Annotated in this window: 193 protein-coding genes, 14 tRNA genes, 1 other RNA gene and 5 pseudogenes (1 of these 213 cut by a window edge); 112 read left to right on the top strand and 101 right to left on the bottom strand. The window is 70.4% G+C overall.

The window, feature by feature from the left end; genetic code table 11:
* The 3 genes in view from IE242_RS25205 to IE242_RS25195 are tightly spaced (at most 33 nt apart) and all read left to right on the top strand, a layout consistent with a single transcriptional unit that may run on beyond the window.
* Positions 1-722 carry the 3' portion of an NAD-dependent epimerase/dehydratase family protein gene (locus IE242_RS25205; RefSeq protein ID WP_189863009.1) on the top strand. The gene continues 349 nt to the left of window position 1, outside the view, so 722 of the gene's 1,071 nt are visible here — the last part of the coding sequence; the start codon falls outside the window, past its left edge; the stop codon is at positions 720-722.
* Positions 723-755: 33 nt separating this feature from the next.
* Positions 756-1,256 (top strand): cupin domain-containing protein, encoded by a 501-nt coding sequence (locus IE242_RS25200; protein ID WP_189863007.1) that lies wholly within the window; start codon positions 756-758, stop codon positions 1,254-1,256.
* Positions 1,253-2,488 (top strand): class I SAM-dependent methyltransferase, encoded by a 1,236-nt coding sequence (locus IE242_RS25195; RefSeq protein WP_189863005.1) that lies wholly within the window; start codon positions 1,253-1,255, stop codon positions 2,486-2,488. Before IE242_RS25200 ends, IE242_RS25195 begins: the two co-directional genes overlap by 4 nt.
* Positions 2,489-2,549: 61 nt before the next feature.
* Here IE242_RS25195 and IE242_RS25190 read toward each other — a convergent pair whose 3' ends face one another.
* From IE242_RS25190 to IE242_RS25155, 9 genes and pseudogenes are all read right to left on the bottom strand, one after another.
* Complete coding sequence (locus IE242_RS25190; RefSeq protein ID WP_189863003.1) at positions 2,550-3,884, bottom strand: hypothetical protein; 1,335 nt, start codon at positions 3,882-3,884, stop codon at positions 2,550-2,552.
* Between the two features lie 136 nt (positions 3,885-4,020).
* A pseudogene (locus IE242_RS39270) lies at positions 4,021-7,583 on the bottom strand (polymorphic toxin-type HINT domain-containing protein); the annotation flags it as partial.
* Entirely contained in the window at positions 7,559-8,089 is a 531-nt protein-coding gene (locus IE242_RS39480) for a hypothetical protein (RefSeq protein ID WP_271208722.1), read from the bottom strand. The gene IE242_RS39480 and the pseudogene IE242_RS39270, both read right to left, overlap by 25 nt.
* 101 nt (positions 8,090-8,190) lie before the next feature.
* A tRNA-Lys gene (locus IE242_RS25180) sits at positions 8,191-8,263 on the bottom strand.
* Between the two features lie 198 nt (positions 8,264-8,461).
* A complete protein-coding gene (locus tag IE242_RS25175) occupies positions 8,462-10,702 on the bottom strand; it encodes a DEAD/DEAH box helicase (protein WP_189863001.1) in 2,241 nt (746 codons plus the stop codon).
* A gap of 288 nt (positions 10,703-10,990) precedes the next feature.
* Positions 10,991-11,067: transfer RNA gene (locus IE242_RS25170), tRNA-Phe, on the bottom strand.
* Between the two features lie 31 nt (positions 11,068-11,098).
* Positions 11,099-11,173 (bottom strand) — tRNA-Asp (locus tag IE242_RS25165).
* A 49-nt stretch (positions 11,174-11,222) separates the two neighbouring features.
* Positions 11,223-11,295 (bottom strand) — tRNA-Glu (locus IE242_RS25160).
* Positions 11,296-11,375: 80 nt separating this feature from the next.
* On the bottom strand, positions 11,376-13,007 hold the full coding sequence (locus IE242_RS25155; RefSeq protein WP_189862999.1) for a metallophosphoesterase family protein: 1,632 nt from the start codon (positions 13,005-13,007) through the stop codon (positions 11,376-11,378).
* A gap of 173 nt (positions 13,008-13,180) precedes the next feature.
* On the opposite strand from IE242_RS25155, the gene IE242_RS25150 reads away from it, so the two are divergent.
* The 5 genes from IE242_RS25150 (at position 13,181) to IE242_RS25130 (ending at position 18,993) form a co-directional block, all read left to right on the top strand.
* A complete protein-coding gene (locus IE242_RS25150) occupies positions 13,181-13,531 on the top strand; it encodes a metallopeptidase family protein (protein WP_189862997.1) in 351 nt (116 codons plus the stop codon).
* Between the two features lie 178 nt (positions 13,532-13,709).
* The gene (locus IE242_RS25145; RefSeq protein WP_189862995.1) at positions 13,710-14,231 is read left to right on the top strand and encodes a hypothetical protein; all 522 of its coding nucleotides are present in this window, start codon (positions 13,710-13,712) and stop codon (positions 14,229-14,231) included.
* 202 nt (positions 14,232-14,433) lie between these two features.
* Positions 14,434-18,420: an ATP-dependent RNA helicase HrpA gene (hrpA, locus tag IE242_RS25140; RefSeq protein WP_189862993.1), complete on the top strand. Its 3,987-nt coding sequence runs from the start codon at positions 14,434-14,436 to the stop codon at positions 18,418-18,420.
* A 93-nt stretch (positions 18,421-18,513) separates the two neighbouring features.
* Positions 18,514-18,588 (top strand) — tRNA-Asp (locus IE242_RS25135).
* 183 nt (positions 18,589-18,771) lie between these two features.
* The gene (locus IE242_RS25130; protein ID WP_189862992.1) at positions 18,772-18,993 is read left to right on the top strand and encodes a DUF6274 family protein; all 222 of its coding nucleotides are present in this window, start codon (positions 18,772-18,774) and stop codon (positions 18,991-18,993) included.
* Positions 18,994-19,698: 705 nt separating this feature from the next.
* Here IE242_RS25130 and bldC read toward each other — a convergent pair.
* Positions 19,699-19,905, bottom strand: coding sequence for a developmental transcriptional regulator BldC (gene bldC, locus IE242_RS25125; RefSeq protein ID WP_003949541.1), 207 nt, complete (start codon positions 19,903-19,905; stop codon positions 19,699-19,701).
* Between the two features lie 612 nt (positions 19,906-20,517).
* Positions 20,518-21,360, bottom strand: a complete 843-nt coding sequence (locus tag IE242_RS25120; protein ID WP_189862990.1) for a DUF8083 family protein — start codon at positions 21,358-21,360, stop codon at positions 20,518-20,520.
* Between the two features lie 235 nt (positions 21,361-21,595).
* Between IE242_RS25120 and IE242_RS25115 the strand changes: the two genes are divergently transcribed.
* A complete protein-coding gene (locus tag IE242_RS25115; RefSeq protein WP_189862988.1) occupies positions 21,596-22,687 on the top strand; it encodes a Leu/Phe/Val dehydrogenase in 1,092 nt (363 codons plus the stop codon).
* 350 nt (positions 22,688-23,037) lie between these two features.
* Entirely contained in the window at positions 23,038-23,283 is a 246-nt protein-coding gene (locus IE242_RS25110; protein ID WP_030575848.1) for a DUF3073 domain-containing protein, read from the top strand.
* A 105-nt stretch (positions 23,284-23,388) separates the two neighbouring features.
* On the opposite strand, the gene purM is transcribed toward IE242_RS25110, so the two are convergent.
* The 10 genes from purM to IE242_RS25060 all read right to left on the bottom strand — a co-directional run bounded on the left by purM (position 23,389) and on the right by IE242_RS25060 (position 32,830).
* On the bottom strand, positions 23,389-24,456 hold the full coding sequence (purM, locus tag IE242_RS25105) for a phosphoribosylformylglycinamidine cyclo-ligase (protein WP_189862986.1): 1,068 nt from the start codon (positions 24,454-24,456) through the stop codon (positions 23,389-23,391).
* 42 nt (positions 24,457-24,498) lie between these two features.
* Positions 24,499-26,025: an amidophosphoribosyltransferase gene (gene purF, locus IE242_RS25100; protein ID WP_189862984.1), complete on the bottom strand. Its 1,527-nt coding sequence runs from the start codon at positions 26,023-26,025 to the stop codon at positions 24,499-24,501.
* Between the two features lie 85 nt (positions 26,026-26,110).
* Positions 26,111-26,923 carry an META domain-containing protein gene (locus tag IE242_RS25095; protein WP_189862982.1) on the bottom strand — a complete coding sequence of 271 codons (813 nt, stop codon included), beginning with the start codon at positions 26,921-26,923 and terminating at the stop codon, positions 26,111-26,113.
* A 49-nt stretch (positions 26,924-26,972) separates the two neighbouring features.
* Positions 26,973-27,773, bottom strand: coding sequence for a maleylpyruvate isomerase family mycothiol-dependent enzyme (locus IE242_RS25090; protein WP_189862980.1), 801 nt, complete (start codon positions 27,771-27,773; stop codon positions 26,973-26,975).
* A gap of 10 nt (positions 27,774-27,783) precedes the next feature.
* Positions 27,784-28,632 carry a M23 family metallopeptidase gene (locus IE242_RS25085; protein ID WP_189862978.1) on the bottom strand — a complete coding sequence of 283 codons (849 nt, stop codon included), beginning with the start codon at positions 28,630-28,632 and terminating at the stop codon, positions 27,784-27,786.
* Positions 28,633-28,667: 35 nt separating this feature from the next.
* Complete coding sequence (locus IE242_RS25080) at positions 28,668-29,171, bottom strand: ArsR/SmtB family transcription factor (RefSeq protein WP_189862976.1); 504 nt, start codon at positions 29,169-29,171, stop codon at positions 28,668-28,670.
* Positions 29,172-29,284: 113 nt separating this feature from the next.
* Positions 29,285-31,543: a phosphoribosylformylglycinamidine synthase subunit PurL gene (purL, locus tag IE242_RS25075; protein ID WP_189862974.1), complete on the bottom strand. Its 2,259-nt coding sequence runs from the start codon at positions 31,541-31,543 to the stop codon at positions 29,285-29,287.
* Positions 31,540-32,220, bottom strand: coding sequence for a phosphoribosylformylglycinamidine synthase subunit PurQ (purQ, locus tag IE242_RS25070; protein ID WP_189862972.1), 681 nt, complete (start codon positions 32,218-32,220; stop codon positions 31,540-31,542). Before purQ ends, purL begins: the two co-directional genes overlap by 4 nt.
* The gene (gene purS, locus IE242_RS25065) at positions 32,217-32,483 is read right to left on the bottom strand and encodes a phosphoribosylformylglycinamidine synthase subunit PurS (RefSeq protein WP_131567352.1); all 267 of its coding nucleotides are present in this window, start codon (positions 32,481-32,483) and stop codon (positions 32,217-32,219) included. Before purS ends, purQ begins: the two co-directional genes overlap by 4 nt.
* Before the next feature lie 95 nt (positions 32,484-32,578).
* Positions 32,579-32,830, bottom strand: coding sequence for a hypothetical protein (locus IE242_RS25060; protein ID WP_189862970.1), 252 nt, complete (start codon positions 32,828-32,830; stop codon positions 32,579-32,581).
* A 65-nt stretch (positions 32,831-32,895) separates the two neighbouring features.
* On the opposite strand from IE242_RS25060, the gene IE242_RS25055 reads away from it, so the two are divergent.
* The 8 genes from IE242_RS25055 (at position 32,896) to IE242_RS25020 (ending at position 37,701) form a co-directional block, all read left to right on the top strand.
* Positions 32,896-33,213: a histone-like nucleoid-structuring protein Lsr2 gene (locus IE242_RS25055; RefSeq protein ID WP_189862968.1), complete on the top strand. Its 318-nt coding sequence runs from the start codon at positions 32,896-32,898 to the stop codon at positions 33,211-33,213.
* Positions 33,214-33,415: 202 nt separating this feature from the next.
* Positions 33,416-33,487 (top strand) — tRNA-Gly (locus IE242_RS25050).
* Between the two features lie 80 nt (positions 33,488-33,567).
* A tRNA-Gly gene (locus IE242_RS25045) sits at positions 33,568-33,643 on the top strand.
* A 189-nt stretch (positions 33,644-33,832) separates the two neighbouring features.
* The gene (locus tag IE242_RS25040; protein ID WP_189862966.1) at positions 33,833-34,849 is read left to right on the top strand and encodes an ABC transporter ATP-binding protein; all 1,017 of its coding nucleotides are present in this window, start codon (positions 33,833-33,835) and stop codon (positions 34,847-34,849) included.
* Between the two features lie 59 nt (positions 34,850-34,908).
* Complete coding sequence (locus tag IE242_RS25035; RefSeq protein ID WP_189863077.1) at positions 34,909-35,649, top strand: ABC transporter permease; 741 nt, start codon at positions 34,909-34,911, stop codon at positions 35,647-35,649.
* A 13-nt stretch (positions 35,650-35,662) separates the two neighbouring features.
* The gene (locus IE242_RS25030) at positions 35,663-36,976 is read left to right on the top strand and encodes a sensor histidine kinase (RefSeq protein WP_189862964.1); all 1,314 of its coding nucleotides are present in this window, start codon (positions 35,663-35,665) and stop codon (positions 36,974-36,976) included.
* On the top strand, positions 36,973-37,602 hold the full coding sequence (locus IE242_RS25025) for a response regulator transcription factor (RefSeq protein WP_189862961.1): 630 nt from the start codon (positions 36,973-36,975) through the stop codon (positions 37,600-37,602). Before IE242_RS25030 ends, IE242_RS25025 begins: the two co-directional genes overlap by 4 nt.
* A 23-nt stretch (positions 37,603-37,625) precedes the next feature.
* A tRNA-Gly gene (locus tag IE242_RS25020) sits at positions 37,626-37,701 on the top strand.
* Positions 37,702-37,856: 155 nt separating this feature from the next.
* Here IE242_RS25020 and IE242_RS25015 read toward each other — a convergent pair.
* The 5 genes from IE242_RS25015 to ffs form a co-directional block, all read right to left on the bottom strand.
* The gene (locus IE242_RS25015; RefSeq protein ID WP_189862959.1) at positions 37,857-38,756 is read right to left on the bottom strand and encodes a phosphoribosylaminoimidazolesuccinocarboxamide synthase; all 900 of its coding nucleotides are present in this window, start codon (positions 38,754-38,756) and stop codon (positions 37,857-37,859) included.
* Between the two features lie 374 nt (positions 38,757-39,130).
* A complete protein-coding gene (locus IE242_RS25010) occupies positions 39,131-41,116 on the bottom strand; it encodes a hypothetical protein (protein WP_229859422.1) in 1,986 nt (661 codons plus the stop codon).
* Positions 41,117-41,683: 567 nt separating this feature from the next.
* Positions 41,684-42,940, bottom strand: a complete 1,257-nt coding sequence (purD, locus tag IE242_RS25005) for a phosphoribosylamine--glycine ligase (protein WP_189862955.1) — start codon at positions 42,938-42,940, stop codon at positions 41,684-41,686.
* A 109-nt stretch (positions 42,941-43,049) separates the two neighbouring features.
* Positions 43,050-45,470, bottom strand: coding sequence for a DNA polymerase III subunit gamma and tau (locus IE242_RS25000; protein ID WP_189862954.1), 2,421 nt, complete (start codon positions 45,468-45,470; stop codon positions 43,050-43,052).
* A gap of 180 nt (positions 45,471-45,650) precedes the next feature.
* An RNA gene (gene ffs, locus IE242_RS24995) (signal recognition particle sRNA small type) lies at positions 45,651-45,747 on the bottom strand.
* Between the two features lie 84 nt (positions 45,748-45,831).
* Between ffs and IE242_RS24990 the strand changes: the two genes are divergently transcribed.
* A tRNA-Ser gene (locus IE242_RS24990) sits at positions 45,832-45,919 on the top strand.
* A 79-nt stretch (positions 45,920-45,998) separates the two neighbouring features.
* Here IE242_RS24990 and IE242_RS24985 read toward each other — a convergent pair.
* The 4 genes and pseudogenes from IE242_RS24985 to IE242_RS24975 all read right to left on the bottom strand — a co-directional run bounded on the left by IE242_RS24985 (position 45,999) and on the right by IE242_RS24975 (position 48,441).
* Positions 45,999-46,349 carry a winged helix-turn-helix domain-containing protein gene (locus IE242_RS24985; RefSeq protein ID WP_189862952.1) on the bottom strand — a complete coding sequence of 117 codons (351 nt, stop codon included), beginning with the start codon at positions 46,347-46,349 and terminating at the stop codon, positions 45,999-46,001.
* Positions 46,298-46,510, bottom strand: a pseudogene (locus tag IE242_RS38895) (hypothetical protein); the annotation flags it as partial. The gene IE242_RS24985 and the pseudogene IE242_RS38895, both read right to left, overlap by 52 nt.
* A gap of 202 nt (positions 46,511-46,712) precedes the next feature.
* Positions 46,713-47,240: a hypothetical protein gene (locus IE242_RS24980; RefSeq protein ID WP_189862950.1), complete on the bottom strand. Its 528-nt coding sequence runs from the start codon at positions 47,238-47,240 to the stop codon at positions 46,713-46,715.
* A 478-nt stretch (positions 47,241-47,718) separates the two neighbouring features.
* Complete coding sequence (locus tag IE242_RS24975; protein WP_189862948.1) at positions 47,719-48,441, bottom strand: hypothetical protein; 723 nt, start codon at positions 48,439-48,441, stop codon at positions 47,719-47,721.
* 533 nt (positions 48,442-48,974) lie between these two features.
* Between IE242_RS24975 and IE242_RS24970 the strand changes: the two genes are divergently transcribed.
* The 4 genes from IE242_RS24970 to IE242_RS24955 all read left to right on the top strand — a co-directional run bounded on the left by IE242_RS24970 (position 48,975) and on the right by IE242_RS24955 (position 52,770).
* Complete coding sequence (locus IE242_RS24970; RefSeq protein ID WP_189862946.1) at positions 48,975-49,292, top strand: hypothetical protein; 318 nt, start codon at positions 48,975-48,977, stop codon at positions 49,290-49,292.
* Between the two features lie 79 nt (positions 49,293-49,371).
* On the top strand, positions 49,372-50,055 hold the full coding sequence (locus IE242_RS24965; protein ID WP_229859395.1) for an ABC transporter ATP-binding protein: 684 nt from the start codon (positions 49,372-49,374) through the stop codon (positions 50,053-50,055).
* Complete coding sequence (locus tag IE242_RS24960; RefSeq protein ID WP_189862943.1) at positions 50,052-52,295, top strand: hypothetical protein; 2,244 nt, start codon at positions 50,052-50,054, stop codon at positions 52,293-52,295. The genes IE242_RS24965 and IE242_RS24960 overlap by 4 nt, the downstream gene beginning before the upstream one ends.
* A 136-nt stretch (positions 52,296-52,431) precedes the next feature.
* The gene (locus IE242_RS24955) at positions 52,432-52,770 is read left to right on the top strand and encodes a hypothetical protein (protein WP_189862941.1); all 339 of its coding nucleotides are present in this window, start codon (positions 52,432-52,434) and stop codon (positions 52,768-52,770) included.
* A 103-nt stretch (positions 52,771-52,873) separates the two neighbouring features.
* On the opposite strand, the gene IE242_RS24950 is transcribed toward IE242_RS24955, so the two are convergent.
* The gene (locus IE242_RS24950; protein ID WP_189862939.1) at positions 52,874-53,740 is read right to left on the bottom strand and encodes an AraC family transcriptional regulator; all 867 of its coding nucleotides are present in this window, start codon (positions 53,738-53,740) and stop codon (positions 52,874-52,876) included.
* A 339-nt stretch (positions 53,741-54,079) separates the two neighbouring features.
* Here IE242_RS24950 and IE242_RS24945 point away from each other — a divergent pair, with 339 nt between their 5' ends.
* Positions 54,080-58,099: a glycoside hydrolase family 2 TIM barrel-domain containing protein gene (locus IE242_RS24945; protein ID WP_189862937.1), complete on the top strand. Its 4,020-nt coding sequence runs from the start codon at positions 54,080-54,082 to the stop codon at positions 58,097-58,099.
* Between the two features lie 63 nt (positions 58,100-58,162).
* Positions 58,163-59,164, top strand: a complete 1,002-nt coding sequence (locus IE242_RS24940; protein WP_189862935.1) for a DUF72 domain-containing protein — start codon at positions 58,163-58,165, stop codon at positions 59,162-59,164.
* Here the strand turns inward: IE242_RS24940 and IE242_RS24935 are convergent.
* The 5 genes from IE242_RS24935 to IE242_RS24915 all read right to left on the bottom strand — a co-directional run bounded on the left by IE242_RS24935 (position 59,103) and on the right by IE242_RS24915 (position 64,995).
* Positions 59,103-60,770: a copper resistance CopC/CopD family protein gene (locus IE242_RS24935; protein WP_189862933.1), complete on the bottom strand. Its 1,668-nt coding sequence runs from the start codon at positions 60,768-60,770 to the stop codon at positions 59,103-59,105. The genes IE242_RS24940 and IE242_RS24935 overlap by 62 nt on opposite strands.
* A gap of 173 nt (positions 60,771-60,943) precedes the next feature.
* Positions 60,944-61,732, bottom strand: coding sequence for an SDR family NAD(P)-dependent oxidoreductase (locus tag IE242_RS24930; protein WP_189862931.1), 789 nt, complete (start codon positions 61,730-61,732; stop codon positions 60,944-60,946).
* Complete coding sequence (locus IE242_RS24925) at positions 61,729-62,214, bottom strand: cupin domain-containing protein (RefSeq protein WP_189862929.1); 486 nt, start codon at positions 62,212-62,214, stop codon at positions 61,729-61,731. The genes IE242_RS24930 and IE242_RS24925 overlap by 4 nt, the downstream gene beginning before the upstream one ends.
* The gene (locus tag IE242_RS24920) at positions 62,211-62,888 is read right to left on the bottom strand and encodes a GNAT family N-acetyltransferase (protein WP_189862927.1); all 678 of its coding nucleotides are present in this window, start codon (positions 62,886-62,888) and stop codon (positions 62,211-62,213) included. The genes IE242_RS24925 and IE242_RS24920 overlap by 4 nt, the downstream gene beginning before the upstream one ends.
* The gene (locus tag IE242_RS24915) at positions 62,872-64,995 is read right to left on the bottom strand and encodes a penicillin acylase family protein (RefSeq protein WP_189862925.1); all 2,124 of its coding nucleotides are present in this window, start codon (positions 64,993-64,995) and stop codon (positions 62,872-62,874) included. The genes IE242_RS24920 and IE242_RS24915 overlap by 17 nt, the downstream gene beginning before the upstream one ends.
* Positions 64,996-65,077: 82 nt before the next feature.
* Between IE242_RS24915 and IE242_RS24910 the strand changes: the two genes are divergently transcribed.
* The 6 genes and pseudogenes from IE242_RS24910 to IE242_RS24890 all read left to right on the top strand — a co-directional run bounded on the left by IE242_RS24910 (position 65,078) and on the right by IE242_RS24890 (position 68,730).
* Positions 65,078-65,806, top strand: coding sequence for a siderophore-interacting protein (locus IE242_RS24910; RefSeq protein ID WP_189862924.1), 729 nt, complete (start codon positions 65,078-65,080; stop codon positions 65,804-65,806).
* 24 nt (positions 65,807-65,830) lie between these two features.
* A pseudogene (locus IE242_RS24905) lies at positions 65,831-66,447 on the top strand (HhH-GPD-type base excision DNA repair protein).
* A 129-nt stretch (positions 66,448-66,576) separates the two neighbouring features.
* The gene (locus IE242_RS24900; RefSeq protein WP_189862922.1) at positions 66,577-66,924 is read left to right on the top strand and encodes a hypothetical protein; all 348 of its coding nucleotides are present in this window, start codon (positions 66,577-66,579) and stop codon (positions 66,922-66,924) included.
* 56 nt (positions 66,925-66,980) lie between these two features.
* Positions 66,981-67,115 carry a hypothetical protein gene (locus IE242_RS38635; RefSeq protein WP_268249486.1) on the top strand — a complete coding sequence of 45 codons (135 nt, stop codon included), beginning with the start codon at positions 66,981-66,983 and terminating at the stop codon, positions 67,113-67,115.
* A 529-nt stretch (positions 67,116-67,644) separates the two neighbouring features.
* The gene (locus IE242_RS24895) at positions 67,645-67,941 is read left to right on the top strand and encodes a type II toxin-antitoxin system VapB family antitoxin (RefSeq protein WP_004943146.1); all 297 of its coding nucleotides are present in this window, start codon (positions 67,645-67,647) and stop codon (positions 67,939-67,941) included.
* 150 nt (positions 67,942-68,091) lie between these two features.
* Complete coding sequence (locus tag IE242_RS24890) at positions 68,092-68,730, top strand: LytR C-terminal domain-containing protein (protein WP_189862920.1); 639 nt, start codon at positions 68,092-68,094, stop codon at positions 68,728-68,730.
* A 12-nt stretch (positions 68,731-68,742) separates the two neighbouring features.
* Here the strand turns inward: IE242_RS24890 and upp are convergent, their stop codons facing one another.
* The gene (gene upp / locus IE242_RS24885) at positions 68,743-69,378 is read right to left on the bottom strand and encodes a uracil phosphoribosyltransferase (RefSeq protein WP_189862918.1); all 636 of its coding nucleotides are present in this window, start codon (positions 69,376-69,378) and stop codon (positions 68,743-68,745) included.
* Between the two features lie 138 nt (positions 69,379-69,516).
* Here upp and IE242_RS24880 point away from each other — a divergent pair, with 138 nt between their 5' ends.
* From IE242_RS24880 to IE242_RS24840, 9 genes are all read left to right on the top strand, one after another.
* Positions 69,517-69,711, top strand: a complete 195-nt coding sequence (locus tag IE242_RS24880; RefSeq protein WP_373299582.1) for a hypothetical protein — start codon at positions 69,517-69,519, stop codon at positions 69,709-69,711.
* A gap of 391 nt (positions 69,712-70,102) precedes the next feature.
* The gene (locus IE242_RS24875; RefSeq protein ID WP_189863075.1) at positions 70,103-70,630 is read left to right on the top strand and encodes a tRNA adenosine deaminase-associated protein; all 528 of its coding nucleotides are present in this window, start codon (positions 70,103-70,105) and stop codon (positions 70,628-70,630) included.
* Positions 70,631-70,719: 89 nt separating this feature from the next.
* Positions 70,720-71,151 (top strand): tRNA adenosine(34) deaminase TadA, encoded by a 432-nt coding sequence (gene tadA / locus IE242_RS24870; protein ID WP_229859420.1) that lies wholly within the window; start codon positions 70,720-70,722, stop codon positions 71,149-71,151.
* Between the two features lie 76 nt (positions 71,152-71,227).
* Positions 71,228-71,312, top strand: a tRNA-Ser gene (locus IE242_RS24865).
* Positions 71,313-71,437: 125 nt separating this feature from the next.
* Positions 71,438-71,644, top strand: coding sequence for a hypothetical protein (locus IE242_RS24860; RefSeq protein ID WP_189862913.1), 207 nt, complete (start codon positions 71,438-71,440; stop codon positions 71,642-71,644).
* 236 nt (positions 71,645-71,880) lie between these two features.
* Positions 71,881-72,057, top strand: coding sequence for a hypothetical protein (locus tag IE242_RS24855; RefSeq protein WP_189862912.1), 177 nt, complete (start codon positions 71,881-71,883; stop codon positions 72,055-72,057).
* A 45-nt stretch (positions 72,058-72,102) separates the two neighbouring features.
* Positions 72,103-72,396, top strand: coding sequence for a Dabb family protein (locus IE242_RS24850; RefSeq protein WP_189862910.1), 294 nt, complete (start codon positions 72,103-72,105; stop codon positions 72,394-72,396).
* A 226-nt stretch (positions 72,397-72,622) separates the two neighbouring features.
* Positions 72,623-73,546, top strand: coding sequence for an RNA polymerase sigma factor SigF (locus IE242_RS24845; protein ID WP_189863073.1), 924 nt, complete (start codon positions 72,623-72,625; stop codon positions 73,544-73,546).
* A 640-nt stretch (positions 73,547-74,186) separates the two neighbouring features.
* Positions 74,187-75,086 (top strand): RNA polymerase sigma factor SigF, encoded by a 900-nt coding sequence (locus IE242_RS24840; RefSeq protein WP_189862908.1) that lies wholly within the window; start codon positions 74,187-74,189, stop codon positions 75,084-75,086.
* A gap of 313 nt (positions 75,087-75,399) precedes the next feature.
* On the opposite strand, the gene IE242_RS24835 is transcribed toward IE242_RS24840, so the two are convergent.
* Positions 75,400-75,594 (bottom strand): hypothetical protein, encoded by a 195-nt coding sequence (locus IE242_RS24835; RefSeq protein ID WP_189862906.1) that lies wholly within the window; start codon positions 75,592-75,594, stop codon positions 75,400-75,402.
* A gap of 310 nt (positions 75,595-75,904) precedes the next feature.
* Here IE242_RS24835 and IE242_RS24830 point away from each other — a divergent pair, with 310 nt between their 5' ends.
* The 4 genes from IE242_RS24830 (at position 75,905) to IE242_RS24815 (ending at position 80,518) form a co-directional block, all read left to right on the top strand.
* A complete protein-coding gene (locus tag IE242_RS24830) occupies positions 75,905-76,396 on the top strand; it encodes a MarR family winged helix-turn-helix transcriptional regulator (protein ID WP_189862904.1) in 492 nt (163 codons plus the stop codon).
* A 95-nt stretch (positions 76,397-76,491) separates the two neighbouring features.
* Positions 76,492-78,963: an MFS transporter gene (locus tag IE242_RS24825; protein WP_506417253.1), complete on the top strand. Its 2,472-nt coding sequence runs from the start codon at positions 76,492-76,494 to the stop codon at positions 78,961-78,963.
* 181 nt (positions 78,964-79,144) lie between these two features.
* Complete coding sequence (locus IE242_RS24820) at positions 79,145-79,966, top strand: YceI family protein (protein ID WP_189862900.1); 822 nt, start codon at positions 79,145-79,147, stop codon at positions 79,964-79,966.
* An 81-nt stretch (positions 79,967-80,047) separates the two neighbouring features.
* Positions 80,048-80,518, top strand: coding sequence for a PPOX class F420-dependent oxidoreductase (locus tag IE242_RS24815; protein WP_189862898.1), 471 nt, complete (start codon positions 80,048-80,050; stop codon positions 80,516-80,518).
* A gap of 69 nt (positions 80,519-80,587) precedes the next feature.
* Here the strand turns inward: IE242_RS24815 and IE242_RS24810 are convergent, their stop codons facing one another.
* From IE242_RS24810 to IE242_RS24760, 11 genes are all read right to left on the bottom strand, one after another.
* Positions 80,588-81,352, bottom strand: a complete 765-nt coding sequence (locus tag IE242_RS24810; RefSeq protein WP_189862896.1) for a TetR/AcrR family transcriptional regulator — start codon at positions 81,350-81,352, stop codon at positions 80,588-80,590.
* Positions 81,353-81,403: 51 nt separating this feature from the next.
* On the bottom strand, positions 81,404-82,948 hold the full coding sequence (locus IE242_RS24805) for an MFS transporter (protein ID WP_189862894.1): 1,545 nt from the start codon (positions 82,946-82,948) through the stop codon (positions 81,404-81,406).
* 129 nt (positions 82,949-83,077) lie between these two features.
* The gene (locus tag IE242_RS24800) at positions 83,078-85,270 is read right to left on the bottom strand and encodes an ArnT family glycosyltransferase (RefSeq protein WP_189862892.1); all 2,193 of its coding nucleotides are present in this window, start codon (positions 85,268-85,270) and stop codon (positions 83,078-83,080) included.
* Positions 85,267-86,730 (bottom strand): bifunctional glycosyltransferase family 2/GtrA family protein, encoded by a 1,464-nt coding sequence (locus IE242_RS24795; RefSeq protein ID WP_189862890.1) that lies wholly within the window; start codon positions 86,728-86,730, stop codon positions 85,267-85,269. The genes IE242_RS24800 and IE242_RS24795 overlap by 4 nt, the downstream gene beginning before the upstream one ends.
* A 14-nt stretch (positions 86,731-86,744) precedes the next feature.
* Positions 86,745-88,364 (bottom strand): sensor histidine kinase, encoded by a 1,620-nt coding sequence (locus IE242_RS24790; RefSeq protein ID WP_189862888.1) that lies wholly within the window; start codon positions 88,362-88,364, stop codon positions 86,745-86,747.
* Positions 88,361-89,110, bottom strand: coding sequence for a response regulator transcription factor (locus tag IE242_RS24785; protein ID WP_189862886.1), 750 nt, complete (start codon positions 89,108-89,110; stop codon positions 88,361-88,363). Before IE242_RS24785 ends, IE242_RS24790 begins: the two co-directional genes overlap by 4 nt.
* Before the next feature lie 170 nt (positions 89,111-89,280).
* Positions 89,281-89,418 (bottom strand): hypothetical protein, encoded by a 138-nt coding sequence (locus IE242_RS24780; RefSeq protein WP_189863087.1) that lies wholly within the window; start codon positions 89,416-89,418, stop codon positions 89,281-89,283.
* Between the two features lie 14 nt (positions 89,419-89,432).
* The gene (locus IE242_RS24775; RefSeq protein WP_373299580.1) at positions 89,433-89,915 is read right to left on the bottom strand and encodes an antibiotic biosynthesis monooxygenase family protein; all 483 of its coding nucleotides are present in this window, start codon (positions 89,913-89,915) and stop codon (positions 89,433-89,435) included.
* 85 nt (positions 89,916-90,000) lie between these two features.
* Positions 90,001-90,891: a DUF2797 domain-containing protein gene (locus IE242_RS24770; protein ID WP_189862884.1), complete on the bottom strand. Its 891-nt coding sequence runs from the start codon at positions 90,889-90,891 to the stop codon at positions 90,001-90,003.
* A gap of 122 nt (positions 90,892-91,013) precedes the next feature.
* A complete protein-coding gene (locus tag IE242_RS24765) occupies positions 91,014-92,123 on the bottom strand; it encodes a DUF1152 domain-containing protein (protein WP_189862883.1) in 1,110 nt (369 codons plus the stop codon).
* 952 nt (positions 92,124-93,075) lie between these two features.
* Positions 93,076-93,276: a hypothetical protein gene (locus IE242_RS24760; protein ID WP_189862882.1), complete on the bottom strand. Its 201-nt coding sequence runs from the start codon at positions 93,274-93,276 to the stop codon at positions 93,076-93,078.
* A gap of 306 nt (positions 93,277-93,582) precedes the next feature.
* Between IE242_RS24760 and IE242_RS24755 the strand changes: the two genes are divergently transcribed.
* Positions 93,583-94,047, top strand: a complete 465-nt coding sequence (locus IE242_RS24755) for a GNAT family N-acetyltransferase (protein WP_189862881.1) — start codon at positions 93,583-93,585, stop codon at positions 94,045-94,047.
* 396 nt (positions 94,048-94,443) lie between these two features.
* Positions 94,444-94,934 (top strand): annotated as a pseudogene (locus tag IE242_RS38890) (tyrosine-type recombinase/integrase); the annotation flags it as partial.
* A gap of 73 nt (positions 94,935-95,007) precedes the next feature.
* On the opposite strand, the gene IE242_RS24745 reads toward IE242_RS38890, so the two are convergent.
* From IE242_RS24745 to IE242_RS24735, 3 genes are all read right to left on the bottom strand, one after another.
* Positions 95,008-95,592 (bottom strand): signal protein, encoded by a 585-nt coding sequence (locus tag IE242_RS24745; protein WP_229859393.1) that lies wholly within the window; start codon positions 95,590-95,592, stop codon positions 95,008-95,010.
* 177 nt (positions 95,593-95,769) lie between these two features.
* Positions 95,770-95,842: transfer RNA gene (locus IE242_RS24740), tRNA-Arg, on the bottom strand.
* 393 nt (positions 95,843-96,235) lie between these two features.
* Positions 96,236-96,326, bottom strand: a tRNA-Ser gene (locus IE242_RS24735).
* 231 nt (positions 96,327-96,557) lie between these two features.
* On the opposite strand from IE242_RS24735, the gene IE242_RS24730 reads away from it, so the two are divergent.
* Together IE242_RS24730 and IE242_RS24725 are read left to right on the top strand one after the other, a co-directional pair.
* Positions 96,558-97,097 (top strand): SSI family serine proteinase inhibitor, encoded by a 540-nt coding sequence (locus IE242_RS24730; protein ID WP_189862880.1) that lies wholly within the window; start codon positions 96,558-96,560, stop codon positions 97,095-97,097.
* Positions 97,098-97,490: 393 nt separating this feature from the next.
* Positions 97,491-102,464 (top strand): hybrid sensor histidine kinase/response regulator, encoded by a 4,974-nt coding sequence (locus IE242_RS24725; protein ID WP_189862879.1) that lies wholly within the window; start codon positions 97,491-97,493, stop codon positions 102,462-102,464.
* 160 nt (positions 102,465-102,624) lie between these two features.
* On the opposite strand, the gene IE242_RS24720 is transcribed toward IE242_RS24725, so the two are convergent.
* From IE242_RS24720 to IE242_RS24710, 3 genes are all read right to left on the bottom strand, one after another.
* Positions 102,625-104,268, bottom strand: a complete 1,644-nt coding sequence (locus IE242_RS24720) for a long-chain fatty acid--CoA ligase (protein WP_189863067.1) — start codon at positions 104,266-104,268, stop codon at positions 102,625-102,627.
* Between the two features lie 362 nt (positions 104,269-104,630).
* A complete protein-coding gene (locus IE242_RS24715) occupies positions 104,631-105,185 on the bottom strand; it encodes a SigE family RNA polymerase sigma factor (protein ID WP_189862874.1) in 555 nt (184 codons plus the stop codon).
* Between the two features lie 289 nt (positions 105,186-105,474).
* Positions 105,475-105,813: a hypothetical protein gene (locus IE242_RS24710; protein ID WP_189862872.1), complete on the bottom strand. Its 339-nt coding sequence runs from the start codon at positions 105,811-105,813 to the stop codon at positions 105,475-105,477.
* Between the two features lie 384 nt (positions 105,814-106,197).
* Between IE242_RS24710 and IE242_RS24705 the strand changes: the two genes are divergently transcribed.
* Positions 106,198-107,064, top strand: a complete 867-nt coding sequence (locus IE242_RS24705) for a bifunctional DNA primase/polymerase (RefSeq protein WP_189862870.1) — start codon at positions 106,198-106,200, stop codon at positions 107,062-107,064.
* A gap of 241 nt (positions 107,065-107,305) precedes the next feature.
* Here IE242_RS24705 and IE242_RS39560 read toward each other — a convergent pair.
* Positions 107,306-107,469, bottom strand: a pseudogene (locus IE242_RS39560) (tyrosine-type recombinase/integrase); the annotation flags it as partial.
* 197 nt (positions 107,470-107,666) lie between these two features.
* Between IE242_RS39560 and IE242_RS24700 the strand changes: the two are divergent.
* Positions 107,667-108,005, top strand: a complete 339-nt coding sequence (locus IE242_RS24700) for a YciI family protein (protein ID WP_067272919.1) — start codon at positions 107,667-107,669, stop codon at positions 108,003-108,005.
* Positions 108,006-108,628: 623 nt separating this feature from the next.
* Here the strand turns inward: IE242_RS24700 and IE242_RS24695 are convergent.
* Positions 108,629-108,715 (bottom strand) — tRNA-Ser (locus IE242_RS24695).
* A gap of 650 nt (positions 108,716-109,365) precedes the next feature.
* On the opposite strand from IE242_RS24695, the gene IE242_RS24690 reads away from it, so the two are divergent.
* Together IE242_RS24690 and IE242_RS24685 are read left to right on the top strand one after the other, a co-directional pair.
* Positions 109,366-109,809, top strand: coding sequence for a TRADD-N-associated membrane domain-containing protein (locus IE242_RS24690; RefSeq protein ID WP_189862868.1), 444 nt, complete (start codon positions 109,366-109,368; stop codon positions 109,807-109,809).
* A gap of 894 nt (positions 109,810-110,703) precedes the next feature.
* Positions 110,704-111,297: a hypothetical protein gene (locus IE242_RS24685; RefSeq protein ID WP_189862866.1), complete on the top strand. Its 594-nt coding sequence runs from the start codon at positions 110,704-110,706 to the stop codon at positions 111,295-111,297.
* A 151-nt stretch (positions 111,298-111,448) separates the two neighbouring features.
* Here the strand turns inward: IE242_RS24685 and IE242_RS24680 are convergent, their stop codons facing one another.
* Together IE242_RS24680 and IE242_RS24675 are read right to left on the bottom strand one after the other, a co-directional pair.
* A complete protein-coding gene (locus tag IE242_RS24680) occupies positions 111,449-112,255 on the bottom strand; it encodes a protein phosphatase 2C domain-containing protein (protein WP_189862864.1) in 807 nt (268 codons plus the stop codon).
* Between the two features lie 4 nt (positions 112,256-112,259).
* Positions 112,260-113,105: a sigma-70 region 4 domain-containing protein gene (locus tag IE242_RS24675; RefSeq protein WP_189862862.1), complete on the bottom strand. Its 846-nt coding sequence runs from the start codon at positions 113,103-113,105 to the stop codon at positions 112,260-112,262.
* A gap of 456 nt (positions 113,106-113,561) precedes the next feature.
* Here IE242_RS24675 and IE242_RS24670 point away from each other — a divergent pair, with 456 nt between their 5' ends.
* The 12 genes from IE242_RS24670 to IE242_RS24615 all read left to right on the top strand — a co-directional run bounded on the left by IE242_RS24670 (position 113,562) and on the right by IE242_RS24615 (position 124,792).
* Entirely contained in the window at positions 113,562-113,831 is a 270-nt protein-coding gene (locus IE242_RS24670) for a DUF6284 family protein (RefSeq protein WP_189862860.1), read from the top strand.
* On the top strand, positions 113,828-114,274 hold the full coding sequence (locus tag IE242_RS24665) for a Pycsar system effector family protein (protein WP_189862858.1): 447 nt from the start codon (positions 113,828-113,830) through the stop codon (positions 114,272-114,274). The genes IE242_RS24670 and IE242_RS24665 overlap by 4 nt, the downstream gene beginning before the upstream one ends.
* Positions 114,274-114,561, top strand: coding sequence for a DUF6303 family protein (locus IE242_RS24660; RefSeq protein ID WP_189862856.1), 288 nt, complete (start codon positions 114,274-114,276; stop codon positions 114,559-114,561). The genes IE242_RS24665 and IE242_RS24660 overlap by 1 nt, the downstream gene beginning before the upstream one ends.
* On the top strand, positions 114,558-115,565 hold the full coding sequence (locus tag IE242_RS24655; RefSeq protein ID WP_189862854.1) for a DUF2637 domain-containing protein: 1,008 nt from the start codon (positions 114,558-114,560) through the stop codon (positions 115,563-115,565). The genes IE242_RS24660 and IE242_RS24655 overlap by 4 nt, the downstream gene beginning before the upstream one ends.
* On the top strand, positions 115,565-115,903 hold the full coding sequence (locus IE242_RS24650; protein WP_189862852.1) for an RRQRL motif-containing zinc-binding protein: 339 nt from the start codon (positions 115,565-115,567) through the stop codon (positions 115,901-115,903). The genes IE242_RS24655 and IE242_RS24650 overlap by 1 nt, the downstream gene beginning before the upstream one ends.
* 78 nt (positions 115,904-115,981) lie before the next feature.
* Positions 115,982-117,634, top strand: a complete 1,653-nt coding sequence (locus IE242_RS24645; protein ID WP_189862850.1) for a hypothetical protein — start codon at positions 115,982-115,984, stop codon at positions 117,632-117,634.
* A gap of 1 nt (position 117,635) precedes the next feature.
* Entirely contained in the window at positions 117,636-119,726 is a 2,091-nt protein-coding gene (locus IE242_RS24640; protein ID WP_189862848.1) for a hypothetical protein, read from the top strand.
* A 191-nt stretch (positions 119,727-119,917) separates the two neighbouring features.
* The gene (locus IE242_RS24635) at positions 119,918-120,406 is read left to right on the top strand and encodes a hypothetical protein (RefSeq protein WP_189862846.1); all 489 of its coding nucleotides are present in this window, start codon (positions 119,918-119,920) and stop codon (positions 120,404-120,406) included.
* A gap of 90 nt (positions 120,407-120,496) precedes the next feature.
* Positions 120,497-121,408, top strand: a complete 912-nt coding sequence (locus IE242_RS24630; RefSeq protein ID WP_189862844.1) for a bifunctional DNA primase/polymerase — start codon at positions 120,497-120,499, stop codon at positions 121,406-121,408.
* Positions 121,409-121,748: 340 nt separating this feature from the next.
* The gene (locus IE242_RS24625) at positions 121,749-122,981 is read left to right on the top strand and encodes a DUF3631 domain-containing protein (RefSeq protein ID WP_189862842.1); all 1,233 of its coding nucleotides are present in this window, start codon (positions 121,749-121,751) and stop codon (positions 122,979-122,981) included.
* Between the two features lie 162 nt (positions 122,982-123,143).
* The gene (locus IE242_RS24620; RefSeq protein ID WP_189862839.1) at positions 123,144-123,335 is read left to right on the top strand and encodes a helix-turn-helix transcriptional regulator; all 192 of its coding nucleotides are present in this window, start codon (positions 123,144-123,146) and stop codon (positions 123,333-123,335) included.
* 65 nt (positions 123,336-123,400) lie between these two features.
* Entirely contained in the window at positions 123,401-124,792 is a 1,392-nt protein-coding gene (locus tag IE242_RS24615; RefSeq protein WP_189862837.1) for a tyrosine-type recombinase/integrase, read from the top strand.
* Positions 124,793-124,962: 170 nt separating this feature from the next.
* Here the strand turns inward: IE242_RS24615 and IE242_RS24610 are convergent, their stop codons facing one another.
* The 3 genes from IE242_RS24610 to IE242_RS24600 form a co-directional block, all read right to left on the bottom strand.
* The gene (locus tag IE242_RS24610; protein ID WP_189862835.1) at positions 124,963-125,628 is read right to left on the bottom strand and encodes a maleylpyruvate isomerase family mycothiol-dependent enzyme; all 666 of its coding nucleotides are present in this window, start codon (positions 125,626-125,628) and stop codon (positions 124,963-124,965) included.
* A 414-nt stretch (positions 125,629-126,042) separates the two neighbouring features.
* Positions 126,043-126,127, bottom strand: a tRNA-Ser gene (locus tag IE242_RS24605).
* 44 nt (positions 126,128-126,171) lie between these two features.
* A complete protein-coding gene (locus tag IE242_RS24600; RefSeq protein ID WP_189862834.1) occupies positions 126,172-127,821 on the bottom strand; it encodes a S1C family serine protease in 1,650 nt (549 codons plus the stop codon).
* A 271-nt stretch (positions 127,822-128,092) separates the two neighbouring features.
* Between IE242_RS24600 and IE242_RS24595 the strand changes: the two genes are divergently transcribed.
* From IE242_RS24595 to IE242_RS24585, 3 genes are all read left to right on the top strand, one after another.
* Positions 128,093-128,902 (top strand): glycerophosphodiester phosphodiesterase, encoded by an 810-nt coding sequence (locus tag IE242_RS24595; RefSeq protein ID WP_189862832.1) that lies wholly within the window; start codon positions 128,093-128,095, stop codon positions 128,900-128,902.
* A 303-nt stretch (positions 128,903-129,205) separates the two neighbouring features.
* A complete protein-coding gene (locus IE242_RS24590; RefSeq protein WP_189862830.1) occupies positions 129,206-129,835 on the top strand; it encodes an ATP-binding protein in 630 nt (209 codons plus the stop codon).
* A 228-nt stretch (positions 129,836-130,063) separates the two neighbouring features.
* A complete protein-coding gene (locus IE242_RS24585; RefSeq protein ID WP_189862828.1) occupies positions 130,064-131,053 on the top strand; it encodes a DUF5926 family protein in 990 nt (329 codons plus the stop codon).
* 255 nt (positions 131,054-131,308) lie between these two features.
* On the opposite strand, the gene IE242_RS24580 is transcribed toward IE242_RS24585, so the two are convergent.
* Complete coding sequence (locus tag IE242_RS24580; RefSeq protein ID WP_189862826.1) at positions 131,309-132,082, bottom strand: hypothetical protein; 774 nt, start codon at positions 132,080-132,082, stop codon at positions 131,309-131,311.
* 126 nt (positions 132,083-132,208) lie between these two features.
* Complete coding sequence (locus IE242_RS24575; protein WP_189862824.1) at positions 132,209-132,877, bottom strand: bifunctional DNA primase/polymerase; 669 nt, start codon at positions 132,875-132,877, stop codon at positions 132,209-132,211.
* A gap of 596 nt (positions 132,878-133,473) precedes the next feature.
* On the opposite strand from IE242_RS24575, the gene IE242_RS24570 reads away from it, so the two are divergent.
* The 3 genes from IE242_RS24570 to pdxR all read left to right on the top strand — a co-directional run bounded on the left by IE242_RS24570 (position 133,474) and on the right by pdxR (position 138,113).
* A complete protein-coding gene (locus tag IE242_RS24570) occupies positions 133,474-134,880 on the top strand; it encodes a PP2C family protein-serine/threonine phosphatase (protein ID WP_189862822.1) in 1,407 nt (468 codons plus the stop codon).
* A gap of 151 nt (positions 134,881-135,031) precedes the next feature.
* Positions 135,032-136,495 carry an aminopeptidase P family protein gene (locus IE242_RS24565; protein ID WP_189862820.1) on the top strand — a complete coding sequence of 488 codons (1,464 nt, stop codon included), beginning with the start codon at positions 135,032-135,034 and terminating at the stop codon, positions 136,493-136,495.
* A 157-nt stretch (positions 136,496-136,652) separates the two neighbouring features.
* Entirely contained in the window at positions 136,653-138,113 is a 1,461-nt protein-coding gene (gene pdxR, locus IE242_RS24560; protein ID WP_189862818.1) for a MocR-like pyridoxine biosynthesis transcription factor PdxR, read from the top strand.
* 16 nt (positions 138,114-138,129) lie between these two features.
* Here pdxR and IE242_RS24555 read toward each other — a convergent pair whose 3' ends face one another.
* The 3 genes from IE242_RS24555 to IE242_RS24545 form a co-directional block, all read right to left on the bottom strand.
* Positions 138,130-138,987, bottom strand: coding sequence for a triphosphoribosyl-dephospho-CoA synthase (locus tag IE242_RS24555; RefSeq protein ID WP_189863066.1), 858 nt, complete (start codon positions 138,985-138,987; stop codon positions 138,130-138,132).
* Positions 138,988-139,040: 53 nt separating this feature from the next.
* Positions 139,041-140,012, bottom strand: a complete 972-nt coding sequence (locus tag IE242_RS24550) for an intradiol ring-cleavage dioxygenase (RefSeq protein WP_189862816.1) — start codon at positions 140,010-140,012, stop codon at positions 139,041-139,043.
* 169 nt (positions 140,013-140,181) lie between these two features.
* On the bottom strand, positions 140,182-140,634 hold the full coding sequence (locus IE242_RS24545) for an ATP-binding protein (RefSeq protein WP_189862815.1): 453 nt from the start codon (positions 140,632-140,634) through the stop codon (positions 140,182-140,184).
* Between the two features lie 441 nt (positions 140,635-141,075).
* Between IE242_RS24545 and IE242_RS24540 the strand changes: the two genes are divergently transcribed.
* The 9 genes from IE242_RS24540 (at position 141,076) to IE242_RS24500 (ending at position 151,463) form a co-directional block, all read left to right on the top strand.
* Entirely contained in the window at positions 141,076-141,879 is an 804-nt protein-coding gene (locus tag IE242_RS24540) for a hypothetical protein (RefSeq protein WP_189862812.1), read from the top strand.
* A 216-nt stretch (positions 141,880-142,095) separates the two neighbouring features.
* Positions 142,096-142,839: a YcnI family copper-binding membrane protein gene (locus tag IE242_RS24535; RefSeq protein WP_189862810.1), complete on the top strand. Its 744-nt coding sequence runs from the start codon at positions 142,096-142,098 to the stop codon at positions 142,837-142,839.
* Positions 142,840-142,946: 107 nt separating this feature from the next.
* Positions 142,947-143,654, top strand: coding sequence for an SCO family protein (locus IE242_RS24530; protein WP_189862808.1), 708 nt, complete (start codon positions 142,947-142,949; stop codon positions 143,652-143,654).
* Positions 143,651-144,220 (top strand): copper chaperone PCu(A)C, encoded by a 570-nt coding sequence (locus tag IE242_RS24525; protein WP_189862806.1) that lies wholly within the window; start codon positions 143,651-143,653, stop codon positions 144,218-144,220. The genes IE242_RS24530 and IE242_RS24525 overlap by 4 nt, the downstream gene beginning before the upstream one ends.
* Positions 144,221-144,252: 32 nt before the next feature.
* Positions 144,253-146,235, top strand: a complete 1,983-nt coding sequence (locus IE242_RS24520) for a copper resistance CopC/CopD family protein (RefSeq protein WP_189863064.1) — start codon at positions 144,253-144,255, stop codon at positions 146,233-146,235.
* A gap of 8 nt (positions 146,236-146,243) precedes the next feature.
* The gene (gene efeB, locus IE242_RS24515; RefSeq protein WP_189862804.1) at positions 146,244-147,596 is read left to right on the top strand and encodes an iron uptake transporter deferrochelatase/peroxidase subunit; all 1,353 of its coding nucleotides are present in this window, start codon (positions 146,244-146,246) and stop codon (positions 147,594-147,596) included.
* 167 nt (positions 147,597-147,763) lie between these two features.
* Positions 147,764-148,699, top strand: a complete 936-nt coding sequence (pheA, locus tag IE242_RS24510) for a prephenate dehydratase (protein WP_189862802.1) — start codon at positions 147,764-147,766, stop codon at positions 148,697-148,699.
* A 662-nt stretch (positions 148,700-149,361) separates the two neighbouring features.
* Complete coding sequence (gene serS, locus IE242_RS24505; protein ID WP_189862800.1) at positions 149,362-150,639, top strand: serine--tRNA ligase; 1,278 nt, start codon at positions 149,362-149,364, stop codon at positions 150,637-150,639.
* Complete coding sequence (locus IE242_RS24500) at positions 150,636-151,463, top strand: HAD family hydrolase (RefSeq protein ID WP_189862798.1); 828 nt, start codon at positions 150,636-150,638, stop codon at positions 151,461-151,463. The genes serS and IE242_RS24500 overlap by 4 nt, the downstream gene beginning before the upstream one ends.
* 529 nt (positions 151,464-151,992) lie before the next feature.
* On the opposite strand, the gene IE242_RS24495 is transcribed toward IE242_RS24500, so the two are convergent.
* The 4 genes from IE242_RS24495 to IE242_RS24480 all read right to left on the bottom strand — a co-directional run bounded on the left by IE242_RS24495 (position 151,993) and on the right by IE242_RS24480 (position 155,735).
* Positions 151,993-152,712 carry an ABC transporter permease gene (locus IE242_RS24495; RefSeq protein ID WP_189862796.1) on the bottom strand — a complete coding sequence of 240 codons (720 nt, stop codon included), beginning with the start codon at positions 152,710-152,712 and terminating at the stop codon, positions 151,993-151,995.
* Positions 152,713-152,722: 10 nt separating this feature from the next.
* Positions 152,723-153,634, bottom strand: a complete 912-nt coding sequence (locus tag IE242_RS24490) for an ABC transporter ATP-binding protein (RefSeq protein ID WP_189862795.1) — start codon at positions 153,632-153,634, stop codon at positions 152,723-152,725.
* A gap of 105 nt (positions 153,635-153,739) precedes the next feature.
* Positions 153,740-154,681, bottom strand: a complete 942-nt coding sequence (locus tag IE242_RS24485; RefSeq protein WP_229859391.1) for an ABC transporter permease — start codon at positions 154,679-154,681, stop codon at positions 153,740-153,742.
* Complete coding sequence (locus IE242_RS24480) at positions 154,671-155,735, bottom strand: ABC transporter ATP-binding protein (protein WP_189862793.1); 1,065 nt, start codon at positions 155,733-155,735, stop codon at positions 154,671-154,673. The genes IE242_RS24485 and IE242_RS24480 overlap by 11 nt, the downstream gene beginning before the upstream one ends.
* A gap of 212 nt (positions 155,736-155,947) precedes the next feature.
* Between IE242_RS24480 and IE242_RS24475 the strand changes: the two genes are divergently transcribed.
* From IE242_RS24475 to IE242_RS24460, 4 genes are all read left to right on the top strand, one after another.
* Entirely contained in the window at positions 155,948-157,732 is a 1,785-nt protein-coding gene (locus tag IE242_RS24475; protein WP_189862791.1) for an SDR family oxidoreductase, read from the top strand.
* A gap of 150 nt (positions 157,733-157,882) precedes the next feature.
* Positions 157,883-158,431, top strand: coding sequence for an RNA 2'-phosphotransferase (locus IE242_RS24470; protein ID WP_189862789.1), 549 nt, complete (start codon positions 157,883-157,885; stop codon positions 158,429-158,431).
* Positions 158,432-158,532: 101 nt separating this feature from the next.
* A complete protein-coding gene (locus tag IE242_RS24465; RefSeq protein ID WP_189862787.1) occupies positions 158,533-159,435 on the top strand; it encodes an LLM class flavin-dependent oxidoreductase in 903 nt (300 codons plus the stop codon).
* A 101-nt stretch (positions 159,436-159,536) separates the two neighbouring features.
* Positions 159,537-160,424: an HAD-IIB family hydrolase gene (locus IE242_RS24460; RefSeq protein ID WP_229859390.1), complete on the top strand. Its 888-nt coding sequence runs from the start codon at positions 159,537-159,539 to the stop codon at positions 160,422-160,424.
* 75 nt (positions 160,425-160,499) lie between these two features.
* Here IE242_RS24460 and IE242_RS24455 read toward each other — a convergent pair whose 3' ends face one another.
* The 5 genes from IE242_RS24455 to hisC form a co-directional block, all read right to left on the bottom strand.
* A complete protein-coding gene (locus IE242_RS24455) occupies positions 160,500-161,594 on the bottom strand; it encodes a M23 family metallopeptidase (RefSeq protein WP_189862783.1) in 1,095 nt (364 codons plus the stop codon).
* A 78-nt stretch (positions 161,595-161,672) separates the two neighbouring features.
* The gene (gene cydD, locus IE242_RS24450; protein ID WP_189862781.1) at positions 161,673-165,260 is read right to left on the bottom strand and encodes a thiol reductant ABC exporter subunit CydD; all 3,588 of its coding nucleotides are present in this window, start codon (positions 165,258-165,260) and stop codon (positions 161,673-161,675) included.
* Between the two features lie 108 nt (positions 165,261-165,368).
* On the bottom strand, positions 165,369-166,373 hold the full coding sequence (gene cydB / locus IE242_RS24445) for a cytochrome d ubiquinol oxidase subunit II (RefSeq protein WP_189862779.1): 1,005 nt from the start codon (positions 166,371-166,373) through the stop codon (positions 165,369-165,371).
* Positions 166,374-166,393: 20 nt separating this feature from the next.
* Complete coding sequence (locus IE242_RS24440) at positions 166,394-167,902, bottom strand: cytochrome ubiquinol oxidase subunit I (RefSeq protein WP_189862777.1); 1,509 nt, start codon at positions 167,900-167,902, stop codon at positions 166,394-166,396.
* A 341-nt stretch (positions 167,903-168,243) separates the two neighbouring features.
* Entirely contained in the window at positions 168,244-169,323 is a 1,080-nt protein-coding gene (gene hisC / locus IE242_RS24435) for a histidinol-phosphate transaminase (protein WP_189862775.1), read from the bottom strand.
* A gap of 415 nt (positions 169,324-169,738) precedes the next feature.
* Between hisC and IE242_RS24430 the strand changes: the two genes are divergently transcribed.
* From IE242_RS24430 to IE242_RS24420, 3 genes are all read left to right on the top strand, one after another.
* Complete coding sequence (locus IE242_RS24430; RefSeq protein ID WP_189862773.1) at positions 169,739-170,851, top strand: LacI family DNA-binding transcriptional regulator; 1,113 nt, start codon at positions 169,739-169,741, stop codon at positions 170,849-170,851.
* 218 nt (positions 170,852-171,069) lie between these two features.
* Positions 171,070-172,164 (top strand): metallophosphoesterase, encoded by a 1,095-nt coding sequence (locus IE242_RS24425; RefSeq protein WP_268249490.1) that lies wholly within the window; start codon positions 171,070-171,072, stop codon positions 172,162-172,164.
* A gap of 195 nt (positions 172,165-172,359) precedes the next feature.
* On the top strand, positions 172,360-173,232 hold the full coding sequence (locus tag IE242_RS24420; RefSeq protein ID WP_189862770.1) for a hypothetical protein: 873 nt from the start codon (positions 172,360-172,362) through the stop codon (positions 173,230-173,232).
* 563 nt (positions 173,233-173,795) lie between these two features.
* Here the strand turns inward: IE242_RS24420 and thiC are convergent.
* Positions 173,796-175,640: a phosphomethylpyrimidine synthase ThiC gene (gene thiC, locus IE242_RS24415; RefSeq protein WP_229859389.1), complete on the bottom strand. Its 1,845-nt coding sequence runs from the start codon at positions 175,638-175,640 to the stop codon at positions 173,796-173,798.
* Positions 175,641-175,860: 220 nt separating this feature from the next.
* Between thiC and IE242_RS24410 the strand changes: the two genes are divergently transcribed.
* Complete coding sequence (locus tag IE242_RS24410; protein ID WP_189862768.1) at positions 175,861-177,336, top strand: YibE/F family protein; 1,476 nt, start codon at positions 175,861-175,863, stop codon at positions 177,334-177,336.
* A 62-nt stretch (positions 177,337-177,398) separates the two neighbouring features.
* On the opposite strand, the gene IE242_RS24405 is transcribed toward IE242_RS24410, so the two are convergent.
* The 4 genes from IE242_RS24405 to IE242_RS24390 form a co-directional block, all read right to left on the bottom strand.
* Positions 177,399-177,836, bottom strand: a complete 438-nt coding sequence (locus IE242_RS24405; RefSeq protein ID WP_189862767.1) for an SsgA family sporulation/cell division regulator — start codon at positions 177,834-177,836, stop codon at positions 177,399-177,401.
* Positions 177,837-177,932: 96 nt separating this feature from the next.
* Entirely contained in the window at positions 177,933-178,658 is a 726-nt protein-coding gene (locus IE242_RS24400) for an IclR family transcriptional regulator (RefSeq protein ID WP_373299579.1), read from the bottom strand.
* A gap of 461 nt (positions 178,659-179,119) precedes the next feature.
* On the bottom strand, positions 179,120-179,329 hold the full coding sequence (locus IE242_RS24395; protein WP_189862766.1) for a DUF5326 family protein: 210 nt from the start codon (positions 179,327-179,329) through the stop codon (positions 179,120-179,122).
* 176 nt (positions 179,330-179,505) lie between these two features.
* On the bottom strand, positions 179,506-179,823 hold the full coding sequence (locus IE242_RS24390; protein ID WP_189862765.1) for a cupin domain-containing protein: 318 nt from the start codon (positions 179,821-179,823) through the stop codon (positions 179,506-179,508).
* A 60-nt stretch (positions 179,824-179,883) separates the two neighbouring features.
* On the opposite strand from IE242_RS24390, the gene IE242_RS24385 reads away from it, so the two are divergent.
* From IE242_RS24385 to IE242_RS24365, 5 genes are all read left to right on the top strand, one after another.
* A complete protein-coding gene (locus IE242_RS24385) occupies positions 179,884-180,261 on the top strand; it encodes a phage holin family protein (RefSeq protein WP_189862764.1) in 378 nt (125 codons plus the stop codon).
* A gap of 8 nt (positions 180,262-180,269) precedes the next feature.
* Positions 180,270-180,761 (top strand): low molecular weight protein-tyrosine-phosphatase, encoded by a 492-nt coding sequence (locus IE242_RS24380; protein ID WP_189862763.1) that lies wholly within the window; start codon positions 180,270-180,272, stop codon positions 180,759-180,761.
* Positions 180,758-181,897 (top strand): cystathionine gamma-lyase, encoded by a 1,140-nt coding sequence (locus tag IE242_RS24375; RefSeq protein ID WP_189862762.1) that lies wholly within the window; start codon positions 180,758-180,760, stop codon positions 181,895-181,897. The genes IE242_RS24380 and IE242_RS24375 overlap by 4 nt, the downstream gene beginning before the upstream one ends.
* Positions 181,898-182,187: 290 nt before the next feature.
* The gene (locus IE242_RS24370; protein ID WP_189862761.1) at positions 182,188-183,093 is read left to right on the top strand and encodes a LysR family transcriptional regulator; all 906 of its coding nucleotides are present in this window, start codon (positions 182,188-182,190) and stop codon (positions 183,091-183,093) included.
* A 153-nt stretch (positions 183,094-183,246) separates the two neighbouring features.
* On the top strand, positions 183,247-183,729 hold the full coding sequence (locus tag IE242_RS24365) for an NUDIX domain-containing protein (protein WP_189862758.1): 483 nt from the start codon (positions 183,247-183,249) through the stop codon (positions 183,727-183,729).
* A 36-nt stretch (positions 183,730-183,765) separates the two neighbouring features.
* On the opposite strand, the gene IE242_RS24360 is transcribed toward IE242_RS24365, so the two are convergent.
* Complete coding sequence (locus IE242_RS24360) at positions 183,766-185,109, bottom strand: globin domain-containing protein (RefSeq protein ID WP_229859388.1); 1,344 nt, start codon at positions 185,107-185,109, stop codon at positions 183,766-183,768.
* Positions 185,110-185,494: 385 nt separating this feature from the next.
* On the opposite strand from IE242_RS24360, the gene IE242_RS24355 reads away from it, so the two are divergent.
* Positions 185,495-186,361: a GNAT family N-acetyltransferase gene (locus IE242_RS24355; protein WP_189862756.1), complete on the top strand. Its 867-nt coding sequence runs from the start codon at positions 185,495-185,497 to the stop codon at positions 186,359-186,361.
* A 138-nt stretch (positions 186,362-186,499) separates the two neighbouring features.
* Here the strand turns inward: IE242_RS24355 and IE242_RS24350 are convergent, their stop codons facing one another.
* Entirely contained in the window at positions 186,500-187,720 is a 1,221-nt protein-coding gene (locus IE242_RS24350) for an MFS transporter (protein WP_189862754.1), read from the bottom strand.
* Positions 187,721-187,861: 141 nt separating this feature from the next.
* Between IE242_RS24350 and IE242_RS24345 the strand changes: the two genes are divergently transcribed.
* Both IE242_RS24345 and IE242_RS24340 read left to right on the top strand, forming a co-directional pair.
* A complete protein-coding gene (locus IE242_RS24345; RefSeq protein WP_189862753.1) occupies positions 187,862-188,320 on the top strand; it encodes a MarR family winged helix-turn-helix transcriptional regulator in 459 nt (152 codons plus the stop codon).
* Positions 188,321-188,329: 9 nt separating this feature from the next.
* Positions 188,330-188,782, top strand: coding sequence for a GNAT family N-acetyltransferase (locus IE242_RS24340; protein WP_189862751.1), 453 nt, complete (start codon positions 188,330-188,332; stop codon positions 188,780-188,782).
* A 109-nt stretch (positions 188,783-188,891) separates the two neighbouring features.
* Here the strand turns inward: IE242_RS24340 and IE242_RS24335 are convergent, their stop codons facing one another.
* A complete protein-coding gene (locus IE242_RS24335) occupies positions 188,892-190,277 on the bottom strand; it encodes a serine hydrolase domain-containing protein (RefSeq protein WP_189862749.1) in 1,386 nt (461 codons plus the stop codon).
* A 99-nt stretch (positions 190,278-190,376) separates the two neighbouring features.
* Positions 190,377-191,855, bottom strand: a complete 1,479-nt coding sequence (dnaB, locus tag IE242_RS24330) for a replicative DNA helicase (RefSeq protein ID WP_189862748.1) — start codon at positions 191,853-191,855, stop codon at positions 190,377-190,379.
* A 450-nt stretch (positions 191,856-192,305) separates the two neighbouring features.
* Here dnaB and IE242_RS24325 point away from each other — a divergent pair, with 450 nt between their 5' ends.
* Entirely contained in the window at positions 192,306-193,652 is a 1,347-nt protein-coding gene (locus IE242_RS24325; protein WP_373299578.1) for an MATE family efflux transporter, read from the top strand.
* A gap of 188 nt (positions 193,653-193,840) precedes the next feature.
* Here IE242_RS24325 and rplI read toward each other — a convergent pair whose 3' ends face one another.
* From rplI to rpsF, 4 genes are all read right to left on the bottom strand, one after another.
* Positions 193,841-194,287 (bottom strand): 50S ribosomal protein L9, encoded by a 447-nt coding sequence (rplI, locus tag IE242_RS24320; RefSeq protein WP_189862746.1) that lies wholly within the window; start codon positions 194,285-194,287, stop codon positions 193,841-193,843.
* A gap of 18 nt (positions 194,288-194,305) precedes the next feature.
* Entirely contained in the window at positions 194,306-194,542 is a 237-nt protein-coding gene (rpsR, locus tag IE242_RS24315) for a 30S ribosomal protein S18 (RefSeq protein WP_003949403.1), read from the bottom strand.
* A gap of 81 nt (positions 194,543-194,623) precedes the next feature.
* Positions 194,624-195,208 carry a single-stranded DNA-binding protein gene (locus tag IE242_RS24310; protein ID WP_189862745.1) on the bottom strand — a complete coding sequence of 195 codons (585 nt, stop codon included), beginning with the start codon at positions 195,206-195,208 and terminating at the stop codon, positions 194,624-194,626.
* Positions 195,209-195,286: 78 nt separating this feature from the next.
* Positions 195,287-195,577: a 30S ribosomal protein S6 gene (gene rpsF, locus IE242_RS24305; RefSeq protein ID WP_003956532.1), complete on the bottom strand. Its 291-nt coding sequence runs from the start codon at positions 195,575-195,577 to the stop codon at positions 195,287-195,289.
* A gap of 264 nt (positions 195,578-195,841) precedes the next feature.
* Here rpsF and IE242_RS24300 point away from each other — a divergent pair, with 264 nt between their 5' ends.
* The 3 genes from IE242_RS24300 (at position 195,842) to IE242_RS24290 (ending at position 198,626) form a co-directional block, all read left to right on the top strand.
* A complete protein-coding gene (locus IE242_RS24300; protein ID WP_189862739.1) occupies positions 195,842-196,156 on the top strand; it encodes a hypothetical protein in 315 nt (104 codons plus the stop codon).
* A gap of 220 nt (positions 196,157-196,376) precedes the next feature.
* On the top strand, positions 196,377-197,498 hold the full coding sequence (gene femX, locus IE242_RS24295; RefSeq protein ID WP_189862737.1) for a peptidoglycan bridge formation glycyltransferase FemX: 1,122 nt from the start codon (positions 196,377-196,379) through the stop codon (positions 197,496-197,498).
* Positions 197,499-197,594: 96 nt separating this feature from the next.
* Positions 197,595-198,626: an alanine racemase gene (locus tag IE242_RS24290; protein ID WP_189862735.1), complete on the top strand. Its 1,032-nt coding sequence runs from the start codon at positions 197,595-197,597 to the stop codon at positions 198,624-198,626.
* 186 nt (positions 198,627-198,812) lie between these two features.
* On the opposite strand, the gene IE242_RS24285 is transcribed toward IE242_RS24290, so the two are convergent.
* Both IE242_RS24285 and IE242_RS24280 read right to left on the bottom strand, forming a co-directional pair.
* On the bottom strand, positions 198,813-200,321 hold the full coding sequence (locus IE242_RS24285) for a glycosyltransferase family 87 protein (RefSeq protein ID WP_189862733.1): 1,509 nt from the start codon (positions 200,319-200,321) through the stop codon (positions 198,813-198,815).
* Between the two features lie 118 nt (positions 200,322-200,439).
* The gene (locus IE242_RS24280) at positions 200,440-203,103 is read right to left on the bottom strand and encodes a transglycosylase domain-containing protein (RefSeq protein WP_189862731.1); all 2,664 of its coding nucleotides are present in this window, start codon (positions 203,101-203,103) and stop codon (positions 200,440-200,442) included.
* 373 nt (positions 203,104-203,476) lie between these two features.
* On the opposite strand from IE242_RS24280, the gene IE242_RS24275 reads away from it, so the two are divergent.
* The 3 genes from IE242_RS24275 to IE242_RS24265 all read left to right on the top strand — a co-directional run bounded on the left by IE242_RS24275 (position 203,477) and on the right by IE242_RS24265 (position 206,657).
* Positions 203,477-204,160, top strand: a complete 684-nt coding sequence (locus IE242_RS24275) for a PadR family transcriptional regulator (RefSeq protein ID WP_189862729.1) — start codon at positions 203,477-203,479, stop codon at positions 204,158-204,160.
* Between the two features lie 43 nt (positions 204,161-204,203).
* Positions 204,204-205,286, top strand: a complete 1,083-nt coding sequence (locus IE242_RS24270) for an inositol-3-phosphate synthase (protein WP_189862727.1) — start codon at positions 204,204-204,206, stop codon at positions 205,284-205,286.
* A gap of 99 nt (positions 205,287-205,385) precedes the next feature.
* A complete protein-coding gene (locus tag IE242_RS24265) occupies positions 205,386-206,657 on the top strand; it encodes an MFS transporter (RefSeq protein ID WP_189862725.1) in 1,272 nt (423 codons plus the stop codon).
* 105 nt (positions 206,658-206,762) lie between these two features.
* Here IE242_RS24265 and IE242_RS24260 read toward each other — a convergent pair whose 3' ends face one another.
* Positions 206,763-208,205, bottom strand: coding sequence for a CCA tRNA nucleotidyltransferase (locus tag IE242_RS24260; protein ID WP_189862723.1), 1,443 nt, complete (start codon positions 208,203-208,205; stop codon positions 206,763-206,765).
* A gap of 243 nt (positions 208,206-208,448) precedes the next feature.
* On the opposite strand from IE242_RS24260, the gene IE242_RS24255 reads away from it, so the two are divergent.
* From IE242_RS24255 to trxA, 7 genes are all read left to right on the top strand, one after another.
* Positions 208,449-210,839, top strand: a complete 2,391-nt coding sequence (locus IE242_RS24255) for a DUF6049 family protein (protein ID WP_189862721.1) — start codon at positions 208,449-208,451, stop codon at positions 210,837-210,839.
* Between the two features lie 47 nt (positions 210,840-210,886).
* The gene (gene murJ / locus IE242_RS24250) at positions 210,887-213,121 is read left to right on the top strand and encodes a murein biosynthesis integral membrane protein MurJ (protein WP_189862719.1); all 2,235 of its coding nucleotides are present in this window, start codon (positions 210,887-210,889) and stop codon (positions 213,119-213,121) included.
* Positions 213,122-213,239: 118 nt separating this feature from the next.
* The gene (locus IE242_RS24245; RefSeq protein WP_189862717.1) at positions 213,240-214,973 is read left to right on the top strand and encodes a protein kinase family protein; all 1,734 of its coding nucleotides are present in this window, start codon (positions 213,240-213,242) and stop codon (positions 214,971-214,973) included.
* A gap of 25 nt (positions 214,974-214,998) precedes the next feature.
* Positions 214,999-215,742, top strand: coding sequence for an RNA polymerase sigma factor SigM (sigM, locus tag IE242_RS24240; protein WP_189862715.1), 744 nt, complete (start codon positions 214,999-215,001; stop codon positions 215,740-215,742).
* Complete coding sequence (locus IE242_RS24235; RefSeq protein WP_189862713.1) at positions 215,739-216,689, top strand: anti-sigma factor family protein; 951 nt, start codon at positions 215,739-215,741, stop codon at positions 216,687-216,689. Before sigM ends, IE242_RS24235 begins: the two co-directional genes overlap by 4 nt.
* Positions 216,690-216,864: 175 nt before the next feature.
* Positions 216,865-217,836 carry a thioredoxin-disulfide reductase gene (gene trxB / locus IE242_RS24230; protein ID WP_189862711.1) on the top strand — a complete coding sequence of 324 codons (972 nt, stop codon included), beginning with the start codon at positions 216,865-216,867 and terminating at the stop codon, positions 217,834-217,836.
* Positions 217,837-217,874: 38 nt separating this feature from the next.
* Positions 217,875-218,207, top strand: a complete 333-nt coding sequence (gene trxA, locus IE242_RS24225) for a thioredoxin (RefSeq protein ID WP_189862709.1) — start codon at positions 217,875-217,877, stop codon at positions 218,205-218,207.
* Between the two features lie 141 nt (positions 218,208-218,348).
* Here the strand turns inward: trxA and IE242_RS24220 are convergent, their stop codons facing one another.
* The 9 genes from IE242_RS24220 to rpmH all read right to left on the bottom strand — a co-directional run bounded on the left by IE242_RS24220 (position 218,349) and on the right by rpmH (position 225,482).
* Positions 218,349-218,966 (bottom strand): GNAT family N-acetyltransferase, encoded by a 618-nt coding sequence (locus IE242_RS24220; protein ID WP_189862707.1) that lies wholly within the window; start codon positions 218,964-218,966, stop codon positions 218,349-218,351.
* Between the two features lie 326 nt (positions 218,967-219,292).
* Positions 219,293-220,390, bottom strand: a complete 1,098-nt coding sequence (locus IE242_RS24215) for a ParB/RepB/Spo0J family partition protein (protein ID WP_189862705.1) — start codon at positions 220,388-220,390, stop codon at positions 219,293-219,295.
* Positions 220,387-221,460: a ParA family protein gene (locus IE242_RS24210; RefSeq protein WP_189863056.1), complete on the bottom strand. Its 1,074-nt coding sequence runs from the start codon at positions 221,458-221,460 to the stop codon at positions 220,387-220,389. Before IE242_RS24210 ends, IE242_RS24215 begins: the two co-directional genes overlap by 4 nt.
* 377 nt (positions 221,461-221,837) lie before the next feature.
* Positions 221,838-222,554 carry a 16S rRNA (guanine(527)-N(7))-methyltransferase RsmG gene (rsmG, locus tag IE242_RS24205; protein ID WP_189862703.1) on the bottom strand — a complete coding sequence of 239 codons (717 nt, stop codon included), beginning with the start codon at positions 222,552-222,554 and terminating at the stop codon, positions 221,838-221,840.
* Positions 222,555-222,774: 220 nt separating this feature from the next.
* Positions 222,775-223,287, bottom strand: coding sequence for a Jag family protein (locus IE242_RS24200; RefSeq protein WP_189862701.1), 513 nt, complete (start codon positions 223,285-223,287; stop codon positions 222,775-222,777).
* A gap of 15 nt (positions 223,288-223,302) precedes the next feature.
* The gene (yidC, locus tag IE242_RS24195) at positions 223,303-224,589 is read right to left on the bottom strand and encodes a membrane protein insertase YidC (RefSeq protein WP_189862699.1); all 1,287 of its coding nucleotides are present in this window, start codon (positions 224,587-224,589) and stop codon (positions 223,303-223,305) included.
* Positions 224,590-224,592: 3 nt separating this feature from the next.
* On the bottom strand, positions 224,593-224,958 hold the full coding sequence (gene yidD, locus IE242_RS24190; protein WP_189862697.1) for a membrane protein insertion efficiency factor YidD: 366 nt from the start codon (positions 224,956-224,958) through the stop codon (positions 224,593-224,595).
* On the bottom strand, positions 224,955-225,326 hold the full coding sequence (gene rnpA, locus IE242_RS24185) for a ribonuclease P protein component (protein ID WP_189862695.1): 372 nt from the start codon (positions 225,324-225,326) through the stop codon (positions 224,955-224,957). The genes yidD and rnpA overlap by 4 nt, the downstream gene beginning before the upstream one ends.
* 18 nt (positions 225,327-225,344) lie before the next feature.
* Positions 225,345-225,482, bottom strand: coding sequence for a 50S ribosomal protein L34 (gene rpmH, locus IE242_RS24180; protein ID WP_003949374.1), 138 nt, complete (start codon positions 225,480-225,482; stop codon positions 225,345-225,347).
* 424 nt (positions 225,483-225,906) lie between these two features.
* Between rpmH and dnaA the strand changes: the two genes are divergently transcribed.
* The 3 genes from dnaA to IE242_RS24165 all read left to right on the top strand — a co-directional run.
* The gene (dnaA, locus tag IE242_RS24175; RefSeq protein ID WP_189862693.1) at positions 225,907-227,844 is read left to right on the top strand and encodes a chromosomal replication initiator protein DnaA; all 1,938 of its coding nucleotides are present in this window, start codon (positions 225,907-225,909) and stop codon (positions 227,842-227,844) included.
* Positions 227,845-228,960: 1,116 nt separating this feature from the next.
* Positions 228,961-230,091 carry a DNA polymerase III subunit beta gene (gene dnaN / locus IE242_RS24170; RefSeq protein WP_030576244.1) on the top strand — a complete coding sequence of 377 codons (1,131 nt, stop codon included), beginning with the start codon at positions 228,961-228,963 and terminating at the stop codon, positions 230,089-230,091.
* Between the two features lie 188 nt (positions 230,092-230,279).
* The coding region (locus IE242_RS24165; RefSeq protein ID WP_229859381.1) for an NAD(P)-binding domain-containing protein at positions 230,280-230,686 on the top strand (407 nt) is incomplete at its 3' end.

Here is a 230,686-nt window from a genome sequence, read left to right as displayed (position 1 = left end):
GCGTCTACGGCGCCGCGCGCGACGGCGAGCTGACGGAGGAGGACGCCGTCGCCCCCGAGACCGCCTACGCCGCCAGCAAGGTGCGGGCCGAGCACGAGGTGCTGCGGCTGGCCGACGGGACCTTCACCCCTGTCGCGCTGCGCTTCGCGACCCTGTTCGGCGACTCGCCGTCCTTCCGCAGCGACCTCATGGTCAACCGCATCGCCCTGACCGCCGGCCGCTGGGGCGAGATCCGGATGAACGGCGAGGGCCTGCTGTGGCGGCCCCTGCTGCACGTGCGCGACGCGGCCCGCGCCGTCCGCCGCGTCCTGGCGGCCACCGGTGACCGCCCCGCCGGTACGGGCACGGCCGACCTGGCGGGCGAGATCTTCAACGTCGGGTTCGCCGACCAGAACCACCGCATCGTCGACGTCGTCGAGATGGCCCGCGCGCTCCTGCCGGGCGTCACCGTGACCAGGACCCCCGCCCAGGACAACCGCAGCTACGCCGTCCGCTTCGACAAGTTCCACACGGCCTTCACGGGCTTCCGCTCCACGGCCGGCGCCGCCGACGGCCTGCGCGAGGTCGTCGACGCCTACCGGCAGCGGCTCCGCCGCCCGCTGAGCGAGGCCGGCGACGGCTGGGCCGGCACCGACCGCCGCGAGTGGCTGCTGGCCAGGCGCGCCGCCGGCGACCTCGACGCCGACTTCCACTGGAACGCCCACGCGTCCGTCGTGGCCTGACCGGGGGGACCCGCCCCCCGGAGAGGAGAAACGTTGTCCAGCGAGAACCCCACCACCCCCACCACTACCTCCGACAGCCTCCGCATCCTCGCCCCGACGGAGGTGCACGCGGACCTCCGCGGCAGCATCACCGCGCTCCCCCACTTCGACACCGCCGGGACGATGGTCATCGAATCGGAGGCCGGCGCCGTCCGCGGCAACCACTACCACCGCAACGAGAGCCACCTGATGTACGTCGTCTCCGGCCGCATGATCTACCTCGAGGAGGACGCCGACCACAGGATCTCCGTCGCCGAGGTCGGCCCCGGCCAGTCGGTGATCAGCCCCAAGGGCGTGCCGCACACCACCGTCTTCCCCGAGCGCACCGTCTTCGTGACGCTCTCCGACTGGGACCGCCGCGGCCGCCGCTACGAGGACGAGGTGGTCCGGGTCGATCCGCTGGAGGAGCGCCCCGAGGTCGCCCCCTACCTGGAGGGCATCGGCGAACTGCTCACCGGCGAACTGCACCGGCGGAGGCAGGGGAGGCAGGCATGAGCCCGGACCGCTGTCTGCTCTGCGCCGCACCGGCCCCCGAGACGGTCCTCGACCTGCGCCCCACCCCACCGGCCAACGCCCTCGCCCCGACCGCCGACGAGGCCCGCCGCGCCGCCACCTTCCCGCTGCGCCTGGTCCGCTGCGCCGCCTGCACCCACGTCCAGCTGGCCGACCTGGTGGACCGCGACCTCCTCTTCCGCGACTACAAGTACGCGACCGGCACGGCCCCCGGCCTCGTACGCCACTACGGGACGCTCGCGCGCACCCTGATCGACCGCCACCGCCTGCCCGCCGGGGCGACGGTGGTCGAGATCGGCTCCAACGACGGCACGCTGCTGCGCGGCTTCGCCGCCGCGGGCCTGCGGGTGCTCGGCGTCGACCCGGCCGCCGACCTCGCCCGGCACGCCGAGGAGAACGGCGTCCCGACCCTCGCCACGCACTTCGACGACTCCGTGGCGGAGAAGATCCTCGCCGAACGGGGTCCGGCGGACCTGGTCCTGGCCAACAACGTCCTGGCGCACGTGGGGGACCTCGGCAGCACCCTGCGGGGCATCCGCCGCCTCCTCGCGCCGACGGGGGCGCACGCCGTGGTGGAGGCCGCGCACCTGCTGCCCATGGCCACCGCCGGCATGTACGAGTTCATCTACCACGAGCACATGTCGTACTTCTCGCTGCACGCGCTGCGCACCGCGGCGGAGCGGCACGACCTGGCCGTGACCGACGTCGAGGAGATCCCCACCCAGGGCGGTTCGATCCGCTGCTGGCTCCGCCCCGCCGGCGCCGTACGGCCCGCCGACGTCTCCCCCGCGGTCGCGGAGCTGCTCCGCCGCGAGGAGGCCGCGGGCGTGACCGACGGCAGCCTGCTGCACGACTTCGCCGCCCGCACCCGACGGGTCAACACCGGCCTGCACGACGTCGTCCACGGTCTGCGAGCCCGCGGCAGACGGCTGTCCGGCTACGGCGCCTCGGCCCGCGCGGTCACGCTGATGTCCCAGGCCGGCATCGACGACGCCATCGACCGCATCGTCGACGACAACCCGCGCAAGCACGGCCTCCACGTCCCCGGCTCCGGCATCCCCATCGCGCCTCCCACGGCCCTCGACCGCACGGACACCGACTACTGCGTGCTCTTCGCCTGGAACTTCCGGGACGACATCAGGGCCGGCCTGACCGACTACGTACGGGCGGGCGGCATGTTCGTCGTCCCGTTCCCCGCGCTGACCGTGGAGTGAGGAGCAGCCGGCGGACCGGGGAGACGATCCCACCCGTGGCGGCTCGGGCCGTGTCATCCGCTCACCCGTGCTCCACCAGGAGTTCCAGCTCGTTGACATGGAAAGCGCCGTAGCCGAACCGCTCGCCGAGCGACCGGTGGCGGGCGTACTGCTCCTCGGTCAGTGGCAGGGCCAGTACCCGCAGGAGCCTCAGGAGCAGCCGGTATCCGAGATCGGGGTCGACCCGGGTGACGACCTGTTCCAGTGCTTCCGCCGCGGTCGTGCCCGGGATCTCGTGCCAGCCGGGGCTGACGGCCCGGTCCGCCAGCAGCAGTGTCAGGTCCTGGAGCTCCCGAAGCACCGGACCGGTGAGCTCGGTCCGGAGTGACGGCTCGACCGGCGTGTACGACGGAGCCACCTCCTGCAGGCGGTCGCGGCACACCTCCGCGATCGTCCGGAGCCAGCTCCGTGCGTCGATGCCTGCCCGGTCGATGCTGAAGCCCCGGTCCGACGCGGCCAGCCACAAGGTGGTGATCGTGCCGGAGGACAGCGAGGACTCCAGCAGACGAAGCGTGTCCTCGAGCAGCGAGGCCGCCGCCGAGCCCGGGGTCTCCGCGGTGTCGTCGTTGGCCGCGGCCCTCTGCACCGTCTCCCTGGCCGTGTGGTCGTGCCATTGCCCTGTGAACCACGACGTGAGTTCGGAGAATCCGAAGTCCCCCGTGGCGTCCCGCTGGGTGGTGTCGATGGGCGGCCACTGCACATTCAGGCCGTCGTACACCAGCGGTCCCGGGTACCGGAGCCTGGTGTCGAGCACCATGAGGCGGTCGTACTGGTCCTTGGCGACCGGAACACCGTACGCCTTCAAGGCCCGCAGGAAGAGGCGGAAGCCGAGTGCTCCGTCACTCTCCCTGACGATCCTTTCCAGTGCTTCCGGCACGGATCCGGGCACCGGAGCAGCCGAACCGCTCGTCGCCACGGCATGCGTCAGCTCGGACGCCGAGGTCCGGATCTCCCGGGCCACGGCTTCGCGCAACTCCTCCTCGTCCATGCTCGACGGGACCGATCCGGGCCGGTAGCCATGGGTTTCCTTCCGGGAGCGGGCCGGGTACCGGTCCGCGAGCCGGCGGAGCCAGTCGCGCATGCCCATGCCGAAGTCGGCGGGATCGAAGCCCTGATGCGCGGCCGCCAGCCATGCCGTGTGCATCAGCTCTTCCGGCACGGCGGACTCCAGCAGGCAGCGCAGGTCGGCACCGAGTTCGACGGCGCCCTCGCCTCCGCAGTCATCGGCCACCTCTGCGGCGAGGACGCGTGCCTGTGCCTCATCGGCCCGCACGCCTGAGGCACCGAGTCTCTCCGCGAGTGCGCTGAGGCCGAAGTCCCCCGCGTATCCGCTGAAGTGCTCGCGCCGTCTTGCCACGATGTATTCATCGCCTTTCTCTGTGTTCCCGCGGTGGGCCCGTCCTGGGACGGGCCCACCGCGGGCCTCCGGACCGGAACCGCGGCCGGAAGCCGAGCCGAGGTCCAGGTCATGGGCCGATTGCCGTCGACGCCGCTCAGGAGCGCTTTTTCAGCGGATACGCCGTATAGACGATGTAGCCCTGGTGGCCGTCCCTCCCCGGCAGCCTCCTGAGGACCACGCGGACCTCATTCCCCGCGGCCTCCCAGGAGCCGTCCGTCCTGTACACCTTGCCCAGGGATTCGTGCGCGTCCCATCGTCCGGTGATCGGGAACTCGGTCTTGTTCCTCCACTGGCCCCGATGGTGGAGGAAGTTGTCCAGCGCGTCGAAGCTGGCTCCCCTCCGCTTGCCGTTGGGGAAGAAGTAGTGGGCCAGAACGCGGTCGACCGCCTGCTGGGCGATGTCCCGGTCGGTCCACACGGTACTGATGGGTTCCAGACCCTTCCGCTCGTTCTCGAGGGCGAACTGCCTGGCCTGCTCCGGGGTCGGGTCGACGTGCCGGCTCAGCGTATGGGCCCCGCTTCTCGGGAACTCCAGTTCGTCGGCGAGATTCGCGCAGTTGTGGACCAGGAGGTCATTCGCACGCGGGCCTTCGGCGCGCACGTAGAAGGTGTGCAGACCGTCGACGGTGAGGTCGTAGACCGTGCGCGGCTCCAGGTCCGTCAGGTCCCGCAGCCCGCTGACGGCGTGGACCGTCCCGTCGGGCGAGCGCATCTCGTCGCCTCTGCGCAACTCCGACACCAGGACCCAGCCACGATCGACGACGAAGACCCGGTGCCCCGCGGTGCTGGACAGGGCGCTCCCGTCGGCGAGCGTGAGGTGGATCAGGCGGTCCGTGTCATGGGCGAACGTCGCGCTGACGACCGGCGGGCGCTGATCGCCGCTCTCGGGGTCCTCCGCCAGTACGCGGTCACCCCGGCGTACGTCGCTGATCGCCTTGCGGCTGCCGTCGGCCATCAGGACGAGGGTGCGTCCCGGGAAACTGTTGATCCTGCAGGACGTCGCCAGATCCTCGAAGAGGTTGACGGTGTCATCGATCCGCGCAAGCGTTGCGGGATCGAGATCGAGGGCCCTCAGTGACTTGTAGGCGTCGGTGACGTCGATGCCTGTCCTCATCGCGGCGTCCAGCGCGCGGATCGCTTCGGCGATCTTCGTGAACGCCTTGCCCGGGATGAAGTTGCTCAGGGCCCAGCCGCAGCCGCTGACGCTGCCGTGCCAGCAGTCGACGAAGTCCTGGACCAGGACCGCCTTGATGATCTTGTAGGTGAGGGTCTGCTCGATCAGCTCCCACTTCGTGAAGTGCTCCGTGACCTCCTTCTTCAGGCCCTTGAGGGGCGCGCTCTCCAGGAGCAGCGTGTCCTCGGACGGGCAGCCGTTGGCGGTGGCCGGTACGTCGGGATCGGTACAGAGGAAGAAGTCGACCGTCGCGTTGAACGTGACGAGGAACGTGACGGTGCAGCCCTCGAAGCCGATCTCGATGACGCAGTCGTTCTGCTGCTTGGCGTCGGTGATCTCGATGCTGTCGTCGTCGACGACGTACCACGTACCACCGATGCCGGTACCCGCGCCGCTGCTGACCTGCTGGTTGGCCTGCTTCCGCGCCGCGGACTCCGCGGCCTCCTGCGCCTCCTCGGCGTACTTGAGCGCGTCCTTGGCGGCCTGCTCGGCTTCGGTGGCGGCGGCATCGGCCCGGTCGGCGGCCGCACGGGCGTCCTCGGCGAACTGCTCGGCCGTGGCTGCGGCGTCACGGGCGTCCTGGGCGGCCTGGTCCGCGGAGGACCGGGCTTCCTCGGTGTAGCCTTCGGCGCGACCGGCGGCCTTGTCGGCCGCGTCGGAGTCTTCGGTGGCCCTACGGTCGTAGTCGACGGTGCGGGCCAGGGACGCGGACGCCTTCGAGGCGGCTGCGGCGGCGTCGGCCGCGTACCCGAGGGCCTCCTTGGAGTACCCGCGTGCGTCCGCCGCGTGTCCGGCCGCGTTGGCGGCGTACTGGTAGGCGATCTTCGCGTCGCCCGTCGCCTGTTCGGCCAGGTTCTTGGCCGCGGCTGCTTCCGCCTACGCGTTCTCGGCGTGGGCGTCGGCGACGGTCTTCTGCTGCTCAGTGATCGATTTCGACGCCTGTCCGGTCAGCACGACCAGGCCGGCGGCCGAGTCCGTGTCGACGTACGGCGAGCCGAGTTCGACCGCGTCGTTGGCCGGCTTGGCGACCTGGACGGCGGCGCTGCCGGCGTCGACCGCGGCCTGGGCGGTGACATGGGCGAAACCCGCGGCCTTCGCCGCGGCGGCCAGGGCCTTGGCGGCCTCCATGTTCGCCGCGTCCGCATCGGACTTGGCGGTCCTGGCCAGCCTCTCCGCCTCGTCCGCCAGCTCGACGGCCGCCTTGGCCTCGGAGGAGGCGTGCTCGGAGGCGTCGATGGCGTCGGCCACCGCGCTGGTCGCGGTCGCGACGGCGGCGTCGGCCCTCAGCTTGGCGGCTTGCGCGGCGTCCGCGTTCGAGCGAGCCCGCTCGGCGGCCGCGTCGGCGCGGGTGGCCGCGGCATCCGCCTCGGCCGCCGCCTCGGTCGCCGCATCCGCCGCGGCCCGGGCACGGCCTGCGGCTGCCTCGGCGTCGTCCGCGTGCGCGGCAGCCGCGTCCGCCGCCGCCCTGGACTCCTGAGCCTTGCTGTCGGACTCGTGCGCCTGGGCGAACGCCTCCTTCGCGTCCGCCTTCGCACGGGCGGCGTCCGCCTTCCGCTCGGCGTCCCAGGCGTCGTCCCGCAGGTCGCGAGCCTTGTCGCGAGCCTTGACCGCGTCGTTCCGCCGCGCGACCGCGGTGCCCTCGGCGGCCTCGGCCCTGTCCTTGGCGTCCTTCGCGTCCGCCGCCTCGGCCTGCGCGTCCTTCTTGTGCCGGTCGGCCTCGGCCTGCTTGGCCGCGGCGGTCTCCTTCTCCGCCCTGGCCGTCTTCTCCTCGGCCTCCGCAGCGAGCCGCTTGGCATGCGCGTCGGCGGCAGCCGCCTTGGCATCGGCTTCCGCCTTCAGCGCGACGGCGAGCTTCGCCTCCGCGGTCTCCTTGTCCTTCTTGGCGTTGTCCCGGTGCAGCCTGGCCGCGTCCGCCGCGGCCTTCGCCTGCAGCTCGGCCGTGTGCGCGGCCTCCTTACGGAACCGGCGTTGACCTGCGCCGCCTGGGCCAGGGCCCGTTGCGTGATGGTCTCGCTGTCACCCGCGGAAGCCCTGGTTGCGGCCTCGGCGGTCTCGCCGGCCTTCGTCATCGCCGTCAGCGCCGCCACCGAACCCTTGGTGACCTGCGCCTTCTGCTGACCGACCAGAAGCCCACGACCCCGCGGCGCGCCCGCGGCATCCGCGACACCGTACGCGGCCTGCTCGGCCGTGTCCGAGGCCGTGGCCGACTTCTTGGCGTTCTCCAGCTGGGTCTTGAGCGCGGCCAGGTACTTCTTCGCCGCCGCCTGGGCGTCGGTGACGACCTTCTTCGCCTTGTCGAACTCCGCCTTCTCCGGGTACAGGGGGCTGTCCGTTCCCTGGTGACCGGACGGCTTGAGCAGGAACTTCTGCGAGGCGGCGGTCTTGCAGTCCCACAGCCGCGCGTCCGTGCCCTTGGTGAACGCGCTCAGGTCCACGCACTTGCCCGTGCTCACGCTCTTCAGGGGGGCGGCGGCGCGCACGTCGCCGTGCGGGGGAAGCCGCCCGAGGCCAGGAAGACACGGGCGTCATCGGCGAACACCCTGGGGACGAACAGCTGGTTGGGTTCGATCTTCCCGGAGTTCTTCTTCCACAGCTTCCACGCCTGCTGCTCCTCCGGAGTGCCCCCGGTGGTGTACAGCGGGTCGCCGACCGCGAGCGCGGCGGCCTTCGTCGTGTCGTCAGCGGTGGGCGACGGGTCGTAGGACGGGGAGAACAGGTCGACCGACTTGAAGTACGACTGGTACAGCCACGGAAGCAGGCCGGTCCTGTCGTAGATCTCGTCCGCACCGCGCGGTTCGTCAGGGTAGGACGTCAGTCCGCCGACAGTGCTGGTCCATGCCCGCTCCTGGTCATTGGCCTTCTTGACCCACTGGTCGCTGTCGGCGCTGTCCGCGTAGAAGGCCTGGTGCAGCGGGGAGCTGTCGTCGAAGAGGTCCCGCTCGAGCGCGACGGGACCCGCGACCCTCTGCCGACCCGAGAGAGGGGACAAGGGCCGTGACGACCGTGAGAATGCGGCAGCGCCCGGACCGACCGAAGTCGACCCGGGCGCTTCGCAGCAGGTCAGGGACTGCATGCCCTGCCCGCCACCGGTAGGCCCTGTGGGACTCGAACCCACAACCAATGGATTAAAAGTCCACTGCTCTGCCAATTGAGCTAAGGGCCCAGGTGATGTTGCCACCCCGAGCATAGCCGGAGGACGCCGGGAGTCCGATCGGGTATCGGCGACCCGGCCGCGTCGACGGAACCGCAAAACGGTCCGCCGAAGAACAGAACGGACGAACGGACGGCGGATCGGGCGGCGGTTCGGGCGGCGGAAACGGCGGAACCCGCCGGGTCAGACCCGGCGGGTTCCGTCTACGCGTCAGCCGTTGCGCTTCCAGCGCGGCTTGTCCTCGCGGCGCCCGAAGGAGCCGGAGCCCGAGCCGCGGTGGTCGTCACGGCGGCCGTACGGGCGGTCATGACCGCCGGAGCGGAAGCCGTTGCCCGAGGGGCGGTCGCCCTGGCGGTCGCGGTTGAACGGGCGGTCGCTGCCCCGGCGGGCACCGCGCTCGCCGTCACGGCGGTCGAAGGAACGGCCACCGCGGTCGAACCCGCGGTCGTTGTCCCGGCGGAAGCCGCCGCGCTCACCGTCACGGCGCTCGAAGGAACGGCCACCACGGTCGTCGCGGCGCTCGTCGCGGCGGTCGTCCCGGCGGAAGCCACGGTCACCGCGGTCACGGTCCCGGAAGTCCCGCGAGCCACGGTGGTCACGGTCGAAACCGCCGCGCTCACCACGGTCGTCACGCCGGTCGAAGGAACGGCCACCACGGTCGAACCCGCGGTCACGGTCCCGGTCACGGTCCCGGTCACGGTTGAACCCGCCACGGTCACCCCGGTCACCCCGGTCGTCACGACGGAAGCCACGGTCACGGTCCCGGTCGCGGTTGAAGCCGCGGTCACGGTCCCGGTCCCGCTGGAAGCCGCCGCGGTCGTCACGCCGCTCCCGGCGCTCGTACGCGGGGCGCTCGTACGACGCCGCCTCCGTACGGTCACGGTCCTGCTCGGCCCTCTCGACCCGCTCCACGTCCTGCGGCGCGGCCTGCTCCGGCAGGGAAGCGGCGGCGCCCTGCGAGCCCGCGTCGGCCGGCTCCGCGCCCGCTGCGCCCTCGGGGGTCTCGCCCCGCGCCTCCGCGAGCGCGTGGGCCGGGTCCTCGCCCCGCTCCCGGGCGGCTCTCGCGACCAGCCGGTCGGCCTCGTCGCGCAGCTCGCCCGCACGGCGCGTGGCCCGCTCCAGCTGCTTGGTGAGGTGGGCGACCTCGCGCTCGGCCTGCTGGGCGGCGTTGCCCGCCGACTCGGCCTGGACCTCGGTCATCGACCGGGCGCCGGTGATCTCGGCGACCTCGGGGTCGAACGCGGCACCGCCCTGGATGATGTGGCGCGAGGCGTCGACGCCCGCGTCCTCCATCAGCCGGAAGATCTGGCGCCGCTGGTGCGGCAGGGACAGGGAGACCACGGTGCCCGTACGGCCCGCGCGCGCGGTGCGGCCGGCCCGGTGCAGGTAGTCCTTGTGGTCGCCGGCGGGGTCCACGTTCAGGACGAGGTCGATGCCGTCCACGTGGATGCCGCGCGCCGCGACGTCGGTGGCGACGAGGACGTTGACGTACCCGTCCTTGAAGTCGGCCAGGGTGCGCGTACGGGCGCCCTGGGTCATGCCGCCGTGCAGCGCGTCGGCCTTCACCCCGGCGTCCCGCAGCTGCTCGGCGACGCGGTCGGCGCCCAGCTGGGTGCGGACGAAGATGATGGTGCGGCCCTTGCGGGAGGCGATCGCGGCGGTGACCGGCGCCTTGTCCTTGGGCTTCACGATCAGGATGTGGTGCGACATGGTCGTCACGGCACCCTGGGCGGCGTCGACCTCGTGGCTGACCGGGTCCTTCAGGTAGCGGTCGACGAGCGTCGCGATCTCGTTCTCCATGGTCGCGGAGAAGAGCATCCGCTGGCCGCCGGCCGGGACCTGGTCGAGCAGCTCGGTGACCTCGGGAAGGAAGCCCAGGTCCGACATCTGGTCGGCCTCGTCGAGGACGGCGATCTGGACGTTCTCCAGCGAGCAGGCGCCGCGGTTGATGATGTCGCGCAGCCGGCCCGGGGTGGCGACCAGGATGTCCACGCCGCGCTCGAGGGCGTAGATCTGGTTGCCCATGGACGTACCGCCGCAGACGACCTTCATCTTCAGCCCGACGACGTCGCCGTACGGCTGGAGAGCGTCCGCGACCTGCATGGCGAGCTCACGGGTCGGCGTGAGGATGACCGCGCGCGGCTTCTTCTTCTCGGTGTGGCCGCCGGCCAGCGTGGCCAGCGTCGGCAGACCGAAGGAGAGGGTCTTGCCGGAGCCGGTGCGGCCGCGGCCGAGGATGTCCTTGCCCGCCAGCGCGTCCGGGATGGTCGCGGCCTGGATCGGGAAGGGGGTGGTCACGCCGTTCTGGGCGAGCTTGCGGACGACGCCCTCGGGCAGCCCCAGGTCGGCGAACGTGACTTCGGGTGCCTCGGGAGCCGCGGCCTCGGGTGCCGTGGCGGTGTCCTCCGTGCCCTCGGGCAGGGTGGAGTGATCAGTACTGGCGATGGACATGCGAAATGCGAACCTTCCGGAGTTCTTGGCACGCGCCCAAACTCCGTGAAGTCGCAAGCGACCGCCTCGATGCGGTCCGGCCACGGCAAGGGAGAGTACGCGCCACACGCGGCGCGTCTTATTGGCGCCGGGCAAATGGGATCAAACGATCTACCACCATACGCACCCACCACCCCAAAAGGCAAATCGCCCTCATCACCCCAGGTCAGCCCAGGTCCGGGCGCAAGCCTGCCGGGTACGATGCCGCGTACAGCGAAGGCCCCGTCCGCGAGGACGGGGCCTTTGTGCTGGTGGCTGGGGCCGGGGTCGAACCGGCGACCTTCCGCTTTTCAGGCGGACGCTCGTACCAACTGAGCTACCCAGCCACGATGTTTCACGTGAAACGTGACACATCAGCGGTCCTGACGGGATTTGAACCCGCGGCCTCCACCTTGACAGGGTGGCGAGCACTCCAAACTGCTCCACAGGACCCAGCTGCTGTGTGCGAACCAGCGAACTAAGTGTCGCACACGATCTTGCGTGCCCCCAACGGGATTCGAACCCGTGCTACCGCCTTGAAAGGGCGGCGTCCTAGGCCGCTAGACGATGAGGGCTATCGGCCCGCCTGGGCGCTTCTCAGCGCGTCGGGGACGTGAGAAGCATATGGGATGGCGCGTGCTATCGCCAAAACGGTTTACGGACCGTCCGGAGAGGAGCTGGGTGAGGGGTTCGGGGAGGATCCCGGGGAGGGGCTGGAGGAGGGGTTCGAGGGGGTACTCCCCGAGGGCGACGGCGAACGGGTCGCCCCCGGCTGGTTCTCCTTCGGCAGATGGCGGCTGACCTCGGCCGTCGTCAGGCCCAGTCCGCCCAGCTTGATCTCGTCCCAGGCCTGGAGGCGGCGCGTGTCCCGGTCGAGGTAGAGCACCGAGGCCTCGATGGGGTCGGGGTGCTCGCCCTCCACCGCACGCAGCCCGCTGCCGCCCGTCGAGCCCTCGACGCGCAGCCGCGTGCCGTACTTCATGACCTCCATCTCCTGGTGGTGGATGTGCCCGGCCAGCACCAGCGGCACCTGGCCGTCCGTCTGGCGGGCCGCCACCGGGTTGTGGGCGATCGCGATGTCCGCGGGCGTACCGGCCGCCTTCTGGTCGCGCAGCGCGGACGCCAGACGCGCGCCCGCCAGCTTCTCCGCCGGATCGCCCGCCTGCTCGGTCGAGCGGTCGGGCGTGTACTGCGGATCACCGATGCCGGCGAAGCGGAGCCCGGCCACCGAGACGGCCCGTCCGTCGTCCAGGACGTGCACGTTCTTCATGCGCTCCAGGTAACTCTGTGTGGTCTTCGAGTCGTGGTTGCCGCGCACCCAGACGTACGGCGCCCCAAGGTCGGCGATCGGGTCGAGGAAGCCGTTCTCGGCGGCCGTGCCGTGGTCCATGGTGTCGCCGGAGTCGACGATGACGTTGATGTCGTACTGCTCGACCAGAGAGGCGATGATCTTCCAGCTCGCCGGGTTGAGGTGGATGTCCGACACGTGCAGGACGCGGATCGTGCTCGGGTCGGGCCGGTACGCGGGGAGCGTGGACGTGACGTCGTACAGCTTGGTCACGTTCGTCACCAGGCGCGCCAGTTCCTTCTGGTAGATGTCGAACTCGGTGACGATGCTGCGGGCGTCGCCGACCAGGGACGGGGCCGAGGAGAGCAGGCCGGAGAATCTGGGCTCCAGGACCGAGTTCGGGTTCCAGGTGGCGTACGCCGTGCCGCCGGACGCGCCGAGCAGGGCCAGGGCGATTCCGCCGGCGGCGAGGGCGCGGCGCGGGCGCCGGTAGACGACCAGACCGAGGGCGGTGGCCCCGGAGACGACGGCGACACAGGACCGTACGGCCAGGTCGAGCGTGCCCCGGGTGACGTCGCTCGCGATCTCGTCCTGGAGGCCGGTGATCCGCTCGGGGTGGTCGACCAGGGCCTGGGCGCGGTCCGGGTCGAGCTGGTCGACGTTCACGTCCAGACGGACGGGGGCGACATGGCTGCGCAGCTCCAGGGCGCCGAGCGGCGAGACGTTGATCTTCGTGCCGCCGGTGAGGGAGGGGCGCAGGGTCATCGTGGTGTTCATGGGGCCGACCGGGGTGCGGACGTCGCCCACGACCAGCAGGCCCAGCCAGGCGCCGAGCAGCACGACGCCGACGAGTCCGGCGGCGCGGACCCATGGGTGGGGCTGGTGGACGAGCGCGACGGTCGGGTGCGACCCGCGCGCGCGGTAACGACGGGCCAGGGCACCGGGCGACTGTCGTACGCGGCGCAGGACGGCGGCAGCAGCAGCGGGGACGCGGGCCATTGGTCCCGTATGCCCAGGTGCGGGGGCGGATATGCGGATGCGGTGCGCTCGGCACCCCGGCTCCGGGATGCGCCGAAGTGTGCCGGGGGCTTCCACGTGTCCGCGCGGGATTCGGTCTCCCGTACGACGGTTTCCGTCTCCTGTCCGCCGGTGCCGTACCGGAGAATGGCTGCGTGCTGGAGATGACGCGCGAGGAGTTCGAGGAGCTGGTCGCCGAGGCGCTGGACCGGATCCCGCCGGAGCTGACACGCCTGATGGACAACGTGGCGGTGTTCGTCGAGGACGAGCCGCCCGCGGACGATCCCGAGCTGCTCGGGCTGTACGAGGGGACTCCGCTGACGGAGCGCGGCGAGTGGTACGCGGGCGTGCTGCCGGACCGGATCACCGTCTACCGGGGGCCGACGCTGCGGATGTGCGAGACCCGGGAGGACGTGGTCGCCGAGACGGAGGTGACCGTGGTGCACGAGATCGCGCACCACTTCGGGATCGACGACGCGCGGCTGCACGCGCTCGGCTACGGCTGAGTCCGGTCGGCGGTCACGCGGGGCGGCGGTCGCGTAAGCCCTCTCCCTCGCGGGTCCTCTGCAGCGCGTGCCCTGCGTGGCGCGGGTCCTCTGTCGCGCGTGTCCTCTTGTGGGCGGCGGGAGTTGGGCTTGTTGACTCCCCATGAGCAGGGGGGACCCTCAACGGAGGTGGCTGCCCGTGCGCGCCTTGTACGTACCCGCCCGTCTGGCCGCCACGGCGCTGGCCGTCGCGGCGGCGGCCGGCTGTGTGAGTGTGGGGGACGGCGGGGCCGGCCCCGCTCCCTCGCACCCGGCGGAGCGGCGGGGCGGTGCGGAACCGGACGGCGGACCGGCGGTGACCGGCGGCGGGGCCGCCGGATACCGGGCCGGGCGCGGCGGACAGGGCGCGTCGGCCGGGCCGGACGAGTCCGCGTCCGGGCCGGCGTCGCCATCGGCCCCGGCCGCCTCCGGCAGCCCGGAGCCGGCCGCCGGTCCGGTCTCGGAGAGCGGGGCGGGCGACCAGGACGACAGGCCGCCCGGGCCCGAGCCGACACCGGGCGAGCCGACACCCTCGCGGGCGACGGAGGAGCCGACACCCACGAACGAGCCGGCGTCACCCACCCCCGAGCCCACGACGGCCGAGCCTTCCTCCTCCGCCCACGAACAGGGGACGCAGCTGGTGCGGCGCGAGCCGGCGCCCCGGGCGGGCCAGGCGGCGTGAACGGGCCGCGGCGGAGCCGGTCAGGGAGTGGACGAACGGCCGCCCCGGACGGATCACAGAACGATCCCGGCCTCCACGGCCGCACCCCGCCCTGCATCACCGCAGATCAGCCGCCCACCGGAGCAACTCCACGGCACCCGCTCCCCAGGGGGCGCAAAAGCGTTCGCCAGGGTTTTCCGTGAGGTGAGATCCTGGACCGCGTATGTCTACGCATTCCGCCCCCGCCCTCGGCGCCCTCGCCACCCGCCTGGCCGAGCTGTCGCTGCGCGACGCGCACCGGCTCGGACGCAGGCTGGAGGGCGCGCGCAAGATCCGCAAGCCGGAAGCCCGCGCCGCCGTCCTCACCGAGATCGAGGGCGAGGCCGCCAGGGCCGAGGAGCGCATGGCCGCACGGCGCGCCCGCGTGCCTGAGGTCCGGTACCCCGAGCAGCTGCCCGTCAGCCAGAAGAAGGACGAGATCGCCGCGGCGATACGCGACCACCAGGTCGTGATCGTCGCCGGTGAGACCGGCTCCGGCAAGACCACGCAGATCCCCAAGATCTGCCTGGAGCTGGGCCGTGGCGTCCGCGGCATGATCGGGCACACCCAGCCCCGCAGGATCGCCGCGCGCACGGTCGCCGAGCGCGTCGCGGAGGAGCTGGACACACCGCTCGGCGAGGCCGTCGGCTGGAAGGTCCGCTTCACCGACCAGGTGAACCCGGACGCCACCTTCATCAAGCTGATGACGGACGGCATCCTGCTCGCCGAGATCCAGACCGACCGCGAGCTGCGCGCCTACGACACGATCATCATCGACGAGGCCCACGAGCGGTCCCTCAACATCGACTTCCTGCTCGGCTACCTGGCCCAGCTGCTGCCGAAGCGGCCGGACCTCAAGGTCGTCATCACCTCGGCGACCATCGACCCCGAGCGCTTCTCCCGGCACTTCGGCGACGCGCCGATCATCGAGGTCAGCGGGCGGACCTACCCCGTGGAGGTGCGCTACCGGCCGCTTCTGGAGGAGGACGGCGAGGACTCCGACCGGGACCAGATCACCGCGATCACGGACGCGGTCGAGGAGCTGATGGCCGAGGGACAGGGCGACATCCTCGTCTTCCTCTCCGGCGAGCGGGAGATCCGTGACACGGCGGACGCGCTGACCAAGAAGAAGTACCGGTTCACCGAGATCCTCCCGCTGTACGCCCGGCTGTCGCACGCCGAGCAGCACCGCGTGTTCCAGCAGCACACCGGCCGCAGGATCGTTCTCGCCACGAACGTCGCCGAGACCTCCCTGACCGTCCCGGGCATCAAGTACGTCATCGACCCCGGCTTCGCCCGTATCTCGCGCTACAGCCACCGCACCAAGGTCCAGCGCCTGCCGATCGAGCCGATCTCCCAGGCCAGCGCCAACCAGCGCAAGGGCCGCTGCGGCCGGACCAGCGACGGCATCTGCATCCGGCTGTACAGCGAGGACGACTTCAACGCCCGGCCCGAGTTCACGGACGCGGAGATCCTCCGGACGAACCTGGCCTCCGTCATCCTCCAGATGACCGCCGCAGGCCTCGGCGACATCGAGAAGTTCCCGTTCATCGACCCGCCGGACCACCGCAACATCCGCGACGGCGTGCAGCTGCTGCAGGAGCTGAACGCGCTGGACCCGACGGAGAAGGACGTCCGCAAGCGGCTCACCCAGACCGGCCGCAAGCTCGCCCAGCTCCCCGTCGACCCGCGTCTGGCCCGCATGGTCCTGGAGGCCGACAGGAACGGCTGTGTCCGCGAGGTCATGGTCATCGCCGCCGCGCTCTCCATCCAGGACCCGCGCGAGCGCCCCGCCGAGAAGCAGGCGCAGGCCGACCAGCAGCACGCCCGCTTCAAGGACGAGACCAGCGACTTCCTCGCGTACCTGAACCTGTGGCGGTACGTCCGCGAGCAGCAGAAGGAGCGCGGCTCGTCGTCCTTCCGCCGCATGTGCAAGCAGGAGTACCTGAACTTCCTGCGCATCCGCGAGTGGCAGGACATCTACACGCAGCTCCGCACGGTCGCCAAGCAGATGGGCATCCACCTCAACGAGGAGGACGCCCCCGGCGACCGCATCCACGTCTCGCTCCTCGCCGGCCTGCTCTCCCACATCGGCATGAAGGACGTGAAGGAGTCCAAGGACTCCGGCCAGGGCGGCCGCAAGGACGGCGGTCGGAACGAGTACATCGGCGCCCGCAACGCCAAGTTCGCGATCTTCCCGGGCTCGGCACTCTTCAAGAAGCCCCCGCGCTTCGTGATGTCCGCCGAGCTGGTCGAGACGTCCCGCCTCTGGGCCCGCGTCAACGCGAAGATCGAGCCGGAGTGGGTCGAGCCGCTGGCCGAGCACCTCATCAAGCGCACGTACAGCGAGCCGCACTGGGAGAAGGACCAGGCCGCCGTGGTGGCGTACGAGAAGGTCACGCTGTACGGCGTCCCGATCGTCGCCCAGCGGAAGGTCAACTACGGCCGCATCGATCCCGAGACCAGCCGCGAGCTTTTCATTCGCAACGCCCTGGTCGAGGGTGACTGGCGCACGCACCACAAGTTCTTCGCCGACAACCGCCGCCTCCTCACCGAGGTCGAGGAACTGGAGCACCGGGCCCGGCGCCGGGACATCCTGGTCGACGACGACACCCTGTTCGACTTCTACGACCAGCGCGTGCCCGAGCACGTCGTCTCCGGCGCGCACTTCGACTCCTGGTGGAAGCACAAGCGGCACGAGCAGCCCGACTTCCTCGACTTCGAGCGCGAGATGCTCATCCGCGAGTCGGCGGAGGCGGTCACCAAGGCCGACTATCCGGACTCGTGGCGGCAGGGGAACCTCAAGTTCCGGGTGACGTACCAGTTCGAGCCGGGCGCGGACGCCGACGGTGTGACCGTGCACATCCCGCTCCAGGTGCTCAACCAGGTCACGGACGAGGGCTTCGACTGGCAGATCCCGGGTCTGCGCGAGGAGGTCGTCACCGAGCTGATCCGCTCCCTGCCCAAGCCGATCCGCCGCAACTACGTACCGGCCCCGAACTACGCGAAGAAGTTCCTGGAGCGGGCGGTGCCGCTCCAGGAGCCGCTGACGTTCACGCTCGCGCGTGAGCTGAAGCGGATGGTGGGCGTCCCCGTGGACCCGGCCGACTTCGACCTGGCCAAGGTCCCCGACCACCTGAAGATCACCTTCCGGATCGTCGACGAGCGGCGCCGCAAGATCGCCGAGGACAAGGACCTGGAAGCGCTGCGGCTGAAGCTCAAGCCGAAGGCGCGCAAGGCCCTCTCGCAGGCCGCGGCGGCCACGGCGGAGCGGCAGGGCGGCGAGTCCCTGGAACGCTCCGGCCTGACCGACTGGACGATCGGCTCCCTCACCCGCGTCTTCGAGACCCGGCGCGCCGGCCAGCCGGTCAAGGCGTACCCGGCACTCGTCGACGAGGCGGCCGACGGCGACACCGTCTCCGTACGCCTCTTCGACACGGAGGCGGAGCAGGCGGAGGCGATGTGGAAGGGCACGCGCCGGCTGATCCTGCGCAACATCCCGGTCAACCCGGCGAAGTTCGCCTCGGAGAAGCTCTCCAACCAGCAGAAGCTCGGCCTGTCCGCGAACCCGCACGGCTCCATCCAGGCGCTGTTCGACGACTGCGCGATGGCCGCGGCGGACAAGCTGATCGCCGACTTCGGCGGTCCGGCATGGGACGAGTCGTCGTACCGGAAGCTGTACGACAAGGTCCGCGCCGAGATCGTCGACACCACGGTCCGTACGGTCGGCCAGGTACAGCAGGTGCTGGCCGCCTGGCAGGCGTGTGAGCGCCGGCTGAAGGCCGTGAAGAGCCCGGCGCTGCTGCCGAACCTCCAGGACGTACGGAAGCAGCTGGACGCGCTCGTGAAACCGGGCTTCGTCACGGCGGCGGGACTGCGCCGGCTCCCGGACCTCATGCGGTACCTGGTGGCCGCGGACCGCCGCCTCCAGCAGATGCCGACGGGCGTCCAGCGGGACACGACCCGCATGGAGAAGGTCCACGAGATGCAGGACGAGTACGCCTGGCTCCTGGAGCAGCTGCCCCAGGGCCGGCCGGTGCCGCAGCAGGTCCTGGAGATCCGCTGGATGATCGAGGAGCTCCGGGTCAGCTACTTCGCCCACGCACTGGGCACGGCGTACCCCGTCTCCGACAAGCGGATCGTGAAGGCGATCGACGCGGCGGTGCCGTAACGACGTCAGTACGGAGGGTGAGTTCGACCAGGGCCCTCACCCTCCTGTACAGTCCTTCTCGCAGCGCACCGCACGAACAAGCGCCGCAAACCTGGTCCTGTGGAGCAGTTTGGAGTGCTCGCCACCCTGTCAAGGTGGAGGCCGCGGGTTCAAATCCCGTCAGGACCGCACAACGAGGAGGGCCTCGCATCCGGAAGGATGCGGGGCCCTCACTCATGTCGCAGGCACCTCTCGGGCCATATCCCCCACACCACGCTCCGCTCCCCGAAGTGGAGCGTGTCGCTGCGTCTTGACGGCGTCACATTCCCTGGGTAACCAGAGACGAGGGCTCCCCTACCCCGGAGGTGGCGCATGACGGCGACCGTTCGGCACGAGACCCGCGCACTGCTCCGTGCCCATCTGTCGGCCGCCTCCTCCTACCGCCATCTGACCCGCCACTGCCCGATCTGCCATCGGCTGCTGCGGTTGGCCATGGAACCCGGGCAGCAGGACGAGGACGACCCGGAGACGGCCGCGGACGGCCCGTACGCCACAGAGGTCCCGACCGTGGCCGAAAGCCCGTCGAAGGCGTGATCGCGGCCGACAGGGGATACACACCCTGCAGAGGGGCGACGACCCCGAGGCATGTCCCGCGCCAGGAGGAGGGCATCACGCGCCTCAACTCCCCACTCCTCTAGCGCAGATGCACCACGAGCAACAAGGGACGCGTCATGTGACGGGTGTCACCACATGAGTTTTCAGACCCCCGCTTCTTATGGGCCCCCTACAAAGGGTCAATTTAATATGTGCAATTGCACCACTCTCAGTGGCTTCTCACAGCCGATCCGATGCCCCTTTCCAGGGCCCGGCCAGGGCACTCACAGCCTGCGGTTCTCCCGCACGGAACGGCCGCACGGAGCGACTGCATGGGCGCCCGCACGGTCCGGATGCACCGAACGGCCGCACGGGCGCAGTCCCGTGCATGGCCGCCCCCTGAGCATCACCCGCGCCCCCCGAGCGTCATCGCACCCGCCGTCGGCGCCCCGCTCGAACCGGCCGTGTGCGCCGGTGTCATCGCCGGCGCACAAAAAAATCGCGCTGGACCCGGCGGAGTCCAGCGCGATCGACGACGTGCCCTTCTCGGTCACCCGGAAGCTCTGAAGAGCTCGGCGAGCTCCGGGAAGTCGGTGCAGTGGGGCGTGGGGCCTGTTGGGGCAGGACCCGCGTCGCTTGGAGCTGTGCGGTTCGGACGTTTCGGCACGTTGGGGGACCTGCCGAACCGCCCTGTCATACGGCTGTTCAGGCCTCGCTGCGCTGCTGCGGAATGCCCGCGAGCAGGGCGCGGACCTCGGCCTCGCGGTAGCGGCGGTGCCCGCCGAGCGTACGGATGGACGTGAGCTTGCCGGCCTTCGCCCACCGCGTCACCGTCTTCGGGTCGACACGGAACATGGTGGCGACCTCAGCCGGGGTCAGCAGCGGCTCGGCATCAGGGGTGCGAGCGGTCATGAGCGGCCTCCTCGGGAGAACCGAACCTTCTCGGTTCTTTCCTCTAAATTCTGCACCTTGACCCGCGTTGCCCGAAATGGCGGACGCGAGTCGAGTCGGTTATAGGACGAACGGCTTGTCCTCGGCACTACAACTACACCATCTGTCCAGCCGCGTCGGCCAAACCGATGGAATTGCCCTCCCAGGTGTTCATCAGCGACGGAAGCCGATGGACCATGCCATAGCGGACAGTCACGCCACTGTGACGATCAGTCACAGGACGATCAGGAGTCATCAGACCCCCCATAGCGCGCAATACCGAGAATCCACCCATACGTGGGCAGAGGGAACATCCCCCGGACTCCTTGTCCTATTTTGGCATGAGGAGGGCCGTAAGAGGCAAGGCCCTTGTAAGTGCCGTCCGTCACGCTTGAGACAAAAGCCCGGATCGGGACCTACGTCCCGCCATGTGTGCTTCGTGAGGGCCCCATGTGCGCCTGCGGGCGCACCACATGGTCAGGTCCCGGCCAAGACTCGTTAGTTCACCATGACACCACAGATCACGGGAAGCCTTTTCCGTCACACGACGCCAACTCTGCCGTCGGCTCGGCCAGTTGCCCCGGCAAACGGTTCTCAGTTCGCGGACCGCCGGTCCCGTACCGCCCGCCAGCGCGTCACCAGCCGGCCGTACGCCTCCCCGGCGGCCTTTCCGTCCCCGTTGCGCAGCGCCTCGATGCCCTCGGCGGCGTCCGCGGCCGAGTGGTCCCCGTCGAGCTGGTCGCCCGGCAGCACGTGCACGAGCCCGCCGTAGTCCAGCTCGACCAGCGAGCGCGGGTGGAACTCCTCCAGCCAGCGCCCCACGTCCACCAGGCCGTCGATCATCGGCCCCTCGTCGATCGCGTCCCGCAGCGTCCGCAGGGACCGCGCCACCCGGCGCCGCGCCTGCACCATCGGGGTCCGGTACCGCAGCACCGGCGCGGCCTCGGCCGACCCCTTCTCGTACGTCCGCTCCTCGTCCGCGACCAGCACGAACCAGGTCAGCGGGACATGCCAGGTCGAGGAGCGGATCCACGGGCGGGCGTCGGGGTTGCGGGCCAGCCAGCGCTCGTGGTCCTGGACGGCCTGGCGGCGCACGACCGGCGGCAGCACCGCGTCCAGCACCGGCGCGGGCAGGTCCGTGCCCAGGTCCCGCAGCGCCTGCCAGCCGCGCAGCCGGGTGCGCCAGGGACAGACGCAGAGCACCCCGTCCACGTTCAGCACGAAGGCGTCACCGCTCTCGTGGACCGGTACGGGCACGGGCGGCGTGGGCAGCAGATCGGCCAGTGAGCGGCGCAGCTCGTCCTGGTACGACGGGCGGTCGGCGCGCCGCGCATAGCGCGCCCAGTGACCGCGCTCCGGCTCCGGGAAGGCGGCCAGCGGCTCGTAGACGCGGAGGTAGGACGCGTACGGAACGATCACCGAGGACACCTTGGGCACCCCTGCTCCCTTTCCACGGGGCCCCGCCCGAAACCCGGCGAGAACCGCACCTGTGCGGGCGGGCAAACACTGCGAATCGTCCCACGCGCGTGTGCGAACGTACTCCGAGGGAGGGTGATCCCGACCGACGCGAGGATGACGGACCGCCACAGGCTCTACGCTCAAGCCCACGGCTCCCGCCACCCGCACGGGTGCCGTCCCACAACCGCCGCTACTTACCACTGGAGTCACCACCGTGACCGACGTAACCGGCGCAACCGCTGAGGTCCTGCACACCCTGTTCCACTCGGACCAGGGCGGCCATGAGCAGGTCGTGCTCTGCCAGGACCGCGCCAGCGGCCTCAAGGCCGTGATCGCCATCCACTCCACCGCCCTGGGCCCCGCGCTCGGCGGCACCCGCTTCTACCCGTACGCGAGCGAGGCCGAGGCCGTCGCCGACGCGCTGAACCTGGCGCGGGGGATGTCGTACAAGAACGCCATGGCCGGCCTCGGCCACGGTGGCGGCAAAGCCGTCATCATCGGCGACCCGGAGCGGGTCAAGACCGAGGAACTCCTGCTGGCCTACGGCCGGTTCGTGGCCTCGCTCGGCGGGCGGTACGTCACCGCATGCGATGTCGGCACGTACGTCGCCGACATGGACGTGGTGGCCCGCGAGTGCCGCTGGACGACGGGCCGTTCACCCGAGAACGGCGGGGCCGGCGACTCGTCGGTGCTCACCGCCTTCGGCGTGTACCAGGGCATGCGGGCCTCGGCCGAGCACCTCTGGGGCGACCCGTCGCTGCGCGGCCGCAAGGTCGGCGTCGCCGGCGTGGGCAAGGTCGGCCACCACCTGGTGGGGCACCTGCTGGAGGAGGGCGCCGAGGTCGTGATCACCGACGTGCGCGAGGAGTCCGTGCGGCGGATCCTCGAGCGCCACCCGTCCGTGACGGCCGTCGCGGACACCGACGCGCTGATCCGGACCGAGGGGCTCGACGTGTACGCCCCGTGCGCGCTGGGCGGAGTCCTGAACGACGACACCGTGCCCGTGCTGACCGCCCGCGTGGTCTGCGGCGCGGCGAACAACCAGCTCGCGCACCCGGGCGTGGAGAAGGACCTGGCCGACCGCGGCATCCTCTATGCGCCGGACTACGTCGTGAACGCCGGCGGCGTCATCCAGGTGGCCGACGAGCTGCACGGCTTCGACTTCGAGCGGTGCAAAGCCAAAGCCTCGAAGATTTACGACACCACGCTCGCCATATTCGCACGTGCGAAGACCGACGGTATTCCGCCGGCGGCCGCCGCCGACCGGATCGCCGAGCAGCGCATGGCGGACGCGCGCGGACGCTGACCGTCCGCCGGGCCGCTCCGGGGGTTTCCTCCGGGGCGGCCCGCCGGGACCTCCGGGCGGGGCGGCCGCCCTCATGGGCGACCGGTACCCGGCACGGCGGTTAGAGACAACTCTCACTCTTGTCGGCGGGTCGTCGGGCAACAAGTGGTTAAAATCGCCATTGACCAGCGAGGACAGGGTTTCTCACAGGTCCTGTGCACACGCGCGTGCTGCGGGCGACGTACCGTATGGGCGCGGGCTCAGGTACCGTGGAAGCCCTACGGACGGTCTCTCCACGGAGAGCCCGTTCTAGATCATGAACGCGTCAAGACTCTGGGGCCGTCGAGCCCCGTCGTTGAGGGGGTCGAGCCATGGGGCGCGGCCGGGCCAAGGCCAAGCAGACGAAGGTCGCCCGCCAGCTGAAGTACAACAGCGGTGGGACGGATCTCTCACGCCTGGCCGAGGAGCTGGGCGCATCGACGTCGAACGTGCCGCCGAACGGCGACCACTTCGAGGACGATGAGCACGACGACGACCCGTACGCACGGTACGCCGAGCTGTACGGGGACGACGAGGACGACGAGGACGACCAGTCCTCGCATCGTCGCGGCGCTTGACCTTGCACTGACTTTCCGCCCGGTCCGTGGCCCACGCCACGGACCGGGTTGTGTGCTGTCCGCCGCCGGGCGGGCGAACCGGTGCTCACCGCTGCGTCCCGGGTGTCAGCCCGCGTAGTCCCCGACCAGAGCGGCGCCCGTGGTGTGCTCGCCCCGCTCGGTGATCTCGCCGGCGACCCAGGCCTCGACCCCGCGGTCGGCGAGCGTCGTCAGCGCGGCGTCCGCGGACTCCTGCGGCACGATCGCGATCATGCCGACGCCCATGTTGAGGGTCTTCTCCAGCTCCAGGCGCTCCACGTCGCCGGTCCGGCCGACGAGGTCGAAGATCGGAGCCGGGGTCCAGGTCGAGCGGTCGACGATCGCGTGCAGATCGTCGGGGATCACCCGGGCGAGGTTGGCCGCGAGGCCGCCGCCGGTGACGTGGCTGAAGGCGTGCACCTCGGTGGTGCGCATCAGGGCCAGGCAGTCCAGCGAGTAGATCTTGGTGGGCTCGAGCAGCTCCTCGCCGAGGGTGCGGCCGAGCTCCTCGATCCGCGCGTCCAGCGCCAGGCCCGCGCGCTCCAGCAGGACGTGCCGGACCAGCGAGTACCCGTTGGAGTGAAGGCCCGAGGCGGCCATGGCGATGACCGCGTCACCCGTACGGATACGATCCGCGCCGAGCAGCCGGTCGGCCTCCACGACGCCCGTACCGGCGCCGGCGACGTCGAAGTCGTCCGGACCCAGCAGACCCGGGTGTTCGGCCGTCTCGCCGCCTACCAGGGCGCACCCGGCGAGCACACAGCCCTCGGCGATGCCCTTCACGATGGCGGCGACGCGCTCGGGGTGGACCTTGCCGACGCAGATGTAGTCGGTCATGAACAGCGGCTCGGCGCCGCACACGACGATGTCGTCCATGACCATCGCGACGAGGTCGTGGCCGATGGTGTCGTACACGCCCAGCTGCCGGGCGATGTCGACCTTCGTGCCGACGCCGTCCGTGGCGGAGGCGAGCAGGGGGCGCTCGTAACGCTTGAGGGCGGAGGCGTCGAAGAGGCCGGCGAAGCCGCCGAGGCCGCCGAGGACCTCGGGGCGCTGCGTCTTCTTCACCCACTCCTTCATCAGTTCGACGGCGCGGTCACCCGCTTCGATGTCGACGCCCGCGGCCGCGTAGCTGGCACCAGTTGTCTCAGACATGACGATGAGAACTTTCGTGTCGTACGGCAGAAAACGGGCCGGCTACGGACGGCGGATCGCGTCGGCGGCGGCCGTGGCGGCGGGCCCGGCGGCCAGCTCGGTCTCCAGGAGCTGCTTGCCGAGCAGCTCGGGGTCCGGGAGCTCCATCGGGTACTCGCCGTCGAAACAGGCGCGGCAGAGGTTCGGCTTGGCGATGGTGGTCGCCTCGATCATGCCGTCGATGGAGATGTACGCCAGCGAATCGGCGCCGAGGGAGCGGCCGATCTCGTCGACCGACATGCCGTTGGCGATGAGCTCGGCGCGGGTGGCGAAGTCGATGCCGAAGAAGCAGGGCCACTTCACGGGCGGGGAGGAGATCCGGATGTGGACCTCGGCGGCGCCCGCCTCGCGCAGCATGCGGACCAGGGCGCGCTGGGTGTTGCCGCGGACGATCGAGTCGTCGACGACCACCAGGCGCTTGCCCTTGATGACTTCCTTCAGAGGGTTCAGCTTCAGGCGGATGCCCAGCTGGCGGATCGTCTGCGAGGGCTGGATGAACGTACGTCCGACGTAGGCGTTCTTCACCAGGCCGCTGCCGAACGGGATGCCGCTGGCCTCGGCGTAGCCGATCGCGGCCGGAGTGCCGGACTCCGGGGTGGCTATGACGAGGTCGGCCTCGGCGGGGGCCTCCGCGGCGAGGCGGCGGCCCATCTCGACGCGGGACAGGTAGACGTTCCGGCCGGCGATGTCGGTGTCCGGGCGGGCCAGGTACACATATTCGAAGACACAGCCCTTGGGCTTCGCTTCCGCGAAGCGCGAGGTACGCAGGCCGTTCTCGTCGATGGCGACGAACTCGCCCGGGTCGATCTCGCGGACGAAGCTGGCGCCGCAGATGTCGAGGGCGGCGGTCTCGGAGGCGACCACCCAGCCGCGCTCCAGCCGGCCGAGGACCAGCGGGCGGATGCCCTGCGGGTCGCGGGCGGCGTAGAGGGTGTGCTCGTCCATGAAGACGAGCGAGAAGGCGCCCTGGACCTGCGGGAGGACCTTGGCGGCCGCGTCCTCGATGCTGAGCGGCCTGCCTTCGTCGTCGACCTGGCCGGCCAGCAGCGCGGTGACCAGGTCGGTGTCGTTGGTCGCGGCGACCTGCGGGGTGCGGCCGTCCTGCTTGGGCAGGTCGGCGACCATCTCGGCGAGCTGGGCGGTGTTGACCAGGTTGCCGTTGTGGCCGAGCGCGATGGAGCCGCGGGCGGTGGCGCGGAACGTCGGCTGGGCGTTCTCCCAGACGGAGGCGCCGGTGGTGGAGTAGCGCGCGTGGCCTACGGCGATGTGGCCCTGGAGCGCGCCGAGCGAGGTTTCGTCGAAGACCTGGGATACGAGGCCCATGTCCTTGAAGACGAGGATCTGGGAGCCGTTGCTGACCGCGATACCCGCGGATTCCTGGCCCCGATGCTGGAGGGCGTAGAGCCCGAAGTACGTGAGCTTTGCGACCTCTTCGCCCGGCGCCCAGACTCCGAAGACGCCACACGCGTCCTGGGGGCCTTTCTCGCCGGGGAGCAGATCGTGATTGAGTCGACCGTCACCACGTGGCACGCCACCGAGTGTAGGCGAGATCGCGCACTGGTCCGAATCCGGTGATCTCGGATACCACGGCTGGGGCGGCCCTTTCCCACAGGTCTCACTCGTTGGCCACCGCACTGAAACCCTCGCCGTTTTCGCTGGTCAGCGTGATGGTGCGGTGATCGATCTCGTAGCTGACCTTGTTCTTGAAGAGATCGAGCAGGCTCTGCTCGGTCTCCATGAGTGAGCCGTCGCACATCGTGCGGGTGGTCTTCGGGGTGCCGAGGGTGATGTGACCGTCGCGTACCGTCGCGTCGCGCACGGTCGCCTTGGCGGAGACCTGGTTGCAGCCGAGGCTGCCGCTGACCGTGCCGGCCTCCCGGTCGAAGGTGAGCCAGGCCTTCCCCTTCGCCTCCTCGGGCAGCGAGTGGGCGGAGTCCCCGTCGAGGAGTGCGGTCACCTGCCACTTCGTGCCGTAGAGGCCGGCGGGCCGCTCCTCGCTCAGCCGGATCTTGTCCCCGTCGCCGGTGGTCAGGGTGAGTTCGCCGTCGTTCACACGGGCCGTGAGGGTGCCTCCGGTGAGGGTGCGGGCGAGGGACTCCTCGAACGACATCGGGACCTTCTCGCAGGCCATGGCGGTGGAGTCGGCCTGTTCGATGTCCACCCGGTCTCCCTCGACGGTCGCGGTGGCGCCGAAATCGTTGCAGCCGTAATTGCCCTGGGCCTCACCGTCCTCGTCGATCCGCAGGTAGGCGCCCTCGGGAGCCTCGCTGGTCCGGCCGTCCACGGTCAGGCTGTCGACGTTCCAGTGGACGCCGGTGACGGGCGCCGCGGAGCCCTGGCCGACGGAGCCGCTGCCCGCCTCGCTGCCACAGGCCACCAGGAGCGGGAACAGGGTCAGGGCGCTGAGCGCCAGTCGCTGCTTGTCCATGGCGGTGGGACGGGTGGGACGAAGGGCCGGTTCCCCGCGCGGGCAGGCCTCATTGCATGAGGGGCAGCAGGCCGTCCAGGTCGGCGCGCTCGCCGCTCGCGCTGACCCGTGCCTCCCGTACGGCCGTCTTCCAGTCCTCGCGTCCCGTGGCGAGCCGGATCCAGGTCAGCGGGTCGGTCTCGACGACGTTGGGCGGGGTGCCGCGGGTGTGCCGCGGCCCCTCGACGCACTGCACGACGGCGTACGGCGGCACGCGCACCTCCGTGGAGGCCCCGGGTGCCTTGACCGCGAGCGCGTCGGCGAGCAGCCGGGTGCAGGCGGCGAGGGCCTGGCGGTCGTAGGGGACGTCGAGGCCCGGCACGGCGGCGTTCAGGTCGTCGGTGTGGACGACGAGTTCGACGGTGCGGGTCACCAGGTAGTCGGCGAGGGACATGACGCCCGCCCGGGTTTCGACGAACCGGTCGCCGGGGGCTTCGGCGAACCGCTCGGCGAGCCACTCCTCGGTACGGGCGTACAGCGCTTCGAGGTCCGGATGCCGCTCGGCGAGCGCGTGGCTGCCCTCGGCGATGGAGTCGGCGTACCGGGCCGTCGCCGAGGGGTAGTCGAGCGCGGCGAGTCGCTGCTGCGGCGGCGGGGCGGGCATGTCCGGGCTCCGGCTGACGCTCTCCACGGCCAGGGTGATGTGTGCGGCCAGATCACGCACGGTCCAGTCGCCGAGACGGGTGGGCAGGGCGAGTTGCCCCTCGTCGAGCGTGCGCACGGCAGCGCGTACATGGCCGAACTGGGCCGACACCGCTGTGCGGATCCTGACGGGGTCGTAGCTGCGGGTGCGCTTCTTGGCCGGTGGCATGAGGGTCAGCCTATGCGCGGGCGGAGGCCTCGGCGGAGGTCTCGGCAGGGGCCTCGAACACCTCGCCGTTGCGGGGCACGCCGATGCCGTGCCAGCGGAAGGGGATGCCACGCGCGGTGTCCGGGTCGGGGCCGTCCATCAGCTGGAAGTGCAGGTGCGGCTCGCTGGAGTTGCCCGAGTTGCCGCAGCGGGCGAGCACCTGACCGGCACGCAGGCGGTCACCCTCGCGCACGATGAGGGAGCCGCGCCGGACGTGGGCGTAGGCCGCGTATACGCCGTTGCCGAGATCCAGGACCACGTGGTTGCCGAGGATGTTCCCGACGCCGCCCATCTCGCGTACCGCCCCCTCGACGAGCATCAGGTACAGCACCGCGGGCAGCGAGGTGCGGCTCAGGTGGTCGCGCCGGGTGTCGGTGGCCCGTACGACGGTGGCATCGGCCACCGCGAGGAGCGGGGCGCCGAAGGCGGGGAAGTCGCGGTTGCGGCGGACGATCGGCCACAGCCACCGGAAGGAGGGGCGGGCGCCCGGTTCGGGTTCGGCGACGAGGTCGATGGCGAACGTCTGGCCGTAGGCGTGCGTGCCATGGCTGGGAGCGCGGTCGGCGGGGCTGTTCAGCGCGGACCACCGGCCGGTGACCGGGGCGGAGACCTCGACCGGCTCGCGGGCCGCCGGCCTGCGGTCCGGGGTGCCGCCCCGCCGGTTCATCACGATGACGACGGTCCACGCCGGTACGAGCGGCAGGAGGTACCACCACCAGCGGTCGTCCGCCAGGCCGACCGAGAGGTCGGCCGCCATCAGCACGAACGGAGCCGTCAGCAGGCAGCGGAAGGCCCACAGGGCGAGTTTGCGATCGGACATCGTGTCCCCCTCTCCCCGTTCGGGTCTCGTCCCGGTCAGGGCCGGGCGGCCGACAGCGCCACCAGCAGCGGTACGACCCGACCCGGCGGTACTTCGTGGCGCCCCCGCCCCGTGGTGTGCAGCCAGCCGGCGCCCGTCAGTTGGCGCAGGTGGTGGTAGATCTGGCCGGTCGTGCCGACCTCGTCCAGCTCGGCGAGCGAGGCCGCGGTGCGCCGGCCGCCGAGGATCTCCCGGAGCAGCCGCAGCCGGACCGGGTGGCCGAGCGCCGCGAACGACTCGGCGGCCGCGGTCCAGTCGCCGTCCACCAGATCGCCGGTGAGGGCGCCGTGCTGCCAGTCGTACCGCTCACCGGTCGGCAGCCGTACGGCCCCGGTGAAGAGCACTCCTCCGTCGGTCGCGCCCAGCCCGGCGAATTGTTCCTTCAGCCCGTTCAGGGCCCAGAAGTCGCCTTCGTCCAGGGAGGGCGAGGAACGGCGGGCGTCCTCCTCCAGTGCCGCCAGCCGGCGTTCGAGCTCGGCGACGCGCTCTTCGAGATCCATGCCTACGAGATTACGGAACTACGTAATTGCGTGCAACCAGTTGTGCGAACCCGGCCAAAGCCGAAGCCCCCGTCCGGAGAACCGGGCGGGGGCTTCGTACTGGAAGAAAGGGCTTACGCCAGCAGCGCCGGGATCGTCCCCTCGTGCGCCGTGCGCAGCTCGTCCAGCGGGAGCGTGAACTCTCCCTGGACCTCCACCGCGTCACCGTCCACGACACCGATGCGGGTGGCCGGCAGGCCCCGGGCGCCGCACATGTCGTTGAAGCGGAGCTCCTCGGAGCGCGGCACGGCGACGACCGCGCGCCCCGCCGACTCGGAGAGGAGGAAGGTGAAGGCGTCCAGCCCGTCCGGTACGACCAGCCGCGCGCCCCTGCCGCCCAGCAGCGCCGACTCGACCACGGCCTGGATCAGACCGCCGTCGGACAGGTCGTGCGCGGAGTCGATCATGCCGTCGCGGGAGGCGGAGATCAGGATCTCGCCGAGCAGCCGCTCGCGCTCCAGGTCCACCTGCGGCGGCAGACCGCCCAGGTGGTCGTGGATGACCTGGGACCAGGCCGAGCCGCCGAACTCCTCGCGGGTTTCGCCGAGGAGGTAGAGCAGCTGGCCCTCCTCCTGGAAGGCGACCGGCGTACGGCGCGCCACGTCGTCGATGACGCCGAGGACGGCCACGACCGGGGTGGGGTGGATCGCCGCCTCGCCCGTCTGGTTGTAGAGCGAGACGTTGCCGCCGGTCACCGGGGTGCCGAGCTGCTGGCAGGCGTCGGCGAGCCCGCGCACCGCCTCCGCGAACTGCCACATCACCGCCGGGTCCTCGGGGGAGCCGAAGTTGAGGCAGTCGGAGACCGCGAGGGGCTTCGCGCCGGTGGTGGCGACGTTGCGGTACGCCTCCGCCAGGGCGAGCTGCGCGCCCGTGTACGGGTCGAGCTTCGCGTACCGGCCGTTGCCGTCGGTCGCGATGGCGACGCCGAGGCCGGACTCCTCGTCGATGCGGATCATGCCGGAGTCCTCGGGCTGGGCAAGGACCGTGTTGCCCTGCACGAAGCGGTCGTACTGGGAGGTGATCCAGGACTTGGAGGCCTGGTTCGGGGAGCTCACCAGCTTCAGGACCTGCTCGCGCAGCTCCTCGCTCGTCTCCGGGCGGGGGAGCTTGTTCGCGTCGTCCGCCTGGAGGGCGTCCTGCCAGTCCGGGCGGGCGTACGGACGCTCGTAGACCGGGCCGTCGTGCGCGACCGTGCGCGGGTCGACGTCGACGATCTTGCCGCCGTGCCAGAAGATCTCCAGCCGGTCGCCGTCCGTCACCTCGCCGATGACGGTGGCGATGACGTCCCACTTGTCGCAGATCGCGAGGAAACGGTCGACCTTGTCCGGCTCGACCACCGCGCACATGCGCTCCTGCGACTCGCTCATGAGGATCTCCTCGGGCGAGAGCGTGGAGTCGCGCAGGGGTACGTCGTCCAGGGTGACGCGCATGCCGCCGGAGCCGTTGGAGGCGAGCTCGGAGGTGGCGCAGGACAGGCCGGCCGCGCCGAGGTCCTGGATGCCGACGACGAGCTTCTCCTGGAAGGCCTCCAGGGTGCACTCGATGAGCAGCTTCTCCTGGAAGGGGTCGCCGACCTGGACGGCCGGGCGCTTGGACGGCTTGGCGTCGTCGAAGGTCTCACTCGCCAGGATCGACGCGCCGCCGATGCCGTCGCCGCCGGTCCGGGCGCCGTACAGGATGACCTTGTTGCCCGCGCCGGAGGCCTTGGCGAGGTGGATGTCCTCGTGCCGCATGACGCCGATGGCACCGGCGTTGACCAGCGGGTTGCCCTGGTAGCAGGCGTCGAAGACGACCTCGCCGCCGATGTTGGGCAGGCCGAGGCAGTTGCCGTAGCCGCCGATGCCGGCGACGACGCCCGGGAGGACGCGCTTGGTGTCGGGGTGGTCCGCGGCGCCGAAGCGTAGCGGGTCGACGACGGCGACCGGCCGCGCGCCCATCGCGATGATGTCGCGCACGATGCCGCCGACGCCCGTGGCCGCGCCCTGGTAGGGCTCCACATAGGAGGGGTGGTTGTGCGACTCCACCTTGAAGGTGACGGCGTAGCCCTGGCCGACGTCCACGACGCCCGCGTTCTCGCCTATCCCGACGAGCAGCGCGTCGGACTGGGGCGCCTTCTCGCCGAACTGGCGCAGGTGGACCTTGGAGGACTTGTACGAGCAGTGCTCGGACCACATGACCGAGTACATGGCGAGCTCGGCACCGGTCGGGCGGCGGCCGAGGATCGCAACGACCCGCTCGTACTCGTCCTTCTTCAGGCCGAGTTCGGCCCAGGGCAGCTCGACGTCCGGGGTCGCGGCCGCGTGCTCGACCGTGTCCAGAGGGGTCTTGCTCATGCGTTGACCAGCTTCTTGAGGATCGAGGTGAAGAAGGGGAGGCCGTCGGTGCGGCCGGTGCCGATGAGGGGCTCCGTGGCGTGCTCCGGGTGCGGCATCAGGCCCACGACGTTGCCGGCCTCGTTGGTGATGCCGGCGATGTCCCGCAGCGAACCGTTGGGGTTGAAGTCCAGGTAGCGGAAGGCGACCCGGCCCTCCGCCTCCAGCATGTCGAGCGTGCGCTCGTCGGCGACGTACCGCCCGTCCATGTTCTTCAGCGGGATGTGGATCTCCTGGCCGGCCTCGTAGTCGGTGGTCCAGGAGGTTTCCGCGTTCTCCACCCGCAGCTTCTGGTCGCGGCAGATGAAGTGCAGGTGGTTGTTGCCGAGCATGGCGCCGGGCAGCAGATGGGCCTCGGTGAGGATCTGGAAGCCGTTGCAGATGCCCAGGACCGGCATGCCCGCCTTCGCCTGCTCGATCAGGGTCTCCATCACCGGCGAGAAGCGGGCGATGGCGCCGGCCCGGAGATAGTCGCCGTAGGAGAAACCCCCGCACAGCACGACGGCGTCGACCTGCTTGAGGTCTTTGTCCTTGTGCCACAGCGCGACGGGCTCAGCTCCGGCGAGCCTGATCGCGCGCTGCGTGTCACGGTCGTCGAGGCTTCCCGGAAAAGTGACGACCCCAATACGAGCGGTCACTTTCCGGCCTCCGCCTTCTCTTCCTCCACCTTCACGGTGAAGTCCTCGATCACGGTGTTGGCGAGGAAGGATTCCGCCAGTTCATGGATGCGGGCGAGCGCGGCGTCGTCGACCGGTCCGTCCACTTCCAGTTCGAATCGCTTTCCCTGACGTACGTCGGAGACGCCTTCGAAACCGAGGCGCGGCAGCGCACGCTGCACCGCCTGGCCCTGGGGGTCGAGGATCTCCGGCTTGAGCATGACGTCGACTACGACGCGTGCCACTGGCACTCCCGGTGTGTGGTGCTGAGCAGGTTCCTTCAGACTACCCGCACAAAAAATCTACGCGAGTAGATTCGTAGGAAACTACGTGACGGTCATCACGATTCCACAACGGGCGGGCCAGGCGACGGAAAATCCGGTGAAAGATCCGCGATGCCTATTGCACCGTGACACGCTGACGGTTTTAGTCGGTCTGCACTTTTCAATGCCGTGCCCTGTACAAAGGAAAAGGCAATAGCCGATACTTTGCACCGGTCGCTCTTTGCGCCACCACCTCGGTGACGCATGAACGGCACATGAACGGCAAAAGCAGCCGGGCACTCGACAACAACCGGCGTCTGCGCGCTCATGCGGTACAGCGTCCCAGGATCATGGCGCGGAGCAGCGGAGATGTCGCACGAAAGGACCGATATTCGTGGCGCAGCGTGTCGTAGTCACTCTCTTCGACGACATCGACGGCTCGGAAGCGGCGGAAACGATCGCCTTCGGTCTGGACGGCAAGTCGTACGAGATCGACCTCAACCGGGCCAACGCCAGTCAACTCCGCGAGGCCCTCGCCCCGTACGTCGAGGCCGGCCGTAAGCGGGCGAAGTCCGGCAAGGCCTACAAGCAGACCGACGTGGCACCCGATCCGGCGACGGTCCGCGCCTGGGCCCAGTCGCACAAGATGGACGTCCCCGCGCGCGGGCGCATCCCGAAGAAGGTCTACGAGGCGTTCGCCGAGGCGCACTGAGGAAGGCCCCGGGGAGGACCGGGCGCGCGGGACACGTACGCCGGTGCCCCGCCGTCCGTCCTCCGGGCGGCGGCCGGCCCCGGCCGGCGACCTCCGGCCATCCACCGCCTTCGGCAACCGACTTGCGCAGCACCCCCGGTGATCAGCTAAAGTCTGGAGCACGCCGAGGGGCGAGGCCGAAAGGCCCGGCTCACGGAGTCACGCGGGTGTAGTTCAGTAGTAGAACATCCCCCTTCCAGGGGGAAGGCGCAGTGTGCAATTCCTGTCACCCGCTCTGCACCGCCGGAACGACCACTGTTGTCGATCAGGTAGGCTGGTGCACGCGCCGATCGGTGGGAGCCGGTCGGAGGCAATGCGGACGTAGCTCAGTTGGTAGAGCGCAACCTTGCCAAGGTTGAGGTCGCGAGTTCGAGCCTCGTCGTCCGCTCCAGAGAGAAAGGCCCCGGTCCTGAGGACCGGGGCCTTTCTCTTTTCCGCGCTGATACTCGTGTTGCCTGTGCTGACTGTGCTACCTGCGCTTGTGCCTGCGCTCGATGTGGACTCCGGTTCTGACATTTGTCATGGGGAGTGATGACAGCTCGCACTGCTGCCGGCACGTGACAGCGGGGACGCTGGAGGCATGAACACGAACGGGCACGAGCGCGTGATTGACGTCACGGACTTGCGGCGTGTGTACGGGGGCGGTTTCGAAGCCGTACGGGGGATCACGTTCTCCGTGGGCAAGGGGGAACTCTTCGCGCTCCTGGGCACGAACGGCGCGGGCAAGACATCGACGGTCGAGCTGCTGGAGGGACTCGCGGCACCGGCCGGCGGACGGGTGCGGATCCTCGGACACGACCCGTACCGGGAACGGGCCGCCGTACGGCCCCGCATCGGCGTGATGCTGCAGGAGGGCGGCTTCCCCGCCGAGCTGACCGTCGCGGAGACCATACGGATGTGGGCGGGCTGCACCAGCGGTGCGCGCCCCGTACAGGAGGCGCTGGAGCTCGTCGGCCTCGGCCGGCGGACCGGGGTACGGGTGAAGCAGCTGTCCGGCGGCGAGAAGCGGCGCCTGGACCTGGCGCTCGCGCTCCTCGGCCGTCCCGAGGTCCTCTTCCTCGACGAGCCGACGACCGGGCTCGACGCCGAGGGCCGCCAGGACACCTGGCGGCTGGTGCGCGAACTGCGCGACCAGGGCACGACGGTCCTGCTCACCACGCACTACCTCGAGGAGGCCGAGGACCTGGCCGACCGGCTGGCGATCCTCCACGAGGGACGTATCGCGGCGACCGGCACCCCGGCGGAGGTGACCTCGGCGCAGCCGTCCCGCATCAGCTTCGAGCTGCCCGAGGGGTACTTCCCGGGTGATCTGCCCCCGCTGACCGAACTCGGCGTGACCGGCCACGAGACGGCCGGCCGTACGGTACGGCTCCGTACGCACGAACTGCAGCGCACCGCCACCGGGCTGCTCGTGTGGGCCGAGCGCGCCGGGGTCGAGCTGCGCCGGCTCGATGTGCGGTCCGCCTCGCTGGAGGAGGCGTTCCTGCAGATAGCCCGCGAGGCCTCCGGGGCGTCCGGCGCGCCCGTCGATGACGGTGAGGCGGGGTTGGTGGCGGTGGCGTCCGAAACCATGGTGAACAAGGGGGCTGCGAAGTGACTGCTGTGACGAACGGGGGCGCGGCCACGACGGCCGGCACCACCACGCCCGTCGGCCGCATGGCCGCGCTGGCCCGGGCCGAGATGACCCTGCTGGGACGCACCAAGGCCACGCTGTTCGCGGCCCTGTTCGTGCCGCTGGTGCTGCCGTTCAGCCTGCGCTCGACGGTCGACCAGATGGACCTGGACGGCACCGGGCTGTCGGTCGGTTCCGTCATACTCCCCTCCGCCATCGGCTTCTCGCTGCTCTTCGCGGTCTACAGCTCGCTGGTCAGCGTGTACGCGGCCCGGCGCGAGGAGCTCGTGCTCAAGCGGCTGCGCACCGGGGAACTGCGGGACACGGAGATCCTCGCGGGCGCCGCGCTGCCGTCCGTCGCGATAGGGCTGGTCCAGAGCGTCGTCCTGAGCGTGGCGTGTATCGCGCTCCTGGACGCCGGCGCGCCCCGGGCACCGCACTACGCCGTCCTCGGCCTGCTGCTGGGCCTGGTCATGTGGCCCGCGCTCGCGGCGGTCACCTCCAGCTTCAGCAAGAGCGTGGAGGGCGCCCAGGTCGCGGCCATGCCGTTGGTGATCGTGTCGATGATCGGCTCGGGTTTCGTCCCGCTCGAGGTCATGCCCGACCGCCTCGCCTCCGTGGTCGAACTCCTGCCGCTCACTCCGGTGGTCACCCTGATCCGCGGCGGCTGGGCCGGCCACCTGTCCGCGTACGACGCCCTGGGAGCCGTCGCGACCGGAGTCGCCTGGACCGTGCTCGCGCTGTTCGCTGTGCGACGGTGGTTCCGGTGGGAACCACGGCGATGAGGGGAGCAGGCACATGCGGGGGCCGAGAACACGGTGGCGGGAGAAGAACACTCCGGCGAAGGTCGAGACGTACACCCGCTGGTCGTTCCACTTCTTCTCGCTGATCGAGATCACCATGATCGGGATGGCCCCCGCGGGCTCCCTGCCGGCGGCGTACGCGCGCTGGGTGATCGTGCTGGTCACCGCGCACGGTCTGCTGTGCTCGGTGACCGCGTCCCGGGCGCTCGACTGGACGCGCGGCCGACGGGAGCAGCCGATGCGGCTCCTCGTCGCGCTCGGTGTCGCGACCGGGGTGCTCGGGATCGCCGCACTGGCCCTGAAGACGTACGGCCCTGACGGTGTGGACGCCGGGACCGCGGCGGGCACGGTGTTCGTCGGCGTACTCGGCTTCGGTGCGGGCACCGTCGCGCTCGGTGTGCGCAAGCGGAAGCAGGTCCTCGCGTCGGTCGTGGGCTTCGCGGTCGGTGCCGGGCTGGGGTCGCTGCCGCTCGGCTTCCCCGGCCCCGCCGCGCTGGCCACCGCCGTCGCGGTGCTCGTGACCGCCGGTTTCCTCTCCTTCACCTCGGTGTTCTCGGTGTGGCTGCTCAACGCGGTGTACGAGCTGGACGAGGCGCGCGACACCCTGGCCCGGCTGGCCGTCGCCGAGGAACGGCTGCGCTTCGGGCGGGACCTGCACGACGTGATGGGGCGCAACCTCGCGGTGATCGCCCTGAAGAGCGAGCTGGCCGTGCAACTGGCCCGCCGGGAGCGGCCCGAGGCACTGGACCAGATGGTCGAGGTGCAGCGGATCGCCCAGGAGACGCAGAGCGAGGTACGCGCGGTGGTCCGCGGGTACCGCGCGGCCGACCTGACCGCCGAGCTCGCCGGCGCGCGCGGGGTGCTGACGGCGGCCGGCATCCAGTGCGCGGTCACGGGCTCGGCGAGCGGGCTGCCGCAGGAGATCCAGTCGGCACTCGGCTGGGTGGTCCGGGAGGCGACGACGAACGTGCTGCGGCACGGCAACGCGGTGCACTGTTCCGTGGAGCTGCGCCAGGACGCCGACCGGGTCGTGCTCACCGTCCAGAACGACGGGGCGCCCGAGGCCGCCCCCATGGGCCGCGGCCACGGCCTGGCCGGCCTGCGAGAACGGCTCTCCCAGGTGGACGGCACACTGCACGCCGCGCCCTGTGCCGAGGGCCTGTTCCGGGTGACGGCCGAGGTACCGCTGCCCGAGTCCCACCCGCACGGACACCGGGCGGCCACGGACGAGGGCTCGCCGCGCCGCGCGGCCGTGGACGGCGCCCGGCCGCTGATGAACAAGATCGCTACGAGTGAGGTCCCTTCATGACGTCGGCTGACTCCGTGCCGCCCGTGCGGCTGCTGCTCGCCGATGACGAGCATCTGATCCGGGGCGCCCTCGCCGCGCTGCTCGCGCTCGAGGACGACCTGGTCGTGGTGGCGGAGGCCGCGACCGGTCCGGAGGCGCTGGCGATGGCGCGGGCGCACCGGCCCGACGTGGCGGTGCTGGATCTGCAGATGCCGGGCGCGGACGGTGTGAAGGTGGCCACATCCCTGCGGACCGAACTGCCCGGCTGCCGGGTGCTGATCGTGACGAGCCATGGAAGACCGGGACATCTGAAGCGAGCGCTCGAGGCGGGCGTGCGCGGCTTCGTCCCCAAGACCGTCAGCGCACAGCGGCTCGCGGAGATCATCCGTACGGTGCACGCCGGGAACCGCTATGTGGACCCGGAGTTGGCGGCCGACGCGATCTCCGCCGGGGACTCGCCGCTGACCGAGCGGGAGACCGAGATCCTGGAATACGCGGCCGACGGGGCGCCCGTCGCGGAGATCGCCGAGCGGGCCGCGCTGTCCCAGGGCACCGTGCGGAACTACCTGTCGTCGGCCGTCTCCAAACTGGGGGCGGAGAACCGTCATGCGGCAGTGCGCCTCGCGCGGGAGCGAGGTTGGGTATAGTTGCACTCGCGCCACGGCGCAACGCGGACGTAGCTCAGTTGGTAGAGCGCAACCTTGCCAAGGTTGAGGTCGCGAGTTCGAGCCTCGTCGTCCGCTCCAGTGGCGAAGGCCCCGGTCCTCAGGACCGGGGCCTTCGTCGTGTGCGTACGGTGTGCGGTCACCGAGCCTCGGGCAGGCCATGACCTGCGTCGTGACCTACCGCGTGACCCTCGCGGCACCGAGCAGCGGATGGCGCCCGGTGCCGCGCGGTGCCGTCACGACCAGGGCGTGCCCGTCAGACGCTCGTACGCCTCGACGTACTTGGCGCGGGTCGCCGCCACGATCTCCTCGGGCAGCGGGGGCGGCGGCTGCTCGCCGGTGCGGTCCCAGCCGGACTCGGCGGAGGTGAGCCAGTCACGGACGAACTGCTTGTCGAAGGAGGACTGGGGGCGGCCCGGCTCCCACTGGTCGGCCGGCCAGAAGCGGGAGGAGTCGGGGGTGAGGACCTCGTCGGCGAGGACCAGGGAGTCGTTCTCGTAGCCGAACTCGAACTTCGTGTCCGCGAGGATGATGCCGCGGTCACGGGCGATGTCACGGGCCCGGCTGTAGACGGCGAGCGTGGCCTGCCGCAGCTGGGCGGCGGTCTCGGCGCCGACCCGGCGGGCGACCTCCTCGTAGGGGACGTTCTCGTCGTGCTCGCCGACCTCGGCCTTGGTGGCCGGGGTGAAGATCGGCGCGGGGAGCTCCGAGCCGTCGACGAGCCCCTCGGGGAGGGCCAGGCCGCACACGGTACGGGACTCGTTGTACTCGGCGAGCCCCGAACCCGTGAGATAGCCGCGAGCGACGCACTCCACCGGCACCATCCGCAGGGACTTGCAGAGCAGGGTGCGGCCCGCCCAGTCGGCGGGGGCGCCCGGCGGCAGCTCGGTGCTCAGCACGTGGTTCGGGACCAGATCGGCGAGCTGGTCGAACCACCACAAGGAGAGCTGCGTGAGGATGCGGCCCTTGTCGGGGATCTCGGTCGGCAGCACCCAGTCGTACGCGGACGTACGGTCGCTGGCGACCATCACGAGGTCGCCCGCCTCGTTCTGGTACAGCTCGCGCACCTTGCCGGTGTGCAGATGCACCAGGCCCGGAACCTCGATCGGTTCGGGCTTTTCGACGAATCCGGACACGGTTCCTCCCCGTGGTTCTGTCCAATGAGTCGATTCTCCCGTATACGGGGATCGAAGGGCGGCCGGGGTCCGGGGCGGGTCTCGGCCCGAGGGACGTTCGACCGGGTTTGCGGATGCAGCCGGAAGAGCGGCTGGAGCCTGCTGGTCACGGGGACCGACGTGGGCCGAACGGCCCGGCGGCGGGGACCGGGAGAACGTATCGGACGCTTTCGGATGCGAACAGTCCACGGTGTTGGCATCCGTGGCGGCGTAGGCGGTCCTGGTGGCGTAGGCGGTCGTGGTGGCGTAGGCGGTCGTGGTGGCGTAGGCGGTCGTGGTGGCGTAGGCGGTCCTGGCGGCTTAGGCGTCGGCACCGGCCGGGATTCCGGGGTCGGTCACACCAGGCGGACCGGCTTCTCCGGGCGGAGGCCCACGCGGCGGAACCAGTCGCGCAGAGGAGCTGGGTCGCCGTCCTCCACCAGGGCGAGGACACGGGGGGCCAGGTCGGCGGTGCGTTCGCCGTCGATCAGAAGGGACGGGCCGTCCAGCCAGTCGAGGCCCGGAGCGGCGCCGGCCGTGTCCATGGCGGCGCAGCAGACCATCGCGGTGACGTGGTCGCTGAGCAGTTCACGGCCGGTGCGCGGAGGTTGCAGAGGGAAGAGCGGCAACGCGCCCTCGTCCCACAGTCCCCGGTCCGGGCCCTGGACCTCCCCGCCGCCCGGCGGTACCGGCGCGCCCGTCGGCGCCGAAGCCTCCTCGCGGGCCACCTCCGTGCTCAGCCCGGCCGCCAGCGCGGCAGCCCGTTCGCCGCTCAGGCCGGTGTCCTGATCGGTGGGGTCGGGGGCGTCGGGGGTGCTGGTGGAATCGGGGGCGCTGGTGGAATCCGGGGCGCTGGCGGAGCCAGGGGCCGGGCGCCCGTCGCCCGTCGCCTCGGGCTCATGGTCCCGGAGTGTCGGGGGGTGCTGGTCCGTGGGCTGATCTCGCATCGTCAGGTGGTCGATCACCCGTGCCAAGGTCGCACCCCCGGGATCGGGGGCTGCCGGGTCCGCCGGGTGCCTGACGCCCAGCGCGTCCAGGACCCGCTGGAGCCTGGCCGCGTCCACCCGCCACTTGCGGTCGACGACCTCGTCCGGGTAGTCGCGCCAGTCCACCGGAGCCCAGTCGGGTCCGGACTCGGCAGGACCGCCGTGGAAGAGACGTGCGGCGAGCAGGGACGTGGCCTCGTCGACCACGCCGGGCTCCTCCAGCAGGTCACAGGCCGGGCGCTCGCCCAGTCGCGAGGCGTACCCCTCCGCCAGGCGGTCGCGCCGGGACAGCTCGGTCAGGGCGGCGACGACGCCCGCGTCCAGGCGGGAGGGCCAGCGGCCCATCCGCCAGGCGGGCAGCGCCACCCGGGTGAGCAGCCGGTCCCAGCCCGCGTACGCCAGTCCGACCTGTTCCTGGGCGACGATCCGCAGGCCGTAGTCCACAGCCTGTGCGCGCTCGGCGGCGGCGGCCGCCACACCCCGCTCCATCTCGGCCGCGTGTTCCCGGCAGCTGTGCAGGAGCAGCCGGGCCACCCAGCCCACCCCTGTGAGCAGGATCCGTGACACGGGGCCACGGGCGGACTTCCCCGTCACGGCCACGGCCGCGTCCAGGCCCCGTATGAAACGGCGGGCCGCCGCTATGTCCGGGTGCGCCGACGGTCCCGTACCCGCGACGACGGGTGCCAGGACGGCGCGCAGCTCGCCCACGCGCATCCACCACAGGAACGGCGAACCGATCACCAGCACGGGCGCGGCGGGCGCGGCGCGACGACCGGGCGGGGGCGACGTGCCGCCGTCGCGGCCACCACCCGTGTCCGGAAGACCGTCACGCGGGCCCGACGCACCGGAGGACTCTGCCGGAGAGCCCGGTGTGGAGATCGGCGGAAGGCCCGTCGCCTCGGCCTCCGGACCGTCGCCGCTGCTGCCGTTCCCCGTGGCCGGCGGTGGACCGTGGGCCGGGTGCGTACGGTCCTCCAGCCAGCTGTCGCAGTCGGGTGTGAGGGCTATCGCGGAGGGCGCCGGGACGTCGAGCCGGTCGGCCAGGTCCCGTACCAGACGGTAGAGGTCGGGCGCGCACTCCTCGCTGATGGGAACCGTGGGGCTCATCGCGGGGCGGGCGCGGGACACGACCAGCGCGATGCCCGTGGCGCAGAGGAGGACGACGGCCGCGAACACCGTCACGATCCAGCGCGTGACGGACCAGCCCTCGCCGGGGAAGTGGCCCGTCGCCCCGCCGACGAGCAGCACGACGGCGACGGCCGCGGGCAGCAGGGCGACGGCCAGTGCCCTGCTGCGTATGCGCAGCACGACGAGGGCCCGGGAGCGCGCGGCCCGCGCGCCCACCTCCACACCCATACCGGTCACGACCGGACGTCACCCCCAACTGTGCCGTACGACATTCCGCGCGGCGTACGCTGCGGCGCACCCCGCGACGACGGCCCGGCCTCGCGGTGTGCGCCGCCGGGTGGCATGGCGTTGCTCACTCCCCCACTGTGGCACCCGTCACTGACATCGCAATGCCGGTGGGCCAAGTGCCGGACTGCTTGCGCCGCACAGTAGTTGGGGCCCTGGCCTGCGTCAGCCGGATAGGGCATCGGTCACTCGATGGAATGGCTTTGGGGAGAGGTGGATGACATTGCGCAAGGATCGGGCCCCGGATCCATGACGAATACGGGGCCCGCGAGAAGCTGGTGAAGCGCCAGGTCAAGGGCGTGGATCAGCGCCGTCTTCCGGTTTCGGTGCGGTTCCGGCGCGGGGCCGCGACAGGGGCGGAGCCATGCGTGACACGACCGAAGAGTGTCCGAAAAGCGAGCTCGATGACTGCCGATGACTGTCGACGGCTGCCGACGTTCGGAGCGGCCCGCTTCCGGGTCGCTCCGCGTCACACGTTGCCGGGGCAGACGCTGCCGGCCCGCTTCCGGATCAGACGCTGCCGGACGCCGCCTTGGCCGCGATGTCGGTGCGGTGCTGGGAGCCGTCCAGCCGGATGCGTCCGACCGCCGTGTACGCCCGCTCGCGGGCCTCCGACAGATCGGTACCGGTCGCCGTCACGGACAGGACCCGGCCGCCCGCGCTCACCACCGCGTCGCCGTCGCGCTCGGTGCCGGCGTGCAGGACGTAGGCATGCGGGGCGTCCTCCGCGGCCACCTCGTCGAGGCCGGTGATCGGGTCGCCGGTGCGCGGGGTGCCGGGGTAGTTGTGGGAGGCGACGACCACGGTGACGGCCGCGTCGTCGCTCCAGCGGAGGGGTTCCAGGTCGGCGAGGGTGCCGTCGGCCGCGGCGAGCAGGACCCCGGCCAGCGGGGTCTTCAGCCGGGCGAGGACGACCTGCGTCTCGGGGTCGCCGAACCGGGCGTTGAACTCGATGACCCGTACTCCCCGGCTGGTGATCGCCAGACCGGCGTACAGCAGGCCGGAGAACGGGGTGCCACGGCGCCGCATCTCGTCGACGGTCGGCTGCAGCACGGTCTGCAGCACCTCGTCGACCAGCTTGGGCTCGGCCCAGGGAAGCGGGGAGTACGCGCCCATGCCGCCGGTGTTCGGGCCTTCGTCGCCGTCCAGGGCGCGCTTGAAGTCCTGGGCGGGCTGGAGCGGGAGAACGGTCTCGCCGTCGGTGATCGCGAAGAGCGAGACCTCGGGACCGTCGAGGAACTCCTCGATGACGACGCGGTCGCAGGCGTTCGCGTGCGCCTTCGCCTGGTCGAGGTCGCCGGTGACGACGACGCCCTTGCCGGCGGCGAGCCCGTCGTCCTTGACGACGTACGGGGCACCGAAGGCGTCGAGCGCCTCGTCGACCTCGGCGGGCGTCGTACAGACGTACGACCGCGCGGTCGGCACACCGGCCTCGGCCATCACGTCCTTGGCGAAGGCCTTGGAACCCTCCAGCTGGGCGGCCTCCCCGGAGGGGCCGAAGCAGGGGATGCCGGCCTCACGCACGGCGTCGGCGACACCGGCGACGAGCGGGGCCTCCGGGCCCACGACGACCAGTTCGGCGCCGAGGTCGGTGGCCAGGGCGGCCACGGCCTTGCCGTCGAGGGCGTCGACCTGGTGCAGCTCGGCGACCTCCCCGATGCCCGCGTTGCCGGGGGCACAGTGCAGGGCGGTGACGGCGGGGTCGAGGGACAGGGAACGGCACAGGGCGTGTTCGCGGGCGCCGCTACCGATGACGAGGACCTTCACGGGGCCAGCCTAACGGGCGGGGAGCGACGACTTTGTGGGGGCTGCCTAAAGGGAGACGAGGACGGATTCGTCGGATCCTCCGACAGGGCTGCCGGAACCGCCGTCGGAACTACTCGTTGGTGAGCTCCTCCACCACCGTCGCCCCCAGCTCGCGCACGATCAGTTCGTGCCCGGAGAGGGCGGACTCGTCGAGGTCGGGGTCGTCGTCCTCGGGGATGTCGTCCTCGGGCGAGACCGGCGGAGGTTCCGGAGCCGCCACGGGCGGTGTGGGCACCGGAGCGGCGGCAGCGGGAGCCGGCCCCTGGCCCGGAGCCGTTCCCGAGCCCGCCGGGGAGGCGGGACGCTGCGCGGGAGCAGACGGCTGGGACGCGGTGGACCGGGACGCCGCGGCCGGAGCCCCGCCGTACCCTCCGCCACCGCCGGCAGCACCGGCACCACCGCCACCGCCGAAGCCGCCGTAGCCTCCCGCGCCCGCGGCTCCCCCCGGGCCGGACGAACCGCCCTGCGGCGGGGCCGAGCCACCCGACGCGTCGACGATCGCCTCGATCTTCCAGTGCACGTTGAACTGCTCGGCCAGCGCCTGCCGCAGAACGTCCTCGCTGCCGCTGCTCGCGAAGTTGTCCCGCGCTCCGGCGTTGACGAAGCCGATCTGGAGGGTCGTACCGTCGAACCCGGCCACCTGCGCGTTCTGGCTGAGCAGGATCCAGGTGAACCGACGGCGGTTCTTCACCGCCTCCAGGACGTTCGGCCAGAGCACACGGGGGTCGAGCCCGCCGCCCGCCGGGCCGGAGGCAGACGGGGGCGGGGCGGCGGCGAGCCCGGAGGCACTCGTCGCGCGCGATCCGGCCGTTTGGGGGCCGGACGGGCCGGACGGGCCCGGGGACGCTGCGGGCGCCGAGCCCGCGGGCGCCGCGGTCGGCCACCCGCCCGGGCGTCGGCCACCCCCCGCGGGGGCGGCCGTCGGCCACGCACCCGGAGCGGGAGCCGCGGAAGCAGGAGCAGGTGAAGCCGCGGGCGCGGGCGCGGGCGCGGAGGCCGCCTCCGGGGCGGCAGCAGCGGCGGCAGGCGCAACGGAAGCAGCCGGAGCGGAAGTGGCCGGAGCGGCCGGCTGCCCCGGCACCGCCGCAGGACCGCCCGGACCGTCCGGAGCACCCGGAACACCCGCAGCACCCGCAGCATCCGGCGCTCCCGGACTCCCACCTGTGACAGCACCGCCTCCGGCGGTCCGCACCGCGGCGCGAGCCGCCGCGGCCCCGCCACCGGGCGGGACCGCGGCCGGGCCCGGCCCGCCGGCCGCCGCTCCCGCGTACCCGTGCGCCTCGGGCCCCGGCACGTACCCCATGGCGGGTCCGGCTCCGCCGCCGGAGAAGTTCACCCCGCGTTCCAGCCGGTCCAGCCGGGCCATGACGGACCGCTCGTCGCCGTACGCGGCGGGCAGCAGGACGCGTGCGCAGATCAGCTCGAGCTGGAGACGGGGCGAATTGGCGCCTCGCATCTCCGTCAGGCCTTCGTTGACGAGATCGGCGGCGCGGCTCAGCTCGGCGGCGCCGAAGACGCCCGCCTGTGCCTGCATGCGCTCGATCACGTCGGCGGGCGCGTCGATGAGTCCCTTCTCCACGGCGTCGGGCACGGCGGCCAGGATCACCAGGTCCCGCAGCCGCTCCAGCAGATCGGCGACGAACCGCCGCGGGTCGTTGCCCCCCTCGATGACCCGGTCGACGACCTCGAAGGCGGCCGCTCCGTCGCCCGCGGCGAACGCCTCGACGACGGAGTCGAGCAGCGAACCGTCCGTGTATCCCAGCAGCGACGTGGCCATGGCATACGTCACACCGTCGTCCGACGCTCCCGCCAGCAGCTGGTCCATGACGGACATCGAGTCACGCACGGATCCGGCCCCCGCCCGTACGACGAGCGGAAGCACGCCCTCGTCGACGGGGATCTTCTCCCGCCCGCACACCTCGGCGAGGTAGTCGCGCAGCGTCCCGGGCGGCACCAGCCGGAACGGATAGTGGTGCGTACGCGACCGGATGGTCCCGATGACCTTCTCGGGCTCGGTCGTCGCGAAGATGAACTTGAGATGCTCCGGCGGCTCCTCGACCACCTTCAGCAGCGCGTTGAAGCCCGCCGACGTGACCATGTGGGCCTCGTCGATGATGTAGATCTTGTAGCGGCTGCTCGCCGGCCCGAAGAAGGCCTTCTCGCGCAGTTCACGGGCGTCGTCCACGCCACCGTGCGAAGCGGCGTCGATCTCGATGACGTCGATCGAACCCGGCCCGTTGCGCGCCAGGTCCCGGCACGACTGGCACTCGCCGCACGGCGTGGGCGTCGGACCCTGCTCGCAGTTCAGACAGCGGGCGAGGATGCGCGCGCTGGTCGTCTTGCCGCAACCGCGCGGACCACTGAACAGGTACGCGTGATTGACCCGGTTGTTCCGCAGCGCCTGCTGCAGCGGGTCAGTGACATGCTCCTGCCCGATGACCTCGGCGAACGACTCCGGGCGATAGCGGCGGTACAGCGCGAGAGACGACACACATACGAGGTTATAGGCGCCCACTGACAACCGGGCCCGCCCGCGACCGGCCGCGGACCCGCCCCGGATCGAAGGATCATGACGGTCCCCCGCACCCACGCGGGCACGACGGCACGCACGCCACGTACGGCACACACAGGACCACGCACGGCACGCGCGGGGCGTGTCCAGGGCCACACACGACAAGACCCCTCACGCACCTGCCAGAGCCGACCTACCCTTGCTGCCTTCCGGCCCTGGGGGAGTTCAGTCAGATAGCACCGCGTGAGGGGCTGCCCCCAGCGTACCCGATCCGCCGACCGCTCCGCCGAGCCCCGAACGAGTTCGCAAGCACCCTCCGACGTCATGTAATGTTTCCGGCGGAGGATTCGCCTAGAGGCCTAGGGCGCACGCTTGGAAAGCGTGTTGGGGGCAACCCCTCACGAGTTCGAATCTCGTATCCTCCGCCAGTGCCTCACCGGGCACGATGTCGAAGGGCCCCACCGTTCGCGGTGGGGCCCTTCGACGTTGTCCGTCTCAGTTTCCGTCTCAGTCGGCTTCTGCGGAGTACCGACCAGGGGCACTTTCCTTGGTGACGACCGGCTCCGCCCAGGCCGCGGCCGCGAGGACGTCTCGCTTCACCATGTGCCCATCCACGACCTCGTAGAGCAGCCGCCGCACTCGTGGGCCGAGACGGATCACGTACCGAACACCCTCGACGTCCACCGCGCCGATTTCTCCCCGGTCACTGTCGGCGGTGAAGTCGCCAGCTTCTGCCACCTGCCACCCGGCCTTCGAGGCGAGACACACCCACGTACCGAAAGCCCGCTCGTGATCCGAGTAGGGCGTCACGCCACCCACCCGCGCGATGATCTCGACAGGGTCTGACCGCTTGTCCATGGTTCTTTCGACACTGGTCCGGTCTCATGCATGTACCTGGCCCGCATACGCTCCGCTCCCCCAGGCTCCCAACCCATGATCGCGTCGACCACGACATCCGGGACGCCGAGAAGCAGGAGCACGGTCGCAGCAGTGTGACGTGCGTCACGGGGGGCGCCGTTCGCGAGTGCCGGCCGAATGTGGCGAGCGCGGGGGAGCTCCCATCAAGCCCGAAGCGCATAGGTGCAGTCGAAGTGGGGGCGCCATGACCAATGGAGACTGGTACGACGACAGCGACTACGAAGGCGCAGTCGAACGGGCCGAGCGTATGACCCGGGTCGGCTCGAGACGCCATCGCCTTCGCGCCAGGAGGGGAAGCGTGTTCTAACCCATCGAAAGCGTGCGCAAAGGCCTACCGCTTTCAGGAGAGAGATCGACGAGATGCATCTGCGAGTCCTCTCCCTCTCCGGTGACCAGGCGTATCCGGTCGGGCTCCATCCACGAAGCCTCGACCAGGGCGTTGCTTGAGGCGTCACCGTTGAAGTAGCCGACCTCCCAGCGTCGCTTGGTCAGACCGGATCCTTCGTCGATGTAGACCCACCACAGGGGGTCGATCAGCGCTGCCCCTTCCACCACCACAAGATGCCGATCGGAGCGATTGGGCGCAGCTTCGTTCATCGTCATCTGATGCTCGGAACTGCCGAAAAGAAAGACCGGTACCGCGAGGAGCGTGACCAGGAGGGCCGCTGTCACTGACAGGGTTCGGACGGCGAGGCTTCGTACACCGATGAGGGCAGCAGCTGCCAAAGCCGTCAACGCCAACGCCCCGAAGAGCATGGGGTGATGGAAGACCTGCGCCACCACGAGCAATCCACCAGACCGACTGGACCACGAGCCCACCAGCTCGGCCACCGCAAGGGCCCCCGCTGCCCCTACCAGACTCAGCGCAGCCGTCCGACGCCGCCGGACCGTCATCTCCACCACGATCAGCCCTCACCCCATCAAGTACGGCCACAGGATATTGGCCCTCCCAGAGAGATGGACCCACCAGGCGTGATCACACTATGAACGTCATTCGCGCTCCACGAGAAACGGCGTCGAAGGCGGTGGTCAGCGGCCATGCTGTACAGCAGCGGAGTACAGCGACCGCGGTGGCCGTAGTCGGCCTTCAATGCCCCGCAGGAGTCAAGCGGCCAGCCCAGCAGACCTCAGCGACCATCCCGCCCGTAGTTCGCATCGAGGGAGCCGTGCCAGACCTGTGCCAGATCGGGCGGGGAACCACGGGGAACACCGGGGACCAAGACAGAGGCCGGCTACAGTTCGAGGCCGCTCCGCCCCAGGTCAGGCAAGCAATCGACCCTGGAGTACCCAAGCTTCCCTGGCCCAGAGCTCAGCCGAACGTCTGTTGACCTGTCGCCTCGCCACCGTTCAGTGCGTTACTGATCTCCAGGAGGCGGCCGGCGGGCAGAGCGAAGGTGTTGCCCGGGTTTCGATAAGAGTGCCCGCCGTCGTTGATGCAGACGCCGCCTGCGAGCCACCAGTGAGCAGAAGTCCACTGACCTTGATTGTCCAGGAGCATGCTCGCCACCTCGGCGGGCTCCTCGATCACGGTGAGGGCGGTAAGCGCGGTGGTGAGGGCAGTAGTCGCGTCGTCGGGAAGTAGCGCGTCGCCCAGTGTCGGGAAGAGCAGCAAGAGACGGGCGTCGGGGTCGGCAACGCCCCCTGTTGCCGGCTGTCGAGCAGCAGACAGCAACTCCGGCCAGGCCATGCCAGGTCCCATGAAGTGACCGTCATCCACGGCAAGTACTTCCGCCGTGGACCATGCCGGGTGATGTATCAGGTAGTCCACCCCATGCTCGCCCTCGATGTTGCGGTAGACGACATGGATGGTGAGCCCGGATGACAGAGGCACGCTGAACACCGGCCACTCGCTCTCGGCGGACAGCCTGCGGTACAGCTCCATGGCCGCGTCCCAGTCGGCACCGAACGCAGACCGCTGCGCGTCCTCCCCGCGCAAGCCTGTGCCTAGGTGGACGGGCCAGAACAACGGATCGTCGAGGTAGGCAGTGCCCTGTACCAGAGGGCCGTCCATGTATCCGGGGATCTTCAGCACGCCGGGATGATGGCATGAGGGACCGACAACGCCTCGGGGTTCGCGGCTCGGCCGCCTCGTCTCAGTTCCCGTCTCATTCACCACCGTCAGCTGACGTTCAGCCGAGACCACGAGGCCGCTCCCGTTCGCGGGTCAACCGCCCGTGAATCCAGGTGAACCTCCCGTACACAGCCCGCCAGCCCTCCAGCACAGTTGGGAAGCGTGTTGGGGGCAACCCCTCACGAGTTCACGGGTTCACGAGTTCGAATTTCGTATCCTCCGCCTCAGCCCACCAGGGCAGTCGAAGGCCCCGACCGGTTCGCCGGTCGGGGCCTTCGTCGTTCCGTGGTCGGGGTCGCGGTCGTGGTCGCGGTCGTGGCGCAGTCGCCCGATCTGGGACATACCTGTGAGTGATCACATCGCGTGCATATGCCATTGACATATCCCTTACAAGGAGTTGATCATTCACATCCCGGGCCCGACCAGCCCGGTTCGCCTCCCAGGACGGGAGGCTCGACTCTTCGGGGGTTCTCGTGAAGAAGACCAGCTTTGTCATGCTCACAATTGCCGGCCTGGCTCTGGCCGGTGCGTCTCCGGCTGCCGCCCAGCTGACGAAGTTCTCGCCGAACGACAAGGCGTTCGCCTACACGACCAAGTCCAACACTCTGGTGTCCGTGTGGCAGCAGAAGTCCGGATACTCGCACGCCGACTACTACCGCAAGGCCAGCTCGGGCACCCAGCGCCACCTGTGGAACAAGAGCGGCGTGAACACCACCGTCACGAGCGGCTCGGGCAGTGCCCTGTTCAAGATGCGGGTGTGCGAGTGGGTCAAGGACAACGACGACATCTGCTCCGGCTGGGACACCGAGTGACCGGCTGACCAGCACTGTCCGCACGACCAGCAGACCAGGGAACACAGTGGAACGGGGACACCACGGGCCGTCTCGGGACGTGTCCGTACTCAGCGTCCGGGGACTGACCCACAGCATCGGGGACCGGGTGCTGCTCCAGGGAGTCGGCCTCGACGTGGCAGCCGGGGAGTCCGTGGCCGTCACGGGACCCAGCGGCAGCGGCAAGAGCACACTGCTCGGCTGCGTACTCGGGCTGGTGCGGCCTGACGCCGGCGGCATCGAGGTGGCCGGGGCCGATCTGACGCGGATGCGCGGACGGACGCTCGAGCGGCACCGCAGCCGGAACATCGGTGTGGTGTTCCAGTTCGGCGAGCTGCTTCCCGAGCTGACTCCGGCCGAGAACGTGGCGCTCGCCGCGCTGCTCGCCGGGGTCGGCGCGGACGAGGCGTACCGGCGGGCCGGGGAACTGCTCGACGAGCTCAGGGTGCCCCACGGGCAGACCCCGACCGCGCATCTGTCCGGCGGCGAGCGGCAGCGCACGGCGGTCGCCAGGGCGCTCGTCAACGAGCCGAAGCTGCTGCTCGCCGACGAGCCGACCGGCGCGCTCGACGAGCGGACCCGCGACAGCGTCGCCGACCTGCTGTTCTCCGTGCCCGGACGCTGGGGGTGCGGGCTCGTCGTGGTGACGCACGACCTCACGGTGGCGGCCCGTGCCGACCGCCGCCTGGACCTGCGCGGCGGACGGCTCGTCACCGTGGGGGACGAGCCGGGGGTGACCGGGTGAGGCGTTCCTCGCTGCTCGTGCAGCTGCTGCGCATCGGGCGGGCCGCGGGGCGCAGGGCGGAGGGCGGACGGGTCCGCCGTACCGCGCTCCTGCTCGCCGCCGCCGCACTCGCCTTCGCGGGGACGGCCGAGGTCGCCGTGTACGCCAGTTATGACGGGATGGAGGAGCGGTCGGCCGAGCGCGCCCTGCAGCTGAAGGACGAGTTCCCCGGCCGTACCACCGTCGCGCACGCCGTCGACGGCTTCGACACCCTCGGCGGACGCCAGTACAGCGTCGTCTACATCAGGCCCGAGTCGCCCGACTCTCCGCTCCCGCCCGGCCTGAGCAGCTGGCCGGAGCCCGGGCAGGCATTTCTCTCACCGGCGCTGCGTACGGCGCTCACGGAGGCGGGTGAGCCACGTCGGTACGGCACCGTCGTCGGCACCATCGCCGGGGCCGGGCTGGCCGGTCCCGGGGAGCGGTACGCCTACGTCAACCCGACCGACCGGCAGTACGACGCGGACAAGACGTACGAGGTCGTCGGCTTCGGCAGCCGGTCACCCGGCTCCTCCGGGGACTGGATCTTCGTCGCGCCGCGCCAGCGCCTGCAGACCGCGCTGTATCTACTCCTGGTCCCCGCACTGGTCCTCACCGTGGTCGCGGCCCGGATGGGCTCGGCCGCGCGGGACCGCCGCACCGCACTCATCAGCGCACTCGGCGGCGGCTGGCCGCAGCGCCTGTGGCTCAACCTCGGTGAGTCGGCGGCGCCCGTACTGGCGGGTGCGCTGCTCGGCACGCTGCCCGCGGCCGCCGTCGCGCTGACCGGGGACGTCACACTGCCCTGGATCGGCTACCGGCTCTCCTCGGACGACCTGGCCCACTGGTGGCCCGGCCTCGCGGCGTCGGCGGCCGCGGCCGCGGGAGCGGTGCTGCTCCTGGTGTGTCTGCTGCACCGGGCCGCGAGCCGCGCCAAGGCCCGCTCCGTACGGCTCACCGCGCGCCGGGAGCAGATGGTGCGCTGGGGGGCCATGGCCTGCCCCCTGCTGGTGTTCGCCACGGTCTGGGTGCCCGGGCTGCTCGACGTGACCCGGCACTCCCAGCTGCGCTCCACTCTCTATCTCACGGGTGTGGCCCTGGTGATGGTCACTCTGCCCTGCGCGGTCGCCGTCGGCGCGGCGGCCGCGGGGTCGGCGCTCGCCCGCTCCGTGCGCCGCAACGGCAGCGCGGGCGCGCTGGTGGCCGGCCGGCACACCGCCGCGCATCCGGCGGTCACCGCGCGGCTGGTGGCGGGGGTCTGTATCGCCCTGGTACTGATCAGCCAGCTCCAGCTGAAGAACACCCAGTACGGTGCCACCGCCCAGGCCGCCGCCGCGACACTGCGCACCGTCGGCACCCGTGTCCTGGTCATGGATCTCAAGCAGGACCGGCTCACCCGCGAGCAGCTGGACAGCGCCCTCGGGAAACTCCCGGCCGGCACCCGGACGCTCGCCGTCTACCAGGACGGCGACCCGGAGAAGGGCGAACTGCCCACCACCCGTCTCCAGGGGTCCTGCGCCTCGCTGAAGACGCTGTCACTGCGCTGCGGCACCGGGACGCACAAGGTCTCCGGCCCCGTGGGCGACACCACGCTCAACACGGTGCTGGGCTGGGTCACGGTCGGCCCCGCGGACGCCGGATTCACGGTGCGGCAGGCCGATCCGCTGCCCGCCCGGCTGACCGAGCGGACCGCTCCCGAGTCGCTGCTCCTCCTCGCCCCGGGCCGGTCGGGCCTGGACCAGGCCGCGATCCAGCAGACGGTGCGGACCGAACTGCCCATCGGTTCGGCGCAGGTGGGCACGTTCGGCGAGACCTGGCTGCTCGGGGCCAATCTGTCGGCGGCGCACGGCCGCTGGGTCGTCTTCCTCGGTGTGCCGGGCGTGCTGCTGATCGCCCTCGCCGCGGCCCTGGCCAACCTCGCCGAGTTCCTGCGGCTGAGCCGCTCGGTCGCCCCGCTCAGTGTGCTGACCGGACGGCGCCGGGTCTTCTGGACCAGCGCGGCGTGGAGCCTGCTCGCACCTCTGCTGGCCGCGGTCGCCGCGGGCTGTGTGGCCGCCGTCTGGCTGGCCTCCCCCCAGGAGAACCCGGACCAGGGCATCTCCCTCTCCGGCTCGCTCCTGTGGGGCACGGCGGCGGGGCTGGCCGCCCTGTCCCTGGTCGCCTGGGCCTGGGGAGCACGCTCGGCCATCGCACAAGCCACCCGCTGGCGGCCGTACGGCGAATAGCCGCGCGGCCCGTCACGGGGTCGTGGGAACACGGTCGTTCCCGCATCACCGGCCGGGACCGTCCGGCCTCTCTCATCAACCAACCGACACGTCTCGGCACTTCGGCCTGCCCGAAAACGCCGGAACAGGAGAAGACATGCCCAGACTCAGGACATCGGCCGCGGCCGTGCTGGCCGCCGTCGCGCTGGCCGCCGCCTCGCCCGCCGCCCAGGCCCTGTCGAAGTACTCGCCGGACCACGAGGCGTACGCCTGGACCCAGCAGAGCGACAAGTTCGTCTCGGTCAAGACGTACACCTCCAACTCCGCGCACGCGGACTACTACCGCGCCGCGAGCAACACCACCCAGCGCCACCTGTGGAACAAGAGCGGCGCCGGCACCACCGCGACCAGCGGCGGCGGCAGCAAGATCTTCAAGCTGCGGACGTGCGAGTGGGTCAAGGACAACGACGACGACTGCTCCGGCTGGGACTACTGACCTCCCGGATCCTCCCGTCGCAGAGCGGGCCGGGGGCCCCGCCCGTTCGCCGGTCGGGGCCCCCGTCGTGTTCCGTCCCGCCGCCCGGCGCGGACCGCGGCGCTCAGTCCGAGGTCCGCTGCACGGGGATCCACAGCTCCGCCTCCGCCTCCGTGCCGTCGGCGGAGACCCGGGCCTGGAGGATCTCCGGGCCCGGCCTGCTGCGGTACGGGTTGGACGGGAACCACTGGGTGAACACGTCCCGCCACAGGTACTGGATGGTCTCCGGGAAGCGGCCCGAGGTCTCGAAGACCGCCCACGTGCCCGCGGGGGCCGTGACGGCGTCCATGTCCTCGGGGACGTCGGCCCCGGTCACCACCCCGTGGAAGTAGTCCAGCTCGGTGCCCTCCGCGCGGCTCTCGTCGAGATTGACGCTGACGTTGACGAAGCCGCGCGGCTCCTGGTCCGAGAGGGCTTCGATCCGGCGCAGGGTGTCCTGGCCGAGACTCCGTACGAAGTCGACGATCGCCGGGTTCATGCCCTCGTGGACGAGGGGGACGCGCGCCTTCCTGCCCACCACCCGGAACTCCTGCTTCTCCGCGATCCGGTATCGCATGTCCGTACTCCCTTCGACGATGAGGCGGAAGGACATCCGGGGCTGGGAGCGCAGCGCCGCTCCGTCGCGCCGGGCCTCGCCCGGGCCGACGCCGTGCATGGCGCGGAACGCGCGCGCGAACGCCTCCCCCGAGCCGTAGCCGTGGCGCACGGCGATCTCCAGCAGCGTCCGCCGGCCGTCGAGCACCTCGGCGCCGGCGACGGTCAGCCGACGGCGCCGGACGTACTCGGACAGCGGCATGCCCGCGAGTGCGGAGAACAGCCGCCGGAAGTGGTACTCCGACGTCACCGCGATCCGCGCGAGCTCGGCCACCTCGACCGTCCCGTCCAGGTGCTGCTCGATGTGCTCCATGGCCTGGTTCAGCCGCTCCAGCACCGGGCTCTCCCTCCTTCGACGATCACCACGCTAGGGAGGGCCCACCCTGCCGGACCCGACATCCTGTGCCCGCTTCGGTCAGGGGCCGATGCAGCGACTGCCACGGGGTCATTCATCAGGAACACACAAAGTCCGACGGCGTTATTGCTCGTGTTGTGTTCGGGTTCTAGGGTGAGGCTGCTTCGGAGGCGGGTGATTCCGGTGACTTCCATGGGATCCCTGTGACCTTCGTGCCCCCTGTGCATCTGGCGGTTCGGACAGTGACAGTGGAGGGGTGCCTTTGGGCTGTTGAGTTCCGTACGTCGTCGACCGCGTGAACAGCCGAGGAAGGCCGAGGTCATGTCGCACCCGCACGACTCCCAGGTGTCTCCCACGTCCGCCCCGACGTCCCGCCCCGCCGGGTCTCCCGCCACCCGGCCGCCCGTCAGTCGGCCGCCCGTCAGCCGCCGCCGCCTTCTGGAGGGCGGGGCCGCCCTCCTCGGCGCCCTCTCCCTGTCCGCCTCGCCCCTCGCGGCGTACGCGGCCGGGCGACCCGGAGCAGCGGGCACGGCCGATGCGGCCACCCCCGAGTGGAACGACGGCTTCGGCGTCTTCCAGGTGGGGACCGAACCGCCTCACACCACCCTCATGCCGTACGGGAGCGTCGAGCAGGCGCTGGCCGGTGACCGGACGCACTCGCCCTACCGGATCAGCCTCGACGGGAAGTGGAAGTTCGCGTACGCGGACCGTCCCGACGACCGTGACCGGGACTTCTACCGGACGGACGTCGACGACTCGTCCTGGGACACCGTTCCCGTGCCCTCCGCCTGGCAGCTGCACGGCTACGACTTCCCGATCTACGTCAACATCACGTACCCGTGGTGGGGTCCCAACGGGCTCGGGGAGGACGCGCAGCCGCCGGCCGCGCCGACCCGGTACAACCCCGTGGGGCAGTACAGACGGACCTTCACCGTGCCGGAGGGGTGGGCGGGGCGGCGGACGTTCCTGCACTTCGAAGGGGTGAAGTCCGCCCATTATGTGTGGATCAACGGGAAGTTGGCGGGGTACCACGAGGACTCCTACACCCCCGCCGAGTACGACATCACCCCGTATCTGAAGGCCGGGACCAACCAGATCGCGGTCGAGGTGTACCGGTACTCCGACGGGGACTGGCTCGAGGACCAGGACATGATCCGGCTGAGCGGGATCTTCCGGTCCGTGTACCTGTACTCCACGCCCTCCGTCCACCTGCGCGACTTCAAGCTGGACACCCCGCTCGGGGACGGGTACCGGGCCGCCGAGCTGTCCGTCACCGCGAGCGTGCGCGCCTACGGAGGGGAGGGGCGGGGGCGGTACGCCGTCGAGACCCAGCTCTACGACGCGCGCGGGCATGCCGTCTGGTCGCGGCCGCTGCGGCAGGACGTCGATCTCGGTGCCGCGGACGCCGGGGAGGACGTGACCGTACGGGCCGCCAGGGCCGTGCCCGCGCCCCGGCTGTGGTCGGCCGAGGACCCGTACCTGTACACCGCCGTGCTGCGGTTGCGCGACCCGGCGGGAAAGGTGATCGAGACCCTGTCGCACCGGGTCGGGCTGCGGGAGTTCGCTCTCAAGGACGGGCTGATGCGCATCAATGGGCAGCCCGTCTCCTTCCGCGGCACCAACCGGCACGAGATGCACCCCGACCGGGGCACCGCGCTCACGCGCGCGGACATGGTCCAGGACATCGAGATCATCAAGCGGCTGAACATCAACAGCGTCCGCACCTCGCACTACCCCGACAACCCGCTCTGGCTGGAGCTCGCCGACGAGTACGGCCTGTACATCGTCGACGAGACCAACCTGGAGACGCACGGCGTACGGGACGAGTACCCGGGCGACCACCCCGAGTGGAGCGCGGCCTGCGTCGCCCGCGCGCGGAACATGGTCCACCGCGACAAGAACCACGCCTCGGTCGTCATCTGGTCGCTCGGCAACGAGGCCGGCACCGGCAGCACGTTCGTCGCCATGCGGGACTGGATCCGCTCGTACGACCCGACCCGCGTCATCCAGTACGAGGGTGACGACCGGCCGGAGATCAGCGACATCCGCTCGAGGATGTACGAGAGCCCCGCGCGCGTGGAGGCCCGGGCGAAGGACACGGGCGACACCCGGCCGTACGTCATGATCGAGTACGCGCACGCGATGGGGAACTCGACCGGGAACTTCAAGAAGTACTGGGACGTCGTGCGCCGGTACGACGTGCTCCAGGGCGGCTGGATCTGGGACTTCGTCGACCAGTCGCTGACCTGGCCCACCCCGGCGCGCACCCTGTTCACCGAGACGGGGCCCGGCGGGCTGCGCGGCGAGATCGTCAACGCGAGCGGCTCCTTCGACCGGGAGAAGGGTGTCTCCGGCGGCACCGTCTTCGCCCGCGACGCGCGCCTCGACCTCACCGGCTCGCTGACGCTGGAGGCATGGGTCACCCCGCACGTGACCGGATTCCACCAGCCGATCCTCGCCAAGGGGGACACCCAGTACGCACTGAAGCAGACCGACGGCAGGCTCGAGTTCTTCCTGTACGGCGGTGGGCAGTGGATCACCGCGAGCTGGGCGCTGCCGGACGACTGGACCGGGCGCGAGCATCACATCGCGGGCGTCTACGACGCGGACGCGCGCACGCTCACCCTCCACGTCGACGGCCAGGTACGGGCGACCCGGTCCGCCGCCCGGCGGCCGGACGTCAACACCGCGCCGCTCTCGCTCGCCACCGACGTCGACAACCCGACCCGGGAGTTCAGCGGGACGATACGGCGGGCCCGCGTGTACGCGCGTGCCCTGACCACCGCCGAGCTGGCCGCCGGAGCCGCCGACAGCCGCGGTCCCGGTGACGAGGGCGTGCGGTTCTGGTTCGACGCGGCCACCGTCGAGGTCAGCAGGGAGCGGCCCCGCGAGCGCACCTTCTTCGCGTACGGCGGCGACTGGGGCGACAACCCGAACGACGGGGCCTTCGTCGCGGACGGCATCGTCCTCGCCGACCGTGGCCACACCGGCAAGGCGGCCGAGGTCAAGCAGGTCTACCAGGCCGTCCACGCGGCACCGGCCGCCGGCTCCGGCTCCCTCACTCCCGCGGCCCGCGCGGTCACCCTCACCAACGAACACCTTTTCACCAACCTGCGCGAGTTCGACGGGCGCTGGTCGCTCGTCGCCGACGGCGAGGTGGTGCGGCGCGGAAAGCTGACCCTCGCGCAGCTGGACGTGGAGCCGCTGTCCGGCAAGGAGATCACCGTGCCGTTCCGGCTGCCGGACGAGCCGGCGCCGGGCGCCGAGTACTTCCTGGTGCTGTCGTTCACCACCAAGGAGTCCACCCCGTGGGCGAAGGCCGGCTTCGAGGTGGCCCGGCAGCAGCTCGCCGTGGACGCGGGCAGCCCCGCCGTGACGCCCGTACCTCTGGCGGACGTCCCGGCGCTGCGGTACGAGGACGGGGACGCGGCCGTCACCGTCCGGGGCAGGGGATTCTCCGTCACCGTCGACAAGGGCACCGGCGTCATCACGTCGTACGAGGCCCGGGGCGCCCGGCTGATCGACAACGGGCCCGTGCCGAACTTCTGGCGCGCCCCGACCGACAACGACCGCGGCAACGGCCAGCACACCCGCAACCAGACCTGGCGCGACGCGGGCGCCCGCCGCGAGGTGACCGGCGTGCGTGTGCGCGCCCTGCGCGACCGGGCCGTCGAGATCGAGGTCAGCGGCACGCTGCCGACCACCGTGACCTCCTCGTACACCACCACGTACACGGTGTTCGGCAACGGGGAGATCAAGGTCGACAGCACCCTGCGGCCGGGCGCCGCGAGCCTGCCGTACATCCCCGAGGTCGGCACCCTGCTCTTCCTGCCGGGCCGCCTCGACCGGCTGCGCTGGTACGGGCGCGGCCCCGAGGAGAACCACTGGGACCGCAACACGGGTACCGACGTGGGGGTGTACTCCGGGACCGTCTCCGGGCAGTGGACCCCGTACATCCGCCCGCAGGAGAACGGCAACAAGACCGACGTGCGCTGGATCGCGCTGACCGGACGGGACGGCACGGGCCTGCTCGTCTCCGGTGACCCGCTCTCCGACGCGCCGCTGCTGGAGGTCAACGCCTCGCACTTCACCCCGGAGGACCTGTCGGCCGGGGTGCGGCACGACTACCAGCTCACCCCGCGCGAGGCGGTCGTCCTGCGCGTGAACCACCGGCAGATGGGCGTGGGCGGCGACAACAGCTGGGGCGCCCACACGCACGACGAGTTCAAGCTGTTCGCGAACCGCGACTACGCGTACAGCTACCGGTTGCGTCCGCTGACCGGCGTGGACGAGGCGATGGCCGCCTCGCGCCGGCCCACGGCTGCGGACTTCGCGGAGTAGGGCCCGCGGCCGGCTCCGGGGGACCGCACGACAGAGTGCCGTCCCCCGGGGTAACCGGCCCCCATGGGAGCAGACATCCGGGTCGGGGCGTGCTCGTGGACGGACCGTGAACTGGTCGGCAGCGGCTGGTACCCGCGCGGGCGGCGGGACGCCGAGGGGCGGCTGCGGCACTACGCCTCCCGCTTCCCCGTCGTCGAAGTGGACGCGTCGTACTACGCGTTGCCCAGCCGCCGCAACAGCCTGCTGTGGGTGGAGCGGACGCCCGAGGGGTTCCGGTTCGACGTGAAGGCGTTCTCCCTGCTGACGGGGCATCCCACGCGCGCGGAGGCGCTGCCCGCCGATCTGCGGTCGCGGCTCGGCGAGCAGGACCTCGCCTCCGTACGGCGCGGGCGCGGGCCGGAACGGCTGCTGGACGAGGTGTGGGAGCGGTTCGCCGGCGCCGTGGCACCGCTCCGGGCGGCCGGGCGGCTCGGAGCCGTGCTGTTCCAGTTCCCGCCGTGGTTCGCACCCGGCCCGCGCGCGGAGGGGACACTGCGGGAGTGCGCCGGGCGTACCTCCGGGTGGCCGATCTCGGTGGAGTTCCGGCACCCCGGATGGTGGGCCGCCGAACGGGACGACTCCACGCGCGCGTTGCTCGCCTCCCTCGGCGCGAGCGCTGTGGGCGTGGACATGGCCCAGGGCCTGCCCGGCTCCCTCCCGCCGCTCGTGCCCGTCACCCGCCCCGCCCTCGCCGTCGTACGGTTCCACGGCCGGAGCGCCGCCTGGGGGACCGGGAGCAAGGAGGACCGGTTCCGGTACGACTACTCCCCGGCCGAGCTGGGGGCGTGGGTGCCGCGGTTGCGGCGCACGGCCGAGCGGGCCGACGAGTTGCACGTGCTCTTCAACAACTGCTGCGGGGACGCCGCCGTACGGGCCGCCGAGACCATGCGGCGCTTGCTCAGCCCGGAACCGGCACCGGAACCGGCACCCGAATCGGAACCGGCACCGGCCTCCCCCTGGCCGACTAGCCGACCCGTACGTCCTTCTCCACCGTCACCTGGTCGACCTCCGTCGTCCGCACGGTGATCTTCATGGTCCAGGTGCCGGGCAGTGGGAGGCGGAGATCCTCCGTTCCCCAGTAACCGCCCTTGTTCTCCAGTCCGGCGTCGATCGGGCCCACGTCCTGGGCGCGCAGGGTGAAGGTGAGACGTACCTCCGGCACGGCCGAGATGCCTCCGTCGGGGCCGAAGACCACGGCCTGCACGGAGTTCGTGCCGACACGGCCGGGCGTGAGGCCGACCTGGACCTTGCCGCGCCCGTCCGGTGTGCCGACGTCGAAGGGGACGACGCTGCTGGAGGCGGTCGGTGCGCCGGCGACCGCGGCCCCGGACGCCGGGGCGGCCGCGGCCGACTCGGTCTCCGCCCGGCCGGGCAGGGTGCCGGTGAGCACCGTGGTGACGACGAGGACCGCCACGGCGATCGTGAACTCGCCGAGGACGGAACGGCGGAGGCCACCCCGGTGGCGGCCGTCCGCGCCCTCCTCCGCCCTCAGCCACCGCGCCGTCCACCGCCGGGAGAGCCCCGCGGCCACCAGGAGCAGCAGCACCGCGCCGAGCTTGGCGAGCAGCAGCCTGCCGTAGGCCGTCGACGTGAGCGCGTCCCAGGAGCCGAGGCCCCGCCACGACTGGTAGACACCGGTGACCACCAGCACGGTCACCGCGCCGAAGGCGAGCCGGGAGAAGCGGGCGACCCCGGTGACCGTGAGCTCCTCGGGGGCGCGGTACAGCACGGTGAGCAGGGCCGTGAGGCCGCCCAGCCAGACCGCCACGGCGAGCAGGTGCAGCACGGACGAGGTCATGGCCACGGGGACCTGGATACCGGCGGAGGCGTGCTCGGCGGCGGCCCAGGTGAGGGCCAGGCCGACGGACGAGGCGACACCGCCGACCACCACTGCGGGGCGTGTGACGACCGTCGTCCGCCGTACGAAGAAGTAGAGCCCCGCCAGGAGCCCCAGCCGGGCCAGCAGCGCGACGCCCGGCCTGCTCGTCACCGTGTCCGCCAGTGCCGACGGGTCCAGGGCGCCCGCGGGACCCGTGCCCCGCTCGTACGGTCCTCGCAGCAGGAGCAGGGCCGCCGTGGCGCCGGTCAGCGCCCACCAGCCGGCCGGGAGCAGCCCGCGGAGCGGCACGGTGGATCCGCCGGTCACCGCCGTGAAGACGGACACCCCGATGAGGAGCGTCAGACCGCCGTACGCGACATAGCGGGCCAGGTGGTGGAGCGTGGCGGTGGCCGGGTCCTCGGTGGGGGCGGCCGGCGACGCGACGGTGGCCGAGGGCTCGCCCACCGAGAAGAGCACGGCGCCCGCGATGGGATGGCTGTCCGCGGAGACGACCCGCCAGGCGATCGTGTACGTCCCCTTCGGGAGATCGGCGGGCAGGGTCGCGCGCACCGTGTCGGAGCGGCCGTCCGCGCGGCCCGCCTGCCCCGTGCGCACGGGCCGGTTGCCCGGGTCGACGACACGCAGGGAGTCGTCGAGGAGGCTCACCGACTCGGTGAAGGTGAGGGTGACGTGCCGGGGCGCGGCCTTCAGGACGGTGCCGTCCCGGGGGTCGCTGTGCTTCAGCGCGGCGTGCGCGGACGCCGGTCCCGGGGCGCCGAGGAGGATGAGGACCAGTACGGCGCCCAGCAGCACCAGGCGCCGGAGTCCTCGTGCTCCTCGTGCTCCTCGTCGTCCGCCATCGCGCCCCTCGTCCCTCGGTCGGCCCACGTCGCGTCTCCGGATCCGTACCCGTTCCTGGCCCCGTTCCTGGCTCTGGGACAGGTACGGGCGAGGAGTCCGCGCCGTTCACGACGGTGCGCGGGGTTTCACCAGGTGGGACGCGCGGACACCCCGCCGTCCACCACCAGGTCGTGGCCCGTGATCCAGGACGCCATGGGCGAGGCGAGGAACACGCAGGCGTCCCCGATGTCCCGGGGGCGCCCCAGCCGGCCGGTGGGCGTCGCCTCCCGCCATCTGCGCACCCCGTCCGGCCAGTCCTCCGCCAGGCCCTCCCGTGCGATCAGTCCGGGCGAGACGGTGTTCACACGGATCCCGTACGGCCCGTACTCCAGCGCCGCCGACCGGGCGTGCATCACGACGGCGGCCTTGGCGGCGCAGTAGTGGGCGTGCAGCGGAGCGGGGTGCGCGGCCTCGACGGAGGCGATGTGCGTGACGGACCCGCCACCGCCCTCACCACTTCCCGCCCCCATCACCTCGGCCGCCGCCTGCGTGCACGCGAACACGGACGACAGGTTCGTGTCCACGACCTCCCGCCACTGCGCGAGCGTCATCCCGGGCAGTGCCCGCGTCGGCTGCACCCCGGCGTTGTTGACCAGCGCCGTCAGCCGGCCGCCGCCCCACTCGGCCGCCTCGTGGACCAGCCGGGAGCACGCGTCCTCGTCCCGCAGGTCGGCCCGCAGCGCGATCGCGCGCCCGCCCGACGCGCGGACGCGGGCGACCACGTCGTCCACGCCCCGCGCGCGGTGGTGCAGCGCCACCGCCGCGCCCTCCTCGGCGAACCGCAGCGCGATCCCCCGCCCGATGCCGCCCCCGGCCCCCGTGACGAGCGCCACCTGGCCGGCGAGCAGTCCCTTCCCCGCTTCCCCGCCGCTCACGACCGGCACAGCCCCGCGATCCGGTCCGCCTCCGCCGGGTACCGCGCGGTCAGCTCGGCCGCGTCCCCGTGCTCGTACCCGCCGTACGTGAACCCCGGCGCCATGGTGCAGCCGAACAGCGTCCACGCGCCGCCCGCGACGACCCGCGCGCCCATCCACGTCCCGGCGGGCACGGTGCACTGCACGACCTGGCCGCCGAGGACGTCCGGCCCGAGCACGGCCGTGCGCGACGAGCCGTCGGGCGCCAGCAGCAGCAGTTCCAGCGGGTCGCCGAGGTAGAAGTGCCAGATCTCGTCCGAGGGCAGCCGGTGCAGCGCGGAGAAGTCGTCCGGTTCACCGGTGAGGAGGGCGACGATCGCGGTGCCCTCCGGACGGCCGTCGGGACGCTCGGGCCCGGCCCAGGTCTGCCGGAAACGGCCGCCTTCGCGGGGGATGGGCTCCAGCCCGTAGTGGGCGACGAGGTCTTCGGGAGTCACCGTCATCCGGGGCACGTTACCGGGGCGAAGGCCCGCTCCCTGGTGAGGAAGGCGAGCTGGGCGCGCTTTTCGGGCAGGTACACGTCGGGCAGATCGATCTCGGGCAGCACGACGCGCGGGCCGGCCTCGAAGCCCTGCCGGAGGAGCCGGGCGATGGCCTTCTCGTTGCGCTCGTCCGGGTCGACGACGATGCGCTGCCGGTCGAGGCCCAGCAGGACGTACGCCGTGAAGGCGGTCAGGAGCGCGGACGACCAGCCGTGGCGGCCGCCCTCCTGTCCGGGCGGCCCGAGCAGCACGTGCACGCCGATGTCGCCGGGCTGGACGTCGTAGCACTCGCTGACCCGGTCGGCCTCCGGCTCGTACGTCTGGAAGAGCGCGACGGGTACGCCGTCCCGCAGCGCGAGCAGGGCGTGGTGGGTGTCGAGCGTGTCCATGTGGGCGTAGATCTCCTGGACCTGCTCCTTGGTCAGCCCGTTCATGCCCCAGAAGGAGGCGCGTTCCTCGCTCACCCAGCGGTGGACCACATCGGTATCGGTCCGCGGGTCGAGCGGCAGGAAGCGGACGGTGCCGAAGCCGTCGACCACCTGCTCGTGGACGGCCTCACGGGCGGCGTACGGGTCGGGGAGTGCGGTGGATTCCGTGAGTTCGGTGGATTCGGTGGATTCAGAGGTCGTGGTCATGCTTCTCCTCGGTCAGCAGGTTCCAGTCGGTGACGACGGGGACGAGGTCCCCCTTCAGCCACAGGGGGAGCTGGTCGCGGTGGTGCGCGGAGCCCGGGACGCCCGAGGCGCCGAACGGCACCACCCACAGGCTGTCCTTCCGGCGGGCCAGGTCCCAGACGAACCGGGCGGCCGGCCCGCGCGCACTCAGATCGGTGACGCCGGGTACGGCCGAGGTGCACAGCACGCAGTCGTGGTCGCCCGACAGGCCCGGCGGCTCCTCGGCGGGAGCGTCGGAAGCTTCGGGGGCGTACTCCGTGCCGTCGAGCGCACGCCAGGCGGCGAGGCGGTGCGTGTCACCCCACGGGCCGAACTCGGTTCCGGCCGCGGCCAGTTCCTCGACCGCCTCGCGCACGATCGCGTCGCGGTCGATGCCGTACAGCTCCTTCGCGGTGAGGAGGTGTTCGAGGGCGTAGCCGACGCGGACGGTGAGCGACAGCCAGGGGAGGAAGACCTCCGGGTAAGCCGGCGGAGCGGCCAGCGCGGCGAAGGCCGGCTGGGCGGCCAGGCGCCGGACGACCGCGCTCCGGACCGCCGCGTACGCCGCCGCCTCGGTGCTGTCGGCCGCCATCCGGCGGTCCCAGCGCAGGAGCCGGTCGCGCAGCGCGCCCGCCGCCGGGCTCAGGCCGTCGAGGAGGGCCAGCGCGTCCAGCAGGGGGCCGGCGGAGGCGAGATGGGTGTCCATGTGGAGAGCGGGCATGTCGCCGGCCGTCCAGACGGGGCCGGGCCGGTCGTGGAGCAGTTCGCGGATGCGGTCGGCGCGGTGCGGCGGGGCGAACTCGATGCCGAGGGGGGTCGCCGGGCCGCGCTGGTTGGCCATGACCGCGATGCCGCCGTCGACGGGACCGCGGGGCATCGCGTGCCAGCCCCGCCACTCGTGGCCGGGTTCCCAGGCGGGGACGATCCGGAGGCGGTTGTCCTCGTGCCGGACGGGAACGCGGCCCGCCACGCGGTGCAGCAGTCCGCCCTCGGTGTCGGCGGCCTGGACCACGTTGACCGGTTCCGTCCACTGGTCGAACGCCCGGTCCACGTCGGCGGCCCGGCGGGCCCGCAGCAGCGGCAGCAGCGCGCCGAGGCCGAGGTCCTCGGTGACGCGGGGCGGGCAGCGGAGGCTCACGGGTTCCACCTCGCCGCCGTCGGGCCCGCCGATGACGACGGGGCCGCGCGCGGTCTCGATGATCTCCACGTGCACCGGCTCGCCGTCGCCCGCGGCCTCCACGGTCTCCGTGTGCCGCACGGCGGGCCTCCACTCCCCGTCCGGGTCCAGGGCCTCGACGCCGCCCGTGTCCGTGCGCCGCAGCCGTTCCCGGTACAGGTCCTGGTAGTCGGCCATGGCGTTGGTGATCGCCCACGCGACCGTCCCCGTGTGCCCGAAGTGCGCGATGCCGGGCATGCCGGGGACGGCGAGGCCGACGACGTCGAACTCGGGGCAGGTGAGCCGTATCTGCTGGTAGACGCCGGGGTCCTCGATGAAGCGGTGGGGGTCGCCCGCGACGATCGCCTGCCCGGAGGCGGTGCGCGTCCCGCCGACGAGCCAGCCGTTGCTGCCGGACGTGCCCGGCCCGTCGGTGGCGAACAGCCCGACGGCACCCGCGCCCAGGTGCCGTACGACCTCCTCGCGCCAGAGCTTGGCGGGGAACCCGGCGAACAGGATGTGCGTGCCGAGCCACACGCCGAGCGGGTGCCAGGGCTCCCAGTGCCCGGGGGCGAGCCCGGTGGCTGCGAACTCGGGGGCGCGTCGCGCCCCTTCGGCGAGCCCCTCGTTGACGCCCTCGACGTACGACCGCACCCAGTCGGCGGTCTCCGGGTCGCGTCTCTCCAGGGCGGTGAAGCAGCGTCGCGCGGTGTCGTCGATACGGGCCCGTCGCGCGAAGACGTCCCAGGCCACGGCCCCGGTGCCGGCGCCCAGGAAGGACGCCGAGGTGCCCTGGGAGCGGTGGCGCTCCACCTCCAGCTGCCAGGCGCGGTCGAGGGCGGTCACGAACCCCTGGGCGCGGGCGAGCCGGCGGGCGTCCCCGGCGCGCAGGTGGGGGATTCCCCACGCGTCGCGATAGATCTCGGTCTTCACCCTGTGTCACCCCTAGGTTCTAGGTTAGGCTCCCCTAACTCCACGCACTGTGGCGGAAGCGTACGCGAAAGGTGAAGACGCGATGGGCCAGGGTCACGGCTGGGAGGGCGCGGTACTGAAGCTGCTGCGCGCCAAGGACTTCGTGTTCACGGTGACCGGGGCCGAGGACGTCACCCCGCACTACCGCCGGGTGCACCTCACCGACGGCGGCATGCTCGCGGTGACCGGCATCCACCCGACGATGTGGGTGCGGCTGTGGTTCGACAGCGCCGGCAAGCCGCACCAGCGGGCGTACACACTGGTCGACCCCGATCCGGCCGCGGGCACCTTCAGCCTGGAGTTCGCGCTGCACGAGGGGCGCGCGAGCGACTGGGCACGGACCGCGCAGCCGGGTGCCACCGTCGAGGCGACCGTCCACGGCACGGGCTTCACCGACCCCGACCCGGCGCCGTCCCACGTCCTGGCCATCGGCGACCCGGCCTCGCTGCCCGCCCTCAACTCCCTTCTCGCCGCGCTGCCCACGGCCCCGGCGACGGTCTGGTTCGAGACCACGGACGGCACGGACGGCCTGCCCCTGAGCGTGGACCCGGACCGCCACGACCTCCGTCCGGTCCCCCGCCTCGACGGGGGCGCCCACCTGGTGGAACAGGTGCGGGCGGGCGCGCCGGACCTGCTGAGGGGCACCTCCGACCCGTACGTCTGGATCGCCTGCGACACGGTCACCACCCGCTCCCTGACGGCGTACTTCCGCAAGGAGCTGGCCCTGCCGAAGCAGCGGGTGAACGCGCTCGGGTACTGGCGCGCGACCTGAGCGACCGCGGGCGATGATCGGGGCATGGACGTCACGCTGCACCTCGCCCAGCGGCCCGAGGCCGACGAACTGCTCGGCCGCAGCCCGCTCGCCGCGCTCGTCGGCATGCTGCTCGACCAGCAGATCCCGATGGAGTGGGCGTTCGCGGGGCCGTACACGATCGCCGAGCGGCTCGGCTCCGACGACCTGGACGCGCACGAGATCGCCGGGTACGACCCGGAGGCCTTCACGGAACTGCTCTCCCGCAAACCGGCCGTGCACCGCTATCCGGGGTCGATGGCCATGGGGGTCCCCCCTGCTCCTTAAGAGCTTGGGGGAGCGTACAGCAGCTGTGCCAGTACCTGGTCGAGCACTACGACGGAGACGCGAGCAAGGTCTGGGCGGACGCCGGCAGCGGCCGGGAACTGCTGAAGCGGCTCCAGGACCTGCCCGGCTTCGGCAGGCAGAAGGCCCAGATCTTCCTCGCCCTGCTCGGCAAGCAGCTCGGCGTACGGCCCGAGGGCTGGCGGGAGGCCGCCGGCTCCTACGGCGAACCGAAGTCCTTCCGCTCGGTCGCCGACATCACCGGACCCGACTCCCTGGCGAAGGTCCGGGCGCACAAGCAGGAGATGAAGGCGGCGGCGAAGGCCGCGAAGAAGTAGCCGCTCACCGCGCCCCCGCCCGGCGGCGGCCGCCCGCCTCCGCCGGGTGGCCCACACCGGATGGGCCGAGCGGGCGGTTCTCCGCGCCGACGGGATGAGCCCGGCACCGCTCGGGGGAGAGCAGCTCCCATGAGCCCCGCCCCGCACGCCCCGCGCACCGTACGCCGGTGCGTCTGGCCGCGGGTGCTCCTCCTGCTGCTCGCCCTGCTCCTGCCGGCCGCCCACGCCGGGGCCGCCACGGCCCCCGCGGTCGCCGTCACCACGGAGACGGCCGACCAGGACGCCCTGGAGTCCACCGCCCGCTTCCCGGCCCGCCAGGTCTGCCGGGCCCACCGCCCGACGGCCGCCCGGCGCCCCGTACCGCCCGCTCCTCCGGCACATCCGCGCAGGCAGGACGCGGAGCGCGCTCCCCTTCTCCTCCCGCCGCCTGCCCCGTACGCCCTGCTCATCCGGCGCTCGGTGGTCCTGCGCTGCTGACGGCCGCCCGCCTCCGCCGGCAGCCGGACACCTCAGCACGCACCCAGGGAAGAGCCATGCCGAACGACCCCTACGCCGTCCTGCGCGCCCTCCTCCGCGCGGAGGCGGCCCGCCGCAGCGCCCGCAAGCCCTCTCCGGCCCCCGCACACCCACAGGCACAGCGGCCACCGAAGGCCCCCGCACACGACTGATGTCCGAGCCGACGCGCGGGGCCCCGTCGCCCCCGCGCGCGGCCGCCCGCTGTCCCCTTTCGGATGCACACCGAAAGGGGGCAGCGCAAGAAGGCCCCGCTTCCTTTCGGGCGAATCACCACGGGCTCCGCACCGGCCTGCGCGACAGCGCCCACGCCGGGCATCACACCGGCCTCCGCGCTCGGAACTCGTCGCTCCTGACTCGCCGCTCCGAACTCGCCGCCCACGTTCCGTGCCTGACTCGGGGGCAGACAGTGCGGCAGGGCCGCGCCATGGCCCATGTCGTGGGCCAGTGTCATGGGCCCATGTCATGGGCCGGTGCCGCCTCGGGCAACACTGCTGGATCTCCGTCGCCCGCCGGGACCCTGTTCCACGGTCCGGACACCCGGATCCGAGGTCCGGACGACCAAATGCCCCCGTCCGGCGTACGAAGATTGACCCGCTTCGCCCCTCTCTGCGGCACCTTTTCCGGCGTCGCACTCCGGCGCCATGGCTGCGCCCGGAACGTCTGGACCGGTAGGCTTTCCGTGTGATCTTCAAGCGCATCGGAAACGGCCGGCCGTACCCCGACCACGGCCGGGAAAGCACCCGGCAGTGGGCGGACGTCGCGCCGCGCCCGGTCCGCCTCGATCAGCTCGTGACCACGAAGCAGCAGCTCGACCTGGAGACACTCCTGGCCGAGGACTCGACGTTCTACGGCGACCTGTTCGCCCACGTCGTGAAGTGGCAGGGCGACCTGTACCTGGAGGACGGCCTGCACCGTGCCGTACGCGCCGCACTCCAGCAGCGCCAGGTGCTGCACGCGCGCGTCCTCGAACTCGACTGACCACCCGGACACCGAGCACCGGGCCCCCGGCCACCCCGGCCCCATGCGGTGCCAGGGGCCTTCCCGGTCATTGGCCCTTTCGGGTTGGCGTGCACACGCGCCAATGATCATCTAGTAGGCATCGCCGCCCCGGCGCACTACGCTGCGCCCATGAGCATGCTGACTCCTCCCGGCATGGGCGGCGAGTACCGGATCACGGGGGACAAGTACCCGCGGATGCGCCGGCCCAAGAGGCGCCCCCGGCTCGTGCTCGTGATCGTGGCGTCCGTGGTGGTGGCCGGACTCATCAGCTGGGGAACCCTGCAGCTCATCGACGTCTTCTCAGGCGGCGACAACAAGACGGTGACAAGCACGAAGCCGTCCTGCATGACGCGCCCGGCCACGCGCCCGTCCCCCACGCCGGCCGCGAAGTCCCTGCCGAAGCCGGCCCAGATCACGGTCAACGTGTTCAACGCGACCCCGCGCAGCGGCCTCGCCAAGGAGACCGCCGACGGCCTGAAGAAGCGCGGCTTCCGCATCGGCGAGGTGGCCAACGCCTCCAAGGAGTACGACAAGAAGGTCCCCGGCACGGCCGTCCTGCTCGGCGCGAAGTCCGCCACCGGCGCGGCACTGCCCGTACTGGGCACCCAGCTGCGGGGCGCCGACCTGAAGACCGACAGCCGTGCGAAGGCCACCGAGGTCGACTTCATCATCGGCAACCGTTTCAAGTCCCTGTCGACGAAGGCGGACGCCGACAAGGCCCTGGCCGCACTGACCGCGCCGCGGCCGACGCCCACGCCTTCCTGCTGAGCGGGGAGCCGGCTACTCGGCCGCCCCGTACATCCGGTCCCCCGCGTCGCCCAGGCCCGGCACGATGTATCCGTGCTCGTTGAGGCGCTCGTCCACGGACGCCGTCACGACGGTCACCGGCGTGCCCGCCAGATCGCGCTCCATGACCTCGACGCCCTCCGGAGAGGCGAGGAGCACCACCGCCGTCACATCGTCGGCGCCGCGCCCGATCAGCTCCTGGATCGCCGCGACCAGGGTGCCGCCCGTGGCGAGCATCGGGTCGAGGACGTACACCTGGCGTCCGGAGAGGTCGTCCGGCATCCGGGTGGCGTACGTGGACGCCTGGAGCGTCTCCTCGTTGCGCACCATGCCCAGGAAGCCCACCTCGGCGGTCGGCAGCAGCCGGACCATGCCGTCCAGCATGCCGAGACCGGCGCGCAGGATCGGCACCACCAGCGGGCGGGGGTGGGAGAGCTTGACGCCGGTGGTGCGGGCGACCGGCGTCTCGATGTCGACCTGCTCGGTGCGCACGTCCCGGGTGGCCTCGTAGGCGAGCAGGGTGACGAGCTCGTCGGCCAGCCGGCGGAAGGTCGGGGAGTCGGTGCGCTGGTCGCGCAGCGTGGTGAGCTTGTGAGCGACCAGGGGGTGGTCGACGACATGGAGACGCATGTCCCCCAGGGTATCCGGGCCGCCGGGGCCCACCGCCGCCGCGCCGGGCAAGGCCCCGCCGTGGGGATCACCCGCCCGCTGGCATCAAACCCCCCGTCGGAGGGAAAGTGGGAGGAACCTAAGTGGGGTGGTGTGCCTGTGCCGGACGTGGACGAGGGACCGCACGGCGGGTCCCCGGAGGAGCCGGAGACCGAGGCCGAGCGCAGAAGGCGCCGGGCCCAGTTCCTGCGGGAGCTGGCGGAGGCCAGGGAGCTGCGGGCCCGGGTCCAGCCACGCCGCGCCAAGACGGCACGGCTCCGCCGGGCGATGCGCATGCGCACCTTCCGCTGGTAGCCGCGAGCCCACCGCCCGGCACGCGTTTCCGTCGTCGTCCCGCCACTGCCGTCCCACCACCGCCGTCCTGTCACAGCCGTCCCGTCGGCGCGGCCCGCCGTCCCACTACGGCATCCGGCGGCAACGCACCGCCACGGACCGACCGCGTACTGATGCGGCGCCCGAGCCGCGTACGATCACCATCAGGCGGCGACGAGCGCGCGGCCGGCCCTTCCGGGAGCGGGTGACCGATCGAAAGGGGGAAGGGACACAGGGCGGCGAAGACGTCCCCTGAGCGCGCTGTTTCTGCCACGATTCCGAGTGGGCGGGGCTCGGAGCATGCACTCCCCGCCCACAACCTCCGCCGGGGGGACCCCCAACCGGCACACCTATGACCAGTGGGAGAGTCACGGTGTACTTCGCCGCACTGCTCGCGCGCACCGAAGACGGGTGGGAAGCGAGCGACACAGAGCTCGACGATGTGGAGACCCTGTCGGATCTGACCGACCTGGCCCGTGACGCCTCGGTCGACGAGGACACGGTGCTCGTACTCATCGAGCAGGAGGACGCGTGGTTCGGCGTCGTCCGCTTGGACGGCGAGGACGACCCTCGTATCTACGTCTCGGACGCCGCCGCGGCGGCCCGCAGCTCGTACGGCGAGATCCTCCTCACGGACGAGCTGCTCGGACGGGAGCCCGGCGACGACGGCGCCGACCTGGACTCCCTCGACCTCGACGGCACGGAGGACGGTGAGCCCGAGAGCGACGACGACGGCGCGGCCTCCGACACCGCGGTGCCGCACGGCCCGGTCGGCGACAGCGAGGTGCTCGACGACCTCGGCGTCGGCGAGAAGGAGCTGCGCTCCCTCGACGCGGACGACGCGCTCAGCTCGATCGCCGAGGCGCTGGGTGCCTCGGAGGTCCTGGAGACGGTCCGCTGAGGCCTGACGACCAGGACGCCCACCGCCGGGTCCACCGGGGCGGCGACCAGCCGCCCCCGGACCCGGTGCGCGACCGCTGGCGGGACGCGATGCGGCTCGCCCTGGACGAGGCCGGCCGCGCCGACGCGGGCGGAGACGTCCCGGTCGGCGCCGTCGTCCTGGCCGCGGACGGTACGACCGTGCTGTCCGCCGGGCACAACGAGCGTGAGGCCACCGGCGACCCCACGGCCCACGCGGAGGTACTGGCGATCCGCCGCGCCGCCGCGGCGCTGGGCGAGTGGCGGCTCACCGGCTGCACCCTCGTCGTCACCCTGGAACCGTGCACGATGTGCGCGGGCGCCCTCGTGCAGTCCCGGGTCGACCGGGTGGTCTACGGCGCCCGTGACGAGAAGGCCGGCGCGACGGGGTCCCTGTGGGACGTCGTACGGGACCGGCGTCTCAACCACCGGCCCGAGGTGATCGAGGGCGTGCTCGCCGACGAGTGCGCCCGGCTCCTCACCGGTTTCTTCCGCGCCCGCTGACCCGCGCCGGCTGCCGCGCGGGCCTCATCCCCAAACGATTTCAGAGCACGGCCCACCTTGGGGTAGGGTCTCCCTCGGTAGCGTGTCCGAGCGGCCGAAGGAGCTCGCCTCGAAAGCGAGTGTGGCGCAAGTCACCGAGGGTTCAAATCCCTCCGCTACCGCAGATGACGAAGGGTCCGGCTCGATGAGCCGGACCCTTCGCGCGTCTCCGTCGCCGGTTCCGTGCCGAGGTGCCGTGATCCCCCGGAAGGGGGAGCATGGAGGTCAGCGACGAAGGAGGGCCGTCATGGAACCCGAAGTCCCGGACAACGGCACCTGGTACTCGGACACGCCGTCGCAGGCCGAGGGCGAGCGCGACGACGCGGGCGAGCGGTCGGCCGAGCGGTCGGCGAGGAAGCAGCGCCCCGAGGTGCCCAGGACCGAGCCTTCCCAGGCGGAGGGCGAGCGGGGCGACGACGTACAGACCGGCGGCGAACGCGGCGATCGCCTGTGACGGGGTGACGTTCACCGGGCCCGGCCGGTCCGGAAGCCGGACTCCGGGCGCGTCCGGGAGCGGCGCCGCGATCCCGGCCATGTCATGCGTCCCGTCCCGAGGCCACCGGGTGAGGACATCGTGGGCGTACGCGATCATTCCGTTCCTGCGAACACATGACCGGGATACACTCGCCGCCGGGCAACAGCCGCCGGGCAACAGGGGCCCACGGGGCGAGGGAGACGGGGGATGCCGCGGTGACGGTGCAGGCCAAGAAGATCGCGCTGTACGTGCTCGTGGTCTTCGTCCTCTACGTGATCATCACGGACCCGGCCAAGGCGGCCGACTACGTCCAGATAGGGTTCGAGGGCATCTCCAGTGCCGCCCAGTCCGTCGGCGATTTCATGACGTGGGTCGCCAACGGGGGCGAGTGACCCCGAGAACCACCCGGTACACCGCACCGCCTCCTGGGAGCGCCCATGATCCGCCACCTGGTCCTCTTCAAGCTCAACGAGGGCGTCGAGCGCGACGACCCGCGCGTCGTGCAGGGCGTCGAGGCCTTCCGCGCCCTCGGCGGCCAGATCGACGAGCTGCGCTTCTGGGAGTGCGACTGGAACATCACCGACCGGCCCATCGCGTACGACTTCGCGATCAACTCGGCGGTCGACGACAAGGACGCCCTCCAGCGGTACATCGAGCACCCGGCGCACCAGGCGGGCGTCGCGCTGTGGCGCGAGTTCGCCACCTGGGTGATCGCCGACTACGAGTTCTAGACCGCGTTCACGCCCAGCCGGAGCACGGAGCCCCTCGCCGGAACGGCGGGGGGCTTTTGCGTCCCTCAACACGGAGTGATGCGGTGCTTGCGCACAGTGCGCATGTCTTGTGATGCTATGACCGCTTTTGAGGGATGAGTTACGGATGCGTTGACAGAGCAAGTTGACCGAGCAAGAGGTGGAGTTGACCGTGCCGGCCAGTACCGCCCCTCAGGCCCTGCCCCGCGTGGAGACCGAACCGCCCCCGGCGAACCCCGCACCCGCACATGCCCCACCCGCACCCTCACTCGCACCCTCATCCCCGCCCTCACCTCCGCCCTCACCCTCATTTCCGCCCTCGTCCTCATCCCCACTCGGGCCCTCGTCCCCGCCCGCGCCCCCGAAGCGCCGCGGTTCCGACACCCGGGCGCTGACCCAGGTCCTCTTCGCCGAGCTCAAGCAGCTGGAGCCCGGAACGCCGGAGCACGACCGGGTGCGCGGAGCGCTCATCGAGGCCAACCTCCCCCTCGTCCGGTACGCCGCCGCCCGCTTCCGCAGCCGCAACGAGCCGATGGAGGACGTCGTCCAGGTCGGCACGATCGGGCTGATCAACGCCATCGACCGGTTCGACCCGGACCGCGGGGTGCAGTTCCCGACCTTCGCCATGCCGACCGTGGTGGGCGAGATCAAGCGGTACTTCCGCGACAACGTCCGTACCGTCCACGTCCCGCGCCGCCTGCACGAACTGTGGGTGCAGGTGAACAGCGCCACCGAGGACCTCACCACCGCGCTGGGCCGCTCGCCCTCGACCGCCGAGATCGCCGAACGGCTGCGCATCACCGAGGACGAGGTCCTCTCGTGCATCGAGGCCGGCCGCTCGTACCACGCGACCTCGCTGGAGGCGGCCCAGGAGGGCGACGGACTGCCGGGGCTGCTGGACCGGCTCGGTTACGAGGACCCCGCCCTCGACGGCGTGGAACACCGGGACCTGGTCCGCCATCTCCTCGTCCAGCTCCCCGAACGCGAACAGCGAATCCTGCTCCTGCGTTACTACAGCAATCTCACCCAGTCGCAGATCAGCGCGGAGCTCGGCGTCTCCCAGATGCACGTGTCCCGGCTGCTCGCCCGTAGTTTCGCCCGATTGCGCTCGGCGAACAGAATCGAAGCCTGAGCCCGCACGGAACCCACCGGCCCGGCGGAATCCCGGACGCCTGTCCGGGCCGTGGCTCCCGCCCGCGGCCATTCGCACGTCCGGCCCGCCGCCATTCACCGCTCCGGCCGGCCGTCAAACGCCGCTCCGGTCCGCCGTCAATCACTGCTCCGGCCCTCCGTCATTCACCGCCCCGGCGTGCCGCCATTCACCGCCTCGGCCGGCGGCATTCGCATGTCCCGCCGGCAGCAGTGCGCGCATCCGGGCCCGCGGCCGCTCGTGCATCCGGGATTGCGACGGCCCGTGCACCCGGCGGGTGGGGCACGCGGGGCGCACAAGGGCAGATGGGGCGCACGGAAAGGGCCCTCGGAACAGCTTCCCAGGCCACGGCGTGCAACCGAATAGGAGCTCGACACGTCACCGGTGGGAGCGAATCGACTATCGGCGCTCTTTCCGACAGTTCTGCGCCGATATTCCGTCAGAACCCCTCTTTCCAGGGCCGATTCCCCCTGGTCATGTCGACATGTCACTACAGCGTGTTGCCGACATGTGACATTCTGCGGGAAGCGCGTTTGCCGCGGCCCCGCCTCCGGTATTCAGGTGGAGGCTGCGTTCCTCACGACGGGAGCGCTGCGACCGTCCGCGACCCAAAGGGGGTGGCATGTCCGCAGACCAGGGCAGCCCGAAGGTGCTCACGCTCGTGAAGAGCGAGCCCGCGCCCGACGCTCTCCAGGCCTCTCAGGACCTCAAGGACCCGCAGGACCTGCCCGGTCCCGAGCTCGTCCTCCCGGCCTCGGAGTCCATCGACACCCGCACCCTGTCCCGCTCCCTGTTCCTGCGGCTCGCCGCGCTCGACGAGAACAGCCCCGAGCGCGCCTACGTCCGGGACACCCTCATTGAACTCAACCTCCCGCTGGTGCGCTACGCCGCCGCTCGTTTCCGGTCGCGCAACGAACCCATGGAGGACATCGTCCAGGTCGGAACGATCGGTCTGATCAAGGCGATCGACCGTTTCGACTGCGAACGCGGTGTGGAGTTCCCGACGTTCGCGATGCCCACGGTCGTGGGCGAGATCAAGCGGTTCTTCCGCGACACGTCATGGTCGGTACGGGTGCCGCGTCGCCTCCAGGAGCTGCGCCTGGCGCTGACCAAGGCGAGCGACGAACTCTCCCAGAAACTCGACCGATCCCCGACGGTCACCGAACTGGCCGCCGTCCTGGGCGTGTCGGAGGAGGACGTGGTCGACGGCCTCGCGGTCGGCAACGCGTACACGGCCTCCTCGCTCGACTCCCCCGCCCCCGAGGACGACGGCGGCGAGGGCTCCCTGGCCGACCGCCTCGGCTACGAGGACACCGCCCTGGAGGGTGTGGAGTACCGGGAGTCCCTGAAGCCCCTGCTGGCCAAACTGCCGCCGCGGGAACGCCGGATCATCATGCTCCGGTTCTTCGCGAACATGACCCAGTCCCAGATCGGCGACGAGGTCGGCATCTCGCAGATGCACGTGTCCCGGCTGCTGACCCGGACACTGGCCCAGCTGCGCGAGGGCCTGATCTCGGACTGAGCCGGCCCGAGCGGGGCCTGCTGCTGCCCGCGCGCACGGTAACGGGTGCGGCCCGCCCGCTGTTTGACGTACCGAAAGCCACTACTGCAGACCGCACGGCCAACCGCCGGGCGCCACACGCGCGCCGGGCGGGACGGCATGACGACCACTGGCCGCCGGGGTGCCACGAACGGCACCTCGGCGGCTCTTTCGTGTGCGCGGTCGCGGAACGTCAACCGCTCTAGGGCCAGTTGACGTACGGGCGCGCGAACGGGCGCCGCCCGCACGGGAGATGGGGCGGCGAGGGGTCGACCGGGCCGAGCCGGCGGCGCCGTCAGGCGAGCGCGAGCCAGGCGACGGCGGCCACGACCACCACGGCCACGACGATGCCGACGATCAGGCCGACGCGCGGCCCCGCGGGCGCGGGTGCCTGCTGACGTCCCTGGGGACCCTCGTCGACGAAGGCACGGAACATCTGGGTGCTGCCGGCGGGGTCGTAGTTGCCCTGGGGGCCCTGGGTGTTAGCCATGCTCCCGGACATTAGCGAATCGACGGGGGACCGCCCAAGTGCGGGTGCCCCTGCTCGGGCTTCCGCACGGTAGGGGGACCGCCGCCCCCGCCGCTCCCGGCCGTGTACGGATCCCGGCCGCCCCGCACCGGGAACACCCTCCGCCCCGCCCGTCGTGCACCGCTCGTCCACTTCACCCCCTCCCACCTGCAAGTTTACGTTAGCCAATACTTGCCTTTGCCAACCTTTTATCCGCGAGCCCCCCATTTCACTTGCCTGTAGCAACCAATAATCCCTATGGTTGCCCTAAGCAACGAATGCTGGAGGCGCGATGGCGGAGAAAGCTCAGTACGAGGAGCTGGCCCGCCAGCTCACTGCCATCGGGGTCGTGAAGCGCGAGATGGGCCGGACACTGCCGTCCGACTGTCCCGGCGGCTCGGCCGGCGTACTGACACTGCTCGGCCGGCACGGCGACATGCGGATGAGTCGGCTCGCCGAGCTGCTCGCCGTGGACATGTCGGTCACCAGCCGTCATGTCGCCCACGTCGCCGAGCGCGGCTGGATCGAGCGGCTGCCCGACCCCGCCGACAAACGTTCGCGCATCCTCCGCCTGACGCCTGACGGCCTGGCCCAGCTCGACGAGCTGTACGACCGCACCACCCAGTTGCTCGCCGACCGGCTGAGCGACTGGCCGGAGGACGAGATCGGGCAGCTGGTCCGGCTCATGGCCCGGCTGCGGGAGAGCTTCGGCGACTGCCGGGCCACCCCGCGGGCCCACCAGGCCGCATCCGTCGCTGCAGACACCACCCGTACACCCGCATAAGCAGGAAGTAGAAAAGGAAGCCCATGGCAACGACCACACCAGCCGGTGTGCGGGCTCACGCCAAGCGAGGGGGCGCCGCCCCTGACGGCGCTCCGATGACGCACCGGCAGATCATGGAGGCGCTCTCCGGGCTGTTGCTCGGCATGTTCGCCGCCATCCTGTCCTCGACGATCGTCACCAACGCTCTCCCCGAGATCATCAACGATCTCGGTGGCGGCCAGAGCGCCTACACCTGGGTCGTCACCGCCTCGCTGCTGGCGATGACCGCCTCCACCCCCCTGTGGGGCAAGCTCGCGGACCTGGTCAGCAAGAAGGCCCTGGTCCAGATAGCCCTGATCGTCTACGTCGTCGGCTCCATCGTCGCGGGCCTCGCGCAGAACCCGGCGATGCTGATCAGTGCCCGTGTCATCCAGGGTCTGGGCGCCGGCGGTCTGTCCGCCCTGGCCCAGATCATCATGGCCGCGATGATCTCCCCGCGTGAGCGCGGCCGTTACTCCGGCTACCTGGGCGCGACCTTTGCCGTCGCGACCGTCGGCGGCCCGCTGCTCGGCGGTGTCATCACCGACACCAGCTGGCTCGGCTGGCGCTGGTGCCTCTACGTCGGCGTGCCGTTCGCGGTGATCGCCCTGATCGTGCTCCAGAAGACGCTGCACCTGCCGGTGGTCAAGCGCAAGGTCAAGGTCGACTGGATCGGTGCCTTCTTCGTCACCGCGGCCGTCTGCCTGCTGCTGATCTGGGTCACCTTCGCCGACGACAAGTACGACTGGATGTCCTGGCAGACCGGCGTCATGGTCGGCGGCGCGATCCTGCTCGCGCTGATCTTCTGCTTCGTCGAGACCAAGGCCAGCGAGCCGATCATCCCGCTGCGCCTGTTCAAGAACCGCACCATCACCCTGGCGTCGCTCGCCTCGCTGTTCGTCGGTACCGCGATGTTCGCGGGCACCGTCTACTTCAGCCAGTACTTCCAGCTCGCCCGGGACAAGTCGCCGACCATGTCCGGCGTCATGACCATCCCGATGATCGGCGGCCTGTTCGTCTCGTCCACGGTCTCCGGCCAGATCATCACCAAGACCGGTAAGTGGAAGGCGTGGCTGCTGGCCGGCGGCGTGCTGCTGACCGCGGGTCTCGGCCTGCTGTCGACCATGCGGTACGACACCCCGTACTGGCACATCGCGATCTTCATGGCGCTGATGGGCCTCGGCGTCGGCATGATGATGCAGAACCTTGTCCTCTGCACGCAGAACCAGGTGGCCCCGAACGACCTGGGTGCCGCGTCCTCCGTCGTCACCTTCTTCCGGTCCCTCGGCGGTGCGGTGGGCGTCTCGGTGCTCGGCTCCGTGATGTCCACCCGGATCAGCCACTACGCCTCGGACACCATCGGCTCGCTGAGCCCGCAGGAGCAGCAGGCCGCCGCGCAGGCCGCCGGCGGCAGCTCGATCCCGGACATGGACCTGCTGCCCCCGGGCATCCGCGAGTGGCTGGAGAGCGCCTACGGGCACGGCATCGCCGACATCTTCCTGTACGTCGCGCCGATCGCCTTCCTGGCCTTCATCGTGACGCTGTTCATCAAGGAGGTCCCGCTGCGCACCAGCGGCGCCCTGGCCCAGGCCGCCGAGGCCTCGGCCGAGACCGCTCCCGCGGCCGCCCCGGCTCCGGCCGAGGCCACCACGCAGGCCGGCACGGCTCCCGAGCCGGTTCCCGCCGGGGTGGCGGCCTCCGTCGCCGGGACCGGTCCCGAGGGCACGCAGCGGCTCGCCGCCGTCGCCACGGCGGCCCCGGCCGCCACGTTCGAGCAGCCGTCCTCCGGCGGTATCCCGGTGCGCGGCTTCGTCCGCGGCGCCGAGAGCGCGCCCGTCCCGCAGGCCGCCGTCACGCTGATCTCCCTCGCGGGCCGTCAGCTGGGCCGGTCGGTCGCGCAGGGCGACGGCTCGTACGGCATCGACGCGCCGAGCGCGGGATCGTACGTCCTGATCGCCTCCGCCGACGGCTACCAGCCGCAGGCCTCGACGATCGTCGTGAACGACGAGCCGGTGTCGTACGACATCCTGCTCAGCGGCACCAGCGGCCTCACCGGTCTGGTGCGGGCCGTGGAGACCGGGCTGCCGGTCAAGGACGCCATGGTCGTCGTGACCGATGTGCGCGGTGATCTGCTGGCCACCCAGGGCACCGGTGAGCAGGGTGACTTCTCCTTCGCCGAGCTGGTGCCGGGGACGGTGACCGTCGCGGTGAACGCCGCCGGGTACCGGCCGCGCGCCCTGCCCGTCGAGGTGGGCGGCACCGGTATCACCCGGGTCGAGGTCGACCTCGACTCCGGCGCCCAGGTCCAGGGCGTCGTGCGGGCGCCGCAGGGCCCGCTGGCCGACGCCCGCGTGACGCTCGTCGACGCGGCGGGCAACGTGGTCGGCACGGCCCGGACCGGCACGGACGGGGCGTACGCCTTCAGTGACCTGGACGGCGGCGAGTACACCGTCATCGCCACGGGTTACCCGCCGGTCGCGACGTCGCTGACGGTCAACGGCCGCGGCGTCGACGACCACGACATCGAACTCGCCCACCCCGGCGAGTGACCGACCCCGGCCCGTGGAGCGCGTGCAGAGCGGACGCGCGCTCCACGGGCCGGTTCCACTTCCGGCCTGTTCCCCGGCCACGTACCACCGTCCCGGCCCACTTCCGGGGCCACATCCCCGGCCCCGTTCCGGGCCCACATCCGGGCCCCCTTCGGCACCACGCACAAGGAGCTGCGCCACCATGTCTCTGACCGCGAAGATCCGTACCCGTGACGGATGGGCCGTGTCACACGCGGTCGTCACCCTGATCGACATGTCCGGCACCCAGGTGCTGCGGACCGAGGCCGACGAGGAGGGCGTCGTCCAGGACGCGCTGCCGCTGGCCCCCGGCCCCTACACCGCCATCGTGACCGCGGTCGGTTACGACCCCTCCGCCGTCACCGCCTTCGTCACGGCGAGCGGCCGCGCCGACATCGGCGCCGTCACCCTGACCCGCCAGGGCGGCACCGAGCTGCCCCCGCCCGGTCCCTGGACCATCGACCCGGTCCACTCCTCCGTCACGGCGGTCGCCCAGCACCTGGGCTTCGCCAGCATCCGCGGCCGCTTCGACGAGTTCGCCGGCCGGATCGAGATCGCCCCCGACGACGTGGCCAGGTCCCGCGTCGAGGCGGTCATCACCGCGTCCTCCATCGACACGGGCAACCGTATGCGCGACGACCACCTCCGGTCGGGCGACTTCCTCGACGCCGGGAACCACCCGCAGATCATCTACAGGTCCTCGGGTCTCACGGCGTCCGGCACCGACCGCTGGACCGTCCACGGCGAGCTGACCCTCAACGGCGTCGCCCGCCCCGTCGACCTCAGCCTGGCCTACCTCGGCACCGGCCCGGACTCCTACGGCGCCGTCCGCGCCGCCTTCCATGCCACCGCCGAGCTGCGCCGCGACGACTTCGCCATCAAGTACAACCAGGTCCTCCAGGCGGGCATCGCCGCCGTCGGTACGACCCTGAAGGTGGAGCTGGACATCCAGGCGGTCCAGGGCGAGTCGCTGCCGGCGGCCTGACAGCGCGCGACAGGGGGGAAATCCTCACGGTGACCCTCACAGGGACACCCTGACGGCCGCGACAGCCCGTAGCCTGCCCCCATGGCACCCCAGATCGCGACCAACACCCCCGTGTCCCTGTCGGAGCTGCTCGACTTCGTACGCCCCCGCCACCGCGCGATCCTCCTCACCCGCCGCGTCGACGGCAGCCCCCAGGGCTCGCCCCTGACCTGCGGCGTGGACGACTCCGGCCGCATCGTCGTCTCCACCTACCCGGAGCGCGCCAAGACCCGCAACGCCAAGCGCGACGACCGCGTAAGCCTGATCGTCCTCAGCGACGAGTGGAACGGCCCCTGGGTCCAGATCGACGGCACGGCCGAGGTCGTCGACTCCCCGGACTCCGTCGAACCGCTCGTCGAGTACTACCGCAACATCGCCGGTGAGCACCCGGACTGGGACGAGTACCGCGAGGCCATGCTCCGGCAGGGCAAGTCGATCATCCGTGTCACGCCCACGCGGTGGGGGCCGGTGGCGACGGGGGGATTCCCGGCGCGGCTGGCGTCACAGGACTGAGCGGGGTCGTACGAGCCGCATGAGTCGTACGGGCCGTATGGGTCGTACGAGTTGTGCGGCTCGTACGGCTCATGCCGGCCGGGCCACCATGGCCTCGATGCCGGCGATCAGGATGTCCAGCGCCATGGTGAAGTCCCGCTCGAACATCTCCGCCACCGTGTCGCCCCCGCGGGCCTCCATGAGGGTCTTCGACCCCTCGATCACGCCGGTGGCCAGCGGCGACCGCGTCACCGCCGTCATGGCGTCGCTGAAGTACTCGTCCTGACTCACCCCGGCCGCCGCACAGCGCTCGATGAAGTGGCCCTCGTTCGTGCCGAATCCGTACACGAACTGGAAGACCGCCGCCATCGCCCCGGCCTGCACGCTCGTCGGCAGCCCGGCCCGCCCGACCACCTGCTGCACGGCCGTCGAGAAGTGCAGCGCGTTCGGCCCGATGTTGAGGAACGTGCCCTGGAGCGGCGACACCCAGGGGTGGCGCACCAGTACGCCGCGGTACCGCGCCGCGAGCGCCCGCATCTCGTCCCGCCAGTCCTCGTCGGGCACCCTCTCCGGTTCCCCGATCTCGCCGAGCACCCGGTCCAGTGCCAGTTCCAGCAGGTCGTCCTTGGTGTCGACGTACCAGTAGACCGACATCGCGGTGACGCTCAGCTCGGCGGCCAGCCTCCGCATGGAGAACTTCGCCAGCCCCTCCGCGTCCAGCAGCCGTACCGCCGTCGCGGTGATCCGCTCCCGGTCGAGCCCCGACGGCTGCCCGCCGCGCTCGGCCCGCGCCTTGTCCGCCAGCCAGACGCTGGCCCGCGCCGGACGTTTCGCCCGGTCGGCTGCCCTCACCATGGCGCACCTTCCTCGGAACCACGACTCACCCCGTCGATGCTATGCGGGCCCCTACCCCGAAACGCCCACCGGAGAATCCGGGCCCGCGGCAGGGCCGTCGCCGGGGCGGCCGTCCCCGGCCCGTTCCGCCCGCCGCAGCAACGCCGCCGCCAGCAGCCCGCCCAGCAGCACGGCCGCCGCGCCCATCAGCTGACTCGTCTCCAGCCCGGAGGAGAACGCGTCCGTGACGCGCTCCCGCTCCTCCGCCGAGTCCGCCGCGGCCAGCGCCGCCGGCAGGGAGGTGGCCGCCACCGGGACCAGCGCCGCGAAACGGGAGGTGAGGACCGCGCCCAGCACGGCCACCCCCAGCCCGTTGCCGAACTCCGCGAGGGTGCCGTTGATCCCGGCGCCCACGCCCGCCTTCTCGCGCGGGATCGCGCTCATGATGGCGTGCGCCATGGCCGGATTGGCGATCGCGGCGCCCGCGCCGATGAGCAGCAGCCCGAGCAGCGTGCCGCCGTACCCGTGCTCCGTCAGTGACGCGATCGACACGAGTCCGCCGGACATCAGCACCATGCCCAGCGCGATGGAGCCCGGCATGCCCAGCCGGGCCAGCCACTTCGCCGACAGCCCCGAGAAGTTCAGCGCGACGACGACGAGTGCCAGCGGGGCCGTGCGCAGCCCGGCCTCCAGCGCGCCGTACCCGAGCACGAACTGCAGGTGCTGCGTCAGCAGGTACAGCGCACCGCTCATCCCGAAGGCGATCAGCACGGCGCCCGTGACCGCACCCGTGAACTTCCGGTTCCGGAAGAAATGCAGGTCGAGCATGGGGTACGGGGCCCGGCTCTCCCAGTACGCGAAGAGGGCCAGCACCGCGACGGCCACGGCCGCGGTCATGAGGACGCGCCCGGACGCCCACCCGTGCTCGGGCCCGGAGATGATCGCGAACACGAGCGCGGCCATGCCGATGGTCGACAGCAGCGCGCCGAGGAGGTCGGGGCGGTCGCCCTGGGGATTCTTCGTCTCGGGGACGAGCGAGACCACGGCGACCAGGCCCAGCGCCACCACCGGCAGATTGATCAGGAAGATCGCACCCCACCAGAAGTGGTCGATCATGAAACCGCCGATCAGGGGACCGGTGGCGAAGCCGAGCGCGTTGACCGCGCTCCAGATGCCGATGGCCTTGGGATGCTCGTCGGGCGTGAAGATCTGCATCGCCACCGCGAGGGTGGTGGTGAGCAGCAGCGCGCCGCCGATGCCCATACCCGCCCGCGCGGCGATCAACTGGCTAGTGGACCCGGCGAGCACGGCGACCAGGGAGCCGATGCCGAACAGGGCCAGGCCCGCGGCCAGCATCTTCTTGCGGCCGTACCGGTCGGCGGCCGAACCGGCGGTGAGCAGCAGACCGGACTGCACGAGCGAGTACGCGTTGATCATCCACTGGATGTCGGAGGTGGTCGCGTCCAGTTCCTCGGTGAGGGAGGGGATCGCCACGTTCAGCACGGTGTTGTCCAGCACCACCGTGAGCTGGGCGAGGCAGATGACTCCGAGGATCAGCCAGCGTCGGGGATGTCCCTGTGGGGCGGTCGGGGTGTCGGCGGTCGTCGTCGCCGTCATGGGGCGGCCTCCTGCCCTTGTACGGTGTATGGGACGGGCGCTATACACCGTAAGGGCACGCCTGTACGGCGTACAAGGGGCTCGTACCGGGCTCCTTGTACGCCGTACGGAAGGACAGTGGCGGGCTGCTCAGCTGTCGCTGTTGTTGTCGCTGCTCCCGTTCGTCGGCTGGGTCAGGTCGTAGAAGGTGGAACCGCCCACCGTGACCTCCTTGAAGTTCTCCTGGACCCACTCGCTGATCTGGGAGGAGGTGTTGCTGTCGCCTCCCATGCCCCCGCCGCCCATGCCGCCGGCGATGAAGTAGTGGATCCTGCCGTCCTCCACGTACTTCTTGAACTGGGCCAGCGTCGGGGACGGGTCGGTGCCGTTGAAGCCGCCGATCGCCATCACGGGCTCGCCGGTGGAGAGCTGGTAGCTGGCCGCGTTCTGGGCGCCGATGGCCGCGGCTGCCCAGGTGTAGTGCTCAGCATTCTTCTCCAGCAGTTCCTTGGCTTCGTCGCTGACGTCGGAGCCGTTGAGCAGGCCGCCCATGCCGCCGCCCATGCCGCCTTCGCCGGTCATGCCGCCGGGGCCGTTCTGCTGGCCCTGACCCTGCTGTCCCTGCTGGCCCTGACCCTGCTGGTTCTGGCCGCCGCCCGGGAAGCCGCCCGTCGGGGGCTGGCCCATCTGACCGTTCTGCTGCCCCTGCTGGCCCTGTCCACCACCGGGGAAGCCGCCACCACCGCCACCGCCGGGCCCGCCCCCGCCGCCGGGGCCGCCGCGGCCGCCCGAGACCGTCGGACCGGCCGTGACGATCGAGCCGCTGTGGCCCTCGTTCAGGGTGGTGAGGGTGTACGCCGTCGGGCCGGCGAGCGAGGCGACGACACCCAGCCCCGCGACGGCGAGGACCAGCCGGCGACCGAGCTTCGCGACGAAGATCAGGCCCAGCGCGGCGACCAGACCGCCGACCAGCACGGTCCACTTCACCCAGGGCACGTAGTCGGAGGACCGGTTGAGCAGGACGTAGCCCCAGACAGCGGTCGCCGTCACGGCACCGGCCAGCGTCAGCGGCACCCAGGCCCTGTCGCGCTCCCGCCACAGCAGGGCGGCGCCCATGCCGATCAGCGGTGCGATGTAGGGGGCGAGGGCCACGGTGTAGTACTCGTGGAAGATGCCCTGCATAAAGCTGAAGATCACCATGGTGATCAGCAGCGAGCCGCCCCAGAGCAGGAACCCGGCGCGGGCCGTGTCGGTCCGCCCGCACTTCCGCAGCAGCACCAGCGCGGCCACGAGCAGGATCAGCGCCGCCGGGATCAGCCAGGAGATCTGGCCGCCGATGCTGGAACCGAACATGCGGTCCCAGCCGGTCTCGCCCCAGCCGCCACCGCCGTTGCCGCCGCCACCGCCGACGCTGCCCGTCTCCTCGCCGTTGATGCGGCCGAGGCCGTTGTAGCCGAAGGTCAGCTCGAGGAAGGAGTTGTTCTGCGAGCCGCCGATGTAGGGGCGGGAGGACGCCGGCCACAGCTCGACGATCGCGACCCACCAGCCGCCCGCGACGACCATGGCGAGCCCGGCGAGCAGTACCTGACCGATGCGCTTCTTCAGCGTCGTCGGCGCGAGGACGACGTACACCAGGGCGAGGACCGGCAGGATCAGGAAGGCCTGGAGGGTCTTCACCAGGAAGGCGAGCCCGATCGCGGCACCCGCCCACACCAGCCACGTCGTCCGTGCCTTCTCCAGCGCGCGCAGCGTGCAGTACACCGCGGTCGCCATCAGCAGTGCGAGGGCGGCGTCCGGGTTGTTGAAGCGGAACATCAGCGCGGCGACCGGGGTCAGCGCGAAGGCCGCCAGGGTGAGGAAGCCGGCCCCCGCGCCGAACCGGCGCCGTACGGACGCCCAGAGCACGCCGGCCGTGGCGACGGCCATCAGGACCTGCGGGAACAGGATCGCGAAGGAGTTCAGGCCGAGCAGCCGGACCGACAGCGCCATCGGCCAGAGGGAGGCCGGCGGCTTGTCGACGGTGATGGCGCTGGCCGCGTCCAGCGAGCCGAAGAAGAACGCCTTCCAGGACTGGCTGCCGGCCTGCACGGCCGCGGAGTAGAAGGAGTTGGCGTACCCGGAGGCCGTGAGGTTCCAGGTGTAGAGGGCCCCGATCGCCAGCAGGGTCAGCAGGAACGCGGGGCGCACCCAGCTCGGGTCCTCGGGCCGACCCCGCCACAGGCGGCGCACGAAGGGCTGCTTCGGCTCACCGACGCCCGCTACGGGCGGGACGGGCGGGACGGGCGGTGGGCCCCAGGCGGGACTCGCACCCCCCTGGTGCGTCGCGTCGTACTGGGTCGTCATCGCGCGTTCCTCGGATCGTGGGAATCGTGGTCGTCGTGCGGACGCACCGGCCGCAGCCGAGTGGTGGCGTCCCCCCAGATGCGGTCCGCGACGTCACCGGCGCGGAACTGGGTCGTGGCGGTCGTGGTGGTCGTGGCGTACGGATTCGTGTCGTACGGGCCAGGGGTGTACGCATGCGTGTCGTACGGACCGGGGACGTACGGATGCGTGGCGCCGTCGTCACGCCGCTCCGGGAACACCCAGGCCCGGAAGAGCAGGAACCGCAGCACCGTCGCCGCGAGGTTGGCGGCGATGAGCACCGTCAGCTCCGTGGAGTGCGCGGGGCTGCTCGACGCCGCGTTCAGCGCGGCGAGCGAACCGCTGGTGAGCACCAGACCGATGCCGAACACCACCAGACCCTGCGCCTGGTGCCGTACGGCACGGTCCCGGCCGCGGACGCCGAAGGTGAGGCGCCGGTTGGCCGCCGTGTTCGCGACCGCCGAGACGAGCAGGGCGAGCGCGTTGGCCGGCTGCGACCCCGTGAACGTACGGAAGCCGGTGTAGAGCAGCAGGTAGAAGAGCGTCGACAGCACGCCGACGACACAGAAACCGACGAGCTGGCGGGCGAGGCCGCGCGGTACGTCCTTGATCTCGCGGTCGCGCGGGTCGTCCCCGAACGGCCGGGCGAGCCGGTCCAGCGGCAGCGAACCGGTGGCCAGGGCCTTGCCGACCCGCCACACGCCCTTGAGGTCGTCGGTCGCGGTCCTCACGATGTGCACGGTCGAGTCCGGGTCGTCGACCCAGTCCACCGGCACCTCGTGGATCCGCAGGCCGGCCCGCTCCGCGAGGACCAGCATCTCCGTGTCGAAGAACCAGCCGGTGTCCTCCACCAGCGGCAGCAGCACCTGGGCGACGTCCCGGCGTATCGCCTTGAAACCGCACTGGGCGTCGGAGAAGCGGGCCTGCAGCGAGCCCCGCAGGATCAGGTTGTACGTGCGGCTGATGAACTCACGCTTGGGGCCGCGCACCACACGGGACGTACGGGCGAGCCGGGAGCCGATCGCCAGGTCGGAGTGACCGGAGATCAGCGGCGCCACCAGCGGCAGCAGCGCGTTGAGGTCGGTGGACAGGTCCACGTCCATGTAGGCGAGGACGGGCGCGTCGGACGCGGACCACACCGTCCTGAGCGCCCGCCCGCGCCCCTTCTGCTCCAGCCGGAAGGAGGTGACCTCCGGGATCTCCGCCTCCAGCCGCGCGGCCACCTGGGGTGTGGTGTCCGTGGACGCGTTGTCCGCGATCGTGATGCGGAACGCGTACGGGAAGGTACGCGCGAGGTGCTCGTGCAGCCGGACGACGCACGGCCGGAGATCCTTCTCCTCGTTGTAGACGGGGATCACTACGTCCAGGACAGGCGTCGCGGCGTGTCCGGCCGGGAGGTGCTCCCGCGCCGGCAGAGAGCCGGGAGAAGAGTCGGTTCGCATGACAACGACTGTCGTCAGACCCGCTGTTGCGCCCTTGTGGTGACCCTGTGCTGTGCCTGTGAGTCCGATGGCCGGTTCGTTGCCGAGTCGAACGCGAGATGAACGGAGTGGGTCGGCAGCGCGGGCAGGTACACCGTGAACACCGTCCGTCCGGGCACGCTGTCGACGGTCACGGCACCGCCGTGCGCGGTGGCGACGGCCTGCACGATGGCCAGCCCGAGACCGGTCGACCCGGTGGCGCGGGAACGCGTGGAGTCGCCGCGCGCGAACCGTTCGAAGACGTGCGGGAGCAGCTCGGGCGGGATGCCCTGGCCGTTGTCCTCGACGTCCACGCACATCCAGGGCCCGCTCCGCCGCACCCGCGCGGTCACGGTCGTACCGGGGGGTGTGTGCGTGCGCGCGTTGGCGAGCAGATTGACGAGGACCTGTTGCAGCCGGGCCGCGTCGGCCGCGACCAGCGCGGGTTCGTCGGGCAGGTCCAGCCGCCAGCTGTGGTCGCGGCCGGCCGCCCGTGCGTCGCTGACGGTGTCCACGACGAGCGGGACGAGATCCGTGTGCTCGAACTGCAGGGGCCGCCCCGCGTCCAGCCGCGCGAGCAGCAGCAGGTCCTCCACCAGCAGCGTCATCCGTCCGGACTCGGACTCGATGCGGGTGAGCGCGTGCCGCGTGTCGGGGCCGATCACCTCCCGGCCGCGCCGGGTGAGCTCGGCGTAGCCGCGGATCGAGGCCAGCGGCGTACGCAGCTCATGGCTCGCGTCGGCGACGAACTGCCGTACCCGCATCTCGCTCTGCTGCCGCGCGTGCAGCGCCCCGTGCACATGGTCGAGCATGCGGTTGAGGGCCGCGCCGACCCGCCCGACCTCCGTGTGCGGATCGGTCTCGGACTCGGGGACACGCTCGTTGAGGGTGACCTCGCCGGAGTGCAGCGGCAGCTCGGAGACGCGGGTGGCGGTGGCGGCGACCCTGCGCAGGGGACGCGTGGCGACGCCGACGAGGATCCAGCCCGCGATACCGGCGGCGACGAGGCCGGCGCCGGTGACGCTCGCCTCGACGATGATGAGGGTGTTGATGGTGTTGCTGACGTCCGTGGTCGGGATGGCCACGTAGTAGTCGCCGTTGGGGCCGGCCGCGTACACGGCGCGGTACTCGCCGAGACCGGGGATGTCGACGGTGTGCTCCTGGAGGTCCCGGGGGACGGCGGCGAGCGCGGCGATCTGGGCGTCGCTGAGCGTCTTGGCGCTCATCTCGAAGAGGGCGGAGAGATCGGACTTCTTGCCGTACCGGGCGTCGGTGACGGCCCCGTCCTCCACCTTCGCCGCGATGGTGTAGCTGGGCTGCGGGCCGCGGGTGACGAACTCGGTGATGTCCACCGACTTGCCGTCGGGCTTCGGGCTCCCGTCCTCCGGCTTGCCTCCGGGCGGCGCGAACTGCCCGGACGCGCGCGTCGCGACCTCCCTCAGCTTCTCGTTCAGCTGCTCGTTCAGATGCGACTGCAGCGCGAGGGTCGTCACCGTACCGATCACCGCGCACACCACCGCGATCAGCGCGACGGACGCGACGACGAGCCGCGTCCGCAGCGTGCGCGGCTTAGCTGCTCGCTTCCTCTGCGTACGCGGCTGTCGTCGCCCGCTCATGAGACCGGGGCCACCGCGGGCTTGATCAGGTAACCGGCGCCGCGCCGGGTGTGGATCATCGGCTCCCGCCCCGCGTCGATCTTCCGCCGCAGATACGAGATATAGAGCTCGACCACATTGGCCTGCCCTCCGAAGTCGTACGACCACACACGGTCGAGGATCTGCGCCTTGCTCAGCACGCGCCGCGGATTACGCATCAGGAACCGCAGCAGCTCGAACTCGGTCGCGGTGAGGTGGATGTTGTCCCCGCCCCGCGACACCTCGTGGCTGTCCTCGTCGAGCATGAGGTCGCCGACGACCAGCACGGAGTCGGAGCGCCGGTCCGCGGCACCGGACCGGCGGATCAGCCCGCGCAGCCGCGCGACGACCTCCTCCAGGCTGAACGGCTTCGTCACGTAGTCGTCGCCGCCGGCCGTCAGGCCCGCGATACGGTCCTCGACCGCGTCCTTGGCGGTCAGGAAGAGCACGGGCACGTCGGGCAGCTCACGCCGCAGCCGGCCGAGGACGGTCAGCCCGTCCATGTCCGGCAGCATCATGTCGAGCACGACGGCGTCGGGCCGGAACTCGCGCGCCGTCTGGATCGCGCCCTGCCCGTCCCCCGCGCTGCGGATCTGCCAGCCCTCGTAACGGAGGGCCATGGACAGCAACTCGGTGATCGACAGCTCGTCGTCCACCACAAGCACTCGGACGGGGCTCCCGTCCGGCCTCAGCAGTTCGGTGCGCCCCTGGGGCGAGGTCGTGGTCATGGTGCCCACCCTGGCGCCCCCCTCTGAGAACGCTCTTTCCGGAACCTGTGATTTGCCTGAGAAACCCACAGGCGGCTCTCAGGCAACTCCTGGGAACGTCCCGCAACTCCTGGGAACGTCCCGCAACTCCTGGGAAGATCCCGCAACTCCTCTGGAACGTCCGGCCTCCGTCAGGTCCCCGGCAGCCCGAAGAGCCGTGCCCCGTTGTCGTGGCAGACCGCCCGCAGCCACTCGTCCCCCAGCCCGAGCCGCCGCCAGAACCGCCGCACACCTTCCGTGTCCCCGCCCTTGCCCTCCCCCGGGCTCACTCGGTCTCCCGGGCTCACTCGTTCCCCCGGACCCGCTCGAAGCTGTGGCTGCGCTCGACCCTGGCGACGTGCAGTGTGTAGCGCTCGTACCACTCGGCACGTCCCCGCCGCTGCGCCGCACGATGCTCGGCGTCGGCCCGCCACTTCTCGATCGCCTGCGCGTCCCGGAAGTACCCCACGGTGATGGACAGCCCACCCGGCGTCCGCGCGTGATCCATCCCCAGGAACCCGGGCACCTCCGCCACCAGCTCCTCCATCCGCTCGGAGGTCTCGCCGTACCCGCTCTGGTCAGACGTGCGCGTGGAGGTGAAGACGACGGCGTAGTACGGAGGTTCATAAGCGGGCACGGGAACGGGAACGGGCAGGGACACGGGCATGGGGGTGGCCGTGGCCTGCGGCTCGGCCGTGGGGTCGGCCGCGGGCTCGATCACGAGTTCGGCCGCGCCTTCCAGCTCCGTACTGCCGGCTTCGGCAGGGGCAATGAGGTGATCGCTCATGTCGCCCACTGTCTGCTCCACCTCGACCCAGCGTCCACCACCTTTCCGAACGGGATCCCAAAGGGATCGCTTTCTTTACTCACCCTCAGAAAAGCCCTTCCTGAACCCCTGGGCTTCCCTTCACCTCACGTACGGGCACGGTGAGTACTCCCTCGTCGCCCCGACCGGCCCCGCCGAGCGCGGTCAGTTCCCACCCGGTCATCAGCCGCGTGTCGAGAACGACGGCCCCGCGCGCGGTGGCCAGGTGCAGGTCGGGCCCGGCGACCGCGAGCACCTCGCCGCCCACGGCCCCGCCCGCGACCAGTTCGCTGACCACCCCGTCGACGCTCGGGAGGGCGGCCAGCCCGAACACCTCGGAGTGATCGACCAGTCGGCACGGCATCCGCTCCAACGACTCCGGCCAGCCGTCGAGCGCCACCGCCCGCGTATGCAGTCCGACCAGTTCCGCACCCCGCTCGCCAGGCCCCGGCAAGGCGGCCCGTACGGCCCGCTTGTCGGCGTACGGAATACGGTCCGGAACCCGCAGCGCGGCCCGCAGCACCTCCTCCGCCCGCCGCGCTGCCATCAGCGGCCCGCGCCCCAGCCAGCTGAAGCAGACGGCCCCCTGCTCCAGCAACCGGGCGGACCCGCGCCCGACCGCGGTGATCCCCACCTTCACCATCCCGGGCCCGAACCACGCGAGGTACACGTGATACGGCTGCGGATCGTCCGCGACGGTGTCAGCGGCCACCGAATGCGCCCGGTCCAGTCGCGCGCACTCGTCACATCGCGCGCCGGTGCTCCGACCCGACACCTCGGCCCGTGCCGGACAGCCGTGCCCCCGCGCACCGACACACGTCCGCGTCCCCTCCCTCAGCACCCCGAAGGCGACCCTCTTCCCCCGCGGCAGAGCGCTTCTCCGCCCCCCTTCCCACATCAGCACGGGCTCCGCGTCACCCCACCGCAGCCCCGCACATCTCCACGCCACCTGTGCCATCCCTCACGAGACTAGGCCCCACCACTGACAACGCAGCGTGACCAGCGAGAACACCGCTCGGCGGCCCACGGCCCCATGACCCGCGAACCGCCGGGCACGCGGCAGGCCGGACGCGCGGCGCATCAGGCCGCAGGAGCGACACGCCAAAGCGGCGCGTCGTACTGCTCCGGTCGGCTGTCGATCAGCAGGTCACGCAGCTCATGACGCCGGCGGTCATCGACGCCCAGTGCCTCGGTGAGGTGCCGGAACGTCGTATGGCTGACGCCGCGCGCCCCGGCCCCGGCCTCGTACCGGTCGAGCGCGGCCCCGACAGCCTCCGGGTCCAGCTCCGCGGCCGGCTGCCGTGCCCCCGGCCGCCGGCCGGTCCTCGCCGCCTTCTCGCGCTCGTGGTCGATCTCCGAACGACCGCAGATGGCCCGGCTGTGCGCCTCGACCTCGTCCAGAGTCGCGGTCGTCATGATCGCGCGAGCCAAGCGGTTGCGGCTCAGCGCCTCGTCGAGACCTACCTCGCACACCTTCGGGCCGTCGTCCGTGAGCGGTACCGGCAGGCCCGCGTCCCGTACCTCACAGGTGCCTCGTACACCTCGCGCCGTGGCCGCGAGCATCCCGGCGGCCTCGGACGGGTGCCACTCCAGCACCGGGGCGACGGGTTCCACGTCCTGCGGCGTGAAGGTGTGGACGACAGGTCCGAGCACCTCGCGCAGTTCGTCGAGCGAAAGCTCACCGTCCAGGCCCGGACCGGCCACCAGGAGCCGGACGGGCGCGTTCACCTGGCAGCACGCGGCCAGGGTGACGGCATCGGCGAGCGGACTCCGCAGGGCCGGCTCGTCGCCTCGGGCCAGGATGTCGCCGCCCACGTCCAGGACGTCGACCGAGACCGGCGCGAGTCGGGTCACCAGCTCCTCGACCTGACGCGTGACGCCCTCGACCCCGTGGTGCGGGTCGAGCAGGGCGAAGGTGTGCGGAAGTTCCGCCGCCAGCCGGGGCAGGGTCGAGCCCCCCGGCGGGACCGGCCGGGCGCCGGCCGGCACGGTCCGGACGGCCGGTGTGATCTGCTGCAGTCCGGTGAAGTCGTCCGCGGCTCGGGGGCCCACCGCCGGGTCGATCAGCAGCCGGTCCCACGCGTACGTGAGGATCACCGCCGGGCTCGCGTCGCGGTGGAGGGCGGTGTGCAGCATGGCTGAGGCGACGGCATCTCCCCCGCCTCCTGATGCGACGATCAACCGCGTCATACAACCAGCCTACGAGCCCATGTCCGGACATTCACCCCGTAGGACGGGGCACTGCCAGGACGCGAGGTGTGGTCACTCGGAGTGCTGCGCCTGCGAAGGCCACGGTCCGTCGGCGAACTGCGGGCCCCAGTAGTAGGGGTTCACCTCCGCGAGGGTGCGCGCCTCCCAACGGGTCGGGTCGTCCTCCCGCGGGACGGCGACCTCGACGGACGGCCCCAGAGCGCGAGCCTTTCCTGGCAGATGCCACAGGGCGGCAGGATCAGAACCCTGCCGCGCTCCATGTCACGGCAGACGCAGACGGAGGCGGTCACGGTTCGGTCCTGGGTGTAGGCCTGTATGAACGCCCCGGTCTCCTGGCAGAGCGTGACCGAGCCATGCATGTTGTCGAGGCCGACGCTGGTCAGGATGCCACCGTCGGCGAGCCGCACAGTGGCTGCCCCGCCAGGTTCACCCGTGGGCCAGCGCCGGTCCATGAGTTCCACTGCCGCGTCGACAAGCCCCTGGTCGAGTCTTATGCGCCGGAGTGTGTAACGAGCCCCGTACGCGGCATATCCCGGAAGGGCAGTGGCAAGTACGGCAGGCCTATCGATCCGGGCAGCACGACCCGCGTGTCCGCCCCGCGGGCCCGTCGCGCCGGACTCCGGGTGATCCCGTTCCGGAGGACCACCCAGGCACACATGCAACTCGCTCATGGTGGCGTTGAAGGTGCACCAGAGGTGACGCAGCGCATCGCTGCTGTCCGACCCGAAAGGCGAGAAGCCCCGGACCTCTCCGGGGCCTCTCGTCTGTGTGCACTCGGCAGGATTCGAACCTGCAACCTTCTGATCCGTAGCTCTATGTGGATCGGTCGCGAATGGTCGTACCGGCCGCGCCATGGCCACGGAGGGGCGCTACCGGACGGGGTCGGTTGCTGGGGTTGCTGTACTTCGCTGCTGTACCGCACACGGATGGATCAGAACGTCCTGTATGCCTCAGGGGCCGTATCGGGGGGCAGTGAGCGCGTGAAGAGCACGTACACAGGACCGTAAGGCGTCTCGGTCTGCAAGCTCTCCCACTGGTCGAGTTCGTGCGCGCAGTACCGGCGCAGCAACTCACGGAACTGGTCAAACTCCTGGTCAGACAGAGAGCCGTCATGCCCGGCGGGGGTGTCCATGGCATGCAGGCTAATGCGCGGCCGGTGGCGTCTTACTGACCGAGCCAAGCTGCGCACAATCTTGAAAACCGTCGTGGCGCGAGTCACCGTGGGTTCAAATCCCGCACCCACCGCGCACGTTGAAGGCCCCTGACCAGGAAGAACGGTCAGGGGCTTTCGTGCTGCGTGCTGTCCGTGAGTGCCCGTCGTTCCCCGGCGTTCCCCGCTCGATCGGGCACGACTGGGGCACGGCTGTTCCTACGGCAGGTCGGAAGCCATCGGCCTTCGGGGAGTGAGTGTCAGTGGCTGGTGGCAGACTCCGTTGGCATGAGTGGTCAGGTGCGTTTAAGGGACGTTGTACCGGCTGATCTGGAGGAGTTCTTCGCACAGGAGCATGATCCTGAGGCCGTGCAGCGGTCGAACTTCCCGCCCCGGGAACGGGAAGCCTTCATGACTCACTGGGCGACGAAGGTCCTTGGGGACCCTACTGTCTTTGTGCAGGCCGTCACCGTCGATGGGGAGCTGGCGGGTAATGCGGTGGCCTGGTGGGACGAGGGGCGGCGCTTCATCGGGTACTGGCTTGGCAGGCAGCACTGGGGGCGGGGGATCGGTACGCGGGCGCTGGCGCTGTTCCTGGAACGGGAGAAGGCCCGTCCCCTGTATGCCGATCCCTTTGTCGGGAACACCGGTTCGGTGCGCCTGCTAGAGAAGCATGGCTTCCGGCGTACCGAGACGGTCCGGTATGGAGAGCATGAGCACATCATGTTGGTGCTCGACGAGAACCCCACCTAAGCCCACCACTCACCCCAGCTCCCATCCCGTCCGCCGTCGACCCACACACCGTGGAGCGGGCGTGGTTCAGGGCGTCCAGGTGGAGCGCGCCACTGTACGTACGACCTGGACGCCCTGGGCCGCGTCTGCTCGGCTCTGCCTGGGTCGGCGGTGGACAGGATGGGAGCTCCCCGCGCACGCCACATCGTGCCCGCACTCGGCGACGGCGCCCCCTCCATCCCGGTGCCGGCCGATCCCCCGCCGGAGGCACCGTCTTTGACCGCGGCCGCGTTCGTGCGGTGCTCGCCTCATGGCCTTAAGGCCCTATCCACTCGTGGGCGCGCGTCGGCGCAGCCGGGGCTTGATGAGGTAGAGAAACTCGATGAGGTAGAGAAACTCGTAACAAGATCACTTGGCGCTGTCGACTTCGAGCGGGGCGAGCTGTACGTGGATCATCAGATCCAGCGCGCCGGGCGTCAGATCCTGCACCGGGAGACCAAGACCGAGGAGTCCGACGACTTCCTCCCCCTGCCGGCACTCTGCCTCAAGGCACTGCGGATGCGCCGTGCCCAGCAGATCGGGGACCGGAAGGCCGCCGGAGAGCTCTGGCAGAACAGCCACGACCTGGTGTTCACCACGAAGTACGGCACGCCGATCGAGCCGGGCAACATGACCCGCATGTTCGCCCTGCGGGCTCGTCGGGCCGGGCTCCGGGTGATCCCGCTCCGGACCACCCGGCACACGTGCAGCTCGCTCCTGGTGGCCTTGAAGGTGCATCCGAAGGTGGCACAGCGCATCCTGCGGCACTCGCAGATCGCCATGACATGGAGGTCTACGCCGAGGCGAGCGAGGAAGAGGTGCGGGCCGCGATCGGCAAGCTGTCGGACGCGATGGGCGGTACCGGCTGAGCAGCCCACAGCTCGCACTCACGTTAAGGGGCCCCGCACTCGGGGCCCCTTCGTGCTGCCGACCGCGGAAGGCCTAGGCTGCGTCCACTGTCAGGGTGTAGTCCACGCCGACCGAGAGGTCGCCCGACTCACCGCGAACCTTCAGCGTGTGCTCTCCGGCCTCCAGTGCGGGCAGTTGCACCCACAGCCCGCACCCGGTAGTGGTGAAGTACCCGTCCGTGCCTGTGACGGGGTTGTCGACACCGCTTCGGATCTCGATCCTCTCTGCTTGATGGGCGTCCGCGTCGACTTCCTTGCCGTCCAGCACGGCGGATCCCTTGGCTGCTCTCATGAAGTCCGCGCAGTCCGCCGATGAACCGATCCTGTTCACGAGCGGAAAGGCAAGGGGCACCCCGTCAGGGATGCTGCAAGCGCGCTCGACCTGAGTACCGAATGTGCCGGCCAGGAACCACACGTCCCGCGGCTGGTTCCGCTCGCATGCGCTGCCGTCCCGATCGGCGACCGGGTTCGTCAGCTCAGGTTCCGCTGATGCCCACGTCCACCACCGGCCCTGCAGCTCTTCGGATGAGAGTTGATCTTGTGTCGCTCGGGTCCCACATCCTGTGAGTACAGCCAGCACCAGGGCTGCAGCCCCCGCCCCGACGATCTTGCTTCTCATGAGTGCCCCTCCCGCATCGCACGGAAGCTTCGACCCCCCGGTCGTCGTGCGATATGCGCGGACACCCTATCCATGAGCCGGGCCAAAGCTCCGGCCTCGACCCGGTTGCTGTACTTCACTGCTGTACAGCCCTGAAACGCGAGAGGCCCCGGATCACTCCGGGGCCTCTCATCTGTGTGCACTCGGCAGGATTCGAACCTGCAACCTTCTGATCCGTAGTCAGATGCTCTATCCGTTAAGCTACGAGTGCTTGTGTGTTCTGTTGTCGTTGCTCTTCCTTCCCGGCTTTTCGGCCCGGTCGGCGTTGCGGGAACAACATTACATGACTGTCGCCGTGAGACGAAATCCGATTCCCACACCCCTCCTGACCTGCGGAAACGTGGAGGCGACGGATCTGTGGGCGAGCTGGAGGGGAGCGTCCGGGGCCGGCGGCACGGCCGCGAGATCCGGAACGGACGGCCGAAAAGGCCGGCCGGTCGTGGAGGAAGCGCCCGGCGGCCCGTGGAGGTCGAACACTCGCCCTTCCGACCGGGACGGAAGAGCCGACGGACAGCCGACGGACAGCCGACGGAACAGCCGACGGAACAGCCGGTGAAACGGCCGAAGCCCCGATCGAGAACGACCGGGGCTTCGGGATCGAGCGCGGAGGCGGAGGGATTTGAACCCTCGATGGGCTTTAAGGCCCAAACCGCATTAGCAGTGCGGCGCCATAGACCGGACTAGGCGACGCCTCCAGCACAACCTCCCGCGCGAGCGCGAGTGGTGCGTGCAGATGATGACACAGCCGAGCGGCGTGTCACCAATCGACCCCCACGGTACTAGGCGGAGAGCCCGCAGGGCAAAGCCGTATTCCGGGTCAGGGCATCCAGGAAAGCCGCCCGGCGGCGGTCCTCCGGATCCCCATGCGAGGAGGGCCCCGCGGAGACAGGGCGCAACCGCTTGCACGGCCTCACGTTAGTCAGGTCATGTTGAAGGTCTCTTGCCCGTCGCCGGTTCCGCTCTCCGCACCGGCTTCCTCCTCGCACCACCACTCCGTCGGCCCGCGTCCCCACGCCCCCCTCCGACGGCTCCTCCTCAGTGCCGCCGCCTCGCTGACCGTGGTCACCGCCCTGGTCTCGGCACCTCCGGCGGCCAGCGCCCAGGGCGGCGTCAGGGCGATGCCGTTGCCCATGCCCGTCACGGAGGACCGGCTGACCGTCACCGTCCAGGGCACGGGCGACGCCGACGGTACGTACGAGCTGGAGTGCCATCCCGCCGGTGGCACCCACCCGGACGGGCACGGTGCGTGCGCCCGGCTCGACCGGAACACCACCTGGGGCAGAAGCCCCTTCACGCCCGTACCGCCCGGAACCATGTGCACGATGCAGTACGGCGGGCCGGCCACCGCACACATCACCGGCACCTGGACCGGCCGCACCGTGGACGCCCACTTCGACCGCAGGGACGGGTGCGAGATCGCGCGCTGGGACGCACTCGTGCCCGTACTGCCCGCCGTCCACGGCTGAAGAGCCGGGAGGGGCAGAAAGGGCGCGGCAACCGACGGCCCCCCAGTCACCCACCCGTCCGGCACCGTCCCGCACCCATCACCCACGGGAGCCGCATCCCGCCCCCCGCACCTCAACCACCTGCGGTCCTCACAGCCTTCGGCGCCTCCCGCGGAGCGAAATGCGCGGTCACAGGGGCGGAGTCGTGGATTCACCTTCACCGGGACGTCGTATGACGTCCCGGGGACATCGCACGCCGGTCCCATCCGCGGAGAGATCCGCGTGCGACCTGCCTCTCATCCGGCGTCGCGAGCGCAACCACTGCCCGTAGACTCCCTCGCGTGACACGCTGCGGGCCGGTTGGCAAGATGGCCTAGCGGTCGGCAAGGTGCGGTAACAGGGAGGAAGCGTCTCGTGAGCAGCAGGCCATCCCGAGGCGCTGCTCGCCTCGCAGCCATACTCGACGCGCTTCCCGATGCGTTGGTTCTGGTCAACGCCAACGGGACCGTCGTCAACGCGAACACCATCGCCCTGGAGGCCTTCGAGGCCCCCGGGACCGCGTTGGTCGGGCGCGGGTTGCTCGATCTGCTGCCCGAGTTCGACTCGCGGCTCATCCCCGGCTCGATGCGGCGGCCGAACTCGATCGATCCGCGGGGGCGGACCAAGCCGACCCGCATGGTGGCCCGGCGCACCGACGGCAGTGAGTTCCCCGTCGAGGTCACAAGCGCGAATCTCGAGAACGGGCAGCAGGCGTACGACAGTTACGGCTACACCGGTGACGAGCTGCTCATGCTGGTCGTGCGCGACCTCTCGGGCACCGTGGACACCGAGGCGGAACTCGCGCGTTCGCAACGGCAGACGGAGATGATCCTGCGTGCCGCCTCCGAGGGCGTGGTGGGCACGGACACCGACGGGCGCATCGTGCTGGTCAACCCGGCCGCCGCCCAGATACTGGGCTACCGCGCCAGCGACCTCGGCGGCCGGGAGCTGCACACCCTCGTGCTGCACTCCCGGGACGACGGTTCTCCGTTCCCGTACGCGGAATCGCCCCTCGCCGACACCCTGCGCTCCGGGCGCAAGCACCGGGTGCGCGGGCAGGTGCTGTGGTCCAAGGGCGGCGACAAGGTGCCGGTCGACCTGACCACCGCGCCCGTGCGCGACGGTGACCAGCTCGTCGGCGCCGTCATGACCTTCACCGACCGGCGGCCGTTCGACACGCTCGTCGAGGAGAAGAAGGCCGAGGTCGACCGGCGCACCGAGGAGCTGGAGCGGGTCCGGGCAGAGCACGCCGAGGAGCTCGAGGAGCTGCGGAAGCAGCACGCCGCGGAGCTCGACGAGTTGCGTGAGCGGCACGCCGAGGAGCTCGCGGCGGGCGACGAGCGGTACGCGGCGCTCGGCGAGCGGGAGAAGGACCGTTACGAGGCGCTGGCCGCCCGGCACGAGCAGCTCTTCGCCGTGCTCGGGCACTCCCTGCGCGGCCCGCTCGAACAGCTCCGCGTCGAGCTCGGCAAGCTCGCCGCCGACGACGCGGGCCAGCTGTGGCCCGAGGCCAACCAGGTCCTGCACCACCTGGCCGCCGGCTACTCGCGCATCACCACGCTCGTCGACAACGTCCTCGGCTACCAGCGTCTCGACGTCGGCGAGGACGACCTCGTACGGACGGCAGTGATGCTCGACGCGGTCGTGGCGGCCGGTGTCGACGGGGCCGTCGAGCTGATCGGCCCGGGGCGGGTGCAGTTCGCCGTGCACGCCCCGCCCATCGAAGCCGTGGTCGACCAGCGACGGCTCGCGGCCGCGCTCGCCCATCTCATCGCCGACGTGGCGGGGGTCGACGCCACGGGCAACTCGCCCGTCTCGGTCGGCGGCTACATGGACAACACGGTCGTCGTGGCGGCCGCGCAGCGCGGCGAGGTCGTCCGCATCGAGGTACGCGGCCCGTACACCGGGGGAGACCCGGTGCACCAGCCGATCGTGCGCGGGATCGTACGGGCGCACGGTGGTGTGCTGCAGACGCACGAGGTGCCGGGGATGAGCGGCAGCGCGTACGTACTGGAGGTACCGCTCGGCGGCGGTGCCGGCACGGACGCCGGCCGGCGGCAGCCCTCGGCCGGTGTCGTCCCGGTCGCCGAGGGGAGCGCTGCCGAGGCCGGTACGGGAGTCCGTGCGGACGGTGGTGCCACCGGTGCGGTCGGTGCTGCTGGTGTGGTCGGTGCCGTCGGTGTGGTGGGTGCTGAGGGCGCTCTGCCCGAGCAGGTGCCGGGGCAGACCTCCGGTGGCGGGCGGCGACGGGCCCGGCGGTCGTCGGTGGACGCGTTCCTGGAGAGCGAGGTCGCGGGACCGGAGGGCGCCACCGCTGCGGCGGCCGCGGCGCCGACCGGGCGGCGCAGGCGGCGTGCGGAGTCGGCGGACGGGGAAGCGGCGCCGGTCGCGCCGGTTCCGCCAGGCACCGGGGGACCGGCGGGTCCGGTGGATCCGGCGAGTCCGGTGGATCCGGCAGGTCCGGTGGATCCGGCAGGTCCGGGCCGGGGCGAGGGCCCCGTTGCTGGTCTTTCTGGTACCGGTCAGGGTGGTGCCGACGACGGTGGTGTCGGTGCGGCCGGTGAGGGTGCTTCCAGCGGCTCCGGTGACGCCGGTGGTACGGGACGGCGCCGAGGGCGGCCGAGTCCTGTGGAGAGCGGCGCCCAGGGTGTCGCCGAGGGCGCGGTCGTCACCGCCGCCGAGCACGCGGCCGGAGCCCCGGCCAGCGGGCTGGGCGAGACGGTGCCTCCGCAGGGCGTGCCCGCGCCCGGTGGGCGGCGCGCGCGTCACGGTGGCGAGCAGCACGCGCTGCCGCCCGCCCTGCCCGCGCCGGCGAGCACGCCGGACGCCGCTGCCACGGCCTCCGCGACATCGCCCCAGCCGACCGGACGACGCCGCCGGGCCCTGGCCAACGCCGAGGAGCGCGCTGCCGCGCAGCAGGCGGCCGGCCGCACCGTTTTCGCGCTGCCGCCCGCGGAGGCCGATCGGACGGCCGACTCCCCGTACGAAGCCACGGACACGGGCACAGGCACGGACGCGGGAGTGCGGACGGCTGCCACCGGGCCGGTGGCAGGTGCAGTCACCGGGCCTGACGGCCCTGGTACGTCCGCCGTTCCGCCGGCCGCGCCGGCCGGCGGAACCGGCATGCCTCCGGCGGCTGCACCGGCGCATGCCGCCGCCACGGTACCGGGTGCCGTGATGGCTCCGGGCGCCGCCATGACCCCCGGGCTCGCCATGAGTCCTGCCGCTCCCGGCCAGGCCGTCGGCAGCGGGCCCGTGCCCGCGCATGCGGGTCCTGGGGCCGGCACAGCTGTCGGCTCGGGGACCAATACGGGTGCCGGTACGGGTGCCGGTACCAGCGCCAGTACGGGTGCCGGTACGGGTGCGACCGGGACCGGGGCCGGGCAGGCCGACGACGGCGGGCGCCATGACGCGGCCCTGCACGATCCGGCCGACGTCCACACGCCGCCGCAGCCGCACCCCGTATCCGCTGCGCCGGGTCGCCGCCGGGCCCGAGCTGCCGCGGAGCAGGACGAGGCGATGATGACGCCGGCCCGGGGAATCACGGCCCACGGCGCTCCCGCCCAGCCTGTGCAGGGCGCCGCGACGCACGCGACCGCGGCGCCGGGAGGCATGGCCCAGGTTCCCGCGGTTCCCGGTCAGGAGATCCCTGCTCCTGGTCCGGTTCCCGCCGGGCAACCCGTCCCGGCGCCGCAGCCCACGCCCGCGCCCGCGCAGGGAATGACCGAGGGCACTCAGCCCATGCCCGCACCGGCCGCTCCTGCCGGCAGCGCCCAGGTCGCCGGTGATCCGCCGGTCGACGTCCAGGCCCCGGACCACGCCGTACCGGCCACATCGACGACACCGGCCACATCGACGACACCGGTCACACCTCCCGTACCGGCGGACTCCCCGACCGCGACAGCGCCCCAGGACCAGGCCGGCCGACGCCGGACCGGCACCCCGCCGGCCGCACCCACCTCGCTGCCCTCGCCGGATCCGTCCGTCCCGCAGGTCTGGCCGGGTGCTCAGCACACGCCGGGCTCCGGCACCCCTCTGCCGCCCGAGCAACCCCAGCAGCCCCAGCAGCAGCCCGCGCAGGACCTACAGGTCACGTCCCCGCAGCAGCCCGCGCAGGCCCGAGTCGCGCAGCCGCTGCCAGCCGAGTCCGCCGTCCCCGCCGCCCCCGTCGACCCCAACTCGACCCAGGGGCGTGCGATCAGCGTGCGCACGCTCGGTCAGGGCGTGCCGTTCACACGTCAGCCGCAGCCGGGGGCCACGCCGCCGCCGCACCAGTCCGGCGGTTCCGGCCGGCGCCGCAAGCTGGGCACCCCGCCCGAGCCCACCGTGCGCCAAGACGCCACGGCGCGCCCGCACCCGCAGCGTGGACAGGTCCAGCCGGGCCCGCAGACCCCCGTTCCCGTTCCCGGTGCCGCCCCCACTCCCGCGCCCGGGTCCGCTCCCGTACCGGCGCAGCCGTCCCTCGCCGGCCAGGCACGTCCGGGCGTGGCCACCGAGGGTGCCGGCCGCTCGTACGCCATAGGAGCACCGGACGAGAACGCCGACGAGGGTCCTGAGCCGCTCGACGGTCCCGGTGGCGCCGTGGAGGTGTCCGACCAGCCGCAGCCTCAGCCGATGGACGACGAACTGCCCCCGGAGCCGTTGGACAATCCGCGGCGTCTGCTCGTCTGGCCCGCGCCCGACGTCACCACCCAGCAGGCGCTGAGCGATCGCGGCTATCGGCCCGTCATCGTCAACTCGCGCGAGGAGGTCGACGCGCAGATCGCCGCCTTCCCGGCCGCGCTCTTCGTCGACCCGCTCACCGGTCCGATCACGCGGACGGCACTGCAGTCCCTGCGCCAGGCGGCCGTCGCCGCCGAGGTTCCGGTGCTCGTCACGGCCGGCCTCGGGCAGGCCTCGCGGGACGCGGCGTACGGCGCCGATCCCGCCGTACTGCTGAAGGCCCTCGCGCCGCGTGACTCCGAGCAGCACCCGCCGCGCGTCCTGCTCATCGAGGAGCATGCGGAGATCGCGCTGGCCCTGACCGCGACCCTGGAACGGCGGGGCATGCAGGTGGCGCGAGCCGCCTCCGATGCGGACGCCGTCACGCTGGCCGCCCAGATGCGGCCGAACCTCGTGGTGATGGACCTGCTCCAGGTGCGCAGGCGCCGGGCCGGGATCGTCGACTGGCTGCGCGCCAACGGCCAGTTGAACCGGACCCCCCTCGTCGTCTACACCGCCGCCGTCGACGAGGCGGAGCTGCCACGTCTGGCCTCCGGCGAGACGGTCCTGTTCCTCGCGGAGCGCTCGACGAGCCCGGAGGTCCAGGCCCGCATCGTGGATCTGCTGGCGCGCATCGGCACGAACTGACCCATCGATGCCCACCGGCCCCGGCACGTCGGCACGGACTGATCGGGGCAGCCGTACGGCGTGCGGGGCGATGTTTCACGTGAAACATCGCCCCGCATGGCCGCCACCCTGATCCCTCGATTCCTGCGATGCGTGCCCTTCCTGCATCGGCCGCCGGGCGTCAGAGCCGCGTGATGTCCAGTTCACCCTCGGCGTACTGCCTGCGCAGCACCTTCTTGTCGAACTTGCCCACACTCGTCTTGGGCACCGACTCGATCACCGTCCAGCGCTCGGGGAGCTGCCACTTGGCGATGCCGCCTTCCTCGGCGAGGAAGGACCTGAGAGCGGTGAAGTCGGCGGTGGACCCCTCCTTCAGCACGACCGTGGCGAGCGGCCGCTCGCCCCACCTGTCGTCCGGTACGGCGACGACGGCGGCCTCCGACACGTCCGGGTGGGCCATGAGGGCGTTCTCCAGCTCGACGGACGAGATCCACTCGCCGCCCGACTTGATGACGTCCTTGGCGCGGTCGGTGAGGGTCAGATAGCCGTCGGCGCTGATGGTTCCCACGTCACCGGTCTTGAGCCAGCCGTCCTCGCTGAACTTGTCGGCCGGGCGCAGGACCTCGGCGCCCTCACCGCCGTAGTACGCGCCCGCGATCCACGGTCCGCGCACCTCCAGTTCGCCGGCCGACTCGCCGTCCCAGGGCAGCCGTTCGCCACCGGGACCGGTGAGCCGGGCCTCGACGCCCGCGGGGAAGCGGCCCTGCGTGGTGCGGTACGTGAACTCCTCCTCCGTACCGACGGCGTGGGCCGGGGGCCGGGCGACCGTGCCGAGCGGCGAGGTCTCGGTCATGCCCCAGGCGTGGCAGACGCGCATGCCCAGCTTGTCGAACGCCTCCATCAGCGACGGCGGGCAGGCCGCACCGCCGATGGTGACCTGCCCGAGCGAGCTGACGTCCCGGGAGTGGGCGCCCAGCTCGGCGAGCAGACCCTGCCAGATGGTGGGGACGGCCGCCGCGTGCGTGGGGCGCTCCTGCTCGATCATCTGTGCGAGCGGCACGGGCTGCAGGAAACGGTCCGGCATCAGCATGCTCACGCCGGTCATGAAGGTGGCGTGCGGCAGCCCCCAGGCGTTGACGTGGAACTGGGGCACCACGACGAGCGAGGTGTCCTGGTCGGTCAGGCCCATGGACTGGGTCAGGTTGACCTGCATGGAGTGCAGGTAGATCGACCGGTGGGAGTAGACGACGCCCTTGGGGTCACCGGTGGTGCCGGAGGTGTAGCACATGGCCGCCGCGGACCTCTCGTCCAGCTCCGGCCACTCGTACGCGGTCGGCTTGCCGGCGAGAAGCTCCTCGTACTCGTGCACACGCGCGCTCGCACCGCCGAGCAGCGACCGGTCGCCCGGACCGGAGACGACGACGTGCTCGACCGACGTCAGGTGCGGGAGCAGCGGAGCGAGGAGGGGAAGCAGCGAACCGTTGACGATGACGACCCGGTCGGCGGCGTGGTTGGCGATCCAGATGAGCTGCTCGGCGGGCAGGCGCAGGTTCAGCGTGTGCAGCACGGCACCCATGGAGGGGATGGCGAAGTACGCCTCGACATGCTCGGCGTTGTTCCACATGAGGGTCGCTACCCGATCGTCGCCCTCGACTCCCAGGTCCTCCCTCAGCGCATGCGCGAGCTGTGCCGACCGGGCCCCGATCTCGGCGTAGGAGCGGCGCGCCGGTTCTCCCTCGCCGGTCCATGTGGTCACCAGCGACGTCCCATGGATGGACGACCCATGGGCCAGGATCCTGGAGATCAGCAGCGGTACGTCCTGCATGGTGCTCAGCACGGCGTCCTCCCGGGGCGACTCTGCCTACGCGGTAGTAAGGGTTGCGCTGATTCTGCGCACATACCGCGTGGTATGTCACTACCTGCATGAATGATCGATCAGGAGGAGCGGGTGCTGAGAGGCGCTTCGCAAGCGGTTCGGCGGCCTGAGCGGACGGCGCCGACGAGCCGGAGGATCCTCCGTGCGAAGCCTGCGGCCGATCCGCCGTACGAGTGATCCCCCACGATTTGCCGCGCGAGAGCAGCACCACAAGGGCTCGGCGGTTTCCGTGCGGGCCTCGGGAGTCTCCGTTCCGCGAAGGACTCGACAGTTCCCGCAAGAGGCCCAGCGATCCCCACGGACGAGGCGCTCTACCGCACGAGCCCCAGCTCAGGGTCCTCGCGGAGCTTGCCCAGCGCCCGGGACACCGCCGACTTCACCGTGCCCACCGACACCCCGAGCACCTCGGCCGTCTGCACCTCGCTCAGGTCCTCGTAGTACCTGAGGACGACCATCGCCCGCTGCCGGGCCGGCAGCCGCATGATCGCCCGCCACATCGCGTCGTGCAGTGCCTGCTGCTCCGCGGGGTCGCCGACGGGCATCACCTCCGGCTCCGGCAGCTCGTCGCAGGTGAACTCGTCCACCCTGCGCTTGCGCCACTGGGACGTCCGCGTGTTCAGCAGGGCACGGCGCACATAGCCGTCGAGTGCCCGGTGGTCCTCGATCCGGTCCCAGGCGACGTACGTCTTGGTGAGCGCTGTCTGCAGCAGGTCCTCCGCGTCGCTCGGGTTCGCGGTCAGCGACCGGGCGGTACGCAACAGCACCGGCTGGCGAGCCCTCACGTACGACGAGAACGACGGGTACGAATGGGTCTGCCGCGCTGCCGTCGCGGCATTCGAAGCGCTGGTGCAGACGGGTGTGGTCATGACTCCACGCTATGAGTGACGCCGTTCCGGCGGATCGGCCGCAGGTGCCGAAGAAGACTCCCCCTCAGGTTGTAGGCGGGGTGCTGACCCCACCTCCTGAAGGTGGACGAGCGGCCCCCGGGTAGTGGGGGTGGGTTCTCAGGGTCGCCCGCCGCCGGCGCACGCGCACCGAGCACCGAGCACCCGCGCGGCGGTACCCAAGCACCGCCGCGCAGACGCCTCGTGCGCTGTTCGCTGTTCGCTGTTCGCCGTTCGCTGCGGGAGGCGCCCTCCTCGCCCTTACCGGACCTCAGGGGTGGTGGTGACCACCGTCCGCCGGCTTGCCGCAGGGGGTGAAGTCGACGGCGACGTTGCCCTTCGACTGGTCGATGACCGTGAACGTGGACTTGTTGATCTGGGTGGTGTCGTTCTGGTTCACGGCACCGGAGCCGACCGCCTGCTGCTGCACGGTGGACGAGTTGCCGCTGTTGTCCTTCCCGGCCCCGCCGACGGCGCTGGCCACGCCCGCGTTCGTCCCGCTCTTCGGTGGGACGCCGTGGTCCGCCGTGGCGGCGCCGGAGCAGAGGGCGACCGCGAGGGGCACCACCGCTACGGCGGCAAGGGCACGGGCGGTACGGATGCTTGCCATGTTCTTCTCCTCCAGGACCGAATACGCACCGGCTCCCCGGCCGACGCGTGGGTGAAGTACGGCTGGTTCCGGGGTGGTTGGCCGACCGCCTCGGAGCTGAGCTCGACGTCGCTTCTCCAGAATCACCCACGGAATCCTCACGTAACCACCCCGAAAGGTGCGATTCGCACCGAAGCGTGATGACCATGTCGATAAACCACTTCAGCCATCACGCACCTCGCGGCACGGCACACGCAACACACCTCACCCCCAAGGACCCCGCGCGCCCCAAGGGAAGAAGCGTTCCTGCACACCTCGACCCCCATCCGCCACGCCACCCGGACAGCCGAGCCCTTCCCCGACCCACCCCTTCCCTTCTTCGAACACTCGTACGAAAATAAAGCCATGGCCACCCCTGACCGGCAGGCCACGATCCTGGCCCTGGCGCACGCCCTGTCCGCGGCCGAACGCGGACTGGCGGTGATCCCCCTGTCCCGGAAGAAGCTCCCGGCCCTGCGCTCCCCACACCGCGACGACCCCTCACCCACCCAGTGCCACGGCGAGTGCGGACGCTTCGGGCACGGCGTGTACGACGCCTCGACCGACCCGCACCGCATTCGCGCACTCTTCGCCGCCGCACCACAGGCGACCGGTTACGGCATCGCCTGCGGCCTTCCCCCGCACCATCTGATCGGCGTCGACCTCGACACCAAGTCCGGTACGGACGCTCCGGCGGCCCTGCGCGAACTGGCACTGCGCCACCTCTTCACCATCCCCGAGACGGTCGTCGTACTGACTCCCAGCGGCGGCCGCCATCTGTGGCTGACCGGACCGCCTGACGTCGCCGTCCCCAACTCGGCGGGCCGACTGGCCCCGGGCATCGACATCAGGGGCGCCGGCGGCTACCTGGTCGGCCCCGGATCACGTACCGACCACGGCGTCTACAGCACCGCCCCGGGCACGTCCCACCTCGCGCCCGCTCCCTGCCCACCGGCCCTCCTGCGCCTGCTGCTGCCGCCGCCGCGCCCCCGCCGGCCCACCGCCTCGTCCGGCGGCCGGCAAGGCGAGGGCCTCGTCCAGTTCGTCCTCGCCGCCCACGAGGGCCAGCGCAACACCCGTCTCTTCTGGGCCGCCTGCCGCGCCTACGAGAACGGCATCGGCCCCGAACTCGCCCCTGCCCTCCTCGAAGCCGCCGTCCGCACAGGCCTGACGGAACGCGAGGCCCTCTCGACGATCGCCTCGGCGGCACGGATGACGGGGCGACAGCCGTAGAGCACCTACCGTCCGATCTCGCGCCGATCGCACAAGCTTCACGAGGCCGCAAGGTCAGATCTGGCGATATCGAGCAGCGCCGCCCTCCGGCGAGGTCCGCGTGTCTACGAAGACACACCGCGGCTCCTGACCGCGTGCACGGTCAGGGGCCGTGAGCTGAGCGGATCGATGGTCAGTCCGAAGGGACGCTCGAAGAGTCGCCACCATCGGTGCCCGATCCGCTGAGCCAGGTGTCCGCCCCGACCTGCGACAGGACCCGGTACGCCTGCCGTATCCGAGAGCGCTCAGCCCCCTGGTCCTCACCCCGCCGACCCACTCGGCGACCGTGTTCGGCCGGAGGCTGGACAGCTCTTTGTCACCGAGCTCGGGAACGATCAGCGAGTTGATCGGTGACCGGCACGTCGCCGGGTCCACAGACTGCCCGACGCGCCGGAAGCATACGGGGCCGTGATCACTCGCCCCGGAGCAGCTCGCGGCCAAAGTCCCCCCGCCGACCTCTCGTTGAAGCGGGGCGAGACGACCGATGAGAAGCTGACACAGTCCGTACGACCGGGAGCAGCGACCAGGCGGCCAGGTGGTCGCTGAGCAAGGAGGCGAACACGATGGCGCGGTACCTGATCTCGTTCGACGACGGATCGATGAACTTCCCCGAGGAGGACCTCCCGGCGGTCGGCGAGGCATCCCACCGGGTGGTCCAGGAGGCCAAGGACGCAGGTGTCTGGATCTTCGGCGCCGGAGTGGACCGTCAGCAGGCGAGCATCGTGGCCACCGACGGCACGGTCACGGACGGACCGTTCCCCGAGACCAAGGCGGTCGTCGGCGGCTTCTCGATCATCGAGGTCCCGTCACGCGAGGACGCGCTGATGTGGGCTGCGAAGATCGCCGAGGCGTGCCGCTGCGCACAGGAGGTGCGCGAGATCATGTACGACCCGGAGAGCTGAGCCACCGATCCCGAGCAGAAGGTCGTGCCCCATCCATGCCCGACCCGCCGGGGAACTGCGGTGGATACGGGTGCCGAGCGGGCACCTCGCAATACGACGGCCCCTGACCATTGCACCTGGTCAGGGGCCGTTGACGTGCGCGGTGGGTGGGGGATTCGACCCACGGTGACTCGCGCCACGACGGTTTCACTAGCCGACTCCTCACCACCGGTGAGCCTTCTAGCGCGATGTGCTCGTCATCGGTGATCACGAGGTCCTGCCCGAACTCGTCATCGGGGTCCAGCGGCGGAAACTCCAGGAGGTCGCAGAACTTTTCATCGCCAACGTCTTCCTGTACGTGCAGCGTGACCACGTACCCACGTCGGGTGGGCTCGATCCCGGCCCACTTGATGCCACGGCCCTGAGCTGTCGTCGCTGGCCCGAGGAACTGCTCAATCCCTTGGCCACGCCGCAGGGCGCCGATCGCGAACTGCTATGCCAGGTAGCGCATGGGCGGAGCATAGTCGTGCCCCTCGCGTGCCCGTTCGAGCGGGGAACCACGGGGAACACCGGTCGCTCACGGGGAGCGGACACAGCGACGGCCCCCGACCATGTCACCTGGTCAGAGGCCGTTCACCGCGCGGTGGGTGTGGGATTTGAACCCACGGTGACTCGCGCCACGACGGTTTTCAAGACCGGCCGTTGGTCGCCCCTGGAGCGCCCGTTGACCTCGCCTTTCTCGCGTACGCACGCATCCGAGTCCACCTTTCTGGCCGGAGGATGGCCAACTACCCCCATAGCCCCGACAGCGACGCCGGCGCCTGGATGACGAAGCCACCGAACGGTCTGACCGGGTCCGGTCGTCTGCTCGTGGGCCCTGAGCAGCCTTCACAGCCTCCCGTGCGTCGTGGGATGTCACGCGGCGGAGGCGGTGTGCCAGAGGACTGGCGGCGCTTCTCAAGGGGGAGCATCCTGCTTGGTTATGGGGGATGAAGCGCAAGCGAGGATTCCTACGGCCTCAGAGCGTCCGCAGCGAGATCGTAGCCGAGACCGTTGGATACGCCCCATCCTGGTGACGGCGTCACTTACGTCCATCTATGGGTTACTTTGGTGGGGTATCGGAAGTCGTCTCGAATCGGAGCATGCGTGGGCCTGGATAACGTTTGGCGTCCTGATCACGTTAGGTAACGCCGCAGTTTTTCTCGTATCTCCGAGAAGTAGAAGGCAGCTCGAACAGGGCCGTGAGCGCGTCCGGGATGCTGAGCGCGGGCTTGAGAATGCACTTATACAGACCGACGCTGCGGGTGCTGAGGCTCGAGACCGAGCGGATGATACTCGCGATCTCGCCTTGGCAAGCTTGTGGGCACTTACACATCGAAGGTTGGACTACTACCACGAAATAGTCACTCACCAGGCGAAACGATCGTTCGCCAGCGCGCAGATGGCCATGGTTACCGGATTCACTCTCTTGATCGCGTTCGTTATCTTGTCGATGAATGCAAGTACGACGGCCGGGGCGATCGTAGCGGGAGCACTCGGTGGGGTGTCGGCGGCCTTGGCTGGATTTGTGAGCAAGACTTTCGTGCGGTCTCAAGAAAGCGCAGCGGAGCACCTTGAGGCCTATTTCGATCAGCCACTGGAGTTCTCCCGGTATCTGGCCGCCGAACGGCTACTCGCACATGGCCGACTGAGTGAAGAGCAACAGGCTGAGGCAGTGACTGCGCTGGTTCAGGCCATCGCGGCCGGGCCGGCCGACACAGGGCAGATGGGTATGCAACCAAACGGCGTGGATTTGACGAGCATGCGGGCGTCCCGGCATCCGTGAACCGTTCACCGGACCTCCCCGCCACCTCTGGCAACTGCAGCACAGCTCTCGGCTCACCACGAACGCGCTGGCGCTGCCCACCAACTCTCCTATGAGAGGTTGCACCCAGCCCGCTTTCCAACTGTTCGCGTGGCCGTTCGGGGGCGTTCGTAAGGGTTCGCGGGGCAGGTCAGACGGGGTGGGTGTACGGCGGCGAACGGTGGCGGCCGTCAGTGCAGTGGACAGAGACCAGGACAAGGAGCGGCGCTGAGACGAGAGCGTGGAACCGCCCGATGGCATGCTGCTCGCCACCCTCAGGTAGTCAAACCTGTCCTTAGCCGTGCGGCGGGCGGAAGAGGGGCGCCCTGGACTTGGCTTGATTCGTCGAGGCGCTTCGGGATGCAAGCCAGCAACCAGGTCTCAACTTGGCTACGTAGCACTGTAATCAGCGGTAATAAAGCATCGCAAGTAGATACTGGGATACCCCAGAGGTCTACAGCGAGATGGTTCTGTCAATTCTTCAGAAGTGGCGACTGGTCCGAACTGAAGAGGTTGGGCAACAAGGAAATCCAATGGCTTCCATGATGGCCCTTAGTGACCCAACTAACTCGTGTTCGACTTCAAGGCGGTCCCGAACCGGGTGCTCTACCGACTGAGTACAGTCAGGTGACGGCTTGTCCACCATGGGACGGTTACTGTGCGCCGATTAGGCGGAGACCTGTGCACGGGTACGGCCGTTGCAGTAGCCGTCACTCGTTAAAGGGTCACCGATATCAGACGAGGTGCGCTTGATTCCATTCTCGCGGCGTGCGTCCAGTGCTTAAATGATGCATCGGGTCGAGCTTCTGGATGGACAGCAAGACGTTCCGGACCTAAATGCTCGCTCAGAAGGATTGAAGATCACGGGGGAATATAATGGTTGACGACTCGAGTGACGAAGGGTCGCCGCCTGGGAGCGGCAGCGGTATCTCTCGGCGGCGCATTCTGGAGATTGTCGGAGCGGCAGCAGCAGTCACCGGTGTCATTATCGGAGTGATCCAGATATGGCCGGAACCGTCATACACGATTCAGGATTGGGGCAAGGAGGCGAACGCCGTCTGCGCGAAGACACAAGGTGGCATAGAAAAATCCGAACGAGACAAGGATGATGCTCTAGAACGACTAGGCTTGGCGAACATGCAAGGAATTGCCACTCGAAGCGACTATATCTTCGCCGGTAACTCCTTCTATGACATGGCCGGGCTAGTTAATATGCAGGCGGCGGATCTCAGTGAAATTCGCACACCTAACTCTAGGGCCGATGAGACAAAAGAAGTTTCCGATGAACTATGGTCGCTGAGCCACAAAATATACAGGGTGGCTGAGGTGTTGCGCAGTGTTGACATGACGAGCCCGAATGACGCGCTGACCGAGTTCGATGCGCTGGCGAAGGAGGCAGATCGACAGTCGCAGAGAATCAATGAAAGCTTGAGAAAGTTGGGAGCCCGTAATTGCCTTCCGGCTCCGTGAGTCCTCGCAGTGATGACCGTAAGGGGCGTTACGGCGCGCGAGCGCGTAACCTGCCGTATTAAACCCCCGCTACATGAACCGCTGTGGGCAGTTTCGGGCGGGGGTGAGTGAGACGGAACGAGGCGGATCGACCGTCACTAACGAACGGGTATCACCACTGACAGAAGGCAACGGAGGCGTCGTCGCCGGATTTGTAGCGAGGCCACCGTCGCCCCGTCGGGTCTGTGGCCTCTACCTTCCGCACGGTATTGATCAGCTCGCGTGGTCCCCCAGTCCGGAGCATCGTAAAGACTTCGTGCCACGTCGCCATGGAGTACTCCGTGACGAGACGCGAGGTGCCGTCCGACAGGACTGCTGCGGAATGTACGTCTTCGGCGGGAGTACTGCCCACTAGCGCGTGCTCTGCCGCGTCCGGACGGGAGGCCGCCACCCAATATCCGGTCGGTGTGTTGCGGGTCTGCCGTTGCGCGGTCACGAATCGCCGCAGCGCTTTTTTGTGTTCTGGCGTGTGGGTCTCGTGTTGCTCGACTTCGGCGCGCAGATCGGGGAGAACGTCATCCACGCGTAGATCGGTGAGTACGGAGAAGCCTCCATGTCCTTCAAGGACGATGGGGGAGTCCGCCAAAACCAGGTGATCGAAGAATGCTTCCCGCTGCCGAAGGATCGCTACTGTTGCGGAGGGTGTTCCGGGGTTGTTCAGATCGCACTCGGAGTGCAGCGCCGCCACCTGTTCAAGGGCATCCGCCAAGCCTTCCGAGAGTGAGGCACTCGGGTTTGCCAGCGCAGCAACGAGTTGACTGCCGAGCTGGGTCACATACCACGGGACGCCGTGGCGGCATCCCGTGTCGAGACCCGCCGTGCTGAGTCCGTCCAGCACGATGGCGAGCGTCGGTGTGCCGGCCACCCAGTCTTCGTTAGGAGCGGCTCCGCCGGGTTGGGTGTCTATGGCGACGCGCATGCTCTCAGCCCTCGTGTCGGTATAGGGGAGTGACGCGTCGACTCTCCAGCACTTCGAGCGTCTCCGAGTTGTAACGGCAGGAGATTAGGGTCGAGAAGCGGCGGGTCCGTACCTCCCTGTAGAGGTCTGCCAGGTTGTTCTCCAGGTAGTGCACGACTCCGTTCGCCCCGATCGCATGGATGCCGGCGATGTAGAGGAACGTTCCTTTCCCGTCCAGGCGGGGGAGACGTCCCAGGTAGCCGACGTCACCGGCCGATCCGTCCTCGTCCATGGGTGACCGGTACTCCTTCCCGGCCACCTGATCCACCAGGTGCCACGCCCGGTCCTTGGCAAACCGAAGGTTGTCGTCACCTTCGAGCACCTGCGCCACGATCGGGGACAGGCGGGGACCACAGATGACGACGTGATTGTCCCGGTTGAGGTTGACGATGCCGGTTGTCGGGATCACCTCGTACTGAGCGTCCAGCTTCATGCCGCCCAGCATCTTGCGCAGGTGCTCGAAGTTGTTCAGGTCCTCGCGGGTGACTACTTCGCTGGGGTGCTGGTCGGGCCCCTTGCCTGCTTCGTACTTACCGCCGAGCGACACCGTCACCAGATCCGTGCCGAAGAACGCCCGCTCCGGCGGGGGGCCGGCGGATGCGAGTTGGCCGACCCGGCCGCGGCTGACGCCGAGGCGCTTCGCGATCTCGGCCTGGGTCAAGCCCGATGCCTGAGCCTCTTCGATCGCTTCCCGGCGGACGCGGGACAGCTCATTCACGTGCCTCTGGTAGCGCGCCATCAGGTCGATCGCCGATTTGGCGCGGTCAACGGGGTCCGTGATCCCGGAGACCTTTTCCATGTCGTCGTTCACGACTCTCCCATCGTTGCCTAGGGGCCCTATCGACTCTATCGCCAGAGGGGGTTGCGCGCAGCCATGGGTTTGCCTACGGCACCTATCAGGCAAGACGGCAAGCCCCCCTAGGCAAGACGAAGTCGGGTGAGCCGTGGCTGCTTGACCAGCACGAATGCGCCCGGAGGAAAGCCCCCGCAGGGGTGAGTACGAAGGAAGCGTCGGTCCTTTGACAACTGAATGGGGATCACGCCGCCTCTCCTCGGCCAAGTAGGCGGCCACGCGGGCTCACCCCGCGTGAGGTACAGCGCAACCCAACCTCCGCAGCGATGCTGCGGCCGGTTGCCTCCGCCGCTCGTCTCGTACGAGCGGCGCCGAGGGGAGCCGGATGTCCCGACTTCAACGGCGCGCGGCTCCCGGGTGGCACCCCGGGAGCCGCTGTTCGGGCCGTTTCACCTGCTAGGGAGACCACGACCCATGGACCACATCGTCACTGTTCAGGACGCCGTTACCGCGTTCGCCGACTACATGGAGCCGACGGACGCGGAGCTGGACGCGATCGAGCGGGAGATGCCCGCGATACTCGCGAATGTCGAGCTGCTGGACGCTCAGATCGCCACCCTGGACCGCACCCCGAACGAGGTGGACGCGCGCCGCATCCGCCGAGCCCGCCGCCGGGCGCTGGCCGCGCGGGTCGCACTGATCAACCGCACCACCGGCACGAGCCAGCGCGGGGGTGCTGCATGAGCGCCACCGACCGGGACCTGATGACCGCGCACGCCGAGGTGAAGGCAGAGATCGCGCGGACCGACACCAAGACCGGGCTGCTGCTGGCGTTCGTCGGCGCGGTGCTGGCGGGTGCCTGGACGGTCGCCAAGGACGCACCCTTGAACCTTCCCGCCTACATCGCGGGCGGGTGCGGGATGGCGCTGCTGGTCGCGGCGGCCGGGCTGCTGCTGCGGTCGGTGCGGCCGAACCTGCGCGGCCGGCACGGCTTCCCTCTGTGGGCCACCCTCACCGCCGAGGAGATCACCGACGCCATGGCCGGGAGCCTGGCCGCCGACATCGCCGGACTCTCCCGGCTCGCGGTAGCCAAGTTCACCACCCTGCGCCGCGCGGTCGATCTCACCTGCGCGGGCGGTGCCCTGCTCATCCTCGCGGTGCTGCTCGCGCTGGGAGGTGCGGCCTGATGGCGACCGAGTTCACCGCGCAGATGTCGATGCACCGCGGCCGGTGGCGCCTGTACGTGGTGCTGCTGAACACCGTCGATCCGTGGCCGGAGTACGACTTCGGCCGCACGGCGCCGGTGCCCACGTTCACGGAACGCGTGAACGCGCTCACCGCGCTCGACTTCGGCCCGGTGCCGGGCGCTCAGTGGGCGTGGACCGAGGACAGCGACATACCTGACGACCCTGCCTCGCCGGTCTGCCTGATCGCCGCCGTGCGGGTGCGTTCACGGGCGGAGGTGGACGCGTGAACACCGATCACGTCCGTTCAGCCGAGCGCGCCCTGTCGGCCGGCACCTGGCTGATCGTCGCGGGTGCGATGTTGTACTCGATCCTCACCGTCACCCCCCTCGCCGCCCGGCACACCCCGGACGAGTGGGACTGGACGGCGCCGATTCTGCCTCTCGTGGTTGATGCCGCGGTGGTCATCGTGGTCCGCCTGGACGCCGTCCTCGCCCGGCTCGGCGGGCACGGCGGGAAGTGGCCCATCGTGCTGCGGTGGATGACCGGCGGCATGACCCTGGCACTGAACGTCGCGGACTCCGCGCTGAAGAGTGACCTGGTGGGCGTGGCCGTGCACGCGGTCGCGCCGCTGCTGCTGATCGTCACCGCGGAGACCGGACTCGCCTACCGGCGCGCCATCGCCGCCGCCGTCACCGCCCTGGACGAACAGCGCAGAGCGGAGCGGGAGGCACGCGAGCGGGCCGCGGCCGAGGAGCGGGAAGCCGCGGAGCGGCGGGCCCAGGAGGAGCGCGAGCACGCCGCCGCGCTCGCCCGTGAACAGCGCGAGCACGAAGCCCGCCTGGCCCGTGAACAGACCGAGCGGGAAGAGGCCGCGCGACGCGAGGAACGCGCCCAACGCGAGGCGCGGGAGCGGGCCGAGCGGGAGACGCATGAACGCGCCGAACGCGAGCGTGAACAGGCCCGGCTGGAGCGTGAACGCCGTGAACGCGCAGAGGCCGAACGGCGCGAGCGGGAACGACGTGAGCGCATCGAGCGTGAACGCCGTGAACACGCCGAGCGGGAGGCACGGGCCGAGCGTGAACGCGCCGCCCTGCTGGCCGCCGGACCGGCGGCCGAGAAGTTCCCGGAGGTCCGGGCGCGCGCGACGGTGCGGGCCGCGTTCGATGCCGGGCTGCCGGTGCGGGCCGCGGCCGAGCTGTGCGGCTGGTCGGTCGGGTGGGTCTCCGCTCGCTACGCCGACTACCGAGGGCCCGACACCGGCGGCGCTGAGCTGGCCATCGCGGGCCGGTAATGGCTTCCATCCCGGTCTACTCCTGGCGACTTGCGCCGGAGGGCTTGGCCACCCGTCGGCAGCTCCGTGCCCGCGGGCTGCGGCCCGGCGGACAGGACGTCGCCGCGCAGATTGAGCGTCCGCGGCGCTGCCGCGGCCCGCTGGTCGCCTACCTCTACTCGATCGAGCAGGCCAAGCCCGTCCGGCCCATGACCCCCGCGAAGTGGGCGGCGCTGACCAAGGCGAACGCCGCCCGCCGCACCTGCCCCGCCTGCCGACGGGATGCCGGATACGTCATCCCCACCTCACTCGGCACATGCGTGGCCTGCACCTACCCCGAAGAACAGCGCGCTGCCTGACCTCTGTCGACAGGCCCGGCCGATCACCTTCCACAGCATCCGGCCGGGCCCTACTCCCCGAAGAGGAGTGCACTCAGCATGACGGAACTCAGCACCGAGCCGGTAGCCGTCGCGGCTGCCCCTCCCGTACCGCCCCCGCCGCCGCCCGCACCGGCCGTAAAGACCTCGCCCGCGGCCGAGGTGGACCACACCCCGGGTGGCTGGCCCATCGTCCCGCTCGCCCTATCCGGGGCGAACACGACCGTGGGCATGGTCGCCGCCGCCTCCCTCGTTGGCGGCCCCATCGGCGCCATGGTCGCCGCGACCGGGGCCGTGGTCCTGGGCACGGTCGCCGCCACCCGCACCCCCAACCCGCGCCGCGAGGCCCGCCGGGAGGCGGCCCGCGCCGCCGGCCGGAGTGCCGTCCGCACCACAGCCCAGCGCAGCACCGGGGCGGGAGGAAACCGGACCGGCGGCCGATCATCCGCCTCCCACGCCAACCGGGCCGGTGGCCGGTCGCTCGCCTCCCGCGCAGGGTCCGGGGGACGGCCGGGCGGCATGCCGGGCCAGCAGCGCCGCGGTACCGGCTCCACCACCGCCCGCCACGCCAGCACCGGCACGGCCGGGAAGACCGGCGGCAAGAACACCGGTCACGGCACGTCCAAGCACACACCCGCCAAGGGTGTCGGTGGTAAGGCCCCGGGCCGGGTCGGGCAGGTCAAGGCGCTGCGGGCCGCGCAGCAGGCCGCGGCCGGGTCGCGGGCCGGACAGCGGGCGCAAACCACCGCCGCCCGCCGCGCGGTCGCCGACGCCCGCCGCACCGCCAAGACCCCGAACAGCACCGCCGCCACTAGCCGCGCCGGACACCGCGCCACACACCACACCGGGAATCGGTCCGGACTGACGGGCCGGATGCTCGGAAGCGCCGTACGCAAGGCCCGGACCGCGCGGGACAAGGCGATCGGCAAGAACCGCGCCGCCCGCGACAACAAGGCCCGCGCCACGGTCGACTCGCAGCGGGCGCAGGTACGTAAGGCCCCGGCCCGCCGAGCGGCGCGACAGGCCCTGCGCAGGTCCGCGGCCCACTACCAGGGGCGCCGCCTGCTGGCCGTGGTGCTCGCTCTGCCGCTGGGCCTGCTCGGCTGCCTGACCACCTGGTTCGGACGCAAGTTCGATATCTCGTGGCTGATGTATCCCGGCCGCCGCCTGTTCTGGCGGCTGGTCCGCACGGCGGCCGAGCAGCGCGCCGAGCGGGATGCGGCGATCCGGGCGAAGCAGCGCGCGGACGAGGCCGCCGCCGATGCGGAGGCCGCCGAAGACGGCACGGAAGGTATCGCGGACGGCGTGGAACGGCCCGCGACGAAGGTTCCCAGCAACACAACATCCGAGGTGAGTGGAGGAGAGCACGTGTCCGGTTTCCGGTTCGAAGAGGCCGCCGCCGAGATGGAGCAGGCCGCCAGCCAGTACGACCCCGAGAACGCCATGGAGATCCTCGCCATGGTCGAAGGGCTCCCGGCCGCGCTGACCAGCGTGGCCAACGTGATGAAGATCCTCGCCGAGCGCTCCGACAGCGAGTTCCCGCTGGAGAAGGAGGTCGCGGACGGCTTCAACGACATCTTCGGCGCGCTGATGAGCGCGGTCGCGGTCGCCGAGGACATGGGCCCGCTGTTCCGGCAGGCCCACGAGCAGGACATCGCCCGGCACGAGGACCCCCGCAACGGCACTGAGGCCGAGAAGGGCTGGAACGTCTGAGATGAGCAGCACCGCCACGAAGCAGCAGCCCAGTGGCCCGGTGCTGGACTGGGCGGCCGGTCACGGACCCGTGACCGGCGCCCTGTCCGCCACCACCGGAGCCTTCGCCGTCGCCACCACCGGCGCCGCCACCGCCATGCCCGCAGGCTGGGCGCTCGCCGTCGGCGCCGCCGGGGCCCTCGGGCACACCGTGGCCGGGCTGCGGGTGCGCAACGCCGGCCGCACCCTCGCCACCCGCGCCGCCTCCTGGCTGGTTGGCGCCGGATGGACCACCTGGGCCATCACCCATGGCCCGCTGACCTGGGCCGCGCTCGGCTCGCTGGCCGCTATCGGCGTCGGCATGGGCGCCGCTGCCCGCTCCGTCGCGCTGTATGAGGAGGCGCGGGAGGAGGAGGCCATTGCCGCGGAGGAGCGGCAGATCGCGCGGGAGCTGTCCGCGGAGCGGCGGGCCATTGCCGCGGAGTGGGTGGACCGCATCCAGCGGGTCTGCAGCATCACCATCCGCGTGGTCGGGGTGGAGAAGTGGGAGACCGGGGCGGGCTACTCGCTCGATGCGGAGCTGCCGCCGGGCGGCGCCACCTGGAACAAGATCGCGGCCGAGTCGGCGCGGCTGTCCGCGGACGCTCGGCTGCCGCACGGCTGCACCGCCACCGCCTCCCCCGGCATCGACCAAGGCCGCGTCATCATCGACGTGACCACCGCCAACGTGCTGGCCGAGGAGCGCACCTACCCCACCGACTACGGGCCGCTGTCCCTGCACACCGGCATCCCCTGGGGCTACCGCACCAACGCCGAGGAGATCCGGGCCTATCTGCGGGAACAGTGCGCACTCATCGTCGGCCCCACCGGCTCCGGTAAGACGAACCTGGTCCACTCGATCCTGGCCGGGTTCGCCCGCGCCGAGGACATGCTGACCTGGGTCATCGACCTCAACGCCGGGTCCGCCGGGTTGCCCTGGGTCCTTCCGGCACTGAACGGCGAGATCAAGCGCGAGGACGGCCAACCCGTCCGGCCCGGCATCGACTGGCTCGCCGGAACCTTCGACGAGGCCATGACCATGCTGGACACCGCCGTGAAGGTGGCCAAGCAGCGCAAGATGGGCTACCAGGACGTACTGGCCAAGGCGAACACGGACCTGCTGCCGATCAGCGCGAAGATTCCGCAGATCATGCTGGTCATCGATGAGGGGGCGGAGATTCTGGCCAGCCCGGACCGGCAGGTCCGCAAGCTGGGGGACAAGATTCTGGAAGTGATCCGGATCGCCCGGGCCATGGGCATCCGCACCGTCCTCACCGCCCTGGGCGCCACCGGCAGCGTGCTGAGCAACCTGATGATCCGCCGGGAGGCCAAGGTCCGCGTCGCCCTGACCGGCGGGGAGACGGAGGGCATGGACCTGTCCAAGATGTTCCCCGGCTCCCGCGGGCTGCGCGTCGATCAGGCCCCGTACAAGGGCGCCGGGTTCATGGGCACCCCGGAATCCCCGGCCGCGCTGTTCAAGGCGTGGCGCATCCTGCCCAACCAGATCCGGGAGATCATCGCCGCCACCTCCGACCGCCACCCCCGGCTGGACGACATCTCCGCCAAGGCCGCCGGGCCCGCCTACGCCCGCCGCTGGGATGCCGACCGCACCGCCTGGATGCGCGACCGCGTCCCCGGCGACGGCACCGCGGATGCCGCCGCGTCCGGGGCCGGGCTGAACCTGTCCGCGCTACGCGGCGAGCGGGCGGCAGAGCAGGGCTCGCCGGAAGACGAGATGCTGCGCCGCTTCCGCGAGCAGATCGATGCCCAGTTCGGCACCGCCCCCGAGCCGCGCACTCCCGCGGCCGACGCGCCGCCGGCCGCGGCCGAGGGGCTGAACCTGTCCGCGCTGCGCGGCGAAAAGCGGGAGCCGGGTCCGGCGTGGCTACCCACGGCGTTGGAGGCGATCAAGGCGACCGGGGCGGAGGGCATGAAGCCGTCCGCGGTCGCCGATTTGGTTGGCAAGGACCGCAAGACCGTCCGCGCCACCCTGCAGGCCGCGGTCGACCGGGGCGAGCTGGTCTACCGGGATAACGGCCCGCACTCGGTCTACGTCCACCCCGACCACGCCTGAACGCGCCTACGCAGCGTTACTGAGTAGTGGGTAGTGAGGAACGCCTCACTACCCACTAGAGGCCGCTACTGGGGCGCACACGGGCTGCGAACAGGCATCCCCCACTAGACACCCCACTACCCACTACCCAGTACGCCCCACTAGATCAGTCACCCACCGTCACTATGGCCTGTGATCGAAGGGACTCCGTTGTGCCTCCCGACACCCCGTACGAGATCACCACCGCCGACCGGCCGGGCGGCGATCGGCTCGCCCATCTGTCCGGCTGGGACCGGCCGCGGATGCTGCCCGAGGAGATCCCGCCCGGCGTCCAGGTGGTCACCCTGCCCGGCGGCATCCGCACCCTCGCCTACACCCAGCCCCCCGCCGCACCGGCCCCGCCGCCTACTCCGGCCGCGCAGCCGATTCCGGCGTGGGCCAAGACCACCGCCCTGCTCGCCCCAACCGTCGGGGGTGGCATCGCGGCTGCCTCCGTCGGCCTCTACTACGCCGCCCCGGGACTGATCGCCATGAGCCACGCCCTGTGGTCCGCCGTCGCCCTCATCGCCGCCGGCGTCATCGCCATCCCGCTCGTCCTGCGGGCCGCACGCCGCCCGACCGCCCCCGCGCAGATCACCCAGAACATCACCGCCAACGGCCTCTTCGGCCGCGCCAACGGAACGATCAACCACCACCGCTAGCAACGCCAAGGGCGGCCCCCAACCTCACGCCAATGAAACCGGGGCCGCCCTGACCATCCAGCACGCTCAATCGAACTGGAGACATCCAGCATGACCCATGACGCCCGATCCGCGCTGCTGCTCGCAGCGCTGGACGCCGCAGAGCGCGGCTGGCACGTCATCCCCCTGCGCCCCGGCGACAAGCGGCCCGCCGGGCACGCCGAGAAGTACTGCCCCGGTACCGACCGCTGCGCCGACGGCCACCGGACGCCCGAGCAGCGCGCCACCACTGACACCGAGCTGCTCGCCGCCGCATGGGCATTGCGGCCGTACAACGTCGGCATCGCCACCGGCCCGTCCGGGCTGCTCGTCATCGACCTGGACACACCCAAGCCCGAAGAGCCGAAAGGAACGCCTGACGGCGTCGCCAACTTCTCTGCGCTCTGCGAGCGCGCCGGACAGCCCGTCCCCGCCACCCGCCGGGTGCGGACCGCGCGCGGCGGTGAGCACCTGTACTTCGCCCAGCCACCCGGTCTCCGGCTGCACTCCACCGCCGGACGGCTGGCCGAGAAGGTCGACACCCGCGGCTGGGGCGGCTACGTCGTCGCCCCCGGCAGCATCACGCGAGACGGCACTTACACCGTCCTGGACGACCACAAGCCGGTCCCGCTGCCCGACTGGCTCTGCCACATGCTCAACGGTCGGCCGAAACGCCCGCGCCGAGCCATGGCGACTTCCATGAAGTGCCGCAGCGGATATGCCGGAGCAGCGCTGCGGGGCGAGGTGGACAACGTGGCCACCGCCGCTGACGGCACCCGCAACGCCACCCTGCTGCGAGCCGCACGCGCCCTGGGGCGGCTGATCGCGTCCGGCGACCTCGACCGCGGGGAGGTCGAGGAGGCTCTTAGTAGGGCGGCAGCGGGCAACGCCACCCAGTCTCAGCGCTACTACGACGACGTGATCACACGCGGCCTGGACTGGTCCATCGCCCACAACCCGACGGCCGGCGGGCGGGCAGCATGACCACTCCCCCGCCTACTAAGAGCCTCCCCACGACCTCTGCCCAGCCGCACGCCGCCGAACGGGCTGCGGCACGAGCGACCGTGGGCGAGCCGACAGGCGCCGCCCGCGAGGGCGTCCCTTCTGTCCCTCGCACTGACCCGTGCGGTGACGGCCGGTACCCCGTGGCGTGGCTACACATCAGCGCGCCCAGCGGTGCCGTGCCCACCGCCACCTCGAGGTGCCTCTGTGGCCGGGACCGCAGCGCCGTCGGCCGCCGCAAGGTGCTCGCCCTGATCACCGACCACACCGCCCACCGGGACACCTGCCCGCTCAGCGCCACTCAGGAAGGGAGGGCCGCCGCATGACCCCAACGTCTCTTGACGGGGCCGCGCTGCTCGATGAGGTGGAAGCCTTCCACCGCCGCTTCAACGTCTTCCCCACCGAGGCCGCGTACGTCGCCGTCGCCCTCTGGGATGCGCACGCCCACCTGATCGACTGCTTCGAGACCACGCCCCGGATCGCGTTCCTGTCCCCGGAGCCGGGCTCGGGCAAGTCCCGCGCGTTGGAGATCGTCGAGACGCTCACGCCCCGCCCGGTCGCCACGGTGTCCGCCTCCGCGAACGCCCTGTACCGGCTGGTCGACTCCGCCGAGGGACTGCCCACCGTCCTGTTCGACGAGGTGGACACCATCTTCGGCCCCAAGGCCGGGGTCGATGAGGCGCTGCGCGGCTTCCTGAACGCCGGGTACCGGCGCATCGGCGGTGCCCTGCGCTGCGTCGGAGAGGGCTCCAACCAGAACGCGCAGGTGTTCGGCTCGTACTGCGCCGTCGCCATGGCCGGGCTCGGCTCTCTGCCAGACACCGTGCTGACCCGCTCGGTGATCATCCGGATGCGCAAGCGCGCCCCGAACGAGAAGGTGGAGCCCTACCGGCAGCGCATCCACGAGAAGCAGGGCCACGCCCTGCGGGACCGGCTCGCCCAGTGGGCCGACACCGTTCGCGACCAGGTCGCGGGCGCCTGGCCGGAGATGCCCGAGGGCGTCACCGACCGGCCGGCGGACGTGTGGGAACCGCTCCTCGCCGTCGCGGACGCAGTCGGCGGGGACTGGCCCTCCCGCGCTCGCGCCGCCTGCGTGGACCTGATCAGCGCCGCCCACGACAACGACGAAGCCTCGCTCGGTGTCCGGCTGCTGACCGACCTGCGGGACACGGTGTTCTGCGGCGCCGATCGGATGCCCACCGCCGCCATCATCGAGTGCCTGCTGCGCATGGATGACGCCCCCTGGGGCGACCTGGACGACAAGCCGATCAGCTCCCGCAGCCTCGCCCGGCTGCTCGGCCAGTACGTCACCCCGGCCAACAAGCCGATCAAGCCGCGCGGCATCCGTACCCCCTCGGGCTTCCCCAAGGGCTACTACGCGGAAGACCTTACGGACGCCTGGACCCGGTACTGCCCTCCACCCCCCGGAGAATCCGCCACGTCCGCCACATCCGCCACACCGCAGGTCAGCGGGGGTGAATCCGTGGCGGATACCGCCACACCCATCCGCCACACGACTGCGGCAACCGCCACACGACTCACCGTCGCCGGATAGCCGCACCGGCCTCCGCAGTGCCGCCACACCGTCCGGGTGTGGCGGCACCTATCCGCCACATAACCGCTATCCGCCACACGATCAAGGCCCTGACCTGGGATGTGGCGGCGTGGCGGACGTGGCGGATCCCTCAGAAGAGAGACCGAAGCAAGGAGTGGCACCGTGGCCCGCCCCCAGATGCTGAAGCTGTCCGAAGTCCTCACCGAGATCCAGATGAGCCGCGCCGCCTTCTACCGCATGCGCGCTCGCGGCCAGGCTCCCCGCCTCCAGAAGCTCCCCAACGGCCAGCTCCGCGTCAGCCGCGCTGACCTGGACCAGTGGTGGGAGCGCTGCGGGGAGCGCGCCGCCGCCTGACTCGTCCCGTCCGTCCAACACCAAGAGGGGCCGCTGTCGGCGGCCCCTCTCCCATGAGGTGATCAGTGAAGAGCTACAACGTCCGTATCTGGGGAATCAGGCGCCGCGACAGTAAGGCGGCTCCCTTCCAGGTGCGGTGGACGGTTGCGGGCAAGGTCCATCAACAGCCGTTCGCCACCAAGACGCTCGCGGACGCACGCCGGGCGAAGCTGCTCACCGCGGCCCGTGCCGGCGAGGCGTTCGACGTGGCCACGGGACTACCCGCCTCGGAGCTCCGCGAGTCGACATCGCCCACGTGGTACGAGCACGCGTGCGCGTACGCGCTGATGAAGTGGCCACACGCATCGGCCAAGCATCGGGCGAGCATCGCCGAAGCCCTGACGGCTCTGACCATTGCATTGGTGTCCACGTCTCGTGGTGGACCGGAGCCGAGCGTGCTGCGAGGCGCGCTGGGAGCGTGGGCGTTCCGAGTGACGCGCACAGACGACGGCGAGCACAAGGCGCTGAAGGACGCCGGGGGCGAAGTCCCCGGTGAGGTGCGCCGCGCCCTCGATTGGGTCGCGGGCGTCTCGCTCAAGATGATTGACGTAGCCGAGTCGGACAACCTGCGCCGGGCCCTGACCGCGCTGTCACGACGGCTCGACGGCAAGCCGGCCGCTACCAACACCGTGCGGCGCAAGCGCATGGTCCTCAGCAACGCTCTGCGATACGCCGTCGAGCGCGACGTACTGCCGGCCAACCCCCTCGGACGCGTCGACTGGGCCGCGCCCGACACCACGGACGAAGTCGACTTCCAGTACGTGCCCGGTCCGCAGCAGGCTCGCGCGCTGCTGAACGCCGTGCGCGACGCCAGCGCCCGCGGTCGCCACCTTCACGCCTTCTTCGGCTGCCTGTACTACGCCGCCATGCGGCCGTCCGAGGTGGCCTCCCTGGCACGCCGGAATTGCAAGCTACCGGCGCAGGGCTGGGGGGAGTTGGTACTCACGCAGAGCCGCCCCGAGGTCGGCTCCGGGTGGACCGACGACGGCCGTTCCTTCGAGGAGCGCGGGTTGAAGCGGCGAGCCCGCAAGGCGACCCGCCCCGTACCCATTCCTCCCGTGCTCGTCTCGATGCTGCGGGCGCACCTCGAGGAGTTCGGCACGGCAGAGGACGGACGACTCTTCAGGGCCGCTCGTGGTGGCCGTGTCCGATCCACCGAGTACGCCGAGCTGTGGCAGAAGGCCCGGGAAGCGGCGCTCACCCCAGAGGAGGCGGAGACGCCACTCGCCGAGGTGCCCTACTCACTGCGGCACGCCGGCGTCTCCCTCTGGATCAAAGCCGGGGTCGACCCGGTAGAGGTGGCACGGCGGGCCGGGCACAGTCCGGCCGTCCTGTGGCGCTTCTACGCGAAGATCCTCCGCGGGCACCAGTCGGTGTCCAACCAAATGATCGATGCCGCCCTCGCAGACGGCGGCTGACCAGCCGTTATGGCGCCCACCGTCTGGCCACAGACGCTGATCGACGGTGGGCCAACGCGGGGCAGAGTGAGAGAGGCTAAACCCAGAAGGGGGACCATCCACGGCAGGTCGCCCCGGCATCGCCACAGCCACTGGGCCGGGGAGCCGGTCAGGACGCCCACGACAACAGATCACGCCGGCCCGCAGCGGCTGCGCAGCAGTTCCACACCGTCGCCGTCGAGGTCGTCGCAGTACATCTCGCGTCCGGTCATGGCCATCACCAATGCCAAGGTGGGGCCGGACACACGCGGTCCGGAACCGGTCGTGAACGGACCGTCATCCGCGACGAGCTTTAGTCCACCGATACGTCCCTTGGCAACAACCACGAGATCCGAGCCCCGGTAATACTCGGCCACCAGCGTGACGACCTCGATCGGATAGTCACGACGGAGGCCCAGGGGGCGCCGGATGTCTTCTCCGTGCACGATCGTCTCGCCCAGCATGGCGATGGCAGGCAAGGGAGGCTTGGTCTCGCTCGGGACGATATGCCGGAACAGCTCAAGGGTCTCAGCCGGAGTAGTGCCCAGCTGCTCGGCCAGCCGCATGGCCACCTGCTTGTCGAAGTCGAACCGGCAGCGGATCACTCCCGCCAGCCAGCGCACGGTGTTCAGGCTCGCACCCGCGGTGAGATGCGCCAGCACCTCACGTACCGTCAAACCGGAGCACAACGACGGCGTCGCCCACTGCTCGGCCGTCAGATCTCCAACATCGGCCGCCAGCGCCGCTCGCTCAGTGCGGATCAAGGGCCAGACCGCGGCTCCACGGCTACGGTCAGCTGTCAGCTTCGGATCAGTCATACGGGCAGGTCTCCTGTTACAGATCGTGGCCTCTATCTCCCCGTGCCGGACCAGGTGGGCGTCCGGCACGGGCGATCATGAGGAAGACTCCTGCTCCGGAGCAAAGTCATCGCTTGTGAGCGATCTTTCCTCCAGCACCCAAAGCCGAATTGCACGGGCCCCGCTTCCACGGTTGGCGTGACGGGTTCTGCAGCGCCTCCGCGGACGACAGTCGGTGTCCAACCAGATGATTGACGCCGCCCTCGCAGACGGCGGCTGACCAGCCGTTATGGCGCCCACCGTCTGGCCACAGCTTGGCCACACACGCTGGTCGACGGTGGGACAACGCGGGTCAGGGTGAGACAGGTTGAACGCAGAAGGGGTGTCCCTTAACGGGGGACACCCCTTCTGACCTGCTCTCATGCTGAGCTGCGGCGGTGGGTGTGGGATTCGAACCCACGGTGACTCGCGCCACGACGGTTTTCAAGACCGTTCCCTTAGGCCGCTCGGGCAACCCACCCCGCACACCCCGCGATTGCGGGGCGCGCGGGACAAGACTAACCGTTAGCTGTCGCCCTCGCGCTGGCCCAGGGTGACCTCGGCCGTGCTCGTCTTGCCGTCGCGGGTGTAGGTGAGGGTCACCTTGTCGCCGGGCTCGTGGGTCCAGATCTGGCCGATGAGGGTGGGACCACTGTCGATCGGGGTGTCGTCGAGCTTGGTGATGACGTCGCCCGACTGCAGGCCCGCCTTGTCCGCGGGGCCGCCCGGAGTGATCGATTCTGCACCGCCCTCGCCCTGGTCGGTGATCTTCGCACCGCCCGTTCCCTCCTCGAGGGAGACAGAGGCTCCGATCACCGGGTAGACCGGCTCGCCCGTCCTGATCAGCTGCTGGGCGACGTTCTTCGCCTGGTTGATCGGGATGGCGAAGCCCAGGCCGATCGAGCCCGCCTGGCCGGTGCCGCCGAGGCCGTTGCTCGCGGACTGGATCGCGGAGTTGATGCCGATCACATTGCCCTGCGCGTCCAGGAGCGGGCCGCCGGAGTTGCCGGGGTTGATCGAGGCGTCCGTCTGCAGGGCGCTCATGTACGACGCCTTGCTGCTGGAGCTGCCGTCGCTGGAGGCCACCGGGCGGTTCTTCGCGCTGATGATGCCCGTGGTCACCGTGTTCGACAGGCCGAAGGGGGCGCCGATCGCGATCGTCGAGTCGCCGACGGCCACCTTGTCGGAGTCGCCGAGGGTCAGGGGCTTCAGATCCGACGGGGCGTTCTTCAGCTTGATGACCGCCACGTCGTAGCCCTGCGCGTTGCCGACGACCTCGGCCTCGTACTTCTTGCCGTCGGGGAAGGTGGCGCTGAGCTGGCCGCCGTCGACGGCGCCCGCCACCACGTGGTTGTTGGTGACGATGTGGCCCTGCTTGTCGAAGACGAAGCCGGTGCCGGTGCCGCCCTCGCCGCTGCTGCTCTCGGCCTCGATGGTGACCGTGCTGGGCAGCGCCTTGCCGGCCACGGCGGCGACCGTGCCGGAGGCGCGCTTGAGGTCGCCGCCGCTCTGGGAGGCGGAGACCGTGGTGGAACCGCCGGCGCCGTCGTTGCGGTCGGCCAGCGTGTAGCCGATGCCGCCGCCGACCCCGCCCGCGACGAGGGCGGCCACGAGGATCGCGGCGAGCAGGCCGCCGCGCTTGCCGCGGGGCTTCGGGGTGGACTGCTGAGCGGCGGCTCCCCAGCCCGCCCCCGCCCCGGAACCGCCGCCGTCCGCGTACGACGGGGTGGCGGGCGGCGGAGGCGGCCAGCCGGCGTGGGCGGACGAGCCGAATTCCCCGGACGGCGATGCCGGCGGCGGAGCGGTGGAGGCCTCCGGAGAGGGCGCGTAACCCTGACCGCTCCGGGCGGTCTGCCCGCTGTCCGTCGCCTGACCGAGCTGGGCACTCCGGTCGCCCGCCGCCTGCCGGTCATGGCCGTGGCCGGTCCCGCCCTGGTCCGCGGCGGACGCGTACGCCGGTGCCACGGCGGGGACGGCGTCCTGCTGGGGAGCCGGCGGGGGGTTCAGCGGCATCGTCGGGTACGGACCCGCCGGGGTGCCCTGCTCGGCCGCGGCCGGAGCGGGGGCGTCGGTCCCGTGTGCCTGAGCAGGCTCGGAGGCAGAGGGAGATTCCACCGGCACAGGGGGTGCGGACGGGGCGGGAGGTACCGCGGTGCCCTCGTTCTCGGTGCTCACAGCTCTTCTCCTCGATCCACGGCGGTTGTTCTCAGTCGCATCCGGTCATGCTCAATCATGCTTCGACGGTCCGCGCCATGAAGCTGGGCTCTGTGCATGCGTACGTCTTGTGCTTTTGTATGCCGTCAGCTTTTCCCATGCACCGTCAGAGCACCATAAGCAGTGGCTGTGGGTACAGGGTCACTCTTTATGTCTGACCTGTCCGACAAATCTGATATCTCTCCGGACTCTCGCCCCGCTGCGCAGCCCTTCCCGATGGCACCATGACGCGGTGACCCACGCACGACAGCACCCGATCCAGGTCGTCGCCCACCGCGGTGCCTCCGAGGAGGCGCCCGAACACACCCTGGCCGCTTACAAGAAGGCGATCGAGGACGGTGCGGACGCCCTCGAGTGCGATGTGCGGCTGACCGCGGACGGCCATCTCGTCTGTGTGCACGACCGCCGCGTCAATCGCACCTCCAACGGCCGCGGCGCGGTCTCCGCGCTGGAGCTCGCCGAACTGGCCGCCCTCGACTTCGGCTCCTGGAAGAACCGAGAGGAGGCGCCCGACTGGGAGCACCGGCCCGAGGACCGGCAGGACACCTCCGTCCTCACCCTGGAACGCCTTCTCGAACTGGTCGGCGACGCGGGCCGCCCGGTGGAGCTCGCCATCGAGACCAAGCATCCGACGCGCTGGGCGGGCCAGGTGGAGGAGCGGCTGCTGGTCCTGCTGAAGCGGTTCGGCCTGGACTCCCCGGAGTCGCCCGACCGGTCCCGGGTACGGATCATGAGCTTCTCGGCGCGTTCGCTGCACCGCGTCCGGGCCGCGTCGCCGACGCTGCCCACGGTCCACCTGTCGCAGTTCGTCTCCCCCCGGCTGCGCGACGGACGGCTGCCTGCGGGTGTCCGGATCGCGGGCCCCTCGATCCGGATCGTGCGCAACCATCCCGCGTACATCCAGCGCCTGAAACAAGCCGGTCACCAGGTGCACGTGTGGACCGTGAACGAGCCACAGGACGTCGGCCTCTGTGTCGACCTGGGGATCGACGCCATCATCACCAACCGCCCGCGCGCGGTGCTGCGCCAGCTGGGCCGCTGAGCCGCTGAGCCACGACGGCTTCCGGCCGCCGATTGATCACCCGCCGGTCGCTCACCGGTCGCCCGTCGATCACCGGCTCACCGGTATGTGACCGGTGAGCCGGTCACATCATTCGCTCGCCGTACGGCCGAACCGCGACTTCCCGGAAAGCCACCGAGAAGCACTGAGAGGTACCGAGAAGCCACCGAAAAGCCACTGAGAAGCCCGGCAAAGCGCCCGTGAAACAACACAACGGCTCGCACACCGGGCCACGTCATTACGGGGAGTGCACCGGCGCGTTCAGCCCGTATTTGATCGTTACGAGTGCGTCAGCGGTCGGCGACTGGCCGGTTTCCAGTCCAGTCCAATGGGGCATTCACACCGTGGCGTGGGGCGAAGGAGGTCTCGGGGGTGGCGTTGGTGGTGGCACAGGAGGTGCCCACGTCGTCGAGCATGGCCGTACCCCATGGCCCTGCGGGCGTGGGTAAGGCGAGACACCGGATGCGTGATCAATTGCGCACTGGCGGTGTGGCTGAAACGGTCATCGACGATGCCGTATTGATCCTTTCCGAACTACTCAGCAACGCCTGCAAACACGGCAGGCCACTGGGCAACGCGCTGGCGGGCGACGGGGACGTACGCGCCGCATGGCGTGTGGACAGATCGGGGCGTCTCACCGTCGAGGTGACGGACGGGGGTGGTCCGACGAGCCCGGTTCCGTCCACGCCCTCGGTCACCGCGCGCGGCGGCCGTGGGCTGAACATCATCACGACGCTGGCCGAGGACTGGGGCGTCCGGAACGACGTCTGTGGCGAGGTCACGGTGTGGGTGGTCGTCCATGACGACGCCTACCGCACGCGTGGCCGCGACGACTTCACCTCCCGCGTGATGGCCCCGTCGGTGCCCGCGCTGCCCGACCTGGATTTCGCAGACGCGTTCGAGGACCTGAATTAGCGCCTCGAAGAGCCTCTCAGGTCCGATCCGCGGACGCGACATCCGTTAAGGACACGGCTTCCCGGCCGAAAAGCATTCGGCGCCCCGCGTGCCCGCGGTCGGTACGGCCCCGCGCGAACCACCTGTTCCGGGACGACTCGGTGCGTTGTCCACAGGGTCCCGTCGGTCGTCGTACGAGCGGCTAGGCTCGCGCCCGTACGAGACGAGCCGTAACCGGGAGACCCCACGATGGCCAAGAAGCGACCCCAGACGAAGGCCAGGAAGCCTCAGCCCACGAACGGGGCCGGTGCCGCAGGCGCCGATGGGCAGATTCCGGTCGTCGGCGCGCGCGAACCCTGCCCCTGCGGCAGCGGCCGCCGGTACAAGGCATGCCACGGCCGGGCCGCCGCGCAGGCGGCGACCGAACTGGTGCAGCGTCCCTTCGAGGACCTGCCGGGCGAGGGCGACTGGGTCGCGCTGCGCGAGCTGGTGCCCGCCGCGACCGTGGAGCTGAAGCTGCGGGACCCGCTGCCCGAGGGCGTCCCCTCGGTCACGCTCGCCACGGTGCTGCCCATGGCGTGGCCCGCGCTGCGCCGCGAGGACGGCTCGGTGCTGATCGGTCTGCAGAACGACACGGCGTCCGGCGACCTCAGCCGCGACCTCGCCGACACGCTCCAGCGCGCGCTCACCGCGAAGCCCGGCACTCCGGTGCAGGGCCGCCGCGCCCCGGTGGACGGTCCGCGACTGCAGGATCTGCTCGACCCCGAAGGCGCGTTCGAGCCAGTTGTGCACTCGGGCTTCGAATTCTGGGTGCCGGACGCGGAGAACGCGGCGCCGGACGTCACCGCGTCCCTGGAACGCGCCAACGCCGCGGCCATCCCGACCGTGAAGCTCAAGGGTGTCGACGCCGCCTACTGGTGCGAGACACCGGAGAAGAACCATCTGCGCTGGGTCATGCCGCACGCCGAGGAGAAGCTTCTGGACGCCCTGGCGCGGCTGCACGCGGCCGGGCAGTCGAACCTCGGCGAGGGTACGCGCCTGGTGGGTTCGTTCCGCGCGCACGGCCTCACGGTGCCGGTCTGGGACCTGCCGAGCGGTGTCGGCGCGGAGGACGTCGAGAAGCCGGCCGCCGAGTTCGCGGAGCGCCTCACCACCGCGCTGGCCTCGGACGCGCCGCTCACCGCGGACGAGCGCCGGGCGCGCGGTGGGCTGACCAACCGGCAGGTCACGCTCAGCTGACACACAGGGCGGGCGCTCCGTGTGCTGACCGACGGGTCAGCACACGGAGCGCCCGCGGAACGGGTGACTCCTGTCACAACTCGTCGTCCGTGCAGGGAAATCGCTGTCCGAATAGCCGAGATCGAATTTGCGAACCGCCGATCTCTTGTTACCGTTCGAGTAGCCCGGTTGCTGGTGCATCCCCCGTCGCCAGCAACCGGGTCTTTCCATGTGCGGATCCGGAACGCGGCCCGCTGTACGGGAGCGCTCCGGACGTCAACCGGCGTCTGATGAGGGGGAGTTGCTCCCGGCGCGCAGAAGCAGCGGTCCCGGGTCGGCGCCCGTCTTCCCCGTTCCGCTCTCGGGCCCGCTCCCGGGTACGGCGGCGAACTCGGCGACCGCCGTGTACGCCTCCAGCTCGCCGTCCGTGCGCTGCCTGGGCGTCTCGCACACCCCGGGCTCGTCCTGCGCTCCCACGGCGCAGTGCATGCGCACCGTGCGCCCGTCGGGGCTCATGAGGCTGAGCACGGAGCTGAGCTGCTTGCCCGTGGCATTGCGGTAGTAGGCGCGCGCCCAGGTCTCCCCGTCCTGCCGCAGCACACAGGTCTGCGCCTCGATGCCGTCGGGGGAGGACAGTTCGGAACCGCACCGGGCGGTGGTGGTGAGCTCCAGACTCTCCAGGTCCTCCAGACCGAACAGCCCGGGAGCCCCCGGACCGGCCGACGCGTCCTCGGTGCCCGGTCCGCCACCGTCTGCCGCCGCGGGAGCCGGCCCACCGGCGCCGCCCTCACCGCCGGGCGCGCCGGCCTCGCGTACGCCGTCGCCGTGCGCCTCGCCGTCCCGCGCCTCGCCGTCCCGCGCGTCGGCGTCGCGCGTGGCGGCGTCCCGCGCGCCGTCACCTCGCGTCGTGCCCTCGTCGGACCCGGCCTTCCCGCCGGTGGGTCCGGACATCTGATCGGCCGTGTGTCCCGTGTCGCCGACGGGTCCCGCGGACGCCACGGCCAGGGGGAGGGCGGCGACGGCCACCACGACGGCGGTCAGCGCCGCCAAGCGGCGCCGTCGGGAGTCCGGCCCGCCGTGCGGCGGCCACGAGGCCCGATGTCGCCCAGAGTGAAGGTGCATGAGCGGAAGATAACGACCCACAACGGACGCCCGGTCCCCGCGCGCCGGACATCCCTACATCTCGGGTGCGCTCACACCCGTACGAGTGAGGGCGTCCACCACCGCGTCGACGACCGCCTCCACGTCGGGCACCCACGGCGCCGCCGAGCCGGGCAGTGGCGCCCGCTCCCAGCGGACTTCACCGAGACCGGTGACGGAGGGGGGCAGCGCCAGATAGCCGCCCTCGCCGTGAAAACGCAGCGAGCCCGGCACGAAGTCCTTGGCGTACAGCAGGTCGCCCAGCTGCTCCATGGAGTACGGCGCCACGAGGATCGACCAGCGCGCGGGCGTGGCGACGACCGGGCCGAGGCGCATGCCCTTCTTCTCCAGGGTGGCGAGCGCACGGGCGGCCGCGAGGGCCGGCAGGCTCACCGCGCAGGGCGCCCTGCCCCCGGTCGCCAGGACGATGGGCGCCGCGGGACGGTTGGTCCACCACCAGCGCACCATGCGCTCGTCGGTGGTGGCCGCGAGCAGACCGGGGTCGAAGGGATGGGCTCCGGGCACCGGGCACTCCGCGTCCGGGCACGCGCAACGGGACCGGCTCTGCGGGTCCGGCGCCACGCCCGGGAGTACGGGCCACTGCCATTCGGCCGCGAATGTCAGGGCCTGCCGCACCGTCTCAGGCTTCCCGCCGTTTCGCCGCCTGGACAGGAGCCTGCGTCGCCTTCCGAGGATCTCGCGCATGAGCGCTCGTTCCTTTCCGTTGCACGCCTGGCAACACTGTGGTCCACATCACTGCATGAGTCGATCACTTCACTGTGCGTACCCGCTGGCGCATCACACCCCTGTCTTGGACAAGGGGGACCCCTATGGGCGGAGCGTCGGCTGCGTCCGCGCCCATACTGCGTCTATCAAAAGCGTGGGCATGGCGTGGGGGTGGCGACGCCTGGCGTTTTGCCGTCCCGCTATTGCTCGTCGCCTCCGCCACGGGAGGATGGGGCACGGTCGTCGGTGGCTAAGACGCCCGGTTCGGGCACCAGGTTCCGGGCGATCCCCACCACCCTGGCCTTCACCGAGTACGTACCCATCACAACCGCTGTGACGCTCCGTCGAACAAGCCCAGTCGACCGCAATACGCCGTTCCCTCGGACAGTTTTCAGCCAACTTCACGAATAAGCAAGAGTCTCACCAAGCCCATGGACACCAGCATTCCCAGCAGGACAATGCTGGACATCCCCTCACAAGTCCGTGTACATGTGGAGACATCGCTAGCGGCGCAAAATGACATGGGGGTTTGCGATGCTATTGAGTAGAATGCACCCGTCCGAAAGCCGGACGCGATGAACGCCCCGCACCTTCCGAAAGTGGCCGGAATCGATTCAACCGTTCCGTCCCCCGCACACACTGCCGCGCCGACATGCGCCGCCACGGACACCCCGGTGGCCCCTCCCCGCATCGCCCCCGGAGCCGTGCTCCAGGACCGGCTGGCGGGCTGGGTGTCCGACCTCACGACCCTGCACGAACTGACCGAACGCCTCGCCCGCACGGCCGCACTCACCGACGCGCTGCACGAGGTGCTGCGGGCCGGAGCCGCCCTGGTGGGCGCCCGGCGCGGTCTCGTCGTCCTCGAACCCGGCGACGGACTCGGTCCGGACACGACCCTCGGCCTCGGGCTCGGGCGGTCCGATCTCGGCCACATCGAGACCGTCCCCCGGGCCGCCATGTCGTACGGCCGGATCCTCGACGGTCTGCCGGGCGGCGAGGCCGAGATCGCCCAGCCGGATCTGTTCGCCGAGGACGGGCTCGACCCCCGCCACCGCGAGGTGGCCGCCCGCCTCGGTTACGCCGCGAGCTACACGCTGCCGCTCGCCACGGAGGCGGCGGGCCGGCTCGGCGCGGCCGTCTGGCTGTACGACGAGCCCGCGGAACCGGTCGCGCGGCAGCGGCACCTGATCGGTCTCTATGCCCGTTACGCGGGCGAGCACCTGGCCCGGGTCGTGGAGATCGAGCGCACGCGCGCGTGCATGACGACGATCTCCGAGGAGCTGCTCCCCTCCCGGCTGCCCAGGATCGCCGGCGTCCAGCTCGCCGCCCGGCACCGCACCGGGCCGCGCGGCGGCGGCGACTGGTACGACGCCCTGCCGCTGCCCGACGCCGCGCTCGGCCTGGCCGTCGGCTCCGTCACCGGGTCCGGGCCGAGCGCCGTCGCCGCCATGGGCCGCCTGCGGGCGTCGCTGCGGGCGTACGCCGTGATGGAGGGCGAGGACCCCGTCGCCGTCCTGTCCGATCTGGAACTGCTGCTGAGGCTCACCGAGCCCGCCCGCTGCGCCACCGCCCTCTTCGCGTACTGCGAGCCAGCCCTGCGCAAGATCACGATGGCCGGCGCCGGGCACAGCCCGCCCCTGGTGATCGGCGAACGGCGCACGGAGTTCGTGGAGACGTCCCTGTCGGCCCCGCTGGGCATGCTCGCCTGCTGGGAGGCACCGAGCGTCGAACTGACCGTGGAACCGGGCGAGACCGTGCTCCTCTACACCGACGGACTGCTGCGCCGCACCGGCGACCCCGTCGACCGTGCCTTCACCCGGCTCCACGCGGCCGCCGCGAGCGCGCCGCGGGCGGTGCGCGCCGACCCGGGCGCGGTCGCCGACCACGTGCTGCGCGCCGTGCTGCCGGAGGACGGGCGGGGCGGGCCGGGCAAGGACCGCGGCAACGAGGACATCGTGCTGCTGGCGGCACGTTTCGAGTGAGCCGATGGGGCGCGTTCCGAGCGGGCCCGCCGCCCTTTCGGCATGAGCTCGTCGCAGGCGACCGCAGCCGCCGGTGTCAGGGGCTTTCCCCCATCTGGCTCCCGTACACACGACCGTACGATGGAGGAGGTCCAGTGCCGTAACAAGGAGGATGACCGTGGCGGACGAGCTCCCGGAGACCCCGGAGAACGAGCCGGAAGAGCCGATCAAGCAGCGCAAGAACGGCCTGTACCCGGGCGTGTCCGACGAGCTGGCCGAGAACATGAAGTCCGGCTGGGCCGACACCGAGCTGCGTGACCTGGAGCCGATCGCCCAGGCCGCCGAGACGGCCGCCCGCCGCGCCGCGCTGTCCGCCCGGTTCCCGGGTGAGCGCCTCGTCGTCCCCGCGGGCAACCTGAAGACCCGCTCAAACGACACCGAGTACCCCTTCCGCGCCTCCGTCGAGTACGCGTACCTCACCGGCAACCAGACCGAGGACGGCGTCCTGGTGCTGGAGCCGACGGCCGACGGGCACCAGGCGACGATCTACCTGCTGCCGCGCTCGGACCGCGAGAACGGCGAGTTCTGGCTGTCCGGCCAGGGCGAGCTGTGGGTCGGCCGCCGCCACTCCCTCACCGAGGCCGAGAAGCTGTACGGCATCCCCGCCTCGGACGTGCGCGAGCTGCCCGAGCAGCTCAGGGAGGCCACCGGCCCGGTCCGCGTCGTCCGCGGGTACGACGCCGGGATCGAGACGGCGCTGCACGACAAGGTGACCGCCGAGCGCGACGAGGAGCTGCGGGTCTTCCTCTCCGAGGCGCGGCTGGTCAAGGACGATTTCGAGATCGGTGAGCTGCAGAAGGCCGTCGACTCGACCGTGCGCGGCTTCGAGGACGTGGTGAAGGTCCTCGACAAGGCCGAGGCCACGTCGGAGCGGTACATCGAGGGCACGTTCTTCCTCCGCGCGCGTGTGGAGGGCAACGACGTGGGCTACGGCACCATCGCCGCCGCCGGCCCGCACGCCTGCACGCTGCACTGGGTCCGCAACGACGGCCCGGTCCGCTCCGGCGACCTGCTGCTGCTGGACGCCGGCGTGGAGACGCACACGTACTACACGGCCGACGTCACGCGCACGCTGCCCGTCAGCGGCACCTACAGCGACGTCCAGAAGAAGGTCTACGACGCCGTGTACGAGGCCCAGGAGGCCGGTATCGCGGCGGTGAAGCCGGGCGCCAAGTACCGCGACTTCCACGACGCCGCACAGCGCGTGCTGACCGAGAAGCTCGTCGAGTGGGGCCTGGTCGAGGGCCCGGTCGAGCGGGTCCTGGAGCTGGGCCTCCAGCGCCGCTGGACGCTGCACGGCACCGGGCACATGCTCGGCATGGACGTCCACGACTGCGCCGCCGCACGGACCGAGACGTACGTGGAGGGCACGCTGGAGCCCGGCATGGTGCTCACCGTCGAGCCGGGCCTGTACTTCCAGGCCGACGACCTGAGCGTGCCCGAGGAGTACCGCGGGATCGGCGTCCGCATCGAGGACGACATCCTGGTGACCGAGGACGGCAACCGGAACCTCTCGGCGGACCTGCCCCGGCGCTCCGACGAGGTCGAGGCGTGGATGGCGTCCCTCAAGGGATGACGTCCAAGGGATGACGCCGACGCCGTCATGGGAACGGTGCTGATTCCAGGCCCTATGGTGCGTTCCGCGCGCTGACATGACACTGGTGGCCGGGTGCCCTCCTGGGTACCCGGCCACTCGTGTACCCGGGGGAGGGACGTGTCCCCCTGGGTTTTTCATGCGCCTAGGGGGGCGATTCTCTGTGGTCAGGGGACCCGGTCACACCACGGACTTCTGGTCCGGTGTCGGAGCGGAGCTGCGCCGGGGTTCGGAGGCGGCCGCGGGACGCAGGGCGGGGCTGGAGCACGCGCTCAGGGATGCCGTGCGGGCAGGGCGACTCGCTCCGGGCACCCGGCTGCCCGCGACCCGGCGCCTCGCGACCGAACTGGGCATCTCCCGGGGCACGGCGAAGGCCGCGTACGACCAGCTGGTCGCGGAGGGGTACCTGACGGCACGTCAGGGATCGGGCACGGAGGTGGCGCCGCTGCCCTCGGACACCGTGTCGCCGGCCGTCGGGGACGCACGCGCGCGTGCACCCCGTTTCGACCTGCGGCCCGGCAGTCCCGACGTGGGCGCGTTCCCGGCGGCGGCCTGGCTGCGCTCGATGCGGCGCGCGATCGCGACGGCGCCCTCACTGGCGTACGACTACGGGGATCCGCGCGGCCGCATCGAGCTGCGGACGGCGCTGTCGGGCTATCTGGGACGGGCGCGCGGCGTGCTCGCCCCGCCGGAACGCATCGTCATCACCTCGGGCTATGTCCAGGGGCTGGCCCTGCTCACGCGCGTGCTGGACGGCGGAGCGGTCGCCATGGAGGACCCCGGAATGCCGTTCCACCGGGACGTCGTGCGGCGCAACGGCGGGACGGTCGTACCGGTACGGGTCGACGGACGAGGGGCCTGTGTCGAGGACCTGGTGGCTCCGGCGGCCGTCGTGGTCACTCCCGCCCACCAGTACCCGACCGGTGTCCCCCTGCACCCCGAGCGGCGGCGGGCGCTCACCGACTGGGCGCGCAGGCACGGCGGGCTGATCGTCGAGGACGACTACGACGGGGAGTTCCGCTACGACCGGCAGCCGCTGGGCGCTCTCCAGGGCATGGCCCCGAACCACGTCGTCTACCTGGGCACGGCCTCGAAGACGCTCGGTCCCGCACTGCGGCTGGGCTGGATGGTGCTGCCGCCGCACCTCGTCGACGCCGTCGCGGACGCCAAGCTGCACAGCGACCATCACACCGAGTCCATGGGTCAGTTGGCTCTCGCGGAGATGATCACCAGCCATGCGTACGACCGGCACGTCCGGGCCTGCCGGCTCCGTTACCGGCGCCGCCGGGACCAGTTGCTGGACCTGCTGGGTCCGGGGCGGGACGTGCGGGGCATCGCGGCGGGCCTCCACGCGCTGATCGAGGTACCGGACGAGGACGGGGTGCTGGCGCGTGCCGAGGCCGAGGGGCTCGCGGTCGGGCGGCTCGGGGACCACTGGCACGTACCGGGCGCACCGGGGGCGTCGTACGACGGCCGTCCGCAGGGGCTGGTGATCGGGTACGGCACGCCCCGCCAGCGGGCCTATCCCGAGACGCTGGAGGTGCTGGGGAAGGTGCTGGACGGGGCGGCCGGGGCGACCGGGGCGACCGGGGAGCGCTGAGCAAGGCCGCCCACCGCTAGGTGGCGGGCAGGTGCCGGGTGACCGGCACGGGCAGGTGGCCGACGACCGGCAGGGCGTCCGCGAACAGCGCTCCCGCGAGGAGCGATCCGCTGCCGCGCGGGCTCCACGCGCGCGCGTGCAGGTCGGCATCGAGAGCCGTGAGGGCATCCCGGCCGGAGTCCGAGGCGGTGCCCCCGGCGTCCAGTACCGCCCGGGCGCCCGCCTGGACGTGGCGCAGCCCGTGCGGGCCGGCCGTGTACAGGAGCTCCGTGTCCTGGAGGGTGGACATCACGGTGAGGAGGGCGTCGAGCCGGGCGTTCGGCTCGGGCGCCCCCGCCGCGCGGGCCCGGGCCAGCGCCTCCAGGGCCCGGCGCACATGTGGGAACCCGGCCCGTGCCTCACCGCGGGCCCCGGCAGCCCCGTACTTCGCGGAGACGGACGAGCCCCGGGACGGCCGTCGCGGCGCCCGCCGGTCGGGGTGGGCGGCGATCCGTTTCGCGGTGGCGGCGAGCCCGGCTCCCCGCACGCCAGGTTCCAGGGCCGCGGCGGCGACCAGGAACCCGAGCACCCAGAGGGCGCCCCGGTGGCCGCCGCCGGCCAGGTCCACCGAGTGCTCGGTGGACCGGCCGACGGCGCCCAGTTCGGCCCTCAGCCCGGGCGACGGAGCACCGGTACGGCGGGCGGCCGCCGCCATCGCCGTGAGGCCCGGCACCAGTGCCTCGGCCGACCAGCGCAGGGCGCGGTGGTCCTGCCGGGTGACGCGGGCGCGGAGGTCGCGCGGGTCGGGCAGGCCGGGCTTGGGGGCGAGCTCCAGCTGCCACGTCAGCGCGGCCACGGCGGCCCGGGCGAGCGCCTCGTCCTCAGGGCTGCCCACGCGCGCGTGTCCTGCGCGCTCCACGGCACTGCGGCTGTTCACGCGCGCGTGCCTTACGAGGAGGAAGCCGCGGAGGAGGACTGTTCCGACGGCGTGCCGCTCGGCGCTCCGCCCTTGGGAGGCGTGCCGCCCTCCGGAGGCGTCCCTCCGCCGCCCTCGCCACCGCCGCCCGCACCGGTGTTCTCGGCGTCCGGGTCGATGCCGAGCGTGATGTATCCCCTGTAGCCCTTGGACGGGTCGCCCTTGTGGACCGGCTTCAGGGTGAGCAGGCCGCTGGACGCGCCACCGCCGTCGTACACCATGTCGTCGTCGAGCTTCGTGTAGGTCCCGGTGTGCTTGCTGTAGGGCTCCAGCTCGAAAATCTGCTCGGCGACGTCGTCGTCGAAGAAGAGCTGGCCGGTGAAGTTGACCTTGCCACCCTCGTAGGTGCCGTCCTCCTTCTCGCCGCCCGTGTGTACCTTCACATGGATGTGGCAGGTCCGTGGCGTGTACCAACCGGGCATGATCGTCTCGAACTTGACGACTCCGTTGACGTTCGCGATCTGGTATCCGCGCAGATACGTCTGGTCGTCGGCGTCCGAGCCGTCCTCGCTCTCGGCGGGCGCGGAGCCGCCGGGGTTGGCCGTGGTGTAGCCGGAGTAGTAGCCCCAGGCGTCGCAGTGCCAGATCTCCACGGCCGCGCCCGCGGCCGGGGCGCAGGACTCGGTGGTGTCCTGGACGACGATGCGCAGCGTCAGCGGGACGCCGTCCTTGCCCTCCGTGATGTCCTTCCGCACGAGGGCGCCGTCCAGGTAGTACGGCCCCTCGGTGACGCTCGACATCAGTACGCACTGGCCGCTGCCCGCGGAGGACGCCGCCCCGGAGGCCGCCGCGGGCGTCGCGGCGGCCGTGGTGGCGGTGGTCGTCTCGCCGGCGAAGGCCGCCTGGTACCCGGCGACCGCGAGCCCGCCGGCCGCGACCGTCCCGCCGGTCACCGCGAGGGCGCGGCGCCTGGTGATCGATGAGTTCCCGTCGTTTCCCGTCATGGGCGGGACGGTAGGAAGGGCGTCCGTCAACGGGCTGAGGGGACGCTGTGCGCGGCCTGAGAACGCCGGCAACGATGCCGGAACATGCCAGGGGCGTATGCACCAAGTTCGGCAAGATGCCCGATTCCGGGTGGGTGGCCGCCGGCCGGCCGCACGTGTCGCGCCGCCCTCAGACCGCCATGAGCGGAGCGCCCTCGCGCCACTTGAGGATCTTGTCGAAGCTCACCACCGCGCCGTCCCGGCCCGGTTTGTTGCCGATGTGCACATGGTCGGCGAGCTCCTCGATGAGGCACAGACCACGGCCGTGCTCGGCGTCGGTCCGGGCCGGACGGATCGGCGGACGCCCCCGGTCGACGGGGAAACCGGGGCCGGAGTCGGCGACTTCGATACGGCACTTCTCACCGTCGAGGTAAGCGGTGACCCGGTACGCCTCGGACGGGCTGCCGGACGGGTCCCCACCGTGCTCGACGGCGTTGGCGCAGGCTTCGCTGAGGGCGACGGAGAGGTCGTAGGAGACGTCCGGGTCCACACCCGCGGTCTCCATCGTGCCGATCAGCAGCCTCCGGGCGAGCGGCACGCTGGCGGCTTCCCGCCGCAGATGGAGTGACCACCAGATGCTCATGCTCCAGCCTCCCGGCCGCGGCTCGACATACCGATACGTATTGCCCTGCCCATGGCTGTGTAAGCCCGTACATCGCGTGATGACGCCCATACGGCGGGTGTGCCGACCCCGTGAACCGGTGTATGCGGGGCCGCGCCACCGCGTGAACGGCCGCCGCCTCCGCACTCCCCGCAGGAGACGACCGACCGGTGACCGCGCGCTCCCGGTGACACCCCGTCAGGCGGCATTGCCCGGATTTCGCCCGGTATCCCCCTTGTCGCGCCGACAGCTGCTGGCCCCCACGCGCCTTCCGCTCCTGCCACTGCCTGTGTCCCCCCTCAGAACCCCAGCTCGGACAGCTCGTGCGGTGAGGAGATGAACGTACGCCCCTTGTCCGCCCGTACGTAACCGTGTGGACCTGCCCTATGGGGCGGTTAAGGCCAGTGCGATGATGAGCACGCCATGACTGCCCCCCACCAGCGCACGGCGCGCTCCGGAGCGCAGCTCCGGGTCCTGCGGGCCGCGGTGTTCGCCGCGGTCTGCGTCGTGCTGGCCGCGGGAGGTCATGCGCTGGCCTCCTGCGCCGCGATCCCGCTGTGGAGTCTGGCCGCGGGGTTCACCGCCGTCTTCGCGGTGGCCGCCCCGCTCGCCGGGCGGGAGCGCTCGCTGGCGGGCATCGCGGCGCTGCTGGCGCTCGGTCAGACGGCGCTGCACACGCTCTTCGGGTTCGGTCAGCACGGCACGGTCACGGCGGCGGGCACCACCGGCTCCATGGACGCCGCCCTCGTCGAACGCGCCGCACGCCTGGTGTGCGGGGCCGCCGCGGCGGCGATCAGCCCGGCCCAGGCCCAGCGCATCCTCACCGACGCGGGACTTTCCCCGTACCCGGTGCACGCCGGGCATCACCCGGCGGACGCCATGTCGACGGCCGCGGGCTCCTCGGCGTCCGTCCTGCCGTCCCTGCCCATGCTGCTCGGCCACATACTCGCGGCCGTCGCCGCCGGGTGGGTGCTGCGCCATGGGGACCTGGCGCTGCTGCGGATCGCGCGGCTCTCCGCGGACGCGGCGCTCGTACGGTCCCTGCGGGGTGCCCTCGCCCTGGCGCGGGCCCTGCGCTCCGGGCTGACGGGCACGACGGGTCCCGCGCCGCGTGCCGTGCGCACCACGCGCGAGGCACCGCCGACGCCACGGACGACCGCACTCCAGCACACGGTGATCCGGCGCGGCCCGCCCTTCCCCGGCACCGCCCTCGTCCTCGCCGCCTGACGCGCCACACCACTCCGCACGGAGGGGGTGCCGTGCGCCGTCGTGCGGCACGCGCGCGCGTGGCCGTCGTTCCCGGCGTTGCTCCTCGGCTCCGGCGTCCTTCCCGACGTCGCCGTGTCCGACGCCGTCTGCCCGGGATCGGCTTCTCCTGCGTCACCGCGCTCGCACGCGCGCGCCTTCCCACCGACCATCACTCATCGTGGAGTGTCAGCTGTCATGAAGGTTTCCCGTATCGCCGCCGCCGGTGCCGTCGCCGCCTCGGCCGTCGTCGTCCTGTCCTCCCCCGCGTTCGCGCACGTCAGCGTGCAGCCGGAGGGCACCGCCGCCCAGGGCGGGTACGCGACCGTCAACTTCAAGGTCCCCAACGAGCGCGACGACGCCTCGACCACGAAGCTCGAGGTGAGCTTCCCGACCGACCACCCGCTCGCCTCGGTGCAGCCGCAGGCCGTCGCCGGCTGGGACGTCGAGGTCACCAAGTCCAAGCTCGACAAGCCGGTCGAACTGCACGGCGAGAAGATCGACGAGGCCGTCTCCAAGGTCACGTGGACCGCCTCCGGCAAGGGCATCGAACCCGGCTTCTTCCAGAAGTTCCCGCTCTCCGTCGGCCAGCTCCCCGAGGACACCGACGAGCTCGTCTTCAAGGCCCTCCAGACGTACTCCAACAAGGAGGTCGTCCGCTGGATCGAGGTGGCGCAGGACGGGGCGGAGGAGCCCGACTACCCGGCGCCGGTGCTCGCGCTGTCCGCCGCGAGCGACGACGAGCACGGTTCGTCCGGCGCGGACGCCGGTGACGAGGCCGGTGACACCGAGGCCGCCTCCGCCGACAGCTCCGAGCAGGCCGCCGAGCCCGCCGACACCAGCGACACCACGGCCCGCGTCCTGGGCGTCGTCGGCATCGTCGTGGGCGCCGCGGGTGTGGCGTACGGCGTGCTGGCCGGCCGTCGGCGCGGCAACGCCTGAGGCCTTTCCCCGCTTCCGGCGCGCAGCAGGGGTCGTACGCCGTCCGTCCCGGCGGCGGCGTACGACCCCGGTGCGCGCCGGAGCCCGAACATCTGGGACATTTTCCTATGCGCACCAACAGCTCGAAGCGTACGAAGAGCACGAACACCAAGAAGACGTACGCGGCAGCGGCTCTGCTCACCGCTGCCGCCCTCGCTCTCTCCGGCTGCGGGGGTGGTGGCGACGACGACGCGAGCGCGCCCGTCGCCGAGGTCTCCGCGGAGTCCGCGTCGGCCAAGGCGGCGACCGTGCTCGACCAGCCGTTCGAGAAGCCGGACCTGGTCCTCACGGACACACACGGCGAGTCGTACGACCTCCGCGCCGAGACCAAGGGCAAGCCGACGCTGGTCTACTTCGGTTACACCAACTGCCCGGACGTCTGCCCGCTGACGATGAACAACATCGCCGTCGCCAAGAAGGAGGCGGCGAAGAAGCTGTCCGCCTCCCAGCTGGAACAGCTGCGCATCGTCTTCGTCACCACCGACCCGGAGCGCGACACCCCGAAGGCGCTCGGCGAGTGGCTCAAGGGCATCGACTCCGACATCGTCGGCCTGACCGGTGACTTCGACACGATCCAGGCCGGTGCCCGCACCCTCGGCATCTCCATCGAGCCGCCCACGAAGGACAAGGACGGCAAGGTCACCTCCATGCACGGCACCCAGGTCATCGCCTTCTCCCCGAAGACGGACGCGGGCTATGTCCTGTACGGGGAGGACGCGACCGTCGACGACTACACCCGGGACCTGCCGAAGCTCCTCGAGGGAGCCAAGCCGTGAGGCGACGCACGGCCTCCCTCGGCGCCCTGGTCCTCACGGCCGGGCTCGCCCTGACGGGCTGCGGGGGCGACGGCGCGAGCGACAGCGGTGACCGGGGCGACGGGCTGCGGGTGACCTCCGCCTACATGCCCCAGCCGGTCACCGACGCCATGGCGGCCGGCTACCTGGTCGTCGAGAACGACAGTGACCGGTCCGACACCCTCGAATCCGCCGGCAGCGACATCGCCGAGGACGTCACCATCCACCAGACGTCCGGACAGACGATGGGGATCGCCGACAGCGAGGACCGCGAGGTGCCCGCCCATGGCAGCCTCGTCCTCGAGAGCGGCGGAATGCACCTGATGTTCGAGAAGCTCAAGCGCAAGCCGGAGGAGGGCGAGACCGTGTCCGTGAAGCTGCGCTTCGCCGAGGCCGGCTCCGTCACGGTCGAGATGCCGGTGAAGTCCGCCACGTACCAGCCGGAGCCGAGTACCGAATCGGGCTCCGCGTCCGGTTCCGCGTCGGACTCCGGGTCGAGTAAGGCATCGTCCTCGTCGTCGTCATCCTCGTCGTCGCACCACCACTGAGGGAGGGAACACCGTTGAGGCCGTCGAGTCGCGTGCGGCAGACCGCCGCTTCCCGCGTCCGGGCGCTGTTGCTGCTGTTCGTCGCCGTGGCCGGCGTCCTCATCGCCGGTGCCCTGCCGGTCTCCGCGCACGCCGCGCTGACCGGCAGCGATCCGCAGCAGGGAACGGTCGTCGAGGAGGCGCCGTCACGGGTGTCGCTCACCTTCTCCGAGGCCGTCGCGATGTCCGACGGCTCGATACGGGTGTACGACCCCAAGGGCAAGCAGGTCGACACCGGCACGACGTCCGACCTGGGCGGCAACACCTACGCCGTGAAGCTGCACGCGGGGCTCCCCGACGGCACGTTCACCGTGACCTACCAGGTGGTCTCGGCCGACAGCCATCCCGTCTCGGGGGCCTTCACGTTCTCCGTGGGCGCGCCGTCCGAGACCACCGCCGCCGTGCCCGAGCAGCAGGCGGGCGGCGGCCTCGTCGGCGGGCTCTACGGCTTCACGCGCTACGCCGCGTACGCCGGTTTCACCCTCCTCGTCGGCGGTGCGGCCTTCGTGCTGGCCTGCTGGCCGCACGGTGCCGGGGTACGGCCCGTGCAGCGACTGGTGGTCTCCGGGTGGCTCACCCTGACCGCGGCCACCCTCGCGATGCTCCTCATGCGCGGCTCGTACACCGGCTCCGGGAACGTCGGCGACATCTTCGACCTGAGTCTGCTCGGTGACGTACTGCGGACCAAGACGGGCGCCGCTCTGGTCTCCCGACTGCTGCTGCTCGCGGCGGCGGCCCTGTTCATCGCGGTGCTCTTCGGGGCGTACGTACGGCGGGACGGGGACGAGGACGAGGACGCAAAGGGCGAGGACGAGAACGGGGCCGGGAGCGAGAAGCGGGACCTCACCTTCGGGCTAGCGCTCGGCGGAAGCGTCGTGGCGGCGGGCCTCGCCGCCAGCTGGGCCATGGCCGAGCACGCCTCGACCGGAATCCAGACGGGCATCGCGATGCCCGTCGACGTGCTCCACCTGCTGGCGGTCGCCGCCTGGCTGGGTGGACTGGCCGCGCTGCTCGTGGCCCTGTTCCGGGCACCCGCGGACGCGCCGGTCGAGGTACGGGCGGTGCGCCGGTTCTCGCGCGTCGCGTTCGGCAGCGTGCTCGTGCTGGCCGCGACCGGCCTCTACCAGTCGTGGCGGCAGGTCGGCTCCTGGTCGGCGCTGACCGGTACGTCGTACGGGCAGCTACTGCTCGTGAAGATCGGCCTCGTGGCGGTGCTCGTGGGCATCGGCTGGTTCTCACGCCGCTGGACCGCACGGCTCGCCGAGCTTCCCGCGACCACGGGGAAGGACAGGCAGACCGTCACCGCGGACAAAGCCGGCTCGGGGGGCACGGGGAAGGGCAAGCAGTCCGTCACCCCGAAGGGCCCGTCCACCGCATCCGCCACGGGTGACGCCCGGCGTGCCGCGCAGCTCGCCCGGCAGCAGGCCGCCGTGGCCGCCGCGCGGGAGAAGCGGATCAGGAACGCCGACCCGAGCCGTACGGGGCTGCGCCGGTCCGTGCTCGCCGAGGCGGGCGTGGCCGTCGCCCTGCTGGCCGTGACGACCGTCCTGACGACGACCGAACCCGGACGCACGGAGGAGGAGGCCAGGGCGGCCACGTCCTCGGCACAGCAGTCCGACGCGGCCGGACAGACCGGGGTCCTGTCCCTGGACATCCCGTTCGACACCGGAGGCGAGAACGGCAAGGGAGTCGTGCGCATCGACCTCGACCCCGCCCGCGTGGGCGGCAACGACCTGCACGTCTATGTGCAGCGCCCCGACGGCAAGGCCTTCGACATCCCCGAGGTGAAGATCGCCTTCACCCTCGAGGCGAAGGACATCGGCCCCCTGCCCGTGGTCCCCGACCACATCTCCACCGGACACTGGACGGCGAGCGGGGTGCAGATCCCGATGGCAGGTGACTGGGAGGTCGCGGTCACGGTACGGACGTCCGACATCGACCAGGTGACCGTCAAGAAGAACGCGAAGATCGGCTGAACCACACCATGCCTGACCGGTCCACACCCGAGGTGCCCGCCCCCGAGGCCGGCAACACTCAGAAGAACACGGCCGCCACCACTGCTCCTGCGGATGCCTCCCCACAGAGGGGCCCGGAGAAGGCCGGGGGCGCCTCCCCGAGCAGACTCGTCTCGCGGCGGCGGCTGCTCGGCACCGCCGGGGCGACCGGGCTCGCGCTCGGCGCGGCGGGCGGGGCCGCCGGGTACGCCGCCGCTCCCTCCCCCGAGAAGGTCGCGCCGCTCACCTCGCTCGGTACCGGCCGCGTGGCGTTTCACGTGAAACATCAGCCCGGTATCACCACCCCGCTTCAGGCCGCCGGGCACTTCGTCGCCTTCGACCTGACGGCGGGTTCGGGCCGCAAGGAGGCAGTCGCGCTTCTGCGACGCTGGTCGGACACCGCCCGCCGGCTGATGGCTGGTGAGGCCGCCGCACAGGACGACACGGACGTGGCCCGGGACGCGGGGCCGTCGTCCCTCACGGTCACCTTCGGCTTCGGGCACAGCTTCTTCGCGCGCACGGGCCTGGAGAAGCAGCGCCCGGACGCCCTCGATCCCCTGCCCGACTTCTCCTCCGACCACCTCGACAAGAAGCGCAGCAACGGCGACCTGTGGGTACAGATCGGCGCCCATGACGCCCTGGTCGCCTTCCACGCCCTGCGCGCGATCCAGAAGGACGCGGGCGACGCTGCGCGTGTGCGCTGGCAGATGAACGGCTTCAACCGCTCGCCGGGGGCCACCGCCCGCCCGATGACGGCACGCAACCTGATGGGCCAGCTCGACGGCACCCGTAATCCGAAGCCGTCCGACACCGACTTCGACGAGCGGATCTTCGTGCCCGCGTCCGGCGACCCCGCATGGATGGCGAACGGCTCCTACGTCGTCGTACGCCGCATCCGCATGCTCCTCGACGACTGGGAGAAGCTCTCGCTCAAGGAGCAGGAGGACGTCATGGGACGCAAGAAGTCGACCGGCGCACCCCTCACCGGCGGCGGCGAGACGACCGAACCGGACCTGGAGAAGACCGACGCCGACGGCAAGCTGATCATCCCGATCAACGCGCATTCCCGGATCACCCGCCCCGACCAGAACGGTGGCGCGGCGATGCTCCGCCGCTCGTTCTCCTTCCACGACGGTTTCGACGCGGACGGGGTCCCCGACGCGGGCCTCCTCTTCATCGCCTGGCAGGCCGACCCCCTGCGCGGTTTCGTGCCGGTACAGCGCAAGCTCGACCGGGGCGACGCCCTCTCGGCCTTCATCCGCCACGAGGCGAGCGGTCTCTTCGCGGTGCCGGGCGGTGCGGCGGAGGGGGAGTACGTGGGGCAGCAGTTGCTGGAGGGGTGAGGCTAAGGCCTCGTCCAGCCGGTACGGCCGGACCTCGGGGCGGTGGTGGGCTCGGAGGGGCGGTGGTGGGCTCGGAGGGGCGGTGAGCTGGGGTGGTGATCGACTCGGGGTGGTGGTGAAGGCGGGAAGCGTGCGCCGGGCTCCGGACGGCCCATTAGGGTGAGGCCATGCCAGCCAGCTACGTGTACCTCGGCCCCGAGGGCACCTTCACCGAGGTCGCCCTGCGCACGCTGCCGGAGACCGCGACCCGGGAGCTCGTTCCCGTGGTGTCCGTGCCCGCCGCGCTCGACGCCGTTCGCACCGGCGAGGCCGAAGCCGCGTTCGTACCGATCGAGAACTCCGTCGAGGGCGGCATCACCACCACGCTCGACGAGCTGGTCGCCGGCGCCCCGCTGATGATCTATCGGGAGGTGCTGCTCTCGATCACGTTCGCCCTGCTGGTGCGGCCCGGCACCGAGATGTCGGACATCAAGACGGTCACCGCCCACCCGGCGGCGCAGTCGCAGGTGCGCGACTGGATGAAGGCCAACCTGCCGCCCGACGTCGTCTGGGAGTCGGCCGCCTCGAACGCGGACGGTGCCCGGCTGGTGCAGGAGGGACGGTACGACGCGGCCTTCGCGGGCGAGTTCGCGGCGTCCCGGTACGGCCTGGAGGCCCTGCAGACGGGAATCCACGACGCAGAGAACGCCCAGACCCGGTTCGTGCTCGTCGGCCGCCCCGCCCGGCCCGCGGCGCCCACGGGCGCGGACAAGACCTCGGTGGTCATCTGGCAGCGCGACGACCACCCGGGCGGGCTGCGCGACCTGCTCGACGAGTTCGCCGTCCGGGGCGTCAACCTGATGCTGCTCCAGTCCCGCCCGACCGGAGAGGGCATCGGCAACTACTGCTTCGCGATCGACGCCGAGGGCCACATCTCCGACCGGCGCGTGGCGGAGGCGCTGATGGGACTCAAGCGGGTCTGCCTGGAGGTGCGTTACCTGGGCTCGTACCCGCGCGCGGACGCCACCGAGGAGGGGGTCCCGGCACCGCTGCCGGGCACCTCGGACGAGGCGTTCGTCACCGCGGCCGACTGGGTGGCCCGCTGCCAGGACGGCCGTTTCTGATCTCGCCGCTCGATCTCTCTGCTCTCTTCGTCCGGTCGTCGGCCGGACCGGTGGCTGATTTCCGGCCATCGTCGCCGGCGTCCCCGGCGGGCCTTCCCGGCCGTTCGGCTGTACACATCTTCGAGAGCCGGTCCTACCTGGCGATTTTCGTTTTCCACAGGGTTATCCACAGGTGGTCTTCTCGACCTGGGGACAAGTCGACAACAAAGCGCCACTCCATCGACAAATCACCCCGTGGGCCTCAACCACCCCCACAGGCCCGTTCATCACCCTACGTCCACTCGTTTCCCTTCGATAATCCTTTGGGGTGACCCAATTCCACTCGAAAGTGGACGCCGCGACAGCTTGAGCCGGAAATTCTCCCCTCCGTACCCCGCTTGAGAACGGTCACCTGTGAAGTCCACAGATCTTTCGCACAGCCTGTGGATAACTCCCCGGAACCGTGGACCCCTGTGGACAGACGAAGCCCAAGTCACGCTCTCCACAAGGCAGTCAGGTCAACACGAAGACCCAACACTGCCCCGTTCCAGGGAGCACCCCTCCTTCCCTTGACCTGACGGGATTCCGTCCATCGAGATCCACTTTTCCGGCAGAAGCCAGTAAAAGCGACGTATCGAGAATTCAAGTCGAGGGCCGGATCCGCGCACCGGTAGCCTTGAGGGGTGATTGACCTTCGCCTGCTCCGTGAGGACCCCGACCGTGTGCGCGCATCACAGCGCGCCCGTGGAGAGGACGTCGCGCTCGTCGACTCCCTCCTCTCTGCCGACGAGCGGCGCAGGTCGTCCGGCGTCCGCTTCGACGAGCTCCGCGCCGAGCAGAAGGCACTCGGCAAGCTCATCCCCAAGGCGTCGGGCGACGAGAAGGCCGAGCTGCTGAAGAAGGCGAGCCAGCTGGCCGCCGACGTGAAGGCGGCCGACACCGAGCGCGACGCGGCCGCAGCCGAGACCCAGGAGCTCCTCCTCCGGCTGGGCAACCTCGTCCACCCCGACGTGCCCGTCGGCGGTGAGGAGGACTTCGTCACGCTGGAGACGCACGGCGAGATCCGCGACTTCGCCGCCGAGGGCTTCGAGCCGAAGGACCACCTGGAGCTGGGCCACATCCTCGGCGCGATCGACGTCGAGCGCGGCGCCAAGGTCTCCGGCTCTCGCTTCTACTTCCTCACCGGCGTGGGCGCCCTGCTGGAGCTCGCCCTGGTGAACGCGGCGATCGCCCAGGCCACCGCGGCCGGCTTCACGCCGATGCTGACCCCGGCGCTCGTCCGGCCGCAGTCGATGGCCGGTACCGGCTTCCTCGGCCAGGCGGCGCAGGACGTCTACCACCTCGACAAGGACGACCTCTACCTGGTCGGTACGTCCGAGGTGCCCCTCGCCGCGTACCACATGGACGAGATCATCGATGCCGACCGCCTGCCGCTGCGCTACGCGGGCTTCTCGCCGTGCTTCCGCCGCGAGGCCGGCTCGCACGGCAAGGACACCAAGGGCATCTTCCGCGTCCACCAGTTCGACAAGGTCGAGATGTTCTCGTACGTCGACCCGGAGGACTCCCAGGCGGAGCACCAGCGTCTGCTGGACTGGGAGAAGCAGTGGCTGACGTCGCTGGAGCTGCCGTTCCGCGTGATCGACGTGGCGACCGGTGACCTGGGTGCCTCGGCCTCGCGCAAGTTCGACTGCGAGGCGTGGATCCCGACCCAGGGCAAGTACCGCGAGCTGACGTCGACGTCGGACTGCACGGAGTTCCAGTCGCGCCGTCTGCAGATCCGTATGCGTGACGGCAAGCAGGTCCGGCCGCTGGCGACGCTGAACGGCACGCTGTGCGCCGTACCGCGCACGATCGTCGCGATCCTGGAGAACCACCAGCAGGCCGACGGTTCCGTGCGGGTGCCCGAGGTGCTCCGCCCTTACCTGGGTGGCCGCGAGGTCCTGGAGCCGGTGGCCAAGTGACCGACGCCGCGACGGCGCCCCTCCCGTACCGACTGATCGCCACCGACCTCGACGGAACGCTTCTGCGCTCCGACGACACCGTCTCGGAGCGCACGCGTGCCGCGCTCGCCGCCGCCACGGCGGCGGGCGCCGCGCACATCGTCGTCACGGGGCGCGCGGCGCCCTGGACCAAGCCGATACTGAAGGACCTCGGTTACGAGGGCCTCGCGGTCTGCGCCCAGGGCGCACAGGTCTACCACGCCGGCGAGGACCGCCTGCTCACCTCGGTGACCCTGGACCGTCAGCTCGCGACGCTCGCCCTCGCCAAGATCGAGGCCGAGGTCGGCCCGCTGCTGCTGGCCGTGAGCCGCGACGGCCTGGACGGCGAGGTGCTGGTCGCTCCCGGCTACCGGGTCCACGACGGCCCGCTGCCGTACCAGCCGATCAGGGACGCGGCGGACATCTGGGCGGCGCCGCTGAACAAGGTGTACATCCAGCACCCGAGCCTCTCCGACGACGAGCTGGCCGAGGTGTCCCGCCAGGTCGCGGGCGGCCTCGTCGGCGTGGTGATGGCCGGCGAGGGCATAGTCGAGATCCTGCCGCTCGGTCTGACCAAGGCCACCGGCCTGTCCCTGGCCGCACGCCGCCTCGGCTGCCGCGCCTCGGACACCCTCGCCTTCGGCGACATGCCGAACGACATTCCCATGTTCGCCTGGGCCGCGTGCGGCGTAGCCATGGCCAACGCCCACCAGGACCTCAAGGACGTGGCCGACGAGGTGACCGCCTCCAACGAGAAGGACGGCATCGCGGTTGTACTGGAGCGGTTGCTGGCCGGGAAGGCTTAGGGCGGCTCAGGACGGCTTAGGGCAGCTCAAGGCGGCCGAGGTGGGACGGCTCAGGCCGATGATCCGTCTGCCGCGCCGCAACGTGGGCGGACAGACAGAGCGGAGACCGCAGCGGAGCGGCGGGCCGGAGACCGGCCCGCCGCTGCGGCAACGACCGGGTGGGCGGCCCGCGCGGGATCGCGCGCTCGAAGCGGCCGCCCCGGGCAGCTCCCCGTGCGAGGCGGGCTCGACGGAGGGGTAGTACTCCGGAGCCCGCCGCGGGCTGCCCTGCTGGGAGCCCGGCGAACAGAGACACCGGACCCCGCTCCCAGTTCGCGACACCGGCTCAAAACCGGCGTCCGGGGACAGATCCACTGTGCCCGGGCCCGGGATAAGGCGCCACCGAATAAATTCGCCTACCGCCGTTGGCCACCGGACCAACTGGGTGGGCCAGGGTCGACCGGCCGGGGCCGCAACTCGGAACCCCGTCGGGGCACCGGCCCGGTCAGGCACCCGCGCGCGGTGACCCGTCACCGCTGCCGGGCCCCCGTCACTCCTCCCCTGCCAAGGTCAGCCGCCTCAGCTTCTGGCCGGCGTACCAGGTCGCTCCCGCCGTGACCGCCGCCAGCAGGATCACCGCGGTCGGCAGGCCCACGTCCGAGGTGACCAGGTCACCGCCCGCGACCTTCTGGGCGACCGCGAGGGCCCACTGCTGGACGCTGAGGGTGCGGGCACCCTCGACGAGGGAACCGAAGAGCGCCTCCCAGACCAGCGCGTAGACCAGGCCGAAGACGACGGCGTGCCGGGTCACCGTGCCCAGGAACAGGAAGACCGCGGCGTACGCGATCGACGCGACCAGCGCTGCCACCGTGTAGGCGACCGCGACCTGTTGGCCGTTGCCGTTCAGGATGAGGCCCGCGACAAGCGTCGGGACCGCCGAGAACACCATGGTCACGGCGATCGCCACGATGAGCTTGGTGAAGATGATGGCCGGCCGCTTCACCGGCTTGGACAGCAGGTACACCACCGAGCCGTCGTCGATCTCGGGTCCGATCGCTCCGGTGCCCGCGATGACGCCGATGACGGGCACCATCGTGGCGAGCGCGAACCCGCCGAGTACATCGGCGGCCACCTGGTCGTCCGCCCCGCTGAAGCCGCGCACGGCCAGCGAGATCACGATCAGCAGCACGGGCAGCGCACCCAGGATGACGGCCCGGCGACGGCCGAGCAGGCCCCGGTAGGTGAGCCGGGCGACTGTGGGGTCGTACATCTCGGGCCTCCTACGCCGCGACCAGATACGAGAAGACGGACTCGAGGGACTCGTCCGACGGGGAGACCGTCAGCAGGCGGATGCCGTGGTCCCGGGCCACCCTCGGCAGCAGGGCCGTGAACCGGCCGAAGTCGACCGCCTGGATGTGCAGCGCGCCCTCGGTGACATCCACTTCGATGCCCGCCGTCGAGGGGTCCGCGATCAGTGCGGCGGCGAGCGCCCGGTCGTCGCTGGAGCGTACGAGGTAGCGGTGCGGGCGGTCGGTCATCAGCCGGCGGATGCGCCGGAAGTCACCGCTCGCCGCATGGCGTCCGGCGACGATCACCTCGATGTGGGAGGCCAACTGCTCGACCTCTTCGAGGATGTGGGACGAGAACAGCACCGTGCGGCCCTCGTCGCCCATGCGCCGCAGCAGGTCCATGAGCTGCATCCGCTGGCGCGGGTCCATGCCGTTGAAGGGCTCGTCGAGCAGCAGCAGGGATGGCTCGTGGACCAGCGCGGAAGCCATCTTCACGCGCTGCCGCATGCCCTTGGAGTACGTCGCCACCTTACGGTCCTGCGCGTACTCCATCTCGACCGTGGCGAGCGCCCTCTGTGCCTCCTTCTCCCCGAGGCCGTGCAGTTCGGCGTTGGCGAGGACGAACTCGCGGCCGGTGAGGAAGTCGTACATCGCCTCCCGCTCGGGGACGATGCCGATGTGCCGGTAGATCTGCTCGTTGCCCCAGACCGGTTGGCCGTCGAGCGTGACGGTGCCCGTGGAGGGCGCCAGGAAGCCGCCCATCATGTTGATCAGCGTGGACTTGCCGGCGCCGTTCGGGCCGAGCAGGCCGGTGACGCCGGGGCCGATGGTCATCGTGATGTCGTTGACGGCGACCACGTTGCCGAACCAGCGCGAGACGTGATCGATGGAAAGAGTGCTCATGGGCGCAGCCCATTCCGTGAAAGGGCGGTGGTGGGAGACGGAGAAAGAGTGCTCATGGGCGCAGCCCATTCCGTGGAAGGGCGGTGGTGGGAGACGGGCGGGCGGTCACAGTCCGGCCTTTCGGTAGCGGCGCATCAGCAGGCCGTAGCAGCCGGCGATGGCGCCCAGGGTGACGAGGGCGAAGACGACGCCCTGGCCGCTGGAGGGGCCGATTCCGCCGGGGAAGGCGGAGCTCGCGCCGAGGAACGCGGTCTGCACCCCGTCGATGAGCGTGATGGGCGAGAACAGGCCCAGCCAGGGGACGGCTCCGGTGCTGGACTGGTCGAATGCGATGGCCTGGAGGGTCGACACGGCCCCGTAGGAGATGGTCAGCGCGGCGATGACGGCCGCGACGCCGAAGCCTCGGCGCGGCGTGACCGCTGAGATCACCAGGCCGATACCGGAGAACAGGAGCGACAGCAGTGCCACGGAGACCAGTCCCTGTGCGAAACCCTTCGTCTGGTCGGTGAAGTCGAGCTTGGCCAGCAGCGCGCCCACGTACAGCACGAGCAGCGGCGCGGCGGTCAGGACGAACAGCGCGGAGGCCAGCGCCGCGTACTTGGCGCGTACGTAGTCGGCGGTCTCTATGGGGCGCGAGAAGTACAGCGGAATGGTCTTGAAGCGCAGGTCGAGCGAGACGGCCTGTGGGGCCTGCGCGGCGACGTACAGGCCGATGACGGCCTGCATGATGACCGCGTAGCGCGTGTAGTCGACGGGCAGGTCGTCCATCTTGGTGGCGACGGCGACCGCCACCATGATCGCGGCGGGCAGGCACATCACCACGAACAGGATCATGGGCAGCACCTTGGACTTCGCCGAGCGGCCCAGCCCGTACGCGCCGCGCAGGGACTGCGAGTAGAGGGAGCGGCGGGCGTAGGCGCGGCCCAGGCGCGGGCCGTCGTAATTGCGGTAGCCGATGTTGTGGATCCGGGTCTGCTCGCCCGCGCGCGGGACGGTCTGTCCGCCCGCGTGCGTGCCGGTCTGTGCCGGGGGATGCTCAACCGCCATGGCCGACCGCCTCCTTCCGTACGTCCGGGCCGTCCTGGCCGTCCTGGGTGGCCGCCTGCTGGTCGCCGTCCTTGAATACCTCGGCTATGTGGTGCCTGCGCTGCTCCATGCGGATCAGGCCGAGGCCGAGGTCGGCGACCGTGTCGCGCACCAGGTCGTACGTCTCCTCGCCCTGGGCGGTGAGCAGCAGGATGTGCCCGGCACCGGGCAGCCCGCCGCCCGTGTGGATCTCCAGCCCGCGCGCGTGGAGTGCGTCCCGCAGGGCGCGTGTGCCGTCGGGGTGCTCGTCGGTGTCGGTGACCTCGACGGCGAGGGTGGTCGTGGTCTGGGTGAAGTCCCTGGTGGAGCTGGAGCGCAGGAGCTTGCCGCCGTCGATGACGACCACGTGGTCGCAGGTGCGTTCCAGTTCGCCCAGGAGGTGCGAGGTGACCAGCACCGAGATGCCGAAGTCGGTGTGGATACGGCGGATCAGCCCGAGCATCTCGTCGCGGCCCACCGGGTCGAGGCCGTTGGTCGGCTCGTCGAGGAAGACCAGCTGCGGATCGTGGACGAGGGCCTGGGCCAGCTTGACCCGCTGCTTCATGCCGGTCGAGTAGCCGCCCATGGGGCGGTACCGCTCCTCGTACAGGCCGACATGGCGCAGTGTGTCCGCCGTGCGTTCACGGGCCGCGGTCGGCGGGAGCCCGGACATGCGCGCCATGTGCACAACGAACTCGGTGGCCGAGACGTCGGGCGGCAGGCAGTCGTGCTCGGGCATGTAACCGACCCGCTCACGAATGGTGCCGCCCTTGGTGGCGACGTCGAGTCCGAGCACCTCGGCCCGGCCCTCGGTGGCGGGGGACAGACCCAGCAGGATCTTGATGAGTGTGGACTTGCCGGCTCCGTTGGCACCGACGAGTCCGGTCACACCGGGCCCGACGTCCACGGAGAGCCGGTCGAGCGCGGTCACCCTCGGGAACCGCTTGCTCAGGCTTTCGGTCGCGATCACAGTCACGCCCTCGACGGTAGTGGCGCGGACCACAGCGGTCGTCACCCCGCAGAGCTGTCCGAGCATCAGCCTCGAGTATTACGGGCCCGTAGGGGTCCACCTCTAGGTGCAGGGGCCTCGGTCCGCACCTCACGGGACATCACCGACCCCTGAGTTGTTCCCAGGTCTCCGATACGGCTCTTGACGCAGTCGCTGACCGTTGCCACATTCGTTCCGGCGGAGTCGTGGGTGTGACGTTACGGACACGTAGCGCAGTCGGCGAACGGGGGGTCCCGCGAGTGAGCGAACAGCAACGGGCTGCGGGCGGGGAGGGGCGCGGCGCCGTACGAGAGCGCCGGGTGCGCGCGGACGGGGTCGAGCTGTGCGTCGCCGAGCTGGGCGATCCCGAACTGCCCACCGTCGTGCTCGTGCACGGCTACCCCGACTCCAAAGAGGTGTGGTCCGCGGTCGCCCACCGGCTCGCCGACCGCTTCCACGTCGTCCTGTACGACGTCCGCGGGCACGGCGGGTCGACGGCTCCGCGGCCGCTGCGCGGCGGGTTCACCCTGAAGAAGCTGACGGACGACTTCCTGGCGGTGGCGGACGCCGTCAGTCCGGGCCGGCCGGTGCACCTGGTGGGGCACGACTGGGGCTCGGTGCAGGGCTGGGAGTTCGTGACGGCCGCGCGCACCGAGGGCCGGATCGCGTCCTTCACCTCGATGTCCGGTCCGTCCCTCGACCACTTCGGGCACTGGATCAGACGCCGGCTGAGGCGGCCGACCCCGCGCGCGGCGGCGCAGCTCCTCGGCCAGGGCGCCAAGTCCTGGTACGTGTACCTGCTGCACACTCCGGTCCTGCCGGAGCTGGCCTGGCGCGGTCCCCTCGGCAGACGGTGGCCCGGAATCCTCCGGCGCACGGAGAAGATCGCCGCGGACGGTTACCCCACCTCGTCACTGCCCACGGACGCGGCACATGGCGCGTGGCTGTACCGGGACAACGTCCGGTCCCGGCTGTCGAACCCCCGCGAGGACGCGTACGCGCACGCGCCCGTACAGCTCATCACGCCCCTGGACGACGCGTTCCTCTCGGAGAGGCTGTACGACGGACTGGAGGCGTGGGTCCCGCGCCTGACCCGCCGGACACTCCCGGCCAAGCACTGGGTCCCGCGGACGCGTCCCGACCGACTTGCCGCCTGGATCACCGAGTTCGTGACGGCCACCGAGAGCGGACACCCCGCCCCGGTGGCCACCGGCCGGTACGCCGACCGGTTCGGCGGACAGCTCGTGCTGGTCACCGGTGCGGCCTCCGGTATCGGGCGGGCCACCGCGTTGGCGTTCGCGGAGGCCGGCGCGCGCGTGGTGGCCGTCGACCGGGACGCGGCGGGCGCGGCCCGCACGGCGGAGGCGGCCCGGCTGGCTGGCGCCCCCACGGCCTGGGCCGAGACGGCCGACGTCTCCGACGGGGAGGCCATGGAGAAACTCGCGGAAAGGGTCACCGCCGAGCACGGCGTCGTGGACGTCCTGGTCAACAACGCCGGGATCGCGCTGGCCGGCACCTTCCTCCACACCACGGCCGAGGACTGGAAGCGGATCCTCGACACGAATCTGTGGGGCGTGATCCACGGCTGTCGGCTCTTCGGCGGGCGGATGGCCCAGCGCGGCCAGGGCGGTCACATCGTCAACGTCGCCTCCGCGGCGGCGTATCTGCCGTCGAAGACCCTGACCGCCTACAGCACCTCCAAGGCGGCCGTCCTGATGCTCAGCGAGTGCCTGCGCGCGGAGTTCGCCGGGCAGGACATCGGTGTGTCGGCGATCTGTCCGGGCATCGTCACCACGGACATCACTGCGGCCGCGCGCTTCGCGGGCGTCGACGCCGACGAGGAGCAGCGTCTCCGGACGCGCGCCGCACGGCTGTACAGGCTCCGCAACTACCCGCCGGAGAAGGTGGCGGAGGCGATCCTGCGTGCGGTCGTACGCGACCAGGCCGTCGTCCCCGTCACCCCGGAGGCCCGCAGCGGCCGCTTCCTGTCGCGCCTCGCCCCGGGCGCGGTGCGCGCGATCGGACGCCTCGACCCACCCCTGTGAACATCCGTCCGACGGCTGAACCACCGGTCGGGCCCGGCTGGTTGTCCACAGTTTCGACAACTTGCCTGTGGAAAAACCCACTTGGCTGTGGACCAAACCTCGGGACGTAAATGACGTGCGTGATACACGTCTCTCCGGCACCCTGACGAAATGGAAGAACGGCGCATCGTGAAGGTGTCGAAGTATCTCGCGAAACACCTGCGGCACCAGCCCGGGCGCATCGGTCTCACGCTCGACGCGGGCGGCTGGGTGGACATCGGCGACCTCATCGAGGCGGCGGCCACGCACGGCTTCCGCTTCACCAGGGCGGAGCTCGACCACGTGGTCGCCACCAACGACAAGCGGCGCTTCGCCGTCGAGGGCACCCGAATCCGGGCCAGCCAGGGCCACACCGTCGAGGTCGACCTCGGCCTGTCCCCGGCGGTGCCGCCGCCGTACCTGTACCACGGGACGGTGGCTTCCTGCCTGGACGCCATCCGGGCGGAGGGACTGCGGCCGATGAGCCGCCACGACGTGCACCTGTCCCCCGACCGCGACACCGCCACCCGGGTCGGCGCCCGCCGCGGCCGCCCCGTCGTGCTCTCCGTGGACGCCGCCGCGATGCACCGCGACGGCCATGTGTTCCGGGTGAGCGACAACGGGGTGTGGCTGACGGAAGCCGTACCCCCTGGGTACGTGCGGTTCCCGGGGCCGCACTGACCGCGGGCAGGAGCACTCGCCGCCCCGTGCGGCGAGGAGCGACGCGCGCCCGCCGCGTGCCCCGTCGGGGCCGCCACCCACACCCGCTTAGGCTCAAAGGCATGAGTCTGCGTCTGAGCACCGTCATCCTCCCGTACGTCCGCTGGCACGAAGGCGGTCGCTCCGCGTGGGAGCGGGCCGAACAGCTCGGGTTCCATACGGCGTTCACGTACGACCACCTGTCGTGGCGCAGCTTCCGGGACGGTCCCTGGTTCGGGGCGGTGCCCACCCTCACGGCCGCCGCCGCCGTGACCGAGCGGCTGCGTCTGGGCACCCTCGTGACCTCGCCGAACTTCCGGCACCCGGTGACCCTCGCGAAGGAGCTGATCTCCCTCGACGACATCTCCGGCGGGCGTGTCACTCTGGGTGTCGGTGCCGGCGGCACCGGTTTCGACGCCACCGCGCTCGGCCAGGAACCGTGGACGCCACGCGAGCGGGCCGACCGCTTCGCCGAGTTCGTGCCGCTGCTCGACCGGCTGCTGACCGAGGACTCGGTGTCGTACGAGGGCGACTTCTACTCGGCGCACGAGGCGCGCAACATCCCGGGCTGTGTACAGCGCCCCAGGCTGCCCTTCGCGGTGGCCGCCACCGGACCACGCGGGCTCAAGCTGGCCGCCCGGTACGGACAGGCCTGGGTGACGACAGGCGATCCCCGGCTCTACGAGACGGGCACTCCCGAGGAGTCGGTGCGTGCCCTGCGCGGACAGGCCGAGAAGCTGGCTGAGGCGTGCGCCGTGCTCGGCCGTGACGTGACCGCGATGGAGAAGGTCCTGCTCACCGGCTTCACTCCGGACCGCGACCGTCCGTTCCAGTCGCTCGACGCGTTCGTGGACTTCGCCGGGAGTCATGCGGAGCTGGGGTTCACGCACCTCGTCATCCACTGGCCCGTCCCCGACTCGGTCTTCGCCGTGGACGAGAAGGTCTTCGAACGCATCGCCATGGAGGCGACCGCACAGCTGGGATGAGTACGGCCGCGGCAGGCCGCGAGAGGGCTGGTGGGAAGCCCGGCCATGCACTCGTGCACGCACTCGCACGCCCGTGCGGGCTTGTGCGGGAGAATGGGCTCGTGACCTCAGCGACGAGACAGCCCGAGTCCCCGGCCCCGACCGTCCCGCCACGGCTGATCGCCACGGACCTCGACGGCACTCTTCTGCGCGACGACAAGTCGGTGTCCCCGCGTACGGTCGCCGCCCTCGCGGCCGCCGAGGGGGCGGGCATCGAGGTCTTCTTCGTCACCGGCCGCCCGGCCCGCTGGATGGACGTGGTCAGCGACCACGTCCACGGGCACGGCCTGGCGATCTGCGGGAACGGCGCCGCCGTCGTCGACCTGCACGGCGGACCGGGCACCCACCGGTTCGTCAAGGTGCGCGAGCTGGCGCGGGAGAACGCGCTCGACACCGTACGCCTGCTGCGTGAGGCCGCGCCGGACACCGTGTACGCCGTCGAGCAGACGTACGGCTTCCACCAGGAGCCGGGGTATCCGAAGCTCCACGTGGAGATACCCGAGACCGTCGCGCCCGCGGAGAAGCTGCTGGCGCCGGACGGGGCCACCGCCGGTGAGCCGGTGCTCAAGATCCTGGCCTATCACCCTCGTATCGATCCCGACGCCTTCCTCACGACCGCCCGCCTCGCCGTCGGCGACCGCGCCACCATCACCCGCTCCAGCCCCAGCGCCCTGCTGGAGATCAGCGGCCCGGGCGTCTCCAAGGCCAGCACGCTCGCACTGTGCTGCGCCGAGCGCGGCATCTCCCACGAGGAGGTGGTCGCCTTCGGCGACATGCCGAACGATCTGGAGATGCTCACCTGGGCGGGCCGCTCGTACGCCATGGGCAACGCGCACCCCGATGTGCTCGCCGCCGCATCCGGCCGCACCGTCGCCAACAACGACGACGGGGTCGCGGTCGTGATCGAGCGCCTGGTCCATGAACGCCGGCAGCAGTCCGGACGGCTGTAGCGGTCAGGGCTCCGGCCCTTCGGCTCTCCGAGGCCCCGGGCCGCCGAGCGGGCACCTGCGTCCGGGAGTCCGCGCCTACAGCTCCACACCGTGTCTCAGCAGCCACGGCACCGGATCGATCCCCGAGCCGGGCTCCGGCGTGACCCGTACCTCGAAGTGCAGGTGAGGCCCGGTGGAGTTGCCCGTGGTGCCCGACTGGCCGATCCACTGCCCGGCGGACACCGGTTCCCCCTGTTCCACGGTGACGGCGGCGAGGTGGGCGTACTGCGTGCAGTAGCCGTCGGGGTGCCGGACCACGATCTCAATACCGAAGGGCCCGCCGCAGGACACCCGCACGACCCGTCCCGCGCCGACGGCCCGCACCGGCGTGCCGATGGGCACCGCGAAGTCCTGCCCGGTGTGCCGGTTCGCCCAACGTCCACCGCCGCTGCCGAAACCCGCCGAGAGTTCGTACGTCCTCACGGGCGCCACCCATGCGTGCGCGGCCACGGTCCCGGGCTGGTCGAGGCGTACGGCACCACGGCACGAGCCCGCCGCCGCCGACGTGTCCGCCTGCCCCTGCAGCGTCCACCGCGCCTCCTCGAGCTTCTTCTCGAGAGACCGTTTGGTCGTGGCGAGTGCGGCGGTGCGCCGGTCGAGTTCCTCCCACCGCTGCCGTGCCTTCGCCTCGTCGGCGGCGAGCCGCGCCTCCGCGTGACGGCTCCGGGCCACGGCGTTGTCGATCGTCTTCTCCGCCTGCCGGGCGGCCCGGTGTCCGCGGATCATTTCCTCGGGGTCTCCCGCGAGAAGCATCCGAGCGGCGTACGGCATCCCGCCGCCCTGGCGGTAGTGGGCGCGTGCCATCCGGCCGAGGTCCTCATGGAGAGCGGCGATCTGGGCCCGCTCCCTCGTCAGCAGCTCCTCCAGCCGAAGCGCCTCGGCGCGCTGCGCCTCCGCCTCCCGCCGCCCCAGTTCATACCGCTGGGTCGCGGCGGCCGCGTCCTCGTACAGCCGCGCCACCCGGGCACTGACCTCGGAGTCACCGGAGAGACCCGTGGCCCCGCCCTCGGCCGCCGTGGGCCGTGCCACGAGCACCGCGGAGGCGATCAGCAGCACGGAGACGGGCAGCGGATGACGGCGGCAACGTGAGCGCAGGCCAACGAGCAACCGGTGACGACGACGGGAGCACATGTCAGCGATCGTGTCGCGCACCCCCGTGCCCGGTCCTGTTCGAGTCGTACGGCCGGGCGACGAGGTGCCACGGACGGATCACCGCATTGCGCCGAACAGCGCCTCGGCGGCCGGGCGTTCGGCACTGGGGAGCAACCGTGCGGGCGCCTCCCCCCTCGCCTCGCGCACGGCCATGTCCCGCAGCGGTCCGTCCACGGCCGCCAGTTCCGCGTACGGCCCCCGCTGGACGATCCGTCCCCCGGCGAGGACCACGACCTCGTCGACGGCCTCCAGCCCGGCCAGTCTGTGGGTGATCAGCAGGGTCGTACGGCCCTCGGTCGCGGCCAGCAGATCCGCGGTCAGCGCGTCGGCGGTCGGCAGATCCAGGTGTTCCGCGGGCTCGTCGAGCACCAGGACCGGGAAGTCGGCGAGCAGCGCCCGGGCGAGGGCGAGCCGCTGGCGCTGACCGCCGGACAACCGGGCACCGTGCTCGCCGACGAGCGTGCCGAGCCCGTCGGGCAGCGCGTCGGCCCAGTCGAGGAGCCGCGCCCGCGCGAGCGCGTCCCGCAGATCCGCCTCGGTGGCGTCCCGCCGCGCCAGGAGCAGGTTCTCGCGTACGGAACTGTCGAAGATGTACGCGTCCTGGGCGCACAGCCCGACGAGCCGCCGTACGGCGTCACCGTCGAGCGCGTAAGTGTCCACGCCACCCAGCGTGTACGTCCCGCTGTGCGCGTCCAGGAACCGCAGCAGCACCTGCGCCAATGTCGTCTTCCCCGATCCCGAGTGACCGACGACGGCGATCCGGCGGCCTTCGTGGACGGTGAGATCCACCCCGGCGAGCGCGTCCCGGTCCTGCCCTTCGTAGCGGGCGGCCAGCCCCTTGAGAACGAGGGGGAAGGGCGACCGCGGCGCGGACCGCGGCTCCTCCGGTTCGCGTACGGGATCGGGGGCGTCCAGCACCTCGTACACGCGCTCCGCGCTCTTCCGTACCCGCTGCCGGAACTGCACGGCGAGCGGTAGCCCCATGACGGCCTCGAACGCGGCCAGCGGGGTGAGGACTACGACAGCCATCGCGAGCCCGCCGAGACGGCCGTCGGCCACCCCCTGGGCGCCCAGGAGCGCGGTGGCGGCGACCGTGAGCCCCGTGACGAGGGCGGTGAGCCCGTCGCCGAGCGCGGTCGCCGTGGCGGCGCGGGAGGCGATCCGGGTCAGTGCGCTGTCGGCCCGCCGCGTTCCGGCGATCCGCTCGGGCAGGGCGCCCGCCACGGTCAGCTCGGCGGTGCCGGTGAGCAGATCGGCGGTACGGACGGCCAGTTCGCCACGGGCGGGCGCCAGCCTCCGCTCGGCGCGCCGTGCCACCGCTCCGGTCAGCAGCGGTACGCCGGTTCCGGCGGCGAGCAGCCCGACGGCGAGGGCCGCGCCGGCTTCGGGCAGCAGCCACGCGGTGAACCCCACGGAGGCGGCCGAGACCGCGATCGCGGCGCCGGCGGGCAGCAGCCACCGCACCCAGTAGTCCTGCAACGCGTCCACGTCGGCGACGAGCCGCGAGAGCAGGTCACCGCGCCGGGCACGCCCCAGTCCCGCGGGGGCCAGCCGCTCCAGCCGCCGGTAGACGGCGACCCGGGTGTCGGCCAGCATCCGCAGCACCGCGTCGTGCGACACCAGCCGCTCCGCGTACCGGAACACGGCCCGTCCGATCCCGAACGCACGCGTGGCCGTCACGGCGACCATCAGGTACAGCACGGGCGGTTGCTGGGAGGCCCGCGAGATGAGCCACCCGGAGGTGGCCATGAGTCCCACCGCGCTGCCCAGGGCCAGGCTGCCGAGCAGCAGCGCGAGGGCGAGCCGACCCCGCCGGGGGGCCGCCATGGCACGGACCCGGGCCAGCACGGACCGCCCTCCGCTCAGCAGCGGCTCCTCCGCGGATGCCGCCGGGACGGGCCCCTGCCGGGTTTCCCGCTCCACCCGGTCCTGCGAATACTCCCCTTCCTGCCGGTTCTCCTGATCCGGCCGCGACTCCCCGACGCGCGAGGGACCGGACCCCGCAGCGGCGGACACCTCGGTCTCCAGCCGGACCACCCGGTCGGCCACCGCCAGCAGCGCCGGCCGGTGCACCACCAGCAGCACGGTCCGCCCGGCCGAGAGCCGCCGTACCGCGTCCACGACCTCCGCCTCGGTCTCCCCGTCCAGCGAGGCCGTCGGCTCGTCCAGCAGCAGCACGGGCCGGTCCGCGAGGAAGGCCCGCGCCAGGGCGATCCGCTGACGCTGCCCGGCCGACAGCCCGGTACCGTCCTCGCCCAGCAGCGTGTCGGGACCGTCGGGCAGCGCCTCGACGAACGCCAGCGCACCGGCGTCGGCCAGCGCCCGCCGTACGGCCCGCTCATCCGCGTCGGGCCGCGCCAGCCGTACGTTCTCGGCGATGGTCCCGGCGTACAGATGGGGCCGCTGCGGCACCCAGGCCACGCGTGAGTGCCACGCGTCGCGATCGAGGGAGGCGAGATCCGCGTCTTCGATCCGCACCCGTCCCGTGGCCGGCTCCGCGAACCCGAGCAGCACGTTGAGCAGCGTGGACTTGCCCGCCCCGCTCGGCCCCACGAGCGCCACCGTCTCCCCGGTGCGCACCTCGAAGGACACATCGCGGACGGCGTCGGCCGCACGTCCGGGGTACCGCACGGTCACACCCTCGAAGCGGAATCCCCCCTCGGGCGCGGGCTGCGAGCCGGAGACCGGCACCGGCGTCTCCAGCACCTCGAAGATCTCCTCGGCCGCCGCCAGCCCCTCGGCCGCGGCATGGAACTGGGCCCCCACCTGCCTGAGCGGCAGATACGCCTCGGGGGCGAGAACAAGGACGACCAGCCCGATGTACAGGTCCATGTCCCCGTGCACCAGCCGCATACCGATCGTCACCGCCACCAGCGCGACGGAGATCGTGGCGAGCAGCTCCAGCGCGAAGGACGACAGGAACGCGATCCGCAGCGTCCGCATCGTGGCCCGCCGGTACTCCCCGGTGATCCGCTTGATCGACTCGGCCTGCGCCTTGGCCCGGCCGAACACCTTCAGCGTCGGCAGCCCGGCGACCACGTCCAGGAAGTGACCGGACAACCGCGAAAGCAGCCGCCACTGCCGGTCCATCTGCGAACGCGTGGCCCAGCCGATGAGCACCATGAAGATCGGGATGAGCGGAAGTGTGCCGACGATGATGGCCGCGGAGACCCAGTCCTCCGTGACGATGCGGGCGAGCACCGCCACGGGCACGACCACGGCAAGGCCCAGCTGCGGCAGGTAGCGCGAGAAGTAGTCGTCGAGGGCGTCCACCCCGCGCGTGGCGAGGGCGATGAGGGAGCCCGTGCGCTGACCGCTCAGCCAGCCGGGGCCGAGCGCGGCGGCGCGTTCCAGCAGCCGTCCGCGCAGCTCTGACTTCACCGCCGCGCTCGCCCGGTGCGCGGCCAGTTCGGTGAGCCAGGAGACCAGCCCTCGACCACATGCCACCGCCACCAACAGCAGCAGGGGAGTGCCGAGTTCGCTGACCGACAGCCCGTGCTGGAAGGCGCCGACGACCACTTCGGCGATGAGCATCGCCTGCGCGATGACGAGCACCGCCCCGAGAGCACCCAGGCCGACGACCGCTCCCAGGAAGAGGCGGGTGGCCCGGGCGTAGCGCAGCAGACGCGGGTCGATCGGTTTCACGTGAAACACACCCTTTTCTCAGCAGGCGTGTTTCACGTGAAACACGCCTTGCGGCCCGGAGAGTCGCGTTTCACGTGAAACAACGGGTCACACGGCTCTCTGTCGGACTCAGTGCGCGGCCTCGGCGATGTGGTGCGTGCCGATCCGCTTGCGGAACACCCAGTAGGTCCACCCCTGGTAGAGCAGGACCACCGGAGTGGCGATCCCCGCACACCACGTCATGATCTTCAGGGTGTAGGGGGCCGACGAGGCGTTGGTCACCGTGAGACTCCACTCCTCGTTCAGCGACGACGGCATGACGTTCGGGAAGAGCGTGAGGAAGAGCATCGCGACCGCAGCCACGACCGTGAGCCCCGACAGGACGAACGCCCACCCCTCACGCCCCGTCTGGGCCACGCCCACCGCGGCGACGAGCGCGGCCACCGCCACGATCAGCGCGGCCAGCGATGCGCTGTTGCCCTTGTCGGCCTGCGTCCACAGCAGGAAGACCAGTGCCAGTACGGAGGTCACCAGACCCACCCGAAGCGCCAGCGTCCGCGCCCGGTCCCGGATCTCCCCCACGGTCTTGAGCCCGACGAACACCGTTCCGTGGAAGGTGAACAGCGACAGCATCACCAGACCGCCCAGCAGGGAGTACGGGTTGAGCAGGTCGACGATGCCGCCGACGTACTCGAGCTCGGAGTCGATCTTCACCCCGCGCACGATGTTGCCGAAGATCAGGCCCCACACGAACGCGGTGATCAGCGAGGTCCAGAAGATCGCCGCCTCCCAGTTGCGCTGCCACCTCTCCTCCGGCCGCTTCACCCGGTACTCGAAGGCGACCCCGCGCACGATGAGGCACACCAGGATGACCAGCAGCGGCAGGTAGAAGCCGGAGAAGAGCGTGGCGTACCACTCGGGGAAGGCGGCGAAGGTCGCACCGCCGGCCGTGACCAGCCACACCTCGTTCCCGTCCCAGACGGGTCCGATGGTGTTGATGAGCACCCGCTTCTCCGGCCGGTTGCGGGCCAGCAGCCTGGTGAGGACACCGACTCCGAAGTCGAACCCCTCCAGGAAGAAGTAACCGATCCACAGGAACGCGATGAGGACGAACCAGACGTCGTGAAGTTCCATGACTGTGCAGCTCCCTCGGCCTAGTACGAGAAGGCCATCGGCTTGTCGGCGTCACGGAGGTCGCCGCCGATCTTCTTGGGCGGATTGAGGTCGGCCTCGGTGAGCTCCGGCGGGCCGGCCTTGACGTACTTCACGAGCAGCTTGACCTCGACGACCGCGAGGATCGCGTACAGGGTGGTGAACACGATCATCGAGGTGATGACCTCGCCCTGCGAGACACCGGGGGAGACCGCGGCGCTGGTGCGGAGCACCCCGAAGACGACCCACGGCTGACGGCCCATCTCGGTGAAGATCCAGCCCCAGGCGTTGGCGATCAGCGGGAACCCCATGGTGAGGACCGCGACGCGCCAGAACCACTTGGTCAGCGTCGGTCCGAGCACCTTCCCGGGCAGCAGCGAGAGATGCGGCACCTCGTCCTCGCCCACCCTCAGGTGCTGCGGCAGCAGGAACTTCTTGCGCGTCAGCCAGAGGCCGAGCAGCCCGAGGCTGAAGGAGGCCATGCCGAAGCCGATCATCCAACGGAAGCCCCAGTAGGCGACGGGGATGTTGGGACGGTAGTCCCCGGGGCCGTACTTCTCCTGCATCTCCTTGTTGAGCTCGTTGATGCCGGGGACGTACGACTCGAAGTCGTTCTTCGCGAGGAAGGACAGCAGGCCCGGGATCTCGATGGCGACCTTGTTGTGTCCCTCGTCGACGTCACCGACGGCGAAGACCGAGAAGGGCGCGGGGCCCTCGCCGTCCCACAGCGCCTCGGCCGCGGCCATCTTCATCGGCTGCTGCTCGTACATGACCTTGCCGAGCGTGTCGCCGCTGATCGCGGTGAGCAGACCGCCGACGACCACGGTGACCAGGCCGAGCCGCAGGGACGTCTTCATCACCGGGACGTGCTTCTTGCGCATGAGGTGGAAGGCCGCGATGCCGACCATGAAGGCGCCGCCGGTGAGGAAAGCCGCCGTGAGGCTGTGGAAGACCTGGGTCAGGGCGGTGTCCTGGGTCAGCACCCGCCAGAAGTCGGTGAGTTCGGCACGCCCCTTCTCCTCGTTGATCCGGTAGCCGACGGGGTGCTGCATCCACGAGTTGGCCGCGAGGATGAAGTACGCCGACAGGATCGTGCCGATGGAGACCATCCAGATGCAGGCGAGGTGGATCTTCTGCGGCAGCTTGTCCCAGCCGAAGATCCACAGGCCGATGAAGGTCGACTCGAAGAAGAAGGCTATGAGCGCCTCGAAGGCCAGCGGGGCGCCGAAGACATCCCCGACGAAGCGGGAGTAGTCCGACCAGTTCATGCCGAACTGGAACTCCTGCACCAGGCCGGTGACGACACCCATCGCGATGTTGATCAGGAAGAGCTTGCCCCAGAACTTGGTGGCCTCGAGGTACTTCTCCTTGCCGGTACGGACCCAGGCGGTCTGCAGGCCGGCGGTGAGCGCGGCGAGCGAGATCGTCAGCGGGACGAAGAGGAAGTGGTAGACGGTGGTGATACCGAACTGCCATCGCGCCAGAGTCTCCGGCGCCAGAGCGATGTCCACGTCTTCTCCTTACATGCCGTGGTCATGGCGGCAGTTTGCTCAGGTTTGTCAGGCACAGCACAGGACGAACCGGGCAGGCTTGTGAACGCGTTCACATTCACAAGCAATTATGACGCACCCGTGCACGACACGGGGAGGGGGGTCCCCCTTGACGCCGGCCCCGTGCGCAAGGGCCCGACAGCCCCACGTCCGCAGGCCGCCCGGCAGACGGGGACAGGACGAAAGGGGGCGGGCCGGCATCTTGAGGTGAGCCCTCAAGATGCCGGCCCGCCCCGGCGGCCGCTCCGCTCAGCAGCCGATCTCAGCAATCGATCGACCAGGCCCCACGATGTGGCCGGGTGTCACGCGGCCTTGCGAAACGCCTCCGCCACCTTGAGGAAGATGTCGTTGGCCTCGCTCTCACCGATCGTCACGCGGACCCCCTCACCGGGGAACGGCCGCACGACGACACCGTGCTCCTCGCATGCGGCCGCGAAGTCCGCGGTGCGCTCCCCCAGCCGCAGCCACACGAAGTTCGCCTGGGTCTCGGGCACCGTCCAGCCCTGAGCACCCAGCTCTTCCACCACCCGCGTGCGCTCGCACACCAGTGCGCCGACCCGGCCCAGCAGTTCGTCCTCGGCGCGCAGGGAGGCGATCGCCGCCTCCTGCGCGAGCTGGCTCACCCCGAACGGCACGGCCGTCTTGCGCAGCGCCGCCGCCACCGGGTCGTGGGCGATCGCGAAGCCCACCCGGAGCCCGGCGAGACCGTACGCCTTGGAGAAGGTGCGCAGCACGCAGACGTTCGGCCGCTCGCGGTAGATCTCGACCCCGTCGGGGACCTCCGTGTCACGGATGAACTCGCGGTACGCCTCGTCCAGCACCACCAGCACATCGCCCGGCACCCGATCGAGGAAACGCTCCAGCTCGGCCCGGCGCACCACCGTTCCCGTCGGGTTGTTGGGGTTGCAGACAAAGATCAACCGCGTCCGGTCGGTGATCGCGTCCGCCATCGCGTCCAGGTCGTGCACGTCCCCCGGCGTCAGCGGCACCTCCACGGGCGTGGCTCCGCTGATCCGCGTGATGATCGGGTACGCCTCGAAGGACCGCCAGGCGTAGATCACCTCGTCACCCGGTCCGGAGGTCGCCTGGAGCAGCTGCTGGGCGACCCCGACCGAGCCCGTGCCCGTCGACAGGTGGGCCAGCGGTACTCCGAAGCGATCGGAGAGCTCACTCATCAGGCCCGTGCACGCCATGTCCGGGTACCGGTTGAAGGACGACACCGCCGAGGAGACGCTGTCCAGTACGCCGGGCAACGGCGGGTAGGGGTTCTCGTTGGAGGACAGCTTGTACGCCGTGGGCCCACCCGCCGCGGCGGGCTTACCGGGCTTGTAGGTCGGGATCCCCTCGAGCTCGGCTCGCAGCTTGGGGCTCGTCTCGCTCACCGCAGTCCTCCTCGTCGACACTCAATGATCCTCACTTTATGAGGATTCGGCTCCCCTGCGAATGGCCTGTGGACAACTCCGCGCATCCTCGCGGGCGCACCCCGTACGTCACACCCACCCCAGAGGCATCATGAGACGAAGGCGTAGGAAACAGGGGGCGCGCCACGCATAAATGCACGCGCCGGTGGCTCACGCCGTGGCGCGCATCCCCCGTGAAGGTGAGTTGAGACCTCTTCGCAACACGGGCCACGTATCGGACCCATGCGTGCAGGGGAGTCACGTATCGGTCTTGGATCGTTTAAGTCCCTCGCCTTCCCAGGCATTTGGCAATTCCTGACCTTGCAGAAACGTGCCTGTCAACGGACGCATATGCGTCCGCCCTACCCCACCGCATGAGCCCTACTATCGGCTCGCCATGACAGCAGCAGGGAAGCACCAGGTGAGCCGGGCGGAGACCCCCCGCCGAGGCAACCGGCCGGGCCGGGCGGGCATCAGAGACGTGGCCGCCGCCGCCGGTGTCTCCATCACGACCGTCTCCGACGCCCTCAACGGCAAGGGCCGGCTTCCGGACGCCACCCGACGCCATGTCCGAGAAGTCGCCGACCGACTGGGCTACCGCCCGTCGGCGGCGGCCCGAACCCTCCGTACCGGAAAGTCCGGACTGATCGGCCTGACCGTGACGACGTACGGGGATGAACCTTTCACCTTCACCGAATTCGCCTACTTCGCGGAAATGGCGCGGGCCGCCACCTCGGCCGCGCTCGCCCGGGGCTACGCCCTGGTCATCCTTCCCGCGACCTCGCGCCACGACGTCTGGTCGAATGTCGCTCTGGACGGCACCGTGGTCATCGACCCCTCCGACCATGATCCAGTGGTCAGCGAACTGGTCCGGCAAGGACTGCCGGTCGTCTCCGACGGCCGCCCGGCCGGCTCGCTCCCCGTCACCGCCTGGGTGGACAACGACCACGAGGCCGCCGTCCTCGGCATCCTCGACCACCTGGCCGACGCCGGCGCCCGCCGGATCGGCCTGCTGACGGGGACCACGACGGACACCTACACCCACCTGTCCACCACCGCGTACCTGCGCTGGTGCGAGCGGATCGGACAGGATCCGGTGTACGAGGCCTATCCGGCGCACGATCCCTGTGCCGGAGCCGTGGCCGCCGACCGGCTGCTGGCCCGGCCCGACCGTCCGGACGCCGTCTACGGGCTGTTCGACCCCAATGGCACCGATCTGCTGGCCGCGGCCCGGCGGTACGGCATGCGGGTGCCGGACGACCTGCTGCTGGTGTGCTGCAGCGAGTCCACCGTCTACGCCAACACCGAACCGCCCATCACGACTCTGTCCCTGAAACCGCGCCGGATCGGTACGGCGGTGGTCCAGCTCCTCATCGACGCCATCGAGGGCGTCGAGTCGGAGCAACCGGTCGAGCAGGTGATACCGACGGAGCTGATCGTGCGGACCTCGTCCGAGCGCCGACCGCCCCGTACGACGGTCAGCCCGCCGCGATCGCCCGAAGGGGACTGACCGGGCAGGGATCCATAGCGATCCCCGCCAGCAGCCGAGGACGAATTGGGCGGGTCAGTCCCGCCCAATTCGGGAGAAATCAGCGACGAACAGAGGCCCCGCGCCATTTCACCACCCCTGGGTCATCACATGGCGCGATCCGCATTCCTATGATGGGCGCACGACACCGCGGGCCGCTGCGACCAGGCAGTCCGATGCGGTGCAGAGGCGGCGCGATGGTGGTGGAGGGGTCGATGACTCAGGGGGCCGGTCAGGGACCCGAGGTGCGAACGCCGACGGGGCGTGACTTCCGCGTACCCGCGTACATCCACGAACCCGGTCCGTATGCCCACAGCACGCATCCCGGCGAGGTCGCCAGACCGCTCGACGGGACCGAGGGTTACCCGGAGGGATACACGCCCACCGAACGGGACCTGCCCGTGATCAACCGGGGCGACACCGTCCTGCTGTCGGTGGACCCCGAGGCCGTGCCGGCCGGTCAGCCCGCCACCGGCCCGGGCCCGCTGTACGTCGTCGGCGACGTCCACGGCTATCTCGACCAGCTGATCGCCGCGCTCCAAGAGAAGGGCCTGATCGACGCTGCGGGCAACTGGTCCGCGGGCACGTCGCGGCTGTGGTTCCTGGGCGACTTCACCGACCGTGGGCCGGACGGCATCGGCGTGATCGACCTGGTGATGCGGCTGTCCGCCGAAGCAGCGGCAGCCGGCGGCTACTGCAAGGCGCTCATGGGCAACCACGAGCTGCTGCTGCTCGGCGCCAAGCGTTTCGGCGACACACCCGTGAACTCGGGCGCGGGCACCGCCACCTTCCAGGCGGCCTGGCTGCTCAACGGCGGGCAGAAGACCGACATGGAGCGCCTGCAGGACCACCATCTGCAGTGGATGGCCCGGCTCGACGCCATGGAGCAGGTCGACGGCCATCTGCTGGTGCACTCCGACACCACCGCCTACCTCGACTACGGCGACTCCATCGAAGCCGTCAACGACACCGTCCGCGAGACCCTCACGCGCAACGACGCGGACGAGGTCTGGGACCTGTTCCGCAAGTTCACCAAGCGTTTCTCCTTCCGCGACGAGGGCGGTGCCGACGCCGTGCGCTCCCTGCTGGAGGTGTACGGCGGTGCACGCATCGTCCACGGCCACAGCCCAATTCCGTACCTTTTGGGCGAGGTCGGCTCGGAAGAAGGCGAGGACGGCACAGGTCCGGTGGTCGAAGGACCGCACATCTATGCGGACGGCCTGGCCATCGCGATGGACGGCGGAGTGACCATGGCCGGAAAGCTGCTGGTCCAGCAGCTTCCTCTGGCCCACTGACCGCTCCGCGGGCGGGCGTGTCCGGCACGGGACCGCGTCAAGCAATCGCTGCGGGCCGCGCCCAATTTCCGTAAACCCCCTGTCACCTCCCACCGTCGCCGCTCTACCATCGGCTTATCCGTAGCAGGCTCCCCTCCGTTTCTGCCCAACGGCTCGTCAGCATGCCGAGTCACAAGCCCTACGGAGCATCGGGGGATGCACATGAACAGCGTTCCGCAGCACCTGCTGAGCGAGGACCGACAGGAGTACGAGCGGATCCTCAGCGAGGCGCTGCGCTCCGCCCCGAACCGACCGGAACTCGCCGCTGTCGGCCAGCGGCTCAACCCGGAACAACTGCGCACGATGGCGCTCAACGCCACCGCCCTCATCACGGCCGCCGCGGCGGCCGAATACCAGCACTACGTGAAGGTCCGCGAGGAACTGCGCCGGCCGGCGCAGTCCACCCCGCCACCGTCCCGCGAGAGCACGTCCGGCTCGGCGGAGCCGGGCGGAACCGCGGTGGGGCTCGCGACCACCATGGGAGAGGTCACGGAGACGGCCGGGGCAGGTGCCGGTGCAGTCGTCGCCGTCCTTGCTCCCGTCCTCGCCGGGACCGCCGCGGCGATCTTCCTCCTCGTGGGGTACGTCCTGAAGATGGTCACCCCCGATCCGGGAGTCGCCCAGACCCTGCTCACCACCGGCTGGGTGTTCGGCGCGATCACCGCGGCCGCGATCCTCGTGGCCGCGGTCGGCCTCCTTCTCACCGCCCTGCGCAACGGCGCCGCCTCCCTGGACACAGGCCGTGGCGAGCTGGACAAGGAGGTGCAGCGGGCTCGGGAAGCCTGGCGTGAAGCGCTGCTGGAGCGCGGCATCATGCCCTTCCTCCGCGAGGCGCTCGCCGACCCGGGCACTGCCGCCGTGGGCCGCCCGGTCCCGTCGTCCCCGCCCGGCCGCATGCCGCAGCTCGGCTACCACCGCCCGGGCTTCAGCAGCCCGGAGGGCGGCCCGACCGCGGGTCCGCGACCCAGCTTCAGCAGTCCGGACTTCACCAGCCCTGACTTCGGGGGACCCGAGCACCAGCCGGAGTGACACGCCGGAGCGGGGCCGCCACCCTGCCGGAGCACCGCTCCGGCCCCGGCGGCCACCCCGGCGCCACTCCGTCCCGACGACCACATGGGCGCCCCTCCGTCCCGACGGACACGCAGGAGGTGCCACCCAGCCGACTTCGCGCCAGTGAGCGGCATGACGCTCTCGCCACCCCGGCAGCCGCAAGTCCCGTCACAGTGCCGCGCCTGCCCGACCTCCGCCGCCTTCGGCCGCCAGGCATATGACGGCAGCGCCCCACCTGGTCCCGGTTCGGTCCCTGGTTCGGTCCCCGGCTCGGTCCGCCGAGGACAGACAGGCCCGGTGTCTCCGTCCTCGGGTCAACGGTGGGCTTCTGCAATCGGGAACCACGGACGACTTCCTCGCCCACGCACCCGCCGTTACGGACTCTGGGCGTGCGACCGAGGCCGCTTGCACCGCCCTGCTGGCTCGTCACGACACGGCTTCCCGGCACTGATGCGCCGCCAGCCCGTGGACCGCGGTGAGGGTGCGAGTACGGTCCGAGACCGCGGGCAACGAGGTCTCGGGCCGTATCCGAAGCGGGCGGCTCAGTCCGCGATCGGCAGGTACACCCGGTTCCCTGCCTGCGCGAACTCCTTCGACTTCTGGAGCATTCCCTCAGCCACTTCCTCAGGCGACGCTCCCTCAGCCGCAGCACCGCCGAAACGCTCGGTGATGGATTGGCTGATCTTCATGGAGCAGAACTTCGGGCCGCACATGGAGCAGAAGTGGGCCGTCTTGGCGGGTTCCGCGGGGAGCGTCTCGTCGTGGAACTCACGGGCCGTGTCGGGATCCAGAGCCAGGTTGAACTGGTCCTCCCAGCGGAACTCGAAGCGGGCGTCCGACAGTGCGTCGTCCCACTCCTGTGCGCCCGGATGTCCCTTGGCGAGGTCCGCCGCATGGGCCGCGATCTTGTAGGTGATGACGCCCGTCTTGACGTCGTCACGGTTGGGCAGGCCCAAGTGCTCCTTGGGCGTGACGTAGCAGAGCATCGCCGTGCCCCACCACGCGATCATCGCGGCACCGATGCCCGAGGTGATGTGGTCGTACGCGGGAGCGACGTCAGTGGTCAGCGGGCCGAGCGTATAGAACGGAGCTTCATCGCAGATCTCCTGCTGAAGGTCGATGTTCTCCTTGATCTTGTGCATCGGGACATGTCCCGGGCCCTCGATCATGGTCTGTACGTTGAAACGCCTGGCGATCCGGTTGAGTTCCCCGAGCGTCCGCAGTTCCGCGAACTGCGCCTCGTCATTGGCGTCCGCGATCGAGCCGGGCCGCAGGCCGTCGCCGAGCGAGTACGTGACGTCGTACGAGGCGAGGATCTCGCACAGTTCCTCGAAGTTCTCGTACAGGAACGACTCCTTGTGGTGCGCCAGGCACCAGGCCGCCATGATGGAACCGCCGCGCGAGACGATGCCGGTCTTCCGGTTCGCGGTCAGCGGCACATACGGCAGGCGCACGCCCGCGTGAACCGTCATGTAGTCCACGCCCTGCTCGGCCTGCTCGATGACCGTGTCCTTGTAGATCTCCCAGGTGAGCTCCTCCGCCTTGCCGTCGACCTTCTCCAGTGCCTGGTACAGCGGCACGGTGCCGATCGGGACAGGGGAGTTGCGGAGCACCCATTCGCGGGTGGTGTGGATGTTACGGCCGGTGGACAGGTCCATGACCGTGTCGGCGCCCCAGCGGGTCGCCCAGGTCATCTTCTCGACCTCCTCCTCGATGGAGGAGGTGACGGCGGAGTTGCCGATGTTGGCGTTGACCTTCACCAGGAACCGCTTGCCGATGATCATCGGCTCGATCTCCGGGTGATTGACGTTCGCGGGGAGCACGGCCCGGCCGGCGGCGATCTCCTCCCGCACGACCTCGGGCGACACGTTCTCCCGGATGGCCACGAACTCCATCTCGGGCGTGATGTCCCCGCGTCGCGCGTAGGCGAGCTGGGTCACGGCCTCACCGTCACGGCTTCTGCGCGGCTGGCGCGGCCGCCCGGGGAACACCGCGTCGAGGTTGCGCAGGCCACCACGCGGTGAGGTGTGCTTGATACCGTCGTCCTCGGGGCGGACGGGGCGACCCGCGTACTCGTCCGTGTCGCCCCGGGCGATGATCCAGTTCTCGCGCAGAGGGCGGAGGCCCCTGCGTACGTCGGTGTCGACGGTCGGATCCGTGTACGGGCCGGAGGTGTCGTACAGGGTGACCGACTGTCCGTTGGTGAGATGCACCTGGCGGACCGGCACCTGCAGATCGGGGCGTGATCCCCCGACATACGCCTTGTGCCAGCCGATGGACTCTCCTGCCACGCCGTCCCGGGACGAGGGCGTCGGAGCCGGCGTCCCGGCGTCCTCAGCCCTCTCCGTCTGGTTGAGGGCAGGCGTGCTTGCGTCCTTGTTGGTCATGAAACCTACTCCCTACGCCGGCATTACCCGGTAACAGGTTCGGCGGTCGACGCAGCGGTTTCCGTCCGGCGATGTTCCACGTGAAACATCGCGTCTGCGGAGGTCAGCGCCCTCTCAGCCCGGTGCTCCGAGCTCCCGCGTGTGCAAAGGTGCCTCCACGCTAGCGGTATATATGGCGCGGTGAACAGTGGGCCCCTGCCGTTCTTGCGATGATCGGTCGGTGACGACGACGCAGCATCCCCCGTTCCCACCGTCGGAGCCCCCGCACGGACACGGCTCCGGAAACGGCCATGGATACGGATCCGGCCATGGCTCCGGACGTGGTGGCGGCGGAGGCCACGGTTCCGGAGGCGGGCACGGACCGGACGACGGACCGGACCCCGGCCCCTCGTCCGGTGGTGGCCATGGGCACTCGCACAGTCACGTCCACGGTCCCGCCGCCCCCGTCTCCCGGCATCTGCGCAAGGTGATCGCCGCCGTGCTGATCCCCTTCGCCACCGCGGTCCTGGTGGGGCTCGGCGTTCTCTGGCCCGGTGGCGCACCGCCGCACGAGCGCACCGGAGTGGGCTTCGACCGGCAGACAGAGCAGGCGACGGTCACCAAGGTCGTGAGGGTGGACTGCAAGTCGGTGAACGCCTCGGGGACTCCCCCCACCGGTGACACTTCGACCGCCGAGGGCTCCTCCGCCCAGCAGCAGGCGACCGGGGACTGCAAGAAGGCGACCATTCGGGTCGACACCGGCCAGGACAAGGGACGTACCTTCACGGAGATCGTCCAGCCCGACCAGTCACGGCAGTTGAGCCAGGACCAGAAGGTCGTCGTCGCCTACGAACCCTCCGCACCGGAGGATCTGCAGTACTCGGTGGCAGACGTGAACCGGAAGTTCCCCCTGATCCTGCTCGCCGGAATCTTCGCGGTGGCGGTCGTGGTGGTGGGCCGGATGCGCGGTGTCATGGCGCTGATCGCGCTGGCCGTGAGTTTCCTCGTGCTGACCTTCTTCATCCTGCCGGCCATCCTGCAGGGCTCGAATCCGCTGCTCGTGGCGGTTGTCGGGTCGAGCGCCATCATGCTGATCGCGCTCTATACGTGCCACGGCCTCTCGGCGCGTACATCGGTGGCCGTGCTCGGCACATTGATCTCGCTGCTGCTGATCGGCATCCTGGGCTCACTGTTCATCGGCTGGGCCGAGCTGACCGGCAACACGGACGACAACACCGGTCTGATCCATGGGCTGTACCCGTCGATCGACATGAGCGGCCTCCTGCTCGCGGGCGTCATCATCGGTTCGCTGGGTGTGCTCGACGATGTCACGGTGACGCAGACGTCGGCCGTCTGGGAGCTGCACCAGGCGAATCCGTCGACGGGCTGGCGTGGGTTGTACCGCGCGGGCATCCGCATCGGCCGCGACCACATCGCGTCGGTCGTCAACACCCTCGTGCTCGCCTACGCGGGTGCGGCCCTGCCGTTGCTGCTGCTCTTCTCGATCGCGCAGAGCAGCGTCGGCACCGTCGCCAACAGCGAGCTGATCGCCGAGGAGATCGTCCGCACCCTCGTCGGCTCGATCGGTCTGGTGGCCTCGGTTCCGGTGACCACGGCTCTGGCCGCGCTGGTGGTCTCGGCCGACCGGCCCGGTGCCCAAGTGGCGGCGGACGCCGTGCCGGCCCGCGGAGGAAGGGGCCGCCGCCGCAAGCGCTGAGAGCCCGCCGGCCCGTCCAGCATGCACGCAGAAGCGTTACGCCACCCCGTGTCCGCCGGGGGTCAGCCTGCGCTCTGCTCCTCGGCCAGGATGCGGTTCAGGGCCTCGTCCAGGTAGGTGTCGAAGTCAGCGAGGGAACGCTCCTGCCCGAGCGGGACCAGTTTGTCCGTGCGGTCGAGGAACGCCACCAGCGGCGCCGAGCCGGACCGGAACAGCGCTTGGTCACAGCCCACCTGGAGGCGGATCAGCACCTCGCCGAACCCGTCCGTGTCGGCGGGCGCGACGTGCACGTCTCCGTCACCGGACGGCCGGACCACGCCGTCGACCAGCAGTTCCCGCCCGAAGGCCCAGGTCACCGGGGCGTCACCGGGCAGGTGAAAGGTCATCCGCACGGCGTAGGGGTCACAGGTCTCGTACCGCAGCTCCACCGGGATGCGGAAGGAGAGCTCCTCCGACACGAGGAAGCTCATCATGACCTCTGCCTGTACTGACTCACGCATCGTCTACCCCAGTTGCCGTTGTCTGGCCAGGAAACAGCCATCTGACACTGCTGGAAGTTTGCTCAACGTACACGGGAGATCACAAGGAGTGATTTTTCAGATGCTGATAGAGAGGTCGAGCGCACCCGACAGCTGTCCCACCTCGTCCCGCAACTGCCGCACAGCGGGCAGCAGTCGGTCGGCCTGGTGGAGCGGCACGGAAACGGCCATGGTCGCGGCGATGGCCCCCAGCGTGACGGGGATGGCGGCGCAGACGGTCCCCGGCCCGCACTCCTGCCGCTGCCCGGCCGGTTCCGTTCGACCGATGTCGCTCAGACGCCGCGACGACGGTTGATCGTCACACACCGTGTTCGGAGTGATCGACTTCTTGGGATCCTGGTCCTGGCGGTCGCGCCGGTCGCCCTCGCCGAGCTGGGACAGCAGGCACTGCCCGATGGCGTGGGCGCGACCGGTCTCCAGGACATCGGCCCACTCGTCCGTCGTCGGCCGGTCCAAGGCGTCGGTGACGGGCATGATCTCGATCTCGCCCTCCCGGTACATCGCGAGGTGGACGGGGATGCCGATGGTGTCGCGCACCTGGGCCAGCGCCTCGACCACCGTGGTGCGACGTTTCTGCTTTGCGCTGCTCCGGCTCAGCCGCTCGACCGCCTCCCCCAGGAAGAACAGCCCCTTGCTGCGATGCAGATAGCCCTCGTGCGTCAGGGTGCGCAGCAGGTGGTACGCCGTGGGCAGAGCGAGTCCGGCGTCGCGGGCCAACTGCTTGGCCGGCGCACCGTGCTCCCGTTCGGCCACGGCCTCCAGCAACCGCATCGCCCGCTGCACGGAGCCGATCAGAGTGGTGGAAGGGGATTCCTGGGCTGCGGTTGCGGCGTCCTTCGCGTGCGGGACGCTCGCCGCCGAAGGCGCGGCCCGGCGGGGTCCGGGCTCCGTGGGCCCTGACGGCGCCTCTCCGGGCGTCGTATGGGGCTGTACCGGGGGAACCGGGACCCTGGAGGACGTCTTACCCGATGCATGCGGGTCTGCGGATGGGGTGTCAACCGTGGCCAAGGGTCACTCCGGAAGCGCGAGGAGGGCCACCCGTGCGGGGGAGCACGGGAGGGGTGTGCGCCGCCCGCGGGGTTGCCCCCGCGTCACGAGTTCCGGACTTTAACCGCCCGTCACCGCATGCCGACGGCACCGCCGGAAAACTTCCCTCTCCCGAGGGAACCTGCCGTTCCTGTTATCACGCCGACCGTTTGGAAGCTCGCCCACGGAAGAGCCATCGCGCGCCGTACGCTGACGCCTCACCAGTCAGTGCGTGACGATCCCGCCTTGACCTTCCTCACGACGTAGATCAGTCCGCCGACCAGCGCGACGAAGACCAGCACCTTGAAGAGCAGCGCCACCACGAAGTGCAGCACGCTCAATATCAGACTGCCGAACACGACCAGAGCGATGACCGGCACCGCGATCCACTTCACCCACCACGGCAACCCCGCGAAGATCTCCCGCATCGCCTCTGTCCTCACTGTCCTCACCCGTCGCCCCATGTCCGGGAGCCTGCTGCCGGGTTGCTTGCTGTCCTGGCTTCGTACCTGTCTTCGATGCTAGGGCGCCGAAGGGCGCGGCCGGAGGTATCGCATCCCTTGTCCGTCCCTGATCGTCCCCCTAGGGAACCCCGAGACGGGTCTCAGCTCTCCGGCGGAGAGAACACCACCAGCACCCGCAGATCCTCCGTGATGTGGTGGAACTTGTGGGCGACCCCGGCGGGCACGTACACCACGCTGCCGCGCGCGACCTGGGTGGTCTCCACGCCGACCGTGATCGCGGCACGTCCGCTGACGACGAAGTACACCTCGTCCTGCTCATGGGGTCTCTGCGGGTCGAGCGCGCCCGCGTCGAGCGCGTACAGGCCGACCGACATGTTCCGCTCCCGCAGGAACTGCAGGTAGGCACCATCGTTGGCGGCGCGTTCCGCCTCCAGTTCGTCCAGCCGGAATGCCTTCATCACCCTTGCCCGCCCTTGCCCCAGTGCTCGTGTCCGTTCGCTTCTGCCACGATCAGACACATGATGAATTTCGTAGTCAAGACGATCGCCAACGCGGGGGCCCTGGCGGTCGCCGTCTGGCTGCTCGACAAGATCACCCTGACCGGCGACAGCACCGGCCGGAAGGTCGGCACCCTGCTGCTGGTCGCCGTGGTCTTCGGCCTGGTGAACGCGGTGGTCAAGCCGATCGTGAAGATCCTCACGTTCCCCCTCTTCATCCTGACGCTCGGCCTGATCACTCTGGTGGTCAACGCCCTGATGCTGCTGCTCACCTCGTGGCTCGCCGACAAGCTCGACCTGAGCTTCCATGTGGAGGGCTTCTGGACCGCCGTACTGGGTGCCCTGATCATTTCGATCGTGTCCTGGGCGCTGTCCGTCGTCCTGCCCGACACCGACTGAGCGCGGACATGACCTACCGCGTCTGCTTCGTCTGCACCGGCAACATCTGCCGTTCCCCGATGGCCGAGTCCGTCTTCCGCGCGCGCGTCGAGGAGGCCGGGCTGGACGGCCTGGTCGAGATCGACAGTGCCGGCACGGACGGCTGGCACGAGGGGGAGGGAGCCGATCCGCGCACCGTCGCCGTCCTGGAGGCTCACGGCTACGCCGGAGACCACACCGCCCGGCAGTTCCGTCCCGCCTGGTTCGCCCGGCTCGATCTCGTGATCGCCCTCGACGCCGGCCACCTCAGGGCGCTGCGCCGCCTCGCACCCACCGCTGAGGATGCGGGGAAAGTGCGGCTCCTGCGCTCGTACGACCCGGCCGCGGGCGATGACCTCGACGTGCCGGACCCGTACTACGGGGGCACCGACGGTTTCGAGGAGTGTCTTGAGATGGTTGAGGCGGCGAGCAGGGGGCTGCTCACCGCAGTACATGAGCAAGTGAAGGGACAGGCGGCATGAGCGAGACGACCACCGACATCGGGGACGGCACCCGGGCCGTACGGGCCGGACTGCCCGAGCCCGTCAAGTACGAGCCGACCCTGCCGGGCCCGGTGTTCGCCGCTCACTTCCACCTGCCGGGCGAGCCCACGGGTCCCTACACCTACGGCCGCGACGAGAACCCCACCTGGACCCTTCTGGAGCGCGCGATCGGCGAGCTGGAGGCTCCGGGGAAGGACGACGTCGAGACGCTGGTCTTCCCCTCCGGCATGGCCGCCATCTCCGCCGTGCTCTTCTCGCAGCTGCGCACCGGTGACGTCGCAGTTCTGCCGAACGACGGCTACCAGGCGCTGCCGCTGGTGCGCCAGCAGCTGGAGGCGTACGGCGTCGAGGTGCGCACCGCGCCGACGGGTGGCGATGCCCAGTTGGAGGTCCTCGACGGGGCGAGCCTGCTGTGGATCGAGACTCCGTCGAACCCGGGCCTGGACGTGTGCGACGTGCGGCGGCTGGCCGACGAGGCACACGCGCGCGGGTGCCTCGTCGCCGTCGACAACACCCTGGCGACCCCGCTCGGACAGCGGCCCCTGGACCTCGGGGCCGACTTCGCCGTGGCCAGCGGTACCAAGCAGCTCACCGGGCACGGGGATGTCCTGCTGGGATACGTGACGTCCCGGAACGCCGCGCTGATGGCTTCGGTACGGCGCTGGCGCAAGATCGTCGGTGCCATCGCGGGGCCCATGGAGGCCTGGCTCGCCCACCGCTCGCTCGCCACACTGCAGCTGCGCGCCGAACGGCAGAACGCCAACGCGCTGGCCCTTGCCGAGGCTCTGAAGGGACGCCCGGAGGTGAGCGGGCTGCGCTATCCGGGGCTGCCCGACGACCCCTCGCACGAGATCGCCTCACGGCAGATGCGGCGCTTCGGGTGCGTGGTGTCCTTCTCGCTGCCCACGCGCGCGCGTGCCGACCGGTTCCTGGAGTCGCTGCGCCTCGTGGACGACGCGACCAGCTTCGGCGGGGTGCGGTCCACGGCCGAGCGGCGCGGACGGTGGGGCGGGGACGCGGTCGCGGAGGGCTTCGTCCGCTTCTCCTGCGGCGCCGAAGACACCGAGGACCTGGTGGCGGACGTCCTGCGCGCGCTCGACGAGTCGGCGGGCTGATCGCGCACGTCTCCTCCGGACGTCCCCGTCTCCGGTCCTTCCCGTACGACCGGCCCTCGCCGGACAGGATCGCGCCTGGTCGACGTGTTCTCACCGCGTGGTTTTCGGGTACGTACGACGGACGGTCCGAGCCTCCCCCCTCGTGGCTCGGACCGTCCCGGTCCCGGGCGCCAAGAACCGCGCCAACAAGGCTAGTTGACTCTGTGTCAGTGTCCAATCACAGTAGCGACAGAGACCTATCGACATATTTATAGTTGGGCGCTCGGAGGTGACAGGAGGGGAGGGAGACCATGGACTTGGCCCTGCTGCGCACTTTCGTGACCGTGCACCGGGCCGGCTCCTTCACCCGCGCCGCCGCGCTGCTGGGCCTGTCACAGCCGGCTGTGACCTCGCAGATACGGACCCTGGAGCGGCAACTGGGCCGCCCGCTGTTCCTGCGCCAGGCCCGTGGGGTGACCCCCACCTCGATAGGTGACGAACTCGCGCACAAGGCGGCGCCGCATCTCGACGCCCTGGTCGAGATCACCGAGACCGGGCTGGACGAGGACTTCTCCTTACGCACGCTGCACCTCGCCGGGCCTCCCGAGTTCACCGCGGAACGTGCGCTGCCCGCCCTCACCGAGCTGACCCGGGAGAACGGCCAGGGCTTCGCACTGCGTGCATCCTTCGGGAACGCCGAGGAGACGCTCGAGGGCCTCGCCGCCGGGCATCACGATCTGGCCATCACCACGGCCCGTCCACGCGGCGCCCTGCTCACCTCGACTCCGCTGTGCGACGAGGAGCACATCCTGGTGGCCGCTCCCTCCTGGGTCTCCCGGATCAATACGGTCAAACTGCGCCGCAGGGGTGCCCACGCTCTGGAGCGCCTCCCGCTCGTCGAGGTGCATGAGTCGCTTCCGTTCGCCACCCGCTACTGGGCTTCCGTCTTCGACTCCCGCCCCGCCGCCTCCGGCACCGTCATCGTCCCCGACCTCCGCGCGGTCCTCGCCTGCACAATCGCCGGCGCGGGTATCGCCGTACTGCCGCGCTATCTGTGCGTCTCCGCTCTGGACCGCGGCGACATCGTGGCGCTCCTCGAACCGGCGGTGCCTCCGCTGCGGACATACTTTCTGGCGGTTCGCACCGGCACCCTGGCCATGCCGCATATCGCGCGGGCTCACGACCGGCTGCTTCGGACGGCCGCGGGATGGTCGTGAAGGCCGCTGCGCCGCCGCCCGGCGCCGTGCACGCCGGTACCGGCAGCCCCACACTTCATCACAAGCGCCGTCCGCCCTTGCGGGGCTTCGCTGCGTTTCACGTGAAACCAGGAGGCAGGTTTCACGTGGAACCAGTCGGGCCACATTTCTCCCATGACCGACCGACCCGTGGTCAAGCGCACCGCCCGTGCCATCCTGCTCGACGGTGACGATCTCGTCCTGATCAAGCGGACCAAGCCCGGTGTCGATCCTTACTGGGTCACTCCCGGAGGCGGCGTCGAACCGGAGGACACGACTGTCGTCGACGCGCTCCACCGTGAGGTGCATGAGGAACTCGGCGCCAAGATCACCGATGTGGTGCCGTGCTTCGTGGACACCGTCGAGCACATCGGCGAGGACGGCGGCGCGACCGGTGTGAAGGTCCAGCACTTCTTCGTCTGCCGTCTGGAATCCATGGACACGTCCCAGCGGCACGGTCCGGAGGTCGACGAGCCGCACGGCGAGTACGAGATCGTCCGTGTGCCCTTCACCCGCGTCGGGATCGCCTCCGTGCATCTGGTCCCACTGTCCCTGCGTCACTACCTCGACGGGAACATCGAGGGCGTGCGGGCCATGCACGCTCCTGATCTGGGCTGAGAGATCACGCTCCTGACCGGGCCGGGAGAACCGAGGTCAGTACCCGGCGGCCACGAGTTCCTCAACCGAGTCGTGCCTGATGTGCTCTGACGGGACGCCAACGGCTCTCAAGGCGTTCACACCGCTCCGGATCATGCCGGGCGGGCCCGAAAGATACGCCTCGTACTCGTTCCACGGGCCGTACTCGCGGATGACGCCAGGAAGCTGGAGGCGCCCGTCCCGGTCCACGACCGGGCGGACGTCCAGCCACGAATGACGCTGCTGCATCCGCAGCAGGGTGTCGATGTCGTACAGGTCGACGTTGGTGCGGGCTCCGTAGAACACCTCGACCGGGCGACGCACGCCGTGCTCGGCGACGTCCTCCAGCAGGGCCTTGATCGGCGCTATGCCCGTGCCGCCGCCCAGGCACAGCAATCCGCTGTCAGTGGTGTGGTCGACCGTCATGAAGCCGGTCGGCGGCCCGAGCCGAATGACGTCACCGGGACGGGCGTGGTTCACCAGAGCGTTGGAGACCCAGCCCGCCGGGATGGCCTTCACGTGGAACGACAGCAGACCGTCGGCGCGGGGCGCCGACGCGAAGGAATAGTGCCGCCAGACTCGCGGCCACCACGGCGTCTCCAGCATCGCGTACTGCCCGGCGAGAAATGGGTAAGGCTGATCCGTGCGGAGGGTGAGAACGGCTACCTCTGGCGTTCTCAGCTCGTGCTCGACGATCTCGGCCATCCACCAGGGCGGAGAGTGCACCTCGTCCGCGGCCGCAGCGTCGATCATCACCTGGGAGATCGTCGTGTACGCCCGCACCCAGGCTGCCTCGGTGTCGTCGTTCCAGACCGATGCGGCGAATTTGTCCAGTGTCCCGATGAGGCTTTCGCCGACCGCCGGATAGTGCTCCGGGAGGGTGCCGTACTTGCGGTGTCCCCGGCCGAGACGCTGCAGGTAGTCGACGAGGACAGCGGTGTTGTCGATGTGCTCGGCCGCGGTGAGCAGCGCCTTGAGCAGACGGTCCCGCTGGGCGTCCATCGCCGGCGGGAAGAGCGATCGCAGCTCGGGGTGGCGCACAAAAAGCAGGGCGTAGAAGTACGAGGCCACCTTGTCGGCGATGGGCTCGATCGCCGACAGGGTCCGCCGGATGAGCACGGCGTCAGGCGAAGGCTGCGCTGCGGGCTCGGACGGCTGCGAGGGCAGGTGTTCCTCGATGTCGGGGTGGGGCGGCCCGATCGGCTCCGGCCCACTGAGCGGCGGTCGCTGCCCGGCCGGTCGGGTGACCTCGCGTTCCTGCTCCGTCGTCGGCATCGAATGCGGAGACGGGGGCGGCCAGCCGTCCGCGCCGGCGCCGCCGGGTAAGCCGTCGTCGGCCGTCATGGTGGCCGATGCGTTCATGGTGCGCCTCGCCTCGCACATCATTTGGTCGTTCTGCACCCTTCCCCCATCGGAAGTTGCCGATTTTCCGCAGACGGCTTCACTTTTCCCGTTCGCCCCCCGGTCGGCCAAGCGGCCACATTCAACCCAGATTCCCGCTCCGTACGGACAAGTAGGCGAAAGTATGAGATGTACCGCAGTAACCTAGCGCGGTCGATATGTCAATTATTCAACTACTGGCTGAAGAGCGCGGTCTCCATATGCCCCCGGCACGGGTCCCCGGCCGACGTTTCACGTGAAACATCTGTCCGCCTTCTGTGGATCGGTGCGCGACATGGCCAAAAGCCCGTACGTCTCCCTGCAAACCGGTGGACGTGAGACGCGCAGATCGGACAGCCTGGCTCCCGTGCCGACTCCTTCCCTCAACGCTCTTCCCATTCGCCGCTTGACGCTCCGGGATCTTTCCGCGTGCGCCGACTTGTCCGAGGACCGGGGCTGGCCCCGCGAGGAACACAAGTGGGGACTCCTGCTCACCGCCGGGAGGGGGTACGGCATCGACGATCCCGACGGCGGTCTCCTCTGCGCCTGCGTCGTGACGGAGTACGGTCCGACGGATCGCCCCGACCTCGGAGCGATCGGCATGGTGCTGGTGGCCGAGAGGCATGCCCGTCAGGGTGTCGGCCGCCGCCTGATGCGGCACATCGTGGGTGAGCTCGGGATGACGCCGCTCACCCTGCACGCGACGCCCTACGGTCGGCCGCTCTACGAAGAACTGGGGTTCAAGGTCACGGGTCGAGCCGAGATGGTCCTCGGGAATTTCGTGCCCGCCGAGAGGGAGCCCACGGTCACCACGCGCCCGGCCACCGCCGAGGACATGATCACCATCCTCCGGCTCGACGAGGACGTCTTCGGCACGGACCGCACTCATGTGATCACCCGCCTCCCCGCCTTCGCCGACCAGCTGCGTGTCGCCGAGGAGAACGGCCGGATCATCGGGTACGCGGCCGCCTGGCCGAACATGAATACGCACGTGGTGGGACCGCTGATCGCCCGTGACACGGAAACGGCGAAGGCGCTCATCACCTCGCTGGCCGCCCACACCGACCGCCCCCTGCGCACCGACATCGACGTGCGTCACGAGGAACTGCTGGAGTGGGTGAAGCAACGCGGTCTGGCCTCGGTGGCCTTCAACGCGGTGATGACCCACGGGACCCCGGAACTGCCGGGCGACTGGACCCGCCGGTTCGCTCCGCTGACGGTAGCCGCGGGCTGAGGGGCCTCGTACATCACACGTACGCCTGCGGCGCGGGACGTGTCTGGTCCCGCGCCGCTGTCCGGCCTTGCCGTTCCGGTCGCCGTCGCCGTTCGGCTCCCGTCGGCCTCCGTCGGCTTCCACAGCCCAAGTGAACGATCAATGGCGTCCAGCGGTGTGCACCTCGGTCTGCGCTGCGGCTGCCCCTCCGCCTGCGACGGTCCTGCCGGGAACGCTCTGCCGGCGCTCCAGTGCCGCCGAGGCGACGGCCAGAACCAGTGCGCCGGCAGCGAGGAGAGCGCCGACCCAGTTCGGAGCGGTGTAGCCGAGGCCCGCCGCGATGACGAGACCCCCGAGCCAGGCGGAGAGCGCGTTGCCGAGGTTGAAGGCGCCGATGTTCACAGCCGAAGCCAGAGTGGGAGCTCCGTGCGCCTGGTCGAGGACGCGCTTCTGCAGCGGCGGGACGGTCGCGAATCCGAGGGCGCCGATCAGCACGACGGTCACTGCCGCAGCGACCTTGTTGTGAGCGGTGAGCGTGAAGAGCGCGAGGACGGCGGCGAGCGAGCCCAGCGAGACGTACAGCAGGGGCATCAGCGCCCGATCGGCGAGCCTGCCGCCCACGAGGTTGCCTCCGACCATGCCCAGGCCGAAGAGGACGAGAAGCCAGGTAACGGAGGAGTCGGCGAAGCCCGCGGCATGCGTCATCATCGGCGCGATGTAGGTGACGGCTGCGAAGACACCACCGAAGCCCAGCACGGTCATCGCCATGGCGAGCAGGACCTGCACGTTCCTGAAGGCAGCCAGCTCATGGCCCAGGTGCACACCCTCCGGCTTGGGCAGGTCGGGGACGAGCCGGGCGATGCCCACGAGCCCGACCACACCCAGGGCGGCGACGACGGTGAAGGTGATGCGCCATCCGGCGGACTGCCCGATGAAGGTGCCGAGCGGGACGCCGACCACGTTGGCGACAGTGAGCCCGGTGAACATCATCGCGATGGCACCCGCTTTCTTCTCCGGCGCGACCAGGTCCGCCGCGACGACCGACCCGATACCGAAGAAAGCGCCGTGGGCGAGCGAGGCGACGACACGGCCGACGAGCATGAGGGCGAAGGCGGGGGCCACCGCGGAGAGCAGATTGCCGAGGACGAACAGCCCCATGAGCAGCATCAGCATCCGCTTGCGGGACACCCTCGTGCCCAGAACGGTCATGATCGGAGCGCCGATCATGACGCCGAGCGCGTAGCCGGTGACCAGCCAGCCGGCAAGGGGGATCGAGACGTCGAAGTCACGCGCGACCTCGGGCAACAGACCCATGATCACAAACTCGGTGGTTCCGATCCCGAAGGCCCCGATCGCGAGGGCCAGAAGCGCGAAAGGCATGGGGGTGACACCCTTCCCGGTGATTGTGGCAGCGCTTAACGTGCGTCTACATTAGTTGCATGCGCGGGCTATAAGCAAGTGCTGACTATTGCCGCAGTGCTCTACCCTTGAGGACAACCGCCCCGGGACGGAGGAACACGCATGACAGCGACGGATCCCGCGCTCACCGCCCTCTCCCAGGGCTGGTACGCCCTCTCCCTGCTGCACGGCAGGATCGAGGCCCATATCGAGCGCGCACTGCAGGCCAAGCACGACCTCAGCGTGCGCGAGTACTCCCTGCTCGACGTCCTCAGCCGGCAGCACGACGGCGACGGGGGCCATCTGCAGATGAAGCAGGTCGCCGACGCGGTCGTCCTCAGCCAGAGCGCCACCACCCGGCTGGTCACCCGGCTCGAGGACCGCGGACTCCTCGAGCGCTATCTGTGCCCCACCGACCGACGCGGCATCTACACGAACGTCACCGAGGCCGGTCTCGAGCTCCTGGAAGAGGCGCGCCCCACCAACGACACCGCGCTGCGCGAGGCACTCGACAGAGCGGCAGAGAACCCAGAGCTCACCCCCCTGGTCCGATCCGTGGAGTCACTGCACGCGCCCGCCTAGGGTGTCGCCATGACAGACCTCGAAATACGCCGGGCCGTCGCCGCCGACATATCCGCCATCGTCGCGATGCTCGCCGACGACCCGCTCGGCGCCCAGCGTGAGTCACCGGACGACCCGGCCCCGTACCTGGCAGCCTTCGAACGCCTCAGCGGCGACCCGAACCAGCAGCTGGTGGTCGCCGTACGCGACGGCCGCGTCGTCGGCACTCTCCACCTCACGATCATTCCCGGACTGTCCCGCAAGGGCGCGACGCGCTCGCTCGTCGAAGCCGTCCGCGTCCATGCCGACGAGCGCGGCAACGGCCTCGGCACACAGCTCATCGAGTGGGCGATCGACGAGTCGCGCCGCCAGAGCTGCCGGCTGGTCCAGCTGACGTCCGACGCCACCCGAACCGACGCCCACCGCTTCTACGAGCGACTGGGCTTCGAGGCCTCTCACGTGGGCTTCAAGCTGCCGCTCTGAGCAGGCGGGGCATCGCGGAAGTCGCTCATGCAGGGTGCTGTTTCACGTGAAACAGCACCCCGTGCACATCCATCACGCCCTGCCGGACGGACGTCCCGCACGGCCGGTCTTACGAGACGCCGCGCCACCCCTCGCGGTCCACCCCGCCCGGCACCTGCGCCGTCTCGTCGTACGGCTGCCGAGTGAACACGAACGATCCGAGGTCCAGATGGTCGACGCTCCCGTCCGACCTCCGTACGACCCGCAACGGCTCTCCGGCGAAGTAACCGTCGAGACCGGCCCATGTGCCGTCCCCTTGCGCCCGGAAGCGCGAGCGACGCCCGTTCCCCGACAGCGGTGCCAGCGAGACACCTCCCTCGGTCTCGAGCCGCAGTGCGAAGCCCTGCGTTCCCCAGTACCACTGTCCCGTCAAGTCCAGCACCGCTCGGTCGGCCCCGGGCAGCGGCCGCCACGGCTCGGGGATCCTGGGTTCGGCCTCCGCCACGATACGTACGAGGTCCGCGGCAACGGTCGACACCAACGGCCCCGAGGTGCAGTTGGCCAGCACGACGGCGGCCACGTCGTCCTCGACACCGATCGTGAGGTTGGCCAGGAAGCCCGGCACGGACCCCGAGTGCCCGACGAGGAACCGCCCGTCCCGGTGCTGCAGCTGCATGCCGAGTCCGTACGCCGAACCCTCCGCAACCTCCTCCGTTCCGGCCGGCGCGGCGGGCGTCCGCATCTCGAGGAGCGACTCCGCGCCCAGTACGCGGTCGTCCCCCTGGGCGAGGAACACCGCGAACCGCGCCAGGTCGCCGGTGGTGGACCAGAGCTGTCCGGCGGGCGCCATGCGTCCCAGGTCCTCTGCGGGCTCGGGAAGCAGCACGTCCGCCCAGGGATGCACGGCCCAGCCCCCCGCATGGGGCGCCTTCGGATGCACGCTCGTACGGTGCAAGCCCAGCGGACCCAGCACCTCGCGGCTGAGCACGTCCTCCCAGGGAGCGCCCCGCAGCTCTTCGACGAGCGCGCCCAGGAGCGTGTAACCGGGGTTGGAGTAGTGGAAACGGCGACCGATGGGATGCCGGTGCGGCTGGTCGCCCAGCACGTCGGCGAGCTCCGGGCGCAGCGAGCCAGGAGTGCGCTCCCACCAGGGCGCGGGTGCCTCCGCCGCCAGGCCGCCCGTGTGCGCGAGCAGCTCGGCGATCGTCGCCTCCCCGACCCCTGTACCCGGCAGGTGCTTGTCCAGCCGGTCGCCGAGGTCCAGCAGCCCTTCGTCCCGCAGGCGCAGCACGAGGACAGCGGTGAAAGTCTTGGTGATCGAGCCGATCCGGTACTGAACGTTCTCGTCCGGCACCTGCCCGTCCACCGAACTGCGCGCTCCGGTCCACACGGTCCCGCCGCCCCGCACGACCGCCGCGGCCAACGACGGCGCACGTCCCTCGGCCTGGGCCACGGCGATGCGATGCAGCAGGGCTCGGCGCGTGCCGGGAAGCAACTCTTCCTGAGGTGTCATCATGAGCCCAGTCCATCCGCCCACGGCACGGCGCGTCGAGCGAATTAGACCGTGCGCGGTTCCGATCGGCCCGTGCCCGGCTCCTGGAGGCCGTGCGCCGGCTCAGGTCTGTGCCATGTCCACGAAACGCGAGTAGTGACCCTGGAACGCGACCGTGATGGTGGCGGTCGGGCCGTTACGGTGCTTGCCCACGATGATGTCCGCCTCGCCCGCGCGTGGTGACTCCTTCTCGTACGCGTCCTCGCGGTGCAGCAGGATGACCATGTCCGCGTCCTGCTCGATCGATCCGGACTCACGCAGGTCGGAGACCATGGGCTTCTTGTCCGTACGCTGTTCGGGCCCGCGGTTGAGCTGGGACAGGGCGATCACCGGCAGCTCCAGCTCCTTGGCCAGCAGCTTCAGGTTCCGGGACATGTCGGAGACCTCCTGCTGCCGGCTCTCGGACCGCTTGGAGCCTCCGGACTGCATCAGCTGCAGATAGTCGATGACAACCAGCTTCAGGTCGTTGCGCTGCTTGAGGCGGCGGCACTTGGCGCGGATCTCCATCATCGACAGGTTCGGAGAGTCGTCGATGTAGAGCGGCGCGGCGGAGACGTCCGGCATACGGCGGGCGAGCCGGGTCCAGTCCTCGTCGGTCATCGTGCCGGACCGCATGTGGTGCAGGGCCACGCGGGCCTCGGCGGACAGCAGGCGCATCGCGATCTCGTTGCGGCCCATCTCGAGCGAGAAGATGACGCTCGGCAGGTTGTGCTTGATGGAGGCGGTGCGCGCGAAGTCCAGCGCGAGCGTGGACTTACCCATGGCGGGGCGGGCCGCGATGATGATCATCTGGCCCGGGTGCAGGCCGTTGGTGAGCTGGTCGAGGTCGGTGAAACCGGTCGGTACGCCGGTCATCTCCCCCGACCGGGAGCCGATCGCCTCGATCTCGTCGAGCGCGCCCTCCATGATGTCGCCGAGCGGAAGGTAGTCCTCGGTGGTGCGCTGCTCGGTGACCGCGTAGATCTCGGCCTGAGCTCTGTTGACGATCTCGTCGACGTCGTCGTCGCCCGCGTATCCCATCTGGGTGATGCGGGTGCCGGCCTCGACGAGCCGTCGCAGGACCGCTCGCTCATGGACGATCTCCGCGTAGTACTCGGCGTTCGCCGCCGTCGGGACCGTCTGGACGAGCGTGTGCAGATACGCGGCGCCGCCGACCTTGGTGATCTCGCCACGCTTGGTGAGCTCAGCGGCGATGGTGATGGGGTCGGCCGGTTCGCCCTTGGCGTAGACGTCGAGAATCGCCTGGAAGATCGTCTCGTGCGCCGGCTTGTAGAAGTCGTGGCCCTTGAGGACCTCGACCACGTCCGCGATGGCGTCCTTGGACAGGAGCATGCCGCCCAGCACGGACTGCTCGGCATTCAGATCCTGCGGCGGCATCCGCTCGAAGGACGAGCCGGCACTCTCCCATGCGCTGTCGTCCCGGCCACGGTCGTGCTGCTCGTCGCGGCCCCGTCCGCCATCGCTACGGCGACGGGAAGCGGGCAGCCGGTCGCTGGGTCCGCTGTCGGCCCACGGCTCGTCCAAGGGCTCGGAAATGCTCACCGGGCCACCTCCTCCCGTCCGCCGCGCGGACCTAGCCGTGCCTCTCTGTGATACGGCACGGCACTGACAAATAAGAGGCCCAACTCCGCTTCTGGTTCGTCGGTTTTTTGGGCGTTCCGATGGTGGAAAACGGGGCGGGCGCCGGACAACGGTAGGCGGCTCGGCAGCGTCAGCCAATCTGGTTATCCACAGGCCATGTGGACGACGGCCCCGATGCTGTGGAGAACCCCCCAAAACCTGTGCACGAGCCAGTGGACAGCCCTGTGAACAAGCTCCCTAAGCTTCGGAACAATCGCCGCTGACCTGCTGTTTTAGCATCCACGGGCTGTGCAGAAGAAAAACTTCTCCAGCAAGACCAAGATCCTCTCGAACGGCCCACCGCGACACGCCCGGGGATACGAATGGTAAGGATCCCTCATCGGTTGCATCCATTACCTGTGGAAGATTAGATTGGTGCTCATGACACAGGCCCCCGACGCGACCAGAGCCACCCGGCGCAGACACGACCGAGAGATCGTCGCGTTGGCGGTTCCGGCCTTCGGCGCGCTCGTCGCCGAGCCCCTCTTCCTGCTGGCCGACACCGCGATCGTCGGCCATCTCGGCACCGCGCAGCTCGCCGGTCTCGGCGTCGCCTCGGCCCTTCTGACCACCGCCGTGAGCATCTTCGTGTTTCTGGCGTACGCCACCACGGCCGCCGTCGCCCGCCGCGTCGGTGCCGGAGATCTTCGGGCCGCCATCCGCCAGGGCATGGACGGCATCTGGCTGGCGCTGCTGCTCGGAGCCGCCGTCATCGCCGTCGTCCTGCCCGCCGCGCCCGCGCTGGTGGACCTGTTCGGCGCATCGGAGACCGCCGCCCCGTATGCGACCACTTATCTGCGCATTTCCGCACTCGGCATCCCGGCGATGCTCGTCGTGCTCGCCTCCACCGGTGTGCTGCGCGGGCTCCAGGACACGAAGACACCGCTGTACGTCGCCGGCGCGGGTTTCGTGGCCAACGCCGCTCTGAACGCCCTCCTCGTCTACGGCGCCGATCTGGGTATCGCCGGCTCCGCCTGGGGCACCGTCATCGCCCAGTACGGGATGGTCACCGTCTACCTCTGGGTCGTGATCCGCGGAGCACGGCGGCACGGTGCCTCCCTGAAGCCCGACCTCGCCGGGATACGCGCCTCCGCCCAGGCCGGGGCACCACTGCTGGTGCGTACGCTGTCGTTGCGAGCGGTGTTGATGATCGCCACTGCCGTCGCCGCCCGGCTCGGGGACGCGGATGTCGCCGCCCACCAGATCATCCTGTCCCTCTGGAGCCTGCTGGCCTTCGCGCTCGACGCCATCGCCATCGCCGGGCAGGCCATCATCGGTCGTTACCTCGGAGCCGGAGACGCCCGGGGTGCCCGCGACGCCTGTCATCGCATGGTGCAGTGGGGTATCGCCACCGGATTCGTCCTCGGACTGCTCGTCGCCATCAGCCGCCCCGTGTTCGTCCCGCTCTTCACCAGTGACGCCCACGTCCAGGCCGCCGCGCTCCCCGCCCTTCTCATGGTGGCGGTCTGCCAGCCGATCTCCGGCGTCGTCTTCGTCCTCGACGGCGTTCTGATGGGTGCAGGAGACGGCCCCTACCTCGCCTGGGCCATGCTTCTGACACTGGCGGTCTTTACGCCCGTGGCCCTGCTCATGCCCGCTCTCGGTGGCGGTCTCACCGCCCTCTGGGCAGCGATGACGCTCATGATGGCGACACGCATGGTCACCTTGTGGCTGCGCTCCCGCTCGGGCCGCTGGATCGTCACTGGGGCAACCCGCTGAGCGAACTGCTCAGCGTCTCGAGTCCCTTCGAGCCCCGTTTCACGTGAAACATCGGTACGACATCCAGCCCCGTACACCTTCCCGCCGTGCCTTCCCCGCCAGCCCGCGCCGGACCCCTGGCACGTCATGCAGAAGGGCTGCACCCCGTCGGGGTGCAGCCCTTCTTTCAGCTCTGCCGAACGCGACGGTCAGGCCGCGACAACCTCGATGCTGACCTTGGCGGCCACCTCGGGGTGCAGACGCACGGACGTCTCGTGGGCGCCCAGCGTCTTGATCGGCGCGCCCAGCTCGATGCGGCGCTTGTCGACCTCGGGGCCACCGGAAGCCTTGATCGCCGAAGCGATGTCAGCCGGGGTGACGGAACCGAAGAGCCGACCGGCGTCGCCGGAGCGGACGGCCAGGCGAACCTTGACACCCTCGAGCTGGGCCTTGATCTGGTTGGCCTGCTCGATGGTCTGGATCTCGTGGATCTTGCGAGCGCGACGGATCTGCTCGACGTCCTTCTCGCCGCCCTTGGTCCAGCGGATAGCGAACTTCCGCGGGATCAGGTAGTTGCGAGCGTAACCGTCCTTGACGTCGACGACGTCGCCCGCGGCACCGAGGCCGGAAACCTCGTGGGTGAGGATGATCTTCATGAGTCGGTCACCCTTCCCTTAGCGCGCGGTGGACGTGTAGGGCAGCAGCGCCATCTCACGGCTGTTCTTCACGGCCGTGGCGACGTCACGCTGGTGCTGCGTGCAGTTGCCGGTCACGCGGCGGGCACGGATCTTGCCGCGGTCGGAAATGAACTTCCGCAGCATGTTCGTGTCCTTGTAGTCCACGTACGTGACCTTGTCCTTGCAGAAAGCGCAGACCTTCTTCTTCGGCTTGCGCACAGGCGGCTTCGCCATGGTGTTTCTCCTGTGTGATCAAGAAGTGTGGGTACGACCCGCCCTTGACCCGGACCGGCCCCGAAGGCCGGGCCCGAAGGCCTAGAAGGGGGGCTCGTCCGAGTAGCCGCCGCCACCGCCGCCGGAGTTTCCACCCCAGCCACCGCCGCCGCCCTGGTTGCCACCGGCGGGAGCGCCGGTCGCCCACGGGTCGTCGGCCGGAGCGCCGCCGCCCTGCTGGCCGCCGCCGGGGCCTCCGCCCCAGCCACCGCCACCCTGGCCGCCACCGCCGCCGTAACCGCCCTGGCCACCGCGAGCGCCACCGGCGGTCTTGGTGACCTTGGCCGTGGCGTTGCGCAGGCTCGCGCCGACCTCGTCGACGTCGAGCTCGTAGACCGTGCGCTTGACGCCCTCACGGTCCTCGTAGGACCGCTGCTTCAGCCGGCCCTGCACGATGACGCGCATGCCACGCTGGAGCGACTCCGCGACGTTCTCCGCCGCCTGGCGCCAGACCGAGCAGGTCAGAAAGAGGCTTTCGCCGTCCTTCCACTCGTTCGTCTGGCGGTCGAAGGTGCGGGGCGTGGACGCGACACGGAACTTCGCGACCGCCGCACCGGAAGGGGTGAAGCGCAGCTCGGGGTCATCGACAAGGTTGCCGACGACCGTGATGACGGTCTCGCCTGCCATGGGGGAACCTCTCGGCGGGTTTGCTGCTGGCTGCTTGTTGCTGCTACTCGAATCCCGGAATCAGCCGAGCTGGGGAGCTCAGTGGGTCTCGGGACGGAGGACCTTGGTCCGGAGGACCGACTCGTTCAGGTTCATCTGGCGGTCGAGCTCCTTGACGACCGCCGGCTCGGCCTGCAGGTCGATGACCGAGTAGATCCCCTCGGGCTTCTTCTTGATCTCGTACGCGAGACGACGACGGCCCCAGGTGTCGACCTTCTCCACCTTGCCGTTGCCCTCACGGACGACGGAGAGGAAGTTCTCGATCAGGGGGGCGACAGCGCGCTCCTCCAGATCGGGGTCGAGGATGACCATCACCTCGTAGTGACGCATGTGGAACCCACCTCCTTTGGACTCAGCGGCCACGGTCGTTCCGTGGCAGGAGGGTTGTTATGCGTGAGCAACGGTATCGGCCGCCACTGACAATCGGGGGTCCCGGCTGGGACTCCGGGCCATGGCCTGGGCAGACACCGGTGCAGAGGGTACAGAGTACCCGCACACCCGCTTCCGGTTGAAATCCGGCGACGATGACCGACAATCGGTACACATCGGGTGTGTACGGCGCTACGATGCTCCGCCTTCCGCAGGAGGTGCCCCATGGCACAGACAATGCGACCCCAGATGCCCGGATCCCTGTTCGCCACGGATCACCGGTCCCATCCGCTGCAGGACACCTTGATGGCCGTGACGCTCGTGCTCGGCGTGATCGCCCTCGTCACGGCCGGGTTCCACCATCTGCACCTGGTCAGTTCCTGGGCCGGGCTGGTCGGGATCCTCACCGGCGCCTACGGGCAGTTCGTCTCGGAGACGACCCGCGAGCGCTTCGGCCTGATCCTGGGACTCGGCGCATCGGGAATCGGGTTCTTCCTCGGCATGGCTCACGGAGGTCTCTTCGGAGGGGTCATCGGCTAACCCGGTCGTTCGGCAGGACGACGGATATCCGGCCGACGGTCAACCGCCCGGAGGGTCCGGACACACATTCGCAGGCCTCCTCCCAGCACCCCGGTCACCTATCGGCCGGGGCGCAGGTGGCCCTGGGCCAGTCGGGGGGCGCGCAGGGCGCAGTAGGCTTCGGCGCGAGAGCCGGAGCCCCTGTACCCATGGGGACACACCAGCCCGAGGAGCGCCCCGAATGAGCCTGACCCTGAGGACTATCAGCCGAGAGCAGCATCTGGCGTACATCCAGAGCCTGCCGGCGGCGAGCCACATGCAGGTTCCGGCCTGGGCAGACGTCAAGGCCGAGTGGCGTTCCGAGAGCCTCGGGTGGTTCGACGACAGGACCGGTGAGCTGGTCGGCGTGGGCCTCGTCCTCTACCGCCAGCTGCCCAAGATCAAGCGCTATCTCGCCTACCTGCCCGAGGGACCGGTCATCAACTGGTACGCGCCGAACCTCGTGGAATGGCTGGAACCGATGCTCGCGCACCTGAAGCAGCAGGGCGCCTTCTCGGTCAAGATGGGTCCGCCGGTGATCATCCGCCGCTGGGAGGCCACGTCCATCAAGAAGGGCATCCAGGACCCGGACGTGAAGCGCCTGCGCGACATCGAGGCCGACTTCATCGAGCCGCGCGCCTTCGAGGTGGCCGACAAGCTGCGCCGTATGGGCTGGCAGCAGGGCGAGGACGGCGGCGCCGGCTTCGGTGACGTACAGCCCCGTTACGTCTACCAGGTGCCGCTGGCGAACCGTTCCCTGGAAGAGGTCCACAAGAACTTCAACCAGCTGTGGCGCCGCAACATCAAGAAGGCGGAGAAGGCGGGCGTCGAGGTGGTCCAGGGCGGCTACCACGACCTGGAGGAATGGCAGCGACTGTATGAGATCACCGCCGTGCGCGACCGCTTCCGGCCCCGCCCGCTGTCGTACTTCCAGCGCATGTGGACGGCCCTCAACACCGAGGACCCCAACCGCATGCGGCTGTACTTCGCGCGGCACAACGGCGTGAACCTGTCGGCGGCCACGATGCTGGTGGTCGGCGGGCATGTTTGGTACTCGTACGGTGCCTCGGACAACATCGGGCGCGAGGTGCGGCCCTCGAACGCGATGCAGTGGCGGATGCTGCGTGACGCCTACGCCCTCGGCGCGACCGTCTACGACCTGCGTGGTATCTCCGACTCGCTGGACGAGTCGGACCACCTGTTCGGGCTGATCCAGTTCAAGGTGGGTACGGGCGGGCAGGCCGCCGAGTACCTCGGCGAGTGGGACTTCCCGCTGAACAAGCTGCTGCACAAGGCGCTCGACATCTACATGTCGCGTCGCTGATCCTGCGGCCCGGCCCCGCCGGTCCGGCGAATGCACCACAATTCCGTTTCACACCACTGACACACCGAAGCCACGAGAAAGGGTCCGGGACCGGCCATGGCGCTCACGCTCTACGTCGACACCGCGCGCTGGCGGGCACACCACAAGCACGTGCAGGAGCAGTTCCCGGGACTCGTCCCCGTCTGCAAGGGCAACGGCTACGGCTTCGGCCACGAGCGGCTGGCGGAGGAGGCCACGCGCCTCGGCTCGGACGTCCTCGCCGTGGGCACCACGTACGAGGCCGCCCGGATCAAGGACTGGTTCGGCGGTGACCTGCTGGTGCTGACGCCGTTCAGGAGGGGCGAGGAGCCCGTTCCGCTGCCCGACCGCGTCATCCGCTCCGTGTCGTCCATCGACGGCGTGTACGGCCTCGTGGGCGCCCGTGTGGTCATCGAGGTCATGTCCTCGATGAAGCGGCACGGCGTGAGCGAGCAGGACCTGCCCCAGCTCCACGCGGCCATAGAGAACGTCCGGCTGGAGGGCTTCGCCATCCACCTGCCGCTGGACCGCACCGACGGCTCGGACGCCGTCGAGGAGGTCATCGGCTGGATGGACCGGTTGCGCGCGGCCCGGCTGCCGCTGCACACCATGTTCGTGAGCCACCTCAAGGCCGAGGAGCTGGCCCGGCTGCAGCAGCAGTTCCCGCAGACCCGCTTCCGCGCCCGTATCGGCACCCGGCTGTGGCTCGGGGACCACGAGGCGACCGAGTACCGCGGGGCCGTCCTGGACGTCACCCGCGTCGCCAAGGGCGACCGCTTCGGCTACCGGCAGCAGAAGGCGGCCTCCGACGGCTTTCTGGTGGTCGTGGCGGGCGGTACGTCGCACGGGGTGGGCCTGGAGGCTCCCAAGGCGCTGCACGGCGTCATGCCGCGCGCCAAGGGCGTCGCCCGGGCGGGCCTCGCCACGGTGAACCGGAACCTCTCGCCGTTCGTGTGGGGCGGCAAGCAGCGCTGGTTCGCGGAGCCGCCGCACATGCAGGTGTCGATCCTGTTCGTGCCGTCTGACGCCCCGGAGCCGAAGGTGGGCGACGAACTGGTGGCCCACCTGCGGCACACCACGACGCAGTTCGACCGGATCGTCGACCGCTGACTGAGCCTCCACCGGGCCTCCACCGCCCGCTGAAGGCCTCGGGAGGCGTTCACCGGCGATGGGGCACCCAGCCGGCAGGCCGGGCGCGCAGAGGGCCGTACACGGATCTCAGTGTACGGCCCTCTGCGTTGCCGCACCGAGTCGGCGGTCACGCCCTTCGGGCGCGCCCCTCCGTGCCGCGTTCGCTCAGGGCGAACCGTCTGCCGGGCCCCTGCTGCCCCACTCGACGGACGGCCCGCCGACATACGCCGTCGAAGCCGGGGGCCGAGCGGCCCGGCCGAGCACGAAGACGTCCTCCGCGCCGTCCAGCACCCCACCTCCCGGATCGTCGTCGCCGGCCCGGCGCACCACGTCCCGCTCCGGCAGGTAGATGTCCCGTACGACGACCGCGCAGAGGTAGAGCGTCCCCAGGAGGTGGAGGACGATCGCGAGGTGGTACCCCTCGGGCGGCAGGCCCTTGTGGGCGTCGCCGCTGGTGGTGTACGCGAGGTACATCCAGATGCCGAGGAAGTACAGGACCTCGCACGCCTGCCAGATCAGGAAGTCCCGCCAGCGCGGCCGGGCCAGTGCGGCCAGCGGGACCAGCCACAGCACGTACTGCGGCGAGTAGACCTTGTTGGTGAGGATGAAGGCCGCCACGATCAGGAAGGCGAGCTGGGCGAAGCGCGGCCGGCGCGGGGCGGTGAAGGCCATGACGGCGATGCCCGCGCAGGCCAGCACCATCGCGATCATCGCGTAGGTGTTGGCCGTGTCCGCGGTGATCTGGATGTTGAACCTCTGGGAGATCACCAGGAAGACGGAACCGAAGTCGACGCCGCGCTCACGGCTGAAGCCGTAGAACTTCGCCCATCCCTCCGGTGCGAGCAGCATCACCGGGAGGTTCACGGTCAGCCAGGCCCCGACGGCACCCAGCAGCGCGGTTCCGAACTCCCGCCACCTGCCCGCCCGCCAGCACAGCACCAGCAGGGGACCGAGCACCAGGAACGGGTAGAACTTCGCCGCCGTGGCGAACCCGACGAGCACACCGAAGGCGAGGGGGCGCTCCCGCGACCACATCAGCAGCGCCGCGGCCAGGAGCGCCACGGCGAGCAGGTCCCAGTTGATGGTGGCCGTCAGCGCGAAGGCGGGCGCCAGGGCGACCAGAAGGCCGTCCCAGGGGCGTCGGCGCTGGGTGCGGACGGTGCAGACGGCGATGACCGCCGCGCAGACCATCAGCATTCCCGCGTTGACCATCCAGTACCACTGCTCCTGGTGCTGGATGCTGCCGCTGCCCGGCGTGAGCCAGGAGGCGACCTCCATGAAGACGCCGGTCAGTACCGGGTACTCCAGGTACTCCATGTCGCCGGGAAGCTTGTCGAAGTACGGCACGAGACCGTCGGCGAAGCCGCGTCCCTGGTACAGGTGCGGGATGTCCGAGTAGCAGGCGTGCGTGTACTGGGAACTGGCTCCGAAGAACCAGGCGCCGTCGTAGCAGGGCAGCTTCTGCACCATACCGAGGGCGAACATGCCGATCGCGACGAGCGCGACGACCCGTACGGGAGTCCACCAGGACGTCCCGAGCAGTGCGCGCCACCCGAGGGGACCGCCGATCAGCTCACTGCCGGCGGCCGCGACCTCGTCCTCCCTGGTGGGCCGCACGGGATCCGGCTCGTCCACGCTCACTCGCGTCGTGTCTGCACTGGGCATGCCGCACATCCTGCCGCACATGCCTGGGAATACGCCGAGGGCCGCCGCACCCGGTCGGGTGCGGCGGCCCTCGTTTCACGTGAAACGCCTCAGGATGGATGTTTCACGTGAAACGTCCGCGGCGGCGCTATTCGTCGTTCTCTCCGCCGCCGCCTCCGAAGAGGCCACCCCCGTTTTGGTTGCCTCTCGTGTCGTCCTCGCTCTCCGATGGAGAGCTGCTCACCTCGCCGCCCGGGCCTTGGATGTCGTTACCGGACGTGTCATTGCCTGCCGTGTCTCCGCAGGTGGGGTCGAACGGGTTGGTGCAGACGGTCTCGCTCGCCGACGGGCTCGGCTCGGTCTCCGTCTGGCTGGGCGACGGGGTGGGCTCGGGGCTCTCCTCCTCCACCGACTCGCTCACCGTCGGGGTCGGGGTCGGCTCCGGATCGTCGTTGACGATCTCGCCGATGGGCTTGGGCGTCGGGAACTTCTTGGCCGGCTGGCCCTTGAGCGCCTGCTCCATGTAGTCGTGCCAGATCTCCGACGGGAACGACGCACCGTGGATCGTCTTCTCGCCGCCCGTGCCGTACATCTCGAGGAACTCGCGGTTCTTCTTGGTCTCGTCGTCGTCCATGCGGTACATGCCGATGGCGGTCGACAGCTGCGGGGTGTAGCCGACGAACCAGGCGGACTTGTTGCCGTCGGTGGTACCGGTCTTGCCGGCCACCTCGCGGCCGGGCAGCTGGGCGTTGGTACCGGTGCCCTCCTCCACCACGGTCTTCAGGACGTCGGTGACGTTGTCGGCGACGTCGGAGCTGAAGGCCTCGGTCTTCTTGGCGACGCTGTCGTGCCGGAAGACCGTGCCGTCCTGGTCACTGACCTCCGACACGGAGTGGATGTCGTGCGCCGTCCCGCTGGCCGCGAAGGTGGCGTACGCGCCCGCCATCCGGATCGCGCTGGGGTCGGACGTACCGATCGAGAAGGACGGATAGTCGGCACTGGCGAGGCTGTTCGGGAGGATGCCGGCGCTCACGGCGGCATCCTTGACCTTGGACAGACCGACATCCATGCCGAGCTGGACGAAGGCGGAGTTGGCCGAGACCCTCATCGCCTCGCGGAGCGTGATGTCGTACTTGGGCGGATCGCCGTACGACTCATCGCCGTCGTTGACCTGCAGCCACTCCTTGCCCTCCTGGTCGTGCCAGACCGTCCTGTCGTAGTTGTTGATCTTCAGCTTGTTCTTGCCGCTGTACAGGCTTTCCGGGGAGGCGATGGTCCGGCCCCCGTCCTGCGCCTGCTCAGGGGGGCCGTCGGGATCGCGCACACCCCACGTCATGGCAGCCGCCAGGACGAACGGCTTGAACGTCGAGCCCACCTGCGCACCGGTCTGGTCCGCGTTGTTCGTGAAGTGCTCGGTCGCGTCCACGCCCCCGTAGATGGCCTTGATCGCGCCCGTTGCCGGATCGACCGAAGCGCCGCCGAACTCCACGTGGGTGTCCGTCTCCGGGCGCTTCTCGGGATCGATGTTCTCCTTGCGGACCTTGGTGACGGCGTCCTCGAGCTTCGTGACCATCTTCTTGTCGAAGGTGGTGTGGATCTCGTAGCCGCCCTGCTGCAGATCCTCCGGGGTGATGTCCGTGTTGTTGATGACGTAGGCCTTGGCCGTGTCGACGAGGTAGCCGATCTGACCGCTCAGCTGCGTGTTCGACCGCGGGTTCTCGATCTCGGGGAACTTCTTGTACTTGTCCCGCTCCGACTGCGGGATGCGGCCGTCCTTGACCATCTCGTCGAGGATCCACGCCCAGCGTTCCTTGGCACGCTCGCTGTTGGCCTCGGCGGTGGCAGCCGGATCGATCGACACGGCGCCGGCCGGGTCGTAGTACGTCGCTCCCTTGAGCACCGCCGCCAGGAAGGCGCACTGACTCGCGTCGAGCTCCTTGGCCTCCACGTCGAAGTAGGCGCGTGCCGCCGCCTGGATGCCGTAGGCGCCACGGCCGTAGTAGGCGGTGTTCAGGTAACCCGCCATGACCTTCTCCTTGGGCTCCTGGGCGCCCACCTTGATGGAGATGAAGAGCTCTTTGAACTTCCGCGACAGCGTCTGCGACTGGTCGTTCAGCATCGCGTTCTTCACGTACTGCTGGGTGATGGTCGAGCCACCCTGCGTCTGACCGCCCTTGGCCATGTTCACCAGGGCGCGCGCGATGCCCATCGGGTCGACGCCGCTGTCGTTCTCGAACGTCTTGTTCTCGGCCGACATGACGGCGTACCGCATCTCCGCGGGGATCTCCGCGTACGGGATGATCTGGCGGTTTATCTCACCGCCGGTGGCCACCATCTGACTGCCGTCGGCCCAGTAGTAGACGTTGTTCTGCGCCTGGGCCGCCTTCGCCGGGTCGGGCACCTCCACAACGGCATACCCGATGCCCGCAGCCGCCACCAGGCTCCCGAAGAAACCGATGAACAGTCCGGTCACGAGCCGCCACGACGGCACCCAGCGTGCGGCGCCGTACTTGCCCGCGCGTGGGTAGTCGACGAACCGTTTCCGGGTGGGCGGGGCAGCACGCCCTCTCCCGCGGACCGGCCCCTCGGGCGCTCTCCGGCGACTGCCGCCCTGACTTCTCTGCGCCGCCCGGCGGGCCTCGGCACGGCCGCCGTACGGGCGCTCCTCGCCTCCGGGGCCATAGGAGCCCGAAGGGGACCCGGTGGCGCCTCGCGGTGCCGCGCGGCGGCCGGAGGACGCCGATTGGCCGCGTCGGGCTGCGGCACGTCCGCCTCCCTGCGACGGCGGCGGTTTGCGACGGTGCTCGCTCATCGAACGATTACTCCTCGGGCAGGCGCGCCCCTGCGCGCCTGGAAACGGCAGCTGCTTTCCGGTCCCCCCGAAGTACGGATGCGGTCGGTACCACATTCACCCGTACTGCACCGGGGACGACGACGTCCTCGGACGTCACTTGGTTCCCGGTGGTGTGCATGGCGCACAGACTACGCATCGGCAAAACCAACCGAGCACCGAACTTCACCCCAAAACAGGCAAGTTGCATCCCACGAATCGGTGATGTGATCCCGTTCACCGTGCCCCCTCTTGTCGCAGCCAGAGGGGCGTTCTATCGTGCTGATGTATCGAGTCGATACATCAGCACGACATAAAGACGTCTCGGTGAAGCCGCGGCAGAGAGGAGGCGATCATGAGCCGGCGTTCCGGAATCCTTGAGTTCGCCGTACTCGGACTGCTTCGTGAGGCCCCGATGCACGGCTATGAGCTGCGCAAACGACTCAATACGTCACTGGGTGTGTTCCGCGCCTTCAGCTACGGGACGCTGTACCCCTGCCTCAAGACGCTGGTCGCGAACGGCTGGTTGATCGAGGAATCGGGAGGCTCCCAGCAGGACGCCCTCGCCGCTCCGCTCGCGGGGCGCCGAGCGAAGATCGTCTACCGGCTGACGGCGGAAGGTAAGGAGCACTTCGAGGAGCTGCTCTCGCAGACGGGGCCCGACGCGTACGAGGACGAGCACTTCGCCGCTCGCTTCGCCTTTTTCGGGCAGACCTCCCGCGATGTGCGCATGCGCGTCCTGGAGGGCCGCCGCAGCCGTCTGGAGGAGCGTCTGGAGAAGATGCGTGCCTCGCTGGCGCGCACCCGGGAGCGCCTCGACGACTACACCCTCGAGCTCCAGCGCCACGGGATGGAGTCCGTGGAGCGCGAAGTGCGCTGGCTGAACGAGCTCATCGAGAGCGAGCGGGCGGGACGGGACCTCAGGGGTTCCGCCACCGGGGAGACCGCTTCGCAGGACACGACAACTGGAGCATCGGGCGGCCTGCCCCGGCAGGGGGACGACTCCCGGCCGGATACGCCCGACGACACCGCCACGTGAGATCCGCTCAGGACCTCACTCGTACACACAGGGAGCAACCGGAATGGGTTCGGTTCGCGTAGCCATCGTCGGCGTGGGCAACTGCGCCGCGTCGCTGGTGCAGGGAGTCGAGTACTACAAGGACGCCGACCCGGCGTCCAAGGTGCCCGGCCTCATGCACGTGCAGTTCGGTGACTACCACGTCCGTGACGTCGAGTTCGTCGCCGCCTTCGATGTCGACGCGAAGAAGGTCGGCCTCGACCTCGCCGACGCCATCGGCGCCTCGGAGAACAACACCATCAAGATCTGCGACGTGCCGCGCACCGGTGTGACCGTCCAGCGCGGCCACACCCTCGACGGTCTCGGCAAGTACTACCGGGAAACCATCGAGGAGTCCGCCGAGGAGCCCGTCGACGTCGTCCAGGTCCTCAAGGACAAGCAGGTCGACGTCCTCGTCTGCTACCTGCCGGTCGGCTCCGAGGATGCGGCGAAGTTCTACGCCCAGTGCGCCATCGACGCCAAGGTCGCCTTCGTCAACGCCCTCCCGGTCTTCATCGCCGGCACCAAGGAGTGGGCGGACAAGTTCACCGAGGCGGGTGTCCCGATCGTCGGTGACGACATCAAGTCCCAGGTCGGCGCCACCATCACGCACCGTGTCATGGCGAAGCTGTTCGAGGACCGGGGCGTCATCCTGGACCGCACCATGCAGCTGAACGTCGGCGGCAACATGGACTTCAAGAACATGCTCGAGCGCGAGCGCCTGGAGTCCAAGAAGATCTCCAAGACGCAGGCCGTCACCTCGCAGATCCCCGACCGGGACCTCGGCGAGAAGAACGTCCACATCGGCCCGTCCGACTACGTCGCCTGGCTCGACGACCGCAAGTGGGCGTACGTCCGCCTCGAGGGCCGTGCCTTCGGTGACGTCCCGCTGAACCTGGAGTACAAGCTCGAGGTCTGGGACTCCCCGAACTCCGCCGGCGTCATCATCGACGCCCTGCGTGCCGCGAAGATCGCCAAGGACCGCGGCATCGGTGGCCCGATCCTCTCCGCGTCGAGCTACTTCATGAAGTCCCCGCCGGTCCAGTACTTCGACGACGAGGCCCGGGAGAACGTCGAGAAGTTCATCAAGGGCGAGGTCGACCGCTAACCGGCGAGCGACACGTACCGACTGCGCTCCTGCCAGGGGTTGTTGAGGGTCCCCGGGTCGTCTGCCCGGGGACCCTCCCCGTGTGTGAGGCTGGGCCCCATGTCCATCGTCCGTGACCTGCGCGTCCTGCTTCGCTTGCGGAACTTCCGGCGTCTGCTCGCCGTGCGGCTGCTCTCCCAGGGCGCCGACGGCGTGTACCAGGTCGCGCTCGCCACGTACGTCGTCTTCTCGCCGGAGAAGCAGACGTCCGCCGCCGCCATCGCATCGGCGATGGCGGTTCTGCTTCTCCCGTACTCGTTCGTCGGGCCCTTCGCGGGCGTCCTGCTCGACCGCTGGCGGCGCCGCCAGGTCTTCCTGTACGGCAACCTGCTGCGCGCCCTGCTGGCGGGTGTGACGGCCGTGCTGATGCTGAGCGGGGTGCCGGACTGGCTCTTCTACGCCTCCGCGCTCTGCGTCACGGCGGTCAACCGCTTCGTACTGGCGGGTCTCTCCGCAGCACTTCCGCGTGTGGTCGACGCCGACCGCCTGGTGATCGCGAACTCGCTGTCCCCGACCGCCGGCACGCTCGCCGCGACCGCGGGCGGCGGCCTCGCTGTCGCCGTACGGCTGGTCGTGTCGGACTCCGATGCCGCGGTGGTCCTCCTCGGGGCGGCCCTCTACCTGTGCTCCGCGCTCGCCTCCCTGAGCATGGCGCCGGCTCTGCTCGGCCCCGATCCAGAGCTGGTCCGGCCACGACTGGGGGCGGCGCTCGCCGGCATCGCACGTGGCCTGGTGGCAGGCGTACGCCATCTCACCGAGCCGGAGAGGCGGGAGGCCGCCTGGGCGCTGGCCTCGATGACGCTCATGCGGTTCTGTTACGGCGCTCTGACGGTCATGGTGCTGATGCTGTGCCGGTACGCATGGTCGTCCGACTCCGACGAAGGGCTGGCCCTTCTCGGTCTCGCCGTCGGCATCTCCGGCGCGGGGTTCTTCGTGGCGGCTGTGATGACTCCCTGGGCCGCCGGGCGACTGGGTCCCGGCCTGTGGATCGTCGCATGCGCCGCTTCCGCCGCCGTGCTGGTTCCGGCGCTCGGGCTCCCCTTCGCCCAGGTCCCCTGGCTGATCGCGGCATTCGTGCTGGGCGTCGTCACACAGGGAGCGAAGATCGCCACGGACACGCTCGTCCAGTCCTCGGTCGACGACGGTTTCCGCGGCCGGGTCTTCTCCGTCTATGACGTTCTGTTCAACGTCGCCTTCGTCAGCGCCGCCGGAGTGGCCGCCCTCATGCTGCCTCCTGACGGCCGCTCGGCCGCTCTGACGATCGCCATCTCCGTGATCTACGCGGCAGTCACTGCGACCATGACCGGCTTCTCTCGGCGACGTTTCACGTGAAACATCGCCCCGATCGCCACGGCGGCTGGGACGGACAGATGACAGCGGGGGCACGTTTCACGTGAAACATGCCCCCGCCCCCACAGGCACCGCAGGTCGGCGGCCTCAGCTCTGCTCGGCCCACCACTCCTTGAGCGCACTCACCGCCGCGTCGTGCTCCATCGGGCCGTTCTCCAGGCGCAGCTCCAGCAGGAACTTGTAGGCCTGACCGATGACCGGCCCGGGGCCCACGCCCAGGACATCCATGATCTGGTTGCCGTCGAGGTCCGGACGGATGGCGTCCAGCTCCTCCTGGTCCTTGAGCTGCGCGATGCGCTCTTCCAGGCCGTCGTACGCGCGGGACAGGGCATTCGCCTTGCGCTTGTTGCGCGTGGTGCAGTCGGAGCGGGTCAGTTTGTGGAGCCGGTCGAGCAGCGGACCCGCGTCCCGCACATACCGGCGGACCGCCGAGTCCGTCCACTCCCCGGTACCGTACCCGTGGAAGCGCAGGTGGAGCTCCACCAGGCGGGACACGTCCTTGATCAGCTCATTGGAGTACTTCAGCGCGGTCATCCGCTTCTTGGTCATCTTGGCGCCCACCACCTCGTGGTGGTGGAAGGAGACCCGCCCGTCGCTCTCGAAACGACGCGTCCTCGGCTTGCCGATGTCGTGCAGCAACGCGGCGAGCCGGAGGGTGAGGTCAGGACCGTCGTCCTCCAGCGCGATCGCCTGCTCCAGCACGATCAGGGTGTGGTCGTAAACGTCCTTGTGACGGTGGTGCTCGTCGCGTTCCAGACGCAGCGCGGGGAGCTCCGGCAGCACATGACCGGCAAGACCGGTCTCCACGAGCAGTGTCAGGCCCTTCCGCGGATACTTGGAAAGGACCAGTTTGTTCAGCTCGTCCCGCACCCGCTCCGCCGAGACGATCTCGATACGCCCGGCCATCCCGGTCATCGCCGCGACGACCTCCGGCGCCACCTCGAAGTCGAGCTGCGCGGCGAACCGCGCGGCCCGCATCATCCGCAGCGGATCGTCGGAGAAGGACTCCTCAGGGGTGCCGGGCGTGCGCAGTACCCGTGCCGCGAGATCCTCCAGCCCGCCGTGCGGATCGATGAATTCCTTGCCGGGCAGCGCCAGGGCCATCGCATTCACCGTGAAGTCACGCCGTACGAGATCCTCCTCGATGGAGTCGCCGTACGACACCTCGGGCTTGCGCGAGGTGCGGTCGTACGCCTCCGACCGATATGTCGTGATCTCGATCTGGTAGCCCTCCTTCTGGGCCCCGACCGTGCCGAAGGCGATCCCGACCTCCCACACGGCGTCCGCCCAGGGCCGCACGATCTTCAGGACGTCCTCCGGGCGGGCGTCCGTGGTGAAGTCCAGATCGTTGCCGAGCCGGCCGAGGAGCGCGTCCCGGACCGAGCCTCCGACCAGGGCGAGTGAGAACCCGGCCTCCTGGAATCGGCGGCCAAGATCGTCGGCGACGGGGAACACCCGCAGCAGCTCGCTCACCGCGTGGCGCTGCACCTGGCTGAGGGCGTGGGGACTGTCTTCGTTGGCGTTCGGCACAACAGAAAAGGGTACGTGCCCCCGGCGGCCACGGGCGCCTCCATGCGACGTGCACCAATGCCCCACATGATGGTGTACGGAAGCCGCATCCCGGCGGTTTCCTTAATACACGCGCATACGGGACACCTCGGCCTCGTTCGCCGATCTTGCGGAGCAGACCGCGGCACTTCCCTCAAGCGGGCATCGTTACCATGCGTGGACGCACATTCCAACGACCACTGACGACGAGGGACGGACGAGCGCGTGGCCGAGGCGGCAGACATCCAGGGGATGAGTTCCTCACCTGCCCGCCGGTGGCTCCGGCGCACCGGAGCACTGCTCGCGGGAGCCCCTCTGCTGGCCGGTCTGCTGCAGCTGTCCACCGCCCCGGGCGGACACGCCGCGGAGAAGACCTTCGTGACGGACGCCACCGGGTCGAGCACGGTGGACGTCTCCCTGAACTCACTGAGCCCCAGCGCGCCGACCGACGGCGACACCATCACCGTCTCCGGCACCGTCAGAAACAACGGCAGGCAGGCGGTCACCGACGCCCACGTGGGACTGCGTGTGGGCACGGCGCTGTCCGGGCGGGCGGCCATCGACGACGCCGCCAAGCGCACCGGCTTCAACGAGTACACCGACGGGGCGGAGATCGGCGGGAAGTACGTCGAGGAGTTCTCCAGGCTCGCCCCGGGTGTCGCACAGACCTTCAGCATCTCGGTGCCCGTCAAAGAGCTGGATCTCGGTTCCGACGGCGTCTACCAGCTCGGGGTCTCCCTCTCGGGCCGCACCCCGGCCGCGTCCTACGAGCAGGTGCTCGGCATCCAGCGCACCTTCCTGCCCTGGCAGCCGGACCCGACGGACACGCGGACCAGAACGACATACCTCTGGCCGCTCATCTCCACCACCCACCTGACGGCGGAGACGGGCCCCGGTGAGCAGCAGACGCCTGTCTTCCAGAACGACGACCTGACCAAGGAGATCTCCCCGGGCGGCCGCCTGGAGCGGATGCTGGCGCTGGGCAAGGATCTCGATGTCACCTGGGTGATCGACCCGGACCTGCTCGCCTCCGTCGACGCGATGACCCGCGCCTACCAGATCAAGACCGGCGACACGACCACCACGGCCGGCAAGGACCAGGCGATCGCCAAGCAGTGGCTGGCCGAGCTTCAGGAAGCGGTCGCGGACGAAGAGGTCATCGCCCTCCCCTTCGCCGACCCCGACCTGGCTTCCCTGGCACACAACGGCAGGACCGTCACCGGCTCCCTGAGCCACCTCAAGGACGCCACCGACGTGGCCGCCGACACCGTGGAGACCGTGCTCCACGTCGAACCGGACACGGACTTCGCCTGGCCCGTCGAGGGCGCCGTCGACCCGTCGATCGTGAAGGTCGCCACCTCCGCGGGCGCCGACAAGGTGATCGCCCGCAGCGACAGCCTGAAGGAGTCGACGAGCCTCACGTACACGCCGAACGCGGCACGCCCCATCGGAGGCGGTACGACGGCGGTCGTCGCGGACGCGCAGCTGTCGACGTCGTTCCAGGGCGACATGACGAAGGCCGGCAACTCCACCGTCGCGGTGCAGCGGTTCCTCGCCCACAGCTTGATGATCACCCTCCAGAACACGGGCAAGCAGCGCAACATCGTGATCGCACCGCAGCGCATGCCCTCCGTCAGCCAGGCCCAGACGATGGCCCAGGCGCTGACGGCCCTCCAGGACGGGAGCTGGGCGGAGTCCCAGGAGCTGGCGGAGACCGCGGCGGCCAAACCGGATCCCGCCGCGTCCACGAAGGTCCCGTCGGCATCGGCGTACCCCTCGTCCCTGCGCAAGCAGGAGCTGCCGACGCCCGCCTTCCAGGACACCCAGGACACCGAGAGCGACCTCGACCGCTTCAAGGTGATCCTCACCAACGAGTCGCGGGTCGTCACGCCGTTCGGGCGGACCTTCAACCGGGAGATGTCCGCGTCCTGGCGTGGCCGCACCACCGAAGCCCAGTCGTACCGCGAGGACGTGCAGTCGTATCTCGACAACCTCGCGGCCCAGGTGCGGCTGATCGAGAAATCGGAGACAAAGCTCTCGGGCCGCAGCGCCACGATCCCCGTGACGGTGCAGAACAACCTCGTACAGGGCGTCGACAAGCTGGTGCTGCGCCTCACCTCGAAACAGCCGAAACGCCTCGAGATCGGGGACAGCGCCTACTCGGAGCAGATCATCGAGGTCTCGGGCGGACACAGCCAGTCGGTGAAGTTCGACACCAACGCCAACGCCAACGGCGAGGTCGCGGTGGAGGCCCAGCTCTTCACGGAGGCCGGCGAGAAGTACGGTCCCCCGGTGACGTTCGACGTGAACGTAACCGAGATCACGCCCACGGTGATGCTGGTCATCGCCGGCGGTGTGCTGCTGCTCGTCCTCGCCGGGTTCCGGATGTACACACAGCGCAAGCGCGCAGCGGCCCGCCAGGCGCAGGAGGACGCTTCCGGGGAAACGGCCACCGGGGAGCCGGACGGCACGGAAGCCGTTCCCGCCGACGACTCCGCGGAGGAACCCCGTGTGCAAGGCGGCCCGAAGGAGCCGGAGCACCCGAGTGACCCGACTCCGGACACCGCACCGGAAAGCGCCGACCGGTCCGGGACGGGTGAGAGAGTGGACCGTTGAGCGATGTCGTGGCCGGTGGGCCAGGGGACGATGAGGTGGGGTAGACCATGAACGCGCCGTACGACGGTGACCGCGGCCAGGGAGCGGCCGGCCCGGGCCACCCCGGGGACGCGCAGCCCGAGCCGGGGCAGGAGCCGTCGCAGCCCCCCACGGACATGTACTTCCAGGACGCCTACGCTCAGGATCCGTACCGGACCCAGGACCTCTCGGCCCAGGACCCGGTCACCGAGGCGCTCTACGACCGGGCTGCCCACCCCCCGCCGCCGCCCGGCTTCTACCAGCCGCAGCAGCCGCTCTACGCCCAGCCGCCGACCTCCCCGTACGCTCCCGACCCGCACGTCTGGGCCCAGACGCCGCCGCCGGAGCCGGAGGGCCCCACACGGCACCTGCCGTACGGCGACGATGCCCGGACCACACAGTTCGTGGGCGTGGACGACCTGGTCACAGGCGCCGGTGAGCAGCACCACGAGCACGACGCGTTCGCCCATCTCTTCCGTGACCAGCAGCAGGGCGGGTACCCGGCCATGGAGCAGCCGTCCGTCCCCGGCCCGGCGCCCGCGCCGGCCGCGCAGGGGCCTGCCCAGGCACCGCCGCTCGTCGCGCCCGCCCCCGCCCCGGAGCCCGCTCCCGCGCCCCCCGCTCCGAAGAAGGGCGGCCGCGCCTCCGGCCTGCTGAAGTCGAGCGCGGTGATGGCCGCGGGCACCATGGTCTCCCGCCTCACCGGCTTCGTCCGTTCCGCGATGATCGTGTCGGCGCTGGGCCTCGGTCTTCTGGGCGAGTCCTTCCAGGTGGCCTACCAGCTACCGACGATGATCTACATCCTGACCGTCGGCGGCGGCCTCAACTCGGTCTTCGTACCGCAGCTCGTGCGCGCGATGAAGGAGGACGAGGACGGCGGCGAGGCGTACGCCAACCGTCTGCTGACCCTGGTCATGGTGGCCCTCGGTGTGCTCACAGCAGTCACCATGTTCGCGGCGCCGCTGCTGGTGCAGGCGCTGTCGAACCCCCTCGCCACGAACCCGGACGCCAACGAGGTCGCCGTCACCTTCACCCGCTACTTCCTGCCCTCGATCTTCTTCATGGGCATCCACGTGGTGATGGGGCAGATCCTCAACGCGCGCGGCAGGTTCGGCGCGATGATGTGGACGCCGGTCCTCAACAACATCGTCATCATCGTGACCCTCGGCATGTTCCTGTGGGTCTACGGCAGCGCCGCCGACTCCGGCATGACGGTCCAGAGCATCCCGCCGGAGGGCGAGCGGCTCCTCGGCGTCGGCGTTCTCCTGGGCCTCGTCGTCCAGGCCCTCGCGATGATCCCCTACCTGCGGGAGACCGGGTTCCGGCTGCGGCTGCGCTTCGACTGGAAGGGCCACGGCCTCGGCAAGGCCGCGATGCTCGCCAAGTGGACCATCCTGTTCGTCCTCGCCAACCAGGCGGGCGCCCTCGTCGTCACCCAGCTCGCCACCGCCGCGCTCTCCGAAACCAAGATCAACGGCACCGGCTTCACGGCCTACGCCAACGCACAGCTCATCTGGGGTCTGCCCCAAGCGATCATCACGGTCTCGCTGATGGCGGCCCTGCTGCCGCGGATCTCGCGCTCGGCCGCCGAGAACGACGCCGGTGCCGTCCGCGACGACATCTCCCAGGGCCTGCGCACCACCGCCGTGGCGATCGTGCCGATCTCCTTCGGCTTCGTCGCCCTCGGCATCCCGATGTGCACACTGATCTTCGGCTCGTCCGGCACCAGCGCGGCCACGAACATGGGCTACATGCTGATGGCCTTCGGCCTCGGTCTCATCCCGTACTCCGTGCAGTACGTCGTCCTGCGCGCTTTCTACGCCTACGAGGACACCCGCACCCCGTTCTACAACACGGTCATCGTGGCCGCCGTCAACGCCGGGGCCTCGGCCGTCTGCTTCTTCGTGCTGCCGGCCCGCTGGGCCGTGGTCGGCATGGCCGGCGTCTACGGTCTGGCGTACATGATCGGCGTCGGAGTGGCCTGGCGGCGGCTGCGCACGCGGCTGGGCGGCGACCTCGACGGGGCCAGGGTGCTGCGGACGTACGCACGGCTCTGCATCGCCTCGCTTCCTGCGGCGCTGCTCAGCGGTGCGGCCTGCTACGGGATCAGCCGCAGCCTGGGACAGGGCGTGGGCGGTTCGATGCTCGCTCTCGCCGGTGGCGGGATCGTTCTCCTCGGTGTCTTCTACGCCGCTGCGCGGCGGATGCGTATCGAGGAGCTCAACTCGATGGTCGGCATGGTCCGCGGACGCCTGGGGCGTTGAGGCGGGGGTAGGTGCACAACCATCGTCCGCCGTCGTATGTCGCTCATAGCGTCGGACTGTGGGCACAATTGGCTTTGGCGTCGGACAGCGCGCAACGGATGGGGAGGCAGGGACGACGGTGGCGGAACGGAGCACGGCTGCCGTCGACGTGGCAGACAACAGCGGTGACAAGCCGCTGACCGCCAAGGCGGACCAGTCCACGGCCGACGGGGTGGCCCAGAACCGGGAGCGGGAAACGGACAGCGCGGCGAGCGAAGAGACCCAGGGGAGCGGCGGGACCGTGGGCCCCGGCAGGACCATGCCACCCGAACTGCACAGCGGTCACAAGCTCGCCAGACGCTACCGACTCGAAGAGTGTGTCACCCGTCTGGACGGTTTCAGCAGTTGGCGTGCGGTGGACGAGAAGCTGCGCCGCGCGGTCGGTGTGCATGTCCTGCCCTCCGACCACGCACGGGCCCGCTCCGTGCTGGCGGCCGCCCGGTCCGCCGCCCTGCTGGGTGATCCCCGCTTCGTCCAGGTACTGGACGCGGTGGAGGAGAACGACCTCGTCTATGTGGTGCACGAGTGGCTCCCTGATGCCACGGAGCTGACGACGCTGCTCGCGTCCGGCCCGCTGGAGCCGCACGACGCCTACCAGATGGTCACCCAGGTGTCCCAGGCCATGGCCGCCGCACACCGCGAGGGCCTGTCGCATCTGCGGCTCAACCCCAGTGCCGTGCTCCGTGCCACCTCCGGCCAGTGGCGCATCCGCGGCCTCGCCGTGAACGCCGCCCTGCGCGGCATCACGTCCGAGACTCCGCAGCGCACCGACACGGAGGCGATCGGCGCCCTCTTGTACGCCTCGCTCACGCAGCGCTGGCCGTACGAGCAGGACGCGTACGGTCTCTCCGGGCTGCCCAAGGACGTCGGCCTCATCGCCCCCGACCAGGTACGCGCCGGCGTCCACCGGGGCCTGGCGGAACTCGCCATGCGAGCGCTCGCCAACGACGGGGCGACCGCCTCCCGCCACGAGTCGCCCTGCACGACACCGGAGGAACTGGTCAAGGCGATCGGCGAGATGCCCCGCATCCGCCCGCCGGAGCCGGCGTTCACCGCTCCGCCCGAGTACCAGCGCACGAGCTACCAGCAGGGCACGTACGGCCGTCAGGCCCCGCACCCCGGCGTCACCCAGCCGATCGTGACACCGCCGCCCCCGCTGCAGAGCCGCACCGGCAAGGCCCTCAAGTGGGCGGTGTCGGCCCTGCTCATCGCCGCACTCGGCCTCGGCAGCTGGCAGCTCGCGGACGCCCTCATCGATCAGGGGAACAAGCCCGAGGACACCAAACAGACGCAGACGACGGACGGGGACGACAAGGGCGGGGCCGAGAAGAAGGAGACGGTGAAGCCGCTCGGCGTCCAGGGCGCCGAGGAGTACGTCGTCAAGGGCGATGCCCAGCATCCGAACGACGTGGACCTGACGTACGACGGGGACGACTCGACGTACTGGCGGACATCGAGCTTCATAGACGGTCCCGAGCTGGCGCCCTACAAGCCTGGCGTGGGAATCGTCTACGACTTGGGCTCGGCCCAGGAGCTCTCGGCCGGGACGGTGAATCTCCACTACGGTGGCAGCCGGACGACCGTGGAGCTCTACGCGACGGACACGCTGAGCCCGTCTCCGTCGGCCCTGGACTCGATGCAGAAGCTCGGCACCGCCACGACGAACACGACGTCCGCGAAGGTGGAGGTCGCCGAGCCGGTGAAGACCCAGTACGTACTGGTGTGGCTCACCGCTCTGCCGTACGCGACCGGGGACGAGTTCAGTGGCGCCGGCTACAAGCAAGCCATCACCGACGTGACGTTCGAGGGCTGACAGCCCACCCAGGGGAGGGGGTCCGATGGCAGAAGGCGCCGGCTACGGCGAGACAAGCGATCAGGACCTCCTCGCCCGCCATGTGGAGGGCGACCCCGACGCCTTCGGCGAGCTGGTGCGACGGCACCGCGACCGGCTCTGGGCCGTCGCTCTGCGGACACTGGGGGACCGTGAGGAGGCGGCCGACGCGGTGCAGGACGCGCTCGTCTCCGCCTACCGGGCCGCCCACACCTTCCGCGGCCAGTCGGCCGTCACCACCTGGCTGCACCGCATCACCGTGAACGCCTGCCTGGACCGTGCGCGCAAGGCCGCCTCCCGGAAGACCTCGCCCGTCGACGACACCGAGCGTCTGGAGCAGCTCCTGGAGCCGCACGAGTCGGCGTCCGCTCCGGCCGAGCGCAATGACCTGCATCGCCAACTGCTGGAGGCCCTGGGAACCCTGCCCGCCGATCAGCGGGCCGCTCTCGTCCTGGTGGACATGCAGGGCTACCCAGTGGCGGAAGCGGCGCGCATCCTCGGCGTGCCGACCGGCACCGTGAAGAGCCGCTGCGCCCGCGGCAGGGCCAGGCTCCTCCCCCTGCTCACCCATCTGCGGTCGGACAGCAAGGACCAGGACGGCAAGAAGTCGTCGGAAAGAAGGAACCGGACCCAGGGGGCATCCGTCCCACCCGCAGCAGGACCACGCGATGCAGAACCACGTCGTGCGCAACCGCGTGACGCAGGACCGAGCGATTCAGCTGCCGTGAAGGGCGGAGGTGGGCGAGCGTGACATCCACGACCGACACGGCCGGGCACCCGGAGGTCACGGAGCTCTCCGACCTTGTGGAAGGTCTGCTGCCGCCGACCCGCAGCGCGGACGTGCGACGGCACCTGGACGAGTGCTCGCTCTGCACGGATGTCCATGACTCGCTCGAGGAGATTCGCGGTCTGCTCGGCACACTGGCGGGCCCCCCACAGATGCCCGCCGACGTAGCGAGCCGCATCGACGCGGCGCTGGCAGCCGAAGCCCTGCTGAACGCGTCCGCCCCCGCTGTCGACTCCACCAGGGCCGCGACATCAGCCAGCACAGCCCGTGCAGAGGCCGACGGAATCGACGGCGCCCATGTTTCACGTGAAACATCACCCGTGGCCGACCGTCCCGCAGGCCGCCCTCGGGCAGCCACAGGCCCCGGCCGGGCAGAACGCACACGTCGCCCGCGCCGCAGGACAGCCGTACTGGGCGCCGTTCTGACGGTTGCCACGCTGGGGCTCGGCACCGTGTTCATCCAGTCGATGGGGGACACGACCCCCGATGGACCGACGGCGGCACGCAGCGAGGACGCCTCGGAGCGCATTTTCTCCGGAGACACTCTGGAGAACCAGGTCACGAAGCTCCTCACCCAAAAGCAGCGCATGGAGTCCTTCGGTACGGCATCGAAGCCGGTCACGCCCGGATCGACCACCGAAGGCCCCAGCATTCTCGGCGCGATCGATGTCCCCGGCTGCGTCCGGGAAGGCATCGGGCGCAACGAGATGCCTCTCGGCGCACGGCAAGGGCGCTACCAGGGCACAGAGGCGTACCTGGTCGTCCTCTCCGACACGTCCGACACCGACGACCGTGTGACGGCGTACGTCGTCGATGCCGGCTGTGTGGGCAAGTCACCGGCGCCCCCTGGCGAGGTCCTGACACGGCAGACCTTCGACCGTCCCGTTACAGCGCCGTCGACCGGGCCCTGAGCGCCGGACCACCTCGCACGCGATTCCGTGGCACCACTGTGTGGTGCCACGTCTCCGTGTGCCCGGACACACCGGGAATGCACGCCCCGTAGGATCCGTTGGGTGGGGTGAGAGAAGTGAGTGAAGCTCCCACCGGCAGCAGTACACAGCAGTCTCAGAGACGAGGAATCAAGCCGTGAGCGACGTCCGTAACGTGATCATCATCGGCTCCGGGCCCGCCGGCTACACGGCGGCGCTCTACACCGCGCGCGCGTCGCTGAAGCCGCTGGTGTTCGAGGGCGCCGTCACCGCGGGCGGTGCGCTGATGAACACCACCGAGGTGGAGAACTTCCCCGGCTTCCAGGACGGCATCATGGGCCCCGAGCTCATGGACAACATGCGCGCCCAGGCCGAGCGTTTCGGTGCCGAGCTCGTCCCGGACGACGTGGTCGCCGTCGACCTCACGGGTGAGATCAAGACCGTTACGGACACCGCGGGTACTGTGCACCGAGCCAAGGCGGTCATCGTCACCACCGGATCGCAGCACCGCAAGCTCGGGCTGCCCAACGAGGACGCCCTGTCCGGGCGCGGTGTCTCCTGGTGCGCCACCTGCGACGGTTTCTTCTTCAAGGACCAGGACATCGCCGTGATCGGCGGCGGTGACACCGCCATGGAGGAGGCCACCTTCCTCTCCCGGTTCGCCAAGTCCGTGACCATCGTCCACCGTCGGGACACCCTGCGCGCCTCCAAGGCGATGCAGGAGCGCGCGTTCGCTGACCCGAAGATCAAGTTCGTCTGGGACAGCGAGGTCGCCGAGATCAAGGGTGACCAGAAGCTGGCCGGTCTGACGCTGCGCAACCTCAAGACGGGCGAGACCTCTGAGCTGCCGGTGACGGGTCTGTTCATCGCGATCGGACACGACCCGCGCACCGAACTCTTCAAGGGTCAGCTCGAACTGGACGAGGAGGGTTACCTCAAGGTCGACTCTCCCTCGACCCGTACCAACCTGACCGGCGTCTTCGGCGCGGGTGACGTCGTCGACCACACGTACCGACAGGCGATCACCGCGGCGGGCACCGGCTGCTCCGCCGCTCTCGACGCGGAGCGCTTCCTCGCCGCGCTGGCGGACACGGAGCAGACCGCCGAGCCCGAGAAGACCATCGCCTGACCCCCACCCCACCGCACCAACCAGTTAAGGAGCCCGCCGTGGCCGGCACCCTGAAGAACGTGACCGACGCTTCCTTCGAGGAGGACGTCCTCAAGAGCGACAAGCCCGTCCTGGTGGACTTCTGGGCCGCCTGGTGCGGTCCGTGCCGCCAGATCGCGCCGTCTCTCGAGGCGATCGCCGCCGAGTACGGCGAGAAGATCCAGGTCGTCAAGCTCAACATCGACGAGAACCCGGCCACGGCCGCCAAGTACGGCGTCATGTCCATCCCGACCCTGAACGTGTACCAGGGTGGCGAGGTCGCCAAGACCATCGTCGGTGCCAAGCCGAAGGCCGCGATCGTACGCGACCTCGAGGACTTCATCGCTGGCTGAGCCGGTTCCCGGCGCCGCCGTGTCGCGGCAGCGGCGATGTTTCACGTGAAACACGAATGGGCCAGCCCGGAAGGGCCGGCCCATTCGTGTGAGACGGCTCCGAGACGGATGCCGAAGCCACAGTGCAGCTGCAGCCATCCATCACAGTGGTCTCAGCGCAGGCTCCTTCTGCACGGCCCCCAGCAGCCGGTCCAGTGCCAGCTCGACGTCCTCCTTCCAGGAGAGCGTCGAGCGCAGCTCCAGCCGCAGCCGCGGATGTGCGGGGTGTGGGCGGACCGTCTTGAAACCCACCGCGGTCAGATGGTCAGCGGGCAGCAGACACGCCGGCTCTTTCCAGCGCGCGTCCCCGAACGCCTCGATCGCCTTGAACCCCCGGCGCAGCAGGTCCTTGGCAACCGTTTGCACCATCACTCTGCCGAGCCCCTGTCCCTGGTACCCCGGCATGATGAAGGCCGTCATCAGCTGTACGGCGTCGGGAGACAACGGGCTCGTGGGAAACGCCGTGGACCGTGGAACGTAGGCAGGCGGCGCGTACAGGACGAAGCCCACCGGTACGTCGTCCACGTAGACGATCCGGCCGCAGGATCCCCAGTCCAGCAGAACCGCGGAGATCCATGCCTCCTTCTCCAGGGCGGGGGTCCCTGCCTTTACCGCGGCCTCACCGCTGACCGGGTCCAGTTCCCAGAAGACGCACGAGCGACAGCGTTTGGGTAGGTCCTGGAGGTTGTCCAGCGTGAGCGGTACGAGCCGACGCCCCATGAAGGCTGTTCCTCGCTTCCTTCGCCCGCGGCGCGGGCGGCTGCCAGGGCACTCCGCTCCTTGAGCAGGCTGCCGACGAATCCTCCGACGGCTCCCAGGCCCAGGCCTGCGGTCACCAGTCCGGAACGGCTCACCGTTCGCATGAACTCCGCCTCCCGATGAAGGTACCGCCGGGTGGTTGCGCCACACCCACTCGCATCGTATCCACGATGCGATTCCATCGATACCGACCGAAAGTAAAGAGCGAGCCGCGTTCCGGCACACACCGGACACGGCTCGCTCCACTGTTGATTCCTGAGCTCTCAGGACGCTGATCGTCGTGGTGCTCAGGACTCCTGGTCGTCGGGGTCGTCGTTGAGCAGGCTCTTCTGGACGATGCCTCCTTCACCCGGAGCGAGGGTGCCGAGAATCCGCTGAAGGTCCTCCATCGAGGCGAACTCGACGGTGATCTTGCCCTTCTTCTGACCCAGGTCGACCTTCACCCGCGTCTCGAACCGGTCGGAGAGCCGGGTCGCGAGATCGTTCAGTGCCGGAGACACGCGGCTTCCGGCGCGCGGCCCCTTGGTACGGGGAGCACTCGTCGGCCGCGAACCCATCAGGCTGACGATCTCCTCAACCGCCCGTACCGAGAGCCCTTCCGCGACGATTCGGTGAGCCAGCCGGTCCTGTTCCTCCGAATCCTCCACGGAGAGCAGAGCACGGGCGTGTCCAGCGGAGAGGACACCGGCAGCGACACGACGCTGGACGGCAGGTGACAGCTTCAGCAGACGCAGCGTGTTGGACACCTGCGGACGAGAGCGCCCGATACGGTCGGCCAACTGGTCCTGCGTGCACTTGAAGTCCCTGAGGAGCTGCTCATAGGCGGCTGCCTCCTCCAGCGGGTTCAGCTGAGCACGGTGCAGGTTCTCCAGGAGAGCGTCCAGGAGGAGCTTCTCGTCATCCGTGGCCCGGACGATCGCAGGGATCGTTTCCAGGCCGGCCTCACGGCAGGCACGCCAGCGCCGCTCACCCATGATGAGCTCGTAGCGGGCGGGGCTCAGCTGCCGCACCACGACCGGCTGAAGCAGCCCGACCTCCTTGATGGAGGTCACGAGCTCCGTGAGCAGGTCCTCGTCGAACACCTCACGGGGTTGGCGCGGGTTCGGCGTGATGGCGTCCAGGGGCAGCTCAGCGTAGTGAGCGCCGAAGGGCACCGCGGGCGCCTGCCCGGCACTGCTCGCCGCCCGCTCCTCTGTTTCACGTGAAACATTCGGCAGCGTCGTCACCTTCGCGGCCGCCACACCGCGGTCGGGCGTGAGGGCTGGTACCGCTGCGGGGGACGTGGCCGCCCCGCCCGCAGCAAGCGGCACCGCCTTGTCTGCTGCTGGGGCAGCAGGGATCAGCGCGCCGAGACCGCGCCCCAACCCCCTCCGTCGCTCGCTCACTGCATCCCCTCCACCATGCTCGTATTGTTCTGTGCGCCCAGATGGGCGTGCGTCGGGTCGTAACCGACGTCGACACCCCTGAGTGCGATCTCGCGTGCCGCCTCAAGGTAGGAGAGGGCGCCACTCGATCCTGGATCGTAGGTCAGCACCGTCTGGCCGTAGCTCGGCGCCTCGGAGATACGGACCGAGCGGGGAATGCTCGTCCGCAGCACCTCATCACCGAAGTGGCTGCGCACCTCGTCCGCGACCTGTGAGGCGAGACGTGTCCGGCCGTCGTACATGGTGAGCAGGATGGTCGACACATGCAGAGCGGGGTTCAGATGACCTCGGACCAGATCGACATTGCGCAGCAGCTGTCCGAGGCCCTCCAGTGCGTAGTACTCGCACTGGATCGGGATCAGTACCTCTTGACCGGCGACGAGCGCGTTGACGGTCAGCAGACCGAGTGAGGGCGGGCAGTCGATGAGGATGTAGTCCAGCGGCTGCTCATAGGACTGGATCGCCCGCTGGAGCCGACTCTCGCGTGCCACAAGGGAGACCAGCTCGATCTCCGCGCCGGCCAGATCGATCGTGGCCGGGGCGCAGAAGAGACCCTCGACATCGGGTACGGGCTGGACGACTTCGGAGAGCGGCTTGCTGTCGATCAACACGTCGTAGATCGAAGGGACCTCGGCGTGGTGATCAATGCCCAGCGCGGTGGACGCATTGCCCTGCGGGTCGAGGTCGATCACCAGGACGCGCCCGCCATGGAGGGCCAACGAAGCAGCGAGGTTGACCGTCGTCGTGGTCTTGCCCACCCCGCCCTTCTGGTTGGCCACCACGATGATCCGGGTCTGATCGGGACGTGGCAGGCCCTCGCCGGCACGACCCAGAGCCTCTACTGCCAGTTGGGCAGCACGACCGATCGGGGTGTCGTCCATCGGGGGCGGTGTTTCACGTGAAACATCCTCTCCCCTCGACTCGGTACGGGGACCGGGGACCGGATCGGTCATCGGTCCCGCGATGTTGGCGTCGGACCGCAAGGATTCACTCTCCTCGACTTCAGGCTCGCGATGAACAGAGCCTCCCATGTCTCCGGGGTCGTGAACCAGTGAGGCCTGGTGTTCTGTGGAGAAATCCACCTCTGTGGACAACTCCGTGACCTCCACGGGTGGCTGGAGGCCGTCGGGCGCAGGGGTCACCGGGGGGAAGGCCGCAGACCCGCGCGGCTTCGATCCAGGAGACCTGCGGTCGCGGGGTTGGGCCGCAGCGCGGCCTCGGCTGATGATGCCGTGCAGCAGTGAGCGACGTTTCACGTGAAACACGATGCACAGCAGCGGTGACCGGGCCGCCTCGACACTCCGGCCTGCGCGGGTCCGGCAGCTTGGGTGGAGTACGTGTCGTCGTCAGGACGGATCAGTTGGCATGGGCGATCCGTGGCTGAGCACGCCCCTTCCCGCCCTTCTCCTCAGCGTCGCCGCCGGGCCCGACCCGTCCGCGCCGCCTTCGCGCGCTTCGCCGCGAAACGCACGCCACCAGGGCTCTCTCCGACCTCGACACGCACCACGGTGGACTGCGGATCCACGACGCCCTCACCGACATGAAGAATGGAGGTCTCCACGGCACCGAGCTTGCTCAAGGCCGTGGCCGCGCTCTTCAGCTCCTCCTCGGCGGTGTCGCCCTTGAGCGCGAGCATCTCTCCGTAAGGCCGCAGCAACGGAATGCCCCAGGTGGCGAGGCGGTCCAGCGGTGCCACAGCACGTGCCGTCACCACATGCACGGCCGGCAGCTTCCCCATGACCTCCTCCGCCCGGCCGCGAACGACCGTCACGTGATCGAGGCCGAGGAGTTCGACGACCTCGGTGAGGAAGTTGGTGCGCCGCAGCAGCGGCTCCAGCAGCGTGATCTTCAGATCGTCCCGAACCAGGGCCAGCGGGATACCCGGCAGCCCGGCGCCGGAGCCGACATCGCACACGGTCACACCCGCGGGCACCACCTCGGACAGCACCGCGCAGTTCAGCAGGTGCCGTTCCCACAGCCGGGGCACCTCGCGAGGGCCGATCAGCCCTCGCTGCACACCTGCCTCGGCCAGCAGTTCCGCGTACCGGACCGCATCTGCGAAGCGATCGCCGAATACCGCCCGGGCCTGTTCGGGAGCCGGGGGGAGCTCCGCTGCCTCCGTCACGGGGACCGTCCTTCCGTACCGCACAAGCGCGCTGGGCGCTGACCACCAGAGCTATCAGGGACACCGGCTGCCAGGCCTCCAGCAGCCGGCAGGGACCATCAGACTGACAGGTCAAGGACTATCAGGCTGACAAAGTTTCGGCCCCGCCTGCGCAACAGGCGGGGCCGGAGAAACGCATGCACCGCATCAGGCGGCGTACGCCTCACATACGCAGCACGCCTCAGGCGGGCAGTACGACGACGAAGCGCTGCGGCTCCTCGCCCTCGGACTCACTGCGCAGTCCCGCGGCCTTGACCGCGTCGTGCACGACCTTGCGCTCGAACGGCGTCATCGGCTTCATCTTCACGGGCTCACCGGAGCTCTTGGCCTCGGCCGCGGCCTTGGCACCCAGCTCGGAGAGCTCGGCACGCTTCTTGGCGCGGTAGCCGGCGATGTCCAGCATCAGACGGCTGCGGTCACCGGTCTCCCGGTGGACGGCCAGGCGCGTGAGCTCCTGCAGCGCCTCGAGCACCTCACCGTCCCGGCCAACCAGCTTCTGCAGGTCGCGGCTGCCCGTGTCACTGATGATCGAGACGGACGCACGGTCGGCCTCGACGTCCATGTCGATGTCGCCGTCGAGATCGGCGATGTCCAGCAGACCCTCGAGGTAGTCCGCCGCGATCTCCCCCTCCTGCTCCAGGCGGGTGAGGGTGTCGCCACCCTCGGTGGCGGCGGAGGTGGTGCCTTCCGTCACGGGATGGACTCCTTCTTACTTCTTGGACGGGGACTTGGGCCGCTGCTGGCCCTTGCGCTGACCGGACTGCGCCTTGCTGCGGGTGCCGTTGCCCGGCTTGGGCGTGGCCTTCTTGGCGGCGCCGGCCGGCTTGGCGTCCTGCGGCTCGTCCGACTTGCTGAGCGACGGGTCGGAGGACTGCGTCTCCTCGCCGGCGCCCGCGGCCTTGGGCCCGCCGGACTGGCGCTGGGACTTGGTCTGCCGCTTGGGCTGCTGGCGCTTCGGGACGTCCGTGGTCGGGGTGCCGTCCTCGGCGGCGGCCACGGCCGCGACCTCGCTCTTCGTCACAGTGCCGTCGGTCTGGGCGGCGAGACCGGCCTTGTTCAGGCCGTTGATGAACTTGCGCTCGAACTCGTTGCGGTCACGGCCCTTGGTGACGATGGCCTTGACGATGGCGCGCTCACGGCGGTTGCGGGTCCCGCCGCGGTTCACGACGTGCTTCTGCAGGCGCTCCAGGTAGGACGCCTGAGCCTTGGAACCCGGGGTCGGGTTGTTGTGGATGACGTACATCTGCTGGCCCATGGTCCACACGTTCGTGGTCAGCCAGTAGACGAGGACACCGACCGGGAAGTTGATGCCGAAGACGGCGAAGATGATCGGGAAGACGTACATCAGCATCTTCTGCTGCTGCATGAACGGCGTCTTCACCGTGGTGTCGACGTTCTTCGTCATCAGCTGGCGCTGCGTGTAGAACTGCGAGAACGACATCAGGACGATCATCAGCGCGGTGACGATGCGGACGTCCGTCAGCGAGGCGTTCAGGGCCTCGACCTTGTCCTCGCTGTCCATGAACTTGGCCGCGAGCGGGGCGCCGAAGATGTGCGCCTTCTGCGCGCTCCGCAGCAGGCTGTCATTGATCACGCCGATCGTGTCGTTCGACGCGATGCTGTTGAGCACGTGGTACAGGGCGAAGAAGAACGGCGACTGCGCCAGGATGGGAAGGCACGAGGAGAGCGGGTTGGTACCCGTCTCCTTGTACAGCTTCATCATCTCTTCGGACTGACGCTGCTTGTCGTTCTTGTAGCGCTCCTGGATCTTCTTCATCTCGGGCTGGAGCGTCTGCATCGCCCGGGTCGCCTTGATCTGCTTCACGAAGAGCGGGATCAGGCAGATACGGATCAGGATCACCAGGGACACGATGGACAGACCCCAGGCCCATCCCGTATCGGGGCCGAAGATCGCACCGTACAGCTTGTGGAACTGAACGATGATCCACGAGACGGGTGTGGTGATGAAGCTGAAGAAGCTGGCAATCGTGTCCACTAATCATGCTCCTTGGGCATGGGACGGGGTCTCTGCGGCCGGGCTCGAGGGGCGGTCGGTTACCCCATGCCTCTCGATGGCCGGGTCGGCGGCGGAGGGCCCGCCCTTGCGTGCGCGCCAAGCGCTGCGCAGCATTTCGTGCCACCGCGGACGCTTGCGCGGCGGGACGTGGTCCACGCCGCCGAGCGACCACGGATTGCAGCGGAGGATGCGCCAGGCGGTCAGTGCTGTTCCCTTGACCGCACCGTGCCGGTCGATGGCCTGGAAGCCGTAGTGGGAGCACGACGGGTAGTACTTGCACACCGGCCCGAGCAGCGGGCTGATGATCCACTGGTACAGCTTGATCAGCGCCAGCAGCGGGTACTTCATCGCGCGCCCCCTCCCCTCAGCCGCTGGAGGGCGGCATCCAGGTCTCGGGCCAGTTCTGCGTGGTCGGCGTCGCCCGCACCGGGCAGCGCTCGTACGACTACCAGGCTACCGGGGGGCAGCAGGGCCACTCGCTCACGCATCAGATGGCGAAGCCTTCGCTTCACCTTGTTGCGTATGACCGCTCCGCCCACGGCCTTGCTCACGACGAAACCCGCACGCGTCGAGGGAGCGCTCTCCCCAGGCGCGTGCGGGTCCGTGTTACCGCTGCGAAGGTGGACGACGAGGAGCGGGCGTCCGGCCCGGCGCCCTCGGCGTACCGCGGTCGCGAAGTCCTCGCGCCGCCTCAGCCGGTTCTCGGTGGGCAGCACGTCATGACCTGTACGCGATCAGGCGGACAGGCGGGCGCGACCCTTGCCACGGCGGGACGCGAGAATCGCGCGGCCGGCACGGGTGCGCATCCGCAGCCGGAAGCCGTGGGTCTTCGCGCGACGACGGTTGTTCGGCTGGAAGGTGCGCTTGCTCACTCGGGGGCTCCAGTAATGACTCGAAGGGTGGCGGGGTGTCGCCTGGCTGTCACCGTGCGCCCACGAGTAGCTCGCATTACGCCCGAGTGCACCGCTTCCCGATCACAGTTATGTGCCCTGGTGAGAGCACTGGTGCGTGATCTATGCCCATCGGAGGCAGGCGGCAGCAGCCATCGACAACTCGACCTGGTTACGGTACGCGCGACTACGCCATCCGGTCAAACCGGAGACCACTGGGGGACACTGTCCACAGGCTGGGGACAACAACTTGAACCGCACCGGTCGCCCTGACTACCGTGGCTGGACTCCGATTCGTTCCCTTCTCCCTGCCCCGGCTGTTTCGTTCCCGACCCGCCCACCCGACCCACATCCCGACCCGTCCCTTAACCACACGTTCGAGGGACCCCGTGAGAGAGCGTGCCCTGTGGCTGACGTACCTGCCGATCTTGCCGCAGTGTGGCCACGCGTACTGGAGCACCTTCTCGGTGAGGGCCGCGGTCAGGGCGTCGAGGCGAAGGACGAGCACTGGATCAGACGCTGCCAGCCGCTCGCGCTGGTCGCGGACACCGCGCTGCTGGCCGTGCCGAACGAGTTCGCCAAGGGCGTACTGGAGGGCCGCCTCGCACCGGCCGTCAGCGAGGGCCTGACCCGTGAGTGCGGCCGGCCGATCCGTATCGCGATCACCGTCGACAGTTCGATGGGCGAGCCCGCCTCCCCTCCGCCTGCCCCGTCGCGCTACGAGGAACCCGAGCTTCCTCCGCCGGGACAGCACCACGACGCGTACGACGGGCAGGGCCGCCAGCCGTACGACAGCTACGGCCGCCACCGCTCCGACGACCGCGCGCCCGGCCGCCCCGAACAGCACTCCGGCGGGCCCGGCGACCAGCTGCCGACCGCCCGTCCCGCGTACCCGGGCGACTACCAGCGCCCCGAGCCCGGCGCCTGGCCGCGGCCGGCGCAGGACGACTACGGCTGGCAACAGCAGCGGCTCGGTTTCCCCGAGCGCGACCTGTACGCGTCGCGCCCGCAGGACTACCGCCCGCAGTCGATGGAGCGGCCGCCGTACGAGCAGCAACGGCCGGAGTACGACTCCGCGCGCGCGGACTACGAGCAGGCGCGCGGTGACTACGAGCAGAGCCGTCCCGACTACGACCAGGGGCGTCCCGACTACGACCAGGGCCGCTCCGACCGCCGCGAGCTTCCCGATCCGCCTCCGGGCTCCGGCCACGTGCACCGCGGCGGCCCCGTCGGCTCGTCGCTGCCCGCCTCCAGCGGCGCGCCCGGCCCGCTGGCCGCGCAGCCCGCGCCGGCGACGGGCCCGGGCGAGCCCACGGCCCGTCTCAACCCGAAGTACCTCTTCGACACCTTCGTCATCGGGGCCTCCAACCGCTTCGCGCACGCGGCCGCCGTGGCGGTGGCCGAGGCGCCGGCGAAGGCGTACAACCCGCTGTTCATCTACGGGGAGTCGGGGCTCGGCAAGACGCACCTGCTGCACGCGATCGGGCACTACGCGCGCAGCCTGTACCCGGGTACGCGCGTGCGCTACGTGAGCTCGGAGGAGTTCACCAACGAGTTCATCAACTCGATCCGCGACGGCAAGGGCGACAGCTTCCGCAAGCGGTACCGGGAGATGGACATCCTGCTCGTCGACGACATCCAGTTCCTCGCGGACAAGGAGTCGACGCAGGAGGAGTTCTTCCACACGTTCAACACGCTCCACAACGCGAACAAGCAGATCGTGCTCTCCAGTGACCGGCCGCCCAAGCAGCTGGTCACGCTGGAGGACCGGTTGCGGAACCGTTTCGAGTGGGGCCTGATCACGGACGTCCAGCCGCCGGAGCTGGAGACGCGCATCGCGATCCTCCGTAAAAAGGCGGTGCAGGAACAGCTCAACGCCCCGCCGGAGGTGCTGGAGTTCATCGCCTCCCGCATCTCCCGCAACATCCGTGAGCTGGAGGGCGCGCTGATCCGGGTGACGGCGTTCGCGTCGCTCAACCGCCAGCCCGTGGACCTGGGCCTCACCGAGATCGTCCTCAAGGACCTGATCCCCGGTGGGGAGAACGCGGCGCCCGAGATCACGGCGACCGCCATCATGGCCGCGACCGCCGACTACTTCGGGCTGACGGTCGAGGACCTGTGCGGCACGTCCCGCGGCCGCGCCCTGGTGACGGCCCGGCAGATCGCCATGTACCTGTGCCGCGAGCTCACCGATCTGTCGCTGCCCAAGATCGGCGCACAGTTCGGCAACCGCGACCACACCACGGTGATGCACGCCGACCGGAAGATCCGCGCGCTCATGGCCGAGCGCCGCTCCATCTACAACCAGGTCACCGAGCTCACGAACCGCATCAAGAACGGCTGACGCGGGCCGTCTCACACCGGCACACGCCGTCGTCACGCCATGGGGCGCCTCCGGCAGGGATGCGGGGGCGCCCTTGCCTTCTCTCCCGCCCTGTCGTCCCTTGGCGGAAGCGCACTGCAGGGGCTCATGCCAGGCCTGGGTGGCCCGTGCAGGGGCTTAGGTTGCCCCACGCAGGGGCCTGGGGGCCCATGCGGCGTCCCTGGAACGGCCCATGCAGCGCTCCTCTGCGGCTCCGGCAGTGCCTTGCGCGGCCCCAGGAGTGGCCTCCGGTCGGCGTCTCAGCCCCAGCCCACTGCCCCTCCCCGCACCCCCTCGGCCCCTCTTGCGCCCCACCCTGTTCGATTACCTGCGGAGTTACGGCCGCTCTCCACAGATTTGGTCACTTTCCGGCGTCCACAACCTGGGGACTCGGGAGTTATACAGATCGTGTCCACAGGCGGACCTGTTGAGAGACCATCAGGGCAGGTCAGCTACTTGTGGATTGGTGGACGAACGATCTCCACAGCCTGTGGACAACCTCAGGATCCACAGGCTGTGCACGGAGTTGTCCACCGACTTCCCACAGGCTGCGGCCCGTTGTCCCCAGCGATCACCGGCTTCTCCACATGACTGTCCACTGTTCGGCAACACAGCGCCCGCCCTCACCGCGTCGAGTGAAAGGCGTCACATGAGGGTGCCGGGTTGGGCTGTGGGAAAGACGGGTAAATCTGGGGACGCCGCTGGGGAGAAGTGCCCCGAGGCTGTGCATGGGGTGTGCAGAACTTTCTGTTCTCCACAGAGACACCCGGTTGTCCACCGCCCGCACCCACAGGGCCCGTGGACAAAATCTCCTGTCTGACCTGCGCAAACGCGGTTATCCACGGTATCCACAGGCCCTACTACTACTCCCGACTAGAGAGAGCGGGGAATTCGTTTCGAAGAGGGCCCTGTGCACAACTCGCTCTTCGGCGTCCGACTGCCGCGGATCACGACTTGACCCGAGAGGCTCCTACTGTCAGTGCAGTGCGTCAGACTGTTCCCCGGTGTCCTTCCCTCCGCAGGGACCGACGACACCGAGTCAGACGACGAAGACCAAGCAGGGCGAGAAGCGCCGGCAACAGCAGGAGGCGGCTTACGGTGAAGATCCGGGTGGAACGCGACGTACTCGCGGAGGCAGTGGCCTGGGCGGCGCGCAGCCTCCCGGCCCGTCCGCCGGCGCCTGTCCTCGCCGGCCTCCTTCTGAAGGCCGAGGAAGGCCAGCTGAGCCTCTCGAGCTTCGACTACGAGGTCTCCGCGCGTGTGTCGGTGGAGGCGGAGGTCGAGGAGGAGGGCACCGTCCTCGTCTCCGGCCGCCTCCTCGCCGACATCTCCCGCGCCCTCCCCAACCGGCCGGTGGAGATCTCCACAGACGGTGTACGGGCGACCGTGGTCTGCGGCTCGTCCCGGTTCACCCTCCACACCCTGCCTGTGGAGGAGTACCCGGCGCTGCCGCAGATGCCGAACGCGACGGGCACGGTCCCGGGCGAGGTCTTCGCGGCCGCCGCCGCGCAGGTGGCCATCGCCGCCGGACGTGACGACACGCTGCCGGTGCTCACCGGTGTGCGCATCGAGATCGAGGGCGACACGGTCACGCTGGCGTCCACCGACCGCTACCGCTTCGCGGTCCGCGAGTTCCTGTGGAAGCCGGAGAACCCGGAGGCGTCCGCGGTCGCCCTGGTGCCCGCCAAGACGCTCCTGGACACCGCCAAGGCGCTCACCAGCGGCGACAGCGTCACCCTGGCGCTGTCCGGCTCGGGTGCGGGCGAGGGCCTGATCGGCTTCGAGGGCGCGGGCCGCCGTACGACGACGCGTCTGCTGGAGGGCGACCTCCCGAAGTACCGCACGCTGTTCCCGACGGAGTTCAACTCGGTCGCCGTGATCGAGACCGCCCCCTTCGTGGAGGCCGTCAAGCGTGTGGCCCTGGTCGCCGAGCGGAACACCCCGGTGCGGCTCAGCTTCGAGCAGGGCGTGCTGACCCTGGAGGCCGGCTCCAGCGACGACGCACAGGCTGTGGAAAGGGTCGAGGCGCAGCTGGAGGGCGACGACATCTCGATCGCCTTCAACCCGACCTTCCTGCTGGACGGCCTGAGCGCCATCGACTCCCCGGTCGCCCAGCTGTCCTTCACGACGTCCACGAAGCCGGCGCTGCTCAGCGGCAAGCCCGCGGTGGACGCCGAGGCGGACGAGTCGTACAAGTACCTGATCATGCCGGTGCGGCTCAGCGGCTGAGCCGTGCACTGCCGCCCGCCCTGTGGACGGCCCGGCGCACCGCTGGGCCGTCCACAGGGCGAAGCCGCAGGTAGGAGCCTACGTCTGAGCGCGTATGCCCACAGGTGTGCGTGACCGTCCGGGTTTAGGCTCGGACACGGGTACGAAGTGCCCTCATGCCACGTCGCAACCTAAGGAACGAACAACTGATGGAGCTCGGTCTCGTCGGCCTCGGCAAGATGGGCGGCAACATGCGCGAGCGGATCCGCCGCGCCGGCCACACCGTCATCGGATACGACCGCAACCCGGACCTCGCCGACGTCCACAGCCTGGAAGAGCTGGTGGGCAGCCTCAGCGGCCCGCGCGTGGTGTGGGTGATGGTGCCGGCCGGGGCCGCCACCCAGTCGACCATCGACGAGCTGGCCCAGCTGCTGGAGCCCGGCGACGTGGTCGTGGACGGCGGCAACTCGCGCTGGACGGACGACGAGAAGCACGCCGAGGAGCTGGCCGCCAAGGGCATCGGCTTCGTCGACTGCGGCGTCTCCGGCGGCGTGTGGGGCCTGGAGAACGGCTACGCGCTGATGTACGGCGGCGACGCCGAGAACATCGCCAAGGT

This window comes from Streptomyces poonensis (genome assembly GCF_014650915.1).
Taxonomy (GTDB): Bacteria; Actinomycetota; Actinomycetes; order Streptomycetales; family Streptomycetaceae; genus Streptomyces; species Streptomyces poonensis.
This window is presented reverse-complemented; position numbering and strand designations above follow the sequence as displayed.

What these genes read in the sequence shown, in the direction of transcription:
- IE242_RS25195 (WP_189863005.1), top strand. Translation starts at nt 1,253, where the DNA reads ATGAGCCCGGACCGCTGTCTGCTCTGCGCCGCACCGGCCCCCGAGACG.
- IE242_RS25175 (WP_189863001.1), bottom strand. Translation starts at nt 10,702, where the DNA reads ATGTCCATCGCCAGTACTGATCACTCCACCCTGCCCGAGGGCACGGAG.
- IE242_RS25155 (WP_189862999.1), bottom strand. Translation starts at nt 13,007, where the DNA reads ATGGCCCGCGTCCCCGCTGCTGCTGCCGCCGTCCTGCGCCGCGTACGA.
- hrpA (WP_189862993.1), top strand. Translation starts at nt 14,434, where the DNA reads ATGTCTACGCATTCCGCCCCCGCCCTCGGCGCCCTCGCCACCCGCCTG.
- IE242_RS25130 (WP_189862992.1), top strand. Translation starts at nt 18,772, where the DNA reads ATGACGGCGACCGTTCGGCACGAGACCCGCGCACTGCTCCGTGCCCAT.
- bldC (WP_003949541.1), bottom strand. Translation starts at nt 19,905, where the DNA reads ATGACCGCTCGCACCCCTGATGCCGAGCCGCTGCTGACCCCGGCTGAG.
- IE242_RS25110 (WP_030575848.1), top strand. Translation starts at nt 23,038, where the DNA reads ATGGGGCGCGGCCGGGCCAAGGCCAAGCAGACGAAGGTCGCCCGCCAG.
- purM (WP_189862986.1), bottom strand. Translation starts at nt 24,456, where the DNA reads ATGTCTGAGACAACTGGTGCCAGCTACGCGGCCGCGGGCGTCGACATC.
- IE242_RS25095 (WP_189862982.1), bottom strand. Translation starts at nt 26,923, where the DNA reads ATGGACAAGCAGCGACTGGCGCTCAGCGCCCTGACCCTGTTCCCGCTC.
- IE242_RS25090 (WP_189862980.1), bottom strand. Translation starts at nt 27,773, where the DNA reads ATGCCACCGGCCAAGAAGCGCACCCGCAGCTACGACCCCGTCAGGATC.
- IE242_RS25085 (WP_189862978.1), bottom strand. Translation starts at nt 28,632, where the DNA reads ATGTCCGATCGCAAACTCGCCCTGTGGGCCTTCCGCTGCCTGCTGACG.
- IE242_RS25080 (WP_189862976.1), bottom strand. Translation starts at nt 29,171, where the DNA reads ATGGATCTCGAAGAGCGCGTCGCCGAGCTCGAACGCCGGCTGGCGGCA.
- purL (WP_189862974.1), bottom strand. Translation starts at nt 31,543, where the DNA reads ATGAGCAAGACCCCTCTGGACACGGTCGAGCACGCGGCCGCGACCCCG.
- IE242_RS25060 (WP_189862970.1), bottom strand. Translation starts at nt 32,830, where the DNA reads ATGAGCGCGCAGACGCCGGTTGTTGTCGAGTGCCCGGCTGCTTTTGCC.
- IE242_RS25040 (WP_189862966.1), top strand. Translation starts at nt 33,833, where the DNA reads ATGAACACGAACGGGCACGAGCGCGTGATTGACGTCACGGACTTGCGG.
- IE242_RS25035 (WP_189863077.1), top strand. Translation starts at nt 34,909, where the DNA reads ATGGCCGCGCTGGCCCGGGCCGAGATGACCCTGCTGGGACGCACCAAG.
- IE242_RS25030 (WP_189862964.1), top strand. Translation starts at nt 35,663, where the DNA reads ATGCGGGGGCCGAGAACACGGTGGCGGGAGAAGAACACTCCGGCGAAG.
- IE242_RS25025 (WP_189862961.1), top strand. Translation starts at nt 36,973, where the DNA reads ATGACGTCGGCTGACTCCGTGCCGCCCGTGCGGCTGCTGCTCGCCGAT.
- IE242_RS25010 (WP_229859422.1), bottom strand. Translation starts at nt 41,116, where the DNA reads ATGGGTGTGGAGGTGGGCGCGCGGGCCGCGCGCTCCCGGGCCCTCGTC.
- IE242_RS24985 (WP_189862952.1), bottom strand. Translation starts at nt 46,349, where the DNA reads ATGGACAAGCGGTCAGACCCTGTCGAGATCATCGCGCGGGTGGGTGGC.
- IE242_RS24970 (WP_189862946.1), top strand. Translation starts at nt 48,975, where the DNA reads ATGCTCACAATTGCCGGCCTGGCTCTGGCCGGTGCGTCTCCGGCTGCC.
- IE242_RS24955 (WP_189862941.1), top strand. Translation starts at nt 52,432, where the DNA reads ATGCCCAGACTCAGGACATCGGCCGCGGCCGTGCTGGCCGCCGTCGCG.
- IE242_RS24945 (WP_189862937.1), top strand. Translation starts at nt 54,080, where the DNA reads ATGTCGCACCCGCACGACTCCCAGGTGTCTCCCACGTCCGCCCCGACG.
- IE242_RS24940 (WP_189862935.1), top strand. Translation starts at nt 58,163, where the DNA reads ATGGGAGCAGACATCCGGGTCGGGGCGTGCTCGTGGACGGACCGTGAA.
- IE242_RS24925 (WP_189862929.1), bottom strand. Translation starts at nt 62,214, where the DNA reads ATGACGGTGACTCCCGAAGACCTCGTCGCCCACTACGGGCTGGAGCCC.
- IE242_RS24920 (WP_189862927.1), bottom strand. Translation starts at nt 62,888, where the DNA reads ATGACCACGACCTCTGAATCCACCGAATCCACCGAACTCACGGAATCC.
- IE242_RS24910 (WP_189862924.1), top strand. Translation starts at nt 65,078, where the DNA reads ATGGGCCAGGGTCACGGCTGGGAGGGCGCGGTACTGAAGCTGCTGCGC.
- IE242_RS24900 (WP_189862922.1), top strand. Translation starts at nt 66,577, where the DNA reads ATGAGCCCCGCCCCGCACGCCCCGCGCACCGTACGCCGGTGCGTCTGG.
- IE242_RS38635 (WP_268249486.1), top strand. Translation starts at nt 66,981, where the DNA reads ATGCCGAACGACCCCTACGCCGTCCTGCGCGCCCTCCTCCGCGCGGAG.
- IE242_RS24890 (WP_189862920.1), top strand. Translation starts at nt 68,092, where the DNA reads ATGAGCATGCTGACTCCTCCCGGCATGGGCGGCGAGTACCGGATCACG.
- upp (WP_189862918.1), bottom strand. Translation starts at nt 69,378, where the DNA reads ATGCGTCTCCATGTCGTCGACCACCCCCTGGTCGCTCACAAGCTCACC.
- tadA (WP_229859420.1), top strand. Translation starts at nt 70,720, where the DNA reads ATGCGGCTCGCCCTGGACGAGGCCGGCCGCGCCGACGCGGGCGGAGAC.
- IE242_RS24860 (WP_189862913.1), top strand. Translation starts at nt 71,438, where the DNA reads ATGGAACCCGAAGTCCCGGACAACGGCACCTGGTACTCGGACACGCCG.
- IE242_RS24850 (WP_189862910.1), top strand. Translation starts at nt 72,103, where the DNA reads ATGATCCGCCACCTGGTCCTCTTCAAGCTCAACGAGGGCGTCGAGCGC.
- IE242_RS24840 (WP_189862908.1), top strand. Translation starts at nt 74,187, where the DNA reads ATGTCCGCAGACCAGGGCAGCCCGAAGGTGCTCACGCTCGTGAAGAGC.
- IE242_RS24835 (WP_189862906.1), bottom strand. Translation starts at nt 75,594, where the DNA reads ATGGCTAACACCCAGGGCCCCCAGGGCAACTACGACCCCGCCGGCAGC.
- IE242_RS24830 (WP_189862904.1), top strand. Translation starts at nt 75,905, where the DNA reads ATGGCGGAGAAAGCTCAGTACGAGGAGCTGGCCCGCCAGCTCACTGCC.
- IE242_RS24825 (WP_506417253.1), top strand. Translation starts at nt 76,492, where the DNA reads ATGACGCACCGGCAGATCATGGAGGCGCTCTCCGGGCTGTTGCTCGGC.
- IE242_RS24820 (WP_189862900.1), top strand. Translation starts at nt 79,145, where the DNA reads ATGTCTCTGACCGCGAAGATCCGTACCCGTGACGGATGGGCCGTGTCA.
- IE242_RS24815 (WP_189862898.1), top strand. Translation starts at nt 80,048, where the DNA reads ATGGCACCCCAGATCGCGACCAACACCCCCGTGTCCCTGTCGGAGCTG.
- IE242_RS24810 (WP_189862896.1), bottom strand. Translation starts at nt 81,352, where the DNA reads ATGGTGAGGGCAGCCGACCGGGCGAAACGTCCGGCGCGGGCCAGCGTC.
- IE242_RS24805 (WP_189862894.1), bottom strand. Translation starts at nt 82,948, where the DNA reads ATGACGGCGACGACGACCGCCGACACCCCGACCGCCCCACAGGGACAT.
- IE242_RS24800 (WP_189862892.1), bottom strand. Translation starts at nt 85,270, where the DNA reads ATGACGACCCAGTACGACGCGACGCACCAGGGGGGTGCGAGTCCCGCC.
- IE242_RS24795 (WP_189862890.1), bottom strand. Translation starts at nt 86,730, where the DNA reads ATGCGAACCGACTCTTCTCCCGGCTCTCTGCCGGCGCGGGAGCACCTC.
- IE242_RS24790 (WP_189862888.1), bottom strand. Translation starts at nt 88,364, where the DNA reads ATGAGCGGGCGACGACAGCCGCGTACGCAGAGGAAGCGAGCAGCTAAG.
- IE242_RS24785 (WP_189862886.1), bottom strand. Translation starts at nt 89,110, where the DNA reads ATGACCACGACCTCGCCCCAGGGGCGCACCGAACTGCTGAGGCCGGAC.
- IE242_RS24775 (WP_373299580.1), bottom strand. Translation starts at nt 89,915, where the DNA reads ATGAGCGATCACCTCATTGCCCCTGCCGAAGCCGGCAGTACGGAGCTG.
- IE242_RS24770 (WP_189862884.1), bottom strand. Translation starts at nt 90,891, where the DNA reads ATGGCACAGGTGGCGTGGAGATGTGCGGGGCTGCGGTGGGGTGACGCG.
- IE242_RS24765 (WP_189862883.1), bottom strand. Translation starts at nt 92,123, where the DNA reads ATGACGCGGTTGATCGTCGCATCAGGAGGCGGGGGAGATGCCGTCGCC.
- IE242_RS24760 (WP_189862882.1), bottom strand. Translation starts at nt 93,276, where the DNA reads ATGGACACCCCCGCCGGGCATGACGGCTCTCTGTCTGACCAGGAGTTT.
- IE242_RS24755 (WP_189862881.1), top strand. Translation starts at nt 93,583, where the DNA reads ATGAGTGGTCAGGTGCGTTTAAGGGACGTTGTACCGGCTGATCTGGAG.
- IE242_RS24745 (WP_229859393.1), bottom strand. Translation starts at nt 95,592, where the DNA reads ATGAGAAGCAAGATCGTCGGGGCGGGGGCTGCAGCCCTGGTGCTGGCT.
- IE242_RS24730 (WP_189862880.1), top strand. Translation starts at nt 96,558, where the DNA reads ATGTTGAAGGTCTCTTGCCCGTCGCCGGTTCCGCTCTCCGCACCGGCT.
- IE242_RS24720 (WP_189863067.1), bottom strand. Translation starts at nt 104,268, where the DNA reads ATGCAGGACGTACCGCTGCTGATCTCCAGGATCCTGGCCCATGGGTCG.
- IE242_RS24715 (WP_189862874.1), bottom strand. Translation starts at nt 105,185, where the DNA reads ATGACCACACCCGTCTGCACCAGCGCTTCGAATGCCGCGACGGCAGCG.
- IE242_RS24710 (WP_189862872.1), bottom strand. Translation starts at nt 105,813, where the DNA reads ATGGCAAGCATCCGTACCGCCCGTGCCCTTGCCGCCGTAGCGGTGGTG.
- IE242_RS24705 (WP_189862870.1), top strand. Translation starts at nt 106,198, where the DNA reads ATGGCCACCCCTGACCGGCAGGCCACGATCCTGGCCCTGGCGCACGCC.
- IE242_RS24700 (WP_067272919.1), top strand. Translation starts at nt 107,667, where the DNA reads ATGGCGCGGTACCTGATCTCGTTCGACGACGGATCGATGAACTTCCCC.
- IE242_RS24685 (WP_189862866.1), top strand. Translation starts at nt 110,704, where the DNA reads ATGGTTGACGACTCGAGTGACGAAGGGTCGCCGCCTGGGAGCGGCAGC.
- IE242_RS24680 (WP_189862864.1), bottom strand. Translation starts at nt 112,255, where the DNA reads ATGCGCGTCGCCATAGACACCCAACCCGGCGGAGCCGCTCCTAACGAA.
- IE242_RS24670 (WP_189862860.1), top strand. Translation starts at nt 113,562, where the DNA reads ATGGACCACATCGTCACTGTTCAGGACGCCGTTACCGCGTTCGCCGAC.
- IE242_RS24665 (WP_189862858.1), top strand. Translation starts at nt 113,828, where the DNA reads ATGAGCGCCACCGACCGGGACCTGATGACCGCGCACGCCGAGGTGAAG.
- IE242_RS24660 (WP_189862856.1), top strand. Translation starts at nt 114,274, where the DNA reads ATGGCGACCGAGTTCACCGCGCAGATGTCGATGCACCGCGGCCGGTGG.
- IE242_RS24650 (WP_189862852.1), top strand. Translation starts at nt 115,565, where the DNA reads ATGGCTTCCATCCCGGTCTACTCCTGGCGACTTGCGCCGGAGGGCTTG.
- IE242_RS24645 (WP_189862850.1), top strand. Translation starts at nt 115,982, where the DNA reads ATGACGGAACTCAGCACCGAGCCGGTAGCCGTCGCGGCTGCCCCTCCC.
- IE242_RS24640 (WP_189862848.1), top strand. Translation starts at nt 117,636, where the DNA reads ATGAGCAGCACCGCCACGAAGCAGCAGCCCAGTGGCCCGGTGCTGGAC.
- IE242_RS24630 (WP_189862844.1), top strand. Translation starts at nt 120,497, where the DNA reads ATGACCCATGACGCCCGATCCGCGCTGCTGCTCGCAGCGCTGGACGCC.
- IE242_RS24625 (WP_189862842.1), top strand. Translation starts at nt 121,749, where the DNA reads ATGACCCCAACGTCTCTTGACGGGGCCGCGCTGCTCGATGAGGTGGAA.
- IE242_RS24610 (WP_189862835.1), bottom strand. Translation starts at nt 125,628, where the DNA reads ATGACTGATCCGAAGCTGACAGCTGACCGTAGCCGTGGAGCCGCGGTC.
- IE242_RS24585 (WP_189862828.1), top strand. Translation starts at nt 130,064, where the DNA reads ATGGCCAAGAAGCGACCCCAGACGAAGGCCAGGAAGCCTCAGCCCACG.
- IE242_RS24575 (WP_189862824.1), bottom strand. Translation starts at nt 132,877, where the DNA reads ATGCGCGAGATCCTCGGAAGGCGACGCAGGCTCCTGTCCAGGCGGCGA.
- IE242_RS24570 (WP_189862822.1), top strand. Translation starts at nt 133,474, where the DNA reads ATGAACGCCCCGCACCTTCCGAAAGTGGCCGGAATCGATTCAACCGTT.
- IE242_RS24565 (WP_189862820.1), top strand. Translation starts at nt 135,032, where the DNA reads ATGACCGTGGCGGACGAGCTCCCGGAGACCCCGGAGAACGAGCCGGAA.
- pdxR (WP_189862818.1), top strand. Translation starts at nt 136,653, where the DNA reads ATGCGCCTAGGGGGGCGATTCTCTGTGGTCAGGGGACCCGGTCACACC.
- IE242_RS24550 (WP_189862816.1), bottom strand. Translation starts at nt 140,012, where the DNA reads ATGACGGGAAACGACGGGAACTCATCGATCACCAGGCGCCGCGCCCTC.
- IE242_RS24545 (WP_189862815.1), bottom strand. Translation starts at nt 140,634, where the DNA reads ATGAGCATCTGGTGGTCACTCCATCTGCGGCGGGAAGCCGCCAGCGTG.
- IE242_RS24540 (WP_189862812.1), top strand. Translation starts at nt 141,076, where the DNA reads ATGACTGCCCCCCACCAGCGCACGGCGCGCTCCGGAGCGCAGCTCCGG.
- IE242_RS24535 (WP_189862810.1), top strand. Translation starts at nt 142,096, where the DNA reads ATGAAGGTTTCCCGTATCGCCGCCGCCGGTGCCGTCGCCGCCTCGGCC.
- IE242_RS24530 (WP_189862808.1), top strand. Translation starts at nt 142,947, where the DNA reads ATGCGCACCAACAGCTCGAAGCGTACGAAGAGCACGAACACCAAGAAG.
- efeB (WP_189862804.1), top strand. Translation starts at nt 146,244, where the DNA reads ATGCCTGACCGGTCCACACCCGAGGTGCCCGCCCCCGAGGCCGGCAAC.
- pheA (WP_189862802.1), top strand. Translation starts at nt 147,764, where the DNA reads ATGCCAGCCAGCTACGTGTACCTCGGCCCCGAGGGCACCTTCACCGAG.
- IE242_RS24495 (WP_189862796.1), bottom strand. Translation starts at nt 152,712, where the DNA reads ATGTACGACCCCACAGTCGCCCGGCTCACCTACCGGGGCCTGCTCGGC.
- IE242_RS24490 (WP_189862795.1), bottom strand. Translation starts at nt 153,634, where the DNA reads ATGAGCACTCTTTCCATCGATCACGTCTCGCGCTGGTTCGGCAACGTG.
- IE242_RS24485 (WP_229859391.1), bottom strand. Translation starts at nt 154,681, where the DNA reads ATGGCGGTTGAGCATCCCCCGGCACAGACCGGCACGCACGCGGGCGGA.
- IE242_RS24480 (WP_189862793.1), bottom strand. Translation starts at nt 155,735, where the DNA reads ATGCTCGGACAGCTCTGCGGGGTGACGACCGCTGTGGTCCGCGCCACT.
- IE242_RS24470 (WP_189862789.1), top strand. Translation starts at nt 157,883, where the DNA reads ATGGAAGAACGGCGCATCGTGAAGGTGTCGAAGTATCTCGCGAAACAC.
- IE242_RS24465 (WP_189862787.1), top strand. Translation starts at nt 158,533, where the DNA reads ATGAGTCTGCGTCTGAGCACCGTCATCCTCCCGTACGTCCGCTGGCAC.
- IE242_RS24455 (WP_189862783.1), bottom strand. Translation starts at nt 161,594, where the DNA reads ATGTGCTCCCGTCGTCGTCACCGGTTGCTCGTTGGCCTGCGCTCACGT.
- cydB (WP_189862779.1), bottom strand. Translation starts at nt 166,373, where the DNA reads ATGGAACTTCACGACGTCTGGTTCGTCCTCATCGCGTTCCTGTGGATC.
- IE242_RS24430 (WP_189862773.1), top strand. Translation starts at nt 169,739, where the DNA reads ATGACAGCAGCAGGGAAGCACCAGGTGAGCCGGGCGGAGACCCCCCGC.
- IE242_RS24420 (WP_189862770.1), top strand. Translation starts at nt 172,360, where the DNA reads ATGCACATGAACAGCGTTCCGCAGCACCTGCTGAGCGAGGACCGACAG.
- thiC (WP_229859389.1), bottom strand. Translation starts at nt 175,640, where the DNA reads ATGACCAACAAGGACGCAAGCACGCCTGCCCTCAACCAGACGGAGAGG.
- IE242_RS24405 (WP_189862767.1), bottom strand. Translation starts at nt 177,836, where the DNA reads ATGCGTGAGTCAGTACAGGCAGAGGTCATGATGAGCTTCCTCGTGTCG.
- IE242_RS24395 (WP_189862766.1), bottom strand. Translation starts at nt 179,329, where the DNA reads ATGCGGGAGATCTTCGCGGGGTTGCCGTGGTGGGTGAAGTGGATCGCG.
- IE242_RS24390 (WP_189862765.1), bottom strand. Translation starts at nt 179,823, where the DNA reads ATGAAGGCATTCCGGCTGGACGAACTGGAGGCGGAACGCGCCGCCAAC.
- IE242_RS24385 (WP_189862764.1), top strand. Translation starts at nt 179,884, where the DNA reads ATGATGAATTTCGTAGTCAAGACGATCGCCAACGCGGGGGCCCTGGCG.
- IE242_RS24380 (WP_189862763.1), top strand. Translation starts at nt 180,270, where the DNA reads ATGACCTACCGCGTCTGCTTCGTCTGCACCGGCAACATCTGCCGTTCC.
- IE242_RS24375 (WP_189862762.1), top strand. Translation starts at nt 180,758, where the DNA reads ATGAGCGAGACGACCACCGACATCGGGGACGGCACCCGGGCCGTACGG.
- IE242_RS24370 (WP_189862761.1), top strand. Translation starts at nt 182,188, where the DNA reads ATGGACTTGGCCCTGCTGCGCACTTTCGTGACCGTGCACCGGGCCGGC.
- IE242_RS24365 (WP_189862758.1), top strand. Translation starts at nt 183,247, where the DNA reads ATGACCGACCGACCCGTGGTCAAGCGCACCGCCCGTGCCATCCTGCTC.
- IE242_RS24360 (WP_229859388.1), bottom strand. Translation starts at nt 185,109, where the DNA reads ATGAACGCATCGGCCACCATGACGGCCGACGACGGCTTACCCGGCGGC.
- IE242_RS24350 (WP_189862754.1), bottom strand. Translation starts at nt 187,720, where the DNA reads ATGCCTTTCGCGCTTCTGGCCCTCGCGATCGGGGCCTTCGGGATCGGA.
- IE242_RS24345 (WP_189862753.1), top strand. Translation starts at nt 187,862, where the DNA reads ATGACAGCGACGGATCCCGCGCTCACCGCCCTCTCCCAGGGCTGGTAC.
- IE242_RS24340 (WP_189862751.1), top strand. Translation starts at nt 188,330, where the DNA reads ATGACAGACCTCGAAATACGCCGGGCCGTCGCCGCCGACATATCCGCC.
- IE242_RS24335 (WP_189862749.1), bottom strand. Translation starts at nt 190,277, where the DNA reads ATGATGACACCTCAGGAAGAGTTGCTTCCCGGCACGCGCCGAGCCCTG.
- rplI (WP_189862746.1), bottom strand. Translation starts at nt 194,287, where the DNA reads ATGAAGATCATCCTCACCCACGAGGTTTCCGGCCTCGGTGCCGCGGGC.
- rpsR (WP_003949403.1), bottom strand. Translation starts at nt 194,542, where the DNA reads ATGGCGAAGCCGCCTGTGCGCAAGCCGAAGAAGAAGGTCTGCGCTTTC.
- IE242_RS24310 (WP_189862745.1), bottom strand. Translation starts at nt 195,208, where the DNA reads ATGGCAGGCGAGACCGTCATCACGGTCGTCGGCAACCTTGTCGATGAC.
- rpsF (WP_003956532.1), bottom strand. Translation starts at nt 195,577, where the DNA reads ATGCGTCACTACGAGGTGATGGTCATCCTCGACCCCGATCTGGAGGAG.
- IE242_RS24300 (WP_189862739.1), top strand. Translation starts at nt 195,842, where the DNA reads ATGGCACAGACAATGCGACCCCAGATGCCCGGATCCCTGTTCGCCACG.
- femX (WP_189862737.1), top strand. Translation starts at nt 196,377, where the DNA reads ATGAGCCTGACCCTGAGGACTATCAGCCGAGAGCAGCATCTGGCGTAC.
- IE242_RS24290 (WP_189862735.1), top strand. Translation starts at nt 197,595, where the DNA reads ATGGCGCTCACGCTCTACGTCGACACCGCGCGCTGGCGGGCACACCAC.
- IE242_RS24285 (WP_189862733.1), bottom strand. Translation starts at nt 200,321, where the DNA reads ATGTGCGGCATGCCCAGTGCAGACACGACGCGAGTGAGCGTGGACGAG.
- IE242_RS24280 (WP_189862731.1), bottom strand. Translation starts at nt 203,103, where the DNA reads ATGAGCGAGCACCGTCGCAAACCGCCGCCGTCGCAGGGAGGCGGACGT.
- IE242_RS24275 (WP_189862729.1), top strand. Translation starts at nt 203,477, where the DNA reads ATGAGCCGGCGTTCCGGAATCCTTGAGTTCGCCGTACTCGGACTGCTT.
- IE242_RS24270 (WP_189862727.1), top strand. Translation starts at nt 204,204, where the DNA reads ATGGGTTCGGTTCGCGTAGCCATCGTCGGCGTGGGCAACTGCGCCGCG.
- IE242_RS24265 (WP_189862725.1), top strand. Translation starts at nt 205,386, where the DNA reads ATGTCCATCGTCCGTGACCTGCGCGTCCTGCTTCGCTTGCGGAACTTC.
- murJ (WP_189862719.1), top strand. Translation starts at nt 210,887, where the DNA reads ATGAACGCGCCGTACGACGGTGACCGCGGCCAGGGAGCGGCCGGCCCG.
- sigM (WP_189862715.1), top strand. Translation starts at nt 214,999, where the DNA reads ATGGCAGAAGGCGCCGGCTACGGCGAGACAAGCGATCAGGACCTCCTC.
- IE242_RS24220 (WP_189862707.1), bottom strand. Translation starts at nt 218,966, where the DNA reads ATGGGGCGTCGGCTCGTACCGCTCACGCTGGACAACCTCCAGGACCTA.
- IE242_RS24210 (WP_189863056.1), bottom strand. Translation starts at nt 221,460, where the DNA reads ATGGGAGGCTCTGTTCATCGCGAGCCTGAAGTCGAGGAGAGTGAATCC.
- yidD (WP_189862697.1), bottom strand. Translation starts at nt 224,958, where the DNA reads ATGAAGTACCCGCTGCTGGCGCTGATCAAGCTGTACCAGTGGATCATC.